Here is a 227,928-nt window from a genome sequence, read left to right as displayed (position 1 = left end):
AACGCCGCCACGGTGCTGCTGGTCTCACCGGTGTCCTGGTCGCACCACTGGGTATGGATCGTTCCCGCGCTGGTGGTCACCGCCGACATGATGGTGCGCGGCAGCCGCGGTCGGTGGCTGATCAGTACCGTCGCGGTGTTCACCGTGCTACTCCTGATCGGCCCGCACTGGCTGTTGCCGCACTCCACCGACCTCGAGCTGGACTGGGCCTGGTGGCAGCAGATCATCGGAAGCAGCTATGTGCTGGCCACCCTCGGGGTCTTCGTGATCGCGGTCGCCACCTACCGCCCGGTGACCTCAGGTGTGAGGAAGGCGGCCAGCGCCGCCGCGTAGGCCGGGACGTCGGCCGCGCCCATCAGCTCACGCGCCGAGTGCATCGCCAGCTGCGGCGCCCCGACGTCGACCGTCGGTATGCCGGTGCGGGCCGCGGTCATCGGGCCGATGGTAGAGCCGCACGGTAGGTCGGCGCGATGCACGTAGCGTTGCAACGGAACTCCGGCCTCCGCGCAGGCCAGCGCGAACGCTCCCGCGCCCGCCGCGTCGGTGGCATAACGCAAGTTCTGGTTGACCTTCAGCACCGGCCCGCCGTTCACCTCGATCCGGTGCGCGGGCTCGTGCCGCTCCGGGTAGTTCGGGTGCGTCGCGTGCGCCATGTCGCCGGACGCACACACCGAACCGGCCGACGCGGCCAGGTAGTCGGCGCGTCCGCCGCCGCGCGCGAGCACGATGCGTTCCAACACTGTGGGAAGCAGATCCGACTGCGCTCCGCGATCGGACTGGCTGCCGACCTCCTCGTGGTCGAACATGGCCAGTACCGGGATGGCCGCGCCCGGCTCGTCGATCGCCGCGAGAAACGCCCGCAGGCCCGCGAAACAGGTGCCTTGGTTGTCCAAGCGTGGTGCACTCACCAGATCCTGGTCGCGCCCGACGAGCCTGCTCGGCGTCAGGTCATGGGTCATCAGCTCCCAGCCGAGAACCTCGTCCGGGTCGACCTCGGCGCGGCCGGCCACGAAATCCAGGAACGCGTCCGACTCGTATCCGACGCCCCACACCGCGTTGACGTGACGCTGCGGGTCCAGCGTGACGCCTTTGCGGTCCTCGGAGAGGTGGATGGCCAGCTGCGGCACCCGCAGGATCGGCTCATCGATCCGAACCAGCCGCTCGCGCACCGTGTTTCCGTCGCGTACGCTCAGCCGCCCCGAGACGCCGAGCTCACGATCCAGCCAGGAATTCAGCCACGCGCCGCCGTAGGGCTCCAGGCCGACCAGCTGCCAGCCCGCGGAAACCAGGTCCGGGTGCTGCTTGACGCGCAAGTTGGGACTGTCGGTGTGTGCGCCGACCACCCGAAACGGGGTCGCGCCCGAGGGGTCCGCCGTGGCCCAGGCGACCAGCGATCCACCGCGTATCACGTAGTGCCTGCTCGGGCCATCCGAGGGCCAGGGCTGCGACTCGAAGAGCCGGGTGAAGCCGCGAGCGTCCAGCTCGTCGGCGACCGTTCGGCAGACATGGAACGGCGACGGCGACTGATCGATGAACGCGCACAGCCCGGCGGCTGTGGCGTCAGTGGTGGAAACGGGCATGCCTGCGATCCTAGGCAAGCCGGTCGTCAGGACCGACGCGCCGCCCGGGACGGGCGGCGCAAGGCGATCATCGGCAACGACTACATCTGACCGTGCGAGGCGATCCGCATCATGCGCGCGCTCGCACGCACGGTGGGTTCGCTGCACATGCCTGAAATCCTCGACGCAATCGACCGCGGCCTGGCTCGAAAACCTAGGGCGACTATGGATTTACCACGGAAACCAGCCGATCGAACACGGCTACCTCGTGCGGCCTACGGCGTCGAGTTCGACATTTTCGACCGACTCCTCTGATCCGCGATCGGCGGCAGGCTAAGCGGAGACCAAAGTGTCCAGCACCGAGAGGAATATGCCGAGGCCGTCATCGCTCGGGCCGGTCAGCGGCTCGGTGGCGTGCTCGGGGTGAGGCATCAGGCCGACGACGCGACCGTTAGCCGACGCGACGCCCGCGATGGCGCGCTGCGAACCGTTCGGGTTCTCACCCGCGTAGCGGAAGACCACCCGGCCCTCGCCCTCCAGTTCATCGAGCACGGTGGCCGAGGCCTGGTAGCGGCCCTCGCCGGACTTGAGGGGAATCAGGATCTGGGCGCCCGGCTCGTAGCGGGAGGTCCACACCGTCGACGCCGATTCCACCGTCAGCCATTCGTCGCGGCAGATGAAGTGCAGACCCTCGTTGCGGGTGAGCGCGCCCGGCAGCAACCCGGCCTCACACAGCACCTGAAAGCCGTTGCAGATACCCAGCACCGGCAGGCCGGCGGTCGCCGCGCGCACGACCTCACCCATCACCGGGGCGAACCGGGCGATAGCACCGGCGCGCAGGTAGTCACCGTAGGAGAAGCCGCCGGGCACGACGACCGCGTCGACGCTCTTCAGGTCGGCGTCGGCATGCCACAGACTGACCGCCTCGGCACCCGCCGAGCGCACCGCCCGAGCGGCGTCGACATCGTCGAGCGTGCCGGGAAACGTGACGACCCCGATACGCGCGGTCATGAGAGGCGGACCACCTTCCACTCCTCGATCACCGTGTTGCACAGCAGCGATTCGGCGATCTGCTCGAGTGCCTCGTCGTCGACGCTGTCATCGATGTCGAGTTCGAATCGCTTGCCCTGACGCACATCCGAGATGCCCTCGAATCCCAGGCGCGGGAGCGCGCCGACGATGGCTTGTCCCTGGGGATCCAGGATCTCGGCCTTCGGCATCACCTCGACCACGACTCGTGCCACGCGTTGCTCCTCATGTGGTTGGGGGGTTACCTGAGCAGCCTAGTTGTGCTGGTCGCAAACGGCATCCGCGGGGTCGGACAAATAACCCGTCGTGTCGTCGATAACACCGTGCAAGTCTGCGAAACACAGCGCTACTCCGAAGAACACAGAAGAACACAGCAGAACACAGCAGAACCCAGCGCGAGTCTCGGGAACACAGCGCGAGTCTTACGAACACGCCGCGCAGAGGCGCGGCATGTTCAGCACGACAAATCTGACACAGTAGCATTGCGAAATGCGCATAGCCCACTTCGGCCACTCCTGTCTCCTCGTCGAGCTGCGCGGCAAGAAAATTCTGTTCGACCCGGGCACTTTCTCGCACGGTTTCGAAGGCCTCACCGGCCTGGACGCGATCGCGGTCACCCACCAGCATCCCGACCACATCGACCCGAACCGGATCGACGCGCTCGTCGAGGCCAACCCCGAAGCCCGGCTGCTGTCCGACCCGCAGACGGCCCAGCAACGCGGCGGGCGGTGGGAGGCTGTGCACGCGGGCAACGTGCTCGCGCTCGGCGATCTCCAGATCACCGGGGGCGGCGGCAGGCATGCCGTCATCCACCCCGAAATCCCGGTGATCGACAACACCGTCTTTCAGCTGGGCACTCCGGACGATCCCGCCCAGCTTGTCCACCCGGGCGACTCGCTGTGGGTGCCTCCGGTCCCGGTCGGCGTGCTGGCCGCGCCCGCCGCCGCGCCATGGATGCGGGTCAGCGAGGCCGTCGACTACGTGCGCGCGGTCAATCCGCGCACCGCCTTGCCCATCCACTTCGGCATCATCGTGCCGGAGGCGCGGGGTATCTACTTCGGCCGCCTCGCCGAAATGGCGCCCGCGGGGACCGAATTCCGGGTGCTCGAACCGGAGGACGCCACCGAGGTGTAGCCGCTACCCGGTGTAGGTCGCCAGAAACAGCGCCTCGGCGAGCGCCATGCGCTCGATCTCCTTCGGGTCCACGCTTTCGTTGGGCGCGTGGATCAGACACGTCGGTTCCTCGACGCCGAGCAGCATGATCTCCGCGCCCGGATAGGTGTCGGCGAAGACGTTGCACAGCGGGATGGACCCGCCCTGGCCCTGCGTGGTCGCGGGGCGGCCGTAGGACGCGGCCAGCGCCGCCTCCATCGCGGCGCGAGCAGGCCCGTCGGTGCCGGACCGGAACGGCGCGCCGATGCCTTCGAGTTCGACCGTCAGCTTCGCGTGCCACGGCGTGTTCGCCTCCAGGTGCGCGACGAGCGCTTCGTGCGCCCGGCCGGGATCTGTCCCGGGCGGGATGCGCAGGCTCAGGCGTGCACGGGCGATCGGCGGAATCGCGGTGGAGGATCCGACCACCGGCGGCGCGTCGATGCCGAGCACCGTCAAAGCCGGTCGCGCCCAGAGCATGTCGGCGACAGTGCCGTCGCCGGTCAGCTCGACGCCGCCGAGGACGCCCGCGTCGGCGTGGAACTGCTCGCTCGGATACTGGATGCCCGGCCAGACCTGGTCGTTCGGCAGTCCGGCAACGGTGGTGTTGCCGCGTTCGTCGCGCAGCGAGGCGAGCAGATGGATCAGTGCGGCAAGCGCGTCCGGGGCCGGGCCGCCGAACATGCCGGAATGCATCGCCCCCGCGAGGGTTTCGATGGTGACTACAACATTCACGTTGCCGCGCAACGTCTCGGTGAGGGTCGGCACGCCGACCGCGAAGTTGCCGCAGTCGCCGATCAGAATCGCGTCCGCCCGCAATAGGTCCGGATTGGCCTCGACGAAAAGCTCCAGTCCCCCGGTGCCTTGCTCCTCGGAGCCCTCCGCGACCAGGGTCACCCCGAGCGGCAGATCGGCGCCGAGCGCGCGCAACGCCGTGAGATGCATGATTATGTTGCCCTTGCAATCGGCGCTGCCCCGCCCGTACCACCGCCCGTTCTTCTCCGTCAGCTCCCACGGCGGGGTACGCCAGGCCGCTTCGTCCATCGGCGGCTGGACGTCGTAATGGCAGTACAGCAGCACCGTCGGCGCGTCCTCCGGCGCAGGGCGCGCGGCGATGACGGCCTTACTGCCGTCAGGTGTTTCGTGCAGACCGACTTTGGTCAGCCCCGCCGCGGCGAAGGCGTCGGCCACCCACTGCGCCGTTCGCTCACACTCTTCTTGCGGAAACTGCCTGGGGTCGGCCACCGACCTGAGCGAAACGAGCTGGGTCAGATCTGCTTTCGCTTGCGGCATCAACCCGGCGACCTGCTCACGCAGCGCCGCGGTGCGTTGATCGTCGGTCATGCCCGCGCCTCGATTCTTCGCGTCGTCGAATGTCATTGTCCGGTGGACAGGTGCCGATCCGTTCGTGCGACTACGGGTCTGCCCGCCAAACACCCCGGTTGTCACCGCGCGACTACTCGGACAGCTCGCCCGTTGCCTTGATCAGCGTTGACGATAGATCCTCGCAGACGATCCGCCGTCGCTGCCGAGCGTATCCGCCATCACTCCATGAGAACGACGCGCCATCTGCTGCCCAGTGGCCGTCGAGGGCGTCGACCGCGGTTGGCAACAGAGCAAACCGATCGGTCTGTCAGCGGAATCGGGGCCGAGCGGCTGCCGCCGAACTGGTCCGACCTGCGAATACAAGAACTCAGGCGCGCCGACCCCGGATTGTGTCAAGCTGGAGCCACCGGGCGCCGGCAACCAGTCGGCATCCTCGATGGTCAAGGAATGCACGGCAAGCGCAGCCGGTTTCGAACTACCGATTCCGGCACCCGCACAGGCACACCACAACGAGCCGAATCGGGAGGCCGTATCCATGCCCGACACCGAAGGACCCGACGACCTGTTCGCCCTGCCCGGGCTCAGCCGGACGGCGCCGAAGGGCGGATTTCCGGCGAGTGAGATGTTTCCCCAGGCCGCTTACGAGATCGTCCATGACGAGCTGATGCTCGACGGTGTCTCCAGGATGAACCTGGCCACCTTCTGCACCACCTGGGTGGACGACCAGGCGCGCAGGCTGATGGCCGAATGCCTGGACAAGAACATCGTGGACAAGGACGAATACCCGCAGACCGCCGAGCTGGAGCGCCGCGGTGTCCGGATGGTAGCCGATCTGTGGCGCGCGCCGGACCCGGCCACGACGCACGGAACCTCCACCACCGGGTCGAGCGAGGCGGCCATGCTCGGCGGGCTCGCGGCCAAATTCCGCTGGCGCAAGCGCGGCGGCTCCGGGACGCCCAACTTCGTCTGCGGGCCGGTCCAAGTTTGCTGGGAGAAGTTCGCACGCTATTTCGACGTCGAGATCCGGCAGATCCCGCTGCGCGCCGACCGGCTGACCATGCACCCGGACGACGTCGCCGCCCACTGCGACGAGAACACCATCATGGTCGTACCCACCTTCGGCCAGACCTTCACCGGCCTGTTCGAGGACGTTGCCGGGATCAGCGCGACGCTGGACACACTGCAACAGACCAGCGGACTCGACATCCCGATCCACGTCGACGCCGCCAGCGGCGGCTTCCTAGCCCCGTTCGCCGCGCCGGACTTGGTCTGGGACTTCCGGCTGCCCAGGGTCAAGTCGATCAACGCCTCCGGCCACAAGACCGGGCTCGCGCCGCTCGGCTCAGGCTGGGCGATCTGGCGCGATGCGGGCGATTTGCCCGAGGAACTGATCTTCGACGTCGACTATCTCGGCGGGAGCATGGCCACTTTCAACCTCAATTTCTCCCGGCCCGGCGGCCAGGCGATCACGCAGTACTACGACTTCATCCGTTTGGGCCGGACCGGCTACGCCAGGGTGCAGTCCACGATCTACCGCGTGGCGCAGCACCTGGCCGCCGGGCTGCGCGGACTAGGGGTCTTCGAGATGATCCACGACGGCGATCCGCGGCGCGGCATCACCGCGGTGTCCTGGCGGCTGACCAGCGATTCCGGATTCAACCTCTACGATCTGTCCGATCGCCTGCGCACCAGGGGCTGGCTGATAGCCGCGTATCCGCTACCCCCGGACCGGGGCGACGAGACGATCATGCGCGCGGTGATCCGGCACGGCTTCACCGTCGACATGACCGACCTGCTGCTGGAGGACCTGATCCGCTGCATGAAACAGCTGGAGCGACGACCATTTTCGAGCCCGCTCACCCGCGCGGAGGCGGGTGGCTTCACACACGACGCGAAGGCCGCCGTACCGGACGCGAAGATTTCGCCCCCATGATCGGCGCAGCCGGACGAAGTCAACAGGTAGCCCACGCCTGGCCGACTGAAGGCTCGAGGCAGCCGCACATACGCCATACACCTGCCGCCGCGACTTATTCATGCGGCGCGGGCAGCCGGGAACGGCTCCCAGCGGTAGATGTGGCCATACGCACCGTGGAACAGCGCGAGGTCGACAGCGTCGAGCATTGCCTGACGTGGACCGGAACGGTCCAGCTGTGCGGCGGAGACGGCGAGGCGCAGCACGCCGCCGCGACGAGCGGCGCGGGCGGCGCCCATTACCAGGGCTCGACACCACCACGGCTGCGCACGGAAGCCCGCACCGATGCCGTACACCCGGGATTTCTGTGCCACATCGCGCTCCAGGTCGACGATCGAAGTGAGGCCGAGCGCGAGCCGGAAACCGACCTCCGGCAGCGCGTCCAGCGCGCCCGGCGAGGCATCCCAGCGCGGAGCCGCGAACAGGCGGGTGCGCAGATCTACCTGCTCCATCACCCGGTCGGCGGCGGTCAGCCGCAATCGTGCCTCGTGCCTGGGCAGCGCGGCGAACTCGGCGCGTCGCCGCTTGGTGGCCGCCTGGTCGTAGCCGTGCAGCACGATGGCGTCACCACGCACCCGGCGACCGCGCAACCACGCCTGCGTCGCCAAGTCGTCGACCAGCCGGTATTTGCCCTTCAGCCGCGGCGCGACCAGCAGCGAGAGCGGCACGCCGCGCCGATCCATCTCCTCGGCGAATTCCATCGCCATATCCCGGGTGGTGTCCCTGATCCCGGAGACCGACACGATCAGCTCAGCGTTCATGAATCAACGGTGTCAGCCGTACATGTCCTCGGCATGCAGCCCGCATGACCACGCGACGAACACTCCGACACGCCTCGGTCGAGCGCGCCGCTACCACCGGTCCCAATGCAGAACCTGCTCGCGCGGGACCCGCACGGCGGGCTTGAATTCGGCGCCGATCGCGTAGGCCACCGGGATGAATGCGGCGAGCATGACGTTGTCGTATGGAATCCCCAGCGCCGCAGCGAGTTCCCGTTCCGGCGGCCCCTGAGCACTGGTCCACACGGTGCCGAGACCGCGAGCTCGGGCCGGAAACGGCTCCGTAGCGTGGAGCCGGCGGTGCCCGCCTTTCTCGACGACACCTTCGCCGCGCTGTCGCCGGGCGAGCGGCGTCAACTCACCGCTCTGCTCGGCAAACTCCTGTTCCCGCCGGCCACCGACTAACGGGACAAGCGTGGCCTACGCGCCGGCGAGACCCACGGTGTCGAGCACCCAGGCGTACTCGAACGCCACTTCCTTCCACTTCTCGTAGCGCCCGCTGACGCCGCCATGCCCTGCGCTCATCTCGGTCTTGAGCAGCAGCGGCGCGTCGCCGGTCTTGGTGGCGCGCAGCTTGGCGACCCACTTCGCGGGCTCGACGTAGAGCACACGGGTGTCGTTCAGGCTGGTGATCGCCAGGATCGCCGGGTAGTCCTTGGGCTCGACGTTCTCGTATGGCGAGTAGGACTTCATGTACTCGTAGACATCCTTGTCCGCCAGCGGGTTTCCCCACTCGTCCCATTCGATGACGGTCAGCGGGAGCGACGGGTCGAGGATAGAGGTGAGCGGATCGACGAATGGGACATTGGTCAGGATGCCCGCGAACAGCTCGGGTGCCAGGTTCGCCACCGCGCCGACGAGCAGGCCGCCCGCACTACCTCCATCGGCAATCACCCGGTCCGCTGTGGTGACGCCGGTGTCGACGAGATGCCGCGCGCAGGAAACGAAGTCGGTGAAGGTGTTCTTCTTGGTGAGCGTCTTGCCGTTCTCGTACCAGAGCCTGCCCATCTCGCCGCCGCCGCGCACATGCGCGACCGCGAAAACCATGCCGCGGTCCAGCAGTGACAGGCGCGAGACCGAGAACGAGGAGTCGATGCTCGCCTCGTAGGAGCCGTAGCCGTAGAGCAGCAACGGCTTCGGCGCATCGGCCGCCGCGTCCCTCTTCCGCACCAGCGAGATGGGAATCCGGGTGCCGTCTTCGGCGATCGCCCAATCCCGGTGCTGTTCGTAGTCGTTCGCGTCGAAGCCGCCGAGCACCGGCTGCTCTTTGCGCAGCAGCAGGTCGCCGGTCGCGGGGACATAGTCGAACACCTGCATCGGTGTGATGAACGAGGTCAGGCCGATGCGCAGGGTCGGCTGAGTCCACTCCGGGTTGGAACCCGTGCCGACCGAGAAGAGTTCCAGGTCGAAGGCGAGTTCGCGGCGCTCGCCGTAGCCGGATTCGGTCAGTGGCCACACCGCGATCCTGGTCAGCGCCTCGCGCCGGTAACTGAGCACCAGGTGATCGCGGAACGGGTCGACGTCCTCGAGCCGCACGTCGTCGCGGTGTGCGAGCAGCAGGGTCATGTTCGACGGGTCGTCGACCGGCGCGTCGGCGAGGACGAAGTTCTCCGCCTTCACCCCGTCCACGACGTCGTTGTGCAGGATGAGGAACCGGTCCTCACCGCCGATCACAGCGTGCTCCGCGGAATACTCGACGCCCTCGCGGCGCGGCAGCAGCACACGGAATTCGCCCTCGGGATCATCGGATTCGAGTACCCAGCCCTCGCTGGTGATCTTCGAGTTGACCGAGATCATCAGGTATTTCTCCGAGCGGGTCGCGCCGATGCTCACCCAATACCGCTCGTCGGGCTCGTGGAACACCTTGACATCGGGCGCCGTGCTGCCGAGCCGGTGCCGCCACACGGTGTCGGGTCGCCACGACTCGTCGACCGTCTGGTAGAAGACGTGCGTGCCGTCCAGCGACCAGGTAGCACCCGGCGCGGTACCGGCGATCTCGTCGCCGAGCAACTCGCCGGTGCGCAGGTCCTTGAACCGCAGCACGTAGCGCTCGTCGCCGACGTTGTCCACCGAATAGGCGAGCCGATTGCCGTCATGGCTGATCGAATACGCGCCGAGTGAGAAGAAGTCGTGCCCCTCGGCCAGCACGTTGCTGTCGAGCAGCACCTCTTCCCCGGGAACCTCGGTTCCCGCTTCCAGCTGCGGCGGCGTCCACGCGTCGATGCCCTCGGCGTCGGCGGCGATCGGGCACCGGCAGTGCACGCCGTATTGCTTGCCTTCGAAGCTGCGCGAGTAGTACCAGTACTCGCCCATGCGGGACGGTACGGACAGGTCGGTCTCCTGAGTGCGCGCCTTGATCTCGTCGAAGATCGCGTCGCGCAGCGTGTCCAGGTGCGCGGTCTGCGCCTCGGTGTAGGCGTTCTCCGCCTCCAGGTGGGCAATGACGTCGGGACTCTCCTTGTCCCGCAGCCATTCGTACTCGTCGACGAACAGGTCACCGTGGTGCACCCGCTCGGTAGGAACCGTCTTGGCGATCGGCGCCGCTACGACGGGAGTGCCGTTGCCCGGTTCGGAGATCGTGCCGCTGTCGAGAGCCATGACGTCCACCCTACTGTTCGGGCGCCTCGCCGCCCGCAGCCTGGATGATGCCGTCCAACATGTCGCTTGTCCGGCGCAGATCGTGCATGGCCCGGTCGATCCGCGCACGCTCCTCGGTGAGCTTCTCCACCAGGAACGGCGTCGCCAGCGCGTTGGGAGTGCCATCAATGTCGTGGATGCACGGCAGCAGCTCGCCGATGGTCTCGCTGTGCAGACCCGCGGCGAACATTTCTTGGATGCGCCGGACCCGGTCGACCGCCGCCTCCGGGTACTCCCGCTGCCCGCCGGAGGTTCGCTCGGAGGCCAGCAGGCCTTTGGTCTCGTAGTACCGCAGCGACCGGACGCTCACGCCGGTCCGCTCGGCCAGTTCACCGATACGCACGTTCGCTCCTTGACCTGACATTGATGTCAGGTTCTACCGTACAGCCATGCTGCTGACCGAATACCGCAACCGTTCGCTCCACCTCCCCAACCGGATCGTGATGTCGCCGATGACGCGGCTGCGCTCCCTCCCCGACGGCTCGCCGACCACCGACGTCGCCGACTATTACGCCCAGCGAGCGACGGCCGGGCTGATCGTCACCGAGGGCATCTGGCCGCATTCGACCGGGCAGAGCGAGGCGTGGGTGCCCGGGTTGCAGACGCCCGCGCACGTCGAGGCGTGGCGGCACGTCACCGAGGCCGTGCACGCACGCGGCGGCCGGATCTTCGCGCAGCTCATGCACGGCGGACGCAAGGGCCATCCGCTCGCGCGGATCGACGGATCCTGGCCCGCCGGACCGTCGGCCGTGCTGGACGACGACCGCGTGCATCTGATCGACGGAGGAAAGGCAGACCCGATCACGCCGGGCGCCCTCGATCGCACCGACATCGCCGCGGTGGTGGACCAGCACGCCACAGCCGCGCGCAACGCCATCGCGGCAGGCTTCGACGGTGTCGAAATCCACGGGGCAAACAGCTATCTCGTCCACCAGTTCCTCGCCGACAACACCAACCTGCGCGACGACGAGTACGGTGGCTCGATCGAGAACCGCATGCGATTGCCGCTGGCCGTCGTCGACGCGGTGACCGGCGCCATCGGCTCCCGGCGGACCGCCATCCGCCTCTCCCCCGGCAACCCCCAGTTCGCCATGGTCGAGGCCGATCCGGCGCCGCTCTACCAGGCCCTCGTCGTCGAACTCGACCGCCGCGACCTCGCCTACCTGCATCTCACCGACAACGACCGCTACCACGCACTCGGCGACCTGCGGCCGCGGTGGCACGGCACACTCGTGGCCAACATCGGCGAGAACCGTGCACCGACGACGGCGGCCGGCGCGGAAACCGTGCTGCGCGCCGGGCTCGCCGATCTGGTCTCCTTCGGCAGGTCGTTCATCGCCAACCCCGACCTCGTCCATCGCATCCGGCACGATCTCCCGCTGGCCCCGATCCGCGAGGAGATGCTCTATGGGCGCACTGCCGAAGGCTATAGCGACTACCCGAGCTGGACAGCAGGCGCAGTCGCGCATCAGCACGCGGAATAGTCGACCGCTGCGCTCGTCGCCGTCCGCGACCAGCCTCGGCACCTACGAGTGGCACACCGTGGCGGACCTACTCGGCCGATGCCGCAATATGTGCCGCTCGTGGGGGGCAGGCCACGCAGGTAGCGGCCATGGCGATCGACAGCGAGAGCCGCGAGGTGTAGGCAGAGTGGCTGTGGATACGACGTTTCTCAGGATCGTCCGGGGTGAGGCCCCGGCCGACATCGTGTACCAGGACGAGTTGGTTACCGCTTTTCGGGACATTCGTCCACAAGCCCCTACACACGTGTTGATAGTTCCGAACGAGCTGATTCCAACACTGAATGATGTCCAGCCGAAACATGAACCAGCTCTCGGACGAATGCTGGCAGTAGCAGCGAAGATCGCCGCTCAGGAAGGCATTTCGGAGAAGGGGTATCGAGTGATCTCGAACTGTAACCGCCACGGCGGCCAGGAGGTCTATCACCTGCATCTGCACCTCGTCGGCGGACACGCCTTGGGCTCGATGCTCGAAAACCGTTGGTGACCGGGTCTGCCGACTACGACAACGATTCGCGGCGAAAATCCTCACCGCGCTACAGGATTGGAGATGGCATGTAGCGAGCCGCGTCGGGGAAGCGGTCGACCAGTTTCTGGACCTGGCCCACGACGTCGGCGACCTGGGCGTCGGCGGCGCCAACGAAGGCGGACTTGTCGGACAGCGCGGCAACCAGGGCGGCGCGGTCGAGCGGGAGGCGGCTGTCGTCGGCCAAGCGGTCCAACAGGTCCGGTTCGCGGCCCTGCTCCCGCATGGCGAGGGCGACAGCGACGGAGTGCTCCTTGATGACCTCGTGCGCGGTTTCGCGGCCGACGCCGGTGCGAACCGCCGCCATGAGGATACGAGTGGTGGCGAGGAAGGGCAGGTAGCGATCCAGCTCGCGGGAAATGACGGCCGGGTAGGCGCCGAACTCGGCGAGGACGGTGAGGAACGTTTCCATCATCCCGTCGATGGCGAAGAAGGCGTCCGGCAGCGCGACCCGGCGCACCACCGAGCAGAACACGTCGCCCTCATTCCACTGCGCGCCCGCCAGCTCGGCCGCCATCGAGGCGTAGCCACGCAGCACCACCTGCAGGCCGTTGACCCGCTCACACGAGCGGGTGTTCATCTTGTGCGGCATCGCCGAGCTACCCACCTGCCCCGGCTGGAAGCCCTCGGTGACCAGCTCATGGCCGGCCATGAGCCGGATGGTGTGCGCGAACGACGAGGGACCGGCGCCGACCTGCACCAGCGCCGAAAGCACATCGTGGTCGAGCGAACGCGGGTACACCTGGCCGACGCTGGTGAGCACGGTGGCGAACCCCAGATGCCGGGCCACCTGCTGCTCCATCCGCGCCAGCTTGGCCGGGTCGCCGCCGAGCAGGTCCAGCATGTCCTGCGCGGTACCCATCGGGCCCTTGATCCCGCGCAGCGGGTAGCGGTCGATCAGCTCACGCAGCCGGGTCAGCGCGATCAGCAGCTCGTCGGCGGCGGAGGCGAACCGCTTGCCGAGGGTGGTGGCCTGCGCGGCGACGTTGTGCGAGCGGCCCGCCATCACCAGCGTCTGATACTCGGCGGCGCGTTCGGCCAACCGCGCGGCGATCGCGACACCGTGCGCATGCACATGCTCGAGCGAAAGCCGGATCTGCAACTGCTCCACGTTCTCGGTGAGATCGCGGCTGGTCATGCCCTTGTGCACGTGCTCATGCCCGGCCAGAGCATTGAACTCCTCGATGCGAGCCTTCACATCATGGCGAGTGACCCGCTCGCGTTCGGCGATCGAAGCGATGTCGACCTGGTCCAGCACCCGCTCGTAGTCCGCGACAACACCCGTGGGCACCTCGATGCCCAGTTCCGACTGCGCCCGCAACACCTCCAGCCACAACCGTCGCTCGAGCACGATCTTGTATTCGGGCGACCACAGGTGCACCAACTCGGGGCTGGCGTAACGGGTGGCAAGAACGTTGGGGACGAGGCTCACGACTCCACCTCGCTGACGCTCGGCTCCGTCGTGCCCTGGGGCACTGTGTCGATGGTTCGCTCGCTTCGCTCCCTCACGACTCCACCTCGCTGACGCTCGGCTCCGTCGTGCCCTGGGGCACTGTGTCGATGGTTCGCTCGCTCACGACCGGTCAGTCTAGTGCCCGGAAACGATCCACTTGCTGGGGCGTCGCTGGTGCGACGATGTCGATCACCTCGAGGAGAGCGCCGCGGGCCATCCGTCGCGGTTCGGGCTCCATTTCGGTGAGCGCCGCGACGACGGCTCCGTCCACCACCGCGACCAGCCTGCGTAGTTGCTCCGGCCGCACCATCCGGTCGGACCGGCGCAGCACGTCGGCCAGCAGTTCGTCCAGCTGTGCGCGCAGGCGGAGCTGCACCTCCCGGAGCTCTGGGTGGCGCGCCGAGGCCACCGAGCGCTCGTAGCGGGCGATCAGCTGGCCGCGCGCGAGCTCGTCGGGTCCGTCTGTCCCCACCAGCAGGTCGAGCACCAGATCGACGGTGGCCTCGGCACCGCGGCGGCGGTGGCTCACCTCGCCGACCCTGCGGCGCATCGCGTCCAGCTCCGCGTTACCGCTGAACTCGACCGCCCGGGCGATCAGATCGTCCAAGGACTCGAAGTAGTAGGTGGTGGACGCCAGGGGCAGGTCAGCGCGCGTCGCGACCGAACGATGCCGCACCGCGTCGAATCCGCCTTCGAGCAGCAACTCGGCGGCAGCGGATACCAAAGCCTGGCGACGCCGTTCGCCTTTCGGGGTCGTCGCGGTGATCACCGTGCCATCGTGCCAGTCATCATCAGTTCTTCCAGAGGAAATCAGCGAGGAAAAGCAATCAACGTTGTTTTACCGCATCCGCGCGGCCACGGTGCCGAACTGCGGAAAGTTGTTGCTCGACAGGCGGATCACGCACCGAGATAGTGCCCTAGACGCAGCAGCGCCGCTTCGATGTCCGCCGTGGCCCCCGCGAAGGAGAAGCGCACCGTGCGGTGCCCGTTCACGGTGTCGAAGTCGACGCCGGGCGCGAGCGCGACACCGATGTGGTCGAGCACGTCCGTGCACCACGCGCGGGAGTCGTCGGTGAGATGGCCGATGTCGGCGTAGGCGTAGAAAGCGCCATCGGCGGGAGCCAGCTCGGTGATGCCGAGCTTCGGCAGCCCGTCCAGCAGCAACCGCCGGTTCACCGCGTAACGCCGGACGTGCCCGTCGAGCTCCGCCTTGGCCTCCGCGCCGAACGCGTGCAGCGCCGCGTACTGCGAGATGGCGGGCGGGCAGACGGTCAGATTCGACGCCAGACGCTGCAACGCGGGGCGCAGTCCACTCGGCACCAGCATCCAGCCCAGCCGCCAGCCGGTCATCGAGAAGTACTTGGAGACGGAGCCGATCACCACCGATTCCCGCGAGGTCTCCCATGCCGAGGAGGTCTTGCTGTCCGCACCCGCGCTGTCGTACGTGATGCCGTGGTAGATCTCGTCGGAGATCAGCAAGGTGCCGTGTTCCTCGCACCAGCGGGCCAGCGCGGCCAACTCGGCGGGGGCGATCATCGTGCCGGTCGGGTTGGCGGGGCTGGCCACGACCAGGCCCGCGGGTCGTTCCGGCAGGGCTTCGAGCATGGCGACGGTGGGTTGGAATCTGGTGTGGGCGCCGCAGTCCAACTCGAGCACGCGGCAACCGAGCGCGGTGAGGGTGTTGCGGTAGGCCGGATAGCCGGGGCGGGCAACCACGACGGTGTCGCCGGGGTCGAACGCCGCAAGGAAGATCAGGGAGAACGCGCCGGACGAGCCGGTCGTCATCACCACGTCGTCCGGATCGACCGGATAGCCGTACGTCTCGCGATGGTGCTCGGCGATCGCCTCGCGGATCGGCAGGATGCCGAAAGTCTCGGTATAGCCGAGCAATTCGGATCGGATCGCGAGTTGGGTCGCCCGCAGCACCGGCGCGGGCGCGGGCGTCGACGGCTGGCCCGCGGCGAGTACGAGCACGTCGCCGTGGGTTCTGGCCCGTTCCGCGGCGGCTTTCCAGACATCCATCACGTAGAAAGGGGGAATGGTCGACCGGCGAGATTCTCTGGACACTCGACAGACGGTAGAGCACACGGTCGACGTGCGGTCCGGGTTATGGTCGCCGTAATGCTCGAGAAAGCGCGACGAGACGGGCTCGACCGAGTGCGCGGAGTGGGTGGCATCGGAGTCATTCCGCGTGATTGGCGCGCGCCGGTGCGAAAGGGTTCCGAGCAGAGACTGCGCACACTGTTGGGAGCCGGGAGCTCCCTGTGGGCACTGCGATCCCAACGGCGGACATTATGGGAACGCAAGCCGGACCCGCGCGAGATGTGGCAGCGACGGCCCAGCGGGGAGGAACTGCTCGCGCTGGCGCGCAAGCACAAGGTACTGCTGGCCGGGCTGGCCGTGGCCGCGGTGTTCGCCGCGAGCGACACGTCTTTCGCGGGGACGGTCACGGATCGCACCCCGGCACCCGAGCGGGCCCAGCGCGTCGCCGTCGCCTATCCGCCGCAGATGCAAAACAGTCCGCCGTCGGCGCGCCGGTTGCTGAACGCGATCGCGAACGGTGAGCGGCTGCGCGAGCAGGCGGTGGTCGCGGCCGCCGCGCGAGCGACTCTCGAACGCGCGAAAGGCGAGGCGGCCGCCGCGGTCGCCGGTGAGCGCCAGCCGTGGATGACCGGAAGCGCACCGGTGCAACCCGGCACGCGGCCGGGTATCTCCGGCTTCGTTCTGCCCGCCCGCGGCACGTTCACCTCCGGCTTCGGTTCCCGATGGGGCACGTTCCACAACGGAATCGACATCGCGGGCCCGCTCGGCACCCCGATCTACGCGGTCGCCGACGGCACGGTCATCGACGCGGGCCCGGCCCAGGGCTTCGGCCTCTGGGTGCGGATCCGGCACGACGACGGCAGCATCACCGTGTACGGGCACATGTACGACTTCTTCGTCTCGGTCGGTGAGCGGGTGCCCGCGGGCATGCAGATCGCCCGCATGGGCAACCGCGGTGACTCGACCGGCCCGCACCTCCATTTCGAGGTGATCGTCGGCGGGCAGCACGTGGACCCGCAGGCCTGGCTGGCGCTGCGCGGTCTGACCTTCGGCTGAGCCCACGACGCCGGCATCGCTTCGATCTCAGACGGTGATGCGGTCCTCGACGGCGGCCAGGCCGATATCGGTGCGGTAGTGGCTGCCGGGCAGCTTGATCGCGGCGATGCGGTCGTAGGCGTGCGTGCGAGCTTCGGCGAGATCGGCACCGACGCCGACGATGTTGAGCACGCGGCCGCCCGCGGAGACCAGCGCGCCGTCCTCGCGCAGCGCGGTTCCCGCGTGCAGGACGGTGGCGGCCTCGTCGAGCGCGCCTTCCGCCGCGCCGGCGATAGCGTCGCCGAGGCGGGGGCGGCCGGGGTAGTTCTCCGCGGCAAGCACCACGGTGATCGCGGCCCCGTCACGCCAACGCGGCGAGGCCGCCTGCGCGAGCGTGCCGGTGGCTGTGGCGTTCAGCAGTTCACCGAGCGGACTGTCCAGCAGCGCGAGCACCGCCTGGGTCTCGGGATCGCCGAAGCGGCAATTGAATTCGACGACGGCGGGACCGGCCGCGCCGATCGCGAGGCCGGCGTAGAGCAGACCGGAGAACCCGCTGTCGCGCCGAACCAGCTCGGCTGCCACGGGTTTCACGACGTCATCGACGATCGCGGTGATCGTCGTCTCCGGCAGCCAGGGCAGCGGCGTGTAAGCGCCCATGCCGCCGGTGTTCGGGCCGATGTCGCCGTCACCGACGCGTTTGTGGTCCTGTGCGGGCAGCAACGGAACCACCGTCTCACCGTCGACCAGGCAGAACAGCGATACCTCGGGCCCGTCCAGGAACGATTCCAGCAGCACCGGATGGCCCTGCTCGAGTAATTCGGCGCCGTGATCACGCGCTGCGGAGCGGTCCGCGGTTACCACGACGCCCTTGCCGGCCGCCAGTCCGTCGTCCTTCACCACCCAGGTCGGGCCGAAGCGGTCGAGTGCGTCGTCGAGCTCAGCCGGGTTGTCCACGACCTCGCTCTGCGCGGTGCGCACGCCCGCCGCAGCCATCACATCCTTGGCGAACGCCTTCGAACCCTCGATCCTGGCGGCCGCCGCCGACGGACCGAAACAGGCGATGCCCGCTGCACGCACCGCGTCGGCGACGCCGAGCACCAGTGGTACCTCGGGTCCGATCACGACGAGGTCGGCCGCCAGTTCCGCGGCCAGCCCGACCACCGCCTCCGCGGAGCTCGGGTCGACCGCGCGGGTCTGCGCATGCTGGGCGATACCCGCGTTGCCCGGGGCGGCGAAGAGCGCATGCACCGCGGGATCCCTGCGCAGGGCAAGGACGAGGGCATGTTCACGGGCTCCGGAACCGATGACGAGTACACGCACGGCAGACAGCCTAAAGGCTGTCCGTCACCGACCGGGCGAGTAGTACCGTCCGTTCACCCGTTCAGCTGCTCCAGCAGCCCGAGCTCGGTGCCGTCACAAAGCCGATCACACGCACGACCGCCGGCCCGTAATGTTTATTTCGAGCCACACTTCGACCGGCAAATACGCGGAGAGGCGGAACAGTGGGTCTGATCGACGGACTGATGGGCAATGCCGGACGGATCGATCCGGGCCAGGCGCAAGAGGAGTACGCCAAACTCCTCGGCAACGGTGAACAGGTCTACGCCGCATACCTGCTGGTTCGCGACGCCATACTGTTCACGAACCGCCGCCTGATCCTGATCGACAAACAGGGCGTCACCGGTCGCAAGGTGAGCTACCACAGCGTCCCCTATCGTGCGATCACCCATTTTTCGGTGGAGACCGCGGGCACCTTCGATCTGGACGCCGAACTGGCCATCTGGATCGCGGGCACCGCCGAGCCCCTGCTGAAGAGGTTCAACCGGCAGGTGGACATCTACGAGGTGCAGGGCATCTTGTCGCACTTCGTGGCGGTCTGACACCTGCCGGTTCGGCGTCAGGGCGGACGGACCGGTCTAGTCTGCGGAGCATGGCTTCTGTCTTCAGCGCGATCATCGCCGGTCAGCTCCCGGGCCGATTCGTCTGGGAAGACGACGAATTCGTCGGCTTCCTCACCATCGCCCCGGTCACCGCGGGCCACACCCTCGTGGTGCCGCGCAAGGAAATCGACCAGTGGCAGGACGTCGACGCCGACACCTTCGCCCGATTGACGGGCGTCGCCCAGAAGATCGGCCAGGCCGTGCGCGCGGCGTGGGACGCGCCGCGCGCAGGTCTGCTGATCGCCGGTCTGGAAGTACCGCACCTGCACGTCCACGTGTTCCCGGCCTTCACGATGGGTAACTTCGACATCTCCGGCGCCGACCCGAACCCGAGTCCCGAGTCCCTCGACGAGGCCCAGGCCAAGATCAAGCAGGCTCTGCGTGACCTGGGCCACGGTAACAACGTCCCCGACTGAACCCGGTACCGACCCGCGCGAGAGAACGGTCCGACCGCCAAACGCGGTCGGACCGTTTTCTTCGTCAAGCCTGCACGTCGTGCAGAGGAGTATCAATTCCCCCGACCGAGACCGTTGCCAGCGTCTGGCTCGGGGTCCAGAAGATTCTGCCGTGCTGAAAATTCTGGTAAGTGCCGGTATCCCAAGAGATTTCGTCGCTTGTCGGCCATCCCAGGGGGCCGTTCTCGTAGCCGGAGCGATTCCACCGGTCGCGGATAGCGCCGTGCAACCAGAAAGCGTGCTCGCTTGCTGCCTGGCGGTAGAGTGCTCCGCCTTGGAAATCCTGCACCTCGCCGGACGGCTCGCCGTCCGGCCCGTGCAGCACCGTTCGGTCAGTGACCGGATAGCCGAGCGGGCCGGTCTCCCAGCGCAATTCCTCGTATTTATCCCATAACGTTTCCGGGATGGCGTGGGCGCCGGTCGTGGGGTGCCAATAGATATGACCGTGCTCGAACTCCGCGAATCGGCCCACACCGTCGGGGGTCGCGATTTCGCCGTCGGTGATCCGATTGCCCAACCAGGGATTCGCGGCGGCGCAATCGTTGATCGCGTTCGGCTCCGACCCGCCCGATCCGCCAGAGGCAAAGCTCCGCACATCGTCGGCGAATACATCCCACGGAAAATTTGGTCCGACATCCGTGTGTGTGCCGATCCCAAGACACTCCGTCACATACTTGTGATCGGAGATCCCCGCACGCTCCTCGTAGGGCGGCTGGATGACATACGTGTCGAAACCGAATTTGCGGGCGTCCTGCACCGCGAGCCACGCCGCGATCCGAATGTCATCGCGAATGGACAGCCAGACATCGCGGCTCCACGCGACGCGACTTCCGGCGAAGCAGAGATTGATCGTATACGGGTTCGCGTCCAGCACAGACCAGCTCGCCAGGTCTGTGTCGACGACATCGACGACCACGCGATCACGGAGGGTGTAGTGGTAACTCACTCCATTACTGGGGTTGTTGAGGTAGTTGGCCAGACTTTCCGCGGTCCCGTTACCCTCCTGCGTGTGCAGCAGGAAATTCTTGATCCGCGCACCGTGACGACTGGAAGCCGAGTTACCCATCCGATCGATTTCGACGTAATCCGGCTTGTTCGCGCTTCCCCCTTGATTCGGATCCGGCGTGACCGCTTTCGACCACTGGCCGTAGTCGTCGGCGAGGACCCTGTTGACGTCCACCACGACGCCGGCGACCTGGTCGCGGTCGATGCGGATCTGGTGGATGTGTGCGGAGGGATGGTCCCCGTTGATCGAGGCATCACCGGACCAGTTGTGTTGCCAGAACCACGTGGCGACGCCGTCCTCGAGCGCCCACTCGATGCAGCGCGCGTTGCCGTACATGCCGGTCCGCTCCAAGCCGACCACCGATGCCCAGCCACGCAGGAACGGCGCTATCTGCGAATTCCACTCTTGCAGGGAGGGATTCGAGTCGACGGGCGCATACAGGGGCCGGAAACCCGGCCCCCCGGCAGCGAAATGGTAGTCGAGCGCGATTCGGGCGTGATGTACGCCCGCGTCGTATCCGCCTTTCCAGTCCGACGTATCGCCCTTGCCGTACTGATAATTGGTCACCACCTCGAGTCCGATGGCGCGCAGCCGGTCGCAGTAGTCGCGGGTCAGCGGCTTCGCGCCGAAGTTCGTACCAGGCCTGGAGTCGGAGAAATAGCCGATGACCCCCGCGTATCCGGCGTCCTTGATCGCCTGTGGGTCGATCAGCGCGGCAGAGAAATCGATCAACTCAGTCATCACACACCCCCGTGTTCGAGTCCGCGTGCCCATCTGGAACGACGCGGTATATTCGTTCACCTCAGCAACTTCCAGCTGAGGAAAACCTCGACATAAATAGATTCGGCACGGTGGGCGAAAAGGATGTCGCCATATGGTTTTTGTGGCCGATCCGGTGTTCGCTTGTGATGTCGAGGCACTTTCAGCGCGACCCGTCCGGCATTTCGTCAGGTGTGCGACGAAGCAGAGAGGCGCAGCGGCACAGAACAACTCGGCTACATCCGTGATGAAAATGGCAAATATTCCAACTACAAAACCGCCCAGTCGGTCTCTTTTGGCCGACAACCAGAGCTTCGACGCGCACGGTGCAGAGCACATGCCGTGGTTCACGGTAGCTCCGAAAGTGACAGTGGCGTTGTCGATGACGACTGCCTTGGCATGCCGGCTGGCAGCGGATGGAGCAGGGTGGGCCACGAGGGTGTCGGTCTCCCATTCGAGGATCTCGTAGCCCAGTAGGAGATGATCGCGATCTCGAGTCAGCTGGAATGCAGCGTAAAAACCATCTGAAAGTCAGCGTGACCGGGCGAGACGACATGACCATTGGTGGCTTGGAATGCGCAGCTCATGACAAGTTTGTACTGCCTGTCGAGTTCGAGATTCGGCACCATCGAATGCCACCGGTAGTCCGCCGGGATAGCGCTGTGGTTGTCCGAGTATCCGGACTTGCCGTCGACGTAGGCCCCGCACGCCATCGTATTGCCGACGATGAGCCCCCGCACGTACGGCGAGAGCTGCAATGACCAGATGAGCCGGTTACCGCCGTCCGGCTGCTGGCTCGCATAAACGGCGTCCCCGGTAAACTTTCCGTACTTCCCGTCGTATCTGTAGCTCTGGTCACCGGGACGGAAATCGGCAAGCCGGGCTCGGCGTTCGCTGGGGCTGCGGCAAAGATGGCCGCAGCAGTGGCCAGGGCGGCGACGATCACTTTCTTCGGTGTACCGATTTTGCGCGACATTTGAATTCCCCCTGTGGGATCGGCTCGACTTCGACATCGACCGGTAGCCCCTCTGCGATCGTGGCGATGTCGAGATCCCCACGAGCGTCCGACAGATGGAACCAGACAAGCGTGCTGTCGGCGTCATCGAGCTTGATCACGCCGGTACCGTTACGCGGTTTCCAGCGCCAGACAGTTCCGGTTTCCATCCGTTGCCCCTCCCTTGTCGCGGCCTACTCGGTCGCGTTCCATGGTCGCTCGAATCCGCGACGCAGCAAAGCAGTTCGCTAATACTGCTGAGCCTATGCCGCCGAACCACCTCAGCCAGTTACCGCCGCGCCAGCGCCAGCACGTCGCCGATTCGGAAACCGGCGGATCATCGCACCGTTACCGGATGAAGTGATATCAGGCGTCAGCACTCATGTCCGGGTCGACGCGGCGCAGCGCCGATGCCAACCATTCAGACCGGCGGTGCTCGTCTGGCATCGCGGCCAGCCCGTGTGTCGCCTCCTCGATTGCTTCGGCCGTGTGCCCCAGCATCGACAGAACGCCCCCACGCTGCACGGCCCCGAATCCGGGGCTCCACCAATACATCGACGCAGGGGGTTCCATGCTGTCCGCCGCTTCCGCCGCCGCGTCCGCCATAGCCAGCGCGTGTTGCGCTTCGCGCGTCTCCCCGTGCGCGGCCAACAATTCAGCTCGCCGCATTCGCCCGTAGGCCCTGATGGTGGGGTGCGCGTCCGGTACCGCGAGCGCGGCGTCCGAGAGGGCGATGACCTCGCCGTAATTCCCGGCGCTGACAGTCACGTAGCCGAGGAAGCCCAGGCTGTGCGCTAGCCGGTCCGGGTCGCGGGACTCCTTCGCCAGGCTCACTGCCGTGCCGACGCTACGCCGGGCGGCAGCGTCGGCTCCTATCGCGTGCTCCAGCCATCCCCGGTACTGCGTTACCTCAGACGCGAGGGAAGCTGCCTCGGTCCGTGCCGCGCGTGCCTCACGGGCAAAGGTCTCGGTCATGGCAGACATCCCGCGCGCCGCCGGGAGTACTGCCACAGCCCCTGCCACGTCCTCGATCCGGCGCGTAGCCGCCAACATCACCGCCACATCGGACAGGGCGGCGGTGTCTACGCTGGCTGGCGTTCGCGCTACCGCCGTCAGCCGCTCCAAGTCCGCGCCCAGCACCCTTTCGTAGGCGGCGGCTACACCGGCAGGTACGGGGCGCTGGCCGGTCTCGATCAGTGACAGGTACGTCTTGCCGTAGTAGGTCCGCTCGGCCATCGCGCGCAGCGAGATACCCGCCGCCTCGCGAGCGGCACGCAGCAGCGCACCGGGTTCCATACAGATCACCGTAGCGCGGCTGTGGACGGATGTGGACGCGTATTTGCCCCGGCTTCAATCCGATTCGGTCGATGCTCGACGTAGCACCCGCCGCCGGGTCGACCCAGAATCCTCGGCGTCGGATGCCCACCAACAGAACACACACGACACGCCTGGGGGATAGCCCAATGCCCATAGCTCTGTTGATCGCGTTCACGGTCGCTGCTGCCTTTTACGGCACGATCTGTTTTTTCGATCGGCCCGTGAGAAGCGCTGAGACGTGCCATCCCGCACCAGATGTCCCATACGCCCCCGATGTTGCACACCTGGTGTGGCAGGCAAGGATCGGCTGCGACACCGAAACGTGCGCCGACAAAGCCGCCGCACTCGATGTCCTCATCGAAGCCAAGATCGTCAAACCATGGCGCGCCATCCGATGACCACCCTCGCCGACGCCGAGATGTGGCGCCACTTCCACCGAAAATGCCACGACGAGGGCGCATTCCGGTCGCTGGAGCAGGCCCAGTTCATCCACGACGTCCACTCCGGGCACGGCCCAACCTGCCTGCAGTACCTGTCGGCAGCGGCCTACATCCTCGGCTCCGGAGACGGAGCCGACCATGGCGAATGACACCGAGCCCCTCGGCATCAGACAAAGCCACATCGATGGTGCCCGGTCGATCATCGGCGCCTATGGCTGGCCCTACAGCCCCGAGGAAAACGCTGAACTACTCGAGAACATCAGCGGCGGCCAGTCGCTGGAGCTGCCCCAACAAGTCTCCGCCGCCCTGCGCGCGCTGACGCGGAAACCAGATGGCACTCGATAGAGCGCAGGCAGTGGTCCTCGGCGCCCTCGCCCAAGGCCAGCCACTGACGACGCAGGAACTGAGCACCCGGACAGGTCTCGCGCCGACAACCGCGCGGGCCGCCGCAACATTCCTCGCTCACGACGGGTGGGCATCCGGCACCGATGGGGTCCCCACCTACTGGCGGATCACCGACCGCGGCCGTCGCCTCGCCGCGACACGCCCCTACCGCGAGTATCGGACCACCGATGTCTGAGGTCGACGGCACCCATAGAGCGTCCCGGCAGAAGCCGGGAAGAACCGAGCACGGAACGTAGCATGCGTGTACGTGGACGCCAGCGATGGGCGACGTGTGTCGGCGTCGCCGCGCCCGGCGGGGCGACTTCCGGTAACTGCTCCAATGCCATCGGATCGGTCGCCGGGTGAACCACCCCTACCGGTGGCAGTCGAGCTCGTTGTAGGGAACGAGACGGAACGAGAAGTCGCGCAGGGGTTGCGATGACCAGCGACGTGAGGCGCGCCTGCCTGAGGGGCGCGGATCCCGACCCCTGCCTTGCTGGGAGCGTTTGGCGCCGACACCGAGGCCTGGAGCAAATTGTGACCAAAATCGTGTCAACACCCCTGACAAGCGAGGGAGCCATAAACGGCGGTGAACCGGCAAACGCGCAGGTTGACCGCCGTCCCGAGAAAACCGCTGTCAGGATCGAACTGACGACCGCTCGCTGACAACAACGGCACGACCTCGACCACTCGGCTCAGCCACGCAACGGCCGGAAAAGAGCCCCCTGTCAGGATTGAACTGACGACCGCTCGCTTACAAGGCGAGTGCTCTACCACTGAGCTAAGGAGGCGGGGAAAAGCGGTTGTCATCATAACCGGGCGCGCCGACTACGTGACACCGGGTTTCCGATGTCACGTAGTCGGCGGTCGATCAGATCGTCCCGACGCAGTATCGATTACCGCGTGTCAGGACTGGGCGCCCTGGCGGGCCGCGTCGTCCGCGGCCATTGCGTCGCGCAGACTCTTCGGACGCATGTCGGTCCAGTTCTTCTCGACGTACTCGACACAGGCGGCGCGGCTGTCCTCACCGAACACGACTCGCCATCCCGCCGGAACCTCGGCGAAGGCCGGCCACAAGGAATGCTGTTCCTCGTCGTTGACCAGGACGAAGAAGCGGCCGTCTTCGTCATCGAAGGGGTTGGTGCTCAATTTCACCTCACTGGATACTGGCGCTATGTACGGGATCGCTCCGGGTTCACACGGCGCTGGGGTTACACGAACCGCAAGCGCCGAGATACCCCGTGCGTTGTTTCGACCCTAGCAAGGCACACGTTACGCCAGAGCGATTACCTCCTCAGTACCCTCGCCAAACTCGCAATCAGCTCGCAAAGAAGTCGAGCAGGATCTTGTTGACCGCCTCCGGCCGTTCCAGATATCCGAAATGTCCAGCATCCGGCACTTCCTGGTACCGCGCGCCCGGGATGACCTCGGCGATCTCCCTGGACAGGTATGGCGGGATCATCCGGTCGTCAGCAAACCCGACCGACAGGCAGGGCACCCGGATCGCCCGGTAGGCCTGCACACGGTCGAAATCGTGGTCCATCCTGCGCTGGGCACGGATACCCGGCGTCACCGGTCCGCCGGTGAACTCGAACAGATCGAGCCAGTCGCGAGCGGCGTTCGGCTCTGCCATGGTCGCGGGCGACAGGTTCATCACCGCGTTGACCGCTGCCTCGTACTTCGGCGGCAGTTTCACCCCACTGGCGTCCAGTTCGTGCTCGCCGAGCGACAGCGTCTTCTGGAACTGGTCGAGTCGCCCGTGACCCGCCATGAATACCGCCTTACGCACCAGATCTGGGCGGGCCAGGGCCAGTTCCTGCGCTACCCGCGCGCCCATCGAGGTGCCGACGACAAGCGCGGGCCCCTCGGCGAGGAATTCGATGAGGGCGGCGGTGTCGGCGACCAGTTCGTCGACTGTCATGCCGGAGGCGGCCTCGAAGGACGGCGCGATCCCGCGGTTGTCGAACGTGCACACCCGGTAACCGGCCGCGACCAGCGCGGGAACCTGGTGCAGCTCCCACACCCGCCCCGGGCTTCCGGTGCCCATGATCATGACCACGAGCGGCGCGGAGCCCTTGACGTCGGCGCCCTTGGCGCGATCACCCTTGACCTGGTAATTGAGGGAAATTCCGTTCACCGTGGCCAGCGGCATGTCGACCCTTTCGTGGAGTTGGTGCTGCGGTTCCCACGGTATAGGGGCGGGACAGGTCGGCGCACCAGCCGGGGTGCGGTCGACGTGGCGCGGGTGCGCCGCGGAACTCCGGGGCGGACGGAGGTCCGAACGTCGCATACCATTGACTATTCGCACGTACGAGGGTACTGAGCCGGGAGGACTTGAAGATGGCCGCGAAAGGCAGCGCGAACGACATCGCGGACGACGATCTGGAACCGCTCGCCGACGAGACAGCACGGCAGGCACAGCGGGTGGTCGCGGCCTACGCAGAGGATGCCGATGAGTGCCGAATGCTGTTGTCTATGTTGGGTATTGGACCGAGCGTCCGGAGCGAATAACCTCTTATTCGACGCCAACGGCGACGTCGACTGCACAACTCCAGCGGGATACAGCAACGCGAAGGATGCGTGAGTGGACCAGATGAACCCGTCCGACGACTCCGAGCACGCCAGAGATATTTCCCCTGCTGAGACCGCGGCCGCGAGCGACGGCCCGTACGAATCGGGCTCCGGTTTCGTCGTCGTCGCCAATCGGCTCCCCGTCGACCTCGAACGCCTGCCCGACGGGACGACCCGATGGAAGCGCAGCCCAGGCGGTCTGGTGACCGCGTTGGAACCGGTATTGCGCAACAACAAGGGCGCCTGGGTCGGCTGGGCCGGCGTCCCCGACGTCGACGTCGAGCCGATCATCGAGGACGGCCTCGAACTGCATCCGGTCCCGCTGTCCGCGCTGGAGGTCGGCGACTACTACGAGGGCTTCTCCAACGGCACGCTGTGGCCGCTCTACCACGACGTGATCGTGCGTCCGGTCTACGACCGCAACTGGTGGGCCGCCTACGTCACGGTGAACCGGCGCTTCGCCGAGGCCACCGCGAAGGTCGCCGCCGAGGGCGCGACGGTGTGGGTGCAGGATTACCAACTGCAGCTTGTGCCCAAGATGCTTCGCATGCTTCGCCCCGATCTGACTATCGGGTTCTTCCTGCACATCCCGTTCCCGCCGGTCGAGCTGTTCATGCAGATGCCGTGGCGGACCGAGATCGTCGAGGGCCTGCTCGGCGCCGACCTGATCGGGTTCCACCTGCCCGGCGGCGCGCAGAACTTCCTCTATCTGGCCCGCAGGCTGGCCGGCCAGCCGACCTCGCGCGGTTCGATCGGTGTGCGGTCCAAGCTCGGTGTCGTGCAGGTGGGGTTCCGCACGGTCCGGGTGGGTGCGTTCCCGATTTCGATCGCCTCGGCCGAACTCGATGAGCACTCCCGACGTAGGTCGGTGCGCGAGCGCGCCGCCAAGATCCGCGCCGAGCTGGGCAATCCGAAGAACATCCTGCTCGGCGTCGACCGGCTGGACTACACCAAGGGCATCGATATCCGGCTCAATGCGCTCGAGGAGCTGCTTGTCGACGGCCGGGTCGATCCGGCGGAGACCGTGATGGTCCAGCTGGCCACCCCGAGCCGCGAGCGCGTCGAGAGCTACATCCAGATGCGCGGCGACATCGAACGTCAGGTCGGCCGGATCAACGGCGAGTTCGCCAGGGTCGGCTACCCGGTGGTGCATTACCTGCACCGGCCGATCCCGCGCGACGAGCTCATCGCGTTCTTCCTGGCCGCTGATGTCATGCTGGTCACGCCCCTGCGCGACGGCATGAACCTGGTCGCCAAGGAGTACGTCGCCTGTCACAGCGGGCTCAACGGCGCCCTGGTGTTGAGTGAATTCACCGGCGCGTCAGCCGAATTGCGCCAGTCGTATCTGTGCAACCCACACGATCTGGACAGCGTGAAGGACGCCATCGTCTCCGCGCTGGAGGACGACAGGGACACCAAGCGCAGGCGAATGCGCTCGCTGCGCCGTCAGGTGCTCGCCCACGACGTCGACCGCTGGGCACGGGCATTCCTCGACGCGTTGGCGCAGGATCAGGTCGCGGGTAGCGCGCTGCTGACCGACGACGACATCTACCCGGAATCGCACACGCCGTCGCGCTGATGGCGTTCACAGGAACCGCCCAGCTTTCATCCAGGAACTTCGCAGCGGCGTCCTGGACCATAAAGCAATGACTGGTGCGCCTGCGGAGCGAACACCCGAGGCACGGGTGCTGGTGGTGGACGACGAGCCGATGATCGTCGAGCTGCTCGCCGTGAGCCTGCGCTATCAGGGCTTCGACGTGGACACCGCGGCCGATGGCGCACAGGCGCTGGACAGGGCGCGCACCTTCCGGCCACAGGCGCTCATCGTGGACGTGATGATGCCGGGTATGGATGGCTTCGGTCTACTGCGCAGGCTGCGCGCCGACGGCATCGACGCGCCCGTGCTGTTTCTCACCGCGCGCGACGACGTGCAGGACAAGATCACCGGCCTCACCCTTGGGGCGGACGACTACGTCACCAAGCCGTTCAGCCTCGAAGAGGTGGTGGCCCGGCTACGCGTCATCCTGCGCCGCGCGGGCCACGCCGCACCGCAGCGGGAGAGTTCGCGCATCCGCTTCGAGGACATCGAACTCGACGACGACACCCATGAAGTGTGGAAGGCGGGGGAGCCGGTGGCGCTGTCCCCCACCGAGTTCACGCTGCTGCGCTATTTCATGGTCAACGCGGGCACGGTGCTGAGCAAGCCACGCATCCTGGACCACGTGTGGCGCTACGACTTCGGCGGCGAGGTCGGCGTCGTGGAAACTTATGTCTCCTACCTGCGCAAAAAGGTCGACACCAGCGACACTCGCCTGATCCACACCCTGCGCGGCGTCGGTTACGTCATGCGCGCACCCAATCGCCGGGTTGGGCGTTAGGTGAGCCCGGGTCGGCTCGCGACGGCCCGCACGAAAGCGGCCGGCGCCCTCTCCGCGATCCCGCTGCGGGTGACACTGATGGTGCTGCTTGTCCTCACGGCGGGCCTCGGCCTGCTCATCTCCGGAATGGTGGTCACCTCCGGCCTGGAGCAGCAGCTGACCAACCGCACCGACCAGCAGCTGCGCGAGGGCGCCGGCGAGTGGTCCCGCCGAGAGCGGGTACCGCCGCCGCCGGTGCTGCCGCCTGACCCGCGCCATGCGCCGAGCCAGTTCTACGTTCGCGTACAGATCGTCGACGGACGGTCGTTCTCCATCAAAGCGTTCGGCGTCGACGCCGAACCCGCCCTGCCGGATACGCCACGATCCGGCCCCTTCACCACCGGCTCCGCGAACGGCGGACCGATCCAGTGGCGCGTGCTGACGGTGCGCACACCACGCGCGACGACCACCGTGGCATTGCCACTCACCCAGAACACCGACACGGTGCACCGGCTGCTGATGCTGCAGCTGATCGTCGGTCTTATCGTGCTCGCCGCGCTGGCGGTGATCGCGTACTTCGTGGTCCGGCGCAGCCTGCGCCCGCTGCGCCGGGTCGAGAACATCGCCGCCGCGATCGCACAGGGTGACCTGCATCGCCGGGTTCCGGTGCGCGGCAAGAACACCGAGGTCGACCGGCTGTCGCGTTCGCTGAACGGCATGCTGGCGCAGATCCAGCGTGCGTTCACCGCGACCGCGGCGTCCGAGGACGCCGCACGGCGGTCCGAGGAGCGTATGCGTCAGTTCGTCGCGGACGCCAGTCACGAGTTGCGCACCCCGCTCACGACGATCCGCGGTTTCGCCGAGCTGTACCGCCAGGGCGCCACCACCGATCCGGAGAAGATCATGGATCGCATCGAGCGCGAGTCCCAGCGGATGGGCGTTCTGGTCGAAGACCTGCTGATGCTGGCGCGACTGGACGCACAGCGTCCGTTGGAATTGGGACCGGTCGACCTGCTTGCCGTCGCCAGCGATGCCGTGCACAACGTGCGGGCGGTGGTCGCGGCCGCGCATACCGACGGACCGATGCGCACCATCGAGCTGAAAGTTCAACCGGGCGAGGGGACGTTGGAGGTCATCGGTGACGAGGCACGGCTGCGCCAGGTTCTGACCAACCTTCTGAACAACGCCGTCACGCACACCGCGCCCGACGCTGCGGTGCAGGTACTGCTGACATCCGACGCCGACCACGTCGTGCTCGACGTGGCGGACAGCGGCCCCGGACTGCCGGCCGAGGAGGCGGAGCGGATCTTCGAGCGCTTCTACCGCACCGATACCTCACGCGCCCGCAGCAGCGGCGGCACCGGGTTGGGTCTGTCCATCGTGCAGGCCCTGGTGACCGCACACGGCGGCACAGTCGCCGTGCGAAGCACACCGGAGGAGGGTACGACGTTCACCGTCCGGCTGCCCCGCCGAACGCCGCCGAGTTCGGACCAGCCGAATCGAAACGGCCACCGGTTCTCGACAATCAGACCGGCGTGACCGCCTCGACCAACCAGCGGGAGTGCGTTTTCGCCAACGTGACACGGACGCGACTGCCGGTGGTGGTGCCCTGCGGGGTGTCCTTGCTCGTCGTGACCTGATTGAGGAACAGTAGAACTTCGACGTGAGTGCGGTCGGCCGAGATGACGCCACTCGCCTGGGTGGTCGCGGTGACCGTGAGCTGCTTCTCCTTGGCGCCCGGTGCGATCTGCTTGTCGATCAGCGTCAGGTAGTCGTCGCGGAAGCTACCACCGAGGTTGTCCGCCGACTTCCTCAGCTCGGTGTCGACTGTCTGCGGGTTGTAGGTGAACATCGCCTCGACGGTGCGGCCCGCCGTCGCGACCGCATCCGCGCGCGACTGCTCGGCCTGCCGGTCGTCCCAGTAGCGGTAGCCGTTCACGCCGCCGATGACCGCCGCCGCGGCGACCACCACGCCGACGATCGCGAGCAGAATCTTGCCTCGAATTCCGTTCTGACCGCTCATGCTGTGCCTTCTCTGGCATGAGCGGAGCCCTCCGTGGTCACGCTTCGCTGCCTCCTCCGGGCCTGACCGCTCATGCTGTGCCCTCTCTGGCATGAGCGGAGCCCTCCGTGGTCACGCTTCGCTGCCTCCTCCGGGCCTGACCGCTCATGCCACGAACTCCACATCGGACACGCTCAGGCCGGCGTCGCCGCGGGTGACGGTCACTCGGAACCGGTAATACCTGGTCTGCGGCTCGGCTTGGCCCGCGTTGGTCAGTGTCTGTTTGGCGGCGACCAGGACGCGCGCGGAGCGGTCGTCGTCGCTCTCCAGCGCGGCCGCCACGATCTCACCATTGGAGACCACCTTGGCCTGCTGCACGATGCTGGTGAACGGGTCGACCCGTCCGTCGAACTCGGTTTTGAACTCGCCCGAGGCCAGCGACAGGATCCGATCGATGTCCTGTTTGGCCGAATCGGCGCGGATGGTGGTGAGGTTGACGACCGCCTGCCGGGCGGTCTGCACATATTCGTCGCGGTGCGCGTCGCGTTGGTCCGCCGAACGCACCGCGAACACCGATAGGGTCGCACCGCACACCAGCGCCAGGACCAGCAGCGCTGCGGCGCCCAGTGCGAGAAGCTGCGGGACGCGGCGGCCGTTGTTCTCCTTCTCGTCGGCGGGCGCGGCAGCGGCTTCGGCTTTCGCGAGAACGCCCGATTCCTGGTCGGCCGGCGTGTCGGCGGCCGAGGCCACCACGTCCGGCTCCGTCATGGCGTTCGCGTCGTCAACGGAAGCCGGCCCGCTGTCCGCGGCGGGGCCGGATGTTCCGGCGCCGAGAACCGCGGCGCGGGCCGAGATGACCTCCGTAGCCGAGGTCTTGACGTCTGTGGTGGTCGAGGTCTCGTTCCCCTCGACCGGAGGTCCGGCCGAGCGCACCGCACGTCGCCGCGTGCGATGACCATCTCCGTTGATATCACTCATCGTTGCTGCTCCTCGAGCATCGCCTGCCAGCTCGACGGTACCGTGCCCGAACCGTCCGGTCCGATATCGCCCTGTCGGTAGGTGCGCCCGTCGCTGCCGATGTAGACGCCGGTGTCCGGGTCGTACGCTCTCGCGGCGGCCGGTGTGCCGCCGCCGTAACTCGCGGGTGCGACACCCACGGGTTCCCGCGCGAGAGGCGCGGCCGCGGGCGCGACCGGCTGCGGCGGGCCGATCGGCGGGTTGTTGCCCACCGGGGCATACCCGGTCCGGCACAACTCCGGCGTCGGGGCGCGTACACCGGGGACCTCCGCGCACGGCGTGTTGCGGATACCGCGCACGGCCTCGGGCGCGTCGTGCGGAACCTTGCAGTACAGGTTGGGGGGCGTGTCCACGGTGTCCAGTTCGCTGGGCGAGCGGCGCTGGTCCGGCGGGAGGAAACCGGTGGTGCAGGCGGGAGGGTCGTTGACAACGGTCATGAAGTCGACCAGGGCACCGTACTCGAGCGGACCGCGGACCGCCGTGAGCAGCGCCGCGACCAGCGGCGGGTAGACCACCAGGATCTGTTCCAGTCCGGCGTGATAGGTCACGGCAACCTGGCCGACGCTGACCAGGTTGGCCAGCACCAGCGGCAGGGTCGGCTTCAGGTCGTTGAACAGCGAACTCACCTGCTGCATCGCGGCGGGTCCTTTGTGCAGCACGCCGCGCAGCGCGGGGTCGTGGCCGCGCAGCTGATCGGTCACGGTCGCCAGATCGGCGGTCCAGGAACGGATCGCGGCATCCGATCGGGTCTGGGTGTCCAGCAGCGGTCCGATCTGGTCGATCAGCTGCTTCGTCGGCTCCGCGTTGTTCTGCGCCTCCTGCACCAGCAACGCCGCGGAATCAATGAACCGCTGCAGATCGGGGCCCGCACCGTTGAACGCGAGGAACGCCTCGTCGATGACCTGTCGCAGGCGGGTGTCGGCGACGCTGGACAGCAGCCGGTCCGACTGGTCGAGCAGCGCCCCGACATCCTGCGGCAGCTTGGTGCGCTGCACTGGGATCACGCTGCCGTCATGCAGGTTGCCGCCCGTGCGGTGCTCGGCGGGCACCAGGTCGACGTACTGCTCGCCGACCGCCGACACGCTGCGCACCCACGCGTCGACGTCCGAGGGGATTTCGTAGTCGCTCGCGATCGACAGCTTCGCGTCGACCCCGGCGGGAGTGAGCCGAACCTCCTTCACCTGACCGACATTCGTGCCGCGGTAGGAGACGTTGGCCGTCGGGTAGAGACCGCCGGTCGCGGCCAGTTGGACTGTCACCTCGTAGCGCCCGATGCCGAACATCGCAGGCAGCTTCACATACGTCCCACCCATCACCACCAGGCCGATCACCGTCAGTACCGAGAAGATGATCAGCTGGGTGCGGACAAATCGAGTAAGCGTCACTGTCCCGGACTCCCTTGCGGCGCAGCATTGCCCGGCATGGGCACGGTCAGCCCGGGAATGGCGGGCAGGCCGGGGATCGGAGGAAGGCCGGGAATGGTCGGCGCCGGCTGCTGGCTCGCGGCGGGCGGAGGCGCCTGCAGCGGCCCGGTCGCCGGGTCACCGTTCTGGGCTGCCGTGCCCGGGGCGAAGCTGCCGAGCGCGCCCTCGACGCCACCGAAGCGCCCACCCAGCGGTGTCCCGGTGAGGAAGTTCGAGTCCAGCCGCCTGCCCGTGATGTCCACCGTCATGAACAGGTTCAGGTAGTCGCCCTTGATCGCGTGATCGAGGTTCTTCATCGGGAAGGGGAAGGTGAGCAGGATCTTCAGCGCCTCGGTGAGGTTGTTGCCCGTGTCGGCCAGCGATTGCAACACCGGCCATAGGCTGCGCAAGTTGGCCTTCAGATCATTGCCGCCCGCATCGATGATCCGCTGGGTGACATCGCTCAGCTCGCCGAGCGCGGTGATCGCCCGTGTGATGTTCGCCCTGCGATCGGCCAGCACGGTCAATGCGGGATGGATCTGCTCGATGGCGGCCGCAACCACGTCGCGTTGCTGGGCCAGCTGGCCACCGAGCCGGTCGAGTCCGCTCATCGCGGCGATGATGTCCCCGGTCTGGTGGTCCAGGTTCGTGGTCAGTTCGTTCAGTTGCGGTAGCAGATCCCGGATCGCGTCCTCCCGGCCGGTGAACGCGGAATTGAGTTCCCGGGTAATGGTTTCCAGCTGGGACACGCCGCCGCCGTTGAGCACCACCGACAGCGAGGACAGCACCTGCTCGGTGGTCGGGAAGGCGCCGGCCCGCGCCAGCGGGATGATATCGCCGGGGCGCAGCCGGCCTTCGGCGGTCTGGTCGGACGGCGCGGCCAGCTCCACATGGTTGGAGCCGAGCAAGCTCGTCTGCCCGATCTCGGCGACCGCGTTGGCGGGCAGCCGCACGTCGGGGTTCAGCGTGACGGTGACCAGCGCGTGCCAGTCCTCCACCTCGATCTTCGAGACCGTGCCCACCGTCACGTCGTGCACCCGCACCGGTGAATTCCTGGTCAGCGTGGTCACGTTCGGCATCTGGATACGCACCTGGTAGGAGCCGGGCGCGGTGCCCTCGGTGCCGGGCATCGGCAGCGAGTTCAGCCCGTCCCACTGGCAGCCGGAAACCCCGAGTACCACCGCGAGCCCCGCCACGAGGGCGGTGGTCCGGCGCATTCGCCGCGTCGGCATCATCGCCCTCCTCCCGGAATGGCCAGTCCGGCAATGCCGTTCGGCACACTCACCGGCGCGGGTTGTGGCCGCGGCGGCGTTTCGCTCGCCACCCGCCCGGCCAGGCTGGGATCGGAATACACCAGCTGGTTCGGGAACGCGGTGACGCCGCTGGCCGGGTTCGCCATAATCGGCACGTAGTTCATGGCCAGGGTGTTGAGGACCGGCGCAAGATACTGCGCGCAGAGATCGGCGCTGCGGTCGGAGTCGTTGGTCTCCAACGCGCGCACCGACCCGCAGAGGAAGCTGAGCGGGTCTGCGAAGTTGGTCGGTGCGATGGCGCCGGTCAGGGTTCCCTGAGCGGGCTTGTAAATCTGGTAGAAGTTGACCAGCGCGGTCGGCCCGGAATGCAGCACCCGTTCCAGCTCAGGTCGCTTGTCGACCAGCACCTGGGTGGCATCGGCCAGCCGTTGCACGCCCTCGGTGAGCTCGGCGCCGTTGCCCTCGATGAACCGGCGCACATCGGCCACCGCCGCGTCCAGATTGTCCAGTCCGGCGCCGAGATCCGACGAGACACCGGCCAGCACCGAGGACACCGACGCGAGTCTGCCGCCGAACTGCACGATCTGCTCGTTGCTCGCCGCGAGCACGTCGACGAACTTCTGCAAGTTGCGGATTGTGCCGAACAGGTCGGTTCGTCTGTCCGACAACGTGTTCAGCGTGGCCGACAACTCATGCAATGTGTCGCGGAACTTCTGGCCGTTGCCGTCGAGATTGTCGGCGGCAGTGTTGATGAAGCGACCGAACGAGCCCTGCGCGTCGTCACCGACCGGGCCGAGCGTGGTCGCCAGCTTGGACAATTCCGCCTTGATGTCGTCCCATTCGACGGGCACAGCGGTGTGCTCGATCGGAATCTCGCTGCCGTCCTTCATCTTCGGTCCATCGGTATAGGCCGGCGCGAGCTGGATGAACCGCGCCGAGACCAGCGAAGGCGAGATGATCACGGCCCGTGCGTCGGCGGGGATGTCGATGCCGCGGTCGAGCGTCATCGACACCTTCACCCGGTCGCTGCCCGGCTCGATCGATTCGATCCTCCCGACCCGCACACCCAGCACGCGCACGTCGTCGCCCTGGTACAGGCCGGAGGTGGACGGGAAATAGGCCGTGATGCCGGTGGTTCCGATCCGGGTGATGCCGTTCCACGCACCCACCGCCACAAGGGCGGCGACCAGCACGCCCGCCAGTACAAGCACCCAGCGGGGCAGTTTCCGTACTGCGCTCATAACCGAGCGATGGTCGGCGGCACCTGTTGTTCGCTCGCTGCGCTCGGCTGTGCCTGTTGTTCGCTCGCTGCGCTCGCTCATCGCGGCGGCTCCTGGGTCGCGGGTTCGATCGACGGGAACGGCTCCAGGTAGCTGCGCAGGTCGTCGGGCAGGTGCTGCGGCCACAGCAGGGCGTCCACCATCGGCTGCAGCAACTTGCTGCTCGCATTGACCACGTACGCCTGGAAGTAGGGGCCGCTGCCGACCTGCTCGCCGAGGGCGGCCGCGAACGGACCGAGCCCGACGAGCGCGTCCGCGAGGTTCTGCTTGTTCTTCTGCAACAGGGCAAGCACCGAATTCAGCTTGTCCAGCGCCGGTTTCAGCTGCGCCTCGTTGTCGGCGACCAGACCGGACAGCTGCTGGGCCAGGCCGTTCACGTAGACGATGAGCTGGCCGAGCGCGGTGCGGCGCCGATTCAGCTCACCGAGCAGCTCGTTGCCGTCGAGCAGGAGCGCGTTGATCTGGTTGCCTCGGTCGGCGAGGATCTTCGTGACGCTCTGCGCCCGCTTCAGCAGGTCTGACAGCGCCTCGTCACGCGCGTTGATGCTGCGCGAGAGCGCGGTGACGCCGTCCAACGCCGACCGGAGCGGGGCGGGGGTGTCGGCGAAGGTCGCCGAGAGCGCGTCGAGGGTCTGGTCGACCTTCTCCATATCCAGGCCATGCACCGTGCCCGCCAGATCGCCCAGCGCCTCGTTGAGCGAGTACGGCGATGTTGTGCGGTCCAACGGAATCGTGTCGTCGGTACGCAGCGCCCCGGAGCCGGACGGCGTGACCTCCAGCGACTTGCGCCCGAGCACGGTGTTGGTCTTGATCGCCGCCGACGTCTTCTGCCCCAGCACGATCGACTCGTCCAGGGTGAACCGGACCAGCACTTTCGCTCCGTCCAGACCGACCTTGTCCACCCGGCCGGAGCGCACGCCGGCGACCTGGACCGGGTCGCCGGGCACCAGGCCGCCGGCGTCGGCGAAGTACGCGGTGAACGTCGCACCGGACCGGATGAACGGCAGCCGGTCGAATTGCAGTGCCGACAGCGCCACCGCCACCGCCAGCACGAGGCCGACGATGCCGAGGGTGATGGCGGTTGATCGCTGCTCGTTCATCGGTTCTCGGCACACCTTCCGGTCGTCTGCGCGGCGGGCATGTTGATCTTCATGGTCTTCCCGTCCGGACCGTCCACCAGGAAATTCGTCCCGCAGACATAGAGCTGGAGGAAAGAGCCATAGGAACCGATCCTGATCAGCTGCCGGTAGGTCGAGGGAAGCCGGTCCAGCACCCACTGGACGGTGTCGGAACCCGCGTCGAGGTTGGTGGCGAGGCGGCCGGTCTGCTCGATGGTGTCCTTCAGGTCCGGGCGGGCCTGGCCGAGCAGGCCGGTGAGGTCGCCGGTGGCTCCGGCGATGCGCGGAATCGCGTCGCCGATCTGGTCTCTGTCGGCGGCCAATCCGCTGATCAGCCGTTGCAGTTCGGCGAGTGTGGTGGCGAACTGATCGCCGCGCTGATCGATGGTCTGCAACACGGTGTTCAGGTTGTCGATCACGCTGCCGATCAGCGCGTCCCGGTCGGCCAAGGTCTTGGCGAACGAACCACCGCTGTTCAGCAGGGATACCAACGTGCCACCCTGACCCTGGAAGATCTGCAACAGCGCGTTGGTCAGGTCGTTCACCTGGCCGGGATCGAGGCCGCGCAGCAGCGGCTTGAACCCGCCGAGCAGCATGTCCAGATCCAATGCCGGCGCGGTCTGCTCCGTGCCGATGGTGCCGCCCTTCTGCAACACATAATTGGAGCCGGGGCCCTCGAGCAGTTCCATATACCGGTCGCCGACCAGGTTTTCGTACTTGATCGCCGCGCGCGTACTGGTGAGCAGTTTGTATTTGCGGTCGACGGCGAACTCGACGTGCGCGAGATAGTCTTTGCCGACCTTCACCGAGGTGACCGAGCCGACCGGAACGCCCGCGATGCGCACCTTCGCGCCGGGCAGCATCCCGGAGGAACTGGTGAACACGGCGTGATAGCTGTTCTCCCTGGCGAAGCGCATCTGGCTGAACACGACGGCCAAGCCGGCGAAGACCAGCGTCATCACCAGGGTGAAGATTGCCAGCTTGACGGTCGTCGCGGTGTTTTTCACGGTCGCGGCACCCCCGGCAGTCCGGCGAACAGGATCTGGAAGATCTTGGGCGGGTTGACAGTCAATGTCGTCGACGGCGTGTACACGTGGCCTTCCGAAGTGTCTGTGACGACATAGTCGGCGTGGCTGCCCGGCTCGCGGTCCAGTATTCCCGCGCATTGCGGCCCGCCGGTCGCGTTCACCTTCGGCAAATCCTGTGCGTAGGTGTAGGGATCGGGGCCGTAGATGAAGCCTGCGTTCAGCGCGACGCCTTCCTGCAAACCGCCGAAGACCGCCTCGCCAAGCGGAAGCGCCTTACCGAGACCACCGATCAGGCAGAACAGCGCGGGCGCGTACTCCTGCAGCAATCCGGTGGTCGGGCGAAGCAGATCCAGCGCCGTGACGAGCTGGTTCTCGTTCTCGCGCAGTACCGAACCGGTGGTATCGGCCAGCCCGATGAGGTTCATCAGCACGTCGTCGAGGCTGCCCTGCTCCTCGACCAGGGTATTGCTGGTAACGGTAGCGTTGTCGAGGGTGCGTAACAGGTCGTTCGCCGTGTCCGCGTAGAGATTCGTTACGTCGCTGGTCTTCGCCAGGTCCTGTTGCAGCGTGGGCAGCGACGGGTTGATGTCGCGCAGGTAGGCGTCACTCTGGGCGAGCAGGTCGCCGAGCTTCTGCCCCCGGCCCTGTAACGCGGTACCCAGCGCGGACAGCGTCGCGTTCAGTTTCTGCGGCTCGATCTTGGCGAGCACGTCGGTCAGATGTTGGAACAGCGTGTTGAACTCGACGGTCACCTGCTGCGCCGTCACGGTCGCGCCCGGTTTCAGCGAGGAAGACGAAGGCTGCCCGGGAACAACGAAGTTGACGTACTTCGCGCCGAACACGGTGGTGGACCGGATGTCGACGCCCGCGTTCGACGGTACGAGCTTCAGCATTTCCGGATCAAGGGCCAGCGTCAGCTTTGCTCCGTCGGCGGTGTGATCGACGGCCGCGACGCGACCGATGTCGACACCGCGCACCTTCACCTTGGCGTCCGGGTCGAGGACCAAGCCGCTGCGCGGAGCGTCCACGGTCACGGTGGCCGTGGTGGTGAACCCGCCGACGAACATGGTCAGCGCGACGGCGACGAGCGCGACGAGCGCGAGCACCATCCCGGCTCCTGCCAGTTTCAGGCCGAGCCCGCCGCGCAGCGCCTTCCTCAGGCCGCTTTCTGCTTGCTTCGATTCCGCCATGTCGCTTATCCGGAGAGATGGAAGTTGCCGGAGGTGCCGTAGATGGCCAGCGAGATCAGCAGGGTCACCGTGACTACCGCGACCAATGAGGTCCGCACCGCGTTGCCCACCGCGATGCCCACACCGACCGGACCGCCAGCGGCGTTGTAGCCGTAGTAGGTGTGGATCATCATCACAGCCAATGCCATGAAGATCGCCTGGGCGAAGGACCAGAGGATGTCGCTCGGTATGAGGAAGGTGGAGAAGTAGTGGTCATAGACGCCCGCCGACTGCCCGTAGATCACCACGGTGGCGAATCGGCTCGCGAGGAACGACGCGATCACCGCGAGCGCGTAGAGCGGGACGATGGCGATCATCCCGGCCAGCACCCGGGTGGCGACGAGGTACGGCACCGGCCGGATCGCCATCGATTCCAGCGCGTCGATCTCCTCGGCCACCCGCATGGCGCCCAGCTGCGCGGTCGAACCCGCCCCGATGGTGGCGGCAAGACCGATGCCGGAGATGACCGGCGCCGCGATGCGGACGTTGATGAACGCCGCGAAGAAACCGGTGAGCGCCTCGACGCCGATGTTGCCGAGCGAGCTGTAACCCTGCACCGCGATGGTGCCGCCTGCGAACAGCGTGAGGAATCCGACGATCACCACCGTGCCGCCGATCACCGCCAGAGCGCCGGTGCCCATGCTGATCTCGGCGATCAGCCGGATCGTCTCGGTCCGGTAGTGCACCACCGCCCTCGGAATGGAACCGATCGTCTGGGCGTAGAACACGGCATGTTTGCCTACCGCATCGAGCGAGTCCGACATCCGGCGCACGCGGCGCACCGTCCGCGGGAAGCGGGATTCGAGCACGAAGGACATCGCGTCACCGCGCCGTGAACTTGATGCCGACGGCGGTGACCACCACGTTCACTACGAACAAGGCCATAAAAGCGAAGACTACGGTCTGATTCACCGCATCACCGACACTCTTGGGTCCACCTTTGACATTCAGGCCCAGATAACAGGCGACCAGGCCCGCGATCAGCCCGAACAATCCGGCTTTCACCTCGGAAATGATCAGCTCGGGCAGATGAGTGAGCAATGTGATGCCATTGACGAACGCGCCGGGATTCACGTCCTGCAGATATACCGAGAACAGAAAACCTCCGACGATACCGATGGTGCACACCAGGCTGTTGAGCATCAGCGCGACGAACATCGAGGCGAGCACGCGCGGCACCACCAGGCGGTGCACCGGGTTGATACCGAGCACCCGCATCGCGTCGATTTCCTCGCGAATGGTGCGGGCGCCCAGGTCGGCGCAGATCGCGGTGGCACCGGCTCCCGCGACGATGAGTACGGTGACGATCGGCCCCACCTGGGTGACCGAGCCGAACGCCGCGCCGGCGCCGCTGAGGTCGGCCGCGCCGATCTCGCGTAACAGAATGTTCAGCGTGAAGCTCACCAGAACGGTGAACGGAATCGCGACCAACAATGTGGGAACAATCGATACTCGCGCGATGAACCAGGATTGGTCGATGAACTCACGCCATTGAAAGGGTCTTCGCACGCTGGAACGCGCGACCTCGGCGGTGAGTTCGAAGAACCCACCGACGGCCCGCAATGGCACGGCAAGGACCTCGTTCATCCGCGATCCTCCTTGCTCAACTGCGTATACAGCTCACGGCGCGGACGTCCACCGTGGCCACACCGCCTCAACGATTAGAACACGTTCACCGTGCCGCCGGAAGTCTTTCAACACATTTGAAGTGCTATTTATCTGAAGATCGGCATGCAAATTGAAACCGGTGTCAGTGCGGAAAGATCGCACCCTCGTGAGGCGTCACACGTTCCGCAAGCACATGTCTACCAAGTGCTGAACTCATGATCAACAATTGGACGATTGACCAGTAGCGCATCGGCGCCGTCCTCCGACGAACGGCTCATCCCAAATCGATGAGCGAGGAGGCGGAGAATGTCTGTCCGGCCGGACGCTCGGCGAAGTAGCCACCCAACGTGTCCGCCAGGTCGTCCACCGACCACTGACCGCCCGCGGCGTCGAATCGGCGCTCCACGACCGGTGCCGCCATGAGCGCGACCATCGCCCCGTACACCACGAACAGCTGCCCGTTGACCGCGTCGGCGGCGGGGGAAGCGAGATAGGCGACCAGCCGGGCCACATGATCGGGCGACAGCGGATCGATCTCCCCCTCAGGGGCGGCACTGAACACCGCCTCTGTCATCGCGGTCCGTGCCCGCGGCGCGATCGCGTTGGCACGCACGCCGTAGCGCGACAGCGCCCGCGCCGCCGAGAGGGTGAGCGCGGTGATGCCCGCCTTCGCGGCGCCGTAGTTGGCCTGCCCCTCCGGTCCGAGCAACCCCGCCTCCGAGGAAGTGTTGACGAGCCTGCCGTAGACCGGAGCACCCACCTCCTTGGATTTGCCGCGCCAATACGCGGCCGCGTTGCGCGACAACAGGAAATGACCGCGCAGATGAACCGCGAGCACCGCGTCGAAGTCCTCGTCGGACATATTGAACAGCATTCGGTCGCGGGTGATACCGGCGTTGTTGACCACGATGTCTACCGAGCCGAAGGCTTCCTCCGCAGTGCCGATCAGCGCATCGGCAGTGACGCGCTCGGCAATGCTGCCCGCGACGAACTCCGCCTTTGCCCCCAACGCGCGAATCTCGGCGAGGGTATCGGCCACCGAGTCCGATTCCGACAAGTCGTTGACCACGACCGAAGCGCCCGCCCCGGCCAGCGCGAGCGCTTCGGCCCGCCCAAGTCCGGCGCCGCCGCCGGTCACGATCGCCACTCGGGCCGCAAGGCTCAGATCTTTGCTCACGCGGCCGACTTTAGAACGTGTTCCAACTTCCGGCAAGGGTCGGGCTATTGCAGACGCAGCGCCGCCTTGGGGCATTGCGCGACGGCGTCCTCCACCGCGGCGAGCCGATCGGCGGACACCTCGGCCTCCGCGATGTGCAGCACGTCGTCGTCGTCGAGTTCGAACACGTCGGGGGCGATTCCGACACAGATCCCGTTCGCTTCACACTGGTCCAGATCGACACTGACTTTCATGAGAACTCCTTTACCACCGCCATGCCCGAAGCCTAACAAGCCGAGGCGACCGACCGGGTCGGCATCGACCTGTTCCACTCCCAATACTGGAACATGTTTCAGACGATATGCAATGATCGAGAGAACCCGAAACGACGAAGGCTCGGTCCTACTCACCCCGCCGACTCCGCAAGCTCCGTCGGCTGACCATTCCCCCATGAGGTATTGCCATGCGCATTGCGTACACACCGCAACAGGAGGAGCTACGCGCGGAGCTGCGCGACTACTTCGCGCGGCTCATCACCCCGGAGCGCCGAGCGGCGCTGAGCGCGCAGACCGGCGAGTACGGGCAGGGCAACGTCTACCGCGAGGTCGTCCAGGAGATGGGCCGTGACGGCTGGCTGGCGCTCGGATGGCCCAAGGAGTACGGCGGCCAGGACCGCCCGACCATGGACCAGCTGATCTTCACCGACGAGGCCGCGATCGCGGGCGCGCCGGTGCCGTTCCTGACCATCAACTCGGTCGCGCCGACGATCATGCACTACGGCAGCGAGGCGCAGAAGAAGTTCTTCCTGCCCAAGATCGCGGCCGGTGAGCTGCACTTCGCCATCGGCTATTCCGAACCGGGCGCGGGCACCGATCTGGCCAGCCTGCGCACCACCGCCGTGCGTGACGGCGACGAGTACGTGATCAACGGCCAAAAGATGTGGACGAGCCTGATCGCCTACGCCGACTATGTCTGGCTGGCTGTGCGCACCGATCCGACGGCCAAGAAGCACAAGGGCATCAGCATGCTCATCGTGCCGACCACGGCCGAGGGCTTCTCCTGGACCCCCGTGCACACCATGGCGGGCCCGGACACCAGCGCCACCTATTACCAGGACGTCCGGGTGCCCGCTAGTGCGCTGGTCGGTCAGGAGAACGGCGGCTGGGCGCTGATCACCAACCAGCTCAACCACGAGCGCGTCGCGCTCACCTCGGCCGGGCCGCTGGCGCTGGCCCTGCGTCAGACCGTGGAGTGGGCGAGCAACACCAAGGCCGGCGACGGCTCGCGGGTGATCGACCGGGAATGGGTACAGCTCAACCTCGCCAAGGTGCACGCCAAGGTCGAGTACCTGGAGCTGCTGAACTGGGAGATCGCCGGCCGGGCCGATGCGGGCGGCGACGCGGCTCCGCGTCCGTGGGACGCCTCGACCTGCAAGGTGTACGGCACCGAGCTGGCCACCGAGGCCTACCGGCTGCTCATGGAGGTCCTGGGTCCGCAGGCCTATCTGCGCCAGGACTCCCCCGGCGCCGAACTTCGCGGGCGGCTGGAGCGGATGCACCGGGCCGCGCTCATCCTGACCTTCGGCGGCGGCACCAACGAGGTCCAGCGCGACATCATCGCCATGACCGCCCTTAAGCAGCCTGCCGCGGCGCGCTGATCGGAAGCAGGTAGACCACCATGGATTTCACTCCTACCGAAGCCCAACTGGATCTCGCTCGGCTGACCGGCGAGGTGTGCGGCAAGCTGGTCACCGCCGACCGGCTGCGCGAACTCGACACGGCCGGCGGGGCAGGAACGAACACCGAGCGGTTCGACGAGACGCTGTGGAGTTCGCTCGCCGAGACCGGCGTGCTCGCGGCGGCCCTGCCCGAGTCGGTCGGTGGCAGCGACCTCGGCCCGCTCGAACAGACCGCCATCCTGCGTGAGCTGGGCAAGCATGTCGCGGCCGTGCCGTATCTGTGGTCGATCGTCGTCGGCGCGGGTGCGCTGGCCCGGTTCGGCGATGCGGCGCAACAAGATCGAGCTGCACGGGCCGGTGCGGGTAGCATCATCCTCACCGCGGCGCTGGCCGAGGAGCGCAATTGGGAGCCCACCCAACCGACCACCACCGCGGTCGAAACCGACGGCGGCTGGCGGCTCACCGGCGCCAAGACCACCGTGCCCTTCGCCGAGCGAGCCGAGCGAATCCTGGTTCCCGCCACGGCGTCCGGCGCAACGGCGGTCTTTCTGGTCGATCCCGCTGCCGCGACCGTGACGGCCCAGCAGGTCGTCGACCGCAGCCCGGAGTTCGCCGTCGAATTCACCGATACGCCCGCCGAACTGGTCGGTGGCGTGGCCGACGGCGCGGAGATCCTGGACTGGATCCTCGCCCGCGCCTGGCTGGGCCTGAGCGCCCTGCAGCTCGGGACCGTGGAGCGGGCGCTCGAGCTCGTCGCCGAGTACGCGAGGGAGCGTACGCAGTTCGGCAAGGCGGTCGGCAGCTTCCAGGCCGTCGCCCAGCGCCTCGCCGACGCTTACATCGACGTCCAGGGCCTGCGCCTGACCGTGACCAAGGCCGCGTGGTTGCTGTCGGAGAACCTGCCTGCGGCCGAAGCCGTGCACACCGCCAAGTTCTGGGCGGCGGACGCGGGCCACCGAGTCGCGCACACCGTCGTCCACGTGCACGGCGGCGTCGGCATCGACCGCGACCACATCGTGCACAACTACTTCACCGCGGCAAAGCACAACGAGTTCGCCCTCGGCACGGGCACCGATCACCTGCGCGCGCTCGGCGCGCTGCTGGCCACGTAACCGAGATCTCGAATCGGCCCGCATGGCGTCTTGCCTGCGGGCTGGTTCGCGTGCCTGGCCGTCAGCCTTCGAACTTCGCCAAATGCTCGGCGATCGCCGGTACGTCGAGGGCACCCTGACATACCGCGAGCACGAATCGCTCGGCGTCGTCGACGTCGAAGTGTGCGTTCAGCGGATGGCCGTTGATCTGCAGGAAAACCCAGGTCGCGTACCAGGCCAATCGCTTGTTGCCATCGACCAAGCCGTGGTTGCGTGCGATCGATTCCATCAGCGCGGCAGCCTTCTGCCACACCTCCGGGTAGGCGTCCTGGCCGAATACGCTGGACTGCGGTCGTGCAAGAGCCGAGTCGAGCAGGCCGTAGTCACGGACCGCCGGAGTGCCCAGCCGCTCAGCGAGACTCAGCAGTTCAGGCAGCGTCAGGTACTCCATCAGGCCAGCCTCCGGTTCAGCTCCTCACTGACTCGCAGGACGTGATCAGCAGCCTCGTTGAAGAGTCTGGAATGCTCATTGATCGCCTTGATGACAGCGTCGTGGGCGAACTGCTGCATACTGCGGCCCTCCGCCTCCGCACGTCCGCGCAAAGCCGCGAGCTCCGCCTCCGAAAACCGAATGTTCAGACCAGCCATGGATCGATGGTACCGCGCGGTACCACCTAACACCGACCGGATTCAATCGGCCGGAGTCGACATCAAGTAGCGCTGAAGCGTGGGGGCCATGTCGGCGATGAGCTGGGTGGGGGTCATGACAACCACCGGGGGCAGACGCAGGACGTAGCGGCAAAGGGCCAGTCCGAGGAGCTGCGTGACTACGAGGCCAGCACGGCGGGGCGCGTCGGCGGGATCGCCGAAGCGCAGGACAGCGGGCAATACCTGCTGGGCGAAGATCGTCCGGACCCGCTCGGTGACCGCGTCGTCGGCGATCGACGAGCGCAGCAGGGTGAGCAGCACCTCCCGGTTCGGCTGCTCCTCCCAAATTGCCAGAAAGCGGCGAATCAGCAACTCCCCCAGAGCCTTCGGCTCGGCCGCGCCCAGGTCGGGCAGTTCCAGATCGATGTCGACCGCGGCGGCGAACAGGCCATCTTTGCTGCCGAAGTACCGCATGACCATGGACGGATCGATGTCCGCGTCGGCGGCGATGGCGCGGATGGTCGCCTTGCGGAAGCCCTCGGCGGCGAAGCGGGAGCGGGCGGCCTCGAGAATCGCGGCACGCGTCGCGTCCGAGCGGCGCACGGGGGGGCGATCGGGCTCGACATGCATGCCAACAAGTGTAGGCCAACAACTGTTGACTTCTCAGCCAGGGCGAGGTTACAGTTATGCCAACAAACGTTGGCCTACAGACGTTGGCACAAGGAGTCCCGATGAACGCCATTCCGAACCCGTTGCCCCCGACCACTTCCGTGGTGATCGTCGGCGCGGGCCCCGCCGGACTGACCGCCGCCATCACCTTGGCCGACGCGGGCGTGGATTTCGTCCTGCTCGATCGGCTCACCGAAGGTGCCAACACCTCACGCGCCGCAGTGGTGCACGCCAGGACATTGGAGGTCCTCGAGCAGCTCGGCATCGCCGAGGAACTGGTCTCGACGGGAATCGTCGTACCGCGCTTCACCGTTCACGACGGCGGCCGTACACTGGCCACCATCCAGTTCGGCGGACTCCCGACGCACTACCCGTACACCCTGATGACTCCGCAGGACACCACCGAGGCGGTCCTGCTGAAGCGCCTGCGGAAGGCGGGCGGCGAGGTGCACCGGCCCTACGCGGTAAGCCGGGCGTTCGACGAAACCGACGGCGTAACAGTCGAATACACCGACGCGGCCGGCGCACAGGGCAGCATCCGCGCCGACTACGTGATCGGCGCCGACGGCATGCACAGCATCGTCCGCGAAGCGGCCGGAATCGGGTTCACCGGCGCCACCTACGCGGAATCCTTCGTCCTCGCCGATGTGCGGATGGACTGGCCGATCGCCCGCGACGAAGTGGCACTGCATCTTTCGCCGGAAGGCGTCACCGTGGTCGCGCCGCTGCCGGACGACCACGAACCCAACCGCTACCGCGTGGTGGCCACCCTGGAGACGGCGCCCGAGCGCCCGACCGTCGAGGATATTCAAGCCATCCTGGACACACGCGGCCCCGGCGGCCAGGTGAAAGTCCGCGAAGTGTTGTGGAGTTCGCGCTTCCGGGTGCACCACCGGGTCGCCGACCACTACCGCGCGGGCCGCATCCTGCTCGCGGGTGACGCCGCCCACGTGCACAGCCCTGCCGGCGGCCAAGGCATGAACACCGGCATCCAGGACGCGGCCGCGCTCGGCCCGCTGCTGACGCGGGTACTGGCGGGCGAGCCGGACACGCTGCTGGACAGCTACGAAGCGACCCGCCGCCCTGTCGCGCTCAGCGTCGTCTCGTTCACCGACCGGATGACGAAGATGGCGACCGTGCGTCCGCGCCCGGCACGCCTGCTGCGCAACCTGACGCTCTCGACACTGGGCCGAATCCCCGCCTTTCGCTACCGCCTGGCCTTCCAACTCGCCGAACTGGCAAACCGCTGAACTGCGCCGACAAGTCATTTGCTACCCCACCGGAATAACTGAACTACTTCAGAACTTGCCGTACCAGGAAATGCGGAATGAAGCTCCGCAGAGGCGACGAGGTCCCGCGGCCCAATCCCTGGCGAATTGTTCTGCACGACCTGAACGCAGCACGGGGTTGGGCCGATTTACTTGCCCAGGCGCCAGGAAACCTGGACCGCGCCTGGGTCGACATCACCAGTGACCCACGGAGCGTCGCCAACCCTTCCCGGCAGCATCGACTGAAATTCGGCCTCAATCAAGTTGGGCGACGTCGAATTAGAGCAGTGGCAATACGAGATCACCGGCGGCGGCCGAATCTGGTACGCGATAGATGATGCCAACCGGATTTTGTACCTGACGCTCGCCGGTACCGGCCACCCACAGCAGACCGACCGCCGACGGTGACGCTCTGGTCGAGGCAGGCAGCCGGGCCGGCGCTGAGTTCGCAACGGCCGACCGCGTCCCCGTCCTACTTCGAACTCGCCTCCGCGTGCTCGTCGGCGGGACGTGCCTGGGTCTGCTCCTTCGCCCAGCGGTAGTCGGGCTTGCCTGCGGGCGAGCGCTTGATTTCGTCGACGAACCACAGGCTGCGTGGTTGCTTGTAGGACGCGATCTCCTGGGAGAGCATCGGACGCAGTTCCGCCAAGGTCGGCCGGTTCTCGGTGCGGCATTGCACCACGGCGACGACCCGTTGACCCCACCGCTCGTCGTCGACGCCGACCACTAGCGCGTCGAAGATCTCCGGGTGCGTCTTGAGCGCACCCTCGACCTCCTCCGGGTAGATCTTCTCGCCGCCGCTGTTGATGCTGACCGACCCGCGGCCGAGCATGGTGACGCTGCCGTCCTCCTCGACCCTGGCGAAGTCGCCGGGGATGGCGTAACGAATCCCGTTGAACTCCTTGAAAGTCGCCGCGGTCTTCACCTCGTCCTTGTAGTAGCCGAGCGGAATGTGCCCGCGCCTGGCCAGAATGCCGACAATGCCGGACCCGGGCTGCACGGGATTGCCGTCGTCGTCGAGCACATCGGTGGAGGCGTCGATCTTCACCCGTGGGCCTCCGGTGTGCGTCGCGCCCTTGGCCACGATGGACAGCCCACCGAAGCCGGTCTCCGAGGAGCCGATCGAGTCGGAGATCATCCGGTTCGGCAGCAGCTCCAGGAACTGGTCCTTGAGCGCGGGCGAGAAAAGCGCCGCGCTGCTGGCCATCACGTACAGGCTCGAAAGGTCGTACGGCTGGCCGGTTTCCGGGTTGCCCTCGATCAGCGCGTCCAGCATCGGGCGGGCCATCGCGTCACCGGTGATGAAGATGAGGTTGATCTTGTGCTTGTCGATGGCCTGCCACACCCCGTGCCCGGAGAACTCCGGCATCATCACGGCCTTGCCGCCGCCGAACAGACTGTGGAAGGTGGCCCACTGCGCGCCGCCGTGAATCATCGGCGGGATCGGGAACCGCACCATGGCCGGGTTGCCCGCGCCCACTTTCGCCAACTCCCATTCGTCCTGGACGTATTCGCCGGTGACGAAGTTGATCCCCGCGCCGAGCACGCGCCACACATCCTCCTGGCGCCACATCACTCCCTTGGGCATGCCGGTGGTGCCGCCGGTGTAGAGCATGTACAGGTCGTCCGGGGAACGATCACCGAAGTCGCGCTCGCCCGAGGACTGCGCGAGCACCGCTTCGTACTCCACCGAATCGGCTGCGGTGGGGATCGTTCCGGCCGTATCGTCGTCCACGACGACAACGGTGTGCAGCGTCGGGGTGTTCGGGCGGACCGCGGACACCTTGTCGCTGTAGCGGCGCTCGTGGATCAGCGCGACCATGTCCGAATTGTCGAAGATGTACTGCAACTCGTTCTCGACATATCGGTAGTTCACGTTGATCATCACGGCGCGCGCCTTGAAGATCGCGACCATCGCCTCGACGGCCTCGATCGTGTTGCGTGAGTAGATGCCCACCTTCTCGCCCGGAAGGACACCCCGTTCTTGCAGGTAGTGAGCGAGTTTATTGGCCCGCTCCTCCAGTTGGGCGAAGGTGACCTCGCGGCCGTCGTCGGCCAGCGCGACGCGGTCGGGCATCAGGTCGACGGCATGTTCGACAAGGTCCGCTATGTTGTAGCTCACAGTCTTAAAAATAGAACGTGTTACTGTTTCTGACAAGGCTCGAAGTCAGGAGAATCAGCAATGCCGCACTGCCTCGTCGAGAAGCGCGACCATGTCCTCATCGTGACCATGAACCGGCCTGAGGCGCGCAACGCGCTGTCGGCGGAGATGATGGCGATCATGCGTGACGCCTGGGACCAGGCGGACAACGATCCGGACATCCGGGTGGCGATCCTGACCGGCGCGGGGGGCGCGTTCTGCGCAGGCGCCGACCTCAAGGCGATGACCTCCCAGCACCCCGGTGATTCGTTCGCGGGCGGCGGCTGGGATCTGTCCAAGATCGAGGCGCTACTCAAGGGCCGCAGGCTGACCAAGCCGCTGATCGCGGCGGTCGAGGGTCCCGCCATCGCGGGCGGCACCGAGATCCTGCAGGGCACCGACATCCGCGTGGCCGGCGAAAGCGCGAAATTCGGGGTGTCCGAGGCACGGTGGGGTCTGTTCCCGCTAGGCGGCTCCGCGGTGCGACTGGTCCGCCAGATTCCCTACACCGTGGCCGCGGACATCCTGCTGACCGGCCGGCACGTCACCGCCGCGGAGGCCAAGGAAATCGGCCTGATCGGACACGTGGTGCCGGACGGAACAGCGCTGGACAAGGCACTGGAACTCGCCGGACAGATCGCCGCCAACGGGCCGCTGGCGGTGCAGGCCATCCTGCGCACCATCCGGGAAACCGAGGCCATGGCGGAGGAAGACGCCTTCAAGATCGACGCCGAACTCGGTACGGCGGTATTCCGTTCGGCCGACGCCAAAGAGGGCCCGAAGGCGTTCACGGAGAAGCGCAAGCCAACCTTCACAGGCAACTGAGAGAGAACGGCTCCCACTGACTTCTGGGACTGCCCGTTACCAACGCACCTGAGCTCACGTTTACGCCTCCAGATCCGTTGACAGCCGACAAGCGCGCTGCGTATTGTCGACAATCGACGACATCGTCGACAATCGACGAAAACGAGGTAATGGAGGATTCATGGCATTCGAAACCACACCGAAGTTCGTGACGTTCGACATGAACGGAACGCTGATCCGCTTCCGGATCAGTGACGCGATCCGTGAGGTCTTGGGCGACCGGCTGCCGGCCGAAATCGCGGACGACTTCCTGCAGGCCTGCAAGGCGTACCGGATCGACGAGTGCATGGGCGACTACAAGCCGTTCCAGCAGATCGTCGCCCAGTCCATGGAACGCGCCATGCGCGGGTTCGGCTTGCAGTTCCGTGCGGCCGACGCGCGGGCGGTGTACGACCATATCCCGACCTGGGGACCGTATCCGGGCGTCACCGAGGCACTGAGGCGCCTGGCCGAGGAAGTCCCGCTGGTGATCGTGACGAACAGCGATGACGCGCATGCGGCGCGCCTGGTGGAGAACCTCCAGGCTCCGTTCGAAGTCGTGATCACTGCTGAGCAGATGGGCGTTTATAAGCCACGGCTCCGTGCCTTTGAGTACATGTTCGACAAGCTGGGCGTGACACCCGAGGATATCGTGCACGTCTCCGCGAGCCCGATGTACGACCTGCGTTCGGCGGCCGTGATGGGTATCAAGAACAAGGTGTACGTGGACAGGGGCTTCGAGGCCGACGAGCACTGGCTCGGTTACGAACGGATCACCGACATCGCCGATCTGCCCGTCCTCTTCGGGCTCCCGCGTCCTACCGCCTGATCGAGAACTGAGGGTCAGATGATCGTGATCCACGCCAGGGCGGCGGCGTGAGTCTGCCACTACCGCACACGGTAAAGGGCGACTCGGCTTCAGACCGGCTCCGAACCCTCGGCCTGGAGCTTCCCGTCCTCGCGAGTAACGCGTACTACGTGGACCACCGGGCGGTGGGCTCCAGCATCCATATCTCAGGCCAACTGCCTTTCAAAGACGGTGAGCTGCTGGGTCAGGGCGTTGTCGGCCGGGACGTGGAGCTGGAGTCGGCGCAGGAGCTCGCGCGCCATGCCGCGCTCAACTGCCTGGCCGCCGCCGTGCAGGCGGTGGGAGATCTGGACCGGGTTCGGATCGTGCAGATGCTGGTCTTCGTGGCCAGTACGCCGGACTTCGGTCTGCAGTCGCGGGTCGCCAACGCGGCCAGTGAATTGCTCATCGAGGTGTGGGGCGAGAACGGACGGCACGCCCGCACCGCGATCGGAGTCGCCGGGCTACCGCTCAACACCCCTGTAGAGATCCAGATGGTCTGCACGGCCGCTTAGGCGGCACGCGGGCGGGGTTGTTCGAGACCCGCTGATGCGGGTCCCGAACATGCAGCAATCGAGAGAGTGCCTACGCATTCCTCGACCATTCACAGACAGATTCATGAGGAACAGCGTGAGCCAGCTCCAACGAGCACTCGACGCTCTAGTCGAGCAGGTCGACACCCCCGCACCGATTGTGCTGGTCGACGTGATGCAGAGCAACATCGACCGTATGCAGGGCTTTGCCGCCCAGCAGAACCTTGCCGTCAGGCCACATGTCAAAACGCATAAATGCGTCGAAATCGGTCGGCGCCAGGTCGAGGCCGGAGCGGTGGGAATCACCGCAGGCAACGTGGGTGAGGCCGAGGTCTTCGCCGCGGCCGGGTTCGACGACATATTCATCGCCTACCCGATCTGGCCCGCCGGCACCAAGGGGCCGCGGATCCGCCGACTCGCCGAGACCACCCGGCTGCGGCTCGGTGTCGACAACTTCGCCGCGATCGATGCGCTCGCCGACGCGATGGGAGACGAAGCCGAACGGCTGCAGGTCGTGATCGAGATCGACTGTGGCGCCCGTCGTTCCGGTGCGCCGCCCGAGGTCGCGGGAGACCTCGCGGTCACCGCCCGCAAGCGCGGCCTGATTCCGGTGGGCGTCTTCACGTATCCAGGTCACGGCAGCTCCAGCCGGGACGCTCGCGAGCGCGCCGCACGGGACCAGGACGTCGCGCTCACCACCGCAGTTCGCAGCCTCAGCGCGGTGGGTATCAGCGCAGAGGTGGTCAGCGCGGGCTCCACTCCCACCGTCGAATTCTCCACCAGCAGCGTGATCACCGAGATCCGTCCCGGCGAGTATGTGTTCAACGACTTGAACAACACCCGGCTCGACGCTTGCACCGAAGATCAGATCGCTCTGTTCGTCGCCGGCACGGTCGTCAGCGACTGGATCCAGGATCAGTGCATTCTCGATGTAGGCACCAAAGCCCTCGGCCGCGAAGGCAGCCTCGAGATCGGCTACGGTGCCATCCCCGGCACTACGGCCGTCCTGGCCAAGCTCAACGAGTACCACGGATTTCTCCCGCTGCCCGCCGGCGGTTTCCGCCCCGGCATCGGCACCGTGCTTCCGGTAGTGCCGAATCACGTCTGCCCGGTTGTCCTCAATTTCGAGGAATTGATTATCACCGACAGCACGGGCACGTGGTTGGAGCGGTGGCCGATCGATGCCCGCGGATTCCTCAACTAGTCCGTCCCGGAAGGAACCCGTGCTCGAGCAACACGGGGGAACCTGTGCTCGAGCAAGCAAACCGAGCAACACATCTCCCGATAGGAGTGTCCGACATGAGACTTGACAAGGCCACCGCCCTGGTAACCGGCGCCAGCAGCGGAATCGGGGAGGCAGTGAGTTCCCACTTCCGCCGCGAAGGCGCGCGACTGCTACTCACCGGCCGCAAGGAGCGCGTCGAGAGTACCCAGCCTGAAGACCTGTACGTCCCCGGAGATCTCAACGACGAGACGTTCGTCGAGGGCCTGGCCCACCAGGCCACCGAGTCGTTCGGCGCCGTCGACGTCGTCGTCCTCAACCACGGCCTGCAGGTCAGTGGCCCGCTCACGGACATGGCCTACGACGATGCGAAGGATGTGCTCCACAGCAACCTGCTCAGCGCCTTCTTGGTGATGAAGCACTTCGCACCGCTGATGCCCGCCGCAGGAGGTTCGTTTGTCTGCGTCAGTTCCCGGCTCGGCATGGTTGGCAAGTCCGATGAAGTCCTGTACTCCGCGGCTAAAGGAGGTCTCATCATGCTCGCCAAGGGCGCCGCGATCGAATGGGCCGCACGCAACATCCGCGTCAACGTCGTCGCTCCAGGGCTGACCTCGACCCCGGTCATCGAGGCATCGTTCCAGCGCAGGCCGGACCCTGAGGCCCATCGTCGACAGCGCGAAGCCCAGATACCGCTCCAACGCCTCGCCACCCCCGAAGAGATCGCCGACGCCGTACTTTTCCTGGCATCGTCGGAATCGTCCTACATCACCGGCGCGGTCCTCCCCGTCGACGGCGGGTACACCGCCTTCTGAAAACACCACCCCCTCTAGCGGAGGACTGCCGGTACTCTGCCGAGGCTCTCTGGGCGGTGGCCCCGTCCTTCTCTTAGTCCAACGGTTCCCACGCAAAGAAAGCCAGGAAAATGAAAGCCCCCGCGGCGACACCCCGAAACGGAGAACTCGGCTTCTGGATGGCCGGACTCGCGGACAAGAGGCCCTCGTACCCTCGTTTCACTGACCAGGATTCCGTGGACCTGGCAATCATAGGTGGTGGCTACACAGGCCTTTGGGCCGCGTACTTCGCCAAGAAAATAGAGCCTTCGCTCTCGGTCGCGGTATTCGAGGCAGAACAGATCGGCTACGGCGCGTCCGGACGGAACGGCGGCTGGCTGTCGGCGCTCATTCCAGGAAATCGAACCACTTTTGCTCGAATATTCGGGGGCGGGGTGGAAGCGAGCCGGGCACTGCAGCGGGAGTTTACCGCCGGTGTCGACTCGGTCCTGGATATCCTTCGAGCCGAAGGCATCAACGCGGATCAGCACAAAGGTGGCACCCTTACCGCTGCCCACACCCGGGCAGGGCTAGGCAGGCTTGTCGCCCGGCGTGCGGCCGATTTGAAATATGGGTTGACCGCGGACGAGGTGCAACTGCTCGCTCGGGACGAGTTTCAAAGCAGAATCAACATAGCCACCGTCCATGGAGGACTCTATTACAAGAATTGCGCGCGGCTCCACCCCGCGAAACTTGTCTATGGTCTCGCTGACACGCTCACAGACATGGGTGTCAGCATCTACGAAGGCAGCCGGGTCGGCAGTATCGATGGCACGACCCTCAGCCTGGTCGGCGGGTGGGTGGCCGCGGCTAAAACGTTCGTCTGCACCGAAGGGTATTCGGGACAGCTGCTCGGCAGCAGGACACTGTTACCGATCAACTCCTCGATGATCGTGACCCAACCGCTATCGGAGGACGCATGGCGGCGGATCGGTTGGAACGGGCTGCAGTGTCTCAGCGACTCAGCACACACTTTCATCTACGCCCAGCGAACATCGGACGGCCGTATCGCGATCGGCGGACGGGGTATGCCGTACCGCTACGCGTCCGGCACCGGCGACACCGGTGCCACTGCCCGGTCCACTATCGACCTGATCTCTCACAAGCTCGGCTCCTTCTTCCCCGGTATCGATTTCGAAGTGGACCACGCCTGGTCGGGAGTTCTCGGGGTGACCCGTGACTGGAACGGCGGGGTCCACTGGGATCCAGCGTCCGGGATCGGATCCTCTGCCGGCTATGCAGGACATGGGGTGACGGCAGCCTACGTCGGCGGGCGCACTCTCGCGGAGCTGGCTTTCGAACAAGAGACAGAACGGACGACACTTCCCTGGGTCGGCTACCGCGCACGGAAGTGGGAACCGGAGCCCATCCGCTGGCTAAGTGTTCACACCATGTACCGGCTTTTTGGTCTTGCTGACCAATGGGAAGAGCGCAGGGATTCCACCAAGACCTCGCTCCTGGCCAGATTCGGCAGCAGACTCGCTGGACTTCACGAATAGTGCGACGAACCAGGCTTCCGGATGGCTGCACGATGCGCTCGAGGTGGACCCACGGACCGGCTTGGGGCTCGAACCCAGCAGCCCCGGATACAAGATTTCCCGTTTTCAGCCGGCTCTATGAGGAGGTCAGTTCCGGGCTGACGTCTAGGCCCCCAACTGAATGCGGACGGCGAGGAGGACAACCCCAAACGCTGCACTCACGAAGAAGATTCGGGCGAGGAGTTGTGGGGCAACAAGCATTCGTCCGGTGCCCGACAGCGGCGCACGACACGGGCCGGCTCACGAGGCGTTGGGGCACCCGAGCCACGTCGGGGGGCTCTGTATATTCGACAATCGACAAAGAGAGGCGGCCCGATGGACCGCAAGTTCAAGTGGCACGAGCAACGGACGACGACGCCGGACGGCGTCTACCGCGTGCTGCGTACCGCCATCCTTGACGGAACTGTGCCGCAAGGCGGACAGCTGCGCGAGACGCACATCGCTGAAGATCTCGGGATCAGTCGGTCCCCGCTACGCGAGGCGCTGACCAGGCTCGAGGAGGAAGGGCTGGTCGTGAAGATCCCCTTCCGGGGGTCGTTCGTTGTGGAGGTGAGTGCTCGCGACGTCGCCGAGATCGCATCGATCCGCGTACTTGTCGAGCCGTACGCTGCTGAGCTCTCGGCCGAGACGCTGCGTGGTCCTGAGCGGCCTCGGCTGATGCAAACCATCGAGGACCTCCACCGCGCCACGGACACGCACGATGTCCCGGCCAGCATTGATGCTCATCTTCGCTTCCACAGTCTCTTCTACGACTTTTCGGGCAACACCGTTCTGCACAATCTTTGGAATGGTTGGGAGACCAAGCTGCGTCTTTATCTCGCAGTCGACCATCGTACTTACAGCGACCTGCATGACATTGCCGTTGAGCACGAGAGATTGGCTGCGCTTGTTGTGGAGGGTGACATCGATGGCTTCCGCCAGGAGCTGATCAGTCAAATGCAAAGTGCGCTCCGCGCCCAACTGTAAAAAGATTGGTGCGCTGCTTCTCGAGCCCGGACAGCGGGCCCGAGGCAGAGGTATTACCCTTGCCGTCGTTCAGGAAGTCGGTCCACGACCCGGGCAGTATCGAGGCGCTGCCCGGAGGCCGCAGGCTGACCGAGCCGCTGATCGCGGCGGTCGAGGGTCCCGCGATCGCGGGCGGCACCGAGACCTGCAGGGCACCGACATCCGAGTGGCCGGCGAAAGCGCGAAACGGCAGCGGACGCTTAACCACGAAGGGACCCGGGAGCGCCGCCAGTCGGAAACCGAGAGCACAACGCCCCCGCTGCGCGCACGCATCGGGGGCCCGACACCAGGCTCAGTCGGCGCCCGGGTAGTCCATCCAGAACGGCTCCCACTGGTGGCCGTCCGGATCGATGAAGGTGCGGCCATGCATGCCGACCTGCGCCTCCTGCGCCCGCTTGTCCTCGTTCACCTCTTCGGTCCCGCCCGCGGCCAGCGCGGCAGCGGTAAGGCTGTCGACCTCCTCGGCGCTACCGAGCGCGAGCGCGTACGCGGCATTGATCGCCGCCTTCGTATCGGCCACCGGCCGCTTGCTGAAGGTGGTGAAGAAGTCCTTGGTGAGTAGCATCAGGCAGATGTTGTCGTCGACCACGATGCAGGCGGCGTTGTCGTCGGTGAACTCCTGGTTGACCTTCCAGCCCAGCGCTTCATAGAAGGCCTTCGACCGGTTCAGGTCGGCTACGGGGAGATTGACGAAGATCATCTTGCTGCTCATTGGCCTCTTCCTCTCGAGCGAGTTCGTTCGTATCAGTGGCTATGACGGGGGCCGGACGGCGAATTCATCGCCGAGGTGTACGTGACGCACCACACAGCGCAGAAAAGGTTTAATGATCTTGATCTTCGCAGGTAGGCGCGTCGAAGACCTGTTCTGTGTCGGTGGCCTGTGGCATGGTGACAGCCATGAACGACTCGTCCGGCTCCCCCGCCGGCCTCGCTCCCGATGTGCTCGCCGCGTTCGAGACCCATCGCAGAGAGTTGTGCGCCTACGCCTACCGGATGCTCGGCTCCTCCTTCGAGGCGGAGGACGCGGTCCAGGAGACCTTCACCCGGGCGTGGAAGTCCTATCACTCGTTCGAGGGCCGCGCCAGCCTCCGGTCCTGGCTGTACAAGATCGCCACGAACGTCTGTCTCGACATGATCGACGGCCCGCAACGCAGAGCGCGGCCGATGGATCTGTCCGGCCCGTCCCGGCCCGATTCGCCGCTGCCCGCACCGCAGCCCGACTATGTCTGGGTCGAGCCGATCCCGAACGCGCTGGCCTTCGGCGCCGACCCGGCCGAGCACGCCAGCGCCAAAGACACGCTGCGCCTCGCGTTCGTCGCCGCCTGCCAGCACCTGCCCGCCACCCAGCGCGCGATCCTGATCATGCGTGAGGTGCTGCGATTCTCGGCCAACGAGACCGCCGAGGCGCTCACCATGTCGCCCGCATCCGTGAACAGTGCGCTACAACGGGCGCGCGCCACCATGTCCAAAGTTCAGCCGACGGCCACCGACAGCTACGACGAGACCGACGAAGACCAGCGCAGGCTCGTGGACAACTTCGTCAAGGCGTTCGAGGCCTACGACATGGACACGCTCACTACACTGCTGAAAGCCGATGTCGCGCTGTCCATGCCGCCGATCGAGCTGTGGATCTCCGGCCCGGAGAACGTGGCCGCCTTCATGCTCGGCACCGGAAGCGCCTGCCGCGATTCGCGAATGGTCCGGCTCGAGGGCGCCAACGGCCTACCCGCCTTCGGTCACTACAAGCTGGGCGACGAGCCTGGTGTGTGGGTGCCGTGGTCGATCACAGTGCTGGAACTCGACGGCGACACCATTTCCGGCCTGAACTTCTTCTTGGACACCGAAAAACTCTTCCCGCTCTTCGGCCTGGCACCGGAACTCCGCGAGCCCTGACCGTCTCGATTGACGGCGTGACCAGATTCTTGTCTGCCGTTCCCAGGTTCACCGACCGCTCGACAGCCCGCAAGATCACCACCACCGAATGTCCGGGAGGCCGAGAACCATGAAACGTTACGCCGAGACCGATCAGCCGATCCCCCTCTAGAGGAAGATCCGGGCGCGCGTCTACTTCCGCACCAGCCTGTGGTGGGATCGCCTGCGCTGACCGGCATACATCCATCGGCGGGCAACCCAACAGGGCGGTAGCTCAACGCCACCGTGAAGTTCGCGATACCGCCGGCCCAACCGAATGAAAAAGGCGGAGCACCCAGTTGGGGCACCCCACCTCGCTGTTACTGATGGTTGACTAGATCGCTGACCGGCAGGTCAGCCGTACGCACTGATCAGCGGTAACGAAATCAGTTGTCTATGTTGCCGGTATATAGCGGTCGCGGAGCTTGCGCTTGTAGAGCTTTCCGTTGGGGTCGCGCGGCAGTTCGGGTAGGTAGTCGATCGACTTGGGGATCTTGTACTTCGCCAATTGTGTTGCGGCGAAGACTAACAGTTCGGTGGTGAGCTCGGCGCTGCCCTCGGTCCCGTCCGCAGGCTGCACGACCGCCTTCACCTCCTGACCCCAATCCGGATGCGGGATACCGAAAACCGCCACATCGGCGACCTTCGGATGGGTGATGAGCACGTTCTCGATCTCGGCCGGGTAGATGTTCACCCCGCCGGAGAGGATCAGATCCGAGCGCCGATCGTGCAGGTAGAGGTAGCCGTCCTCGTCGAGATGTCCGATGTCGCCGACGGTGAAGAGGTCGCCGACACGTGAGTCCTCGGTTTTGGCCGTGTCGTGGTGGTATTCGAAACTCGAAGCGCCCATGCGCATGTAGACCAGGCCGGGCTCGCCGACCGGGACCTCGGAGCCGTCTTCTTCGCTGAGCACCTTGATCACCGACCACGGCCACGCCTTGCCGACCGAACCCGGCTTGCGGAGCCAGTCGGTGCCATTGATCACCGTGCCGCCGCCCTCGGTGGCCGCGTAGTACTCGGTGACCGTCGGGCCCCACCACTCCAGCATCTGCCGCTTGGTCTCCTGCGGGCACGGCGCGGCGCCGTGCACCATGCTGCGCAGCGAGGACACGTCGTACTTGGCGCGCACCTCCTCCGGCAGTGCGAGCAGCCGGTGAAACTGCGTGGGCACCATGTGGCTGTGCGTCACCCGATACTTGTCGATCAGCCGCAGCATGTCCTCCGCGTCCCAGCGATCCATCAGAACGAGCTTGTGTCCCAGCTGGATCGAGATGGTGGCGAAGTTCAGCACCGCGGTGTGGTACAGCGGCGAGCCGCAGATATGCACATTCTCGTCGTAGGGCGCGAGGCCGAAGAGGCCGAAGAACGCGGTGCTCTGCGGCGGGACGACGTCGGGGTCGGCCCCGGTGAGCGGGCGCCGAACGCCCTTGGGCCGCCCCGTCGTTCCGGATGTGTAGAGCATCGGCGCGCCGGTGCTGCGGTTCGATGGACGTCCGGTATCCGCGGCGCCGAGCCAGGCCACCGACTTGAAGCCCTCGATCTCACCCACCGAAAAGCGCGCCGACGCGGGCAGTCCCGCCTCGTCGGCGGCGTCCTTTGCGGCGGCGGCGAACCGATCGCTGACGATGAACGCCTTCGCCTCGCTGTCGGACAGGATGTAGGCCACCTCCGGCCCGGTGAGATGCCAGTTCACCGCGACGATGTACAAACCGGCCTGATAGGCGGCGAAGTAAGCGGCGATCGCCTCGACGCTGTTGTGCACCATGCTCACCAACACGTCGCCGGTTTCCAGGCCGAGCCCCCGCAGACCGGTGGCGTATCGGTTGGCGAGCGTCGCCAATTCGCGATACGTCACGTCCCGGCCCGAGGGATCGACCATCGCGATCCGATCGGGTTCGGCTTCGGCGATGTTCCACAGACCGAGAATTCTCACTGACTCCTGCGTCGTCACCCCATTGAATTTAGAACGTGTTCTACTATTCGACAAGGGGTGCGAGCCGATGCAATTGCGGGATGTCCGGAACCGACACCAGCATCATGGTGACGCCCGCCGCCTCCCACACACCGAGTTGCTTGCGGACATACTCCTCGTCGCCGATGATCGCGGTGTCCAGAATCAGCTCGTCCGGCACCATGGCCGCGGCCTCGGCTTTCCGGCCCGCCTGGAACAACCGCCCGATCTCGTCGACCTCGCGCTCATACCCCATGCGCCGATAGACCTGGGCATGAAAGTTCAGCTCGGGCGCCCCCATGCCCCCGATGTAGAGCGCCATGACCCACCGCATCCGCGCCAACTCGCTCGCCGGGTCATCGGTGATCACCACCTGGCAGCTCGCGGCAATTTCGAAGCTCTCCCTGTTGCGGCGCGCCCCCGCCCGCGCGAACCCCTCGTCGAGCCAGTCGTTGTACATCCCGGCCAGCCTGGGCGCGTAGTAGATAGCCAGCCAGCCGTCGGCGATCTCCGCGGTGAGCGCCACGTTCTTGGGGCCCTCCGCACCGAGCCAGATCGGCAAATCCGCACGTAGCGGATGCACGATCGGCTTGAGCGGCTTGCCGAGCCCGATCGACCCCGGTCCGGTGTAGGGCAGCGGATAGTGCGGGCCCTCGCTGGTGACCGGCGCCTCCCGAGCCAGCACCTGCCGGACGATCCCGACGTATTCCCTGGTGCGCTGCAACGGCTTGGCGAACGGCTGGCCGTACCAGCCTTCGACCACCTGCGGCCCGGAGACGCCGAGGCCGAGAATCGCTCGACCATCGCTGAGGTGGTCGAGCGTGAGCGCATGCATGGCGGTGGCCGTGGGCGTGCGCGCCGACATCTGCACCACCGAGGTGCCGAGGCGAACCCGCCGCGTCGACGAGCCCCACCATGTCAGTGGACCGAAGGCGTCCGACCCCCACGATTCGGCGGCGAACACAGCGTCGAATCCGGCTTCCTCGGCCGCCATCACCAACGCGCCCGCATTTACGGGCGGCTGGGCCATCCAGTACCCGAGTTGCAATCCGAACTTCACGGCGGACCCCTTTCCGATCAACTCTATTCGATCGACGGTGTGCGCGGACCCTCTGCGGTGGCGCAAGCCGCCGCCTCCGGGCCCGTCGTTCACACCGCCGCTTGCCACCAGAATAAGAACCTGTTCTACTCGATATCGTGACTCAGTGGAATACTGCATCCACGGCAATCGCCGGTGGGAGTGGCACGGGATCGAACACCGCGGCGCGAGCGACGGACGCGGAGGCGGAGCGTAACCACGAAGGCACCCGGGAGCGTCGCCAGTCGGATTCAGTGCCCGACGTACTCAGCGCGCCCCTGCGGGTGCGTTTCGATTACACCCGCTCCGTCGGATCCACCATCGGGACCTTTTTGACCGAACTACGCGACCGCAAGATCGTCGGCGCGCGCGGCTCGGACGGCCGCGTGATCGTGCCACCGCCGGAATACGACCCGATTACCGCCGAACCACTGACCGAATTCGTTCACGTCGCCGACACCGGCACCGTCGAATCGTGGACCTGGGTGCGCGAGCCGCTGCCTGGGCAGCCGTTCGACCGCCCGTTCGCCTGGGCGTTGATCCGGCTCGACGGCGCCGACACCACCCTGCTGCACGCGGTGGACGTCGCCGCGCCCGAAGAGATCCACAAAGGGTTGCGCGTAACCGCCCGGTGGGCGGCGGAGACCGAGGGCAGCATCCGCGACATCGCCTGCTTCGAGCCGGGCGAGAAGACCAGCGCCTCGACCGGATCCGGCAGCACTAGCGACCCGGTCACGGTGATCACGACGCCGGTCGACCTGTCGTACAAACACACTGCCTCCCCGCAGGAAACCGTCTACCTGCGCGGCTTGGCCGAGGGCAAGCTGATCGGCGGCCGCACCGACGACGCGGGCAAGGTGTACTTCCCGCCGCGCGGCGCGAACCCGACCGACGGCAGGCCGACCAACGACTTCATCGAGCTGCCCGATCGCGGCACGGTCACCACCTTCTGCATCGTGAACGTCCCGTTCCTCGGCCAGCGGATCAAGCCGCCGTACGTCGCGGCGTACGTGCTGCTGGACGGCGCGGACATCCCCTTTCTGCACCTGGTGCTCGGGTGCGAAGCGAGCGAAGTGCGCATGGGCATGCGGGTGGAGGCGGTCTGGAAGCCACGCGAGGAGTGGGGCTACGGCCTGGAGAACGTGGACCACTTCCGCCCCACCGGCGAGCCGGACGCCGACTACGAGACCTACAAGCACCACCTCTGAGAGAGGCGCACGTTGACTGACAACGCCACCGATATCGCGGTCGTGGGTTTCGCCCACGCACCGCATGTGTCGGAGACCTTCGGCACCACCAACGGTGTCGAGATGCTGGTGCCCTGCTTCCAGCAGCTCTACGACCGGCTCGGCATCACCAAGTCCGATATCGACTTCTGGTGCTCGGGCTCTTCCGACTACCTTGCCGGACGCGCTTTTTCGTTCATTTCGGCGGTCGACGCCATCGGCGCGGTACCACCGATCAACGAGTCGCACGTGGAGATGGACGCCGCGTGGGCGCTGTACGAGGCGTGGGTGAAACTTCGCTCCGGACAAGCGAACACCGCACTGGTCTACGGCTTCGGCAAGTCCTCGGCGGGCACGTTGCACCAGATCCTCACCATGCAGCTGGACCCGTACCTGGTCGCGCCGCTATGGCCGGACGCGCTGTCCATCGCCGGGTTGCAGGCCCGCGCGGGACTCGACGCGGGTCGCTGGACCGAGCGTGACATGGCCGCCGTGGCCGCGGGGGAATCCGGCGACGTGGCGAGCCTGCTCGACGCGCCCTATGTCGCCGACCCGCTGCGCGCACACGATGTCGCGCCGATCACCGACGGTGCGGCCGCTATCGTGCTCGCGGTGGGCGACCGCGCCCGAGAACTCTGCGAGCGTCCCGCCTGGATCACCGGCATGGCACACCGGGTGGACACCCCGGTGCTCGGCGCGCGCGACCTCACCGTCTCCCCCTCGACTTCGGCTGCGGTCCAGGCGGTTACCGGCGGCGATACCGGCGGCTTCGATATCGCGGAGCTGCACGCGCCGTTCAGCCACCAGCAACTGATCCTCACCGAGGCGATCGGCCTGACGAAGGGCGCCGCGGTGAATCCGTCCGGTGGCGCCCTCGCGGCCAACCCCATGTTCGCCGCGGGCCTGGAGCGCATCGGCTTCGCGGCCGAAGCGATCATCGCGGGCTCGGCGAATCGCGCCCTCGCTCATGCCACCAGCGGCCCAGCGCTGCAGCAGAACCTTGTGACAGTCTTGGAATCGGAGACCGAATGAATACGGCACCGCGCAGCGATTCAGTGAGGGGTGGCGGCCGGGCGACGCGTGGATGTTGCCCGGCCGCGGTGCTCGGCACCGGACAAACACATCACGTGACGAAACGGACCGATGTGTCGATGGCGGGTATGTGCCGGGAGGCCATCGATCGCGCGCTCGCCGACGCCGGTCTCACCATCGCCGACATCGACGCTGTCGTCGTCGGCAAGGCACCCGACCTGTTCGAGGGCGTCATGATGCCCGAGCTGTACCTCGCGGATGCCTTGGGCGCCACCGGAAAACCGCTGCTGCGCGTGCACACCGCCGGATCGGTCGGCGGCTCCACCGGCGTCGTCGCGACAAACCTGGTGCAAGCCGGCGTGCACAAACGGGTGCTCGCGATCGCGTGGGAGAAGCAGTCCGAGTCGAATGCCATGTGGGCGTTGTCGATTCCGGTGCCTTTCACCATGCCGGTCGGCGCGGGCGCGGGCGGCTACTTCGCTCCACACGTGCGCTCCTATATCCGGCGCTCCAACGCGCCCAGCCACATCGGCGCGATGGTCGCGGTGAAGGATCGACGCAACGGTGCCAAGAACCCGCTCGCCCATCTGAAGCAGCCCGACATCACGCTGGACTCTGTGCTTGCCTCGCAGATGCTATGGGACCCCATTCGATTCGACGAGACCTGTCCCTCCTCGGACGGCGCGTGCGCGATCGTGATCGGCGACGAAGACGCGGCCGCCGCCGTCGAAGCCACCGGCAAGAAGGTTGCCTGGGTACACGGCACCGCGATGCGCACCGAGCCGACCACCTTCGCCGGACGCGATCAGGTCGATCCCCAGGCCGGCCGGGACGCGGCCGCGGCGTTGTGGGCGGCGGCCGGAATCACCGATCCACTCAGCGAGATCGACGTCGCGGAAATCTACGTGCCGTTCTCTTGGTTCGAGCCGATGTGGCTGGAGAACCTCGGCTTCGTGCCGCAAGGCGATGGTTGGAAACTCACCGACAAGGGCGAGACCGAGATCGGGGGCATCCTGCCGGTCAACCCGTCCGGCGGCGTGCTCTCCTCCAACCCGATCGGCGCGTCCGGGCTCATCCGATTCGCCGAGGCCGCCAAGCAGGTCATGGGGCGGGCCGGGGATTACCAGGTCGAAGGCGCCCGCAAGGCGCTGGGCCACGCGTACGGCGGTGGGTCGCAGTACTTCTCGATGTGGGTAGTCGGATCGGAGCGACGGTGACTACGCTGAAGTTCAGTCTCGGGATCGCGCTGAGTCCGCTGGACCAGCTGCCCGACTTGGCGAAAACCGCCGAGGAATGCGGGTTTTCGTCGATCGTGCTGCCGGACTCGCTGTTCTACATGAAGTCGGCGTCGGCGAAGTACCCGTATACCGCCGACGGCAACAGGTTCTGGGGGCCGGACACGCCGTGGGTCGACCCGCTCATCGGTGCGACCGCGATGGCGGCCGTGACCAGTCGCATCCGCTTCTACACAAACGTGCTGAAGCTGGGTTCACGCAACCCGCTGCTGTTGGCCCGCCAGGTCGGCTCAGTGGCCTACCTGTCGGGCAATCGGTTCGGTTTCGGGGTCGGGATCGGCTGGGCGCCAGAGGAATTCGAGTGGTGCGGCGTCCCGTACGCGCGACGTGGTGCGCGAGTGGACGAGATGATCGACGTCATCAAGCTGGTACTGGCGGGCGGGATGGTCGAATACCACGGCGAGTTCTTCGACTTCGACCCGCTGCAGATCAGCCCGGCGCCGACCCAGCCGGTGCCGTTCTACATCGGCGGGCACACCGAGGCGGCGCTTCGGCGCGCCGCACGAGTGGGCGATGGCTGGACCTCGGCCATGATGACCTACGACGAGCTGCGCCGCACCATCGGCAAGCTGGACGCATTGCGTGCCGAGTTCGGCAGGGCCGACGCGCCATTCGAGATCCAAGCGGTGTGCATCGACCGCTTCGGGCGATCCGGGTACCAAGACCTCGCCGACGCGGGCGTCACCGACGCGATCGTGGTGCCCTGGCTGGCCGACGGCATCGGCTTCGACGGCGAACTCGCCGCCAAACAGGACTCGCTACGAAAATTCGCGGAACAGAACGTGGCGAAACGCATCGTGCCCGCACGGTGAGGAACACAGTGCGGCAGACCCGTTGGTGAAAGGAGCGCGTATGACCACCACCGAGCATCCGGCCAGAGTCGCCGGCCTGGCGTCCCAGGCTGCGGTGCGAGCCCGGGACAAACAAGCGTGGGTCGCGCTGTTCGCCGAGGACGGCATCGTGGAAGACCCCATCGGCCCTTCGGGTTTCGATCCGGAGGGCAAAGGCCATCGAGGCACGGAAGCAATCGCCGCGTTCTGGGACAAGGCGATCGCCAAGACCGATCTGATCGAATTCTTGTTCGGCGACTCGTTCGCTTGCGGCGAGGAGGTTGCCTTCACCGGCACCATCCGCAGCACGATCGGCGGTCATCGGATCGACGCCGATGGCGTGTTCACCTACCGAGTGGATGACGACGGCAAGATCGCCGCCCTGCGCGCGTTCTGGGAGGTCGACCGAGCCATGAAGACTGCCCGACCGGCGGACTGACCGCTCCCCGGCCACGAGATGCGAGTAGGGCCGCACACCGATTGTCGGTGTGCGGCCCTACTCATGTCAGTGCGCGACCGGGCAGGTCTTGTAATCGACCGGGAACTCCTTGATCCCGTTGAGCCAGCCCGAGCGGAGGCGCCGCGCGTCACCGAGCTTGCTGATGTCAGGCAGGTGATCGGCGATCGCGTTGAAGATCAGGTCGATCTCCAGCCGGGCCAGGTTCGCCCCGATGCAGAAGTGCGCGCCGGTGCCGCCGAAGGACAGGTGCGGGTTGTCCTTGCGCATGATGTCGAACTTCTCCGGGTGCTCGAAGACGTCCTCGTCGAAGTTGGCCGATCGGTACAGCATGACCACACGCTGACCCTTTTTGATCTGCACGCCACCGAGCTCGGTATCCTCCAGCGCGGTCCGCTGGAAGGAGGTGACCGGGGTAGCCCAGCGGATGATCTCGTCGGCGGCCGTCGCGGGCCGTTCCTTCTTGAACAGCTCCCACTGGTCCGGGTTGTCCAGGAACGCCATCATGCCGTGCGAGATGGCGTTGCGGGTCGTCTCGTTGCCCGCGACCGCGAGCATCATCACGAAGAACCCGAACTCCTCCTCACTGAGTTTGTCGCCGTCGATGTCCGCCTCGACCAGCGTGGTCACGATGTCGTCGGCCGGGCACTGCTTGCGGGAGGCCGCCATCTGGTACGCGTATCCCAGGATCTCGACGGAGGCCGCGACCGGGTCCGCGTCGTTGTCCGGGTCGTCGTAGCCGGTCATGTCGTTCGACCAGCCGAAGACCTTCATCCGGTCTTCCTGGGGGACGCCGATCAGTTCGGCGATCGCCTGCAGCGGCAGTTCGCACGCGACCTGTGTGACGAAATCCCCGGAGCCCGACTCGGCCGCCGCCTTCACGATCGACTCGGCGCGCGCCGACAGCTCCGCCCGCAGTCCATTGATCGCACGCGGCGTGAACCCGCGCGAGATGACCTTGCGCAGCTTGGTGTGCTCGGGCGCGTCCATATTCAGCAGGATGATCCGCTGCATCTCGATCTGCTCGCGGGTGATGTCGTCGTTGAACCGCGGAATAGCGGTGTTCTCGTAACTGGAGAACACGTCGCTGCGCCGAGACACCTCCTTGACGTCGGCGTGCTTGCTGACCACCCAGAAGCCCTCGTCGTGGAAGCCGCTGACCTCGGGCGACTTCGGATTCCACCAGATCGGGGCGGTCTTGCGCAGCTCGGCGTACTCCTCGACCGGAACACGCTCGGCGTAGATGGCCGGATCCGTAACGTCGAACCCCTCCGGCAGAACCGGCCGGGCATTCCGAGTGTCTACCACCAGATGGCTCCTTCGACAAACTGTAACACGTTCTATAATCATTGAAGCACAGGTGCGAGAACGAGGAAAGAAACCGAACAGATCCACCCGTGACAAGTGCTATGAACGCGTTTCAGTTTTCTGTCCCATAAGGAAAGGTTGGACATGGGCACACCCGTGATCGTCGAGGCCGCTCGGACCCCCATCGGCAAGCGCGGCGGCTGGCTGTCGGGCCTGCACGCGGCCGAACTGCTCGGCCTGGCCCAGCGCGGACTACTCGAGCGTGCCCACCTGGACCCGGCACAGGTCGAGCAGGTTATCGGCGGCTGCGTCACCCAGGCGGGCGAACAGTCCAACAATGTCACCCGGGTCGCGTGGCTGCACGCCGGGCTACCCTGGCAGGTCGGCGCCACCACCGTCGACGCGCAGTGCGGCTCCGCCCAGCAGGCCAATCATCTGATCGCCGGGCTCATCGCGTCCGACGCGATCGAGATCGGCATCGCTTGCGGCGTGGAGGCGATGAGCCGAGTTCCCCTGGGCGCCAACGTGGGTGAACATGCGGGCCCGCGCAGGCCCGCCTCGTGGACCATCGATCTACCCAACCAGTTCGAGGCAGCAGAGCGGATTGCCAAGCGGCGTGGCATCACTCGCGCCGATGTGGACGAGTTCGGTGCGCGCTCCCAGCGTCTGGCGAGCCAGGCCTGGGCCGAAGGCCGTTTCGACCGGGAGGTACTCGCTGTCACCGCTCCCGCGGTGGACAAGGATGGCAACCTCACCAGCGAAAAGCTCGACGTGACAAGGGATCAAGGCTTGCGCGAGACCACCGTCGATGGCCTAGCCAAGCTGAAGCCGGTCCTGGAGGGCGGTGTGCACACCGCGGGCTCCTCCTCGCAGATCTCCGATGGGGCGGCGGCGGTGCTACTGATGGACGAAAAGGCCGCGCAGCGTGCCGGATTGCGGCCACGGGCACGAATCGTCACCCAGGCGCTGGTCGGTGCGGAGCCCGAATTCCACCTCGACGGCCCGGTGCAGGCGTGCACTCGACTGCTGGAGCGATCCGGCATGAAGATCGGCGATATCGACCTTTTCGAGATCAACGAGGCATTCGCGTCGGTCGCGCTGTCCTGGGCCTCGGTGCACCAACCCGCCATGGACCGGGTCAATGTCAACGGTGGAGCGATCGCACTCGGCCACCCCGTCGGCTCCACCGGATCACGCCTCATCACAACGGCTTTGCACGAACTGGAGCGCACCGATCGCAGCACGGCGATGGTTCTCATGTGTGCCGGTGGCGCACTCGCGACCGGCACGATCATCGAGAGGTTGTAAGAAGTTCAACCATCGCGCACCATACGTTGAACGTTCATCCCCAGGGGCTGGAAACGTGTCGTACGCCACACAAACTCACATACCGCCAACTAGATGAGACGTCAGCTATCTTATCGCTACCAGGAGGGCTGCGAGCAAGACCGCAGCGACGGGCCAGAACCGGTCCGCACCTTGGGTTCTCGAGAGCCCTTGGCGCGACCCGCAAACGCAACCGTTTCAGTGTCTTCGCCCCGTCGGCACCTAGAAGCTTCAAGGAAATCCCGAATCAGGCGTAGGTTTTCAGTTACTGAGCCGCTAATATCAATGATACGTATCCGAGATAACGAGTGTTAGTACAGCGAAGGGAATTGGGCGGCTCACAATGGCTGATTTCGCGGCGCGGCTGAACAAGCTGTTCGAAACCGTGCATCCCCCGGGGCGTAAGCCGCACACCAACGCGGAGGTTGCGGCTGCGCTGACGGCCTCCGGGCATCCGATCTCGAAACCGTACCTGTCGCAGTTGCGGTCGGGACAGCGGACGAACCCGTCCGATGAGACGGTGGCCGCCCTGGCGAAGTTCTTCAAGGTCAAGCCGGACTACTTCTTCAACGACATCTATGCCGCCAAGATCGACCACGATCTGGAATTGCTGTCCCAGCTGCAGGGCTACGGACTGCGACGGCTGTCGAGTAGAGCGTTCGACTTGTCCGAAGAATCTCAGAACCTACTCACATCTATGGCGGAGAAGTTGCGGGCTAGCGAGGGCTTGCCCGAAATTCCTCCGGATGGCACCGAATAGGTTCTCCTGCACGGCAGCACAGTGCGACCCACTGGGTCGCACTGTGCTGTGTTATGCACCCTCTTAAGACGGGTGCTGCACATTACGGGCGCGCGGTCTTGCCCGAGAAAATAGGGGCATGGCCGCGGGCCACTATGTCATGCGGTACGGATCGCGCGCCGCATAACGACTTTCAGGGCGGCACGGAGTACAGCCTTCGCGCCGAACCGGATTCACTGCCACACCGGTCGGTTCGAATATAAGACCGGTTGATCAGTATTGCACCGAGCTGACGGCTTTCCCACCGGATTGATCAATTCCAAGCGTGTCCGGACCACGCCGATTCGGAGGCCCTGGCGATGGCATGGAACCCACCGCGCGTACTAATCCCCCCGATGGAGCAATCCACCGTGTGTCGACCGCGACATCGCCCGCGGTTGCGCGCCACCGCGTCACCTGGTCCGCGCTCCGCCACCGAGGCAGGCGGGGACGCCACCTCCGCGGGCACGAGCCGCTTCGATCCCGGCGTGCGTGGTCGACGCGCGCTGGAAGCTGACGGCGCCGGACCCGGCTCCCGCTAGGCCGAGCGCGATAAGGACGCCGATCACCGACCGCACCCCGGGGGCGGGTAGGCAGTCGTCGGGACTGGTCGGGCGCACATTGTGATTCGGCTCGCCGGACGGCGTAGGCACGGCAGCGGGCGGTGGTACAAACATCGACGCGGGCGCCTGTACCCGCGAAAGCACCAGCACGGGTGGGAGAATCTGCGAAATCCGCGATGCCACCATGTCTGGCGCCGACGAAATGATCGGCGGATGAAGCGCGAGCAGAAGCGGTGCCGAGGTCTTCGAGGGCGAAATCAGCAGCAGCAGTATCGGACTGGCTGAACCGGCGGCGACCGAACCGACCGCGGGGCAACAAGTTTCGGCGGAATCGGTTGCGGCCGAACTGGTTTCGACCGAACTGACACCTGCCGAGCCGACGCCTACAGAGCCGACTGCGGCCGAACCGGCGCCGACAGCGGCGGACCCGGTCCCCCACGGCGGCAGAACCGACGGCCGAGGCGCCGGCACCGAGCACCACACCGAGACCAGCCGATACAGAACCCAGTGCTATCCCCGAACCAGCAGTACCCATAGCCGAACCGGCTGCCGATCTCCCTGTCGCGGAACCCGCGTCGCCTGAATCGGAACGGATCACCGGATTCGTCGGAACTGCGCTGCGCTCGGACTGTCGGCTCGGCACCGTCAGCGGATACCCGGCATCACCGGCGTGGTAGGGCAGCGAACTGGGCTCCGCGAGAGAGGACGGGTAGGAATCCCCAGGTGGCGCCGCGGCGTGGATCGGGCCGCCGAGTAGCGCAAAGCCGGTGACAGCCCCAGCTATCGCTGCCACACGGAGCGTGCGACCTACGGCCATGCGCCAGCCTTCCCCTCATCAGTGAAGCGCAGATATGTGCCCGGTCGCGACTCTCACACGGGACTGTTCAACGGATGGGTGCCCATGATAGACCCTCATCCCCGCATCGCATCCCAGAAGGTGGCAACCGGTCAGGCCCCGTAGACCGGTTCCGGCGGAGTCGCCTTGGCGATCAGGTCGGCCACCACGGGTCCGAGTTCGGCCGGATTCCAGCGGGCGCCACGGTCCACAGCGACCCCGTGCCGCCAGCCGTCCGCCAATGCCACCTTGCCACCTTCGACCTCGAACATCCGGCCGGTCACCGCCGCGGAACGCGAGCTGCCCAGCCACACGACCAGCGGGGAGACGTTCTCCGGCGCCATGGCGTCGAAGCCGTCCTCGGGCTTGGCCATCGTCTCCGCGAACACAGTCTCGGTCATCCTGGTGCGGGCGGCCGGGGCTATGGCGTTCACCGTGACGCCGTAGCGGGAGAACTCGGCGGCGGCGGTGAGCGTCAGACCTGCGATCCCCGCCTTGGCCGCGCCGTAATTGCCCTGGCCGACGCTCCCCTGCAGTCCGGCGCCGGAGCTGGTGTTGATGATGCGGCCGTCGACCGGACGCCCGGCCTTGGACTCCGCCCGCCAGTACTCGATCGCGTGCCGCATGGTGACGAAGTGGCCTTTGAGGTGCACGCGGATCACCGCGTCCCACTCGTCTTCGCCCAGGTTGACCAGCATCCGGTCGCGAACGAAGCCCGCGTTGTTGACCAGCACATCCAAGCCGCCGAAGGTGTCGACGGCCTGGTGGACGAGGCTGCGCGCGCCTTCCCAGTCCGCCACGTCGTCGCCGTTGGCCACGGCTTCGCCGCCGAGCGCCTCTATCTCCGCGACGACCTGTTGGGCGGGCGTCTCCCCGGTGGCGGCGCCGTCCAGCGTCGACCCGAGGTCGTTGACCACGACGCGGGCGCCCGCGGCGGCGAAGGCGAGAGCGTGCGCGCGGCCGATGCCCCGGCCCGCGCCGGTGACGATAACGGTGCGTCCGGCGCAGATCTGCTCGGTGTCCATACTGTGTCCTTTTCCGGCATGAGCGGGGCCCTCCGTGGTCACGCTCCACTGCCTCCTCCGGTCCTGACCGCTCACACCTGGTGTCCTTTTCCGGCATGAGCGGGGCCCTCCGTGGTCACGCTCCACTGCCTCCTCCGGTCCTGACCGCTCACGCCTGTGTCCTCGTCGTGTGTCCGGTGTGTTCAGGATTGCTGCTACCGGCGGCCGCGGTGGAGGCAGCGAGGAAAGCGGGCCGCTCGCCACCTCCGTGCACCAGCAGGGTCGCGCCGCTGACGTAGGCGGCCAGCGGGGAGGCGAGGAAGGCAGCACAGCGGCCGATGTCGTCGGGGCGGGCCATGCGGCCCAGCGGGATGGTGCGACCCACCGCGTCGACGCCGTCCTGGTCGCCGTAGTGCAACTGGCTCAGTTCGGTATCGACCGGCCCGACGACCAGCGAGTTGACTCGAACCTTCGGCGCCCACTCGACGGCGAGTGAGGCGGTCAGGCTGTCCATTCCCGCCTTGGCCGCGCCATAGGCTGCGGTGCCGGGCGACGGGCGGTGCCCACTGACGCTGGAGACGTTCAGGATCGAACCGCCCTCGGGCTGCTGTTGCATCACCGTGTTGGCGGCCTGCGCCACCAGCAGCGGGGCGAGCAAGTTCAGTTCGACGATCTTGGCGTGGAAGTTCGCGCTCGCGTCAGCGGCGAGCGCGAAAGGGGCACCGCCCGCGTTGTTGACAACGTGGTCCAGACGGCCGTGGCGTCCAGTGATCGCGTCGATCAACGCTCGGATCGCGTCGATGTCCCTAACATCGCACGGCAGGTATTCGATCACCCGCCCGTCGAGTTCGACGGGAACTTCCGCGGGCCGTCGCGCACAGGCCACAACGGTCGCGCCCGCGGCGAGGAACGCCTTGCTCACCCCCGCGCCCACGCCGCGCACGCCGCCGGTCACCAGAACGACGCGGCCGAGCAGATCGATTTCGAGTGCCACCGTGCTAACCTACCAAGCAACTGCTTGCTTTGCCAATGCGCTGGGTATACCTGATGGGACTTGCGATGGGGATCAACCGTCACTCCGAATCAACCGGCATCACCGTGATCACGGTCGACTACCCGCCGGTCAACGCCATCCCCACCGACGGCTGGTTCGCTATCGCCGACGAGGTGCGTGCGGCGGGTCGTGACCAGGACACGAGAGTCGTCGTGTTGCGCGCCGAGAACCGCGGCTTCAACGCGGGCGTGGACATCAAGGAGATCCAGAGCAAGCCCGGCCATCAAGCGCTGATCGACGCGAACCACGGCTGCTTCGAGGCATTCGGCGCGATCTACGACTGCCAGGTGCCGGTGATCGCCGTGGTGCACGGCTTCTGCCTGGGCGGTGGCATCGGGCTGGTGGGTAATGCGGACATCGTGATCGCCTCCGACGACGCCACATTCGGCCTGCCCGAAGTGGACCGCGGCGCACTCGGCGCGGCGACCCACCTGGCCCGACTGGTGCCACAGCATCTGATGCGCGCCCTGTTCTACACCGCGACCACTATCACCGCCCAGCAGTTACAGCACCACGGCTCGGTCTACCAGGTGGTGCCGCGCGCCGAACTCGACGCGGCCGCAATGGAAGTGGCGAAGAACATCGCGGCCAAGGACGGCCGGGTGATTCGGGCGGCTAAGCGGGCACTCAACGGAATCGACGTGCAGGACGTGCACCGCAGCTACCGGTACGAGCAGGGATTCACCTTCGAACTCAACCTCGCCGGCGTCGCCGACGAGATCCGTGCCCGGTTCGACGACGACCTGGCGGCACGCAAGGCCGGGCAGTAGGACTACGGCGCGAATGACGGGCCCGAGAGTGCCCACCAATCAGAGAGGGAGCGAAAGGCCATGCGAGACAAGCGGATGTCGCTCGACGCGGTCGTAGGCGAGCTGCGCAGCGGGATGACAATCGGCATCGGTGGCTGGGGGTCGCGGCGAAAGCCGATGGCACTGGTGCGGGCCATCCTGCGTTCGGACATCACGGACCTGACGGTAGTCGGCTATGGCGGGCCGGATTTCGGGCTACTGTGCGCGGCGGGCAAGGTGCGCAAGGCGTACTACGGCTTCGTTTCACTGGATTCGCCGCCTTTCTACGACCCGTGGTTCGGCAAGGCCCGTACCTCGGGCTCGCTGGTCGCGCGCGAGATGGACGAGGGCATGCTCAAGTGCGGGTTGGAGGCGGCGGCGGCGCGGCTGCCGTTCCTGCCGATCCGCGCCGGACTCGGCTCGGATGTCCCGAACTTCTGGCAGGGCGAGCTGAAGACGGTCGAATCGCCCTACCCCGGCCAGGACGGCACGCCGGAAACGCTGATCGCTATGCCCGCGCTGAATCTCGATGCGGCGCTGGTGCATCTGAACCTGGGCGACCCGCACGGCAACGCGGCCTACACCGGCGTCGACCCATATTTCGACGACCTGTTCTGCCTTGCGGCGCAGCGGCGCTACGTCTCGGTGGAACGCGTGGTCGAGACGGAGGAACTGGTGAAAACCGTTCCGCTGCAATCGCTGTTGCTGAATCGCATGATGGTCGACGGCGTCGTGGAGGCGCCCGGCGGCGCCCACTTCACCCTCGCAGGGGACAGCTACCGCCGCGACGAAAAGTTCCAGAAGCACTACGTCGAGTCCGCCGAGTCCCCGGAGGCATGGCAGGCATTCGTCGACAAATACCTGGCGGTCTCCGAGGAGCAGTACCAGGCCGCCGTACGTGAGTTCGCGGAAGGTGGCGCGTGATGAGAGAAGCGGACCCGAGTGTCCCGCATGACACAGGAGGCACGATGAGACACCATCGCGCAGCGCTCATCGCGCCGACGGGGTGCGGGAACCCCCGCATGACACAGGAGGCACGATGAGACACCATCGCGCAGCGCTCATCGCGCCGACGGGGTGCGGGAACCCCCGCATAACACAGGAGGCACGATGAGACACCATCGCGTAGCGCTCATCGCGCCGAGGGGGGGCGGGAACCCCCGCGTAACACAGGAGGCGTCGCGATGACCACTGCCGAAATCATCACCAGGGCTGAGGTGTGCGCGGTCGCCTGCGCGGAGATCTTCAGCGGCGCGGGGGAGATCATGGCCAGCCCCATGTCGCCGATGTCGATCATCGGCGCTCGGCTGGCCAAGCTCACTACCGAACCCGACCTGCTGCTCTCCGACGGCGAGGCGCTGTTGCTTGCCGACACTCCCCCGATCGGCGGCAAGGCGCCCATCGAGGGGTGGATTCCGTTCCGGAAGGTGTTCGATGTCGTGGCCTCCGGTCGGCGGCATGTGGTGATGGGAGCCAACCAGATCGACCGATTCGGCAATCAGAACCTGTCCGCGTTCGGCCCGTTGCAACAACCGACCCGGCAGATGTTCGGCGTGCGCGGCGCACCGGGCAACACGGTCAACCACGCCACCAGTTACTGGGTTTCGCGGCACACCAGGCGGGTCTTCACCGACCGGGTAGACGTCGTCTCCGGCGTGGGATACGACAACGTGGACCGTGCCAACCCGGCGTTCCGATTTCTGCACCTGCATCGCGTCGTAACCAACCTGGGTGTTTTCGATTTCGAAGGTCCCGGCCACACCATGCGTGCCCGCAGCCTGCACCCCGGCGTCACCGCCGACGAGGTCGCCGACAACACCGCATTCGAGATCGCGGACCTCGCCGACGCGGGCGAAACCCGCTCGCCCACCACCGAAGAGCTGCGACTGATCCGAGAGGTGCTCGATCCCGCGAAGATTAGAGAAACCGAGGTCGCTGCATGAGTGAGCGAACGACAAGCACAGCCGCGATCGCGGTCATGACGGAGCTGAGCGCCGGCGAGGTGAAGCCATGACCGTTCACCTGCGCACCGCGCTGACCGACCTGGTCGGCATCGAACACCCGATCGTGCAGACCGGCATGGGCTGGGTCGCGGGCCCGAGCTTGGTCGCGGCCACCGCGGAGGCGGGCGGGCTCGGTATTCTCGCCTCCGCCACCATGACTTTCGCGGAGCTGGATGCGGCGATCGCGAAGACCAAGACGCACACGTCGAAACCGTTCGGTGTGAACATCCGCGCCGACGCCACCGACGCCGCCGAGCGAATCGATCTGCTGATCCGCGAGCAGGTGGCCGTCGCCTCGTTCGCGCTCGCCCCCAGACAGGACTTGATCGCCAAGCTGAAAGACGCCGGAGTGGTGGTGATCCCGTCGATCGGCGCGGCAAAGCACGCGGTGAAAGTCGAGGCTTGGGGCGCGGACGCGGTAATCGTGCAGGGCGGCGAGGGCGGCGGGCACACGGGCCCGGTGGCTACCACGCTGCTGCTTCCCTCAGTACTGGACGCGGTGGACATCCCCGTGGTCGCGGCCGGCGGGTTCTTCGACGGGCGCGGTCTCGCCGCTGCCCTGGCCTACGGCGCAGCGGGTATCGCGATGGGCACCCGGTTCCTGCTCACCCGGGAGAGCACGGTGCCCGACGCCGTGAAGCAGGAGTACCTGGGCAGGCAGTTGCAGGACACGGTGGTATCAGTGAAGGTCGACGGCATGCCGCACCGCGTGCTGAACACCGAACTCGTACAGCGCCTCGAACATTCGGGCCGCTGGCGTGGTTTGACCACGGCGGTCTCCAATGCCGCGAAGTTCAAGAGCATGACCGGGATGAAGTGGTCGGCCCTGGTCCGCGACGGCCTGGCGATGCGAAAGACCAAGGACCTCAGCTGGCCCCAGGTCATCATGGCAGCGAATACACCGATGCTGTTGCGTGCGGGGCTGGTCGAAGGGAATACCCAGGCCGGGGTGCTCGCGGCCGGGCAGGTCACCGGGATCATCGCAGACCTACCCACCTGTGCGGAATTGATCGACCGGATCGTCACGGACGCGGCCGCGCGGATCGAGGCGATCGGCGCGCTCGCCGACCGTGCGGATTCTGCCTTCGAGTGAAGCAGCAGGCTGCCTTCGGCCTGGTGGGTCCGAAGGCAGCTCGCTCGGGTAGCGAACTGTGCGCGATTGCCACCGAACGCAGGTCTGTAGTCGCACTAGGCGGCGTCAGACACTTCCAGACAGCAACGATAACGCGAACTCGCACGCCGGTATTCGATGGAGGAGACCGCTCCCCTCGATAGTGGACGAGCAGCGATCCGAACGCTCCCCAGCGCTGGTCAGCCGGAGTATCGCGGATCCGTGATACTGCACCATGTGAGTGCATGCCGTGGCCAGTGGGCAGAGAGACCAGCACGATGACGGTGCTACCGGTTCGCTTGCCGGATGGTTTGATACTGCGATCCGCGATTCCGGGCGACCGAGACGCGTTCGCGTCCCTCCAGTCCGATGCCCATAAGGATTCGGACGGCAAACCCAATGCGGCCGTCGGCGCTTGGAGTGCCGAGCTTTTCGATCGCGCACATCCCACCATGGAGCTGGCGGACATCACAGTGGTGGAGGATCCGGCCACCGGTGCACTCGCATCCGGTCTGACCCTGGTGCCGCAGACCTGGTCCTACGCCGGGATTCGGTTCGGCGTGGGCCGACTGGAACTGGTGGCGACGCATGCCGACTATCGCAGGCGGGGGCTCATCGGCCGTCAGTTCGACGCGCTGCACGAGCGCAGCGCGGGCCGCGGCCAGCTGATGCAGGTCATCACCGACCTGATGTTCTTCCATCAGGAGCACGGCTATCACGCGGTGCTCACCCAACGCGCGGGCCGTGGCGGCTGGACGCGTGACCTGCCACCGGCGCCGTCGACGGGCGAGCCTGCCGGATTGCGTTGTGCTACTGCGGCCGATGCACCTTTTCTGGAGAGCATCGACGGCCATGCCGGGGCCCGGGCCTTGCTCACCTGCGCACGCGACCGAGCGCTGTGGGCATACGAACTCACCGGCCGGAGCCGCGACAACATGATGCGCGACGAAATCTTCGTCATTCAGCAGGGCGATCGACCGGTGGGCTATGCACTGTCGGGTTATGGTGGTATTCCCAGTTTTTCCATTCCGAGCTGGCTACCCGGGCAGCCATGTCCGGAATCGGTGACTTCCATTTCCGGGCTCGAATTGGCGCCGGACGTTTCCTGGTCGGAAATCCTGCCGAGCGTACTGCGGCAGACGACGGGTGCGGATGGATACATGCTGTGGCTCGGCACCGACCACCCCGCCTATCAGATACTAGGCGATCTGCTGGTACGACGTCCGCCTGATATCGGCTGGTTCGTTCGGATTCCGGATCTCGCCGCGTTTCTTCGTCACATCACACCCGTGCTGGACAAGAGGCTGGCCGAGTCGGCCTTCCGGGGGCATACCGGCACGCTGCGGCTACATTTCTACACCTTCGGCTTGCGACTGCAGTTCCAGGACGGAAAAGTGGCCGATATCGACCGGTGGCCGGAGCACACCAGGCGTTCCTCGGATGCGTCCATGCCGGTCGCGATGTTCTTGTCACTGCTCCTGGGTCACGCCGAACTGGGAGAACTCGCCCCGGCGTATGTCGACCATCGACTGCAGACCCAGCTCGCGGCGGCCCTGCTCACCACCCTCTTCCCCAAGCTTCCATCGCAAATCTGGCCAGTGATCTGATTATGAAGGAATTCTCGTGACCTTGCTCGAAACCATAGCCGCGCAAAGAATAAGAGATGAATATCTCGTTCGCACGCAAAAATCTCTGCGGTTACACGAGAACGCGAAGGAATGGCTTCCCGGAGGTGATACCCGGACAATCAACCATTTCACGCCATACCCCACTTTCATGGACCATGGCGCCGGTTGCGTGATGACCGATGTCGACGGCAACGATTATCTCGACTTCTACAACAACATGAGCGCGACCGTGCACGGTCATTGTCATCCCGCACTGCTCGCGGCGGCGGCAGAACAAATCGGTAAGAGCTCCGCCCTCGGTACGCCCGTGGAGGTGCAGGCTCGGCACGCGGCCGTGGTGTGCGAGCGCGTTCCGTCGATCGAAAAAGTGCGGTATTGCAATTCGGGCACCGAAGCGACCATGCTCACCATCCGGGCCGCGCGGGCGTTCACCGGCCGTGACGTCATCGTCAAGATCGACGGCGGCTACCACGGATTGCACGACGATGCGCAGATCAACATGTTCACAGGCCTGACCGATCCGACGTATCCGCAGGAAGGCCTGCCGGAATCCTTCCCGCCGGCCCAGCCTGCGCGCGGGGTGCCCAAGGCGCGGATGCGCGAGGTGATGCTGCTGCCGTACAACGATCTGGCGGCGGCGCGGGAACTGTTGGCTTTGCACGCCGAGCGGATCGCCGCGCTCATCGTGGAACCGATGATGGGTGCGGCAGGCGGTATTCCTGGCGACGTCGCGTATCTGCGTGGTCTGCGCGAACTCACCACCGCTCATGACGTGCTGCTCATCTTCGATGAGTGCGCCACCTTCCGGATGGGGCCGCTGCAACGTCGCTACGACATCACGCCGGATCTCACCTCACTCAGCAAGATCATCGGCGGCGGCTTCCCGCTGGGCGCATTCGGCGGTCGCGAAGACATCATGGCCCAGTTCGACCCCACCCGACCAGGTCACGTCTATCACGCGGGCGCGTTCGGTGGGAACAACATGAGTCTGGCCGTCGGGCTGGCCGCGCTGAACACCTACGGCCCCGCCGAAGTGGAGCAGCTCAACGCGAAAGGCGAGCGGCTGATCCGGGACCTCCCCGAAGCGGCACGCCGGGCGGGCGTGCGACTGCGGATGACCGGCATCGGGTCCCTGATGCACCTGCACTGGGGCCACGGGCCGATCAACAACCCGCAAGATGCGCTGGCCCGCCGCGCCGGCTTGGCGGAACTGCCCGAGTTGTTTCACCTCGCGCTGCTCAACCGCGGTATCTACACGGCGCGCCGCGGCTTGTTCGCCCTGTCCACCCCGATGACCGACCACCACATCGAGACGTTCATCGACGCTGTGCACGACGTGCTGCTCGAGCTCGGCCCCTACATCAGCACACACATTCCACACCTGCTCGTCGAGAATGCGGGACACTGATATGGACCCGATCGAGTGGGGCGTCGCCGACGCGGCGGCTCACATCAAACGAGGTTCGGTGTCCGCGAGGGAATATGCTCGGGCGCTTCTGGATCGCATAGACGAACATCGCGCACTCGGCGCCTTCATCACCGTACGCGCGGAGGCGGTGCTCGCCGCAGCCGAACAGGCCGACGCAGCGCGGTCGAGCGGGGCGGTACTCGGGCCGTTGCACGGTGTGCCGCTCGCCGTCAAAGACAACATCGACACCGCCGACCTCCCCACCACCGGTGGCACACCCGCCCTGCGCGAGCACCAGCCGTCCGCCGACGCCGACGTGGTGCGCCGACTGCGGGATGCCGGAGCGCTGGTGTTGGGCAAAACCAACCTGCATGAGCTGGCATACGGCATGACCAGCAATAACGGTTCGTACGGCCCGGTGGCCAATCCGTACCGGCCGGACCGGATAGCCGGCGGCAGTAGCGGAGGCACTGCCGCGGCGGTTGCCGCCCGGTTGGCGCCCGCTGGATTGGGCACCGACACCGGCGGTTCGGTGCGGATGCCCGCGAGCCTGTGCGGCGTGGTCGGCTTCCGCCCCACCGTCGGTCGCTACTCGCAACGAGGTCTCATTCTGGTGTCCGGCACCCGCGATACGGTCGGGCCGTTGGCCAGGACCGTCGAGGATGTGCGGCTGCTGGATTCGGTCCTGAGCGGGGTTACCGAGCCGGAAGACGTCGCTCCCGTACCGGTGCGGCTCGGCGTCGTGCGCCGTCCCTTCGTCGATGGACTTGCCCCCGACCTGGCGGAGTGTTTCGAACGACGCACAGCTCAGCTCGCTGCCGCCGGGATCGAAATCGTGGAGCTGGAATTTCCCGCGCACACCGGCGACCTCATCGCCAAAGCAGGTTTCCCGATCGCCTTCTACGAGACACCCATCGAGCTGCAGAACTACCTGACGACTGGCAATATCGCCATGTCGTTGGCCGAGCTCGTCGCGTGCTGCGGAAGCCCCGATGTCGAACAGCTTCTCACCGGACTTTTGGGCACGGACGCGATCTCGCCCGACGACTACACGGCCGCGATGACGCGCTATCGGCCCGAGTTGGACGAACTGGTGCGCGCCAGCCTGACCACGCACCGGCTCGACGCACTGCTGTGGCCGACCACGCCGGTCACCGCGGCGCCGATCGGGGCCGACGAGGTGGAGTTGGGCGGCGAGCTGGTTTCGGCGTTCCTCGCCTACAGCCGCACCACCAACCTCGGCAGTATTCTCGGGTGGCCCGGCGTCAGTGTGCCTGCCGGACTGGACAGCTCCGGCCTGCCGATAGGGATCGCGCTGGACGGACCACCCGGCAGCGACAGCCGTTTGCTGCGGATCGCCCGCACCTGTGAGCAGCTGTTCGGACCGCTGCCGAGTCCGCGAGCCACCTCGGTTTCCGGCGGGAAGGCCCGATGATTCCCTATCGTGAGGTGATCGCGGGACCCGAGTTACGCACCAGGTTCCCCGACACCGAACTCGTGTCCGAATACCTGGCAGCGGGCAGCCCGGCCGGTGAACTCATCTATCTAGGTTTCGGCGAAACGTGGACCAGGACCGCGCCCGGCTTGACCGCGGGATTGGCCGCGCTGCCGACGCACACACACGGATACGTCATATCGCAGTACGGTCTGCCCCGTCTACAACGCGTCCTGCGTTCGTATATCACTCGCACGCACGGGCTCGCGCCCGAATTCTCCGGGGATTACGAAGTCGCGGTGACCGCGGGTGGCACGAGAAACGCAATGTTCGACTTCGGCCGGATGCTGCGCGCCGACGGCGTCACCACAGTGCTCGCGCCTATGCCCGGCTGGGACTATGCCGGGGTTTTCGGGCCGCTCGGCTGCCGGATGCGCTATTACCCGTTGGACGCGGGCCAGCCCGTCACCACCGACCTCGCCATGGACCACAACACGCTGCTGGTGATCAACGCCCAGCACAATCCCACTGGCGCCAACTGGCGGCCCGAACTCGTCCGCCAGTTGCTCGAAGCGGCGCGAGCGGCCGGCGCGGCGATCTTGCTGGATGACGCGTACTTCGGGGTCCACGATCCGGAACGGACACCGACATCCGCCCTGCGGCTGCTGTTGCGGCAAACGCCCGAATCGCGCTGGCTGGCCGTCCGGTCACTGGGAAAGCAATTCCATTGCAGTGGTTGGGGAATAGGCGCGGCAACCGCACATCCACACACGCTCGACACGTTGGTCAACCAGTGGCAGTTTCAACGGAGTTTCGCCAGTGCCATTCCTCTTCAGGAGGCGATGGCAAGCTGGCTCTCCGATCCGGCGTCCGAGCGCTACCTCGCCGAACAGGGGCGGGAATACACCGAAAAACGGTCTGCCGTGCATGATTCGCTGTGCACCGAACTCGGCTACCCGGCCGACCTGGCACAGGTCGGGGAGTTCGCACCGTTCGCGCACGTGCCGCTGCCCCGGGCACAGCGACACGGTTCGGTGGCGCAGTTCCGTCGCGAATGTCTGCGGCAGACGGGCGTGCTGGTGGGGGTCGATCGGTGGGACGCCGAAGGTGGTGACCGATCACCGTGCTACCGGTTGTATTTGGGACCGCCGCTTCCGGTGATCATCGAGGCGCTCACCCGGATGAGTAAGGCACGCTATGGATACTGACCTGGCCCAGCTGACCTACGCCGACTACCTGCACCTGGACCAGGTGCTCGGCGCGCAGCAGCCACGCACCGATCCAGAACAGCACGACGAGATGATGTTCATCATCTGCCATCAGGTCACCGAACTATGGCTCAAACTGTTGTTGCACGAACTGACCGCGGTACGGAAAGCATTCCGTGCGGATACCCCGGGGCTGCCCACCTTGTCCCGCGCCGAGCAAGTGCTGTTGCGCCTGAACGAGCAATGGGCGGTGTTGGACACCTTGTCGCCCGACGCATTTCACCTGTTGCGACCCTATCTGGGCCGGGCATCCGGCCTGTATTCGAAGCAGTATCGGGACCTGGAGTTCCTGCTCGGAAAACGCCACCCCGGCTGGCGGAATTTCGCGGCCCGCTACGCCACCGAGCCGAGCCTGTTCGACGAACTGATTCGATATCTGCACCGGCGCGGCCACGCCGTGCCCGAGCACTATCTGGAACGAGACTGGAGTAGACGCCGGGAATCCACGCCTGAACTGTTCGGAGTGTTCCAACGAATTCAGGCCGCCGAGCAGCGTGTCGAGTATCAGATCGCTACACATCTCCTTGCCATCGATGGGCACCTGCGGGAATGGCGGCGGCGTCATCTCCAGCTCGTGCTGAAGCATCTCGGCAGTACTCCAGGCACCGCGGGCACCTCGGGCGCACGCTATCTCGAAGCCACCATCGATGACGTGTTCTTCCCCGAACTCATTCAGCCACAGCATGATTGACCATCTGTTCGTCGCCGACGCGGCGTGGCTCGGCGCGGACGACCTCGCCGGGCCCACCGCGGTAGGCGTGTGCCGCGACGAGATCAGCTGGATCGGCCCACCCTCCGCCGCGCCGCCCGCCGTGCCGCGAACCCACCTCGACGGAATACTGCTGCCCGGTCTCACCGACCACCATGTGCACACAGCCCTGATCGATCCTGCCGAACTCCTGGTGGCCGGAGTGACCACGTTGGTCGATCTGGGCGGCACGCCCGACGACCTCTGGCCACTGGTCGAGCGCTCGCGGAACGATCCGGACCTGCCCCGAATCCGGGCGGCGGGCCCCTTCCTCACCGCGCCCGGCGGTTATCCCACCCAACAGGATTGGGCTCCAGCGGGAATCGCACTCGAAGTCGATGGACCACATTCGGGCGCCGCGGCCGTCGAATCGTTACTCCCGCACGAGCCGATAACGATCAAGGTCGCCCTCAATTCCGAAGCGGGTCCGGTCGTCGACGACGCCACCTTGCGCGCGATAGTCCACACCGCGGCCGACCATGGCATTCCGGTGACCGCACATACCCAGGGACCCGGACAAACCCTGCGGGCGTATCAGGCCGGCATACGGGTACTCGCACACACACCGTGGACGGAAACCCTCACTGACGACTTGATCAACGACCTCGCCCGCAGCACGACGATCATCTCGACCCTCGATATCCATGGTTGGGGAACTCCCACCCATGAACGAGACACCGCCTTGCGCAATCTCCACCGCTTCCACGCAGCAGGCGGAACAGTCCGGTACGGCACCGACCTGGGCAATGGTCCACTGCCGCGCGCTGTCAACGCCCGAGAAGTCGTCGCACTCACCGAAGCCGGGCTGACGCCGGTCGACATCCTGCACGCGATCACCAGCTCACTACTACGCCCTGGCGTCCCGGCGGACCTGACCGCCGTCCCCGCGGATCCGACGACGAACCCCGGCGCGCTCAGCCGAGCAATCACGATCCACAAGGCTGTCATGCGGGGTATCCGATGACCGCAGAGGGCGTTCGGCCCCTTCTCGGGACACCTGGGATACGGATCACGATGGAGTGTCGGCCGTATCACGACGGGTGATTCCGCCTGGCGAGCCGCAGGGCTCGAGTTGTCGGCAGTGCTAGCTTCGCCCTGCTCCACCAAGGAAACCGATCGACAGGGAAGGATTGGTATGGGAGACAGGTCTGTTCGAGCCGTCGTGTCGATCGCCGCGGTCGCTGCCGGTGCGCTGACTGCGGGACTCGCCGCGCTGCCCGCAACGAGCGAAACGGCAAGCGGCACCGTCGCATATCTCGCGCAGGACGACGACTCCGGTCAAGTGTCCGACGAGGGTGGCAAGGGCGGCGGAAGTGGCGATGAGAATGGCAAGGGCAAAGGAAAAGGGAAGGGCAAGGGGAAAGGCAAAGGAAAAGGCGGCGGCGAGTAGCCCACAGCCGAGGGTGGTGAAAAGGAGGCTCGGTCCCGAGCGCAGTCGGACCACCAGGTTCAGTCCGACCGTGCTCGGATAGTCGCTGATTCGGCAGTCGAATCGGTGACGCACAAGCCGAGCGGCACGCTTGTCCGACGTGCCGCTCGGCGGTACGGGGTCAGTGGGACAGCCGCTCGATGATGGTGGCGTTCGCGGTGCCGCCACCCTCGCAGATGGTCAGCAGTCCGTAGCGGCCGCCGATCCGTTCCAGTTCGTTGAGCAGCGTCGCGAAAAGCTTTGCGCCCGTGGCGCCGAGGGGGTGGCCGAGAGCGATGGCGCCACCGTTGACGTTGACACGCTCCGGGTCGGCGCCGATCTCCTTCAGCCAGGCGAGCACCACCGGTGCGAATGCCTCGTTGATCTCGACCACATCGATATCGTCGATGGTCAGACCGGACTTCTCCAACGCCCATTTGGTCGCTGGAATCGGGGCGCTGAGCATGAAAATCGGATCCGCGCCGCGCGCGCTCACGTGGTGGATGCGCGCCCGTGGCGTCAGGCCGTACTCCTGCACGGCCCATTCGGAGGCGAGCAAGGTGGCGCTGGCGCCGTCCGAAATCTGGCTCGCCACAGCGGCGGTCAGCGGGCTGCCCTCGGCGAGTGCGGGGAGCGTGGCCATCTTCTCCAGGCTGGTCTCACGTGGGCCCTGGTCGATCCAGAAGTCGCCGACCGGCACGATCTCGTTGTCGAAGCGGCCGTTCTTGATGGCGTCGCGCGCCCGCTCGTGGCTGCGCAGTGCCCAGCGTTCCATGTCCTCCCTGCTGATGCCCCACTTCTCGGCGATCAGCTGAGCGCCGCGGAACTGCGACACCTCGCCGGTGCCGTAGCGATGGTCCCAGCCCTGTGCGCCGACGAACGGTGACTCGAAGCCGTACTCCTTGCCCGCCAGCATGGCCGCGGAGATCGGGATGGCGCTCATGTTCTGCACGCCGCCCGCGACGATCACCTCGGCGGTGCCGCTCATGATGGCCTGCGCGCCGAAATTGATGGCCTGCTGACTGGATCCGCACTGCCGGTCGACCGTGACACCGGGAACCTCTTCGGGGTAACCCGCGGTCAGCCACATGGTGCGGCCGATGTTGCCCGCCTGCGGCCCCACGTTGTCGACGCAACCTACGACGACGTCGTCCACGTTACCCGGGTCGATCGGCGTGCGGTCCAACAGACCGCGTAGCGCGACCGCACCGAGGTCGGCCGGGTGCACGCCCGCCAGTGCGCCGCCGCGCTTGCCGACCGGGGTGCGTACCGCATCGATCACGTAGGCGTCCCGCTGTGGGATGTAAGGGCGACGGGACGCGGAAGGTGCTGACATGTAAGGGCTCCTACGTGGTGCGCCGCTCGGGGACGGTGAGCCCGTCGAGCACGATGGTCAGGTACTGCTTGGCGAGGTTGTCGACGGTGATGGCACCGCCTGGCCGGTACCACCGCACCGCGACCCAAACCGTGTCGCGCAGGAACCGGTAGGCCAGTTCGACGTCGAGTTCCGGCCGGAAACTGCCGTCCTCGACGCCGCTGGTCAGCACCCGGTGCCACAGTTCACGGAATTCGCGGTTGTAGTCGGCGATGTAAGTGAACCGCTCCGTGGCGCTCAGGCGCTTGGCCTCGGCCTGGTAGATGGCCACCGCGGCGTGCCAGCGGTTGAACGACTCGTAGGACGCGAGCACCAAAGCTTCCAAAGTGTCTCGCGAACTCAACCCGGAGGAGACGATCTCGCGGTAGCGGCCGAACAGGTCGTCCAGGAAACCGCGCAAGATCTCGTCCACCATCGATTCCTTCGAATCGAAGTGGTGGTAGAGACTGCCCGACAGGATTCCGGCCGCATCCGCGATGTCGCGCACCGTGGTGGCGCGCAGTCCTCGCTCGGCGAACAGCTCGGCCGCCAGTGCGAGCAGTTCGTTGCGCCGTGCTGATTTCGAGGCGTCTGGTGCGGTCACGGGCCCCATAATACAACCAAGCATTTGCTTGGTCGAGTGGGTAGGTACGGTGACTCAGCGCGCCGAGTAGCGCAGTGGCGAGGAGACCGACAGGTCGGCGAGCAACCGATCGCAGATCACCACGGGTGACACGCCGGCCCTGGCCATCCGCGTGACGAGCGCGAGACGACGCTCGCAGCTGTCCCACTCGACGGTGAGCTCGCCACGGTCGGGTCCGGCGTCCACCGTGGCCATCACCCGCGGCGGACCGTAGCGCACAGGCTCCTCGATCAGCTTGAGCAGCATGCCGCGCTGCCAGGCGCGATAGGTTTCCATGTCCGCGGCCAGCACCATCTTGTCGGTAGCGGCGCACAGGCCGCGCGCGACCTCGTCCGCGAAGGCCACCCGGTCGAACCGGAACTTCCGACACTTCGCGACGACGGCGAGCAGATCCGCGCGGACCTCGCACAGCAGCGCGTACTGGCGCTGTCTGCGCCGCTCCTCTTCGCTCTCGGACGGGTCGAATTCGGAGCTCAGCCCGATGTGTCTGGCGCGCTCCCGATCGCGGGCCAGATCGGCGCGTAGCGCACCGCGCGGGTCGCGTGCGACCTCGCCTTCATCGACGGCGTGTTCCTCGAGAATCTGCGCGGCACGCATGGCGGTCGCGCATTCGGAGGTGTGCTCGATGAGTTCGGCTCCGAGCGTGAGCGCGGAAAGTATCAAACTTTCCAGCCGCCGTCTGGCCAGCACGACTTCGCGCACTAACTCGAGTTCCAATTGTTCGCGGGCAGGTGGGCGATCCAGGCCCATAGCCATCGCCCCCTTGGCGGGTATGAGATTCGACCCCATCCAGCATGGCACACCCGGTGAGCCGATGCGCCATCGTTTTCCACACCTTTGACCAGCCGTCCACTCAGCGTGCCGAATAGGCGCGAACAGCGCAGGGCAGCAGGCGCTACAAAAACAAACACAGCAGCTCAGGCGCGTTGGCTACTGACCGAGACCACCTCGCCGGTCAGGTAAGAGGTGTAGTCGCTGGCCAGCATCGCGATCGTCGCGGCGACCTCCCACGGCTCGGCCGCGCGGCCGAATGCCTCGCGTTCGGACAACCGGTCGAGCAGTTCGGTCGAGCTGACCTTGTCCAGAAAGGCGTGCCTGGCGATGCTCGGCGCCACCGCGTTTATCCGGACGCCGAATTCGGCGGCCTCGACCGCGCTGCACCTGGTCAGCGCCATCACGCCGGCCTTGGCCGCGGCGTAGTGTGCCTGGCCGTGCTGGGCACGCCAGCCGAGCACGCTGGCGTTGTTCACGATCACGCCGCCGTGGCCGGCGTCGCGGAAGTAGGTCAGCGCGGCACGGGTGCAGCGGAAAGTGCCGTTCAGGGTGATGTCCAGGACCCGGTCCCACTGCTCGTCGGTCATGTCGACCACCGGGGTCTCGCCGCCGAGCCCGGCGTTGTTGACCATGATGTCGATCCGGCCGATGGCCTCGGCAGCGCCGCGCACCAGCGCGTCGACCTGCTCGGTGCTCTGCACGTCACACGCGATCGAGGCGACCTGCCGGTTCGGGAACTCGGCGGCCAGCTCGGTCGCGGTCTCCGCGAGACGTCGCTCGTGCCAATCGGAGACGACCACATCAGCACCTTCGGCGAGCAGCCTGCGCGCGGTGGCCGAACCGATGCCAGTGCCCGCGGCGGCGGTGATCACAGCGGTGCGTCCGGTCAGCAGGCCGTGCCCGGGAACCGGCGCGGGGGCGACCGACAGCGGCCCCATCACGCGCGCGCCTCGCGCGGCAGTCCGAGCACGCGCTCGGCGATGATATTGCGCTGCACTTCGTTCGAACCTCCGTAGATGGTGTCGGCGCGGGTGAACAGATACAGCCGCTGCCATTCGTCGAGATCGTCCTCGCCCGCCACCAGCCCGCGCGCGCCGAGCACGGCCATGGCCAGCTCGCCGAGGCCCCGATGCCAGTTGGCCCACAATAGTTTCGCCACCGACGCCTGGCCGCCCCCATCGTCCACGCCCGCGGCCCCCAGGGTGCGCATCGCGTGCGCACGCAGGACGCGCAGCCCGACCCAGGCCCGATCGATCCGGTCGGCGATCAGCGGATCGTCGGCCGCGCCGGTGCGATGGGCCAGCGCCTCGATATCGGCCAGCTCACGCGCGAACCGAATCTGCTGGCCGAGCGTGGAGATGCCCCGCTCGAAGGTCAGTGTGCCCATGGCAATGCGCCAGCCGTCACCCGGCTCGCCGACCACCAGGTCGGCCGCGGTGCGCGCGTTGTCGAAGAAGACCTCGTTGAACTCCGAGGTGCCGGTCAGCTGGATGATCGGGCGCACATCGATGCCCGGCTGTTTCATCGGGACGAGTAGGTAGGAAAGGCCCTTGTGCCTGGTAGAGCCGCGCTCGGTGCGGGCGACGACGAAACACCAGTCCGCGACATGCGCCAGCGAGGTCCAGATCTTCTGCCCATTGATCGACCACTCGTCGCCGTCCAGGTGCGCCGCGGTGCTGATCGCGGCCAAGTCCGACCCGGCCCCCGGTTCCGAATAGCCCTGGCACCACAGCTCGGTGACCGCGCGGATGCTCGGCAGGAACCGGTCCTTCTGCGCGGGGGTGCCGAAAGCGAGCAAGGTGGGCCCGAGCAGTTCCTCGCCGACGTGCGAGACCCGCGCGGGCGCGTTGGCCTTGGCGTACTCCTCGTGGAAGATCACCTGCCTGCGCACGGTCGCCGCCCGGCCACCGTACTCCTTGGGCCACCCCAGGCAGGTCCACCCCGCCGCGGCCAGGTGCCGGTCCCAGGCGAGCCGCTCCTCGAAGGCCTCGTGCTCTCGACCGGGACCGCCGAGGCCGCGCAGCTCACGGAATTCTCCGTCGAGATTCTCCGCCAGCCACTCGCGCACCTCGGTGGCGAATTGTGCGTCTTGCGCAGCGGAAAACCGTCCGTCCGGCGCAGCGGTGTCGGATTCCGAGGTCTGGATAGCACCCACGCCGGTAGGATAACCTACCAAGCACTTGCTTTGTAGAGCACGGACATAAGTGGCTCGCACGGACGGTGAGGACAACCGTGACAACCCCTGCACAAACGACACCGATGGCACTGCACCACGCCGCCCGCACGTTCGGCGCCGCACCGGCTATCGCCGACGGCCCGGTCCGGCTGAACTGGACGCAGCTGCTCGAGGCGGTCCAGGAGGTGGCGCGGGCACTCATCGCGCGCGGTGTGTGTATCGGCGACCGGGTGGCCATGTGGGCGCCCAACACCCACCACTGGGTGATCGCCGCGCTCGGCGCGCACTACGCCGGCGCGACACTGGTGCCGTTGAACACCCGCTATGTCGCCGACGAGGCGGCCGACCTGCTCGGCCGGGTGGAGGCGAAGGCCCTTTTCGTCGCAGGGAACTTCCTCGGCCGCGACCGGCTCGCCGAACTCCGCGGGGCCGCACGAGCTCTCGCTATCGACACCGTGGTGGTCATTCCGGTCGAGGCGGGCGGTGAGAACACCGACATCGCCGCTCTGGACTGGTCGGAGCTTGCGACCGTCGCCGAACGGGTCACGGTGGCCGAGGCGGAGGAACGCGCCGTGGCGGTCGGTCCCGACGACATCTCCGACATCCTGTTCACCTCCGGCACCACCGGTCGCAGCAAGGGCACTCTGGTCGCGCATCGGCAGGCGCTGTCGGTGGTGCGGGCGTGGGCGGAATGCGCCACGCTGCGCGGTGACGACCGGTATCTGGTGGTGAGCCCGTTCTTCCACAACTTCGGCTACAAGGCGGGCATCCTCGCTTGCCTGGTCACCGGGGCAACGACCATCCCGCAGGCCACCTTCGACGTACCGGAGACCATGCGGTTGGTCGCCGAAGAGAAGATCACGGTGCTGCCAGGGCCGCCGACTATCTATCAGACGATCCTCGACTTCCCCGACCGCGCCAAGTACGACGTGCGCACGCTGCGAGTGGCCGTCACCGGCGCGGCGACGGTGCCTGTGGTGCTGGTCGAGCGGATGCGTTCGGAACTCGGATTCGACATCGTCATCACCGCATACGGCCTGTCCGAGGCCGCGGGATTCGGCACCATGTGCCGCGCCGACGACGACGCCGAGACCATCGCGAATACCTGCGGCAGGCCGATCGCGGACTTCGAATTGCGACTCAGCGAGGCAGGCGAGGTCTTGCTGCGCGGACCCAACGTGATGCTCGGCTACCTGGACGACCCGGAGGGCACCGCGGAGACCATCGACGCCGAAGGCTGGCTGCACACCGGCGATATCGGCACGCTCGACGACCGCGGGTATCTGAAGATCACCGACCGGCTCAAGGACATGTACATCTCCGGCGGTTTCAATGTGTACCCGGCCGAGATCGAGCAGGCGTTGGCCCGGCTGGATGGGGTGGCCGAGTCCGCCGTCGTCGGGGTACCCGATGCCAGGATGGGCGAGGTGGGCAAGGCGTACGTGGTACGCAAGCCCGGCTCGCGGCTCACCGAGGAGCAGGTGCTCGCCCACGCCACCACCGTGCTGGCCAATTTCAAGGTGCCGCGGTTCGTCGAGTTCCGCGATCAGCTGCCCTACAGCGCCGCTGGGAAAGTGCTCAAACGTCAATTACGTGAGGAGAATTCGTAATGTCGGAACCGGCAATCCCCGTCGGGGCGGAGGGGCGGGAAGAACACGGGGCGGAGGGGCGGGAAGAACACGAGGGCGAAGTCGTCACCTACGAGCGGCGTGGCCGCGTCGCGATTGTCACGCTGAACCGGCCCGACTACCGCAACGCGCAGAACTCGGTGATGACCTACGCGCTCGATGCCGCCTTCGAGCGAGCCGTGGACGACGCCGAGGTGGGGGTGATCGTGTTGGCGGGCAACGGGAAACACTTCAGCGCCGGGCACGACATCGGCACCCCCGGCCGGGACCACCATGTGCGGTACCAGAACAAGGCCGCGCTGTGGTGGGACCACGTCGACCGGGTCGGCGGCGACCAGCGTTTCGCCCGCGAACTCGAGGTCTATCTCGGCATGTGCAGGCGGTGGCGGGACATTCCGAAGCCGACTATCGCGATGGTGCAGGGCGCCTGCATCGCCGGTGGGCTGATGTTGGCATGGGTGTGCGACCTGATCATCGCCTCCGACGACGCGTTCTTCTCCGACCCGGTTGTCCGCATGGGCATTCCGGGCGTCGAATATTTCGCGCACCCCTGGGTGATGGGACCTCGCGCGGCCAAGGAGTTCCTGTTCACCGGCGACCGATTCGACGCAGCGCAGGCCAAGGAATGGGGCATGGTGAACCGGGTGGTGCCGCGCGCGGAGCTCGAGGCCGAGACCCTGGCGCTCGCCGAGAAGATCGCCACTATGCCGCAATTCGGGCTCGCCCTGACCAAGAAGGCGGTCAACCAAGCCGAGGACCTGATGGGTATGCGTTCGGGGATGGACTCGGTTTTCGGGCTGCACCACTTCGCGCACGCGCACAACGCGGAAGTCGGCGCCGATGCACTGGGCGGTATGAACGCCAAGACGATGAAGGCCACGGCGAGCACCGCGGAACAGAACGGAACAATGTAGTGGATCTGGATCTCGACCAGGCGACTCAGGAATTTCAGCGGGAGGTTCGCGAATTCCTCGCCGCGAACAAACCCACCCCACCACTGCCCTCGATGGACACCATGGCCGGCTTCGAGGCGCATCGCACGTGGGAGCGCACCCTCGCCGACGCACGCCTCTCCGTGGTCGCCTGGCCGGAGGAGTTCGGCGGACGCAACGCCTCGTTGCTGGAATGGGTGCTGTTCGAGCAGGAGTATTACACCGCGGGCGCACCGGGGCGGGTCAGCCAGAACGGCATCTTCCTGCTCGCGCCGACACTGTTCGAGCACGGCACGCCCGAGCAGCTGGAGCGGATAATGCCGCGGATGGCGCGCGGCGACGACATCTGGGCGCAGGCCTGGTCCGAGCCGGAGGCGGGCAGCGATCTGGCGGGCATCCGCTCCACCGCCCGGCGCACCACCGGTGGCTGGCTGCTCAGCGGCCAGAAGACCTGGAGTTCACGCGCCACGTACGCGGACTGGGCGTTCGGGCTGTTCCGCAGCGACGCGGAGGCCGAGCGGCACAAGGGCCTCACCTACATGATGTTCCCGTTGACCGCCGACGGTGTGCAGGTGCGCCCGATCCCACAGCTGGACGGCGAGCCAGGCTTCGCCGAGATCTTCCTCGACGACGTGTTCGTGCCCGACCGCGACGTGATCGGCGCGCCGGGCGAGGGCTGGCGGGTCGCGATGAGCACCTCCAGCAACGAACGCGGCCTCTCACTGCGCAGCCCGGGCCGTTTCAGCGCCACCGCGCAGCGGCTGATCGATCTGTGGCTGGACAGCGGCGACCGCACCAACACCACACAGCGCGACGCCGTGGTGGACGCCTGGATCGGCAGCGAGGCCTACCGGCTACACACCTTCGGCACCGTCACCCGGTTGGACGAGGGCGGCAAGCTGGGCGCCGAATCCTCGATCACCAAGGTGTTCTGGTCCGAACTCGACATCGCCATGCACGAGACCGCGCTGGCGGTGCTCGGCGAGGCAGCCGAGCGGGCCGGGCCGTGGACCGACGGATACCTGTTCGCGCTGTCCGGTCCGATCTACGCGGGCACCAACGAGATTCAGCGCAACATCATCGCCGAGCGGCTGCTCGGACTACCGAGAGGAAGCAGCCGATGAGTGTGCAATACCTGTCCGGCGACTACCCGTCTCGAGCCATCTATTGGTCTGCTTCTACGACGCGGGAGTCGCGTATGGAAAGGAGGGCTCGATGAGATTCGCGCTCAGTCCCGAACAACTCGACTTCGGCACGAGTCTGCGCAAGCTGTTCGACGCGGGGCGCACGCCGAATATCGTGCGCGCCTGGACCGCTGGTGACCCGCGCCCCGGCCGCGCACTGATCAAGCAGCTGGCCGAGGCGGGTGTCCTCGGTCTCGCCGTCGCCGAGGAACACGGCGGCGTCGGCGCCGAACCGATCGATCTGGTCGTGGCGTTCCAGGAGATCGGGAGGGCCGCCGCGCCTGGCCCACTGGTGGAGACTGCTGCCGCGATACCCGCACTGCTGCAAGCACTTCCGGACCAGAGCCTGGCCGCACGGTGGCTGCCCGGCTTCGCGGGGGGCGCGGCGCTGGGCACCGTGGCCTTCGCGACACCCGGCCAGAGCAGCGTCGCGCTGGACGCCGACACCGCCGAGGTCGTGCTGCACGCCGACGGCACGCAGCTGAGCACCGGCCATCGCGCCGGCCTGGTGCGGTCGGTCGATGCCGCGCGCCGGTTGTTCGCCGTCGACCTCGACGACGTGGTCGCCGAGGGACCACAGGTGCGCGACGCCGCCGCTGCCGGGTTCGATACCGGCGCGCTGGCTTGCGCGGCCCAGCTACTCGGCGCGGGGCGGTCGTTGTTGCACGCTGCCACCGGATACGCCAAGCAGCGCAAGCAGTTCGGCAAGCCGATCGGCGAATTCCAGGCCGTGAAGCAGAAGCTCGCCGACGTGCTGATCGGGCTGGACCTGGCCGAGCCACTACTCTTCCGCGCCGCGCTGACCATGGGGGAACCGACCCGCGCCCGTAACGTGTCGGCCGCCGTGATCGCCTGCGGCGACGCGGCCTACCGGGCAGCGCGCGCCGCGCTGCAGGTGCACGGCGCGATCGGCTACACCGCCGAGTACGACCTCTCGCTATGGTTGACCAAGGTGACGGCGCTGCGTTCCGCCTGGGGCACACCGGATCTGCATCGTTCCCGCATCGCTCGTGCGCTGCGCGATGACACCGCCGAAGACGGCGCACTGCGAGGCACGGCATGAGCGCGGCGAGTAGATCATCAACCCGGCGCGCGGTGCGCATGACGGAGCCGAGCGCCGGCGCGGTGCGGTTATGAGCACTTCCGAACATCAGGAGTTCATCGCGTCGGTCCGGGCACTACTCACCAAGCACGCCGGGTCCGCCGCGGTGCGCGCGGCGATGGATACCGAGCTGGGCTACGACCCCACACTGTGGCGGCTGCTGTCCGAGCAGATCGGGGTGGGCGCGCTGGCGATACCCGAGGAGTACGGCGGTTTCGGCGCCGGCCTGGTCGAATCCCTTGTGGTGGTTGGCGAAGTGGGCCGAACACTCGCTGGTGTGCCGATGCTCGGTTCGGCTGTACTCGGCGCGCAGGCCGTGCTGCTGTCGAACGATGCCGAGGCGTGTGCTCGGCTGCTGCCCGGGGTCGCCGAGGGCACCAGGACGATCGCGGTCTGCTGGGCGGACGAAAGCGGCTGGGACGAGTACGGCGTGCACGAAGCCGACGGAACCCTCACCGGCACCGCGCACTACGTGCTGGACGGGATGTCCGCCGACTCCCTCGTCGCCGTGACCCCGACCGGTTTCTTCGAGGCCGAGCCCACCGCCGCGGGTATCACCCTGCGATCCGCCCCGACCATGGACCCCACCCGAAGGCTCGCCGAGATCGCCTTCGCCGAGGCACCCGCCCGCCGCCTCGGCTCCGGTGACCCGACGGGCGCCATCGCGCGGCTGCGCGAGATCGCTTGGGCCGCTGTGGCCGCCGAGCAGGTCGGTGCCGCGGAACGCTGCCTGGAGATGACGGTGGAGTACGCCAAGTCCCGAGTGCAGTTCGGCCGTGTGATCGGCAGCTTCCAGGCGCTCAAACACCGGATGGCGGATATGTACGTGCTGCTGGAGTCGGCCAAGTCCGCGTCTGTCGCGGCCACCACGGCCGTGGCGACGAACAGCCCGTCGGCCGCCGAAGACGTGTGGGTCGCCCGCGTGCACTGCTCGGAGGCGCTCACCGCCATCGCGGCCGAGACCGTCCAGCTGCACGGCGGCATCGCGATCACGTGGGAGCACGACGCGCATCTGTTCTTCAAGCGCGCGCATGGGGACGCACAGTTGTTCGGCACGCCGCGGCGGCCGTCGACCCGGTCGGCCTGAAGGCCAGGGCGGATCGGAGTCGGGTTCGTATTTGCTTGCGATTCGGCGCTCTGAACCGAGCCTCGGGGGTGTGCGGGTGAAGCCGCAGCCACCAGCCTCCGTCACTCTCGGCCCGGGCGCCGCGAGGAGTACGGTCAGGAGGTATGACCGAAGCGAAGCGGGGACGTGTCAGGGTCGAGACCAGCCAGAAGAGGGTGCGGGCCTATCTGGGCGGGCAGCTGGTGGCCGACTCCGCCAGGCCGGTGCTCGTATGGGAGAACCCGCACTATCCGACCTACTATCTGCCCGTCACGGATGTGCACGCGAAGCTCGAGCCGAACGGGACCACCCAGCACTCCCCCAGCCGCGGCGAAGCGACCGGCTACGACGTCGTGGTGGACGGCACGACCGGCACCGGTGCGGCGGCGCGATATCACGATTCACCGCTCGCCGAACTGCGCGAACTGGTCCGGCTGGAGTGGAACGCGATGGACGAATGGTTCGAGGAGGACGAGCCGGTCTACGTCCACCCGCGGGATCCGTACTCCCGGGTGGACATCCTGGCCAGCTCGCGACACGTGAAGGTGGTGATAGACGGCGTCACCGTCGCCGACTCCCACTCGCCGCGCATCGTCTTCGAAACCGGCTTGCCCGCCCGGTTCTACCTGCCGATGACCGACGCCCGGATGGACCTGCTGCAGCCATCCGACACGCACACCGGCTGCCCCTACAAGGGCACCGCTGACTACTGGAACGTCCGCATCGCCGACAAGGAATATCCGGACTACGTCTGGGGCTACCGCACCCCGCTCCCGGAAAGCCAGAAGCTTGCCGGCCTTGTCTGTTTCTACAACGAGAAGGTCGACATCTACGTCGACGGCGAACTCCAGGAACGGCCCCACTCACCTTTCAGCTGAGCTGATGCGCACCCGTGGGCGAACTCGCGCCTTCGAGCCGGCCCGGCGGCAGCGAGCAGGTATGGATCTTCGGATGGACTCCGGCAGCCGCCGGTCTGGACAGCAGCGCGGCGCAAGCCTCGCGACGGCTTCCACGCCGAAGCCGGTTCCGCTGGACGCGGCGGCGCGGGCCGCTTGATCAGACCGCGACCAGAGGGGGGTTGTCCTCGGCGCGGCGGTATCGGCCTGGGGCCAGGCCGTATTCGCGTTTGAAGGCCTTCGCGAAGGCGAATTCCGAGGTGTAGCCGACCTGGCGGGCTACGCTGCCGAGACCATTGTCGGTTTCGCGGAGCAGGCGGGCGGCGGTGAGCATTCGCCAGCGGGTCACATACGCCAAGGGCGGTTCGCCTACGGTCGCGGTGAATCGGCGGGCAAGGGTGGCGCGGGAGACACCTGCTACGTCGCTGAGATCGGGAACGGTCCACGCCTTCGCGGGCTCCTCGTGCACCGCGCGCAGCACCGCTGCGACCGCGGGATCGACGAAAGCGCCTGCCCAGCCAGTGGTTTGCGCGTCGGCCTGCTCGTCGAACCACGCGCGCAGGATGAACAACAGCAGCGTATCCAGTAGCGCGGGCACGGCGGCGTCGCTGCCGGGCCTCGGTTCGGCGATCTCGGCGGCCAGCAGATCGACGGCACCACGCAGCGCCGGGTGACGGCCGGGACGTGCTGCGAGATGGATGAATTCGGGTAGCTCGTCGAGGATCGGATGGCTGCGTTGCCTGCCGAGTTCGTACGCACCGCACAACAGCGCGGTCCGCACACCCGGCCCGACGATCTCTCGCGGCTCCCCGGGCGAAGCCGTCTCGGTGACCGGACTGTCCATGCTGTCGACCAGATCATGATCAGCACCGCGCGGCATGAACAGCACGTCTCCGACCCCGAGTGCCATCGGCTCGCCGCTCGGCGGAACCACCCAGCACGACCCCTGCAACACCACGTGGAAGCCCGCGCCGGGCACGACAGGATACCGACGACCCCACGGGGCGTGCCGGATGAACAGGCCGGAGGTCGGACTGCCGGTGCGGATGGCCGCGATGGCCTCGCTGAGAATGTCCACGTAGCCACCGTAGCACTCTCCGATTGAGCGTTTCAGGCATAATTAAGAGTGTTACAGCCATTGGTTTACTCATGTGACAGTCGTAGATTCTGATTTATGACATCGACGAATACCACCGGAACCACCAAGACCATCGCCGTCTACGGCGCCACCGGCCACACCGGCGGTTATCTGCTCGCCGAACTTCGTCGCCGCGACATCAGTCCGATTCTGGTGGGTCGCGACGCCGATCGAATCCGGACCGCCGCGACCGCCGCGGGCCTGCCGGACGCCGAGGTACGGGTCGCGGACCTGGCCGATCACGCGGCCCTCGTCATGGCGTTCACCGACGCCGACGTGGTGATCAGCAGCCTGCCCGCCTATGTGGACCACGGTCCCGCGGTGCTCGCGGCGGCCATCGACGCGGGCGCGCACTACACCGATATGTCCGGCGAGCAACTGTTCCTCGCGCGGGTTTTCGAGGAGTTCGGACCGCGCGCCGAGGCGGCCGGCGTCACCGTGGTCTCCGGCATCACCGACAGCAATCTGCCCGGTGATCTGCTCGGCTACCTCACCACTCGCCGAGCCGCCGGACCGGCGGAGGTGGTGGTCAGCCATCTGAGCAAGAGTGGCGGCAACGGATCCAAGGGCAGCGCGAAGACCGTGTTCGCCAGCCTGGACTGGTTCCGCGGCGGCGGTTGGCACTACGCCGACGGTGAAATGCACACAGGCGCAACCGCGCGCCACGGACAGATGACCTTTCCCGGCGACACCCAGCCGACGGCGGTCGCGAAGTTCCCGCAGCCGCCGGTCCTGACCATCCCACGTCACTCGGACGTCTCCTATGTCGAAGGCGTCCTTGCCACGTCGATCCTCGAGACGCTGAGCGGGTTCACCGCCGACATCGTCGACTCGCTACCCGACGCACCCAGCGCGGACCTGCGCTACGACCTGGTCGTCGATGCCTTCGGAGCGGACGGCCACAAAATCCGCGGTGTGGTGAGCGGCGTCGACTCCTACCGCGATTCGGCGCTGATGGCGGTCGAGACCGCCGTGCGCCTGGCCGAAGGCGCCACCCAGCCGGGTGCGCTCGCCGCCGCCGAGGCCTTCGACGCGGCCGACTTCCTCGACGCGTTGGCGCCGTTCGGAATCACCTGGCACATCCGAGAACACTGAGTGCGCGGGCGACAGCGGCCGACGTCTGCGATTCGTAGACCACGACGCAGTTCCCAGCGAAGGGAAGGCCGCTTCCGGTAGGAGCGCTCGGCGTCCCGATAATCAGCGAACACCGTGTGCCCGGCGCTGAGCGAGCGAATTCCGCCGAACCGATGGCGGGCTCGCGGCGCGAGAAGAATGAGCGAATGGGAGGCCGCCCGTGGACCGATGGAAGCGGGAGGGCCTGCGGTCGGGCAACCGCGGGTTGCGCAACCAGATCGACTACATCCTGGATGCTTACGAGCGGCAGCAGGCGAATCTGGCCGACGTGCAGAAGAAGCTGGACGCACTGCGCGTGAAAGCCGGTTCGTCCGATCAACTGACCGAGGTGACGGTGGACAGCGCGGGAGTGGTCACCGAGGTGCGCTTGTCGGCGGCCGCGATGCGCGGAACACCGGAACAACTTGCACGGTCGATCACGGAAGCCGCCCAGGAGGCGGCACGGCTGGCGTGGTCACAGCGCGAAGAGGTGAGCGCTCCGATCACCGGGGCTGCCGAAGCGCTACCCGACCTACCCGACATGGTGCCCGGAGCGCCGAGCTGGCGCGATAGTCGCGAATCCATCGACGACAACGACCAGGCCCAGGCATTGCTCGACGCGGACAACCTCTGATGGACGCTCGGTACGAACAGCAACGTTCTCAACTCGCCGATATCCGGGAGCGGCTATCCGCCGTGCATGCCCAGGCCAGTTCGGCCGACCGGCTGGTGACGGTGACGGTCGATTTTTCGGGCATCGTCACCGACGTGAGCTTGGACCCGCGAGCCCTGCGCACCACATGCGCCGATCTCGGCCGAATCGTCACCGAAACAGCGAGGGCGGCAGCACGTCTCGCGCATCAGCAAACGACCGAAACGATCGCCCCGATCGTCGACGTCGTCGGCAGCATGCCCGAACTCGCCGATCTGCTGCCGGGTGCACCAAGCCTGCGCGAACCGGATACCGCCATCACCCAGGACGACGCAGTCCAGGAAGACGACGACGAGTACGCCGGAGAATCACACATCGGGGTTATCACATAAGGACATTCGACAGCCACATGGCTGCTCGGTCCACTGAGTGTGGCCAGCGGTCATCGCTGGGTGTCACGGCGATCGCCCGGTGCACCGATCGCGCGGCGCGCGTAGCCGCGTTTACTCGGGAATGTGGAGCACGCCCTCGTCCACGGCCCATTTGATGGTGCGCTCCAGCTGCGGGCAGGAGTCGGGACGACCCGGCCCGAAGCCGTTCGCGCTCAGTTCGGCGAAGACCGGGCAGTGGCTGGCCGGGTCGTCGGTCCATTGCACCGAGGTCTGGTGCGAACTGCTCTTGCGCACCAGCACCTCGCTCCGGCAAGCCTGACACCGCAGCGGAGTCAGGCCGTCCTCCAGATATCGCTGCTTGTCGGCCACGGTCTGGGCACGCATTTCGGCCTGCCGAACGGGCTGGTCGGCGAAATCAGGTGCCTTCGCCCAGGTGACCATCAGACGTTGGCCTCGGCTTCCTCGACCTCGCGCTTGCGCCGCAGGTTCTCCGCGACCTCGGCTTCCCACGCCTCGTTCGCCTTGGTGGTGTCCACCTCGAACTCGAAGCGCTGGGTCATCTTCTCGGTGACGTCGGCCAGGTCGACGTAGAACTGGTCATACCAGCGACGCAGCTGGTAGACCGGGCCGTCCTCTTCGCACAGCAGCGGGTTCTCGACCTTGGACTTGTGCTTCCAGATCTCGACGTCCTGCTGGAAGCCGACGCTGATGCCCTCGGTCATCTTCTCCGCCAGTCTGTCTGCCATCTGGCCATCGACGCCCTGCGGCTTCTCCAGCGTGATACCCCACTGCAGCACGAAGGAGTCCTGCGTTACCGGATAGTGGCAGTTGATCAGCACGCTTTTGACTTCGTAGCCGCTGTAGATGTTGATCAGCGGGTTGATCATGTACGACGGCCCGAAGTACGAGGCCTCCGACTTCAACAGGGTGTCGCCGCCATACTTGGAGGCCATGCCGATGTCCGGCCGGCCTTTGGTCTCCAGGAACTGGGTGGCGATGTGGCCTTCGAAGACGTTTTTGAAGTACGTCGGAAAGGCGAAGTGGATGTAGAAGAAGTGGGCCATGTCGACCACGTTGTCGATGATCTCGCGGCAGTTGGCTCCCTCGATCAGCATCGAGTTCCAGGTCCAGTCGGTCCATCCGCTGTCGAGTTCCTCGGTCGGGTTGCCGTCCGCGTCGGTGTAGGGGCCCTTGATGTGCGGGATGGCGACCTCAGGCGGTGGCTGGCTCCCCTCGTGGTCATGCCAGACGAACAGCTGACCGTTGCGCTCCAGCGTGGTCCACTTCCTGGTGCGCGCCAAGGGCGGCACCCGCCGCGCGTAGGGAATCGCGGTGCATTTTCCGTTGGTGCCCGACCAGCGCCAGTCGTGGAACGGGCAGGCGATGTCGTCGCCCTTGACCTCGCCCATGGTCAGGTCGCCACCCATGTGCCTGCAATAGGCGTCGAGTACCCGAAGTTCACCGTGGCTGTCTGCCCAGACGACGAGCTTGGTCCCGAATACATCGACCGCGTGCGGCTTGCCGTCACGGAACGCCTTGGCCAGGCCCAGGCAATGCCATCCCCGGGCATACCGGGTCGGCACGGTGCCGACATCCAGATCCCGGACCCTCGCACCGCTCCGCGGCGTTGGATGGGCCGCCTCGCGGGTCCCTACGGGGTTACGCACGCTGCCGCCTCCGGATCCGTCGTTCGGCGGCGGTGGGGTAACTGCCATCGCGATTCCTCCTTCTGTACTAGAACACGTTACAAAACTGGCGCCCTCGACGCCAGCGATTTGCCCCACTTCCTGCGCGGGTTCAATTGCGACATGGGGTGAACATCGGTTCTCGACATAAATAGGAACCTGTTCTAGTCTCAGAGGCGAGTGAGAGTTGGTTATCAGTCGACCAGGCAGGAGCAGGTCCCGAGATGACGCAAGAAGTGACCGAACGGGTCGAAGCGCTGTTGCCGATGCTGCGCGAGCACGCGCAGGAGGCCGAGGACCTGCGGCGCATCCCCGACGAGACCATGAAAGCGTTGCAGGAGTCCGGCTTCTTCCGGTTGCTCCAGCCTAAGCAGTGGGGCGGCCACGCGGCCGACCCGGTGGTCTTCTACGACACCGTACGCAAGATCGCCAGCGCGTGCGGCTCCACCGGCTGGGTGGCAGGCATTGTCGGCGTGCACAATTGGCATCTGGCCCTGTATGCGCAGCAGGCGCAGGAAGACGTCTGGGGCGAGGACACCGAGGTGCGGATCTCCTCGTCCTACGCGCCGATGGGTGCGGGCACAGTCGTCGACGGCGGCTACCTCGTCAACGGCGCGTGGGCTTGGTCGTCCGGTTGCGACCACGCGACCTGGGCGGTACTCGGCGGTCCGGTGATCAAAAACGGCAAGCCGGTGGACTTCGGCAGCTTCCTCATTCCCCGCGACGACTACCGCATTGATGACGTATGGAACGTGGTCGGACTGCGCGGCACGGGATCCAACACCGTGGTGGTCAAGGATGCCTTCGTGCCCTCGCATCGGTTCCTGAGCTTCCGCGCCATGAGCGAGCTCAAATCTCCTGGCCTGCAACAGAATCCAGATCCGGTATACAAGATGCCATGGGGCACAATCCATCCCACCACAATCTCCACCCCGATCGTCGGTATGGCCTACGGCGCGTACGAGGCGCACGTCGAGCACCAGGGCAAGCGCGTGCGCGCGGCCTACGCGGGCGAGAAGGCCAAGGACGACCCGTTCGCCAAGGTGCGCATCGCGGAGGCGTCCAGCGATATCGACGCGGCATGGCGGCAGCTGTCGGGCAACGTGGCCGACGAGTACGCGCTGCTGGTGGCGGGCAAGGAGATACCGTTCGACCTGCGCGTGCGGGCGCGGCGCGACCAGGTTCGGGCCACCGGCCGCTCGATCGCCGCCATCGACAAGCTGTTCGAGAGCTCCGGCGCCACCGCGCTGGCCAATGACACTCCACTGCAACGCTTCTGGCGTGACGCGCACGCGGGCCGAGTGCACGCGGCCAACGATCCCGAGCGTGCGTACCTGATGTACGGCACGCACGAGTTCGGGCTGCCCGTCACCGACGGCATGGTGTAGGAGAAACCGTGACCTCGACCGTGGAACTCACCGCCGAAACGACATCGCGCTACGCGCAGGTGCGCCCCGACCTGCGGCTGCACTATCACGAGGCCGGCGTCGGCAACGGCCCGACAATCGTCCTGCTGCACGGCGGCGGCCCCGGAGCGTCTTCGTGGTCGAACTTCGCCCGCAACATCCCCGTGCTCGCGCAGAATTTTCATGTGCTCGCGGTGGATCAGCCCGGGTACGGCCGCTCGGACAAGCCGACCGAGCATCCGCAGTATTTCGTGCACAGCGCCTCGGCGCTGAAGGATCTGCTCGACCACCTGCGGATCACCTCGCGGGTGCACCTGCTGGGCAATTCGCTCGGTGGGGGCGCCGCGGTGCGGTTCGCCCTGGACTACCCGGATCGGGCCGGAAAGCTGATCCTGATGGGTCCCGGCGGGCTGAGCACCAATCTGTTCGCGCCCGACCCGACCGAGGGCGTGAAGCTGCTCGCCAAGTTCAACTACGAGCCGACCAGGGAGAACCTTGCGGCATTCCTGCGCATCATGGTCTTCGACCAGTCGCTGATCACCGACGAGCTGATCGACGAGCGGTTCGCCTCGGCGAGCACGCCGGAAGCGCTGGCGGCGACCCGCGCGATGGGGAAGTCGTTCGCCGGAGCGGACTTCGAGAAGGGCATGCTCTGGCGCGACGCCTACCAGCTTCGTCAGCCGGTGCTGCTGATCTGGGGTCGCGAGGACCGGGTCAACCCACTCGACGGCGCGCTCGTGGCGACGAAGGTGATCCCCCGCGCGCAGCTGCACGTCTTCGGCGGCTGCGGGCACTGGGCTCAACTGGAGAAGTTTCACGAGTTCAACCGGCTGGCCATCGATTTCCTCGCAGGCGTCAAGGAGACACAGGAGAAGTGATGGGAATCCGCTCACTGGGATATCTGCGCATCGAGGCGACCGATATGGCCGCCTGGCGAGAGTATGGGCTCAAGGTGCTCGGCATGGTCGAGGGCAAGGGCTCCGACCCGGAAGCGCTGTACCTGCGCATGGACGAGTTCCCGGCCCGGCTGGTGATCGTCCCCGGCACGAAGGACCAGCTGCAGATTTCGGGCTGGGAGACCGCCGATGCCGAAGAGCTGCAGGACATCCGCAACCGGTTGGACGCGGCCGGGGTGCCTTACAAGGAAGGCACCGCGACGGAACTGGCCGACCGCCGAGTCTACGAACTGATCCGCTTCGACGACCCCTCCGGCAACACCCTCGAGGCGTTCCACGGGGCCGCGCTGGAGCATCGCCGGGTGGTCAGCCCCTATGGGCACAGGTTCGTCACCGAGGAGCAGGGGCTCGGGCACGTGGTGCTCAGCACCAAGGACGACAAGGCAGCGCTGGAGTTCTACCGCGACGTGCTCGGCTTCCGACTGCGCGACTCGATGCGGCTGCCACCGCAGATGGTCGGGCGCCCGGCCGACGGCGAGCCCGCCTGGCTGCGCTTCTTCGGCTGCAACCCGCGGCACCACTCGCTGGCCTTCCTGCCCATGCCGACGCCGAGCGGAATCGTGCACCTGATGCTCGAGGTGCGCAACGCCGACGACGTCGGGCTGTGCCTGGACCGCGCGCTGCGCAAGAAGGTCAAGATGTCGGCGACGCTCGGGCGGCACGTCAACGACAAGATGCTTTCGTTCTACATGAAGACACCGGGCGGATTCGACGTCGAATTCGGCTGTGAGGGTTTGGAAGTGGACGACAGCGACTGGATCGCCAGGGAATCCACCGCGGTGAGTCTGTGGGGTCACGACTTCACCGTCGGGCAGCGACAGCAGTGACCGGGAGGGCGAGCGAAACGATGACCGCGGACGGGCGAGCCGAGATCGATCCACGGCAGTTCCGGAATGTGCTCGGGCAGTTCTGCACCGGCATCACGGTGATCACTACCCTCGACGGCGACCAGGCCCCGATCGGCTTCGCTTGCCAGTCCTTCGCCGCCCTCTCGCTCGAGCCGCCGCTCGTGCTGTTCTGCCCTACCAAGGCATCCCGGTCCTGGGCGGCGATCGAGAAGTCCGGGCGTTTCGGCGTGAACGTGCTCGCCGAAGAACAGCGCGAGCTGTGTGCCCGCTTCGGCTCCCGCGAACCCGACAAGTTCGCCGACGCCGCCTGGCACACCTCCGACTTGGGCCTTCCGCTTCTGGACGACGCACTGGCCACCATCCAGTGCACCGTGGACAGCGTCGTAGATGGCGGCGACCACTACATCGTGATCGGCCGCGTCCAGACGATGTCCGAGACGACAGCCTCCGGCAGACCCTTGCTGTTCTACCGTGGCCAATACACCGCCATCGAACCCGAGAAGACCACCCCGGCCCCCTGGCGCGCCGACCTCGAACACTTCCTCACCACGACCACCCTCGATACCTGGTTGTAGAGGCCGGGACGACACGAACGGCCCAACGGGATATCGGTGGTTTCGGCGGCGGTCACCACGCTGCCGATAACTCCGCAGCCATATGTAGCAAGCCGTGCTACAGGGGGCTACAATCTCTGTCATGAAGGTGATCACGCAACGAGAATTCCGCAACAACTCAGCGGCGGTCATGAATGCGGTCGAGGCCGGGGAGACCTTTCGCGTCACCCGCAACGGTGTCCAGGTCGCGGAGGTACGACCGGTCGGCCGGCAGCGCCGCCGAACCGCCGAAGAACTCGTCGAACGACATCGCAAACTTCCGCGCGTCGAGTACGCCCGAATGCGGCAAGAGGCGGACGAATTCTTCGGAACGGAAGATCGCGTCGAGGACGACGATGCTTGGGGACCGCGTTCGTGAGCGAGCGACACACATCGGGCGTGATCGACACCTGCACCTACATCGACCTGTACGAACTCGATCCGGCGGTCCTACCCCAGTTACCCGAGGTCACGGCGATCACACTGGCCGAATTGCACCAAGGCGTTGCGATGGCGAAGGACGCCGCCACACGTGCAGCACGATCCGAGCAACTCGGCGCCGCCATCGTCGACTTCGATCCACTGCCGTTCGACGAGGACGCCGCGACCCGCTACGGCACTCTGGTAGCCCTCACCCTGGCCGCGAAGCGCGACCCGCGGCCCCGCCGGATGGACTTGCTCATCGCGGCGATTGCGTCAGTGCGCGGATTACCGCTCTACACCCGCAACAGCGGAGACTTCCGCGGGCTGGAAAGTATGGTCGAGATCGTGGCCGTCTAGGCCGTGTCTCCAAATCGCAACAATCGATGTCACGCCGTCCACGGCAGTCGAGGCCGGACTCGAGCAGGTTGACATCGTCGACGGGCCCGCGCCGCCAGTCCACTTTTGCTGTCGAAACAAAAGTGCTCAATCGGTGAGCACTTCAGTGCGCAGGATGAGTACAGGACCAGCACCGCAACCCGGGAGACCACCATGGACCAGTTCGATGGCACCGAAATCCGCACCTGCGCCGACGTTGCCCAGTGGGAAGGTTGGCTCGCCGATAACCACGACCGCGCCACGAGTGTCTGGCTGAAGATCGCGAAGAAGGGGGCCGCGGATACGACGATCACCATCGCCGAGGCTCTCGACGGCGCGCTCTGCTTCGGCTGGATCGACAGCCACCGCCGCCGCCTCGACACCGACTACTACCTTCAGCGTTACTCCCCGCGCCGCCCCAAGAGCCCGTGGTCCAAGGTCAACGTCGCCAAAGCCGAGGCGCTCGTCGCGTCCGGCCGCATGCGCGCTCCTGGCTTCGCCGCCATCGCAGAAGCTCGCTTCGATGGCCGTTGGTCGGCCGCATACGAACCCCAGCGCACCGCGATAATTCCCGCCGATCTATCCACCGCACTCGCCGAGAACCACCGCGTCCGAGCGTGTTTCGATCAGCTCGACCGCACGGGGCAGTACGCCCTCTTCCTTCGATTGATGAAGTCGCGGAACCCCGCCGAGCGCAGGACCCAGCTGCGACGGATGCTCGCGGAATTGAGCGAAGAAGCGGCCCAGGCGGCCGGTAGGAAACCGTAACGGATGACCTCGGCATGCCGGCCGCTCGCTGAGCGGACGACATCGTGCGCGACAGCACGGCGTCACGTGCGCTTCCTATAGCCCGACGAGGTCGGCCATCAGGTTCATGTGGTGCTGAAAGTAGCTGGCTCGGGCCTCGATGGTGCCGTCGAGGCGGCCGAAGATTTCGAACGTGACCAGGCCGAAAAGTTGGGTCCAGCCGACGAAGACGCGGTCGAGAACTTCCTCGGGCAGGTCGGATGCCTGCTGTTCGCTCAGTGCTCGCAGGTCCGCGCGAACCAGTTCAGGCACGGGCGATGAGAGCGGTGCGGGATCGAGGCGGCCCGCGGCGACAGCGTCGGTGGCTATATCGGCCAGCAGCAGCACCACCTTCGAGGCCAGAGCGACAGTGTCTTTCGGCGCATCGTATCCAGGGACCGGGCTGCCGTAGAGCAGCCCGTATTCGGCGCGATGCGCGGTGGCCCAGTCCCGCACGGCCGAGCAGACCGCCAACCACCGCCCGCGATACTCGTGCGCAGGCACCTCCGCGTCGGCTGCCGCGGCAGCCGACGCGAGTGACTGGTAGGCCTCCATGAGCAGGGCGGTCAGCAGGTCGTCGCGGCTCGGGAAGTACCGGTAGAGCGCGGAGGCGACGATGCCCATATCGCGCGCGACGCCGCGCAGCGACAGGTTCGCGCCGTCGACGGCCAGCCTTTTGCGAGCGGCCGCCTTGATCTCCTCGGTCATTTCGGTGCGGACCCGAGCGCGCAGTGACGATGCGGACATACCCGCAGTGTAGAGAACAATCAACCGCCCGAGGAACGATGGACCATTTCAAGAACACTGTTCTTGACAGAGATCATCGTTCGCAGGTATGGTGATGTCGCCTTCGAGAACAGTGTTCTCGAAACGGAACGCCAGACGGGAACGCACACTATGTCTATTCATGTTGTCATCGGAGCAGGTCCGGTGGGTTCGGCCACCGCGCTGCTGCTTGCCGGTCGAGGCGACGAGGTTCGCCTCATTACCCGCCGCGGCACCGGACCGCGCCACCCACGGATCGAGCGGATCGCCGCCGACGCCACCGATTCGTCCAGCCTCAGTACGCACAGTGCGGGCGCTACCGCGATTTATCAGTGCGCGCAGCCCGAGTACCACCGGTGGCCCACCGACTTCCCCCCGCTGATCCAGTCCGCGATTTCCGCCGCGGAGACAACCGGAGCGGTGCTTGTCACCGTCGGCAACCTCTACGGCTACGGCGCGGTCGACACACCGATCACCGAACAACACCCGCTCCGTCCCAATTCCACGAAAGGTCGCACGCGAACCGGACTCTGGAATGCGGCATTGACGGCGCACCGAGCAGGCCGTATTCGCACTGCGGAGGTGCGCGGATCTGATTACCTGGGTGCCGGAGCGAATTCGGCGTTCACGGTCATGGTGCTTCCGGCGGTCCGCGCGGGAAAGCAGGGACTGTTTCCCGGCGATCCGGATGCGCCGCACAGCTGGACCGTCATCGACGATATGGCGCGGACGCTCGTGGCGGTGGCCGACGATGAAACCGCTTGGGGCAGAGCATGGCACACACCCACCGCCGCACCGCTGTCGGTACGCGCCCTTGCCCAACTGGCGGCGGACCTCGCGGGCGCACCGCTCGCACGAGTGCGCCGCATGCCTGCGGCAGTGCTGTGGACCGCGGGCCTGTTCGATTCGAATGCCCGCGAGATGCGCGAAGTGCGGTATCAGTTCGACCGGCCGTTCGTGCTCGATTCCAGCGCTGCCACCACGACATTCGGCATCGAGCCCACCGCCACCGCGGTTGCCGTGCAAGCCACTCTCGACGATCTTTCCACTGCGGAGCGAGATGCGGCCGGGCGATCCTGACAGCGACTTCCCCGCCCGATCAGAACGCTACCGAGCGCCTTACCCAGCTGCGGCGACTACCCGACCAACCGACCCAATCGGCTGCGGGAGCAACCGGGCGCGCTTCTCTCAATTGTTGTCTGCTCAGGCCATACAAACGCGGATCGGATACTGATGATGACCGCTCGCTACTGGTCGCGCGCCCGGCCGTCAGGGATATACGGCAGGCAGCGGGCGCCGAACTGAAACCGCTTGGGGATCGGCAGGGCACGCGCGAGGATGAATCCGTGATTCTCCTTGTACCCGCTGACGTGCTCCGCCCGCACCAGGCCGATGAGCATTTCGCCGCCGAGGCGGATGCCGCCCGTGCCGCGGGAATGGATGTCGCACTGGTCGACCATGATGCGTTGACCAGACCCGATGGCGCCGACGAAGCTGTTCGCCGGGTGCGGGTGCCTGGCAAGGCGATCTATCGAGGGTGGATGTTGCGTAGCGGCCGATACGCAGCGTTCGATCAAGCACTGCGACGCCGGAACGTGCTGCTCGAGACCGACTCCGAGCGATACCGGCGGGCACACGAGCTGCCCGGCTGGTATCCCGCGCTCGCCGATATGACACCTCGGTCGGTATGGACCGTCGGACACGACCGCACTACGTTCGATCGCGCGTGTCGTGAACTAGGACCGGGTCCTGCCGTTATTCGCGACTACACCAAGTCGATGAAGCACTACTGGCATGAAGCGGCATTCATTCCGGAGGTCGCCGACCCAGACGCCGCTTGGCGTGTGGCGAGTAGATTTCGGGAGCTGCGCGACCAGGAGATGACCGGCGGATTCGTGCTCAGGCGTTTCGAGCGGTTCCTCTCGGCCGAGGTTCGCACCTGGTGGATCAACGGCCGCTGCCGGTTGATCGGACCCCACCCCGACACGCCGGAGGAAATATCCGCTGCCGAGTTCGACCTGGCCGCGGTCGAGCAACCCATTGCCGGCCTTGGGCTCCCCTTCGTGACAGCAGACTTCGCTCTGCGTGCCGACCGAGTGTGGCGTTTGGTGGAACTCGGCGACGGTCAGGTGAGCGACCGGCCCAGCACCATCCCACCCGAGGTGTTGATTACTGCCCTTCGCCATGGTTTTCGTTGCTAGCCGGCACGCGAACGAAAGGTTCCGTTCGCGGCTCGCGTCACCAGCCGATCAGGTGGAGACCGTGGCCTTCTCCCGCTGCAGTTCGAGGGCGATGTCGATGAGTTGGTCTTCCTGACCGCCGACGAGTTTGCGTTTGCCCGCGCGCACAAGCATTTCGGCGGCGGAGACGCCGTAGCGTTCGGCCTGGCGTTCGGCATGCTTGAGGAAGCTGGAGTACACGCCCGCATACCCCATCATCAAGGCCTGGCGGTCGAGCAGGCATTCCTGCGGCATTGCGGGGCGGACCACATCTTCGGCGGCGTCGGCGATGGCGAAGAAGTCTATGCCGGTCTTGATGCCGAGTTTGTCGCAGACACCGACCAGGGCCTCAACCGGGGTGTTGCCCGCGCCCGCGCCGAAACGGCGTGCGCTGCCGTCGATTTGAGTGGCGCCCGCGCGAATCGCACAGACCGAGTTGGCGACCGCGAGGTCCAAGTTCTCGTGGCCGTGGAAGCCGACTCGAGCGTCGTCGCCCAGCTCCGCGACGATCGCCGCGACCCGATCCGAAACCTGCTCCAGGACAAGCGCTCCCGCGGAGTCGACCACGTAGACACACTGACAGCCCGCGTCGGCCATGATGCGGGCCTGCTTGGCTAGCACCTCGGGAGGTTGGGTGTGCGACATCATCAGGAATCCGACGGTCTCCAGACCGAGTTCGCGCGCAAGCCCGAAGTGCTGGATGGACACGTCGGCCTCGGTGCAGTGGGTGGCGATCCGGCAGATGGAGGCGCCGTTGTCCTGCGAGACCTTGATGTCTTCTTTGACACCCACACCGGGCAGCATCAGCACGGCGATCTTGGCCTGCACGGCCGTCTCCGCGGCGATGGTGACAAGTTCCTGCTCAGGCGTCTTGGAGAAGCCGTAGTTGAACGACGAACCACCCAGGCCGTCGCCGTGGGTCACCTCGATCACCGGAACACCCGCGCCGTCCAGTGCCGCGACGATGTCGCGGACCTCCGTGGCGGTGAACTGGTGGCGCTTGTGGTGCGATCCGTCGCGCAGCGAAGTATCCGTGACGCGGATGTCGAGTTCTGCTGAATAGGCCATTTTTCGCTCCTTACGCCCGGGCCGCGGTGTCTGATTGGTCGCCTCGCTGTGTTGAATCGGCGTTGCTCGCAGGCCCTCCGTGGTTACGCAAGCTACCGCCTACGGGCCTGTTGCTCGCGCCGCTGGCTCGGCTTCGGATCTGGTCGGCGATGACCTCGCCCACCTGCGTCGCGGCGGCGGTCATGATGTCGAGGTTTCCCGCGTACGGCGGAAGGAAGTCGCCTGCGCCCTCGACCTCGACGAACACCGAGACCTTCGCCATGCCGCCGGACACCACCGACGGCTGGTCGAACTGCGGTTCGTTGAGCAGCCGATAGCCGGGCACATACTGCTGGATGTCGGCGACCATGCGGTAGATGGAGTCGGCGACCACGTCGGTATCGGCGTCTTCGGGTATGGCGCAGAAGATGGTGTCGCGCATGATCATCGGCGGCTCGGCGGGGTTCAGGATGATGATCGCCTTGCCGCGCTGCGCACCGCCGATAGTCTCGACGCCGCGGCTGGTGGTCTTGGTGAACTCGTCGATATTGGCGCGGGTGCCGGGCCCCGCCGAGACCGACGACACCGACGCGACGATCTCCGCGTAGGGCACCGGTACCACCCGCGACACGGCGGCGACAATCGGGATTGTCGCCTGGCCGCCGCAGGTGATCATGTTGACGTTCGGCGCGTCGAGATTCGACCCCAGATTGACCGGCGGCACGACGGCGGGACCCACGGCGGCGGGCGTGAGATCCACCGCGCGGATGCCCGCCTCCGCATAGCGCGGCGCGGCGGCACGGTGCACGTACGCCGAGGTCGCCTCGAAGATCAGGTCCGGCAACTCGGACTGCCCGAGCAGCCGATCGACACCTTCGTGCGAGGTTTCCAGCCCGAGGCCGCGGGCGCGCTTCAAGCCCTCGCTGTCCGGGTCGATGCCGATCATCCAACGCGGCTCGACCTTCTCCGAACGCAGCAGCTTGTAGAGCAGATCGGTACTGATGTTGCCGGACCCGACGATCGCGGCGGTGACGGTCCCCTTCACGGACACGACAGCCCTCCTAGGTGAATTGCAAACGGACGGAACCGAGTCCGGCGAACTCGGCGTGGAACGCGTCGCCCGGACGGGCGTCGATCGCACGGGTGCACGAGCCGGGCAGCACGATGTCGCCCGCCTTCAGCCGCACCCCGAAACTGGCGACCTTGCGCGCCAGCCAGGCCACCGCGATCACCGGGTCGCCGAGCACTGCGTCGCTGCGGCCCTCGGCGACGACCTCGCCGTTGCGGGTGAGCACCGCGTCGATTGCCTTGATGTCGATATCCTTCGGCGCGACGCGCTGCGCGCCGAGCACGAAGCCGGCGGAAGATGCGTTGTCGGAGATGGTGTCGGCCAGGCCGATGTTCCAGTCCTTGATCCGCGAGTCGATCAGCTCGATCGCCGGCGCGAAGGCGACCGTGGCGGCGAGCACGTCCTCCTCGGTGCAGTCGGCGCCGGGTAGGTCGGCGCCGAGCACAAACCCGACTTCCACCTCGACGCGCGGAAACAGGTAGCGACCCGCCTCCACCGGAACGTCCTCGTAAACTTCCATTTCCGCGAGCAGGTGCCCGTAATCGGGCTCGTCGACCCCCATCATCTGCTGCATGGCCTTCGACGAAAGGCCCACCTTGTGGCCGACCACCCGGGCACCGCTGTCGAGTCTGCGTCGGATATTGATCAGCTGGATCCGGTAGGCGTCGACCACGTCGATGCCGGCGTACCTGGCGACCAGCGGATCGATCGCCACTCGGTCGCGCTCGGCGCGCTCGAGTTCGTCGGCAAGTTCGGTTCGTACCGCGTCGGACAGCACGCTATTCTCCTTCCACTGTTGCTTGATCGAGCGCCGGGACCTGCTCACCCGCCGCGGATCGCCCGGCCCGGCGGCCGGAGAAAATGCAATCGGACAGCGAAAGGCCGCTGACGTAGGACTTGGAGCAGATGCCGATCGCGGTCCGGCCTGCCGCGAAGAGGCCGGGAATATCCTTTCCCTCCGTGGACTTCACCGCGCCGGTGTGCTCGTCCACGACGACGCCGCCGAGGGTGAGCATCGGGCACGGGTTTGCCAGGCTCGGTTTGATGCCCACATCCAACAGCCAGAACGGGCCGGTGCGAATCGGTTTCGTGAACTCGGCCGGCTTGCCGACCGGATCGGGTGCGCCGGTGTCGATCGCGGCGTTGTGCGCCTCGACCGTCGCGCGCAGACCGGCTGCACCGATCCCGGCTTTCGCCGCAGCCTCCTCCAGCGTGGCGCCGCGAATCGCGGTGCGCCGCATAGCCTCGAACTGTCCGCGCTGGAACCAGGCGCCTTGCTTGCCGATCTGGCCGATCGCCGTGCGCATCAAGGCTTCATCGGCGAGCAGCCAGCCCTTGCCGCCATGCTCGGTGATCAGCGCGTGGCCGACCGCGGCGCCGTAGCGGGTCTCGTCGATCACCCGGCGGCCGTCCGCGTCCACCAGCACCGCGCCGGTAAAGGCGCTGGGCGGCAGGAGGAAGCGCCACGCCGAGACGTTGTCCATGCGGCCGACGGCCGCGCCGACCCGCTGCGCCATCAGGATGCCGCTGCCGTCGTCACCAGTGGTACCGAGCGCGAGACCACCCCGGTATCGCGGCGCGTACTGCCGCACCATGTCGCGGTTGGCGATGAACCCGCCCGCGCTGACTATTACGCCCCTGCGTGCCAGGACGCGAATCGTCGTGCCATATCGGCGTTCCATGCCCGCGAGCCGTTTCTCCAGCGCCCGCCGCAGCGGTGGATAGTAGATGCCCGGCTTCGCCGCGATGGTCGCCATGCGGGTGTAGCGGTCGCGGATCCGGCCGGGCGCATCGCGCAGCGTGTGGCACTCGACGCCGATCACCGAGCCCACCTCGTCGGTGAGCAATTGCGTTGCTCGCGTGAGTGTTTCCACCCGCACACCGAGCCGGGACGCGGAGGCGGCGAGCGGACCGGTGAGCTTCTTGCCCGAGGTGCCCCTACCCTTCACTCGATGTCCGCGCTGCGCGGGCGGGATGTCCCGGAACGCGCCGGAGATCTCACTGCCGGAGTAGTACAGGTAGTAGCGATCGTTCGGATAAGAGGTCTTGTACGGGCACAGCGATGCCTCGAACGGCACGCCATGGCCCTTCAACCACTCGATCGACGCGGCGCTCTCGTCGACGAACCGACGCAGCGTCTCGGGCGTCACCACATCGCCGACCTCGCGCTCCAGGTAGGCGTACATCGACTCGGGAGTGTCCTCGACCCCGGCCTCCCGCTGCACCGAGGTGCCGCCGCCCGCGTAGATGATTCCGCCGGACAGCGCCGACGCGCCGCCCCCGGCGAACCGCTCGAGCACAAGCACCTGCGCGCCCGCCGCGGTGGCTTCCAGCGCGGCGGCCGCACCCGCGGCGCCGTATCCGACCACGACAACGTCGGTGGCCAGGTCAAATTCGAGGGCCATGCACTTCACTCCGGTCCTAAACTGAAACAAGTTTTCTCGACAGATAGAACGTCGAGCAAGTCTTCTGCCACACAACATAGACCAATGGCGCGTCTATTCTATAACGTGTTCTACATGACTGATCGGGAATACGACGTGGTGGTCGTCGGCAGCGGCGCCGCCGGAATGACCGCCGCCCTCACCGCCGCCCACCACGGGCTGAGCGTGGTGCTCATCGAAAAGGCCGCGCACTACGGCGGGTCGACCGCGCGCTCCGGTGGTGGCGTGTGGATCCCGGGAAACAAGGCGCTGCGTGCGTCCGGTCGGCCCGACGACCGCGAGGACGCGCGGACCTACCTGCACAGCATCATCGGCGACGTCGTGCCCAAGGATCGGATCGACACCTACATCGACCGCGGCGCCGAGGCCTTCGACTTCGTGCTCGACCACACGCCGCTGCGGATGCGCTGGGTGCCGGGCTACTCCGACTACTACCCCGAGGCACCGGGCGGCCGCGCCGAAGGACGCTCGTGCGAACCCAAGCCCTTCAACGGCAAGATCCTCGGCGCGGAGCGCTTCAATCTGGAGCCGCCCTACAGCAAAGCCCCGCTGAACGTCGTAGTCACCCAGGCCGATTTCAAGCAGCTCAACCTCATCCGACGGCATCCGCGCGGCATGCTGCGCGCCATGCGGGTCGGCGTCCGCACCACCTGGGCCCGGCTCACCGGCAAGCATCTGCTCGGCATGGGGCAGGCGCTGGCCGCAGCCCTCCGCAAAGGACTGCTGGACGCGGACGTGCCGCTGCTGCTGAACACCCCGCTGACGGGGCTGATCATCGAGAACGACCGGGTCACCGGCGTCGCGGCCGAACACGAGGGCCGGACCATCCGCTTCACCGCCCGCCACGGCGTAGTGCTTGCCAGCGGCGGCTTCGAGCACAACGACGAGATGCGGCGAAAATACCAACGAGAGCCGATCACCACCGAATGGACCACCGGCGCGCCCGCCAACACCGGCGACGGCATCCGCGCCGGTCTCGAGCTCGGCGCGGCCGTCGCCATCATGGCCGACGCCTGGTGGGGGCCGACGATCTTCAAGGGCGGCAAGCCCTGGTTCTGCTTGGCAGAGCGCAATCTGCCCGGCTGCGTCATCGTCAACGCCGACGGTCAGCGATTCGGGAATGAGTCCGCTCCTTACGTCGAGGCGGTGCACACCATGTACGGCGGCGAGCACGGGCAGGGTGACGGTCCCGGCGTGAATGTGCCCGCCTGGCTGGTGTTCGACCAGCGCTACCGCAACCGCTACATCTTCGCGGGCCTGCAACCGGGTCAGCGTTTTCCATCCCGCTGGATGGAGAACTACCTCATCGTGCAGGCGCCGACCCTCGCCGAACTCGCTACCGAGATCGGTGTGCCCGAGCAGAACCTCGCCGCAACCATCGAACGGTTCAACAGCTTCGCGGCCACCGGCGTGGACGAGGACTACCACCGCGGCGACAGCGCCTACGACAAGTACTACGGCGACCCCACCGTGAAGCCGAACCCCTGCCTGGCCGCGTTGGTGGAGGGACCGTTCTACGCGGCCAAGATGGTGCCCGGCGACCTCGGCACCAAGGGCGGCCTGGTCACCGACACCGCGGGCCGGGTGCTGCGAGAGGACGAGACCGTCATCGAGGGCCTCTACGCCTCCGGCAATGTCAGCGCCCCGGTGATGGGCCACACCTACGCCGGTCCTGGCGCCACCATCGGTCCCGCACTCACCTTCGGCTATCTGGCGGTGCTCGACATCGTGAAGCGCAGGAAAGACCAACCCGCTGCCGCGTCAGCCGGAGGCATGATGTGACGGCAGGGGCGCAGGCTCCCATCGACGCCGATGCGCGCCCAGGTAGTGACTATCCAGGCATGCACACGGGGCCCCTGCCCACGATCGATCCATCCCACGACAGGACCGCCATAGCCGAGTGCCTGCGCCGCACGCCGGATCAGGTCAGGTCGGCGCGACCCCGACGTCCGCTGCGACCTCGAAATCCAACGGCGTCCCGATCCGTCCACAATCATGAACAAGGAGTACTGATGCCCATCGACCCGAAGATCGCGCTCGGCGCGGCACTGCCGAGCCGGCAGTTCGCCTGGACGCCGTCGGATGTCCAGCTCTACCAGCTCGGTCTCGGCGCGGGTGCACGCTGGGCCAACGCCGCCGAGCTACGCTACCTGGACGATCGGGCACCTCAGGTGCTGCCGACCTTCGCCACTGTGGCACAGACGCTGCACGAGACCGAACCGCCGAAGGTGAGCTTTCCCGGCATCGATATCGATCTGGCGAAGGTCGTGCACGGCCACCAGGAGGTCGAGGTACACCGCCCGATCCCGGCGGCGGGCAAGGCGACCAGCACCGGCCGGATCACGGAGATCTGGGACAAGGGCTCCGCCGCGGTGGTCGTGCAGGAGCACACCATCACCGGCTCCGATGGCGCGCCGCTGTGGACCGCGCGCTCCTCGATCTTCGCCAAGGGCGAGGGCGGCTTCGGCGGCGAGCGCGGCCCGAGCACCAACACCGAACTTCCGGACCGCGCACCCGATTTCGAGGTGACGACGCCGACGCTGCCGCAGCAGGCGCTGTTGTATCGGATGTGTGGCGACCGCAATCCCCTGCACTCAGACCCGGAATTCGCCCGCGCGGCAGGCTTTCCCGCGCCCATCCTGCATGGGCTGTGTACCTATGGCATCGTCTGCAAAACCGCGACGGACACCGTGCTCGGCGCCGACGCGAGCCGGGTCACCGGCTTCCGCGCCCGGTTCGCGGGCGTGCTGTATCCGGGCGAGACGATCCGGACCCGGATCTGGCGGCGGGACGACGAGCTGACCATCGCGGCGACCGTTGTCGAACGCGACGACGCACCGATCCTCGGCGACGTGACGCTGCGCTTCCTGACGGCCTGACGGCGACACCTCCCGCCGAACGTCGACAGCCCACCGGACCCCTCGAATACCCGGCCATTGGACCGACGGATGTACATCGGCCCCGGTCGTGCGCGGAGAAGCCGCACCAAGGTCTTTGAGAGCGTCGAGGTAGCGTCCGAGGATGTCGTGGCATCGAGGGTGGCATCGGCGCTGAGGGCACCTATACCGCTTTCCTCGAGCTGAAATTCCGGAAAAGATCGAAGTATGAGCAGCGGGACCGGCGCCCTCATCCGCCAACTTCGTTTGTCTAAAGGCTGGTCGCAGGGAAGACTGGCCGATGAACTATGCAAAGCTTCTGGTGCCAATATCAACCGCGAATACATCTCCCGGCGTTGGGAATCCAACGCCACCGAACCATCGGCGTTTTGGCTACGTCATCTAGCGGCGGTGCTTGATTGTCCCTCTGAGTTGTTGGAGGCAAATGTGAACCGGCGCGAATTCCTGAGCCACCTGGCCGCTACGTCCGTTGCGCCTGTCATAGCGTCCGACCTCCTGGCCCAGGGTTTCTCGGCGCGGCTCAGCACGGCTCGACCCGATATCGAGGAGTGGGAAAACCGGCTTGTCACCTATGGCCGCGATTACATGAGCGCTGGCGCCGCTGAGATTCAGCGGCGGCTGGCAGCTGACATGGTGGTGCTGCAACAGCAGTTGGATTCACCGCGGATGTGGTCGATCGCCGCGCGCCTGATGACCCTGTACGCCAAAACTTTTCCGGGCAGCGACGGCCGTAAGGCGATCAACTGGTACTCGATGGCGACCGAAGCGGCCGACCGATCCGAGGTCACCGACATCCGGGTGTGGGTTCGTGGGCGGGCAGCGATCGCGTTGGGCTACGAGGGCGCGGCGCTGCCCGTAGCGCACCATTTCGCCGATGAGGCGTTGGCGATCAGTGACCGGCCTGGTTTGGGTCGGCTCAACGCACTGTGGGGGAAGGCGCACGCTGCCACAATCCTCGGCGATAAAGACACGGCGGCGGGGCTGATCGCCGTGGGTCGCCGGGAGTTCGATCTGTCCGGGTCCGAGGACCAGTCGAGTGACTACGCGGTGCCGTGGTGGCGGGTGAACGTCTTCCTGTCCCTTCTGGCCGCCCGCTTGGGTGACGAGCGGACCGCGACGGCGGCCCAGGAAGCGGCGCGGGCGGAATTGCCGGAGTCGCTGCCGCGGTTCCGGACGCATCTGGATATGCATCAGGGGTTGATGCTTGCGCGTGCGGGTGACCAAGCGGAAGGTGTCAAGGTCGCGCGGGAGGCGTTGAACGCGTTACCGCCGGAGAAGCATTCGCTGACGTTGCGAATGTTGATGAGCGAGATCGAAACACCTGTTTCCGCAACGAAAACGTGAGTTCAGCTGTGCTGAGCAGGGGCCGGTCCGGCCCATTGGTCGGGTTGGGTCTCGTCAAGCACCGGTGGACGGCTGTGGTTCCGGACCGCTCCGCGCCGGAAGGACTTTCTACACAAGACCACCACGAGGTTGGCGAGAACCAAATCGGCCATCGCGGTGGAGACGTTGAATGTCAAGGGTATGGCCGCTAACCGGAGGCTGGCGCGCGCGATCTCTGATGCCGGGTTCGCCGAGTTCGTGCGTCTGCTGGAGTACAAGGCCAGCTGGTACGGGTCGAGGGTGTGGAAGGCCGACCGCTGGTTTGCCTCGTCGAAGACCTGCGGGGCCTGCGGTCGAGTCGAACGCGACTTGACCCTGGCTGAGCGGACCTGGGGGTGCTCGGGTTGTGGTGTGGTGCATGACCGTGACCACAACGCGGCCCGCAATGTGCTGGCCGCGATGCCGACACCGAACCCGAACATGTGGTCCTCGCCGGGAAGTTCCCTGGAGAGGTGAAACGCCTCGCCGAGACCGCGTAAGACCACGGCCCTTTCCGGGCCGGGCAGCAGTCGATGACGCAGGAAGAGCCTCAGCGCTGACAAGCACCGAGACTCACGCAACGGTAGCGCCCCCACCGATCCGAGCGAGCGAGCGGCCCGCTCGGGATGGAATCGCATGCCTCGCCGGGACCTCCTCTTGATCGGCGGCAGTCGGCGGGGCCCGATGGATATCTCGGGCCTCGCTTTTACCGCATCTGCCGCTCAGCGGCGCCAACCCTGTTGGCTGTAGGTGCAGCCGGTGCGGTGGGCTCGGATGCCTGCGTTCGAGTAGGGAATGAGAGTCGATTCGGGGAGTCCGGTGAGGGGAAACCAGCGTAGTTCATAGGACTTGCCGGGCTCGCGGTTGACCGGGTCTCCGGACCAGCGGTGGGTTTCGAAAAAGAGGCCGAGGCGGGGTTCCAGCCCGGACCCGACGACATGAGCGGTGTGGATATGGTGTAAGTCCGCCTCGTCGATCACCACACCTACCTCCTCGTATGCTTCGCGGACGGTAGCCGCGGTAGCGGATTCACCCGCCTCCAGCTTGCCCGCGGGGAGATGCCAGAGACCGTCGAACTCGTCGTCGCTGCGTCGCTTGCTCAACAGCAGGTCGTCCCCGCTGACCAGCAGAACGTGCACGTCGACCAGATGCCTGGTGGTCATGGGGCTCCTCTCCGTGCGGCCGCGCGGACGTCCTGCCACCCCGCCGACCGCACGATCGTTACGCCCGTACCGGCCGACAGCTTCGCGACCCGCCGAACATACCGCCGGGCCGCCCCTGGCCGAACGACTCCGATCCCACCCACGCGGCGCACGTCAGCCGCTCGAGCTAAACCGTGCATGCACGCCGAAACCATCGGACAGCCGCCCACCATGGCAGAGCTCACTGCCGCAGCCGGCGCCTCCCGGCTCGCGCACGCCGTCGGTACTGCGCCACGCGCTCGGCGCGGTACGGGCGATGGGATTCACTGAGCGCTGAGCACCAGCCCGGAGGTCGGTACGCCAGTGCCTGCAGTGACCAGGATGTTCTCCAGATTCTCCACCGGGTTGACCGAAGTGCCACGGATCTGCCTTACCGCCTCGGCGATGCCGTTCATGCCGTGGATGTAGGCCTCGCCGAGTTGGCCGCCGTGAGTGTTCAGTGGCAGACGGCCGCCGAGCTCGATGGCTCCGTCGGCGATGAAGTCCTTCGCCTCACCGCGAGCACAGAAGCCGAGTTCCTCCAACTGCATGAGGACGAAGGGGGTGAAGTGGTCGTAAAGGATGGCAGCCTGCATGTCGCCGGGGCTCAGCCCGCTCTGCGCCCACAACTGGTCGCCGACCAAACCCATTTCCGGAAGTCCGGTCATGGCATCGCGGTAGTAGCTGGTCATCACGTACTGGTCGGCGCCGGAACCCTGGGCGGCCGCGGCGATTACGGCCGGCCGCTGCGGCAGGTCGCGGGCGCGCTCGACGCTGGTCACCACGATCGCGACGCCGCCATCGGACTCCTGACAGCAGTCCAGCAGGTGCAGCGGCTCGGCGATCCAGCGCGAATTCTGGTGATCCTCCAGCGTGATCGGCTTGCCGTAGAAGAAGGCGGCCGGGTTCACCGCGGCGTGCTTGCGGTCGGCGACGGCCACTGCGCCGAAATCCGCACTGGTGGCGCCGTAGACGTGCATGTAGCGGCGGGCCACCATCGCCACCTGCGCGGCAGGTGTGCCGAGGCCCTGGGGATAGGACCAAGCCGCGTCGATGCCCGACGAGGTGGGCGCGGTCGCCAGCGCCGTGGAGAACTGCCCGAACCGCGACACCGAACGCTCATTGAACGCGCGGTAGGCGACGACCACGTCGGCGATGCCGGTGGCCACCGCCATGGCGGCCTGCTGGACGGTGGCACATGCCGCGCCGCCGCCATACCCGATGTGACTGAAGAACTTCAGCTGCGGGATACCGACCGCCCTTGCCACCGCGGCCTGAGTGTTGGTGTCCATGGTGAACGTGGTCAGGCCGTCGACATCGGCCGCCGTGAGACCCGCGTCCGCCAACGCGGCGGTGACCGCTTCGGCGGCCAACCGCAGCTCGCTGCGGCCGGAGTCCTTGGAGAAATCGGTGGCGCCGATGCCGACGACGGCCGCACAGCCCGAAATGGTCTGCTCAGTCATCGGCCCTCCGCAACGCGATGACAACTGTGGCCGTGATGTGGTCACCGAGGCTGTCCCTGCCGACCACGTCGATATGGATGTCGTCGCCCTCCAGTGCGGTCACCGTGCCGGAGAGCGTCAACGTGTCCTCCGCGTACAGCGGAACACCGAGGCGCAGCGCGATCGATTTCACGATCGCGCGCGGCCCTGCCCAGTCGGTGACGAAGCGCTGCACCAGCCCGGTATCGGTGAGGATATTGACGAAGATGTCCTTGGAGCCGCGTGCGACGGCCTTGTCCCTGTCGTGGTGCACGTCCTGGAAATCCCTGGTCGCCAGGGCCGTACTGATCACGAAAGTCGGATCGGCGGTGATCATGAGTTCGGGCAGCACGGTGCCGACCCGCACAGCATCCGGTTCCACGGTGGCGGTCATGCCGTGTCCTTTTCTCGCATGGCCGGGGCCCCGCGTGGTGACGCGAGCTGCCGCCGGGCCTGACCGGTCATGCGATCACCTGCCAGATCGGCAGGGTCGCCTCGTCGTCGAGTTTCTCGAAGCCCGCCTGGACCGGCAGGCCGACCCGCACCTCGGCTGGGTCGATGCCGCGCAGTTCACCGAGCATGCGGACACCTTCCTCCAATTCGACCAACGCGACCACGAACGGCAGCTGCCGCCCCGGTACCTTCGGCGCGTGGTGCACGACGTAACTGAACACGGTGCCGCGCCCGGAGGCGACGACGTAGTCGGTCGGCTTCGACTTGTCCTGCCAGATGGCCGGAATGGGCGGGTGCCGCAGCGATCCGTCCGGCAGCCGCTGGATGCGCAGCTCGCCGACCTTGGTTCCCTCCCAGAAGAATTCGGTGTCGCCCGAGACCAACGGCTTGACCCGGGCACCGGCGGCGGGTTGCGGCGCCGCGCCGGTGCCAGGCGCGAACTTCAGCAGACGGAACAGCATCTCGGCGACGACTTCGTCGCCCACATGCCAGCTGGTCAGGAAGGTGACGAACCAACCGTCCCCGAGCGCCGTTCGCTTGGGACCGCTGATGTCGGACAACCTGCTGGTAACCGAAAGCTCTTCCCCGACATTGAGATACCGGTGATAGGTCTGCTGGCAGTCGGTGGCGACCACGGAGGTGTATCCCGCCGCGTCGAGCAGTTCGGTGACCGCACCCATCGGGTCGTCGGCAGGCCGGGAACCGTTGAGGCCGAACATGGTCCATACCTGGGCCATCGCGGGCGGCGCGACGACGCCGGGATGTCCGGCAGCACGGGCGGCCTCCTCGTCGACGTAGATGGGGTTGGTGTCGCCCAGCGCCTCCACCCAGTTGTTGATCATCGGCTGGTTCACCGGATCGCGCCCGAAACGGCGCGCGCACTCGCCCGCGGCCTTGATGGTCTCGGCTGCGGCGATGATGGCTTCCGGAGTAGTGGTTTCCGGCACGCGCGGCTCCTTACTCGTTATCGGGGTACTCGCGGCAAGCGCAGTCCCGACGAGGCGACCAGCTCGCGCATCACCTCATTGACGCCGCCACCGAAGGTCACCACGAGGTTCTGTTTGGTCTTGCGGTCGAGCCAGGCCAGCAGTTCGCCGGTGGCCGGGTCGGCTGGGTCGCCGTAGCGGCCGATGATCTCCTCGGCGAGCCTGCCCGCCTCCTGGAGCGCTTCGGTGGAGTAGACCTTGGTGGCCGATGCGTCGGCGATCACCTGGGACTGGTCACCGTCGACCTCCGCGGCGGGCGCGGAGGCGGTAGCGGAGCGTAACCACGCAGAGCCCCGCGAACGACGCTCATCGGACTCAGCGTCGGGCGCGACGGGCCCGGAGGCGGTAGCGGAGCGTAACCCCGCAGGGCCCCGCGAACGACGCTCATCGGACCCAGCGGCGACCTGCCAGTTCAGCAGCTCGTTGAGCCGGGCCATGGCGTGGATGCGGCCGAGCGAACGACGCACGTCGATCTCACCGAGCACGCCGCGCGGCTGCGCCCAGTCCCGCACCCGGTCGTAGAGCTGCTCGATCTTGCCGGAGGGCCCGAGACTCACCCGCTCGTGGTTGAGCTGCGTCGTGATCAGCTTCCAACCCCGGTTCTCCTCGCCGACCAGCATGTTCGCCGGAACGCGCACATTGTCGAAGTAGGTCGCGTTGGTGTGGTGGGCGCCATCGCAGGTGATGATCGGCGTCCACGAGTAGCCGGGATCGGTGGTGTCCACGATCAGGATGGTGATACCGCGGTGGCGCGACTCGAGCGACCCGGTGCGGCAGGCCAGCCAGACGTAGTCGGCCTCGTGCGCGCCCGTGGTGAAGATCTTCTGCCCGTTGACGATCCAGTCCCCGGCGTCGTCGCGCACCGCGGAGGTCCGCAGCGACGCTAGATCGGTCCCCGCCTCGGGCTCGGAGTAGCCGATCGCGAAGTGAATATCGCCTGCGAGGATTCCTGGCAGGAACTGCTTCTTCTGTTCCTCGGTGCCGAACTGCTGCAATGTCGGTCCGACCGTCAGCAGGGTCACCAGCGGAAGTGGGACATCGGCACGGACGGCCTCGTTGAAGAAGATCTGCTGCTCGACCGGCCCGAAGCCCTGGCCGCCGTATTCCTTCGGCCAGCCGACGCCGAGCCAGCCGTCGCGCCCCATCCTGCGCACCACTGCGCGGTAGGCATCGCCATGGCGGTTCGCCGCCATCTCGGCCTCCTCCTGAGGAGTCACGAGATCGGCGAAGTATGAGCGCAGTTCGTCACGTAATCGACGCTGCTCGGTAGTCAGGTCGATGAACATCTGGCCCCCAAACGATCAAGTCGGAACGACGGCCCGCCGAGCCAGCGAGCGATGTCCTTGGCTTGTGAGTAATAGCGATGCATCGGATGGGTCACGTCCACGCCGACACCACCGTGCAGGTGATGGCACTTCTGCATAGCCTGCGGCAATTCCGCGGCGACGGAGTAGGCAAGGATGTCCAGGTCGTCGTCGGTTCGGCCGCGATGCTCCTGGCTCGGACCATCCTGCGCAAGAGCCCAATTAGCCGACAACGCGGCCACGTGCAGGGTGCGGGAGACGACGTACAGATCGGCGATCTGCTGGGCCACCGCCTGGAACTCCGCCAGCGGCCGACCGAATTGACGACGGGTCCGCAGATGCTCGGCGGTCAGGACGAGCGCACCCTTTAGCAAACCGTCGGCGACCGATCCGATCGAGGCAAGTGCCAGCCGGTGCAGGTCGCCGAGACCGGTCGGCCACAGCTGATCGGCGGGTATCTTCACCTGGTCCAGCCGCACGCTGCATTCCGGGATGCCGCCGGAGACCGGAGTCGGTGTCGTCGTGAGCCCTTCGGCTTCCGAATCAACAAGGGCGATACCGGAATCGGTGGGTACCAGCAGCCAGCGCGCCTGCTCGGCATAGGGCACGGCAACCTTGTGCCCGGTGATGCGCACCGTGTTACCACTGACAACCGCGGTGGTCTCCGGCTTCACCGTGAACGGCGCCGCAGGTTCGCTCAGCGCCGCGGTCAGCACAGTGCCCTTGGCGACCTCGGGCAGCACCTGCTCCCCGATGCTCTCCGGCGCGGAGGCCAACAGCGGCAGCACGCCGAAGCCGAGCGTCGGCAGGGCCGGCACCGCGACCGCGTCCGTCGCCAGCTCGGTGAGCAGCACCGATACTTCGAGCAGGCCCATCCCATCACCGCCGTGCCGCTCCGGCAGCGCGATCGACAGCAGTCCGGAGTCGACCAGTCTCGGCCATAGCTCCATATCACGGGCCGACTCGCGCTCCATCAAGCTCACGACGACTTCGGCCACGGCATCCTGGCCCTCTTCCCTGGTGAAGTCCACGCTTTTCTCCCAGTTGTCTCGGCGACTAGCTGTCAGCGTCACGAGGCAGCCCCAGAATCCGCTCACCGGCCACGGTGAGCAGAATCTGCTCGGTTCCACCAGCGATCGATAAACAGCGCGTGAGCAGGAACTCCTTCGCCACTTCGGCATCCTGCGCGCCGATCGGCCCTGTCGTCTCGACAGCGAATTCCGCGACCGCCTGGCGGTGGCGTACCCCGAGCAACTTGCGTACGCTACCCTGCGCGCCGGGGTCACCGCCCGCCAACATTCGGACCGCGGCGCGCTGCTCTAGCAAAATTCCGGCGATCGCCTCGGCGATGAACCCGCCGAGCCGGTCGTTCAGCAGTTCCGCGCCGGGCCCCGTGGCGGGCGATTTCGCGATCAGCTCCTCGAGCACCGGCCCGATGCCGTTGCCACCCATCGCGACGCGCTCTGTCGACAGGGTCGAGCGGGCGATCTTCCATCCGTTGTTCAGTGCGCCGACCACACAGTCGTCGGGCACGAACACATCGTCGAGGAACACTTCGCTGAAGCGTGCCTCGCCGGTGATCTGCACCAGCGGCCGGACCTCCAGACCTGCGCTGTGCATGTCGACAAGGAAGTAGGAAATGCCGCGGTGCTTGGGCGTGTCCGGGTTGGTGCGGCCCAGGCAGATCGCCCAGTTCGCCTCGTCGCCGAGCGAGGTCCACACTTTCTGCCCGCGCAGCACCCAGCCACCGTCCACCTTCTTCGCGGTGGTGCGCAGCGCGGCCAGGTCCGAGCCCGCCTCGGGTTCGCTGAACAGCTGGCACCAGACCACCTCGCCGCGCAGCGTAGGCCAGGCGAACCGGTCGACCTGCTCCGATGTCCCGTGGCGCAGCAGGGTGGGGATCGCCCAGCCGCCGATGGCCAGGTCCGGGGCGGTGAGACCCGCGCGGCGCAGTTCCTCGGAGATCATCAGACCGGTCATCGGGTCCGCGGCGCGGCCATAGGGTCGTGGCCAGTGCGGCATGACCAGTCCCGCCTCGACCAGTGCGACGCGCTGCTTGTCGGCGGGCAACGCCGCGATCCGCGCGACCTCGGCGGCCAGCTCGTGCGTGGTGCCGTCGTCTGCGGCAGCCACGCCCCCGGCATGAGCGGTCAGGCCCGGAGGCGGCAGCGAAGAGCCACCACGGAGGGCTCCGCTCACGCGAGAAGCAGAATCGGCAGCGAATACCTGGTCGGCGCCGGTGGTGCGCCGCTGTCCAGAACGCGTCAGCTCCGTCACCCTCGCCCGCCAGCGCCCCGAGCCGCCGAGCAGCTGACGCAACGCCACCGCCCTGCGCAGGTACAGGTGCGCGTCGTGCTCCCAGGTGAAGCCGATGCCCCCGAGCACCTGGATGCAGTCCTTGGCGGTCTCGACCGCCGCGTCCAGGGCGATCGCGGCGGCGATCGCGGCGGCGATCGGCAGTTCGGCGCCACCCTCGTCTACCGCGGCCGCGGTGTCAGCCGCGACGGCGCGGATGAGCTCGGTCCGGCACAGCATCCAGGCACAGAGGTGTTTGACCGCTTGGAAGGATCCGATCTTGCGTCCGAATTGCTCGCGCACCTTGGCGTATTCGACCGCGGTCTCCAGGCACCAGCCCGCGAGACCGGCCAGCTCGGCGGCGGCGAGCGCGACGAGAAGATCCCCGGCCGCGTACGGCGCGGCGAACACCCGCTCGGCCGGCACACGCACGTCGGCGCAGTGCACCCGCGCCAGCGGTGTGCTCAGGTCCAGTGGCGCCAGCGGCTCGACCCGCAGACCGGCGGCCTCCGGCGGAACCACGCACCAACGCTGTCCCTGCGGAAGGGATACCGGTAACAGCACCGCGGTTCCCGGCGCCGCACCGAGGACGGAATCCCAGGTACCTGTAAGCGACAACTCGCCGCTCGCGACAGGTACGCTCACCGCCGAACCGACAACGAAGTCGAGCGCGACACCGCAGGGGAGGTCCTCGTCGAGCCGTCCCGCGGTGATCAGATTGGCCAAAGCCGTTGTCAGCACAGGGCCACCGACCAGATCGTGCGCCGCCTGCTCCATCAGGACGGCGAGATCGATGACCGAACCGCCCGCGCCACCCGCATCCTCGGACACCGCGACCCGGAAGATTCCGATCTCGGCCAGCGCAGGCCAGTAGCCGCGCCAGAAGTCCGCCGGGTCGGTCCGCATTGTTGCAGTTGGACGGACCGACGCCGCCCATCCGCGCATCGACTCCTGAACGGCTTTATGCTCGTCAGTGGTGGCGATGGTCACAGTCCATACCGCCTTTCCGGCGTGACTCCCACACCTAGAACATGTTCTAATATCCTAGCCGGGCGTAAGTCAAGACACGATCACCGCCCCGACAGACCGCGCACGCCGATGAAACGACGTTTCCGGAAAGGACTCTCGTCAATGGCCAGTCCCTCCCGATCGCAGCCCGCCGACTCGAGCGCGGCAACGCCCCCCGCTACCGTCACCACGCTCAGTGAGGACGACCTGAGCTCAGCGGCGCAGCGCGAGCGGCGCAAGCGAATTCTGGACGCGACCTTGGCGCTGGCGTCCAAAGGCGGATACGACGCGGTCCAAATGCGCGCGGTAGCCGAGCGCGCCGATGTCGCGGTCGGCACGCTCTACCGGTACTTCCCGTCGAAGGTGCATTTGCTTGTCTCCGCGCTGGCGCGCGAATTCGAGCAAATTGAAGGCAAACGCAAGCCTCTTGCCGGACAGTCGCCGCGCGAGCGCATGCACCTGCTGCTCACTCAGATCACCAGAATGATGCAGCGCGACCCGCTGCTCACCGAGGCCATGACCCGCGCGTTCATGTTCGCCGACGCCTCGGCCGCCGCCGAGGTGGACCGCGTCGGCAAGGTGATGGACCGCGTTTTCGCCCGCGCCATGAACGATGGCGAGCCCAGCGAGCGCCAGCTGGCTATCGCCCGGGTGATCAGCGATGTCTGGCTGTCGAATCTGGTCGCCTGGCTGACCCGGCGCGCCTCGGCCACCGATGTCACCGAACGGCTGGAGCTTACGGTGGATCTCCTGCTGGGCGACCGGGGTCAGTAACCCCCAGACGGACCGTCAGCGCACCGCTGGCGAATTCGGGCATCGGCACCACACCGAGGCGATGGGCTCGGGTGTGCGACGCAACTCACGCCCTCCGGTCCCGAAGCCGTCAGCTGGGCAGACCTTCTCGATTCGTTCCCACACGAGCCTTATCGTGCGCACGTGTACCAGCGCGCTTCTGTGCGGCGAATTCAACAAAGTATTGTTTTGGCCGCCCCATGAAAAAACACCTCCCATCACTAGGTTGGATGCGTGAGCGCACAGGATCTGCCACTGGAATTTCGCCGTGCACTGTCGACGGTCGCGCGCGTGCCACGACTGCTGGTCGCATCGGATTACGACGGGACGCTCGCGCCCATCGTGTCCGACCCGACCAAGGCCTTTCCCCATCGGGAGTCGGTGAGTGCGTTACGCGCACTCGCCGGCCTGACCGGGACCACCGCCGCCGTCATCTCCGGCCGGGCACTGCGAGATCTCGCGGCGTTGTCCCGCCTTCCGGTCGAGGTGCAGTTGATCGGTAGCCACGGCTCCGAGTTCGACGTGGGCTTCGTGCACGCGATCGACAACGACGCCAAGCACCTGCTGCAAGAGGTGCAGACGGCACTGAGCCGGATCGCCACGGAGAACCCCGGCGTCACGGTCGAGATAAAGCCGGCCAGCGTCGCCTTGCACGTGCGCAACGCGAGCCCCGAGATCGGGCATCGCGCGCTGCTGCAGGTCCGGCAGGGCCCGGCGTGCTGGATCGGCGTACAGGTGACCGAGGGCAAGTCGGTCATCGAACTGGCCGTGGTGCAGACGGACAAGGGCACCGCGCTGGACACCGTCCGGCATCAGGCGGGCGCGTCGGCAGCGGTGTTCTTCGGCGACGACGTCACCGACGAGAAGGCGTTCCGGGTGCTGTCCGGTCCCGACGTCGGCATCAAGGTCGGCGACGGCGAGAGCGTGGCCAGGTTCCGGGTGGACAGCACCGAGGCCGTGTCCTGGGCGCTGGCCTTCCTGCTCGAGGAGCGACGCACCTGGCTGGCCGGCGCGAGCGCGCCGCGCATCGAACGGCTGACCATGCTCGCCAGCCCGCGCTCGGTCGCGCTGCTCACCCCCGACGCGACGGTCACCTGGTTCTGCCATCCGGAGCCGGATTCGGCCGCGGTGTTCGCGCACCTGCTCGGCGGCCCGCAGGCCGGTCATTTCACCATCGAGCCGGAGCGGCCGGGACTTCCGCTCTCGCAGCGTTATGTCGACGGCACGATGACCGTCGAAACACGGTGGGCCAGCTTGCAGGTTGTCGACTATCTGCCGCACGACATCGCGGCGACCCGCACCGACCTGACCCGGGTGATCACCGGTGACGCCAGGGCCGTCGTCACGTTCGCGCCGCGGCCGGAGTTCGGTCAGGTGCCGGTGACCCTCGAGGCGCAGGAGACCGGGCTGCGGGTGCACGGCACCAACGATCCGATCGTGCTGCGCTCCCCCGGCGTGCAGTGGCAGATCGTCTCCGACGGGATACACGAGTCCGCACGGGCCGTGGTCGACCCGTCACGCGGCCCGGTTGTGCTCGAATTGCGCTGTGGCACCGTCGATTTCGCGCCGGCGATGACCAGCGAGCCGGAGCGGCGGCGGCAGGCGGAGAACTACTGGGCACAGTGGGCCTCCCAACTCACGCTGCCGCCGCTGAAGCCGGATCTGATGAAGCGCTCCGCGCTGACCTTGCGCGGCCTGGTGCATGTGCCGTCCGGTTCGATCCTCGCGGCCGCCACCACCTCGCTGCCGGAGGACATCGGCGGCGTCCGCAACTGGGATTACCGCTACTGCTGGCTGCGCGACGCGTCGCTGACCGCGCAGGCACTGGTCTCGCTCGGCTCGCTGACCGAGGCCGAGGACTTCCTCGGCTGGGTGCATCGCGTACTGGAGACGCTGCCTGGGCCGGAGCGACTGCACCCGCTGTACACGCTGTACGGCGAGACGCTGCCGCCCGAGGCATCGATCGACCAGCTGCCCGGCTACGCGGGCTCGCGCCCGGTACGCGTCGGCAACGCGGCGAACATGCAGGTGCAGCTGGACGTCTTCGGCCCGATCGTCGACCTCATCTCGACCCTGGCGCACGCCAGAGAGCTGAAGGGGATCACCGACCCCGCGCACGCGCTGCCGGACGCCGACTGGGAACTTGTGCAGGCCATGGTGCACGCGGTGCAGCGCCGCTGGCAGGAACCCGACCACGGCATCTGGGAGATCCGCGGCAATCCGCGCCACCACGTGTATTCGAAGGTGATGGGCTGGCTGACCGTCGACCGGGCGCTGACCTTGGCCCGGAAGTTCGAGCGCCAGATCGACCCGGCCTGGACGACGCTACGCGACACCATCGCCGACGAGGTGAAGGCCAAGGGCTGGAATGAGGACGTGCAGTCCTACACAGCGGCCTACGACGGCACCGACCTGGACGCGGCGACCCTGCATATCGGATTGAGCGGCCTGATCGATCCGTCCGATCCGCGCTTCGCGGCGACCGTCGTGGCGACCGAGGCCGAGCTGCGCAGCGGCTCGACGGTGTACCGGTACCACCACGACGACGGCCTGCCCGGCGGCGAAGGCGGCTTCCACCTGTGCGCTGCCTGGCTGGTCGAGGCGTACCTGCTGATCGGGAAGCGCTCGGACGCCGAGGCGCTGTTCGCCCAGCTGGTCGATGTCGCCGGCCCGACCGGACTGCTCAGTGAGGAGTACGACCCGGTTGCCGAACGGTCGCTCGGCAACCACCCGCAGGCCTACAGCCACCTCGGCCTGCTGCGTTGTGCGCAGCTTCTCGGACAGCCGGCGGAAGCCAAAGCCATGGTCTAGCAATGCCGCGAATCACTCGGGGCCCGCGAACGAGGAATCGTTCGCGGGCCCTTCGCGTTCGGACTTCAGGGCGGCGTCGAGTCGTTCCCGTAGACGGCTGCTGCTAAAGTTAAACGGGAACGATTTCCATTTTGATCTAGAGCACTGCCAGGAGTACCCCCACGTGAAAACTCGATTCGCCATGAAATATGCAGGCATCGCCGTGGGGGTTGCCGCCGCGCTGACGCTCACCGGCTGCGGCAGCTCGAAGGACTCGGACCGGCCGACTGTCGTCGCTTCCACCGACGTCTGGGGCGATATCGCCACCGCCATCGGGGGCCCAGATGCCACGATCCGGTCCCTGATCACCGATCCGAACGCCGATCCACACTCGCACGAGACCTCCGCCGTGGAGTCGGCCGAACTCAGCGACGCCGACCTGGTCGTCTACAACGGTGGCGGTTACGACGAGTTCGCCGAGAAGGCGGTGGCGGGCAAGAACAAGCGCACTGTCGACGCGTTCGATTCCCGGATCGACAAGAGCGATGAGAACGAGCACGTCTGGTACGACGTACGCACCGTCGGTGTGGTCGCCGACCGGATCGCCGCCCAGCTCGGGGAACTGAACCCGGACAAGGCCGCGGCCTACACCGAGCGCGCGGCCGTGTTCGAGAACCAACTCGCCGCGATCACCGCGATCACCGGCAAGATCGCGGCCGAACACCCGAAAACGCCGGTGCTGCAGACCGAACCGCTCGCGCACTACCTGTTGATCGCCGCCGCGGCCGAGGATCTGACCCCGCACGAGTTCCAGGAGGCCATCGAGCAGGAGACCGATCCAGCACCCGCGGCCGTCACGGCGACCCAGGACCTGCTCACCGATAAGCGGGTGCGCGCGCTCGTCTACAACGTGCAGACCCAGGACAAGATCACCAAGGACCTGCGGGCCAGCGCGCAGAACGCGGGCATCGCCGTGGTCGAAGTAACCGAAACCCTGCCCGACGGCGTCGATTACATTCAGTGGCAGACGAAGAATGCGCAGGCGCTCGCCGCCGCGCTGAGTTGACCAGATGAGCAAGGGAGCGGCGCTGACCGAGCACACTGGGAGGGAACGGCGGCCACCACGCCTCGCAAGTGGTTCGGCCGCCGTCCGGCTGGATGCCGCTCGATTGTCATTCGGTGACCGCACGCTCTGGCAGGAACTTGATCTCACCGTCGCCGCAGGTGAATTCGTTGCCGTCCTCGGGCCGAACGGGTCGGGCAAGACCTCACTGCTGAAGGTGCTGCTCGGCCAGCTCGGGCTCAGCGCGGGCACGGCGCGGATCGCGGACGCCCCAGCCCGCAAGGGCAATCCGGACATCGGATATGTGCCGCAACAGAAGACGATCGATGCCGGCGTGCAGTTGCGCGGAGTCGACCTGGTCGGGCTCGGCGTCGACGGGCATCGCTGGGGGCTTGGGCTGCGCTCCCGCACCGAACGCAAGCGCAAGGTTGCGGCGGCCATCGCCGACGTCGGCGCGGAGGGCTTCGCCTACGCACCATTGGAATCCATGTCCGGCGGCGAACAGCAGCGGCTACGCGTGGCGCAGGCGTTGGTCGGCGATCCTAAGGTGCTGCTGTGCGACGAGCCGCTGCTGAGCCTGGACCTGGCCAATCAGCGGCTGGTCGCGGAGTTGATCGATCGGCGGCGGCGCACCCACAACACCGCAGTACTTTTCGTGACACACGAGATCAATCCGATTCTGCCGCTGGTGGATCGGGTGCTGTACCTGGTCAACGGAAAGTTCCGGATCGGGACACCGGACGAGGTGATGACCTCGCAGGTGCTCTCGGAGCTGTATCGGACCGAGGTGGATGTGCTGCGGGTGCGTGGGCGACTGGTGGTCGTCGGGACCGGCGATACGATGGATGCCCTCGGCGCGGCGGGCGGGCACTGCCATGGCGCGGCGGGTGACGGATTTGCGCCCGGCGTTTCCGCTGAGGACATCGCGCCGCCGTCCGCCGACGCGGCGGCGCCCGTTTCTGTCGGGGAAGTAGGACACCTCGCGACCTTCGGCCCCAGCGACGAACACAGCCACCATAACCACGACAGCCGCGGCCACACCGACGGCCCCAGCCACAACCACGTCGACGTAGACAGCCACAACCGCACCGACAGCCAGGGGCGCGACTACGCCGCCGGCGACAGCGACAGCGACAGCGACAGCGACAGCGACAGCCACTATGCCGCCGACAGCCGTGGCCACGGTTACGCCGTCGACGACAGCCACAGCGAGAATCACGCCGACGACAACGGCACGACCCTGTCGGCCGCCCATCAGGATCCGAGGGAAGTGCGCTCGTGACCGACAAGCTCTCCGGCGTCGTCACGAAGATGTTCGACCTCGCCACCACCGCGAACCTGCTCTCCTACGACTTCGTGCAGCAGGCGGTACTGGCAGCGGCGCTGCTCGGGCTGCTGTCCGGCGTGATCGGCCCGCTGATCATCAGTAGGCAGATGTCATTCGCCGTGCACGGCACCAGCGAGCTGTCGCTGACCGGCGCGGCCGCCGCGCTGCTGGCCGGAATCGGGGTCGGCCTCGGCGCCATTGTGGGCTCGGTAATCGCGGCCGTGCTCTTCGGTCTGCTGGGAACTCGTGCGCGGGAACGCGATTCGGTGATCGCGGTGGTGCTCTCGTTCGGGCTCGGGCTCTCGGTGCTGTTCCTCTGGCTCGGTCCCGACCGCGCGGGGTCGAAGTTCTCGCTACTGACCGGACAGGTGGTCAGCGTCGGCAACAATGGACTCGGTCTGCTCGCCACCTGCACCGTGGGCGTGCTCACGGTGCTCGCGTTCGTCTACCGCCCGCTGCTGTTCGCCAGCTCCGATCCGGAGGTGGCAGTGGCGCGCGGGGTTCCGGTGCGGACGCTGTCCATCGTGTTCGCCGTGCTACTCGGCATCACCGCGGCCTTCGGCGTGCAGATCGTCGGGGCGCTGCTCGTGCTCGCGCTGCTGATCACCCCCGCCGCCGCTGCGGCGCAGCTCACCGCGAATCCGATCCGGGCAACCGTGCTCGCGGTGGTGTTCGCCGAGATCGCCGCGGTCGGCGGCATTCTGCTGTCGCTGGCCCCGGGTGTTCCGGTCTCGACGTTCGTCACCACGATCTCGTTCCTGATCTACCTCTGCTGCCGGGTGGTCGGCACCCGGCGCCGCCAGGTTGGCTGATCCGCCTCTCCTCGCCCAACGCCTGACCTCGCACGGCCCGACCGACGAGCTGAGGTAGGAAATGGTCGAACTCGCCGCGCCGAGCAACTGCTCACCGTGCAGGCGCCCGGTCGCTCGGCGGACGCGGGCTGACCCACGTCGAGCAGGCGGTGATCTACGAGGCGGCGGGGTGGTCCACGCTCAGCCCGATTGCGATGAACTGCGCGGCACCTGACGAGGGCAACATGTTCCTGCTGTCCCAAGTCGCCGACCCGGACCAGGCACGGCGGTATCTGGCTCCGGTGGTCGCCGGACACCAGCGCTCGGTTTTCGCCATGACCGAGCCAGACGGCGCGGGCTCCGCCCAGCTGGCCACCGAGGCGACCTTCGACGGCGCGAACTTCACCATCAACGGCCGCAAGTGGCTGATCACCGGCGCGAACGGCACGAAGACCTGGAAGGTCGCCGACCGGTGCGTGCAGGTGCTCGGAGGTTTTTCGGCCCGAGGTCAGGTCGGCCCCGGTCGGCTAACATGCTGTGGCATGAGTTCGGAACTGCATGTCGATGTCTCCGCCGGCATCGCCGTGCTCACGCTCAACCGGCCCGCTCAGCAGAATGCCTTCACCCCGACGATGGCCGCCGAACTGAGTGCCGCGCTGCAGCGCTGTGATGTGGAAGACGCCATTCGTGCCGTGATCATCACCGGCACACCGCCCGCGTTCTGCGCCGGCGCCGACCTGTCCAACCGGGTCGGAGAGGTCAGCGCGACACTGGACCCGCCGCCGTGGCGGGTGCGCAAACCGGTGATCGCGGCGGTGAACGGGCACGCGGTCGGCATCGGGCTGGCCCTCGCCCTGCAATGCGACCTGCGGTACATGGCGCACGACGCGGTGTATGGGCTCAACCAGGTCCGTCGCGGCGTCATGGCCGACGGTTACGCGCACTGGACGCTGCCCCGCCTGGTCGGCATGGCCAACGCGGCCGACATCATGCTGACCGGCCGCACCTTCGACGGCGACGAGGCGAAGGCGATGGGGCTGGCCAACAGTTGCCTGCCCGCGGGCGAGGTGCTCCCGACGGCGCTGGCCGTCGCGCACGACATCGCCAACGGTTCGGCGCCGTTACCGGTGGCGCTGTCGAAGCGGCTGCTGTGGGAGGGAATCGGGATGAGCTCCACCATGGTCGGCCACCTGGAACACGACCTCAACCAGCACGTCACCAAGAGCATCGACGGCGGCGAGGCCATGGCGGCGTTCAAGGATCGCCGACAGCCCAATTGGACCGGCAGCGTCAGCTCGGAGTGGCCGGCCTGGGACGTCGAGGGCGAGCGGGAACGGCCCAGTTTGGGCTAGGCGTTGCCGCCGATCAGGATCAGCAGGAACAGCACAGCGAAGATGATCATCAAGACGGTGCCGATGATGCCGAGGATGTACCCGACCAGCACCTGGGCGCGGCCACCGTACGCGCCTCCGGACTCCTCGATCTGATCGAGCGCTCGCTTGCCCAGCGCCCACGCCACCGGTCCCAGCACACCGCAGCAGAGGACACTTGCCGCGCCGAGGAACAACACCGCCGTCGCGTTCGGATGTTCGATCGGCTGCCCGATGGGCTGGTTCGGTATCACCACCAGCCGAATTCTACTGGGCGGTTCCGCCTCTCCGGGTCTTTAGGCCGTACCAGTTGGGGTGACGCGGGGTTTGCGCTCAGGTCCTGCGTTCTGGTGCCGGTTCAGTTCTGGGCGTACCCGGTGAGTTACCCATGTACTCGCGAAATCAGTTGGACTGTTCCGCCTTTCCGGGTCTTTAGGGCGAACGAGTTGGGGTGACGCGGGGTTTGCGCTCAGGTCCGGCGTCTGGTGCCACTCGAGCCCTGGGCGTACCCGGCGAGTTACCCATGTACTCGCGAAATCAGTTGGACTGTTCCGCCTCTCCAGGTCTTCAGACCGAACGAGTCCGGGTGACGCGGGATTTGCGTGCAGCTCCTGAGCGTAAATCGATGTCATCCAACTCGTACGGCCTGAAGACTCGGAGAGGCGGAACAGCCCGCGATCAAATCCGGCGCTGGCGCGCGATTTCGGAGAGCACGACGCCCGCGGCGACCGACGCGTTCAGCGATTCCACCGGGCCTGCCATCGGAATCCCGATGACCGCGTCGCAGGTCTCCCGGACCAGGCGGGACAGGCCCTTGCCCTCCGAACCAACCACGACGACGGTGGGCTCACGGCCGTCGAACTCATCCAGCGGCGTGTCGCCGCCCGCGTCCAGGCCGACGACCTGAATCCCCTTGCCTGCCCAATCCTTCAGCGTGCGGGTCAGATTCGTCGCGCGGGCGACCGGGAGCCGGGCCGCGGCGCCGGCGCTGGTACGCCAGGCCACCGCGGTGACGCTCGCACTGCGCCGCTGCGGGATCAGCACGCCCTGGCCGCCGAAAGCCGCCACCGAGCGGATCACGGCACCGAGGTTGCGCGGATCGGAGATGTTGTCCAGCGCGACGAGCAGCGCCGGGCCGCCCGAATCGCGGACCTTGGCAAGCAGGTCGTCCGGATGGGCGTAGCGGTACGGCGGCACCTGCAGCGCGACGCCTTGGTGCAGTCCGTTGGCGCTCAACCGATCCAGGTCGGTGCGCGGAACCTCCAGGATCGAGATGCCCTTGTCGGCGGCGAGTCGCACACTCTCGGTCAGCCGGTCGTCGTTCTCGGTGCCGACCGCGACGTACAGCGCGGTCGCGGGCACGCCGGCACGCAGGCACTCGACCACCGGGTTACGCCCGAGCACCAACTCCGGAGCGTCGTCGTTCTTGCGACCCGCAGGACGGGACGTGGTACCGCCACGTGTGGCCGCACGGCCCTGCGTGGCCTTTGTCTTGGCGGTCGCGCGTTTGGCGGCGGGATGCTTGGTGCGCTGTTCGGCGGGCGGAGTCGCGCCACGACCCTCCAGCCCCCGCCTGCGCTTGCCGCCGGAGCCGACCACGGCCCCCTTCTTGGTCCCGCCCTTGCGAACCGCACCTCGGCGCTGCGAATTGCCTGCCATCAGTTGGCCTTTCCGGATTGCGGTGCGCCGAGCGCCCATTCTGGGCCGTTGGCGGTGTCGGTGACCTCGATGCCCGCGATCTGCAGGCGATCACGGGCGGCATCGGCGCTCGCCCAGTCCTTCTCGGCCCGCGCGCGCTGGCGACGATCCAGCTCCGCGCGCACCAGCACGTCCAAGGCGCCGAGTGCGGCCGAGGAGTCGCTCGGGGTATACCAGTGCGGGTCGAGCGGGTCCGCGCCGAGGATACCGAGCATGGCACGCACCTGGCTCGCCAGGTCGCGAGCCGACTCGATCGCGCCCACCTCGAGCGCCTTGTTGCCCTCGTGCACCACGCGGTGGATCTCGGCGAGCGCTTTCGGCACCGCGAGATCGTCATCGATGGCCGCGGCGAACGCGTCGGTCCACTTGCCCACCGGAATCTCGCTCGCCCGATCCACGACCCGGTTCACGAAGGCCTCGATGCGCTGATAGGACTGCGCGGCATCGTGCAGCGCCTTGTCCGAGTACTCCAACATCGAGCGGTAATGCGCACTGCCCAGGTAGAACCGGAGTTCGACGGCGCGGACCTTTTTGAGTACGTTCGGCACCGACAGCACGTTGCCCAGCGACTTGGACATCTTCTCTCCGCCCATGGTCACCCAGCCGTTGTGCAGCCAGTACCTGGCGAAGTCGTCACCGGCGGCCTTGGATTGGGCGATCTCGTTCTCGTGGTGCGGAAACACCAGATCCATACCGCCGCAATGGATGTCGAACTCCGGGCCGAGATAGAACTCGGCCATCGCGGAGCATTCCAGGTGCCAGCCGGGTCGGCCGGGGCCCCAGGGCGACGGCCAGGTCGGCTCGCCCGGCTTGGCGGCCTTCCACAGCGTGAAGTCGCGCGGGTCACGCTTGCCCTCGCCCACGCTCTCGCCCTGGTGCACGTCATCGAGCTTGTGGCCGGACAGCTTTCCGTAGTCCGGGTAGCTGACCACATCGAAGTAGACGTTGCCCGACGAAGCGTAGGCGTGCCCACGATCGATCAGTCGCTGCATCATTTCGACCATCTGAGTGATGTGGCCGGTGGCGCGCGGCTCCGCGGACGGCGGCAGAACGCCGAGCAGTTCGTAGGCGCGGTCGAAGGCGCGCTCGTGCGTGGCGGCCCACTCCCACCACGGCCTGCCCGCTTCGGCGGCCTTGGTCAGGATCTTGTCCTCGATATCGGTGACATTGCGGATGAACCTGACGTCGTAGTCGTGTGCGAGCAACCAGCGCCGCAGCACGTCGAACGCGACTCCGCTGCGCACATGGCCGATGTGCGGCTCACCCTGCACGGTGGCGCCACAGAGGTACACCGAAGCACGGCCGGGGACCAAGGGCGCGAAATCGCGCATGGTCCGCGTGTCGGTGTCAAAGAGGCGCAGAGTCACGGCAGTCGATCCTAGCTGGTATATAAGGGCGTTCACGGACCGGCTCTGGTCCGCGGGAGCAGGATCAACGACAGTCTTGCAGCAAGGCGGTCGCCACCGCAGCGACGCCCTCGCCGCGACCGGTGAGCCCGAGCCCGTCGGTGGTGGTGCCGGACACCGAAACCGGCGCGCCGAGTAGCTCGCCGAGCACCTGCTGAGCCTCGGCACGACGCGGCCCGATCTTGGGCCGATTGCCGATCACCTGGACCGCCGCGTTGACGACCTCGAAGCCCGCCGCGCCGAGCAGCCTGCGCACTTCCTTCAGCATGGCAGCGCCGGAGACACCATCCCATTCCGGGCGACCGACGCCGAACACCGCACCGACGTCACCCAGACCTGCCGCGGACAGCAAGGCGTCGCAGAGCGCGTGCGCCGCGACGTCGCCGTCGGAATGGCCCGCGCAGCCGTCGGCACTGTCGAACAGCAGACCCGCCATCCAGCAGGGACGTCCGGACTCGATGGGATGGACATCGCTGCCGATGCCGACGCGCATGCCCACGGCGCGCTGTGTCGATGGTTCGCTCGCAGGCTCACGCTGTGTCGATGGTTCGCTCGCAGGCTCGCTCACGGCGCCACCGCCCGGCCGACACTCGCGCCGTCCAACACCGCATTGGCGAGCAGGAGGTCGAGCGGAGTGGTGATCTTGAATGCCAGTGGGTCGCCGGGGATGGTGCGGACCTCTATGCCGAGCTTTTCGACCAGCCCCGCGTCATCGGTGGCCGGAATGCCCTCCGTCGCGTACGCGGATCGCAGCAAATCGGCCGCGAAACCCTGCGGCGTCTGGATGGCGCGCAGCTGCGCGCGGTGCGGGGTGCCGGTCACCGCGCCTGCCGCGTCGACGGACTTGATGGTGTCGGCGACCGGAAGTCCGGGAATCACCGCACGATGGCCGGTACGCAGCTCCGCGGCCACCCTGGCGATCAGCGCGGATGGGGTGAGGGCGCGGGCGGCGTCGTGGACGAGGAAATAGGCGGCGTCGGGCGCGGCGGCGATGCCTGCGCGCACCGAGTCGATGCGTTCGGCGCCGCCGACGACCACGTGTACCGAATCCGAGGGCGGCAGCAGGGCAACGGCGCGGTCGACGAGTTCGGTGGAAACCATCACGATGATCCGGTCGACCGCGCCGGAGGCGATCAGGCCTTCCACCGCGAGCCGGACCATAGGCGTGCCGCCGACCGTGACGAACGCCTTGGGTATGGATTCACCCAGACGCACGCCACGACCGGCGGCAGGCACCAAAGCAACGACGGGTCCGTCGCTGGGACGGACACCGTTGTCAGGTGTGTTCACGGTCAGGAAGCCGCTGCGAGAACCTCGTCGAGCAGCGTCTCGGCCTTACCGTCGTCGGTACCCTCAGCCAGTGCGAGCTCACCGACGAGGATCTGACGAGCTTTGGCGAGCATGCGCTTCTCGCCCGCGGACAGGCCGCGATCCTGCTCCCGACGCCACAGATCGCGGACGACCTCGGCCACCTTGTTCACATCGCCGGAGGCGAGCTTCTCCAGGTTGGCCTTGTAGCGGCGAGACCAGTTGGTCGGCTCCTCCGTATGTGGCGCGCGCAGCACCTGGAAGACCCGATCGAGACCCTCTTGGCCCACGACGTCGCGGACGCCGACATATTCGGCGTTCTCAGCGGGAACCCGAACAGTGAGATCGCCCTGGGCGACCTTCAGGACCAGATACTCTTTTTGCTCACCCTTGATGGTGCGAGTCTCGATTGCTTCGATCAGCGCCGCTCCGTGGTGGGGGTAAACGACGGTGTCTCCGACCTTAAAAATCATGTGTCCCGTGCCCCTTTCGATGTTCACAGTTTAACATGCGACTCGATAACGGCGCGATCAACTGTGCAGGTCAGGGGCCACAACGAAGCAACCGCTCGGCTTGACAGAAGCTGGACGGTGTGCATTACGTTGTGTCAGAACGAGTTATCTCCTAGTTTGATCGCCCTTTCGGCCCCTGCGGCGACATGGCACTTTCTCCGCAATCTCTGAAGCTCGACCGAACTGTTATCCGACGCGGGGGTGTCGCGACGGCCGCACCGTTCGCCAGGTCACAAGCCTGGCATTCCGGAGGCTCGCGCGGCGACCGGAGGCAAGTTAGCACAGCCCCCACGCCCGGGCCGGGATGGGAACTACTACGCTCCCTAGTTACTACGCTCCTCTGCGGAGCCGAGCCCGGTCGACATGGAGGGACAACCCGTGACTGCCCTGAACGCTGTGACCGCCCCGAGGGGGGCGCGACGTCGCATGGTGACGGTTGCCGCACTCGCCGCCGGAGCGGCGATCGCGCTGTCCGGCTGTGGCGCGGGTCAGATCGCGCAGACCGCCGGCCAGGTTGCCGCCGTGAACGGCAACCACGCGGACGTCGGCCGCATCGCGCTGCGGAATGTGCACATCGTGTACCCGGCCGAGGGCGGCGGGTACACCAATGCCAAGGGGGGCAAGGCAGCCATCGCCCTGTCCATCATCAACAACGGCGAATCCGTCACAGACCAGCTGACCAGCATCACCACCGATCTCGGCACCGTGAAGATCACCCCGGCCACAGGCAAGTCCGCCGTCGAGCTCGCCCCGCAGCAGACCGTGGTCGCCGCCCCCCAGCAAGGCGAACACGACAACCACGGCTCCCGGCCGGCGGCCGACGACCCCGAGGCGAACCCGATCCTGATCGAGATCACCGGACTGACCAAGGACATCACCCCTGGCCTGACCTACAACGTCTCGTTCAACTTCAAGCAGAACGGCACCGTCCAGGTGCAGGTCCCGGTCGACGCGGGCACGGAGACCGAGCGGCACGAGTCCGACAAGTCCGGCCCGGCCGAAGCGGACCACTGAGTACATCGGCCGCGCCTGCGGCGCTGCGTGTTCGCGGCGCGCCTGAAATCGCACCATGGTGCGATCGATAACGCCGACCACTCCGGCCGAGCCCCCGATTACCAACAACCGCTGATCACCTCCTCCCACTCGTCAGGTGCGAGTCTTACGAGCACCGTTCGCGGCCCGGCTCGCGTCCGAGCAGGCGAAGCGCATGCGACGCAGTCGCGAGTCTCGGCCGCTCGGAGGTGAGTCAAGAGGGGGCGCGGACACGCAGCGCCGCGGGCGCTGTGCATCAGACACTGTCGGACACGGTGCGTAGGGTGCGCGTGTGGCAAAGACCAAGCCGATCTATCGGTGTTCCGCGTGCTCCCACGAAGTTGCCAAGTGGGTAGGGAAATGCTCGGAGTGCGGTGGCTGGGGCACTGTCGACGAGGTGGTCGTCTCGGCGGGCGCTATTGGCGCCCCTGGTCGTAAGGCCATGCTGCCGACCACCGCGGCGGCCCCGATCTCGGCGATCGACTCGCAGGTCACGAAGGCCAGACCGACCGGGGTGAGCGAACTCGACCGGGTACTCGGCGGCGGCGTCGTGCCGGGGTCGGTGGTGCTGCTGTCCGGCGAACCGGGAGTGGGCAAATCGACGCTGCTGCTCGAGGTGGCGCACCGCTGGGCGGCCCAGCGCGACGAGAAATCGCTGTATGTCACCGCCGAGGAGTCCGCGGGCCAGGTGCGGCTGCGAGCCGATCGCACCGGCGCGGTGCACGACAGGGTCTATCTCGCGGCGGAGTCGGATCTGTCGATCGTGCTCGGACACGTCGAGCAAGTGCGCCCGACGCTGCTCGTGGTCGACTCGGTGCAGACCATGCTCGTCCCGGACGTGGACGGCGTGATCGGCGGCGTCACGCAGGTTCGCGCGGTGACCGCCGCGCTGACCTCGCTGGCCAAGGCGAGCGGGATCGCGGTGCTGCTGGTCGGGCACGTCACCAAGGACGGCAACATCGCGGGCCCGCGCACGCTCGAACACCTGGTCGACGTGGTGCTGCAGTTCGAAGGCGACAAGAACTCCACGCTGCGGATGGTGCGCGGCGTCAAGAACCGTTTCGGCAGCGCCGACGAGGTGGGCTGCTTCGAGTTGCACGAGGACGGCATCGCCTGCGTCGACGATCCATCCGGCCTTTTCCTGCACCACCGGACCGAGGCGGTGCCGGGCACCGCGGTGACCGTCGCGATGGACGGCAAGCGACCGCTCGTCGGCGAGGTACAGGGCTTGACCGTGAAGACCGAGATCCCGCAGCCCCGCCGGGCGGTCAGCGGACTGGACTACAACCGGGTCGCCATGGTCTTGGCCGTCCTGCAGAGCCGCGGCCGGGTGTTTCTCGGCAAGAGCGACGTCTACGCCGCGACAGTGGGCGGCATGCGGCTGGTGGAGCCCTCCGCCGACCTGGCCATCGCGCTGGCCATCGCCAGCGCCGAATCCGACGTCTCGATCCCCGCGGGCTGGGTGATTCTCGGCGAGGTCGGCCTCGCGGGCGAAGTCCGCAAGGTGACCGGCGTGGCCCGCAGGCTGGCCGAGGCCGAACGCCTCGGCTTCACCACCGCCCTGGTACCCCCCGGCCTGGCGCCCGTACAGAGCGGCACCATGAAGATCCACGAGGTCACCGACCTCCGGTCCGCCCTCCGCATCACGGGCCTGCGCAGACTGCGCGCGGCACCGGAGGAAGCCGCGGGCTGAGCTGTGTTGGATTTGCCGAGCCTACGGCACCGAAACCAACACACCTCTCAAGCGATGTTGAACGGCTCTGCCGCGCTGCGCACGGAACCCAGTTGCGCCACGACGTTGTACGCACCCGGCGGAACTTGGACGCGTTCGCCCGCGCAGTTGGACTGTGAGGTGGAACCCGACCAGGTCACGGTAAACGCCGCCTGCTCGCCCCGATTCAAGGTGCGCACGTCGGGCTGACCGTCCGGATAGCAGTCCGTGCTCGACCACAGCCGCCGCTGGCCGTCGAGCGTGTATACCGAAACCTGCTGTAGGCCCGAACCCATGTCGCGGGCGCACGGCACCGAGGAGATGTTGGTGATCACGATCCCGAACACGGGCTGCTCGCCGGTTTTGTAGGTGGGCTGTTCGACTGTCACCTTGACCGCCAGCGACTGGTCCGGGCACGGGCCCGCGGCCGATGCCCCGCTCGGGTTGGCCGCGGCGCTACCGGAGGGCGACTTGGGCGCGCCGGACTCACCAGTGCCCGCGGGCTTGGCCGTCGGAGCGTCGGCGGGCTTGGCCACCGACGAACTCGTCGCGGCGATTTTCGCATCGCCAGGCGAGTCACCACCGCGCACGACCGCGAGCACGAGCCAGATCATCAGCGCCAGCGCGACGACCAGAATTCCGATGGCGAACGCGCGTCGACGCCAGTAGATCTCCGGTGGCAGCGGTCCATTCGGTTCCAGCACGACTCAACGGTAAGGGCATGTTCAGGTGCAGCGCCTTATGCGCACGGCGTGTCGGCCCCGCGCACGTGTTCGTCGTGGGTGAATTAATGCCCGCACGCTGCGGAAACTTCGCGCGCGCCCCGGTCAGACCAGCTCGCCGATGTTGCCGACGACACGGTGAAGTTTCACCCGGCCCTCGGCGAGCTTGTACGTCACGCAAGCGATCGCGCACTCACCGGTCGCGACTCGCTGCGAGATGATCATCGACCGCTGCATGAGCAGGCGGCTGGTCTCCACCACATGTCTGGCTTCTATCTCGTCGACGGTGGACAAGCCCTCGCGCCGTCCGACCAGAATGGATGGTGTGACCCGCTCGACCACGCTGCGGATGAAACCGCCGGGAACCTCTCCGCCGTCGAGCGCGTCGATGGTCGCCTTCACCGCGCCGCAGCTGTCGTGCCCGAGCACTACGATCAGCGGCACGTTGAGCACCTGCACCCCGTACTCGATCGAACCGAGCACCGAGCTGTCGACCACATGGCCCGCGGTACGCACCACGAACATGTCACCGAGTCCCTGGTCGAAGATCAATTCGGCGGCGACCCTCGAGTCACCGCAACCGAACAGAATCGCTTGCGGGTGTTGGCCGCTGACAAGTTTGGCCCGGTCTGCAGCTCCCTGGCTAGGATGCAGCAGCGCGTCGTTGACGAAACGCTCGTTGCCCTCTCGCAGGGACTTCCAGGCGCTGATCGGGTTGGAATCAGGCATACCGATCATTGTGCACACGACTCGTGTTACCAGCGAGTTCGTTTGGTTACGAGTCGGCAAATAGCGGCGGGCGGCAGTGGGACAGGAACAGTGAGGGTAGTGCGGAACGAGATCGACACGGACACGTTGCTGGACTGGTACCGGGAGACGGCGCGCGATCTGCCGTGGCGCAGGCCCGGCGTCACCGCGTGGCAGATCCTGATGAGCGAGATCATGCTGCAGCAAACCCCGGTGGTGCGCGTTGAACCGATCTGGCGAGAGTGGGTGGCGCGCTGGCCGGTTCCCTCGGCGATGGCCGAGTCGTCATCGGCCGAGGTGCTGCGGGCCTGGGGCAAGCTCGGGTATCCGCGCCGGGCGCTGCGGCTGCACGAGTGCGCGCGGGTGCTGGCGGCCGAGCACGACGACGCGGTTCCCGCCGATGTGGACATCCTGCTCGGTCTGCCTGGGATCGGCGCGTACACAGCCCGTGCCGTCGCGTGCTTCGCCTACGGCCAACGGGTTCCTGTGGTCGACACCAACGTCCGGCGGGTGGTTGCCAGGGCCGTGCACGGACGCGCTGGAGCGGGCAACCCGTCCTCGCGCGACCTGCCGGAGACGGAAGCGCTGCTGCCGCGCCAGATCGACCGCGCCGCCGTGTTCTCCGCGGCCCTGATGGAACTCGGCGCGACCGTGTGCACCGCGCGCACCCCCGATTGCTCGAGCTGCCCGCTGCCACGCTGCGCCTGGGTCGCCGCGGGCCGACCGGTCACCGACATCGTCCGCCGCACCCAGAAGTACGAGGGCACCGACCGTCAGGCTCGTGGTCGCCTGCTGGACGTCCTGCGCGACGCCAGCGGACCGGTCGAGCGCGTTCGGCTCGATCTTGCCTGGACCCGTGACCCGGGCCAGCGCGAGCGCGCCCTGGATTCCCTGCTGGTCGACGGCCTCATCGAACAGACCGCCGATGGACTTTTCGCGCTCGCGGGCGAGGGGGGCACGGTGCTGGAATCGCTCGAGCCCGCCCGGCCCGACCACCGACGGTCCGAGCACACTCCGGCAGCGCGCCTGACCGGCGCGGGCTCGCCGAGTCCGGCCGAGGCCTAGCCGCCGAGTATGCGATGTAGGAAGCGCTCGACCTCCGCCCGGTAACGCCCCGGCTGGTCATCGTGCACAAGATGTCCTGCGTCCGGAACCACCACATAGTCGGCGTCTGGATGAACGGCAGCCATTTGCCGCATCTGTCCCGGTGGAGTGATGGTGTTCGCGCCCTCGAGCAACAAGGCGGGAACCCGGACGGCGCGCCATTGCTTCCAGAAGTCGCGGGCCCCCCACTCCTCGGCGATGTCGCGGAAGGTGGCGACCGAGCCGTGCAGCCGGTATCCGTCCGGCCCGTACTCGAACGAATTCAGGAAATACCGCCCGGCCACCGGCCCGAAAAACGACAGCACCGCATCGGCGTCGGGAAACGGCTGCGGCCATGCTTCGATCATCGCGGCCCAGTTCGCCGCGGTGCGGCCGGTGAAATCCGGTGCGATGTCCTCGATCACCAGCGCCCGCACCCGCCCGGGGTATGTCGCGGCGAAGACCCAGCCGTGCAGCGCGCCCATCGAATGCCCGATCAGCACCATCGGGTCGAGGATCTCGGCCGTGCTCGCTGCCAGGTCCGCCACGAATGCCTCGGTGGTCAGCTCCTCGGGCGCAGGCCTGCCGTGCCCGGCGGCGTCGAGGGTGTAGACATGGCCGTATTCCCGCAGCCAGTCCAGCTGGTCGCGCCAGGTGCGCGCGCTGCCCATCAACCCGTGCAGCAGCAGGATCGGCACGCCTGCTCCGCCTTCGTCGTGCAACATCGGTTCGACAATACGAGGCACCGAGCAACCGCTCGGCGGCAGCGGCTAGCTTGGATCACATGGCTGTTGTGAAGATCAACGCGATCGAGGTTCCCGAGGGCGCGGGCCCCGAGCTGGAGAAGCGGTTCGCCCATCGTGCGCACGCGGTCGAGGGATCGCCCGGTTTCCTCGGATTCCAGCTGCTGCGCCCAGTCGCTGGGGACAACCGATATTTCGTTGTCACCCAGTGGGATTCGGAGGAATCCTTTGCGGCATGGCGGGACGGGCCCGCGCGCGAGGCGCACGCGGGTGAGCGCCAGAAGCCGGTCTCGACGGGCGCCTCGCTGCTGGAGTTCGAGGTCGTGCTGGACGTGGCCGCGAAGCCTTCGAACTGACCCGAATGCCTACCGCCGGGCAGGTTCGCCCTGCCCGGCGACTCGCCCGACGTCGTGGTACCGCCGTGCCGATTCTGTTGACGCCGGGCGCCTCCGAGTGCCACAGTTCGAAGGACAAACGCGAGGGTGATGCGGTAATTCCGGTGTGATTCCGGAGCGGTCGCGCCACTGTGTTCCACGCACCGAGCCCCGGTGCCGGAAAGCCAGACACCGGCACCGTCGCGTCACCACCCAACGGGACGCGTATCCCAAGGAGGACTCGAATGGCCATCGCGCATTCACCCAGCCGGGCAACCGACTCCCTGGCCACCGTGCTGGTCACGGTTGGTGTCGTACTTCTCGCACTACTCACGCTGTACCTGGTCGGTTTCGACCAGGGCGTCATCTCGCGCAGCGGGATGTACCTGCACGAGCTGATGCATGACGGACGCCACCTGCTGGGGCTTCCGTGCCACTGATCGGTTCGCTTCGGACCCTGTTGCTTCGCGGGCTGCTGGCCGGCCTCGTCGCCGGTCTGCTCGCCGCGACAGTCGGTTATGCCGTGGGCGAGCCCAAGGTGGACGCCGCGATCGCCATCGAAGAAGCCGACTCAGCGGCCGGACACACACATGCCGAACCGGCGGGCGGGCATTCGCACGGTGACGAGGACGAGCCACTGGTGAGCCGCAGCGGACAGAAGGCCGGACAGTTCCTCGCACTCGGGCTCGCCGGGCTGGCGCTCGGTGCCATCTACGCCTCGGTCGCGCATGTCGCGCGTCGCTACACCACCCTGTCCGGGTCCAGGCTCGCACTGGCCCTCGGCGTCGGCGGCTGGGCCGCGATCGTCGCGGTGCCGTTCTTCAAATACCCGGCCAATCCACCGGCGGTGGGGGATCCGGGCACCATCAACGAACGCACCCTGCTCTGGCTGGCGGCGGTGCTGCTCGGCATCGTGGCCGTCGCGGCGGCGGTGTCGGTGTTCAAGGTGCTGGGTGCACAACTGTCCACGTTCCGGTTGATCGGGGGCTTTGCCGCGTTCGTCCTCGTGACGGCGCTCGGCTACCTCCTGCTGCCCGGTGTGAACGAGGTGAGCGCGGACTTCCCGGCCACCCTACTGTGGCAGTTCCGGGTGGCGTCGCTGGCCGAGACAGCCACGCTGTGGGTCTGCCTGGCACTCGGGTTCGCGGCCCTCACCGAATTCGCTACGCGCACTGATACCGCGGTACGAGACACCATCACTACCGCGGGCTGATCCGCGTCCGGAATTCGCAAGGCAGTGTCTGTTCACATGACCGGCACTGCTTTCTCCGTCCGGCCCGCACGGGCGGCCGCAACCCCACCCCGAGCTGTCCGCGTCGCGTTCGTCGGTCTCGCCGTCGCCTTGCTGGCGGGAGTCGCCGAGGCAATCGAGCGGGTCACGTGGGCCTTCGATCGCGACGAGGCCGACATCGCGGGCCTAGCGACCGGGTTCGGCCTGCGCATGGCGACCTACCTGCTGGTCCTGGCGGTCGCCATTCGGATGACGCATGGCGACCGCTGGGCCCGCCTCCTGCTCACTGTAGGCATCGGCGTGCTCGGCTTGGTCTCGCTGATCATCGAACCGCTGGCCGCGATGCTGTCCGCAAACGAACTCGGCGACCTTTTCATCGACCTCACACCCGAATCGTTCCTGCTCGGCGCTTTCCGGGCAGTCCACATAGCTGGCGTTCTTGTCGCTATCCCGGCCCTCTACACCCGCCCCGCACGCCGCTACTTTCGGAAAGGGCGAGCCATCGCATCACCGCATGGCTCCCCACACACCCTGCACGCAAGGTGTGCGAAGAACCAAGCTGCGATGCGAACTACGCCAACGCCGCGTCGAGGGTGATGTGGTCGACGCCGGCGAGGGCCTTGCTGACGGGGCAGCCCGCCTTGGCGGCCTCAGCGGCGGCCTGGAAGGCGTCGGCGTCTATGCCGGAGACGCGACCGCGGACGGTCAACTTGATTCCGGTGATCCGGAAGCCGCCCGCCGGATCCGGTCCGAGGGTCACGTCGGCGGTGATATCCAGGCTCTCCGGACTGCCGCCCGCGTTGCCGATCTGCGCTGAGAGTGCCATCGCGTAGCAGGAGGAGTGTGCGGCCGCGATCAGTTCCTCCGGGCTGGTCGTGCCGTTGGCGTCCTCCGCGGAACGCTTGGGGAACGATACGTCGTACTTGCCGACCCCCGAACTGGCCAGCTCGACCTGTCCCGACCCCTCCTGCAGAGTGCCGGTCCAAGCGGTACGCGCGGTACGTGTGGGCATCACGGTCCTTTCGCCGATGATCGTTTGACGATTCAGCTCGAACCTACTCCGCCCGGCCCGGCCCGGCGCAGCGGTGCGCCGTTCGCGCTGCTCCACCGGCCGGACCGAACCCGCTCTGCCATCTCGGACCGCCGCGTCGATAAACCGGAGCGCACCAAGCGATCAGGTGTCCGCGGACCGCTCCACCACCCAGGATGATGCCACCGACGATCAGCACGAAACCGCCGGCCAGCCCTGTCCGCCAATGTTTTTCGGGGTCATCGACAAGTCGCACCAGATCGGGTTTCCGCATCAGCCAACGGTGCCGCCCGCGAATAGCATCACGTGGATCGCCAGAACGGGCGGTGCCCCACCACTATCGCCATGCCTCGCTCGGACGGATCATCCCCGACCAGCATGCGCAGCGTGGCCACTCCATTCGGACCGAGGAACCCGTGGATCTTCCCTGAGGAACGCTCATGTTCACGCCGAGCTGTAGCGTTTGGTCACCCCCCGGGTGACCACGATCGAGTCTGTCATGCTCCGAGAATCAATTCCGGCCGCGCAAATCCCAATTCCCGATTCGGATCGTCCGATATCGGTGAAATACGTTCCGAGGCGGACATCGGATCATTGCCCAGCCGCATAGGCTACGTGGGTGCGGGTGGCAGGGATGACGGATCGAAGCTCGGTCGGCTGGGACTGGGGGGTCGCGCTTGTCGTAGCTGCGATTCAGCTGGTCGGCGGCACGTTCGCGAATATGCGGCAGACGGGGGCGTCCTCCCTGGACGTTCTCGGTTACCTGCTGCTGCTCGCCGGGCCGGTGGCGCTGATCTGGCGGCGGGCGCGGCCGATGCCGGTATTGTTCGTCGTCCTCGCCGCGTGCCTGGCGTACTTCCTGCGCGGCTACGGGTACGGGCCGATCTTCGTCTCGCTGATCATCGCGTTTCTCACCGCAGCGAGCATCGGATCCCGGTGGTGGACCTACCCACTCGTCCCACTCGGCTACCTGGCCCTGATCTGGCCAGTGCCTGCGCTGCTCGGCAGGTCAGCCGGGATATGGCAGATATTCGCGCTGATGGCATGGCTGGCCGTGCTGCTCTCGGTAGCCGAAGGGATTCGGCAGCATAAGGCGGCGCTCGTCGCGCGCAGGCAACGGGCCGAGGCCGCACGCAGGGATGAGGAGGCGCAGCGGGAACGGCAAGCCAGCGAGGAGCGCTTCGCCATCGCGCGCGAGCTGCACGACGTTCTGGCGCACAGTCTTTCGCTGATCAATGTGCAGTCCTCCGTAGCGTTGGAACTGCTCGACAAGAAACCGGAGCAGGCGGAGTCGGCGCTGGCCACGATCAAGACCGCGAGCCGCGACGCACTCGCCGAGGTACACGCCCTGCTGCACACAATTCGCTCCGGTAGCACGGTCGCTTCGCCTGAGCTCGAGGAGGTCGCCGACGAGGGCCCGCGCCGCCACCGGAACGGGCCCGAGCACATCGGACGCGATTCGCCTGCGAGCGAACAGGGTTCGACCGACCACGGCCGCCCCGAGCAGGTCGACAAAGCCGCCGAACCCGTGCGGGCGCCGCGCGCTCCCGCGCCGAGCATCAGTGACCTCGACGAGCTCCTCCAGCGCGCCCGCGCGACCGGCCGGACGGTTGGAACCCGAGTGCTCGGCACACCGCAGCAGCTGCCCAGCGTCATCGATGTGGCGGCGGCACGGATCATCCAGGAGTCGCTGACCAATGTGCTGCGGCACGCGCCGGGCGCCGACGCCACGGTGACCGTGCGCTACGCCACGGACTCGGTCGACATCACCATCGACAACACCCGGCCGACGGGTACACAATCGCGGTCGGGCACGAGCGGGGGCAACGGCATCATCGGCATGCGGGAGCGAGCGCACGCACTCGGCGGCGCGCTCACGGCAGGCCCGCGCCCCAGCGGCGGATTCCGGGTCGCTGCCCGGCTGCCCGCACGTGCGCTGGAGTCGAGCACGACGGCGCCGAGGGACTCCCCGAAGCAAACGGCTGCCGAGCAGCCGAGCGCCTCCGGGAAGCAATAGGGTCCACGGGCGAACCCGGCCGATGTGCAGAGGAGGCTCCGATGAACGACCACCACGAGAGCGGACGGCTGAATGCCACGGCCGGGCAGTCTGGAGCCACGGCGAGCATCCGGGTGCTGGTGGCCGACGACCAGGCACTGGTGCGGGGCGGTTTCGCCGCGCTGCTGGACGCGCAGGACGGCATCGAGGTAGTCGGCGAGGCGGACAACGGCGAACAAGCCGTGCGGCTGACCCGTAGCCTTCTGCCAGACGTGGTGCTGATGGACGTCCGCATGCCGATCCTGGACGGCCTGGCCGCCACCCGGATGATTGCCCAGGACCCCAGGCTGGCCGATGTGCGTCCGCAGGCTGATCGCGGAATTCTCCGCGCGCGCGAAGACACCGCCGCAGGCCACACTGTCCGAACTCACCGACCGAGAGCGTGAGGTGATGACCCTGGTCGCTGAGGGCCTGACCAACGCAGAGATCGGCGAACGCCTCTTCCTGAGCCCGGCTACCGCGCGCACCCACGTAAGCCGTATTCTCACCAAGCTCGATGCCCGCGACCGGACCCAGCTGGTGGTGATGGCCTACGAATCCGGACTGGTCCGACCGGGGTGGCAGTAGGATCTGGGCGGACGCGAAGTCAACCCCGTGCTGCGGGCAATATTCCGGCAATCGCTCCTCGATGGGCGGATAACCTTCTCGGCAAGCATCGGGCAAACATTGCCGACAGCGCTGTTTCCGAGCAACTGACCTACGCGTCCAGGCGTATCGCAGGTGACGACGCGCGACCGACGCCGGAGGTATACCGCGCGGCGCAGTCTTTGGGCATGAATATTTTCACTCACGCCGAGGCCGTGAGCGTCTTGACCGGCCACTGCGGCGGCATCCCTGGCCGTTCTTCTGGATCTTCCCGCTGCTGTTCTGGCTCACCTTCCTCGCTGTGGCGTTCTTCGCACGGAGAAGGTTCATCGGACGTGTGAGCGGGATCGGCACAGTGCGGACCGCGTTCGCCCGCGGCGAGATCACCGAGGAGCAGTACCGAGACAGGCTTGCCGTACTGCGCGAACCGCGGCGCAAGACCAAGGGCTAGCCAGCCGCGGCAGCAGAATCTCAGCGCCAGGACACAAAAAGGCCCGTGCACACCGGATGCCGGTGTGCACGGGCCTTTCCGTTGCGATTTACTCGCCCGAGGCGGCCTCGGCGGACCCTTCGCCCGCGCCGGTCAGCACGACTTCGGGCTTCTCCTCGGTGGGAGCCTTGGTCAGTTTCGCCTTGCCGGTGAAGGTGAACTTGGCGTCCTCGCCGGAACCTTCGCCGTCCCAACCCTCGACATCGACCACGATGGTCTGTCCGGGGCCGATCTCGCCGAAGAGGATCTTCTCCGAGAGCTGGTCCTCGATCTCGCGCTGAATGGTCCGGCGCAGCGGCCGGGCACCGAGCACGGGGTCGAAGCCGCGCTTGGCCAGCAGCGCCTTGCCCTGCGGAGCCAGCTCGATCTCCATGTCCTTGTTCTTCAGCTGCCTGCCGACGCGGGCGATCATCAGGTCCACCATCTGCACGATCTGGTCGGTCGTGAGCTGGTGGAAGACGATCACGTCGTCGATGCGGTTGAGGAACTCGGGGCGGAAGTGCTTCTTCAGCTCGTCGTTGACCTTGAGCTTCATCCGTTCATAGTTCGAACCCTCGGCGTTGCTCTGGGTGAACCCCAGACCAACGGCCTTGGAGATATCCGAGGTGCCCAGGTTCGAGGTGAAGATCAGCACGGTGTTCTTGAAGTCGACCGTGCGCCCCTGGCCGTCGGTGAGACGACCATCCTCGAGGACCTGCAACAGAGTGTTGTAGATCTCCTGGTGTGCCTTTTCGATCTCGTCGAACAGAACCACGGAGAACGGCTTGCGGCGCACCTTTTCGGTGAGCTGGCCGCCCTCTTCGTAGCCGACGTACCCGGGAGGGGCACCGAACAGCCGCGAAGCGGTGAAGCGGTCGTGGAACTCGCCCATGTCGATCTGGATGAGCGCGTCGTCGTCGCCGAACAGGAAGTTGGCCAGCGCCTTGGAAAGCTCGGTCTTACCGACACCGGACGGACCGGCGAAGATGAACGAGCCGGACGGACGCTTCGGATCCTTCAGACCGGCGCGAGTGCGGCGGATCGCCTTGGAGACGGCCTTGACGGCATCCTCCTGGCCGATGATCCGCTTGTGCAGCTCGTCCTCCATGCGGAGCAGACGGGTGGTCTCCTCCTCGGTGAGCTTGAACACCGGGATACCGGTCCAGTTGGCGAGCACCTCGGCGATCTGCTCGTCGTCCACCTCGGCCACAACGTCCAGATCACCCGAGCGCCATTGCTTTTCGCGCTCGGCCCGCTTGGCGACGAGCTGCTTTTCCTTATCCCGCAGCCGCGCGGCCTTTTCGAAGTCCTGCGCGTCGATCGCGGACTCCTTCTCCCGGCGCGCCTCGGCGATCTTGTCGTCGAACTCTCGCAGGTCCGGCGGAGCGGTCATCCTGCGGATGCGCATCCGAGCGCCCGCCTCGTCGATCAGGTCGATCGCCTTGTCCGGCAAGAACCGGTCGTTGATGTAGCGGTCCGCCAGCGTCGCGGCCGCGACCAGTGCACCGTCGGTGATGGACACCCGGTGGTGCGCCTCGTAGCGGTCGCGCAGACCCTTGAGGATGTTGATGGTGTGCTCGACAGTCGGCTCGCCCACCTGGACCGGCTGGAACCGACGCTCCAGGGCGGCGTCCTTCTCGATGTACTTGCGGTACTCGTCGAGGGTGGTCGCGCCGATGGTCTGCAGCTCGCCACGGGCCAGCTTCGGCTTCAGGATGGACGCGGCGTCGATGGCGCCCTCGGCGGCACCCGCACCGACCAGCGTGTGCAGCTCGTCGATGAACAGGATGATGTCGCCGCGGGTGTTGATCTCCTTGAGCACCTTCTTCAGACGCTCTTCGAAGTCACCGCGGTAGCGGCTGCCCGCGACCAAGGAACCCAGGTCGAGGGTGTAGAGCTGCTTGTCCTTCAGCGTCTCGGGCACCTCACCGTTGACGATGGCCTGCGCGAGGCCCTCGACCACGGCGGTCTTGCCGACACCGGGCTCGCCGATCAGCACCGGGTTGTTCTTGGTGCGGCGACTGAGCACCTGCATGACCCGCTCGATCTCTTTCGAGCGACCGATGACCGGGTCGAGTTTGCCCTCGAGCGCGGCCTGAGTCAGATTCCGGCCGAACTGGTCGAGCACCAGCGAGGTGGACGGTGTGCCCGCCTCACCGCGTGAACCGGACTCGACCGGCTCCTTGCCTTGGTACCCGGACAGCAGCTGGATGACCTGCTGGCGCACGCGGTTCAGATCGGCACCCAGCTTCACCAACACCTGGGCCGCCACGCCCTCGCCCTCACGGATGAGGCCGAGCAGAATGTGCTCGGTGCCGATGTAGTTGTGGCCGAGCTGCAGCGCTTCGCGAAGGCTCAGCTCCAGCACTTTCTTGGCGCGCGGGGTGAACGGGATGTGACCGGACGGGGCCTGCTGGCCCTGGCCGATGATCTCCTCCACCTGGCTACGCACGCCTTCCAGCGAAATGCCGAGCGACTCGAGCGACTTGGCCGCGACGCCCTCACCCTCGTGAATCAGCCCCAGCAGGATGTGCTCGGTGCCGATGTAGTTGTGGTTGAGCATCCGGGCCTCTTCTTGGGCCAGGACAACGACACGCCTCGCGCGGTCGGTGAACCTCTCGAACATCGCTCCCTCACTCTCCTGCTCCGACATTCTGGCAACAGACGCCGCAGTGTGCTGTGTAACAACCGTGGGCGTCAGCCTGCCATGAAGCCCGGGGACCGTGGCCCCCGCCTCCACTCTAGTTGGCGGAGGATTTCGCCGCCGCCGGTCCACCCTATTGCCGACCGGCGACAGCACGGTCATTCACTCATAACGTGAGGATCGGTCGATTCGTTTCCGGCCAGGTTTTGCCCTCAGCGAACAGCGGTGTCCGATGATTGCTGCCCACGACATCCCGCCGACCATGGCCGCTCACCCGGTGAACGGCGCGACGTACACACAGGGCACCGGGCGCGGATGCGCGGGATCGAGCGCGTTGAGCACATACGCGGCGGCCCTCGGGCTGCCCGCGATGGCCAGGTGCTCCGAGTGGTCCGTGGCGCAGCCGTCCTGGACAACGATGTTCGTCACGTTCGGTCCGGGAACCAGCCCCGCGGTGTAGGGCACCACCGACTCGTCCAGTCCGGTCGCGATGTTCGTGTAGGTCACGCTCGGGTGGTAAACGCCGTCCGCGTTCAGCGCGCGCACGAAGTCCGATCCACGGACCGCCTGGCGGCAGGCCTGACACACCAACCCGGTGAGCGCGTCGAAGGCCGGTTTCGCGCCCATGCGTGCGCTGTACTCGGCCAGCTCGGCCAAGCCCCCGGCGTTCGAGCCCAGCCACGGCGGAGCCAACCCGACCAGTTTGTCCACCCGCGCTGCTCCGCCGAGTCGCTTGACGAAGTAGTTGCCGATGAAGTTGCCCTGGGAGTGGCCGACGATATCGACCTTTGCCGCGCCGGTCGCGGCGAGCACCCGGTGCACGAAGGTGGCGAACTGCGGTGCGCTCTGCTCGATCGGAAGCATTCCGCCGATGGCGGAAATGGGCCAGGGCAGGGCATAGGCGCCGTAGGTGGCCGAGAAGACGCAGTAGCCCTCGTTGGCGAGCAGCGGCGCGTACACGCCCCAATTCGTCTGTGCACCACCGCCGGTACCGTGCGCGAGGACCACCGGATTCGGGTGCGCCGCACTCGGCCGACAAGACCAATCGTTGGTGCCGGGCAGCGAACCGCCCGGATGCGCGAGTTCGGCCGGGAGGCCCTCGAAGAAGTTGTAGACGACCGGATATCGATCCGCGTGCGCCGAACCCGCCGTGCCGGCGCAGAGCGCGGCGAGCAGGACGATCAGTAATGAAAAGCCCGAGACACGCCGCACAGTAGCCTCCAGATCTGGAAGGGTGGGGTTCCAGGAAGCTACCGCAGGGCGTGTCCCAGGCGGGGCTGATTCCGGCGTGTTGTTGGCAAAACTAGTTCTGGTAATGCGCTGGTGTACCGATCTGGTCGGGGTGCACCTGCGCCGCGTACCGGCCGGCCACAATGCCCCCCGCCACAGTCGGCCTACCTTGCTGGATCCCCGCCACGAACAGCGCTCCGCACAGCACCAGGAAGGCCAGGGTGTGGAACACGGCACGGACGATGTTCCAACGGACCCAAGCTGATTCGAAATCGGCGCGGACCGCGACGAGGTCGGTGATGGATGCGGGATCGCCCGCCGCGGCCAGCTGATCGTTCAGCGGGACGTTCAACCCGGAGGTCACCGCGAAGGCGATCACGTTGAGTACCAGCGCCACCACGATCCAGATCAGCGTGGTCCGATGCTCCTTGCCCAGATGCAGCCCCGCAGCCAGGATCGTGAACCCGACGGTGCCGAGAAACCCGATCATGAACCAGGGATTGATGATCACCACGTTGATCTTCTGCATCACGTCGATCATGGCGCGATCATCGGTGCGTCCGAGGGCGGGCATCACCGAATTGGCGTACCCATAGAAAAGGCCTGCGATCAGGCCCGTCGCCAGGGTGGCAACCACCAGTGCGGCGAGACGTGCGGCGGTCATGACTTCCTCCTGCTCGGAACTGCCCGGAGTCGGTCCCGCTCCGGTTGCTCATTCCAAGTCAAGCCGCTTTTCCGGCCGGCCTCCATGGTCGAGACGCTCGACCGGCTAAGCGAGCGTCTAGGGTGGACGCCTCACAGATCTCGATCGGAAATGAGACCGCTCTGCATGGCCAGTCCCGCCAGGCGTACGCGTTTCTGGTTCTGTGGCAGATCTTCCACGCCGAATTTGGCGAACAGTGCGCGCAGGTGGGTCTTGATCGCATCGACGCTGAGGAACAATTCCTCCGCAATCTGCTGATTGGATGCGGGGGTGGCGAAACCCGCGCCATGTTTGTACGGGCGGCACAGCGCGATCAGCACCGACCGCTGCGTCTCGGTGAGCGATCGGGCGGTGGGCATCGAGCCGGTCGAGGTGCGCGTGATGTCGTCGGGTATGCCACCGAAATCGTGAAAGGAGACGCGCGAGGTGCCGACTCGGATGACGTCTCCCGCCATCAGCCTGCGCCTGCCGACCAGCCGGTCGCCGTTCACGAAAGTGCCGTTGCGCGAGAGTCCGTCGTCGACGATGGTCCAGTGCGCGCCGAGATACTCGACAGCCGCGTGCAGACGGGAGACCTCCGCGTCCCAGCTCAGAGCGAGATCGGCATGCGGGGAACGGCCGATCGTGACCCGTCCGTGCTCGGGCGTGAGGGTGAACTCCTGCTGGCGACCCGTGTCATCGGTGAACCGCAAGAATGATCCGACGAATCCTGTCACTGCGCCGATACCTCGCCTCTCCATACCGCCAGCGACCGTCGCACGTTTCCATGGTGCCGCGTTCCGTTACCGCGAGCAAGATCGATCGTCCGCCGTCATGGGCCACCGTGTCATCCCGTCGTGCAGCTATATCAAAGCCCTATCACGAACAAGACCGCCGCCCCGACGTCGCACGATTCGCCGGGACAGCGGCCGAAAAAAAATACAACTATCCCTTCGCGGCCTTGTTGTACGCGTCGGTGATGTCGGCGGAGATGCGGCCCCGCGCAGACACCTTGTGTCCATTACGGCGCGCCCACTCGCGAATTGCGGCGCTTTGTTCCCGATCGATGGAGACCCGGCTCTTCGGCGTACCCGCCGCCGCCGCGGCGGCCTTGACCCTGCGCCGGCCACTCACCCGACGCGCATTCGAAACCCACTCTTCCAGACCGTCGCGCAGCTTTGACGCATTTGCCGACGACAGGTCGATCTCGTACGACACACCGTCGATCGCAAACTCGATGGTCTCGTCTGCGATGGACTCACCGTCGACATCGTCGATCAGGCTAACGGTGACCTTCTTTGCCATGAGATGAACGTCCTCTCGAAATCGTGCGACCCGCATACTAGGCCGATTACCCGAGGCAAGAATACCTCGAATTCCGGAAATTCCAAGACGGAGCCGCTGCTTTGCAATCCAGTGGTCAGCGAGTGACCGGACGCACAATTGGGAACAGTATCGTTTCTCGGATTCCCAATCCCGTCAGCGCCATCAACAACCGATCGATTCCCATACCGGTTCCGGTGGTCGGCGGCATGCCGTGCTCCATCGCGGCGAGGAAGTCTTCGTCCAGCACCATCGCCTCGTCGTCACCCTGCGCGGCAAGCCGAGCCTGATCCACGAACCGCTCGCGCTGGATCACCGGATCGACCAACTCCGAATAGCCCGTGGCCAACTCGAAGCCACGAACATAGAGATCCCACTTCTCGGTGACGCCTGCTTCGCTACGATGCTGCCTGGTCAGCGGCGAAGTCTCCACTGGAAAGTTGCGCACGAAAGTCGGCGCGTACAGCTTGTCGCCATACTGGTGCTCCCACAGTTCCTCGACAAGTTTCCCGTGGCCGTAGCCCTTGTCCTCCGGAATTTCCAGACCGACCCGATCAGCGAGTGCCAGTAATTCGACAACCGAAGTATCCGGAGTGACGGCGACACCCAGTGCATCCGACAGGGAGGGATACATCTCGACGGTCGCCCACTCCCCCCGCAGATCGTATTCGGTTCCGTCGGCGAGGGTCACCACCTGCGTTCCGAACACCTCCTGCGCCACTTCCTGCACCAATTCCCGGATCATCGTCGCCGAGTCGTCATAGGTGCCGTATGCCTGGTAGGTCTCCAGCATCGCGAACTCAGGAGAATGCGTGGAGTCCGCGCCCTCGTTGCGGAAGTTACGGTTGATCTCGAAGACCCGCTCCAAGCCGCCGACCACGCAGCGCTTCAAGAACAGCTCGGGCGCGATGCGCAGGTAGAGGTCCATATCGAGCGAGTTGGAATGAGTAACGAACGGCCTGGCCGCTGCTCCGCCGTGCAGCGTCTGCAGCATCGGCGTCTCCACCTCTAGGAATTCTCTTCGCTCCAGCGCATTGCGCAGCGCACGCACCACAGCGATTCGAGTGCGCGCCATTTCCCTGGCCTCAGGGCGGACGATCAGATCGACGTAGCGCTGCCTGACCCGCGACTCCTCGTTCATCTCCTTGTGCGCCACCGGCAGCGGCCGCAGTGCCTTTGCCGCCATGAACCAGGAATCGGCCATAACGCTCAACTCCCCGGTCCGCGAGGAGATCACCTCGCCCCGCAGGAAAACGAAGTCACCGAGGTCGACATCTGCCTTCCAGGCGGCAAGAGAGTCCGCGCCGACACCGTTCAGGCTGATCATCGCCTGCAGCTTGGTGCCATCACCCTCCTGCAAGGTCGCAAAACACAACTTGCCGGTATTGCGCATGAATATGACGCGTCCGGCGACACCCACCTGCTGCCCGGTGGCGGTGTCCGCGGCCAGGTCGGGATATGCGGTCCGAATTTCGGCGAGGGTATGCGTGCGTGGCACGACCACCGGATAGGCCTCACCACCGGCCGCGAGCAGCCGCTCCCGCTTCTCGCGGCGAATCCGTATCTGCTCCGGGGCGTCGTCGGCGTCTAGCGCCACGGCAGGCCGCGAACCCGACGTGGATCCGCGGGAGGATGCAGAGTTGGGGGTGCTCACATCGAACAACCCTAGCGTGCACCAAAAACCGTTTTGCGCGCCGCCCGACCTCTGCACAGGAGTAACGCACCGGTATCGGTTGCACGACGAACTACGGGCCGGCCCCGGGTACGGTCGACACCCGAAATAGCCGGAGCGCATCGATCGGTGCCCAAAAACAACTGGGCGCCCGGCTAATTCGAGATGGAAGTGACCGAGTGCTTTACAGCGAGGCCAGCGCGTCGGCCTCGCGGACGAAGTGCGGTGCACGCACGGCGACGTTCAGCAGCCCCGCCGCCTTCAATGCCTGATAGCCCCCGACCAGGTCGGTTGCCCGGTGCAGTCCGAGCTGTTGTAGGGCGGCGGCGGCCAGGCTGGAGGTATAGCCCTCGGAGCAGACGACGATCCACTCCACGTCGTGGTCCGCGGCCAAGGCAAGCCGGGCGGAACTGGAGGGATCGAGCCGCCATTCCAGGACATTGCGCTCGATCACCAAGGCGCCGGGTAAGGTGCCCTCGCGCCCGCGCTGCGCCTGCGGACGGATGTCCACCAGAATGGCGCCCCTGTCGAGGGCTCGCGGCAATTCGAAGGCGTAGATACGGGTCAGCTGGGCCCGTGCGTTCTCCAGCATCTGGTCGACGGTCAAACGGGTCATCACATATCACCTTCGGGCTGGTCGGTGAGAACGGTTCGGGTGCGCCGCAGAGTTCCGTGCCCGGTGACCTCGTAATAGGACATGGCGGTGAGCGGCGGGGAATAGGCGTGGACGCTCAGCGTCGGATCGAGCGGGCCCGCGGATTCGGCGGCGGCCGCGGCCGTTGGCGCGCGCATAACGTCGTGCACCCAGCCGATCGGGAACGACGCCTGATCACCCGCCGTGAGTGTGCGCTGACGCAATTCCGTCCCATTCCAGCGGTATTCGGAGAGTGCGCCGCTGAGCACGGTCAGCGCGCCGAGCGATCCGGCGTGGTCGTGCAGTTCGGTCGACTTGCCCGGCGTCCAGCTGATCAGCCAGACATCGACTTCGTCGTCGGTGAGCAATCTCGTCGCCCACCGCTCGTCGGCCGGCCAAATACCACTCGCGGGAAGCAGATGGTCGAAGCGTCCGGCCAGCACATCTTCCGCACCTTCGTCGGTGAGCCGCAGCAAATCAGCTGGACGCAGCCGAGTCGGCAGTGCGGGCGCCACCGAGCGTTCCACTGGTGGGGTGGACGAGAAACCGTCACGTGCAGAAGAAAGGGAAAGAACAGAAGAACGCATGAGCGAATCTCCAGGAGCTGGTATCGGTCGAGGGCAAGTACTCAGCCTCGATCGGTCGAGGCAATGTCAGCCTCGACAACACTCCTGGGTGCTCACGCGGAAATACACGAATGCGAGTTTAACAGAACACGGCGCAGTACGGGCAAGCACCCGGGATGCGACAAATCCGACACCGCGCATATCAGACACTTCCCTTGCGGCGCTGGTTCCGTTCGTATACGAGCCGAAGGCCGGTCAGCGTGAGATGCGGATCATGGTCCTCGATCGTCTCGGATTCCGGGACGATCAGTGGGGCGGTCGCGCCGGTCGCCACCACGGCGACGTCGTCGCCGGCGAAGGCATCGAACTCGTCGCGAATCCGATCGATCAGCCCGTCCACCAGTCCGGCGAAACCGAATACCGCACCGGACTGCATGCATTCCATGCTGTTCTTCCCCAGCACCGAACGCGGCCTTGCCAACTCGGCACGGCGCAGTGCGCTGCGTTCCACCAGCGCCTCGGTGGAAATTTCCACACCGGGTGCGATGACCCCGCCGAGAAACTCGCCTTTCTTCGACACCAGGTCCACACAGATCGCCGTGCCGAAATCGACGACGATCGCGGGCGAGGAGTAACGCTGGTAGGCGGCGAGGCAGTTCACGATGCGGTCCGCACCGACCTCTTTCGGATTGTCCACCAGCAGCGGAATACCCGTGCGCACACCGGGTTCCACCAGCACGTGTGGAACGTGTCCCCAATACTGGCTGAGCATGCCGCGTAATTCGCGCAGCACGGGCGGCACCGTCGAGAGCGCGGAAACGCCGATCACCTCGTCCAACTGCGCGCCGACCAGCCCACGCACCTGCATGGCGAATTCGTCGGCGGTCAGCAGTGGATTGGTGTGGATCCGCCAGTGCCGCACCAATTTCGAATGCGCGCCGCTGCCCGAGAACAGACCGAGCTCGATACTGGTGTTGCGGACGTCGATGGTCAGCAGCATTCCCGCGCCGTCCGCCGTCAGACGAAGGACAGGGAGCGCGGCGAGGTCAGCCCCGAGCCCTCCGGCGCGTGCGCCGGGTCCGAACCCAGTTCGACCCGGCGGTTGCGCTCGTCTACGAACACGACTTTCGGGTCGTATTCCGCGAGCTCCTGCTCGTTCATCTGACCGTATGCGATCAGGATAACCAGGTCGCCAGGGTGAACCAGATGGGCTGCTGCCCCGTTGATCCCGATCACGCCGGAACCACGCTCACCCGCGATGACGTAGGTCTCCAGACGGGCGCCGTTGTCGATGTCGACGATGCATACCTGCTCGCCCTCCAACAGATCGGCGGCGTCGAGCAGGTCCTGGTCCACGGTGACCGAGCCGACGTAATGCAGGTCGGCGTGCGTCACGGTAGCGCGGTGGATCTTCGACTTCATCATGGTGCGCAGCATTGCGTCGCCCTTTCTAATTCACGGGTGGGAGCAGGGCGGGGTCGGACACCGCCGGAGCAGGCTGGGGCGTATCCGCGGAACGCGAACTGGAGACGTTGGGATGGCCGTCGATCGGGGCGCCGAGGGTGACGGCAATGTTATCGATAAGCCGGGTGGCTCCGACCCTCGCCGCGATCAGCAACCTGGCGTTGCCGGTGGCCGGTGCGGGGCCGAGAGCGGCCGAGCGCAGCACCAGGTAGTCGAGGTCCACGCCGGTAGCGGCATCGAGCACCTGGCGTGCGGCGGCGAGCACCGCGTCCGCGCCGAGACCACCCGCGTGCTTGCCTGCCGACAGCGCCGCGGAAAGCGCGAGCGCCGATTCCCGCTGTACCGCGTCGAGATAGCGATTGCGCGAGGACAGGGCAAGGCCGTCCGGCTCGCGCACGGTGGCCACCGGGGTGATCTTCACGTCGAAGTTCAGGTCACGGACCATCTGCCGGATCAGCGTGAGCTGCTGATAGTCCTTTTCACCGAAGAACGCCTCGGTCGGACGCGCTATCTGCAGCAGCTTGGCAACCACGGTCAGCATGCCCGCGAAATGGGTCGGGCGGCTCGCGCCCTCCAGTTCGGCGCCGATCGGACCGGGGTGCACCGCGGTGCGCGGGCCGTCCGGGTACATGTCGGACACCCTCGGCGCGAACACCAGCTCGACGCCCTCCGCGCGCAGTAGCTCGATGTCGGCGTCCAGAGTGCGCGGATACTGGTCCAAGTCCTCGTTCGCGCCGAACTGTAACGGGTTCACGAAGATCGAGACAACAACGACCTGGTTGGTCCGCTTGGCCAGCCGCACGATCTCCAGATGGCCTTCGTGCAGCGCACCCATGGTCGGCACCAGCGCGACGGTGCGGCCGACGCCGCGCAGGGCGCTGGACACAGCGGTGAGCACGGCGGGATCGTGGTGCACGGTCAGTTCACCCGGCCGGTAGGCGCCACGCAATTTCGGGTCGAACATCAGCGTCCTTCCAGCAGCTCGATAACGGCGGGGGTGGCGCCCGCCCGTTCCGCGGTGCGCAGCGACAGCGCTCGATAACCTGCGGCGATACGGGTGTCGACGGACGCCAGTGCGGCCAGGTGCGCGGCCACCGCGTCGGCGTCGCCGCGGGCCACCGGACCGGTCAGCGCGGCCTGGCCGCGGCGCAGCGCGTTGTCCAGCGCCGCCGAGGCCAGTGGGGCGAGAAGGCGCTCGGCAAGGCCGTTCGGCTGGTCGTCGACGATCTGCTGGCCGAGCAAGCCGGGGCCGTCGAGCGCTACGCGCAGCGCCGCCAGCGCGTCGACAATCACCGTGACCAGGTGATTGCTGCCATGCGCTAGCGCGGCGTGGTACAGGGTGCGGTTCTCCTCCGCCACGCGCACCGGCTCGCCGCCCATCTCGATCACCAGTGACTGCGCGATGGCGTAGCCCACCTCGTCGGCGGCAGTGACGCCGAAACAGGCGTTGCCCAGACGGGTCACGTCTTCGTCGTGACCGGTGAAGGTCATCGCTGGATGGATCGCCAGTGGAAGTGCGCCGATCTCGGCAAGCGGGGCGAGCACACCGACTCCGTTCGCACCGGAGGTGTGCGCGACGATAGTGCCGGGTCGAACGACCCCTGTCTCGGCCAGGCCGCGGACGAGACCGGCCAGCTCGGAGTCGGGAACGGCGAGCAGCAGCAGCTCGCTGCGGGTGGCCACCTCTTCGATCGGCAGGATCTCCGAGTCGGGTAGCCGGGTCTGCGCGCGGCGCACCGAGGCATCGGAAATCGCGGCGACGCCGAACACCACATGCCCGACGCGCTCGAGTGCCGCTCCCAGTGCCGAACCCACGCGTCCCGCCGAGACGATTCCCACCGTGAGGCGTGCGGGCGCGGGGTCACCGCTTGCGACTGCTTGCAGGTCGCTCGAAATGGGACCGCTTGCGACTGCTTGCAGGTCGCTCGAAATGGGACCGCTTGCGACTGCTTGCAGGTCGCTCGAAACGAAGTCGCCCGAATTCGCGTTGTCGGAATTCCCTCTTCTCGAGGTCAACGTTGTCCTCTCGATGTCGTTCCAGTCCCGCCACGCGGGTACCGGACGGTACGTCACGAGAATATCGCTACGCGGTTCGGCGATGCCACGGGGTGACTCCGTGATTTAGGACGCAGTGGTGGTGCTCCGACCGGGGCCGGTCAGTCCCGTTCACGCTCTTCGGACTGCAGGTTGGCCATGATCTCCGCGACCGAGAGCCGGCGCGAGGGTGTGTCGTCGGACTCGGCCCTGCGGCGTCTGCGCACGCTCGATGTGCCGGTCGTGGGCTCCCGGGTCGGCCACGGCTCGAGGTCATGGCGCGGGGCGGCCTCAGGGCGAGGCGGGGCGGCGCGCTTCGCCGGCTGCGTCGGGGGCTCCTCGGCGGGCTCCTCGGTGAAGGCGTCGGTCCACCCGCGCGGCTCGGTGTACCGGTTGTCATCGACGGCGCCCTCGGTGCTCTCGTCGTCGTCCTCGACGGAGACGATCGCGGTCTCGGCGGTGACCGGCTCGTCGAAGGGGCTGGCGAACACCGGCGGCTCGGGATGGTCTGGAACGAAGACCGGCGTTACGGTGCCATGCGGTTGCTGGTCTGCGAAGACCGACCACATTCCGGCATTCGCGGAGCTATTGTTCGCCGATTCCGCGCTCGAGCTGGTCAGCTCCTGAATTCGGGTCGAGTCGGCGCGCAGCGCCGGGCGATCCATCGGCAGATCGCCGTCGAACAACCGCTGCAGGCTCTGGCGGAGCACGGTGAGCTCCGCGCGCAGTGCCGCTAGTTCGGCCGCGTCGGCGCCGACCTCCTCGCGCACCCGCGCCTCGAGGCCGAGCTCGTATTCGCGCCGCGCGGTGACCTCCCGCTCCAGCTGCAACTCGTAGACCGTTTGCAGATCGCGGACCTTGGCCTTATCGATCGTCGCTTCCTTGCGGTACTTCGTCGCGGCCAGCGCGCCGATCGCCGCCGCCCAGAGCGCGGCGACCAAACCTACCCGTACGAACTGCAGGCTATCGCTGAAAACCAGGAAAACACTGGCAACCAGACCGAGCAGAATCAAGACACCGATGAACAATTTTCCCGCCTCTTCCCGCCGTCGACGGGAAGTGCTGCTCCGGGAGGGTGAAACCATGTCAGCCAGGGTAGCTTGAACAGCGAGCCGCGCCCAGAATCCGGTTCAGTGATTCCATCAACAAAATTAGCTACGTAGTAGCTGGATCGTCAGTGGGATCCTCAGGAGCGCGGCAGCAGTACTCCAGCCAGAGGGCCGCAGCAACCAAAGCCACCCCCGCCAGCATCCCGACGATCGCACCGGGGCTGTCGGCAGCGGCGGCGCGCAGCGTGCCACGCTGGGGGAACACCCAGCACAGGAAGCCGAGCCAGACGCCTGCGGCGATCGAACCTACCTGCACCGACGCCTTGGCCAACGCGACGGCGCGGGCCGCGGTGATCGGATGCAGCTGGTGGCGGCCATCCCCGACCTCATCATCGTTGACCCTTGCCCGGATCACGAACGCGAGCACAGCCTCGATGGCGGCCACCGGATAGAGCGAGGCGCCCGCGTAGGTCGAGATCGGCGGGAAATTGTCGTAGGCCATCCTGGTGGCGATCCACGCGACGATCGCGGCGATGAGCACGTTCGCCATGAGGTCCAGGACACGGGTCGGCTTCAGTTTCACGACGCCGCACCCGTCATGGACAACTCGGTGCGGCGCACTCCTGCGCGCTCGGCCGGATCGAGCCGGTCCAGCAGCTCCGCCACCGGATGTGGCGCGCCATCGACCTCGAGCACCGCGTCCGGCGCCACGTCCAGCCACGGGACGAGTACGAAGGCGCGGCAGTGTGCCCGAGGGTGCGGCAGGACCAATTTCGGATCGGCGCTGCGGCAGGCGACCGGCTCGCCGTCGCGCAGCTCGGCGCACCAGACCACGTCGACGTCGAGGGTCCGCGCGCCCCAGCGCACGTCGCGGACCCGGCCGGCGGCTTGCTCCAGCTCTTGACCGCGGCACAGCCAGTCCGCACACCCGAATGCCGGATCATCCGCCAGCACAACGGCGTTGAGGAAGTCATCCTGCGCGACCCCGCCCCAGGGCGGGGTCGAATACACCGCGGAGACAGCGAGCACCCGATCCCCGAACCCGTCGAGGACACTGCGCAGATGCGCGAGCCGGTCGCCAAGATTCGAACCGATCGACAGCACGGCGCGGCTCACCGGAACGCCTCCACGACACTCGGCACTGTGAGCGGGCCTGCGGTGTCTGGACTGAGTAGCGGAGGGAGCGCAGCGACTGGAGCGACGAAGGAAGACACCGTCACCGAGGGCCCGCGCACTGCCGGTGCGGAAGACGGGCGATCGGACATAGTCGTCGGGAAGGCCGGGCCGCGGTGTCGGTCGCTCATTCGGCGAGCTCCCCGCGGTGACGCGAGGTGACGACCCGGACGTCGGCGAAGGTATGCGGAATCGGTGCGGACGGCTTGTGTACCACTACCTCGACCGAGCTGATCCGAGGATCGGTCATCACATCATCGGCGATCTCCGACACCACGGTCTCGATGAGGTTGCGCGGCGGGCCCTGGATGATCCGCACGGCACGCTCGGCCAGCGCGCCGTAATCCACGGTGGCCATCAGGTCGTCGGAGGCCGCGGCAACGGCGAAATCCACCCACACGGTCAGATCTACCAGGAACTCCTGGCCGTCGCGGCGCTCGTGGTCGAATACCCCGTGATGCCCATACGCGCGCAGGCCCCTCAGCTCGATCCGATCGGCGCCGCGCCGGATCGGCGAATCCAGCGGCGACGCACCGTTTTCGGCGTGGACCGGCGACCTGCTCATCGGTGAGCTCCTTGCGCACTCGGTCGGATGGTGTCATGCCCGGAGGAACTGCGCCGGGCGGCGTTCTGCCATGCGGCGGTGACGGCGATAGCGTCCAGCGAGGCGCGTACGTCGTGGACGCGCACTCCCCACGCACCGTGCAGTGCGGCCAGCGCCGAGACGGTCGCGGTAGCCGTTTCCCGTCCGTCCGGCGGACGCGGCCCCGCGTCGTCGGCGAGCAGCGCGCCGAGGAAGCGCTTGCGCGAGGCGCCGATCAAGATCGGCAGCCCGTGCGCGACGAGTTCGGGCAACGCGCCGAGCAAAGCCCAGTTGTGCTCGGCGTTCTTCGCGAAGCCGAGGCCGGGGTCGAGGATCAGCCGGGCCGGGTCGACGCCCGCGGCGACGGCCGAGTCCACCTGGGCTGTCAGCTCGACCAGCACCTCAGCGACAACGTCGTCGTAGTGGTCGGCGGGACCCGAGTGCCGATAGTCGGCGCCCGGCCGCCAGTGCATGAGAATCCACGGGACGCCCGCGGACGCCACCACCTTCACCATGTCGGGGTCCGCACGGCCACCGGAGACGTCGTTCACCACCGCGACCCCGGCGTCGATCGCCGTCTCCGCCACCGCGGCACGCATGGTGTCCACGCTGGTCGGCACGCCCGCCGCGACGAGTCCGCGAATCACCGGCGTCACCCGCGCGGCTTCGGCAGCCGGGTCGACCCGCACGGCGCCCGGCCTGGTCGACTCGCCGCCGACATCGATGATGTCCGCGCCCGCCGCGTACAGCTCCACACCGTGCGCGATAGCCAGTTCCGGATCAAGGTATCTGCCGCCATCGGAGAACGAATCGCTGGTGACGTTCACCACGCCCATCACCACGCAGGACCGGCCGCCACGCGCCCCGACGCTCCTGAGTCCGGCCACCTCGGCCGCGCTCACGGCGTCTGATCGCGCGCTCTCCGCACGGTCAGCGCGCGGGTCCTGGTTGACGGCGGTTTCTCTCGTCGCTCCAGTCGCTGCGCGCCCTCCGCTCCTGAGTCCAGACACCGCCGGCCGCTCACTTCCGCAGGATGAGATCGAGCGCCTCGGCCCGCGAGGCGGCGTTGGACTGGAGCAGCCCACGCACTGCGGAGGTGGTGGTGCTCGCACCCGGCTTGCGGATGCCACGCATTGCCATGCACAGGTGCTCGGCCTCGACCACAACGATCGCACCGCGCGGATCCAGTTTGCGCATCAGCGCATCGGCGATCTGGCTGGTCAGGCGCTCCTGCACCTGGGGACGCTTGGCGTACAGATCGACCAGCCTGGCCAGCTTGGACAAACCGGTGACCCGGCCGTGCGGGCCGGGGATGTAGCCGACGTGGGCGACGCCGTGGAACGACACCAGGTGATGTTCGCAGGTGGAGTACATCGGAATGTCGCGGACCAGCACCAGCTCTTGGTGCCCCTCGTCGAAAGTGGTGTTGAGCACCGAGTCCGGCTCGACGTAGAGCCCGGCGAACATTTCCCGATACGCACGCGCGACGCGGGACGGCGTCTCGAGCAAACCGGGCCGCTCCGGGTCTTCGCCGACGGCGATCAGCAACTCCCGGATCGCGGCTTCGGCCCGGGCCTGATCGAACGACCTACCGGTTTCCAGTGCGACGATCTCCGGCTCGGTCACGCTGATGTCGGCACCGTTGCGTTCAGCGCCATCCGACTGGGCGAGGGTGTGGCCACCGCCGTGATTGTTGGCCGACAATCGAGGACACCTCCAAAATCTCGGGTGCCGACAGTAACTCGGCACCCCGATAGTCGAGCCTAATCGTCACTGCCGCGGCGCGAGCGACGGGCCCGGAGGCGGCAGCCTGCATAACCACGAAGGGCCCCGGGAGCGCCGCCCATCAGACAGAGCGGCGCGAGCGACGGGCCCGGAGGCGGCAGCCTGCATAACCACGAAGGGATTCGCGAACCGCCGCAACAGACTCAGTGCCGACCGTTCGGTCCATCCCATTCGCCGTTATCGCCCTCGCCGTTCGGGTTTGCGCGGCCAGGTTCGTCATAGCCGGGGTGGGAGTGGTCGCCGTACCCACCACGCTCGTAGCCGTCCTCTGGTCCGCCCTGCGGACTCCACGGTTGATATCCGTGCCGCGGCTGCTGCCCGTCACCCCAGCCGCCGGGCTGCCCCTGCTGCTGCGGTTCGTCCCGCGGCGGCCAGCCAGGGGCCGACCAGCCCGCCGGCGCACCGTAGTCCGGCCGCGAACCGTGCGTGCCTTGGCGCGGGTAAGCCGACGGGGGCGCCTGTGGTGCCGGATATCCCGGGCCATGCGGCGTCGGACGGTCGTACTGCGGCGGCACGCCGTAGCCGCTCTCGTGCGACGGATAACCGTTGGCGGGTTGCGGCTCACGCTGCGCGGCGGCGGTCAACGGCTTCGCGACCGGCTCCGGCGGCCATGACTCGCCGCGCTCGGCGGCCAGCTCGCCCGGAGTCTTCACCGGCGGCTTGTCCGAGGGGACCCGGGCGCCGAAGTCGTTGAACGCGGTGATCCGCGGGCGCTTCTGCACCGACGCCAGGATCTGCTCCAGATCTTTGCGGTGCAGGGTTTCTCGCTCCAGCAGCGCGGTGGCCAATACGTCGAGCACGTCGCGGTACTCGTTGAGAATGGCCCACGCCTCGGTGTGCGCGGCCTCGATCAGGTTGCGCACCTCCTCGTCGATGGCGCCCGCAACCTCGTGCGAGTAGTCCGAGCCCATGCCCATCGAGCGGCCGAGGAACGGATCGCCCTGCTCCTGGCCGTAGCGGACCGCGCCGAGACGGGCGCTCATGCCGTACTCGGTGACCATCGCACGGGAAATCTTGGTGGCCTGGTCGATGTCGGAGGAGGCCCCGGTGGTCGGCTCGTGGAACACCAGTTCCTCAGCCGCGCGGCCACCCATCGCCATAACCAGGCGGGCGATCATCTCCGAGCGGGTCATCAAGCCCTTGTCGTCCTCGGGCACCGTCATGGCGTGGCCGCCAGTGCGGCCGCGGGCCAGGATGGTGACTTTGTAGACGGGCTCGATGTCCGGCATCGCCCAGGCGGCCAGGGTGTGGCCGCCCTCGTGGTAGGCGGTGATCTTCTTCTCGTGCTCGCTGATGATCCGGCTCTTGCGGCGTGGTCCGCCGATCACGCGGTCCACCGATTCCTCGAGCTGCTCGCCGGTGATCACCGCACCGTGCTCGCGGGCCGTGAGCAGAGCAGCCTCGTTGATCACGTTGGCCAGGTCGGCGCCGGACATGCCGACGGTGCGCTTGGCCAGACCGTCCAGGTCTGCGTCGGGCGAGATCGGCTTGCCCTGCGAGTGCACACGCAGGATGGCGCGACGGCCCGCCAGGTCGGGGTTGCTGACCGGGATCTGCCGGTCGAACCGGCCGGGGCGCAGCAGCGCGGGGTCGAGGATGTCGGGGCGGTTGGTCGCAGCGATCAGGATGACGCCGGTGCGGTCGCCGAAGCCGTCCATCTCGACGAGCAACTGGTTGAGGGTCTGCTCACGCTCGTCGTGACCGCCGCCGAGCCCGGCGCCGCGCTGACGGCCGACCGCGTCGATCTCGTCGACGAAGATGATGCAGGGACTGTTCTGCTTGGCCTGCTCGAACAAATCGCGCACGCGGGAGGCGCCGACACCGACGAACATCTCCACGAAGTCCGAACCGGAGATGGTGAAGAACGGCACACCCGCCTCACCGGCAACGGCGCGAGCCAGCAGGGTTTTGCCGGTACCCGGCGGCCCGTAGAGCAGGACGCCCTTGGGGATCTTGGCGCCGAGCGCCTGGTAGCGGACCGGATTCTGCAGGAAGTCCTTGATTTCGTAGAGCTCCTCGACCGCCTCGTCCGCGCCGGCTACGTCGGCGAACGTGGTCTTGGGCATGTCCTTGGACAGCTGTTTGGCCTTGGATTTGCCGAAGCCCATCATGCCGCCGCGGCCGCCGCCCTGCATGCGGGCCATCACGAAGACGAAAAGGCCGAGCAGGATCACCATCGGCAGCACGAACAGCAGAATCTGGGTGAGCCAGCTCTCCTGCTTGACCACCGTGTTGTAGCTGGCGCCGGAGTTCTTCACGGCGTCGAAGATCTGCGCGGAGGTCTCGCTGCCGCCCGGATACTTCGCGATGAGTTTGGCTTGACCGCCGGTGGCGTCATTGCCGTTCTTCAGTTCGATGCGCAGCTGCTGCTCGCGATCGTCGATCTGAACGTTCTGAACGTTGCTCTTGTCGTTCAGCTGGTTGAGGGCAACCGATGTATCAACGCTCTTCCAGCCGCGCGTGTCGTTGCCGAAGTAGCTGAACGCATAGATCACGAGCAAGATGCCCGAGACTATGGCCAGGGTGCGAAACACAGTCTTGCGGTTCATAGAGCGTCGGCCGGGGCGGCCAGTCCTTTCCGGTGTCTCCGGTGCTTGCGATGCGTCTGGGGCGTCCAGTTCCGCGGGGTTCGGATGCGGACATGCCACGTTACCGCGTACGGTCTAGTCGATACATCGCACAGTTCGGCTGCAGGTGCAGTCAAAGAGGTAAACGGCCGGGGAACGACGGTGGTTCCCGATGTCTCCGATCCACTTATTCCAAGTGGCAACAATCATGGCATGTTCGGCCTATCGTGGGCGACAGCACAACATCGCGGCGCGAGCGACGGGCACGGAGGCGGTAGCTTGCGTAACCACGAAGGGCCCCGGGAGCGCCGCATATCAGACACAGCGGCGCGAGCGACAGGCACGGAGGCGGTAGCTTGCGTAACCACGAAGGGCCCCGGGAGCGCCGCATATCAGACACAGCGGCGCGAGCGACAGACACCGAGGCGGTAGCTCGCGTAAATCACGAAGGCCCCGTGAGCGCCGCAAATACGACACGAGCGCAGGGGGTATGGACATAGTCGAGCTACGGACACCCACAGCGATAGTGCGTCACGGTCGCGGAAGGTTGATCGTTCTGCGGCCAGGGTCCGAAGGCGAGCGCGTACTCGACGTTCCGGTCTCGGATCTGCTCAAGGTCCGGCTGAACCGGCGGGCTGACGACGCGGTCGTCATCGAGATCTATCTGCGTTACCCGACGCCCGTGCTGACCGGCGTGCCCGCGGATCGCACGCCGCTGCCGGTATTGATCGCCGAGCACGACGTCCCCGCGGCCGCCGAGATCATCGACCGGATCAACACCCAGATCCTGGCCACCCAGCGCATCGACGTGGCGGCACCCGATCTGCACCCGCCCGCCCCCACCTGGGGCAGGAACGGTCCCACCCGAGCGGACGTGGACCGGGCGACCTTCAAGATGACGCCACGCCGCGAGGCCAAGTCGGCGATAGCGGCTCTGCATCGTTACGTGACGCCAGACGAGTATGTACTGGAGACGGCCGTGGCCGTCGCGCACCCGCCTGCGGGCAACGGCCCTGGCCTGCTTGCGGCAACAACGGGACGGCTGCTGTTCATCGCGATCGGCGACGACGCGCGCTACGCCCATGAGCTGCCCATCCCGGCCGTCGTGTGGGCACGCACCACCGACGCCCCTCCGCTCGGATCCGGCGAGGTCGGCACGGCGCGCGGCGCAGCGGGCATAGACGTGCACGACGGCAACCTGACACTGCACTTCACGGGCACCGACCGCGCCGACGCCGAGCGGGTCACCTGCGCGGTGAACTTCGCGGTACGCCGCGATTCCGCCGACGGCGCCGGCGGCCCTGCGGATCCTGGTGTGGCCCAGTTGTATTCGGAGTGGGAGCTGCTCGTCGAGCGGCACTCCCTCGGCATGGTCGACGACGCGCAGTTCCAGCGCTACGGTCGGGGCATCCTGCGCTCACTCCCGGATGGGAACTGAGTTCAGCGCGACCCGCCGCCACGGGCTGGTCGGACGCAGCCACAGCCGTAGCAGCTCTTTGCGGCGGTCGACGCCGCCGTTCTTCAGCTCGGCCAGGTCCTCGCAGGCCTGCCAATAGGTCCAGCCGGTCAGGTAGGCGTCGCCGAACTGACGCCAGTTGCGGTACTTGCTCTGCGCCAGCGGCAGCGCGCGCGCCAGATAATCCCAGGCCATGTCGGCTTCGATGTAGCCGGCGGTGTAGGCCATCCTGGCCACCGCGACCACCCTTGCCAGATCCCAGGCGTGGATGTCACTGGGCAGCGGCCTGGCCAGATGATCCGTGAAACCGATCTTGATCGCTTGCGACCAGATGTCGTAGTCGCGGACCAGCGCCTCGGGATTGTCCATCCCACGGAACGCGCCTACCTGCCGTAGGAACGCCCGGTGCCGGTCGGCTCGCTCGCCGAAACGGTCGCGCTCGCTCGCGTTGATCGAGGCGGTCACGAGCGGATGAACCAGGGCGTAGAGCGGGGCGTGCATGCCGTCCAGCAACTGCTCCATCGAGGCCTGCGCCTCCGTTCCGTCGGTGATGCCCCAGGCGCCGGTGAGCGTGTCGATGGCCAGCTCGCGCCGATCGCCGAGCGGATGCTCGCGTTCCGGTCCGAGCAGCAGCGCGTCGTGGAAGGCGTCCCAGCGGGCCGAGTAGAAGGCGCCGAGGGCCAGCGCCCGCAGCTCGTCATCGGAGACCGTGGCGCCGGACCAATGGTCCTCCTCCCGCTCGTCGAGCTCCGCGTACGGGAATGTCGTCAAGGTGGGTACACCGCGCGAAGGCATTCCTCGATTGTTCCTTATCCAGCTCGGCGAAAACTGAGTATTCACGGATGGTTCCGTGTCGTCCGTCTCCCGCCCAGCGCCGACTGGGCGAACCGAATCTCACATCAGCGGATTCTTTGCGCTGCCGCATGTCGTGCTCTGGAGCTAGTGTTCTCGCATGTGTAGAAACATCACCGTCCTTCGTGGCCTGGAACCTGCCGCAACCGACCAGGAAATCTATGCCGCCGCACTGCAGTACGTGCGCAAGGTCGGTGGTGTGTCCGGCCTGAGCTCGACCACCAAACCGGCCGTCGACAAGGCGGTCGCGGCCATCGCGGCGGCGACCACCACCTTGCTCGCGGAACTCCCCGACCGCCGGGTCGCGCCGACCACCGAACCACCGCTGCGCCGCATCGCCGCACGCGAACCCGCCGCCGGAGAGTAACGAGCCGACCGGTTCAAGGCAGCGCGTCGGTGCTGTAGGAGTCAACGCAGGCCAACGCGACCTCCAGCGGAAGACTGCGCGCGCCCGATCAGCCCCACCATGGCCGTTTCATCCACGCCGGCCCGAGAGGCAATCTCCACATCGCGCGATACCCGGCGACCCGCCGACCGCCCGCGGGCCCGCGCTCGGCGACCATGCCCGCGGCTACCGCCTCGGTTGAGCGCCGCGCGCAGAACGCGCTCGCGCTCCTCCTCTGAAACAAACCAGATGACAAACTGGGCCAAGAAAGTCTGTTCGGGTTGTGCCACGATCGTAATGCAGTGATCTGATTCACAGCAGTGCAACCTCAGTGGGAGAACAGCAGTGGCCAACACCGAACCGGCGTCCGGCGCCACCAAGAAAGCACCGGCACGCAAGACGACCGCGAAGAACGACGGCCCGCCCGTCATCGAGGTGCGCAATCCCGGCACCGGCGAGGTCGTCGGCGCGGTGCCCGCCGAGACCGCCGACGTGGTCGCGGCCAAGGTCCGCGAACTGCGGTTGTACCAGCCGGAGTGGGAGGCGATCGGCCCCGACGGCCGCAAGGCCTGGCTGCTGAAATTTCAGGACTGGCTGATCGACAACACCGACCACCTGGCCACGGTGCTGCAGTCGGAGACAGCGAAACCGCGCGTCGACGCCCTGATCGATCCGGGCTTCGCGACCGACGTGATCGGCTACTACGCGCGCCGCGCGGCCAAGTTCCTCGCCGACGACCACCCGTCGCCACACAGTCCCCTGGCCAGGGTCAAGAGGCTGACCACGGTCTACCGGCCCTACCCGGTGGTCGGCGTCATCACGCCGTGGAACTTCCCGCTGGCGATGCCGGTGATGGACGTGTTCCCCGCGCTCGCCGCGGGCGCCGCCGTCATCCTCAAGCCGTCCGAGGTGACACCGCTGTCCGCGCTCGAGTTGGCGAAAGGCTGGGCAGAAATCGGCGCTCCCCCGATCTTCGCGGTGGTCACCGGCAGCGGCGCGACCGGAGCCGCCGTGGTCGGCAATGCCGACTACATCCAGTTCACCGGTTCCACCGCGACCGGCCGCAAGATCGCCGCCGCCTGCGTGGAGCGGATGGTCCCTTACAGTCTCGAGCTCGGCGGCAAGGACCCGGCCATCGTGCTCGCCGACGCCGACCTCGACCGGGCCGCGCACGGCATCGCGTTCGGCGGCATGTTCAACTCCGGCCAGGTCTGCATCTCGGTAGAGCGGGTGTACGTCGAAGCGCCGGTGTACGACGAGTTCGTCGCCAAGCTCACCGCCAACGTCGAGGCGCTGCGCCAGGGCCTCGACGGCCGCGGCGCCGAATACGACATCGGTGCCCTGGCCAACGAGAGCCAGGTGACCATCGTGCAGCGCCACGTCGACGAGGCCGTCGCGGCGGGCGCGAAGGTGCTGACCGGCGGCAAGCGGGCCGGCTTCGGGACAGCGTTCGAGCCGACCGTGCTCGTCGACGTCGACCACACCATGTCGTGCGTCACCGAGGAGACCTTCGGACCGACACTGCCGGTGATGCGGGTGGCCGACGAAGCGGAGGCGATCCGACTGGCCAACGACTCGATCTACGGCCTGTCGGCCTCGGTGTGGACCGGCGACAAAGAGCGCGGTGAGCGAATCGCGCGGCAGCTGAACGCAGGCGCGGTCAATATCAACGACGTCTTCGCCAACCTGTTCAGCTACGCGCTGCCCATGGGTGGTTGGGGTCTCTCCGGCGTCGGCGCCCGCTGGGGCGGCGCGAACGGCGTTCGCAAGTACTGCCGTCAGCAGGCGATCACCACGCCGATCCTGCCGACCCAGCAGAAGGAACTGTTCTGGTACCCGTACTCGATGCCGAAGCTCCTGTTCGCACTCGGCGCCATGCGCGCCGCGGGCGCGCGCGGACTGCGCCGCCTCGACCTCCCCGCCGTCTTGAAACTCAAGGGAGACAAAAGTGAGCGAGCGTAGCGAGCCGGAGGCGCAGCACCGTCGGCGCTCAGCTCCGGTCACGCATTACTCGATGACATAGAGGAAACTGTTGTGACTAACATCACACATCGACTCCCTTGCATGGCACGACCAATCCTCAGCCGATCACCGGCAAACGCCAGGGCGACCACAACCCGCTATCGCCCATCCGGATGAATCGCCGTTCTAGCTGGTCAATCGCCCAATTGTGGATAGGCGGGCAAAAAATCTGCCACATGCCACACATTCGCCAAGCTTGATGGTGCGGAGTACCACGTCAGCCAATATGCTGTCCCTAACAAACCTGCCGACTGTTTTGGCGCCAGTATCCGAACTTTTCGGCCTGATATGGCTGGAAATTCAGGACCGATTCTGATAGCAAGGGGCTATGGACCCGCATTTGCGCGACCTGCGGTATTTCGTCGCCGTCGCTGAGGAACTGCACTTCACCAACGCCGCTCAGCGGCTGCACATTGCTCAACCCACTCTGTCGCGTCAGATCCGTCAGCTGGAACGCCAGCTCGACGTGGTGCTGTTCGACCGCAACCAGCGAAGTGTCGCGCTGACCGTCGCGGGTAAGGAGCTGCTCGAAGGCGCACGCAAGATTCTGGAGCTGTGGGAGGTCACGAACATCTCGCTGCAGGAGGCCGGCGAGGTGCTGCGCGTCGGCATCCAGTCCGCGCTAGGCCGCGGCCTGCTCAATGACCTGGAGAGCGCGAGCGGACACCGCCTCGCACTGCATGCGGCGTCGTGGACCGACCCGTCCAGCGGGCTTGCGGGCCGGCAGGCCGACTTGGCCCTGGTCTGGCTGCCGCTGCCGGACCAGAACCGCTACCGCTGGCAGGTGCTGCGCACCGAGCCGCGCTGGGTGCTGCTCCCGGAGAACCACCCGCTGGCCGGTTCGGAGACCATCGAGTTCACCGATCTGCTCGACGAGCCGTTCGTCGCGCTGCCCACCGAAGCCGGGACGGTGCGCGATTTCTGGCTCGGCAACGACGGGCGGAGCGGACGCCAGCCGAAGATCGGCGCGGAGGCCGCGACGCCCGAGGACAAGCTGGAGGCGGTGAGCCTCGGCTTGGGCGTCTGCCTGCTCGCCGAGAACAACGTGCCGATGTACCGCTGGCCCGGCTTGACCGCGCGCCCGGTGTCCGGGCTCGCACCGTGCGAACTAGCCGTGGCATGGCGAGCCGACGACAACCGGCCCACCATCCTCGAATTCGCCGGACGAGCCGTCGATGGCGGATTCGCCACACAGCGGCCCACGGTCAGCGTCTGATCCGGCTCGAGGCGCGATGCGCTGCCACGGTCTGCTGATCTCCAGCTGCGCGGATAGTCGCAACAGGGTGGATTCGCTGCCCGGTGGACCCGATAGCTGCGCGGCCACGGGAGTGCCCGCACGTGGTTGCATGCCCATCGGCACGGAGGCGGCAGGCCAGTCGACCAGGTTCCACAGCGGGATGAAGGGTGAAAACCGCACGCAGGCGGGCTGACGGCAGGTGTGCCGGGCCCGCGCTTCAGGCGGCGACGCGGTCAGCGCGGGCGTGATCACCACGTCGTAGTGGTCGAAGAATTCCAGCAATCGCGCCTCCACCCGGTCCATCTGGGCCGGACGCACCAGACGCTGCACGAGCCGGCCGAGGGCAAGATGGCGGCGGGTGCGCCACGGCAGGCGACCGTGATCCGGTACCGCGGCAGCGGACAGCCAGCGCAGAAAGACCGAGAACAGAGCGTTGTCGTAGGGCAACGTGGTCGGCTCGACGACATGGCCCGCCGCCTCGGCGACCGATCCCGCCCTGCGGGCGGCCGCGGTCCAGTGCCGATCGACGCGGAAGAGGCGGGACGGCGGATTCAGGGCCAATCCGATGCGTAGTCGGCCAGGTGGATCCACCTCGGCAAGGTCCGGTCGCGCCGCCATGACCGATAGCGCGAGCGCCGCGTCACCGACCGTCGTCGCGAGCACACCGTTTTCGACCATGCCCGACCAGGCGCCGGCGCCGATCACGACGGGCACGGTGCAGCGTCCGGGCTTGATCCCGAACACTCCACAGCAGGCCGCGGCCACGCGTACCGAGCCGAGCCCCTCGCTGCCGTACGCCACCGGCACCAGACCCGATGCGACTGCCGCACCGGATGCGCCGCCCGCGCAGCGCGCGCTGTTCCACGGGTTGCGCGGGTTGTCGGTCGTACCCCGCAGGCCCAGTTCAGGTGCCGCGACCACCACCGCGCCCGCGGCACGCAACCGGCGCACCACCGGATGGTCGGCCGTGGCCGCGTCGCCTTCGATCGAGACGCGGTGGTCGATCGCGACCGGAACACCGGCAAGGGGCAGTGCGTCGAGGTCGACCCGCTGCTCGAGCGCCGCCGCTTCCGCCATCGCCCGCTCCGCGCGAGCGACGCTCACCGCGTTCGCCTTCCGACCCGCCGCGAGCGCAGCGGCCTCCGCAACCACCGTGGTGGGCAAGAGCGAGCCGTCCCGCACACCCGCGGCGATCACTGCGGCCGGGCCGCGCGGTGGGTGGGGCTCGGTCTGCCGGACTCGACCGCACCGATCGTCGGCAGCGGTCGATGCCTCGTCCTCGGCCACCTCGTCGACGGCCTTCACATTCCGGACTACCGTTGTTGTTACGGCCGTTTTCCTCGAAATCGAGCCGTCCGCCACCACTGCGGCCTCGTCGCACATGTGCTGGTCGTCCCCCGTCGCATCGTTGTCGAAATCGGGTGATCCGCTCTTGAGCCGCAAGTTATCATTTCGAATACTGCGCGGGGACGATGGCGTCGGGTGTGGCGGATTTTCTCCGGTACATCCAACGACCGATGAGAGCGGATTCTGCGACGTCCGCCGAGCCACTAGGTCTGAGCATGAGTGTCAACTCTGAGAGAAGTTCCGATACCGGCACGAGTTCGAATACCGCTGCCGGTTACGGCGGGCTGCCGCGTGCGGAATCGAGCGCGGTGCAAGCCTTCGCCGCGGCCTGGGAATCCACCAGCCTGCCACCGGATATCACCGAGTACCTGCCCGACGCGAGAACCCTGCGCAGGGAGGCGTTGCTCGACCTGATCCGCGTCGACCTGCGGCATCGCTGGCTGCGCCGTCCCGCGGCAGGCCCGGGTCCGCCGCCCGAACCGGTCCCGCGCAAACGCCTCGCCGATTACTGCGCCGAATTTCCAGATCTCGTCCCCGACAGTATCCCAGCCGGTCTGGTCTACGAGGAATTCGTCATCCGCCGGCACAGCGGGGAACGGGTTGATCCGCGCGAATGCCTGCGCGAATATCCACATCAGGCGGCGGAACTTCGCGCCCTGTTGAACGCCGACGACGTAGATCAGAGCACCCGCCGCGCGGTGCAGGAAGATTCCACGCGCACCGCTCTCGCACCCACTCGATCCGCCGACGTCGACACCGGATTGAACCGAACCACCGAGTTCGCTCGTAGTTCTGAAGTGACCAGAACGACCGCCGCCGATCTCATGGAAACAGCCACCGCCGTACCCACCACGATCGGCACCGGGCCCGGCCGTTACGACGCGCTCGACCGGATCGAAATCGGCCAGCGAATCGATGATTTCGATCTGCTGACCGGTTTGGGCAGCGGCGCGTTCGCGCGGGTCTTCCTTGCTCGGCAGCGCTCGCTGCAGCGGCTGGTCGCGGTGAAGATTTCCGCCGACCGCGGCACCGAGCCGCAGACCTTGGCCCAGCTCGACCACGACTACATCGTGCGGGTCTTCGACCAACGGGTTCTCGGCGACGCCGCGGTCGCGACGCGGAGGCTGCGGCTGCTCTATATGCAGTTCCTGCCCGGCGGCACGCTACTGGGCGTGCTGCGCTGGGTGCGCGCCACCCCGCCCGCCGAACGCAGCGGGCAGCTGCTGCTGGACGCCGTCGACGCGGCTATGGAGGAGAAAGGCGAGATCAGGCCGACCGACTCCAGCGTGCGCGCCGAAATCGCCGCGCTCAGCTGGCCGGAGACGGTCGCTTGGCTCGGGCGCCGACTGGCCGAGGCACTCGACTACGCCTCCTCGCATGGCGTGTTGCACCGCGACGTCAAACCCGCCAACGTCCTGCTCACCGCCGAGGCGGTGCCGAAACTGGCCGACTTCAACATCAGCTTCAGCCGCAACGTGGAGGGCACCAGTCCGGTCGCCTACTTCGGCGGATCGCTGGCCTATATGTCACCGGAACAGCTGGAGGCCTGCCATCCCAGCTTCGACCGTGGCGCCGCCGACCTGGACACCCGCGCCGACATCTACTCGCTCGGCGTGGTGCTGTGGGAGCTGCTCACCGGGGCCAAGCCATTCGACGACACCACCGCGGGCGCGGGACAGCACGGCGACGACACCACCTTGGAGGCCATGCTGGAGCGACGCAGCACCGGCGTGGATGCCGCCGCATTGGATCGGCTTCCGCCGAACTGCCCGGCCGCGCTGCGACGGGTGCTGCTGACCTGCCTCGCGCCGGAGCGGACCATGCGCTGGTCCAGCGGCGCGACCCTGGCCAGGCAGCTGGAGATGTGTCAGGACGAGCGCGCACGGGAGCTGGTCGACCCTGCGCCGACGAGCTGGCGGCGACGGCTTCGGCCGTATTACGTGCTGGTGGCGCTGTTGTCGGTCGGACTTCCGAATGTGCTTGCCTCGCTGTACAACATCGCGCACAACCAGGATCTGATCATCAGCCGGATGACCGTAGAAGCCCAGCACACCTTCCTCATCATCACCAGCATCGTGAACACGATCTTCTTTCCGACCGGCATCGCCATCGTGCTGTACATGTCCAGGTACGTAGTGACGGTGCCGCAAGGGTTGCGCAAGCGACGACGGTACGACCCGGACACCCTGCGGCGAGCCAGACGGGACGCACTGTTGATGGGCGATCGTGCTGTCGCCGTGGCGTTCTCGCTGTGGGTGCTGGCGGGCATCGTCTTCCCGATCGCACTGAAGCTGTCCACCGGCGACATATCGAGACAGGCCGTGGTGCACTTCCTGGCCTCACTGGTGGTGTGCGGTGCGATCGCGGTCGCGTATCCGTTCTTCCTATTGACCTTCTACATGGTGCGGTGCATCTATCCGCTGTTCCTCCGGCATGGTGACATCAGTCCCGAAGACGCGGTGTGGCTGCGTGGGCTGGACCGGCGCTGCAACGGGTACCTTGCTGTCGCCGCGTCTGTGCCACTGCTCGCGGTGGCCGGAGTGACTTTCCTACCCGCCGCCGACATTCCGTCGGTGATCTTCCCGGTACGGCTCCTGTGCGTGGGCGGCATAATCGCGTTCGTGGGCTCGTATCTGCTGTTCCGCGCACTGGAGGCGGATCTGCGCGCGCTGGAGCGGGTAGTCGACCCCCGAGCAGGTGCTTCCACCGGCCGGCCGTCCCGCGCCGGAGCGGACGAGGCGGAGCCCGGCACGTGACCACTTGGCGCAGTGACGCCGTCGCACGGTTCGCCGCCGACTGGCAGCGCAGCCTCCGTGGCGGTCGCATGCCGCCGCAGATTCCGGACTATGTACCCGACGGCACGCAGGTGCGCCTCACTTTGCTCACCGATCTGCTGCGGATCGATCTGCGTCGGCGCTGGGAGCGCACAGGGCTGGGTAAGAGAATCGCCGAGTACCGCAAGGAATTTCCGGAGGTGGAGCACAGTCCCGAGCTTGTGGACCTGGTCTGCGAGGAATTCCTGGCCCGCCGTAAGCACGCGCCGCTGGCGCTGGCGGACTTCGTCGCCGAATACCCCGATCTGGCCGTGGAGATCCGCGAACGCCTCCCCGACTTCGCCGACGAGCGTGCCGACATCGGGACCGCGGTGTCGAGCGAAGCCGTCGCGGCGCCGGCCGACCTGGCGCCTGGGCGGCGGATCGATGATTTCGACCTGCTCACGGATCTGGGTGGCGGCCTACTCGGCCGCGTGTTCCTCGCCAGGCAACGTTCCATGCAGCGACTTGTCGCCGTCCGATTTTCGGCGGGACGGGCAGGCGCGCCGCAGACGATGGCACAGCTGGACCACGCGCACATCGTCCGAGTCTTCGACCAGCGGGTGCTCAGTTCTGACACCGCACACCCCCTGATCGTTCCGAGATCGCCTACCCGCGGCGATCGCACCGTCGCCGCCCTGAGAACACGCGCTATCGACGCTGACCCGGCCATCGCCGAGGCACGAGACGACCTCGACACCACGGTCGCCGATGCACAAGACCGCGCTGCCGGCGCAGAGTCGCGAGACTCCGAAGCCGCCCTCGCCGATGACGCGACCGTCGTCAGCGAACCTGACACACAACGTCCACACCGCGACGCTCCCGCGCGGTCCGTCGAACCCCGCGGCGGCACCACTGTCGGCGACGGCATCCCCGTGGACCGATCGACAGACGACGACGCGACACTCGCCAGCCCGCCGGACCGCCGCAACGCCGACTTCCCGGACTCGATGCGGCGAGACCCGGCATCACGTCGCTCAGCTGCCGCCCTGGGTACTCGCACAGCCGATGGCACCTCGGGCGGCGCACTCCCCCACCTGGTCTACATGCAGTACCTACCCGGCGGCACCGCGCTCGGCGTACTCGATCAGCGCCGTCGCGGCCCGGTGGCCGATGGCGGTGCGCTGCTGTTGCGGGCTGTCGACGCCGCCATGGAGTCCAAGGGCGAGATCCGGCCGTCGGATTCGAGCGTTCGTGCCGAGATCGCGGAGCTGAGCTGGCCCGAGACCGTGGCATGGGTGGGCAGGCGGCTCGCGGACGCGCTGGACTACGCCGAGCACCACGGCGTGCTGCACCATGACATCAAGCCCACGAACGTCCTGTTCACCGCCGAGGGCATCCCGAAGCTCGCGGATTTCGCCATCGGTGAGGCGGATCCGCGTACGGCCGCTCCGAATCTCGCTGCGATCGAAAAGGGTTCGCTACCTTACCGCTCCCCTGAACAGTTGGCTGGATACCTCGATCCTGGGGCGCCCGCGTCCGGCAACGGCAGTGACATCTTTTCCCTCGGCGTGCTGCTGTGGGAAATGCTCACCGGCGCCAAGCCGTTCGACGACCCGCCGCCCGACGAGCGCGGCACCTCCACCGAGATATTCGCGAACATGCTCGCGGCGCGCCGGGGCGGAGTCTCGGCGGTGGCGCTCTCACGTCTGCCCGAAGGCACACCGGCCGCGCTGCGTCGTGTTCTGCTCGAATGCCTGCACGTCGACCCAAAGCGTCGGTGGCGCAACGGCGCCGAACTTGCTGGACAACTCGACCTCTGTCTCGACGCTCGCGCACGTGACCTGGTCGACCCCCCGCCGAGCAGCCTCGCATACCGGTTCCGTGGCCTGCTCCTCCCGTTGGCCGCGCTGTGTATCGGCGTGCCGAACGTGCTGGCCAGCCTGTACAACATCCAGCTCAACCAAACCCTGATCATCGACCGGATGTCGGCCACCGACCAGGACACGTTCGCCACTGTCGTCTTGGTCAACAACATGATCGCCTTCCCGGTGGCCGCGCTGCTGTTGCTTTTCCTCGCTCGAGGCCCACTGACCATCGGTTTCCGTCTGAACCGAGGCCACGAGTTCTCGGCGCGAACGCTCGCGAAGGCACGCCGCGACACCCTGCTGATGGGCGACTGGGCGGTGTGGGTGCCGTTCGGCTTCTGGCTGCTCGCGGGCATACTCTGGCCGCTGGGGTTGGTGCTTTCCGGTGTCGACCTGCCGCGAGGGACATTCGTGCATTTCTTCGCCGCGCAAGTGGTCTGCGCGGCCATCGCGCTGGCCTACCCGTTCTTCCCGATCGCGTTCTACTCGGTGCATTCGATATATCCGCAGCTGTTGGTGCGCGGCGGGGTCGGCCCCGACGACGAACGCCAGCTGCGCGCCCTCGCCAGACGCGGAAACTTCTATCTCGGTGTCGCGGCGTCGGTTCCGCTGCTCGGCGTGGCGAGCGCGACCTTCGTGGACGCCTCCGACCAGAACTTGGTAATAGTTCCGGTGCGCCTGCTCAGCGTCGGTGGCATCCTGGCATTCGTGCTCACCTACCGGCTGTTCCGCGTACTAGAGGCCGATCTCCTCGCCTTGGCCAGGGCAATTCCGCAGCGGAAGCGATGACCTCGCCGCGCCCGCTCGGGCGGATGGTGAACCTCTCGCACGTGCACGATCCGGCCACCACGCCGCTGTACCCGGACGATCCGGAATTCCGCACCGACCTCGTTGCCACGATCGCGAACGACGGCTATTACCTGCGCTACATCCAGCAGGGCGAGCACACCGGAACCCATTGGGGCGCACCGATCCACTTCCGCGCCGATGGGCTCGCCGCGGACGAACTGGAGTTGGACGACCTGTTGCTACCCGCGGTGAAGATCGATGTTCGTGGGCAGTGCGTGAGCGATCGCGACTACGCGATCACGGTCGCCGACCTGCGGCGGTGGGAGGAACGACACGGCCGGATTCCCAACGGCGCCGCGGTCATCGCGTGGACCGGCTGGGACGCCAAGTGGGGCACCCCGGAGTTCCTCGGCACCGGCGAATCCGCAGAGCACCAGCCCGGTTTCGCGGTGCACACGGTGGAATGGCTGCTGCACACCGGCAGGCTCGGACGCCGCGGCGCACTCGGAACCGACACGTTCGGGCCGGACGTGGGCACCGACGGCACCTACGCGGTGTCGAAGCTGCTGTACGGCGAACACCGGATCAGCCTGGAGTGTCTGGCCAACCTCGCCGCGCTGCCCGCGACGGGCGCGTGGGTCCTCGCGGGCGGACCGCTGTACCGCGGCGGTTCCGGCTCTCCCGCAACGATTTTCGGCATATTGCCCGAATAGGTCAGGCGCCGCCGTACACCTTCGGGGCGAGGGTGCCGATGTAGGGCAGGTCGCGGTAGCGCTCCGCGTAGTCGAGGCCGTAGCCGACGACGAACTCGTTCGGGATGTCGAAGCCGACATGCGCGACTTCCACGGGCGTGCGCAGCGCATCCGGCTTGCGTAGCAAGGTGACCACTTCGAGCGAGGCCGGGTTGCGGGTCGACAGGTTGCGCTTGAGCCAGGACAGCGTGAGTCCGGAGTCGATAATGTCCTCGACAATCAGCACATTGCGGCCCGCGATGTCCTTGTCCAGGTCCTTCATGATGCGCACGACGCCGGAAGACGAGGTGGACGACCCATAGGACGAGACAGCCATGAACTCCATCTGGGTCGGAATCGGCAGGGCCTTGGCCAGGTCGGTCATGAAGAAGATCGCGCCCTTGAGCACACCGACCAGCAGTAGGTCTCCCTCCGGCGCGTCGGCGGGATACCGCTTGGCGATGAGCGCGGCCAGCTCCTGGGTCTTCGCCGCGATCTGTTCCTCGGTGATCAGCACCGACGCGATGTCGTCCCCGTACACGTCAGCTGGATTCCCTTCCGTGGTGGTGCGCCCGATGGGCCGGCTCAGTATGTGTCATCGGTCCGATGCCCGTCATCACCCAGCCGCAATGTCAGCCTGCCATGTTCGCGCCCGGCGACCAACCTGTTACCCGACGTTCCTCCGCCGACCGCGACGCCGCCTTGGCCGCGCCAGGCGGTAACCAACTCGTCGACGGCTTGTAAATGCTTGTTGGTCAGCGCTTTCGCACCACCCGCCAACAACCATGCCCGAATTGCCCGTTTTCGTAGGGCTGCGGGCGCAGTGGCGAGGGTCTCGGTCGACAGCGCCTGCCCATCACTCGCGGAGTGCAGGAGTTCAGCAGCGAGCGCGTCCAGTACCACTGCGTCCTCGCGCAACTGTTCGGCCGTGCGGGCCAGCGCTGGGGCCACCCCGCCGCCGAGAATCTCCTCCAGCAGCGGCAACACCTCGGTGCGCAGGCGAACCCTGGTGAACTCCGGCGCAGCGTTGTGTGGGTCCTCGTGTGGCGCCAGACCGAGTTCGGCGCACAGTTGCCCGGTCACTGCCCTGCGCACGCCGAGCAACGGTCTGCCCCACGGCTCGGTGAACGGAGCCATCCCGTGAATCGAGCGGCCGCCCGACCCACGGGCCAGCCCGAGCAGAACCGTTTCGGCCTGATCGTCGAGTGTGTGGCCGAGCAGGACCGGCAGCCCCTCCCGCGCCGCGTCCAACGCGGCATAGCGCGCACGGCGCGCGGCGGCCTCCACACCCCCGTACCTGTCGACCTCGACCGCGAGCACCCGGGCCGACCGGCAGCCGAGTGCGAGCGCCCGCGCGGCGGCTTCGGCGGCAACCGCCGCGGAGCCGGGCTGCAATTGATGATCGACCACCAGCGCGTCGACCGCACCGGCCTCGACCACGGCGGCAGCCGTGAGAGCCAGCGAGTCCGCGCCGCCGGACAGCGCCACCGCGACCGCGGGCGGCTCGGCAACGCGCGACCCGAATCGGGCGAGCCAGTCTCGCACCGCCCTGCGCACAGTGAGCACCGCCGCGGTTTCCGGCAGCCGCCGGACGTCCTCGGTGCGCGCCGACCGCCGCGTGGAAGCCGATGAACCGGCGGCCGATCCGGAGCGCCCTGGCGCAGTGCCCATGGGCCGCAGCCTACCGACCGGCGGCGCATCGAGTACCCGCGCCGAACGATTCCGTCGCCCGACACGCTCGCGCCGACACCGCACCCTCGGCTACGCCGGCTCGGTCACCCCAGGACCCGGCCGATCCAGCGCTTCGGGTCCTCGATCTCATCCATGCGGGGCAGGGTTTCCGCGTCCGTCCACACAGTGTTGAATCGGGCCATACCGACGCTGCCGACTACCTCGTCCACGAACGCCTTGCCGCGCACGTACTGCGCGACCTTCGCGTCCACGCCGAGCAGGGCGCGCAGGATTCGTTGCAGCGGGTTGGTCGGGCGTTTGCGGCGCTGGTCGAAGGCGGTGCGGATCTGCTCGACCGACGGCACGACCGCGGGGCCGACCGCGTCCATCACGTGATCGGCGTGCCCTTCCAGCAGGGTGCCGAGCATCAGCAGGCGGTCCAGTGCCTCGCGCTGTGGCGGTGCCTGTGTCGCGCGCAGCAGACCGACCACACCGCGCGCGGCCGGATCGTGGGCGGCGGTGCCGCGGCGACGATCGCGCACCTCGTCGACCAGCCGGGAAAGCATCTCGGCCAGCGGCTCGTCCCCGACCTCGCCGAGCACCTCGACATTGCCGCGCATGTACTCGACGAGCCAAGGCGCCGAAGAGAACTGCACCCGATGGGTCACCTCGTGTAGACAGACCCAGAGTCGAAAATCGCTCGGCGACACGCCGAGCGCGCGCTCCACCGCCACGATGTTCGGCGCGACCAGCAGCAGCGTGCCATCCGGACCGGTGAACGGGTCGTACTGGCCGAGGATCGCGGTGGACAGGAAGGCCAGCATCGCGCCCGCCTGTACGCCCGCGGGTTTGCCCGCGAGCAGCTTGCGTTCGGCGGCGGCCGGCCCGGTGCCGGTGAGCTGGGCCATGGAGTCGGCGGCGGCCTCGATCCAGCCGGGCCGGTCGACGATCCTGGCGCCAGGCACCGGCCGGTCGTCCAGCAGCCCGCTCACCTCGCGAACCGGTCCTTCGGCACGTTCGGAGGCGACGGCCAATTCGGCGACGACCTGTTCGGCCGAGTAGCGCGAAGTTCGCGGACCCGAGGGCACCAGGGCCGATCCGGTCTTGGCGGCCAGGCGCCAGTCGACCATCCCGGACAGACCCGAGCGGCTCTTGCGCCGCTCGACCGCGGCCACGGGCCCGGATTCGGCTGTGTCGGAACCTTCTTGGGTCATGATCATCCACCCGTCATGAGCATCCACAGTTACGCAGTGTGCCTGCGATCGCGTCCAACGCGGGCCTGCTCACCTCTGGCGGTCGATCGTTCGACATCAGAGCGAAGGTGAGCACCCGCCCATCGGCGTCCAGCACATACCCGACCAACGCGCTGGACACCGACAGAGTTCCGGTCTTGGCGCGCACCCAGCCTGCACCATTGCGATCCCGGGCGACATAGCGGCTGGTCAGCGACCCAGTGGCACCCGCGACCGGCAGATCGTCGAGCAGCGGGGCCAACGTGGCCGCCAGACGGTCGTTCTCGGGCTTTGCCTTGGTACCGGTCGGCTGTACCGCCGTGGCGCCGTTCTGCTTGGCCGCGGTCGCGATGATCCGGTCGAGCAACCGCGCGGGAATCCGGTCGTCGACCGACAGCCCGCTGTTGTCGTGCATGCCCAGGCCGGTCAGATCGAAACCGGCCTCGCTCAGCGCTGCGTTCACCGCCGCCACCGCACCTCCGAAGGAAGCCTCCCGGCCGGTCGCCGTCGCGATCTCCCGTCCGATCGCCTCGGCGAGCACGTTGTCGGAGTGGACCATCGTGTCGCGCAGCCGGTCGCGCAACGGAGCCGATCGCACACTTGCGATCTCGACCGCACCCGCGGGCGCGGTCCCCACCCGGACCCGTGCCGGATCGAGCCCGAGCTCGATGGCCAGACGCCGCGCGGCGTCCAGCGCGGGCGTCGCGGTGCGCGGCGAGTACTCCACGAGCGGTTGCAAGCGACCGCCGTCGATCATCACCGACTCCATCGGGGCGATGGACCCCCCGCCGATGTCGAGTGGGTCCCATCCCCGCGCCATGGTCGGGCCCGCGTAGGCAGAGGTGTCGACGAGGATCGTGTCCACCGAGCGGCCCGAGGACCTGATCTGCGCCACCAAATCGGACAGTCGGGGGCCGTTCGGGTAGTAGCCCTTGCCGTCCGGCTCCGCAGTGAGAGTCGGATCGCCGCCGCCGACCAGCACCAGCTCGTTCGGCGACGAACCGGCAACCACCCGGGTGGTGACCCGGTGCTCGGCGGACAAGGTGAGCAGCGCAGCCGCGGTGGTGAGGATCTTGGCAGTGGACGACGGAATCATCGGCTTGTTCGCCTCACCGCTCCACACCACGGTCGCGCTGTCGGCATCGGTCACCTGGCCCGCGAACGCGCCGAGGTCCGGATTGCCGATCACCGGCGTCAGCGCGGCCGCGATTCCAGCGGGGCTCGGCGCGGGCGCGTTCGAGAGAGCTGGACTGACCCGCGGAAACGACTTGACCGGCGCGGGTGGCGCCGCGATGGTCAGCCCGCCGTGACGGAACTCCTCGGTCCATGGCTTCAGCGCGAGCAGCGCTCCTATGCCGCCGCCGAGCAGTACCGCCAGCAGGGTCGTGACCCCGATCCACATGTTCCGACGCCGCCGGGCGGCCAGCCCACCGACGTTATTGTTCCGACCAGACACGTCGCCGACGCTCTCCTGACTGAAGTCCGCGGCAGCCGCCTGCCGCACCCATATCCCCGCCGCTCACACTATCCTCGTTGCGCAACTGTTCCCCCGAACAACCTGGCGAGTCGGCACACTCCACAGCGGCCGGGTCGCCGGGTCGACAGCCGCCGAAGAGAAGCCGAGTCGTCGGACTCGGCCCAGACGCATTGAAGGAGATGGCGTGGAGTTCGACGTCACGATCGAGATCCCCAAGGGTTCCCGGAACAAGTACGAGGTCGATCACGAGACCGGACGGGTCCGGCTCGACCGGTTCCTGTACACGTCCATGGTCTACCCCGCCGACTACGGCTACATCGAGAACACCCTGGGCGAGGACGGTGACCCGCTGGACGCGCTGGTCCTGCTGCCCGACTCGGTGTTCCCCGGAGTGATCGTCGAGGCCCGTCCGGTCGCGATGTACAAGATGACCGACGAGGCGGGCGGTGACGACAAGGTCCTGTGCGTACCCGCGGGCGACCCCCGCTGGGACCATATCCAGGACCTGAAGGACGTGCCGGAGTTCGAGCTGGCCGCGATCAAGCACTTCTTCGAGCGCTACAAAGACCTCGAGCCGGGCAAGTTCGTCAAGGGCTCGGAGTGGGTCGGCCGTGCCGAGGCCGAGGCCGAGGTCGAGGCGTCGATCGCACGGCTGAAAGACAGCGGCGGACACTGACCGTTCGACCGATGAGCGGGGAGCCCGGCACGTCCGGACTCCCCGCTTCGGAGACGGCTTTACTGGCCCTTGAATTCGGGCGCGCGCTTCTCGAACACAGCCTTGACCGCCTCGGCGAGGTCCTCGGAGGGCAAGAATGCGGCGTTCCAGGCCGAGACGTAGCGCAGTCCAGCGGCGACTTCGTCTTTGTGCCGCTGATCCAGCACGTCCTTGGCGCCCTGCACCACCAGTGGCGGGTTCGCGGCGATCTCGCGCGCCGTGGCGTGCGCCGCGTCCAGCACCGCTTCCTGATCCGGGAAAACGTCGTTGACCAAGCCGATCTTCTCCGCGCGCGCGGCATCGATGTCCTTGGCGGTGTAGGCGAGTTCGCGCAGGTGCCCCTCGCCGATGATGCCGGGCAGTCGGTGCAGCGACCCGATGTCGGCGACGATCGCGACCTTGGCTTCCCGCAGGCTGAACTTGGCGTCCGCACTTGCGTAGCGGATGTCGGCGGCCGCGATGAGGTCCAGCCCCCCACCGATGCACCAGCCGGACACCGCGGCGATCACCGGCTTGCGGCAGTCTGCCACCGCGGTGACCGACGACTGCATCTTGCGCACCTCGTGCAGGAAGTCGGTGCGCGGCGCGGCCAGGACCCGGTCGGCCATCAGCGGTCCGAACGTGCCACTCATCGCGGAAAGGTCGAGCCCATAGGAGAAGTGCTTACCCGAACCGGTCAGCACAATGGCACGGACCTCGGGGTCGGCGTCCAGCGCCTGGAAGATTTCCGGCAACTCACGCCAGAAATCCGGGCCCATCGTGTTGCCCTTGCCGGGACCGGTGAGCGTCACCTGTGCGACGTGGTCCTTCGTTTCGACGGTGAAAGCCTGCCAATCTGTCATTCGTACAGCGTATCGAGGTGCCCGATGGCCCTTCTCCCGGCTTGCGGAACGTCCGTTGTGCGGACCAGCCTCGGAGCGTGTAAATCCTGTGCAAATTCGCAGCGACGCCCTGGGTCCCGATTCGCTGGAAGATGGATCATGGTCCAGTCGGCGAATCGCGGTCATCGGGTTCGGAGGCGCCCATGCTGATGCATCAGGGAATCGGCCTCGACCGGTTCAACGAAATGTCACGCCGCCGCGCGGTCCACGCGCTGTACGAGTGCTGCAGTAATGTCACATGGGCGGCGAAGCTGACCGAAGCACGCCCCTATGCGGACCGGGACGCGCTGATGACCAAGGCGAATGTCGAACTGCTTGCGCTATCCCAGCAGGATATCGATCGTGCCTTGGAAGCGGTTGTGCATCAACAGCTCTCGGAGCGCAGCCTGTCCGAACTCGCGCGGATCACCCGCGAGCGGATCGCGGAAATGCTCGGTCCGATCGAGGGCTACCCGGAATACTGATCGGCATTCCAACTCACCCGGCGTACTGTCCGCCGTCGCTCTACCCTGGTGGCATGCGCAGGTCGTCATTGCCGCCGGTCGCGTGCCGGGTCGCGGACACCCTCATCGCCCGTGGACATCACGGCCTCATCGTCAGCCAGCCGGCGCCGACGCATACCGCCGCGGATGCCGCACAGGCGCTCGGCGTCGAGGTGGGTGCCATCACAAAATCGCTCGTGTTCCTGCTCGACGACGATCCGGTGCTACTGCTGGTCTCAGGCGCGCACCAGGTCGATCTGGCGAACACCGGCGCGCGACTGGAGGGAACGCTGACTCGCGCGCCCGCCGATCTTGTGCGTGAGGTCACCGGACAGCCGATCGGCGGTGTCGCGCCGGTCGGCCACCCGACCAACCTGCCCACCTGGGTGGACAGCGCACTGTCCCGGCATCGTGAGGTCTGGGCCGCCGGCGGACACCCGAACACTATTTTCCGCACGTCGTTCCCCGAATTGGTGCGAATCACCGCGGGCCTTCCGATTGACGTTGATTGAATCGCGAGCGATGGCACCGCCCCACCGGACCACCATGCGGTCGGCCACCCGCCGCGAATCGGGCGTAGTTTCGTCATGTGACCGAAGCGCCACGGCCTGACACAGAGTTCCAGATCCCCGATGATCTAAGCGGCATCACGGCCGAGCAATACCGCGCCTCCCTGCGCCACTATCCAGCGGGCGTCACCGTGGTCACACTGTCCGCGCAGAAGGGGCCGGTCGGCTTTACCGCGACCTCGTTCGCTTCGCTGTCGCTGGAACCCCCGCTGGTCTCCTTCAATATCGCGCACACCTCCTCCAGCTTGTCCGCACTGCTGGAAGCCGAATCCGTGGTCATCCACTTCCTCGGCGAACACCAGCAGCACCTGGCCCACCGCTTCTCCAGGACCGCCGAGGAACGCTTCACCGATCGCTCCCTGTGGACCACCCTCGACACCGGCGAACCGGTCCTGCACGGCACCCCGATCTGGCTGCGTACCGCCGTGCAGCAACGCATTCCGATCGGCGATCACACGTTCGTTGTGGGCCTGGTCACCCGGGTTCACGACAACACGGACGAGAAACCCGCCGCCGCCCCGCTCCTCTACTACAACGGGCGCTATTACCGGCCGTCATCGCTGGGCGACTGAACGGGCAGTTGCGGCTCGCGACCCGCGGTCGCGGCGGCTCAGCCGCCGTCCAGCGCGGCGAAGTCGACGTCGAGCGGGAACGGGTCGGTCAGACGGAGCACATCCTGATGTGTTTCGGCCAGCCGGTAACTGCGACTGGCCCAATCCAGGCGGTACTCCTGAATAATCTTCACCTTCCGATCCGCGGCCAAGTGCACGATCAGGTAGATCGGGATTCCCTCGTTCGCGTACTCCGCGCACTTGTTCACGGTGTCGGTGTACTCGGATCCTGGCGAGACGACCTCGGCCACCAGCAGCACGTCCGCTGTCGTCAACTTCCGGTCGTCATCGATGCACCGGTGCAACGCCACATCCGGACGGCGAAACGAGAAACCGGGGCTCGCCGGGAGGCTCCGCCCGTAGTGCATCTCGAAATCCGTCACAACACCGGTGCACGGCTGGTCCGGGCCAGCCTGTTCCAAGGAGTTAGCCAGCCGCCGGGCTACGTTGTTGTGCTGGAATGTCCCACTGCGGCAGAAGAACACGTGGCCGTCGACGACCTCGATCTGCCGCTGGACATCCTCCGGAAGCGCCGTGTAGCCCTCCTCCGTGATGACAAGAGCACCGGGGTCGGTGGCCCAGGCAGGCAGCGTACTCATAGGTCCACCTCGAGGTCGGGAACCCGATAGTATCCGGCGGCGCCGTTCGGATCCGCGAACCGCGGCCTTCAGACGATGAGGCAGGGGGCAGCGCCGGCGGGGGCGGCTGAGGTGAAGGGGCGGGTTTCGGGGGTGGGGTTCCACAGACCGTTGGTGGCGGCGTAATCCCAGGCGGGGCCGGTGCGGACGAGGGTGGCGACCGCCTCGACGAGGCGTTCCACGTCGGCGGAGGTGGTGCCGAGGCCGATGCTGGCCCGGAGTGCGCCATCCAGACCGAGGCGGGTGAGCAGCGGGTGAGCGCAGAAACGGCCGTCGCGGACACCGATGCCGTGTTCTGCGGAGAGATAGGCGGCGACGTGGCCGGGGACGAAACCGTCCAGCGTGAAGGCGACGATGCCGACGGTGTCGGGGCTGTCGGTCCAGATGCGGAGCAAACGAACACCGGGAATGGCGGCCAAACCGTCGCGGAGGCGGTCGGCGAGCCGGTGTTCGTGGGCGGCAAGAGTCTCGGCGTCGATCGCACAGAGCGCGTCACAGGCGGCGGCCAGCGCGGCGGCGCCGAGCACATTCGGCGACCCGGCCTCGTGCCGCTGCGGAGCTGGGGCCCACTCGGCCGCGGTGGTGCTCACCTCGCGCACCGCCCCGCCGCCCGCCAGATACGGCTGCGCCGCGTCCAGCCAGTCGCGGTGGCCCACAAGCACGCCCGCGCCGAACGGTGCGTACAGCTTGTGCCCGGAGAAGGCCAGGTAGTCGATGCCCGTCTCGCGCAAACTGATTCGCCGGTGCGGCGCCAGTTGCGCGGCGTCCACCAGAATCCGGGCACCGCACTGGTGTGCGATGGTGGCCAGCCGTTCCAGCGGAAGCACCTCACCGGTCACGTTCGACGCGCCGGTCACTGCGAGCAACGCGGCCGGTCTGCTGCACAGCTCGGCGACCAGCGTGCCGATGGTCTCCTCGACGGTGTCGGCGGCCGCTACGACGCGCCGGCCGTTCCTGGCCCACGGTAGGAAGTTGGCGTGGTGCTCGATGTCGAGCACCACCGTCTCGCCGGGCACGCAAGAGGCCAGCAGGTTCAGCGAGTCGGTCGTGTTGCGGGTGAACACGACGACCTGGTCGTCGGCGGCGTCGAGGAACCGGGTGACCGAGCCGCGCGCGGCCTCGTAGCACTCGGTGGAGATCCGGGACGCGTAACCCGCGCCGCGGTGCACGCTCGCATAGAACGGCAGCAGCTGCTGTACCCGGTCGATGACCTGCGCCAATGCGGGCGCGCTCGCCGCGTAGTCGAAGTTGGCGTAGGTGGTCGTCCCACCCTGCACGAGCGGCACTCGGAGGTCGTCGCCGGAGACCCGGGCGAGAGCGGCGCAGGTGTTGTCGACAGCAGTGGTCATCACGTAAATCCCGTCGGTTCAGGGACCCGCGATCGAATGATTCGTCGAGTCCGCGCTTGCCGCGCCCGGTCGGGCGGCGGCCCGGTCGTCACCCGGAGCACCCCACCGCGGAGGAGGGTTGCCGACCAACAAGCCGGGGCTTCACGCTGGCACTCATGACCTGACCCGAGACTGGCAGACACGAGCTGGAACTGTCAACCTGGTTCCCCCGGAACGTGCGAAACCGACGCCGCTCGCGGGGCAACCACGACCACAAGTGGACGGGGATCTGGTCGGCGTCGGGGTGAGATCATCGACCGACCGTCAGCGATCATCTGGCGAACCCCACACATCGTGACCAGACGCTGACTTGCACCAGCGGGCACAGCATCGCCCGCTCCCGCGGACCGGTTCGGTGAACAACGAATCGACTACAACCCGGGTACCGTGGACGATTGGCCAGCGTGGCGTTTGCCCTTTGGTAACCCAACTATGACACAACTGTCGGAAGTGCGAGGCCAGTTCGATGGGAGGTGCGCAGAGCACCATGCTCCAGCCCCAGGTTGACGCGACAGCAAGCCCACTGCTGCGAGCCGGCCATGCCCCCCAGGTCCGTACGCTCGTCGACATCCTGACGGCCACCGCACTCACCCACCCGGACGCCTCCGCCATCGACGACGGCCAGGTGGTGCTCTCCTACCTGGAGCTGGTGGTCGAGATCGAGAAGACCATGGCCCGGCTCGCCACGGCGGGCGTGCGACCCGGCGACCGGGTCGGCGTACGTCTGCCGTCGGGCACGCGCGGGCTCTACATCACCATCCTCGCCGTCCTGTACTCCGGCGCCGCCTACGTGCCGGTCGACGCCGACGACCCCGACGAGCGCGCCCAGCTGGTCTTCGGCGAAGCCCAGGTCACCGCAATCGTGACCGCCGAAGGGATCGAGACCACCGCCGCAGGCATCCGAGCGGCCGAGCGGGACGCGCGCGACGACAACTGGTCCACGCTGCCTACCCCCGACGACGACGCCTGGATCATCTTCACCTCCGGCTCCACCGGAACGCCGAAAGGTGTTGCCGTCACCCACCGCAATGCCGCCGCCTTCGTCGACGCCGAAGCCGACCTGTTCCTGCGCGACGCCCCGATCGGTCCCGGTGATCGGGTTCTCGCCGGCCTCTCGGTCGCCTTCGACGCGTCCTGTGAGGAGATGTGGCTTGCCTGGCACAACGGCGCCTGCCTTGTCCCCGCCCCGCGCGATCTGGTGCGCACCGGCGCCGATCTCGGTCCCTGGCTGGTGCGGCGCGAGATCAGCATCGTCTCGACTGTGCCGACCCTGGCGGCGACCTGGCCGGTCGAGGCATTGGAGGCGGTACGCCTGCTGATCTTCGGTGGCGAGGCCGTGCCGCCGGAACTTGCCGAACGTCTTGCCGGAAACGGTGATTCGAATCGCGAAGTGTGGAATACCTACGGCCCCACCGAGGCGACAGTCGTCGCCTGCGCCGCGCTGCTGAACGGTCAATGGCCGATCCGGATCGGGCTTCCGCTCAACGGCTGGGACCTCGTCGTGGTGGACCAGGCGGGAAACCCCGTGGCTGAGGGCGAATCCGGCGAACTGGTCATCGGCGGGGTCGGCCTCGCGCGCTATCTCGATCCGGCCAAAGACGCCGAGAAGTACGCCCCTCTGCCCTCGGTCGGCTGGGACCGCGCCTACCGCAGCGGCGACCTGGTCCGCAACGACAGCACCGGGTTGGTCTTCCTCGGCCGCGCAGACGATCAGATCAAGCTCGGCGGCCGCCGCATCGAGCTCGGCGAGATCGACAACGCGCTCCAGCGTCTTCCCGGTGTCACGGGTGCCGCCGCCGCGATCCGAACCACCGAGGCAGGCAACAAGCTCCTGGTCGGCTATCTGACCGGTCCGACGCAGGACTTCGACGCCAAAGCCGCGAGGGCCCTTCTCACCGAACAACTTCCCTCCCCGTTGGTCCCCAGACTCGCGGTGGTCGACGAGCTGCCCACTCGCACGTCCGGCAAGGTCGACCGCGACGCACTACCCTGGCCGCTGCCCAACTCCGCCGACGACGATGACGACAACGACCTGACCGGCACCGCGCAATGGGCTGCCGAACTGTGGAGTGCGACCCTCGGCGCGCAGATCGGCGACCTCGATGCCGACTTCTTCGACCTGGGTGGCGGCTCACTCGCGGCGGCGCAGCTGGTCACCGCCCTGCGCGAGCGGTATCCGCGGATCGCTGTCGCCGACCTCTACGACCATCCCCGCCTCGGCGCGCTGGTGGAACTGCTCGAACAGACCGCTCCCGCGGTCGCCGTCGCGGACCGGGTGGTGCGCCCGACACCGCTGCCTGCCCAAGCGGCGCAGGTACTCGCCACCATCCCGCTGACCACCCTGACCGGCCTGCAGTGGCTCACCTGGCTCGCGATCGTCGGCAATATCGCGGGGTGGTCCGGCTCGCTGCCGTGGTTGCCACATCTGTCTTGGTGGTGGACGCTGGCCGCTTTTCTGCTGTTCATCTCCCCGCCCGGCCGCATGATGATCTGTGTGGCCGGCGCCAGACTGCTGCTGCGCGGCGTCCGGCCAGGCCGCTATCCGCGGGGCGGCTCGGTGCACCTGCGCCTGTGGGCGGCGGTCCGGCTGTCGGAGGCCAGCGGCGCCGAGAACCTCTCCGGCGCGCCGTGGATGGTGCCGTTCGCGCGTGCGCTCGGCGCGAAGATCGGCAAGGGCGTCGACCTGCACACGCTTCCTCCGGTCACCGGCATGCTCGAACTCGGCGACGGGTGCAGCGTGGAACCGGAGGTCGACCTGTCCGGGTACTGGATCGACGGCGACGCGGTACATCTCGGCCCGATCACCATCGGCCCAGGCGCGGTCGTCGGTTCTCGTTCGATCCTGTTGCCCGGCAGCAAAATCGGTAAGAACGCCGAGATCGCGCCCGGCTCCGCGGTGTCGGGCAAGGTGAAGGCCGAGCAGGAGTGGGCGGGCTCGCCTGCCGTGAAAATCGGCAAGGCACAGCACCGCTGGCCACAACACACGCCGGGCCGGGCCCGACATTGGGTCGGCATCTTCGGCGTCACGTCGGTCGTGCTGGCCGCTGTACCGATCCTCGGCCTCAGCGCCGGCGGCGCGTTCATCGCCTGGTTCATCCGCGACACCCGCACGTTGGGGGGCGGTGTAGGCCGCGCCTTCGCGATCCTGCCGGTCGCGACCCTGCTCAGCCTCGGCGTGTACGCGACGGCGACCATCATCGCCGTCCGCCTGCTCAGTATCGGCCTGACCGAGGGCTACCACCCGGTGCGCAGCCGGGTCGGTTGGCAGGCCTGGGCCACCGAGCGACTGTTGGATTCCGCGCGAACCTTCCTGTTTCCCCTGTACGCGAGCCTGCTCACGCCGCTGTGGCTGCGCCTGCTCGGTGCGAAGATCGGCAAGAGCGTCGAGGTGTCAACGGTGCTGCTGCTGCCGAAGTTCACCACCGTCGCCGACGGTGCGTTCCTCGCCGACGACACCATGATCGCCGGCTACGAACTCGGTGGCGGTTGGCTGCGCATCGGCGAGGCCAAGGTTGGCAAGCGCGCGTTCCTCGGCAACTCCGGTATGACGGCGCCTGGCCGCCGAGTCCCGAAGAACGGCCTGGTCGCGGTGCTGTCGGCAGCGCCGTCCAAGGCCAAGGCCGGCTCATCCTGGTTGGGCAGCCCACCGGTCCGGCTGCGGCGCGCGGCGGAGAGCACCGACACCGCGCGCACCTTCGACCCGCCTGCGCGATTGCGCGTCGCTCGCGGCATCGTCGAAACCTGCCGCTTGATCCCGGTCCTGGTGACCTTCGCCATCGGCCTCGGCGTGCTGTTCACTCTCGCGTGGCTCGCACAGACCTTCGGCCACCTGGCCGCCGGGCTGCTCAGCGGCCTCGTGCTGCTGGGCGCGGGCGCGGTCGCGGGGATCAGCGCGGTGGTCGCCAAATGGTTGCTGGTTGGGCGGATCCGCGCCGAGGAGCATCCCCTGTGGAGTTCGTTCGTGTGGCGCAACGAGGTCTCCGACGCCTTCGTGGAAACCGTTGCCGCGCCGTGGTTCGCGCGCGCCGCGACCGGGACACCGGTGCTGAACCTCTGGCTTCGCGGCCTCGGCGCGACGATCGGCCGCGGGGTATGGTGCGAGTCCTACTGGCTACCGGAGGCGGACCTGGTGACTCTCGGCGACGGCGCGACCGTGGAACGAGGCTGCGTGGTGCAGACCCACCTGTTCCATGATCGAATCATGGCCATGGACACCGTCGCTCTCGGCGCGGGTGCCACGCTCGGTCCACACTGCGTCGCGCTGCCCGCGTCCGCCCTCGGCGACGGCGCGACCATCGGTCCGGCCTCCCTGGTCATGCGCGGCGACACGGTGCCGGCCTCGACGCGCTGGTGGGGCAACCCGATCGCGCCCTGGTTCACGGGCGACCCCGGAGCGCGCTGATGCCGGGCAAGTTCTACGAGGCCCCCGTCGACGAGTACCTACCGCAGAACGGCAATCGGGGCTATCGCGTATCGCGGTACGAACTCGAGCTGGCCTACAAGGTGCCCAGCAACCGGCTGACCGGCCGGGCCGCGATCATCGCGGTAACCACCGCCGTGCGCCCGCGGTTCGCGCTCGACCTTTCCCAGGCGCTCACCGTCTCGAAGGTGCTCGTCAACGGGACCAAGGCCGTCAAATTCACCCACCAGCACAGCAAATTGGTGATCACGCCGCCGGAGCGGATTCCGGCGGGCGGCGTGCTGTCGCTGGTGGTGCAGTACGGCGGCACCCCGAAACCGGTGCGCGGACCGTGGGGGGAGGTCGGCTGGGAGGAACTTGCCGAGGGCGCGCTCGTGGCGAGCCAGCCCAACGGCGCCGCCTCCTGGTTTCCCTGTGACGACCACCCGAGTTCCAAAGCGACCTACCGGATTTCGATCACCACGGACTCGCCGTACTTCGCGCTGGCCAACGGCACACTGCTGCGCAAGCAGACCAAGGCCAGCCAGACCACCTGGGTGTACGAGCAATCCGAGCCGATGTCGAGCTACCTTGCGACCATCCAGATCGGCCCCTATCGCAAGCATCGCGTCGGCTCCTCGCACGGCCTGGTGCCGATGCAGGCCGTAGTCCCGCCTCGGCTGCGCGCCAACTTCGAGCACGACTTCGCCCGTCAGCCGCGGATGCTGGAAGTCTTCAACGACAAGTTCGGCCCCTATCCGTTCGAGGGGTACACGGTGGTGGTCACCGACGACGAGCTGGAAATCCCGATCGAGGCGCAGGGCATCTCCATCTTCGGCGCCAACCACTGCGACGGCCGCCGCGGCGCCGAGCGGCTGGTCGCGCATGAGCTGGCGCACCAGTGGTTCGGCAACAGCCTCACCATCCGGCAGTGGCGCGACATCTGGCTGCACGAAGGCTTCGCCTGTTATGCGGAGTGGATCTGGTCGGAGGAAGCAGGCGGGCCGACCGCAGACCAGATGGCCCGCGCCGCGCGACACAACCTGTCACGTGAGCCGCAGGACATCGTGGTCGGCGACCCAACACCGCAGCGGATGTTCGACGACCGGGTGTACAAGCGTGGCGCACTGACCCTGCACGCGCTGCGCCTGGAACTCGGCGGCGCGACGTTCTTCGAACTGCTGCGGGAATGGACGATCCGCTACCGCCACTCCTCGGTGACCACGGAGGAGTTCACCGACCTGGCCGGGCACTACAGCCTGGTGCCGCTGCGCCCGCTCTGGGACACCTGGCTGTTCGCCGAACCACTGCCTCAGCTTCCGCCGTACGGCGGTATGTCGACGGCCTGATCAGAACACCAGGTAGCGCCCGGCAAGCTCTTCGACAAGCGGGTCGTCATCGGCGACGTTCGCCAGCGCGTCGAGATCGGTTTCGACGGAGATCTGCCGCGGGTCGTCGTGCTCCATGTCCGGGGGGCCGTCCTCTTCGAGCTGGCGCAGCAACTTCGCTCGCACCCGGTCCTTCAGTGAATCACTCATAATTGCAGCTTGCCCGGTCCGCGCCAGGGGAATCGCCCTGGCCTGGACGAATTCGGCCAGCGGTCGTCAGAGTCTTCGCGCTCGAACCGGCGGAACGCCTGCCGGCCATCGGGGATCACGGCGGCCGCGATCCGAGCAGCAACGCCAGCGAAAAGAGCTGGAAAAGTAGCGGATTCGCGCCCACCCCTAGACCGGTGTGAACAAAGTTCCCCACGGTGTATTGCGCAGCACTGTGTAGACCGCCAGCAGCGCGAAGAACGTCCACATCGTGGCGCGGCTGATCGAGGGCAACCGCATCCGCTGACCGCGCCAGGCCCGGACGGTCCAGTCCCCCACCCACAGCACGAACGCGAGGATCAGCGGAATCGCCAACAGGTTGCTGTGCAGCGCATCCAACACCTGCCCATCGGTGAGGTTGTGCACGGCGCGCATGCCGCCACAGCCCGGGCAGTACCAACCGGTCAGCGCATAGACCGGGCAGGTGCCGTACGAGCCTTCGACGTGCGGATCCCGCAGGTGCAGCAGTACGCCTGCACCCACGCCGACGCTCGCCACCAGCAGCGGAACCGCCACCCCGCGCCAACCGGACCTCGGCTGCGTTGTCGAGTCCGTCGCGAGCTCGGGAGCAGTGTGCGCGATATCCACAGGACCAACCGTAACCGCGGTCCGGTCCGTGCCGCCATAGCGCAGGAATGGTTCGCTACCTCGGCGCTCCACGCGGGTGTCGGAAAGCCTTTCGCGCGCGGCGGTTTCGCTTCAGCCGCCAAGCGCCCGCTATCTCGGCTGCGTGAAACCGCAGCACGTTGCCGGACGGGTCGGGCCCTGCGAATCCCGGGGCCCATCCGGACTGTCTGCCCAGCAGGCCAAATCGGCATAGTGGTAGCTCTTGTCCGCCCGCTCGGGTGAACTGGCTCGCTGCCGATGTTTTCTTTCCGGTGAAAGCTTTGGCCGGACGGAATTCGGGGTACTCCATGACACAAGCCAGGAATTCCGCCACGGCGTGCTTGCAGTAGCAAGCACCTTGCTTGCGTTGTACTGTGGCGGTGGACACAAAGGAGTGCTCGATGCTGGTGAAGTCGATGAGGACGCTGGCGGACGCGCGCAATGGCGCGCTGACCGCCGCTTACCGGGCGGGACTGCGATCTCGCACCTATCGGACCGCGGCACTGAATCCCCCTACCGCTGCGCGTGCGGTCATCCCGGTCACCACGAAGGACGGCGCCCGCCTGCGAGTGCACGCCTATGGTCCCGCGGACGGCGACGTCATCGTCCTGATCCACGGCTGGAGCTGCAGCATCGAGTACTGGAATCCGCAGATCAACGCCTTCGCCGATCGCTATCGCGTGATCTGCTACGACCAGCGCGGCCACGGCGAGAGCGAACCCGGCCCCGTCCTGCCCTGCAAAGAGACGCTGGCCGACGACTTGTCGTCCGTCCTGGACGCCACGCTCCGCCCCGGGCAGCGGGCGGTGCTCGTGGGCCACAGCATGGGCGGAATCACCCTGCAGGCGTGGGCCGGTCGCTATCCCGAGCAGGTGCGCCAGCGGGCCGCCGCGGTCGTTCTGCTGAACACCTCCCCAGGTAATATCCGCTACGACACCGACCTGCTCCCGCTGCTGAACAAGCCGCTGACCCTGGCAAACCGACCGGTCACGGTACTCGGCGCCAGCGTACGCATTCCGAGCATCGTCGCCGAGACCCTTCTCACCGCCCCGGTGCCGTTGCCCGGCGGCTGGCCCGTTGCCGCACTGCTCAAGGCGCGCGTGATGTCCAGGAACGCGACCGTGGACGAGGTGGTCTTCGCGCTCGGCATCGTGCGGTCCTGTCGCCCGCTCACCCGCGGCAGGCATGCCGCCGCGCTCGCCGATATGGATCTCACCGGCGCCGCCGCGCACCTCACCGTCCCCACCACCGTGATCGCGGGCGCGCACGACCGTCTGCTGCCCGAGCGGATGTCGCGCCGCATCGCCGACATCCTCACCGACACCGGCCATCTGGCCGCGTACCACGTGTGGCCCACCGGCCACCTGGGCAACATCGAGGCCGCCGACCGCTTCAACAAGGAATTGGCGAGCATCGCCCAACGCGCCCACGTACGCTCCGCCGCAGCGGGCTGACCTCGGGAACGTTGCGTTGGCCGGTCAACGGACCTGTCGGTCACCGGGACCGCTCGCATCGTCGAAGGCGGCGCACCCGAACTCCTGATGGCCAAGACGCTGGCCGGCACGAACGCCGATTTCCCACCCGCCGACGCCCCGCCCGGCCTGCTCACCCGCATCCGAATCGAAAATATCGGTGGCATCGGACCATGGGCGTCCTGAGCCCCGGTTCGGGCATGCGTACTGCGTAGCGAGTCGCACCACAGTGGGCAGTAAAGCGGAGATTCTGCCAGTCGATCCCGCGACTTTCCCCCGCTCGTCCCGCAGCGGAATATCACGCACTCTCGGATACCGACGTCTCGTCACCCCGGTCTTCCAGAGGCGGGCCCTGCTGCGGGCCGATGACGGGTTCGAATTCGGCCGAATATACCTCGAAGCGCGGACGCCATGCCTCCGGTGCAGGCGCGAGACCGGCGAGCTGGTCCAAGCAGGTATCCCAGCCGGCGGCATTGCGGGCTGCAGCATCCGGTGCCAGCTCGTTGATCAGCACAAGTCGGGTTCCACCATTCTGCGGTGACAACTCGAACCGCAGCCGCTCGTCTCCCCAGGTGTATGCCAGATACTTCGGCTCATCGACCGCGAGCACTTCGCCGGTGAGCGCAATCTCGGCGTCCTCAGGCGAGAAACGGAAGGTGATCGATGCGCCGACGCGCCATGCCCCATCTTCCACGATCACGTCGCAGGGAAACCACGCCCGGAGCTCGGCGCGATCGGTAATCGCCTGCCACACCACCAACGGCGGGTCGGGAAGGTCACGTTCGAGTCGCACGGCTGGTCGCGCGCCATCGGTGAGAAGTATTGCGTCGGTCATTGCTTCCTCCGTCGGTCGAGATGTTCTTCCAGTCGATCGAGATGCGTGGCCCACAGTCGGCGATATGGCTCCAGCCAGTCATCGAGCTCGACCAGTGGCTCGGGCCGGATCCGATAGAACCGGCGCTGGGCGTCGGACCGAACCTCCACCAGCCCGGCCTCCTTCAGCACCCGCAGATGCTTGGACACTGCGGGCTGACTCATCCGCAGCCGCTCCACCAGCGCCCCCACCGGCCGCTCCCCATCCCGCAGCACATCCAGAATTGCCCGCCGGTTCGGCTCCGCCAAGACATGGAAAGCGGTCAACGTGGTCACGCGTCTATCATTCCCTTCCAGTTATATAACTGTCAAGGCATACTGTAGCTGAGTTGAAAGCGATCTGTAGATCGGCACGCCGACACGACTGTCGGTACCGTGATTGCCCCGCGATCCGCGCCGTCGCCCGCGATGACGAATGATTGTCGGCCCAGCCGCCCCCCAGCACTCGGGCGCAGGCCATCGGCGTCTGGCCGGTGGACGCCTTTGTCACGGGCCGATGCGATACTGAGCCGCGATCCCGATGATCAGAGACCTCCTCGTACCGTAGATGGCGGCCGATCGCGCCATGCTCGCCCAGTCGCGTGGTACCGGCAGTAGAGGAACGGATGCGCAAACCGGAGATTACGGCCGACGTGGATCCGGCAGCCAAGCTACGAGCCAGGGACGACCTCGATCAACTGCGGACTGCCATCGTCGCGCTCGACCGCCGACCGGAATCCGCACTCTCCCCGCAGATCAGGGGGCACTGCTGACCGAGTTCAGATCCCGTCCGGATATGGACCGGTGCCGGTGCCGCATCGCTGGACTCCCGTCTGGTCGCGAGACTCGTGAGTCCTGCCTCGCCCACCCGGTCGGAGCCCGCCGGGGTACGGAGTCATGGGGTCATGAATCTACGGGCTCTAATGGCATACATGACGGCGCCAACGGTGCCGAGTCATAGAAGGAAACGAATGAACGCCACCCGCGCAACCGACCCGAGCGACACGACACCTCCGGTGAAACTGGCCGAGGCCGGCGACTTGGTCGCCGCCGCCCAGTTGCTGGTGGACTTCAATCGGGAATATGACGACCCGGCGCCTGAGCCGACCTGGCTGGCAGGGCACCTGTCCGCCCTGATCGCCGGCGGAGATACGAGTGTGCTGCTCGTCGGTGAACCCGCCGTCGGGGTGGCGGTACTCAGATTCCGGACGAGTACTTGGTCGACGGCCGCAGAAGCGTATCTTGCCGAGTTCTACGTGGTTCCCCAGCTCCGTGGGCGCGGAATCGGCTCGGCGTTCCTCTCGATGATCCTGGACCACGCCCGACAACGCGGTGCGACCTATATCGATCTGACCACCACCGAGGCCGATCATGCCGCGCGCCGCGTCTACGAAAAACACGGCTTCGATTGCCACGAGGGCCGTGGGCAAGGTCCGCTGTCGCTGTACTACGAACTCGACCTGGACTGAGCTCTGAGATCGCTCGATCAGCCCCTGCGCTCCGTGCAACTGACGAAAATGGGCTGGACCGTGTGGGTGCGCACGTGGGTGACATAGCCTGGTTGCCACCGACGGCCAGGTGTTCCGTTTATTCGAGATCGTCGCATTCGCGCTCATCACCCGAGAAATCGACCTCCGCGACCGCGACCGTCGGGGTGCTGACCGTGAGTTCGACCCCGCTCGCCGAACAAGCTCGAGCGCTCGGACGGTTCCGGCCAGGCGCTGCGAACTCGCCGCCCCTCCCGGAAACCGGCCGAACTGCACCCTCGAATGGGTCAGGCACCCTTTGGAAATATGCCTTACCTGCTTGGTGAGATTTGATGGAGCCGCCTGGGGGAATCGAACCCCCGACCTTTTCATTACGAGTGAAGCGCTCTACCGACTGAGCTAAGGCGGCGTGCCTCTCGGCCACGCGAGTCTATCGTCTCCGGCCCGGATCGCGAAAACCGGTGGTCACGGTCATTGGGCCGCGATCAGGGCGGCGGCCATGGCGGCGAGGGCGAAGCGGGGTTTCACGTTCAAGTCGAGAGCTTCGCGGCAAGCGAGGACAGCCTCGATGGAACTGAGCAGGCCCTCGGGACGCACCCGCGCGGCGAGGTCGCGGATCTGGTCGGACAGGTCCGGATGGGTGAGGGCGACGCCGAAACCATTGCCAGCGGCGCCGAACCGGACGGCCAGTGCATCGCGGTAGACGCCCGCTACGTCGATCAGCGCGCGGTCGAGGGCATCGCGTCCGGTGCGGGTGGCACGGGATTTCTGTCGCCGTTCCAGGTCTTTGAGTACACCCGCGGACCCGCGGGTGGCACCGGCCGCGCCCTTACCGGTGCCTCCCGCGCCCAGCGCGGTGGCGAGTTCCTCGCGTTCGCGTTCGTCGCGGGCGCCGCTCATCTGCTTGGCTTCGTCGTCGGCCGCGCGCACCAACTCGTCGGCGGCGGCGTAAGCCGCGCCGGGCTGGCCCACCGCGGCAACCAGGGCCAAAGCGCGCTGACGTCGGGCGCGCGCTTCCTCGTCGGTGGCCAGTCGTCGGGCGCGACCAACGTGTCCGCCGCTGATCGAGGCGGCCCAGGTCGCGGTCTTCTCGTCCAGCTTGTCGCGCTCCTGAAGCACCCGCGCGATAGCAGGTACCGACGGCGTCACCAAGTGCACGTGCCTGCAGCGAGAACGCAGCGTCACGGAAATGTCCTCGGGATCGACCGACGGCGCGCAGAGCAGAAACACCGTCCGTGCCGGCGGCTCCTCGACCACTTTCAACAGCACGTTGCCCGCGGCCTCGGTCAACCGGTCGCCGTCCTCGATGACGACCACCTGCCAACGCCCCGTGCTCGGCCTGCGCGAGGCGATCTGCACGATCGCGCGCATCTCCTTGGTGCTGATGCTCAGCCCCTCGGGCACCACTCGACGAACGTCGCCGTGCGTGCCCGCCATGGTCGTCGTGCAGGCATGACACCTGCCACACCCAGGGATCTCTGGGTCGGTGCACTGCAATGCGGCCGCGAAGCACAGCGCCGCAACGGATCTGCCCGATCCCGGCGGTCCGGTGAACAGCCACGAATGAGTCATCGCCCCCGCGACTACGCCCCCACGAGCCGCGATCGCAGCGGCCGTCAGCTCGGACTCGACCGTATCCTGGCCGACCAACCGATCGAAGACACCCGCCACGTCGTACACCATAGCCGCCCACACCGACACATCTGTCCGGACATCGGTCGCCGTACGCGCTGGCTAAGAGGCGCGCTGATGCGTGCTGTTCGCGCCGTCCAGCGCCTCACGGATGATATCGGCGTGCCCGGAATGATGCGCGATCTCCCGCAGGATGTGCAGCACTGTGTAGCGCACCGACTGCCAGATTCGGTCCGGCGTCCACGGCGTGGTCGGTGTGGGGATCGAGGTGTCCAGGCTGTCCACCGAACGGATCAGCTCCGCCGTCGCCGCGGCGACCTCGTCCCAAGTAGCCAGCAGCCCGGCGACGGTCTCGTCGGCCGCCATGACGTACTCGCCCGCGAACTTCGCGAGGTCCATTTCCGCATGCTCATCGCGCTCCACGATCACCGTGGTCCAGTGCTGTTCACAGCTGATCAGGTGATGCAGCAGACCGCCGAGGGTCAACTCGCTCACCGTGGTCGCCCGCCGCGCCTGCTCGTCGTCGATGCCGCGCAAGGTGATCCGGAAAAGCTCGCGCTGATCGGCGAGCATCGCCACGAGATCCTCGCGTTCCTGTTCTGTACTCATGGCGCTCAGGCTACGGCCGATACCCCGCGGCGCGAATTCACGACCTTCCGGTGCCGGTCTTCTTCGCCGTCGCCTTCTGCGCCGCGGTCTTCTTGGCCACCGTCTTGGTGGTCGTCGCCTTCTCGGCGGCGGTCTTCTTGGCGGCGGTCTTCTTGGCAGCTGTCTTGGGCGGGGTCTTCTTCGCCGCGGTCTTCTTGGCCGCCTTCTTCACCGGTCCGCGCGCCCGCCGATCAGCGAGCAGCTCCATCGCTCGCTCCGGGGTGATCGACTCGATCTCGTCGCCCTTGCGCAGCGTCGCGTTGGTCTCACCGTCGGTGACGTACGGACCGAAACGGCCGTCCTTGATCACCATCGGCTTTCCGGTGGCCGAGTCGTCCCCCAACTCACGCAGCGGTGCCGCGGTAGAGGCCTGCCGCCCGCGCCGCTTGGGCTCGGAGTAGATCTTCAGCGCCTCTTCCAGCGACACGGTGAAGATCTGCCCCTCGGTGTTCAGCGACCGCGAGTCGGTGCCCTTCCTCAGATACGGCCCGTACCGCCCGTTCTGGGCGGTGATCTCCTCACCGGTGGCCGGGTCGGTGCCGACCACACGCGGCAATGACAGCAGCTCGAGCGCGTCGTCGAGCGTGATGGTCGCCAGGTCCATCGACTTGAACAGGGAACCGGTGCGCGGTTTCGGCGCGGCGGCCTTCTTCGCGGTCTTCTTGGCGGGCACCTGGCCGTCCTCCGGCAGGATCTCGGTGACATACGGACCGAAACGCCCTTCCTTGGCGACGATCTCGTGCCCCGACTCGGGATCGATACCGAGCGAACGTCCTTCCTGCGGTGTAGCGAAGAGCTTCTCGGCAACCTCGGGCGTCAGCTCATCCGGCGGAAGATCGTCGGGCAGGTTGGCCCGCTGCGAAACCGAATCACCTTCGGGGTCATCGGGGTTGGCGACCACCCGCTCCAAGTACGGCCCATACTTGCCCACTCGGACGACGACGTCACGTCCCTCGGAATCGCTGAAAAGCTTGATGGAGTTGATCTCTCGTGCGTCGATGTCGTCGAGCCGCTCGCCGACCATCTTCTTCAGCCCGCCCGACCGCGCGACCGAACCCTCGACGCCGTGATCGCCACCGAAGTAGAAGCTGGACAACCAGTTTCCGCGCTGCTCACGTCCGCCCGCGATGGCGTCGAGATCGTCCTCCATGGCGGCGGTGAAATCGAAGTCGACCAGCCGACCGAAATGTTCCTCCAGCAGGCCGATCACGGCGAACGCGACCCAGGATGGCACCAGCGCGCTGCCGCGCTTGTACACATACCCGCGGTCCAGGATCGTCTTGATGATCGACGAATACGTCGACGGACGACCGATACCGAGTTCTTCGAGCGTCTTGATCAGCGACGCCTCGGTGTAGCGCGCGGGCGGATTCGTGCTGTGCCCATCAGGATTCAGCTCGACCGCGGTGACGCCCTGCCCCTCCTCCAGCGCGGGCAGGCGCGATTCGGCGTCGTCGGACTGACCACCCGCCTCCTCGTCCACGCTCTCCACGTAGGCCTTCAAGAAGCCGGGGAAGGTGATGGTGCGGCCGGAGGCGGAGAACACGCATTCCTCGCCCGTGCCCGCGACGCCGGTGATACGCAGCGTCAGCGTGGTGCCCCTGGCGTCGGTCATCTGCGAGGCGACGGTGCGCTGCCAGATGAGTTCGTACAGCCGGAACTCGTCGTTGTCCAGCCGCGAGTGCAGCTGGCCAGGCGTAGCGAACGTATCGCCGGCGGGCCGGATCGCCTCGTGCGCCTCCTGCGCGTTCTTCACCTTGCGGTTGTACTGCCGCGCAGTCGAGTGCACGTACTCGGCGCCGTACAGTTGCGTCGCCTGGGAGCGAGCCGCGGCGATCGCCGACTCCGACAGCGTGGTCGAGTCGGTACGCATATAGGTGATGTAGCCGTTCTCATACAGCCGCTGCGCGACCCGCATGGTCCGCTCGGACGTGAAGCGCAGCTTTCGCCCGGCCTCCTGCTGCAGCGTCGAGGTCATGAACGGCGGGTACGGCTTGCGGGTGTACGGCTTGGCCTCCGCGGAGGAGACCACCAGGTCGGCGCCGTCCAGCCCCTCGGCGAGACGCCGCGCGTAGCCCTCGTCCAGCACGATGACGCCATTGGTGGCCTTGAGTTGTCCGTCCGAGCCGAAATCCCGGCCGGATGCGACCCTCGCGCCGTCGACCGCGACCAGTCGCGCGCCGAAGGTCCTCGGGTTGGCGGCATCGGCTTCCTCACCGGTGCCCGCGTCCAGCTTGGCGGCGATGTCCCAGTAGTCGGCCGAGCGGAACGCCATCCGCTCGCGCTCACGTCGCACGATTACCCGGGTGGCGACCGACTGCACACGGCCTGCCGATAGCCGGGGCATGACCTTCTTCCACAGCACCGGGCTGACCTCGTAGCCGTAGAGCCGGTCCAGGATGCGACGGGTCTCCTGAGCGTCGACCAGGTCGCTGTCGAGTTCGCGGGTGTCCGCGGCGGCGGCCTGGATGGCGGGCTCGGTGATCTCATGGAACACCATTCGCCGGACCGGCACCTTGGGCTTGAGCGTCTCGAGCAGGTGCCAGGCGATGGCCTCGCCCTCGCGGTCGGGGTCGGTGGCCAGATAGAGTTCGTCGGCGTCCTTCAGCAAGCTCTTCAGCTCGGTGACCTTGGCCTTCTTATCCGGGCTGACGACATAGATGGGCTCGAAGTCGTTGTCCACGTCTACGCCGAGGCGCGCCCAGGACTGCCCTTTGTACTTGGCGGGAACATCCGCCGCGCCACGCGGCAGATCCCGGATATGACCGACCGACGCCTCGACCATGTAGTTGCGACCGAGGTAGGGCGCGATCTTGCGGGCCTTGGTCGGGGACTCGACGATCACGAGACGACGCAGGGGACGGCCCTGGTCGGCTGCACCGCGGTCTCGTGTTGCCACCGGCGAATACACCTTTCCTTATCGACCCGCGCTGCGTTGTTTCGCGCTGTGCGCGGCTGGGGCAAGCGGCGGCGACAGCTGGACGTTGCCACCAGACACGTTTATACCTTGACGCCGCATGCGGTCGAGTGCTTGCGACTCGAACCACTGAGCGTACGCGCGTCAGTGCGGATCAGTATGCCTTGTCTTTTCGCCACACCTGCGCCGCGGCGTGCTCCGGCGGGCCTTCCACCGTTCGCGCGGGCCGTGTCCAACCCCAGATATAGCTCGTCCCCCACCTCCGATATCGGCGGTGAGGGACGAGCGGTGGATCCTTTCGGCACTCAGCTGAGCGCGCGAACTCCGGTGGCCTGTGGGCCCTTAGTGCCCTGGCCGACCTCGAACTCGACCTTCTGGTTCTCCTCGAGGGTGCGGAAGCCCGAACCCTGGATCTCGGAGTAGTGGACGAAGACGTCAGCGGAGCCGTCCTCGGGCGCGATGAAGCCGAACCCCTTCTCCGCGTTGAACCACTTCACAGTTCCCTGTGCCATTCTGTTCCTTCTCTTTTCTTACCGGAACGGCGGACAACTGGGTTCGTCCACCGGGTCCGTTCCGACCGCTGTACTGTTGGTTCCCCCTGCAGGAAAGCACCTAGCACACCGTTCGCAACATCGATCCTGCTGACGGTTTGGACTTTGGATCCGTCCCTCGAACACAGAAGCTTGCGACCAGGAACCAGTGAACCATGTCTTCGAGCAATTCAACAGTCGAGTTAGCGACAATTTGCAAAAAAGTTGATCTTGCGAATGCGCAGGTAAGGGACACAATGGCCGAATCTGGACCTGAAGTTCGTTTGCTCCTCGATAACCGAGTCATCGTTCGGCAAACGGGCTGTGACCCAGGTCGCTATTGGGTATCGAAATGGCAGGTAGGCCTTCCCAAGCGCACACGTTTCACACTATTCATGCGTGTTGCGGAGCCTGTCTGATGAATCCGGCGGAGTCGGCAGGCCGTTCGGAGCCTCGAACCGGCCTCAGCTACGGCGCATCGTTGCTGAATCGTGTCCTGATCGGCGTTCCGGATAACGATCCTCGGCTGACCCATGTCGTCGAGCTCTCCGCGCGGGCCGCCGATGTCACCACTTGGCCGACATGGGCGTCGCCGGAAGTGATTACGGCATTACACGACACAGGCGTCGACACGCCGTGGACTCACCAAATCAGGACGGCGGATCTCGCGTACCAGGGAGAACATGTGGTCATCAGCACCGGAACCGCGTCGGGTAAGTCGCTCGGGTATCAGCTTCCGGTGCTCACCGCGCTGCAAGAGGATCCGAAGGCCACCGCGTTGTATCTGGCGCCCACCAAGGCGTTGGGCGCCGATCAGCTTCGCGCCGTCGGCGCGCTGACCCACGAGAGTTCCCTGCGCGACGTCCATCCGGCCACCTACGACGGCGACACCCCGGCCGAGATCCGACAGTGGGTGCGCGCCAACGCACGGTGGATTTTCACCAACCCGGACATGCTCCACCTGGGAATTCTGCGGTCGCACCAGCGCTGGGCCCGGGTGCTGCGCAGGTTGCGCTATGTGGTCGTCGACGAATGCCATGCCTATCGTGGGGTTTTCGGCTCGCACGTGGCGTTGGTGCTGCGCAGGCTTCGGCGGATCGCGGCACGGTACGGCGCCGATCCGGTGTTCGTGCTGTGCTCGGCGACCACGGCCGAACCGGCGGCGACCGCGTCCAGGCTGATCGGCGCGCCCTGTGCCGCGGTCACCGAGGACGGCTCCCCCCAGGGGCCGCGGACCATCGCACTGTGGGAGCCGCCCCTGCTCACCACGGTGACCGGCGAAAATGGCGCGCCGGTACGCCGGGCAGCCACCGCGGAGGCGGCGCGGATCCTGGCCGACTTGGTGACGGAAGGGGCACGTACCTTGGCGTTCGTCCGCTCGCGCCGGGCCGCCGAACTGACCGCGATGGACGCAAGGAGGCGGTTGACCGAGGTCGATCCGGCCCTGGCCGAGCGGGTCGCGTCCTATCGCGCGGGATATCTCGCGGAGGATCGGCGTGACCTGGAGTCGGCGCTGTCGGATGGGTCGCTGCTCGGCGCGGCAACCACCAACGCGTTAGAACTCGGGGTCGATATCGTGGGGCTGGACGCCGTGGTGATCTCCGGATTTCCCGGCACCGTCGCATCCTTCTGGCAGCAAGCCGGACGTGCCGGACGGCGCACCCATGGATCACTGGTCCTGCTCGTGGCCAGGGACGATCCGCTGGACACCTACCTGGTCCACCACCCGGAAGCGCTGCTGGACAAGCCGGTCGAGGCCACCATCACCGATCCGCACAATCCCTACGTGCTCGGTCCGCAACTGCTCTGTGCCGCGCTGGAACTGCCGCTCACCGATACCGAGGTAGCGGAACTCGGCGCGCGCGAAGTGCTGGACGATCTGGCCGAGAAGGGTTTGATCAAGCGGCGCGCGGTGCGGGAAGGCGCGCGGTGGTACGTGACTGCCGATACACAGCCACACGACGCGGTCGACGTACGCGGTGGAATCGGGAATCCGGTGGCCATCGTGGACGGCGAGACCGGCAGGCTGCTCGGCACTGCCGACGCAGGCCGAGCACCAGCGACCCTGCACGAGGGTGCCGTGCACCTACACCAGGGTGACACCTACGTAGTCGACGAGCTGGACCTCGAAGGCGGCGTCGCCTTCGTGCACGCGTCCGAACCTGGATGGACCACCAGCGCGCGGCAGGTCACTTCGATCGCCATCGACACAGTGACCGAGCATCACCGCCACGGTCACGTGACGACCGGACTCGCCCAGGTGCGCGTCACCAGTCAGGTGGTCGGCTACCTGCGCACACTGGTCACCGGCGAAGTGCTCGACCTGGTCGAACTCGATCTGCCCGCGCAGACGCTGCCGACCAGGGCGGTTATGTACACCGTGACGCCGGAGTTATTGACGCAGGCCGGAATCGAACCTCAGGACGTTCCCGGAGCACTGCACGCGGCCGAGCACGCGGCAATCGCCCTGTTGCCCCTGGTGGCGACCTGCGACCGCTGGGATATCGGCGGTGTCTCCACCGCCGAGCACCCGGACACCGGCCTGCCCACCGTCTTCGTTCACGACGGCCAGCCGGGAGGGGCGGGCTTTGCCGAGCGGGGATTCGCCCGACTGCGGCACTGGCTTTCCGCGACCCTCGCGGCCATCGAGCTGTGCGGATGCACGGGCGGGTGCCCGTCCTGCGTCCAATCGCCCAAGTGTGGCAACGGGAACCATCCGCTGAATAAGGTGGGTGCGGCACGGCTGCTCACGGCGGTGCTGGCCGAGCTGCCCGCCATGTGAAAGCCGCCGCGCTCGATTTCACGACGACGTCGAGCCGAGCATATAACCGGTTGCCCGCCCGCCCGGGAGCTCTCCGGGATCACCCGGCGCGTCCGAGTGGAATGGATCCGCTTCACCCCTCTCCGAATAAAAAGGAATAGATTCATGTTAACTACACTATTGCCACACTGCCATTTGCGAACATGCGCATTCATTCGTTCCGGCTATCTGCCTCCGCACGGAGAATTCGCTAGTCCGCATTAATCCCGCCAGCAGAATTACCGATTTCCGCTACTCCCGACAACGACCGACTGAACGCGCGCGGCACTGCCTCACTCTTCAACCGGACCGGCGCGGGCGACCGCGGAAACTATCCGATCTCCAAACAGACCTATTGGTACTTTTCTTTCGACAGTGACCGTCACATCCCACTTCGCGGCCGCGCAGCCTTCGAGCCGCGAGCCCATCCGCCGCGCCACCTGTTCCGCCTCGACACACGCGGCCTCCAGCCCCTCCGCCAATACGCCTGCCGCGGCGAGCGACGCAAGATCCGCCGCCGCCTGCGCCCGATGTCGCGCCACCACGACGACCCCCATCTGGCCGATCAGCAGCGTGGCGCCGATCAGTGCCACCAGCCCCAAGCACGCGAACACGGTCGCTACGCCCTCCTCCGCGGACCCATGACGAACTTCCGCCGCGGAACGTCGCGCACGCTGGCCCGCGCCGTCGTCGACCTCGGGGTCCGGTGGAGCCGCGGACGCACCCATTACAGCGTTGACCATCGACTTCGGTTCCCCACCCGAGCGCGGCACTGTTCCTCGGTTCACCCTCGCATGAACAACCCCGCATCCCGGGTTCACGAGGCCGCGGCCGGCTCGAGAGTGGCGACCGCTTCGGCGCGGAGAGTGAGCAGCGGCAGGAGCGGAGTACGGGAGGAGACCACCGCCGAAGCGCGGGTGCCGTCGATGCGGACAGTGATGTCGGCATCTGGCGGAGCGACACTTGCTGCCGCGCGGACAGCGTTCGAGTCATCACCTCGGGCGGCCAGGCGGGCCGCCTCTCGAGCGGCGTCGACACAGCGGACCTGCGTCGACGCCGCAAGCAGGGCACCGAGGCACAACACGATCGTCGCGACGACCGCAGTGAGCCCGATCGCGGCCTCGATCGTCACGGCACCACGGTCACCGACGAGGACCGGTGCACCGCGACGCTCTTCCGCGCCGGCACGGGCCGCTACACCGTGGTGTTGAGCGCCCGATCGATGATCTTCGTCAACGCGTTCACGATGCTGTCGCCCGTCACGACGCCATAGAGCACAGCACCGAAGGCCGCCGCCGCGATCGTGCCGATCGCGTACTCGGCCGTGCTCATGCCATCGTCCGCGACCATCGCTTGCACCATTCGCGAACGCAGTGTCATATACACAGCCCGCAGGCCCTGACCCGCAGACCTCGTCAACCGCTCGATTCGCACCTGATTCCCCTCTCACTCCTGCCCGTGCGGCCCATCCGCGCGAGCATGTTCTCGTCGGTCGGGTGCGCGGCGTCACAGCAGCCCACCGCCGAGCACTCGTCCCGCCAGTCCGATCACCACGGGCACGATGCCGAGGCAGACGAAGGCGGGAAGGAAACACAACCCGAGAGGGCCTCCGATCAGTACCCCGGCACGCTCTGCCTTCGCGGCGGCCTCGTCTTCGAGCGCGCCCCTGCGCTGTTCGGCCAACTCCCCGACCGCGACCGCCAGCGACGCACCGGACCGCGCCGAGCGCCGCGCCATACGGGCAAGCGACCCGATCTCCTCCGCACCCGCACGCCCGGCCCCGTCGCGCGCAACCCGCTCCCACGCTGTGGCCGCGTCTGCGCCGAGTGCGAGCAAATCCGCTGCCCGCCGCAGAGCATCCCCCAGCGGTTCCGGCGCGCCGGGCGCCACGGCCCGTGCCGCACCCGCCATGGGGAGCCCGGCCCGTAGGCAGGCGGCCAGCAGGTCGAAGACCGAAGCTACGGCAAGCGGATCGGCCTTCCGGTCTGCTCCGCGCGACGACTCGACCAGTCCGGTGCCCGACTGCCGGAGGGCACGCAGCCGCCGACTTACCGCCACCCGCCCGGGGAACAGTGCCAACCCGACCGCCAGCAACAGCAGCGGCACTATCGAACTCTCCGTGATGAACTCCATCCCCAACTCTCGTCACGAGAACTGATGTGTGAAAATGCCGCGCACACAGCACAACCGGCCACCGAACCGAGCGATGGACTGCCGGTGGGTTCGGTACCGTCGACTGACCTGCCAGGGCCGGGCAGCTCGATCCGAAACCAGGCATGGTCGATAACCCGCGCGTCGATCTCGACCTGCTGCCGCTCGCCGATCGCGGCGTGCGAAATCCGTGATGACCGGTTCGCCGAAGGGAACCTGTTCGACCCGCATCAGTTGACCGATGCGCCCTGAATACTGAAAACCGCGTCATACCAGAACCCTTCGTGTGATCGCGTCGGTCCACAGCAGACCAGCACAGGCCAGACCGGCACCGAGTGGCAGCAGGACCACACCGATGGACGAGGCGAAGAGGACGCGCAAGGGCGAAGCGCCCATCATCTGTCCGAGAACGATCCCCAGGAATGGCAGGCCCGCCAACACCACGGCGGTCGCACGGGCACCCGCGAGCGCCGCCGTGGTGCGGCCGTGAAACCGGATGCGGCCGGCGAGATCGGCGCGCGCCGCCGACAGCAACTCCGCGAGGGCAAGGCCGTGCTGCTCGGCGACCTGCCAGGCATCCGCGATCCTGGACAGCTCCACCGCGATAATCGAATCCGGCTGGCGCAGGCCCGCCGACGTGGGGCCGCCGAGCCTGCTACGCGCGGCACCGACGGTGAACGCGCGAGCCGCGTCACCCCCTGACTCGCGTGCCGCGACCTCGGCGGCGGCACTCGGATGTGCGCCAACCCGCAACTCGCCGATCACGGCCTCCAGTGCGTCGAGCAGGTACCCGCACTCGGCGTGCCTGCGCCGGTCCCGCGTAGCCCTGCGGACCCGAAGTCCTACGGTCCCGGCGACCAGGCCGGCCGCCAGGAACGGGCCCGGCCCGCAAGCAAGCAGGGCCGCGACGCCCACCAGAGCGCATGCTCGGAAAATACCGTTCCGCGGAGGCTTTTTACGCCCACTCGATGCGGTGAATACCTGCGCGAACCGGGACCGTGAGGCCGACGCCGGGCCCATAAGTAATGCGAGCGCCAGACACACAATCGCGGCGCTCATCGGTTGAGCCGTTCGGCGAGCATTCGGGACAGTTTCTCGGCCGCAGGGGCGTCTGCAGCAGCGTGCCAGGCGGGAGTGATCAGCACCCGCCCACCGTCGTCGCGGTGCACAAGGCCGATCTCGCGGAGGCCGCGCGATCCGTCGGACCGGCGGTGCACATGCAGGACGACCTGGACGGCTGCGGCGAGTTGGCTGTGCAGTGCCGCGCGGTCCATTCCGCCGAGGGCCGCAAGGGCTTCCAGCCGAGCGGGAAGCTCCCGCGGCGAGTTGGCGTGCACGGTGCCGGCGCCGCCGTCGTGGCCCGTGTTCAATGCGGTCAGGAGGTCGACCACCTCGGCTCCCCTGACCTCCCCGACCACGATGCGGTCGGGCCGCATGCGCAGCGCCTGCCGGACCAAGTCGCGGACGGTGACCTCACCGACGCCCTCCACGTTCGCGGTTCTGGCCACCAAGCGGACCACATGCGGATGCGGCGGTGCCAGCTCGGCCGCGTCCTCGACGCAGACGATCCGCTCGGCCGGCCGCACCGTGGCGAGCAGACCGGACAGGAGCGTCGTCTTGCCCGCGCCGGTGCCGCCGATCACGAGAAATGCCAACCGGGCCTGCACGATCCGCTGTAGCAGCAGCTGTGCGTCAGCGGGCACCGCACCCGCCGCGGCGAGCTCGTCCAGCCCCTGGGTTGCGGGACGAAGGACGCGCAACGAGAGACAGGTGCCGCCGTGGGCCACCGGCGCGAGCACCGCATGCAGACGAACCCCGAATGAATCCCCCAGGGCCGCACCAGTTCCGGATAGCCTGCCGTCCACCCACGGTTGCGCGTCATCGAGTCGCCGACCCGCCGACAGCGCCAACCGCTGCGCGAGTCGTCGGATCGCTGCCTCGTCCGGGAACGTGATGGACGTCTTCTCCAATCCGTGGCCCCGATCGATCCACACCGCGTCGGGCCCCGTTACCAAGACGTCCGCTACGTGTGGATCGTGCAGCAACGGCTCCAGCGCGCCGGCCCCGGTCATTTCCGTCTGCAACAACCGCAGTGCCCGCAGCAGGTCGGTGTCGCCGAGCACCCCGCCTGCCTCCGCCCGGATAGCGGCGGCGACCTGCGCCGGATCCGGATCGCCCGTGGCTCCGGCTAGGCGCTCCCGCACCCGATCCAGCAGCTCGGAAGTCACCAACGCACTCATCGCCGCCTCCTCATCGCTGCCCCGCCGGTGCGCTCAGCACCCCGAGCACGGCATCGGCGGCATCGCGCAGTGGTCCACGGCGGCGCACCGAGACCCCGCCGCGCTCCACGCGGTGCGCGAGCCCGGTCTGCGCGCGGACGGCGGCGAGCAGCGGTAGATCGAGCACTTCGGCGACCTCGGCTCCGCGCAGGCCACCGGGCGCCGGGCCTCGGACAACTAAGCCTCGGTTCGGGTTTCGACGCGCGACATGGGCGGACACAGCCTCGGCGGCGGCGACAGCCCGCAGCCGCGCCGGGACGACCAGAACGACGAGATCCGCCGAGTCGAGCATCTGGTCGGCATGCGCGCCCCGCTCGCCCGAAATGTCGCAAACTACCAAATCGCCTGCACGGCGGCCCGCTTCGATGACCGCACGGACGGCGGCCGACCCGAGCTCACGTGGCAATCGACCCGCACTGTGGCGGCCGCAGGACAGCACCGCCAGGCCGGGTGCGGCGTTGGGCAGCGCGCCGTGCAGCGCGGCGGCGGACACACGTCCGTCCTCCACGACCAGGTCAGGCCAGCGCGGGCCCGCCGTGGTCTCGATGCCGAGCAGCAGGTCGAGGCCACCACCGAACGGCGCGCCGTCGACCAGCAACGTTTCGTGCCGGAACCCCTCGGCGGCGGCGCGCAGCGCGAGCGCGGCGGCCAAGGTGGACGCGCCCGCGCCACCGCCCGCACCGACGAGAGCGACCACGACACCGTCGCCCGCACGGTGCTCGCCGTACTGAGCAAACATTTCGATGAGCCCCACCGCGGCACCGGGGAGGGCGATAACTCGCTCCGCGCCGACCGACGCCGCCGCCTGCCAATCGAGCAATCCCGGCTCACCGTCGGTTACCACGACCACACCGGCTCGGCGCAGATAGCCGGCCGCTGCCGCGTCTCGTGCGGCGTTTGTGTCCAGGACCACCAGAGGAGCGCCGGTCCACGCGTGCCGGCCGACGGGGTGTGGCCGCTCGTCGAGTCCCCGCTGAGCGGCGGCCGCGACACGCCGGACTTCGTCGCTGAGACGGTCGTCGTGGATGAGCACGAGAGCCGGTGGCGGGCCACCGGCCGGCGGCGCTTCGAGGTTCATGCAGGTCAGCGTCGCCGAATTTGCCCGAGGAGAGAAGGGGCGAAGTGCCGAATGTGGACAACTCGCGGGCTGTGGAGAATTCGCGGGGCATGTGAATCGCGAAACCGTCCCCGAAATAGAGGACGGCCCCAGCCGGGGGGGGAGGAGGCTGGGGCCGTCGGGGTTCAGCCCCGGGGGGTCGGGCTGAACGCGCCTGGACTATGTCCAGGTGCCACAAATACTACACCCAAGCCCCGGACACAATGCAAGTCTGTCGCCGGAGAACTTTGCAACCGTCGTGCCCCCGGCGTCTACGGGGCAAACTCACCGGTAACGTCGCGCGCTCCCCCTGGGGGCGCACATGCCTAGGGGCGCAGCCGGACCCTGTTTGCCCCCAACCTGCGCCGGGCCGAGCGAAGGCGAGGCAGCCGCCTATTCTGGTCGGGTGGATAACCCAGCCACCGCGGGCGGCCGCGTCGCCGCCTTCTTCGATCTCGACAAGACAGTGATCGCGAAGTCGAGCACGTTCGTGTTCAGCAAACCCTTCTACGCACAAGGACTGCTGAACCGCCGCGCCGTCCTGGAGAGCAGCTACGCCCACTTCCTGTTTCTGCTGTCGGGCGCCGACCACGACCAGATGGAGCGGATGCGCGCCCATCTGACGAATATGTGCGCGGGCTGGGATGTCGAACAGGTGAAATCCATTGTCGCCGAGACTCTGCACGAGCTGGTCGACCCGCTGATCTACGCGGAGGCGGCCGATCTCATCGCCGACCACAAGATCCGGGGCCACGACGTGGTGATCGTCTCGGCCTCCGGAGAGGAGATCGTCGGCCCGATCGCGGAAGCGCTCGGCGCCTCACATACCGCGGCTACCCGCATGGTCGTCGCGGAGGGCAAGTACACCGGCGAGGTCGAGTTCTACTGCTACGGCGAGGGTAAGGTCGCCGCGATCGAAAAGCTCGCCGCCAGCGAGGGGTATGACCTGTCGCGCTGCTACGCCTACTCCGACTCGATCACGGATCTGCCGCTGCTCGGTGCGGTGGGCCATCCGACCGCGGTCAATCCGGATCGCAATCTGCGCCGCGAGGCCATGGCGCGTGGCTGGCCGATCCTCACCTTCTCCAATCCGGTGTCTCTGTGGGCGCGCTTCCAGGCGCCGTCGTCCACCACTCTTGCGGCGACGGCCGCGGTCGGCCTGAGCGCGGTGCTGGCCGGAGCCATCAGCTACCGGCTCCTGCGGCGCCGACGCTGAGTTCGGACTGCCCGCGAGCCTGCGCGCCGATGGTCACGTGGCGAACTCCCAGGCATCTGAGCGACATCGCAGGAGGGGCGGGGCGACCAGGCATTTAACCATGAAACACCGGATAACACGCCGCTTATTGAATGTTTTCCGATCCCTTGATGTGGGGGCGGTCACAGTGTAGAAATGTAGCTACGGGAGGACGGAAGGCCAAGGCAGCACCGGAAGAGAAGGTACTGTCTCCCATCCCACCCTTCCCAGCACGGACACCAGGAACCCACGCGGAGCGCGCCGCGACAAGGGCAGAAGCGTTGTGGGCCTGCGAAATACGGGTATTCGACGGCGAGGGCCTCGCACAGGTTGTGGGGATGAACCGGCGATGTCCGGATTATCGCCGAGGCCGCAGAACACAACCCATATAGCACGCTTGGTAACCGGGCGTCCGTGCTAGCGGGCGGTGAGGTCGAAAGACACGCCGCCCGCTTTGACGTATACGGACCGTTATCCCGCCGCCGAATCGGCGATCGACGTGGCCTCCCGCGCCCCGTCCTCGAGCGCCCCGCAGCACAGGATCACCCAGCTGCCCACAGCATCCGGATCCCCGGTTCCGAATGCGGCGGCCGCATCCCGGTATGCCTGGCGCCTGCGCAACCAGAACACCTCCGGCACGCCGAGATTGTGCGGGTCCAGCCCACTCGACACCGCGACCAGGCGCGAGGCGGCCCGCGCCACTACACCGTCCGCCGTTCCGAACGGTCGCAGGGCCAGTAGCTCACCGTGCACCACCGCGGCGAGCACCGGCGCGGGCGCACCCGATCCGAGCACCGTCTGCACCAGCAGATCCAGGCGCTCCGCCACCCCCACGTCGCCGCGCGGCCTGCCGAGCAACTCCTCCTTCGGCACCAGATCAGCGGCGGCGAGCAGATGCAGCCGCGCCAGCGCCTGCAGCGGTGCCCGCTGCCAGGTGCCGACCAGATTTCGCAGCGCGTCCCCGTCCAACGCCTGTCCCACCCGCAGCGCCCCGGCCAGAATCGGATCGGCCACCCGGCCGTCGGCGGGCAGCTCGGTGCTGCCGCCGTCGATCGCAGCCGAGGATCGGGCCGCACGCACCGCGGCCTCGGCCGCCGTAGTGGGCCACCCGCGCCGGTTGGCTTTGTGCCGGTGTACCTCGGCCAGGGCGGTACGGGCCCGGTCGGCCGCGTCCCGGACACCGGGCAGATCGATGAGGGGTTGTAGCGGATCGGTCACGGCATACGAGGCTACTTCCGGTCGTGTAAACCGATCCGGCCTGCCCTATCCGGCCAGCAGGTCGCGCCCCGGGATGGCATCGAGCAGCCTGCGGGTGTACTCCTGCTTCGGAGCGTCGAACACCTCGTTCGTCGTCGCCGCCTCGACCACCTTCCCGCGCTGCATGACCAGCACGTCGTCCGCGATCTGCCGGACGACGGCCAAGTCGTGGGTGATGAACAAGTACGACAGCCCGAGTTCGGCCTGCAGATCATTGAGCAGCCGCAGGATCTGCGCCTGTACCAGCACGTCGAGCGCGGAGACCGCTTCGTCGCACACCACGACCTCGGGCTGCAGCGCGAGCGCCCGCGCGACGGCAACGCGCTGCCGCTGCCCGCCGGACAGCTCGTGCGGATAGCGCCGCAGCACAGTGGACGGCAGCGACACCTTGTCCAGCAGTTCCCGGATCGTCGCCGCACGCTGCTCGGGCGTGCCGATCTTGTGCGTACGCAGCGGCTCCTCGATGCTGCGGTAGATCGAGTACATCGGGTCGAGCGAGCCGTAGGGGTCCTGGAATATCGGCTGCACCCTGCGCCGGAACGCGAAGGCGCCCCTGCGATCCAGCTTCGCCACCTTCTTGCCGTCGAAGGTGACCGATCCGGAGGTCGGCTCGAGCAAACCGAGCACCATCTGCGCGACCGTCGACTTACCCGATCCGGACTCGCCCACGATGGCGGTCGTCATACCACGCCGCAACCGGAACGACACGTCATCCACCGCGACAAAGTCGGTCGACTTCCACGGCGTGCCGCCGCGAATCGGAAACACCTTGGTGAGGTGTTCGGCCACAACCACGTTGTCGGGAACGGCCGTTGGCTCGCCCTCGGCAGTGACGACCTGTTCGGCAACTTGCATTGCCTGCGCACGGATCTCGACCCGCTGCCGCACCGATGACAGCCGCTGCGAGGCGAGCGAAGGCGCCGAGTCCACCAGCCGCTTGGTGTACAGGTGCCGCGGTTCCCGCAGAATCCGCAGGGCCGGACCGGATTCCACCACTCGGCCGCGGTACATGACCACCACATGTTCCGCTCGTTCGGCGGCGAGGCCGAGGTCGTGGGTGATCAGTAGAACCGCGGTGCCGAGTTCTGCCGTCAGCCCGTCGAGGTGATCGAGGATCTGCCGCTGCACGGTGACATCCAGCGCCGAGGTCGGCTCGTCCGCGATCAGCAGCTTGGGACGGCAGGCAAGCGCGATCGCGACCAGCGCGCGCTGGCGCATGCCGCCGGAGAACTCGTGCGGGTACTGGTTGACTCTGCGCTCGGCATCGGACATGCCTGCTTCCTCGAGCAGCTCGATGACCCGTCTCCTAGCCGCCTTACCTTTCGCTATGCCGTTGGCCTCGAGTGCCTCCCGGATCTGAAACCCGATCTTCCAAACCGGGTTCAGATTCGACATCGGGTCTTGGGGCACCAGACCGATGCCGCTGCCGCGCACGGCGACGATATCCCGCTTCGAGGCCGTGGTGAGGTTTTTGCCGTCGAACCTGATCTCGCCGGAGGTGATCCGCCCCGTTCCGGGCAGCAGATCGATGATGGCATGCGCTGTCGTCGACTTCCCGGAGCCCGATTCGCCGACGATGGCTACGGTCTGGCCCGGATACACCGACAGGCTGACGTCGCGGACCGCCGGCACCTGCTTGCCCTCCGCGGTGAAACTCACGTTGAGCCCGGTGATCTCGAGCAGCGGCGTCTGCGTGGCGTCGCTCATCGCTTCCTCGCCTTCGGGTCGAGGGCGTCCCGCACGGCGTCGCCCAGCATGATGAAGCTCAGCACGGTGAGCGCAAGAGCCGTCGCCGGGTAGAACAGGATCGCCGACGTGCGGATCTCCTTCTGCCCGGAGGCGATGTCCGCGCCCCAGGACACGACCGTGCGCGGCAATCCGACACCGAGGTAGGACAGCGTTGCCTCGGTGACGATGAAGACGCCGAGCCACAGCGTAGTGACCACGATCAGCGGTCCCGCCGCGTTCGGCAGCACGTGACGCGCCAGCGTCTGCATTCGGGAGACGCCCAAAGCCTTTGCTGCCGTGACGTAATCACTGTTCTTCGCCTGAATCACGGCGCTGCGGGCAATCCGTGCCGCCTGTGGCCAGGTGAACGACGCGAGGATGACGACCACCGTCCAGATCGTGCGCGAATCCAGTAGCTGCATGATGACGATGGCGGCCAGCATCAGCGGGATCGCGTAGAAGATCTCCGCGACGCGAGACACGATCGAGTCGAGCAGCCCACCGTAGAAGCCCGTGAGCGCCCCGAGCGTGCCGCCGATCAGCACGAACAGCACGGTCGCACCGAAACCTGCCAGCACGGAAGCCCGTGCGCCGTAAACGGTTCGGGCATAGATGTCGCATCCCTGCTTGTCGAAGCCGAATGGGTGTCCCGCGCCGCTCGGGTCCATACTGAAGTCGCCGTTGCAGTATCGGGGGTCCTGGCCGGTGAACAAACCCGGCCAGATCACAACGATCAGAACGAACACGATCAGCAGTGCCGCGATGACGAAGATCGGATTGCGCCGCAGCTGCCGCCACGCGTCGCGCCAGATACTGCTCGGCGCGCCCGAATCCACCACCACGTCGGTGGCGAGCACCTCGACCTCGTCGGGCGGAGCGACGAAGTGTTCCTGCCCAACGCGCTCCGGGCCGGAGCCTTTGTTCGGGTCAGGCATAGCGAATCCTTGGGTCGAGTGCGGCGTAGAGCAGGTCGACAACCAGATTGGAGATCAGGAAGATGACGATGAGCACCGTGACGAAGGAGACCACCGTCGGCGGTTCGCCTCTGGTGATCGCCTGGTAGAGCGTGCCGCCTACACCGGGGATGTTGAAGATGCCCTCGGTGACGATCGCCCCGCCCATCAGCGCGCCGAGATCGGCGCCGAGGAAGGTGATCACCGGGATCATCGAATTGCGCAGGATGTGCACGGTCACCACACGCGGTCTGCTGAGCCCCTTCGCCGTCGCGGTGCGCACGTAGTCGGCGGACATATTCTCCGCAACCGAGTTTCGCGTCAGCCGCAGCACGTAGGCGAACGACAGCGAGCCCAGCACGAACGCCGGAACCAGCAGCTCGCCGACGCCGGCCTTCCCGGTGACGGTCACCGGTGCGATCCCCCATTTCACCCCCAGCAGGAACTGCGCGAGGAAGCCGACCACGAAAACCGGCACCGCGATGACGATCAGGCTGATCACCAGCATCGTCGAGTCGAACAGCTTGCCTTTGCGCAGCCCGGCGACCAGCCCGAACACGACGCCGAACACGGCCTCGATGACCAAGGCCATGAACGCCAGCCTGATAGTGATCGGAAAGGCGCGCACGAGCTCGTCACGCACCGGCCTGCCGGAGAAGGCCGTGCCGAAGTCGAACGTGACGATGCCCTTCAGGTACAGCAGGTACTGCACGATGAAGGGCTGGTCGAGGTGATAGCGCGCCCGAAGCTGGGCCTCCACCGCGGGCGTCATCGGCTTGTCGCCGGCCAACGCATGGATCGGGTCGCCGGGGACAAGGAACACCAGGGCATAGATGAGCAACGTCGCCCCGAGGAACACGGGGATCATCTGGAGCAGACGCCGCAAGACATACCAGGCCATTACGCCTCCTGGGTGAGCGGCGATTCGCGCCGCCCACCCGAGACGACGCGAATCGCCGAGCGGCTATTTCTCGATGTTCTCGAAGTCGAACAGACCGTTCCAGGCGAGTTCGGCCTTCCGCACCTTGTCCGAGCGGCCCGCTGCGGCGACGTAGTCGAGCACCGGGATGTCGGCCATGTCCGCGAGCAGCAGCGCCTGCGCCCGCGCGACGATCTTGTAGGACTCCTCCTGGGTCGGGGCGGCCTGAGCGGCGTCGAGCAGACGGTCGAACTCGGGGCTCTTGTAGTCGACGTTGTTGGTGTCGGAGTAGCTGTAGAACTGCGAGGTGAGGAACTGCAGCATGGTGGGGTAGTCACCTTGCCAGCCGTACCGGAACGCCTTGTTGATCGTGCGCGCGTTCACCTCGTCGCGAATATTCTTGAACGTCGGGTACGGCGTGCCGATGGCGTCGATGCCGAGGGTGTTCTTCACGCTGTTCGCCACGGCCTCGACCCAGGCCTGATGGCCGCCGTCGGAGTTGTAGGCGATCTCATAGCGACCCGACCAGGGCGAGATCGCGTCGGCTTGCGCCCACAGCTTCTTGGCCTCGTCGGGGTTGTACTTCAGCATCTCCACGCCGGGCAGGTTTCCATCGAACCCGGGCAGCGTGCTTGCGGTGAAGTCGCGGGCCGGAATCCGGGTGCCGTGGAAGATGTTCTCGCAGATTTGTTCTCGATTGATCGCCAGCGAAATCGCTCTGCGCCGCAACAGCCCTTCCGCACCCGCGAAGTGCGCGACACCGGACTGGATGCCGATGTGCTGGTTCTGCGCGGTCGGCTTCGTGATCGCGCGGTCGCCGAGATCCTGCTTGTAGGACGTGAGCGCGCTGTCGGGCACGGTGTCCAGCGCGTCGAGGTTGCCCGCCTGCAGATCCGCGTAGGCGGTGTCGAAGGACTGGTACATCACGAACCGCAGGCCCTTGTTCTTGGCCGGGCGACGGCCCGGGTAGTCCGGATCGGGCACCAGATCGATCTTGACGTTGTGCTCCCACGCTCCGGTACCGGCGAACTTGTACGGACCGTTGCCGATCGGGTTCTCCCCGAATGCCTTGATGTCCTTGAACGCGACCTCCGGCAGCGGAGAGAACGGCGCGTACCCGAGCTCGGTCTCGAAATCGATCGACGGCGCCTTCAGCTCGATGGTGAAAGTGCGGTCATCGATCACCTTCAGGCCAGTCATGGTCTGTGCCGTCGGGTTTTTCGCCGATACCTCATCGAAGCCGAGAATGGGAGTAAACACATAGCTCTGCAACTGCGCGTTGGTACCGAGCGCCCCGTAGTTCCACGCGTCGACGAACGACTTCGCAGTCACCGGAGTGCCATCGGTGAACTTCCAGTTCGGCTTGATGGTGACCCGATAGTTCTTCCGATCCGTGGTCTGGATCGACTCCGCCATTTCGTCGTGCGCTGTGCCGTCGGCGTCGTAATATTTCAGGCCCGCGAACAGTCGGTTCACCACACGGCCACCCATGTTCTCGTTGGTGTTGGTAGGTACCAACGGATTCTGTGGCTCGCCGCCGTTCACGGTGACGATGTCGGCGTCGGCACCGCTGTCTGACGAACAGGCGGCCAGTCCGAGGCTTGTGGCCAGAAGCACAGCCGCGGTCAGCGCCATCGCTCTGTGGAATCTCAACGCATTCTCCCGGTGCGTGAAGGGGGACACTAACGACAGGCGCGCGAGGTCCATCAGGCACGCCACCACGATCCGCCTTGGGTGTTCGCAGAGTATCCACCCCGGCAGACACTGTCATCGGATCGACCCGAGTTCATTCCACTTGCTACCGATCCGGCAACATCACCGAAACACACCAAAACTCACGGGAAATTGACCTATTCGCCGCAACATCGCCTCCGTCGAGGCCATCCATGGACCGCGGACCCGCCGCCGCGGTGCCGATCGCGTACTGCGTGATGGTATCGAAACCCGATGCACAGACCGGACGCGGCTCAGGTCACAGTTGATTACTGTCGAACTTGGCTGCGTCGATTCGTGCGCTCAGGCTACGTGGAAAGAAGAGACGACATGACCGAAACCGCCGACCACAGGGACTCGTACCCGCCGACCGCGGCGTTCGCCGCCGCGGCGAACGCCGATGCCACGCTCTACCAGCGGGCGACGGCCGATCGCGATGCGTTCTGGGGTGAGCAGGCTGATCGGCTGCAGTGGCATCGACCGTTCGACCGGGTACTGGACTGGAGTGCCGCGCCGGTGGCGAAATGGTTCGTCGG

At 66.9% G+C, this 227,928-nt stretch carries 216 protein-coding genes, 2 tRNA genes, 5 pseudogenes and 2 riboswitches (1 of these 225 only partly in view); of the genes and pseudogenes, 102 read left to right on the top strand and 121 right to left on the bottom strand.

What is annotated here, in order from left to right:
* Window positions 1-333: the 3' portion of a glycosyltransferase 87 family protein gene (locus tag AB0H00_RS08660; protein ID WP_357263008.1), read on the top strand. 981 nt of this gene lie to the left of the window's left edge; 333 of the gene's 1,314 nt are visible here — the last part of the coding sequence; the start codon falls outside the window, past its left edge; its stop codon occupies window positions 331-333.
* Here the strand turns inward: AB0H00_RS08660 and AB0H00_RS08655 are convergent.
* From AB0H00_RS08655 to purS, 3 genes are all read right to left on the bottom strand, one after another.
* A complete protein-coding gene (locus tag AB0H00_RS08655) occupies window positions 282-1,580 on the bottom strand; it encodes a M18 family aminopeptidase (protein WP_357263005.1) in 1,299 nt (432 codons plus the stop codon). The two genes, AB0H00_RS08660 and AB0H00_RS08655, sit on opposite strands and share 52 nt — an antisense overlap.
* A 312-nt stretch (window positions 1,581-1,892) precedes the next feature.
* Window positions 1,893-2,570, bottom strand: coding sequence for a phosphoribosylformylglycinamidine synthase subunit PurQ (gene purQ / locus AB0H00_RS08650; protein WP_357263003.1), 678 nt, complete (start codon window positions 2,568-2,570; stop codon window positions 1,893-1,895).
* Entirely contained in the window at window positions 2,567-2,803 is a 237-nt protein-coding gene (purS, locus tag AB0H00_RS08645; RefSeq protein ID WP_327112165.1) for a phosphoribosylformylglycinamidine synthase subunit PurS, read from the bottom strand. Before purS ends, purQ begins: the two co-directional genes overlap by 4 nt.
* A 274-nt stretch (window positions 2,804-3,077) precedes the next feature.
* Between purS and AB0H00_RS08640 the strand changes: the two genes are divergently transcribed.
* Window positions 3,078-3,722: an MBL fold metallo-hydrolase gene (locus AB0H00_RS08640; protein WP_357263000.1), complete on the top strand. Its 645-nt coding sequence runs from the start codon at window positions 3,078-3,080 to the stop codon at window positions 3,720-3,722.
* A 3-nt stretch (window positions 3,723-3,725) separates the two neighbouring features.
* On the opposite strand, the gene AB0H00_RS08635 is transcribed toward AB0H00_RS08640, so the two are convergent.
* Window positions 3,726-5,081 (bottom strand): dipeptidase, encoded by a 1,356-nt coding sequence (locus AB0H00_RS08635; RefSeq protein WP_357262997.1) that lies wholly within the window; start codon window positions 5,079-5,081, stop codon window positions 3,726-3,728.
* 517 nt (window positions 5,082-5,598) lie between these two features.
* Between AB0H00_RS08635 and AB0H00_RS08630 the strand changes: the two genes are divergently transcribed.
* Window positions 5,599-6,996, top strand: a complete 1,398-nt coding sequence (locus AB0H00_RS08630; protein ID WP_357262994.1) for a glutamate decarboxylase — start codon at window positions 5,599-5,601, stop codon at window positions 6,994-6,996.
* A gap of 98 nt (window positions 6,997-7,094) precedes the next feature.
* Here the strand turns inward: AB0H00_RS08630 and AB0H00_RS08625 are convergent, their stop codons facing one another.
* From AB0H00_RS08625 to AB0H00_RS08610, 4 genes are all read right to left on the bottom strand, one after another.
* Complete coding sequence (locus tag AB0H00_RS08625) at window positions 7,095-7,796, bottom strand: DUF2334 domain-containing protein (RefSeq protein WP_357262991.1); 702 nt, start codon at window positions 7,794-7,796, stop codon at window positions 7,095-7,097.
* A 90-nt stretch (window positions 7,797-7,886) separates the two neighbouring features.
* Window positions 7,887-8,060, bottom strand: coding sequence for a hypothetical protein (locus AB0H00_RS08620; RefSeq protein WP_357262988.1), 174 nt, complete (start codon window positions 8,058-8,060; stop codon window positions 7,887-7,889).
* Between the two features lie 174 nt (window positions 8,061-8,234).
* Window positions 8,235-10,412: a S9 family peptidase gene (locus tag AB0H00_RS08615; protein WP_357262985.1), complete on the bottom strand. Its 2,178-nt coding sequence runs from the start codon at window positions 10,410-10,412 to the stop codon at window positions 8,235-8,237.
* A gap of 10 nt (window positions 10,413-10,422) precedes the next feature.
* Window positions 10,423-10,794 carry a MerR family transcriptional regulator gene (locus AB0H00_RS08610; protein WP_357262983.1) on the bottom strand — a complete coding sequence of 124 codons (372 nt, stop codon included), beginning with the start codon at window positions 10,792-10,794 and terminating at the stop codon, window positions 10,423-10,425.
* 46 nt (window positions 10,795-10,840) lie between these two features.
* Here AB0H00_RS08610 and AB0H00_RS08605 point away from each other — a divergent pair, with 46 nt between their 5' ends.
* Window positions 10,841-11,935 (top strand): alkene reductase, encoded by a 1,095-nt coding sequence (locus AB0H00_RS08605; RefSeq protein ID WP_357262980.1) that lies wholly within the window; start codon window positions 10,841-10,843, stop codon window positions 11,933-11,935.
* A gap of 166 nt (window positions 11,936-12,101) precedes the next feature.
* Window positions 12,102-12,458, top strand: a complete 357-nt coding sequence (locus tag AB0H00_RS08600) for an HIT domain-containing protein (protein ID WP_357262977.1) — start codon at window positions 12,102-12,104, stop codon at window positions 12,456-12,458.
* Between the two features lie 49 nt (window positions 12,459-12,507).
* Here the strand turns inward: AB0H00_RS08600 and purB are convergent, their stop codons facing one another.
* The 3 genes from purB to AB0H00_RS08585 form a co-directional block, all read right to left on the bottom strand.
* Window positions 12,508-13,929, bottom strand: coding sequence for an adenylosuccinate lyase (purB, locus tag AB0H00_RS08595; RefSeq protein ID WP_357262975.1), 1,422 nt, complete (start codon window positions 13,927-13,929; stop codon window positions 12,508-12,510).
* A gap of 151 nt (window positions 13,930-14,080) precedes the next feature.
* Entirely contained in the window at window positions 14,081-14,719 is a 639-nt protein-coding gene (locus AB0H00_RS08590) for a TetR family transcriptional regulator (protein WP_357262972.1), read from the bottom strand.
* Window positions 14,720-14,847: 128 nt separating this feature from the next.
* Window positions 14,848-16,017, bottom strand: coding sequence for a pyridoxal phosphate-dependent aminotransferase (locus AB0H00_RS08585; RefSeq protein WP_357262969.1), 1,170 nt, complete (start codon window positions 16,015-16,017; stop codon window positions 14,848-14,850).
* A gap of 54 nt (window positions 16,018-16,071) precedes the next feature.
* Between AB0H00_RS08585 and AB0H00_RS08580 the strand changes: the two genes are divergently transcribed.
* Window positions 16,072-17,049: a M23 family metallopeptidase gene (locus AB0H00_RS08580; RefSeq protein ID WP_357262966.1), complete on the top strand. Its 978-nt coding sequence runs from the start codon at window positions 16,072-16,074 to the stop codon at window positions 17,047-17,049.
* 27 nt (window positions 17,050-17,076) lie between these two features.
* Here the strand turns inward: AB0H00_RS08580 and purD are convergent, their stop codons facing one another.
* A complete protein-coding gene (gene purD / locus AB0H00_RS08575) occupies window positions 17,077-18,348 on the bottom strand; it encodes a phosphoribosylamine--glycine ligase (protein ID WP_357262963.1) in 1,272 nt (423 codons plus the stop codon).
* Window positions 18,349-18,530: 182 nt separating this feature from the next.
* Between purD and AB0H00_RS08570 the strand changes: the two genes are divergently transcribed.
* A complete protein-coding gene (locus AB0H00_RS08570; RefSeq protein ID WP_357262960.1) occupies window positions 18,531-18,908 on the top strand; it encodes a PH domain-containing protein in 378 nt (125 codons plus the stop codon).
* 50 nt (window positions 18,909-18,958) lie between these two features.
* Window positions 18,959-19,384 carry an HIT family protein gene (locus AB0H00_RS08565; RefSeq protein ID WP_357262957.1) on the top strand — a complete coding sequence of 142 codons (426 nt, stop codon included), beginning with the start codon at window positions 18,959-18,961 and terminating at the stop codon, window positions 19,382-19,384.
* A gap of 64 nt (window positions 19,385-19,448) precedes the next feature.
* Here the strand turns inward: AB0H00_RS08565 and AB0H00_RS08560 are convergent, their stop codons facing one another.
* From AB0H00_RS08560 to AB0H00_RS08550, 3 genes are all read right to left on the bottom strand, one after another.
* Window positions 19,449-21,170, bottom strand: coding sequence for a glycoside hydrolase domain-containing protein (locus AB0H00_RS08560; protein ID WP_357262955.1), 1,722 nt, complete (start codon window positions 21,168-21,170; stop codon window positions 19,449-19,451).
* Window positions 21,171-21,685: 515 nt separating this feature from the next.
* Entirely contained in the window at window positions 21,686-22,201 is a 516-nt protein-coding gene (locus AB0H00_RS08555) for a hypothetical protein (RefSeq protein ID WP_357262952.1), read from the bottom strand.
* A 347-nt stretch (window positions 22,202-22,548) separates the two neighbouring features.
* Window positions 22,549-23,478, bottom strand: a complete 930-nt coding sequence (locus tag AB0H00_RS08550; protein ID WP_357262949.1) for a helix-turn-helix transcriptional regulator — start codon at window positions 23,476-23,478, stop codon at window positions 22,549-22,551.
* Window positions 23,479-23,878: 400 nt separating this feature from the next.
* On the opposite strand from AB0H00_RS08550, the gene AB0H00_RS08545 reads away from it, so the two are divergent.
* The 3 genes from AB0H00_RS08545 to AB0H00_RS08535 are packed head-to-tail and all read left to right on the top strand — an operon-like array spanning window position 23,879 to window position 24,519.
* A complete protein-coding gene (locus tag AB0H00_RS08545; RefSeq protein WP_357262946.1) occupies window positions 23,879-24,088 on the top strand; it encodes a hypothetical protein in 210 nt (69 codons plus the stop codon).
* Window positions 24,078-24,284 (top strand): hypothetical protein, encoded by a 207-nt coding sequence (locus AB0H00_RS08540; RefSeq protein WP_357262943.1) that lies wholly within the window; start codon window positions 24,078-24,080, stop codon window positions 24,282-24,284. The genes AB0H00_RS08545 and AB0H00_RS08540 overlap by 11 nt, the downstream gene beginning before the upstream one ends.
* Window positions 24,271-24,519 carry a helix-turn-helix domain-containing protein gene (locus AB0H00_RS08535; protein WP_357262940.1) on the top strand — a complete coding sequence of 83 codons (249 nt, stop codon included), beginning with the start codon at window positions 24,271-24,273 and terminating at the stop codon, window positions 24,517-24,519. The genes AB0H00_RS08540 and AB0H00_RS08535 overlap by 14 nt, the downstream gene beginning before the upstream one ends.
* Window positions 24,520-25,042: 523 nt before the next feature.
* Here the strand turns inward: AB0H00_RS08535 and AB0H00_RS08530 are convergent.
* The 3 genes from AB0H00_RS08530 to AB0H00_RS08520 all read right to left on the bottom strand — a co-directional run bounded on the left by AB0H00_RS08530 (window position 25,043) and on the right by AB0H00_RS08520 (window position 26,475).
* A tRNA-Thr gene (locus AB0H00_RS08530) sits at window positions 25,043-25,114 on the bottom strand.
* A gap of 115 nt (window positions 25,115-25,229) precedes the next feature.
* On the bottom strand, window positions 25,230-25,472 hold the full coding sequence (locus tag AB0H00_RS08525; protein WP_011207082.1) for an MbtH family protein: 243 nt from the start codon (window positions 25,470-25,472) through the stop codon (window positions 25,230-25,232).
* A gap of 169 nt (window positions 25,473-25,641) precedes the next feature.
* Window positions 25,642-26,475 (bottom strand): alpha/beta hydrolase, encoded by an 834-nt coding sequence (locus AB0H00_RS08520; protein WP_357262937.1) that lies wholly within the window; start codon window positions 26,473-26,475, stop codon window positions 25,642-25,644.
* A gap of 188 nt (window positions 26,476-26,663) precedes the next feature.
* Here AB0H00_RS08520 and AB0H00_RS08515 point away from each other — a divergent pair, with 188 nt between their 5' ends.
* The 4 genes from AB0H00_RS08515 to AB0H00_RS08500 all read left to right on the top strand — a co-directional run bounded on the left by AB0H00_RS08515 (window position 26,664) and on the right by AB0H00_RS08500 (window position 30,790).
* On the top strand, window positions 26,664-26,834 hold the full coding sequence (locus AB0H00_RS08515; RefSeq protein WP_327112106.1) for a hypothetical protein: 171 nt from the start codon (window positions 26,664-26,666) through the stop codon (window positions 26,832-26,834).
* Window positions 26,835-26,907: 73 nt separating this feature from the next.
* Window positions 26,908-28,473 carry a trehalose-6-phosphate synthase gene (locus AB0H00_RS08510; RefSeq protein ID WP_357262934.1) on the top strand — a complete coding sequence of 522 codons (1,566 nt, stop codon included), beginning with the start codon at window positions 26,908-26,910 and terminating at the stop codon, window positions 28,471-28,473.
* A 67-nt stretch (window positions 28,474-28,540) separates the two neighbouring features.
* Window positions 28,541-29,272 (top strand): response regulator transcription factor, encoded by a 732-nt coding sequence (locus tag AB0H00_RS08505; RefSeq protein WP_357262931.1) that lies wholly within the window; start codon window positions 28,541-28,543, stop codon window positions 29,270-29,272.
* Window positions 29,273-29,350: 78 nt separating this feature from the next.
* Window positions 29,351-30,790: a HAMP domain-containing sensor histidine kinase gene (locus AB0H00_RS08500; RefSeq protein ID WP_357263461.1), complete on the top strand. Its 1,440-nt coding sequence runs from the start codon at window positions 29,351-29,353 to the stop codon at window positions 30,788-30,790.
* Here AB0H00_RS08500 and AB0H00_RS08495 read toward each other — a convergent pair.
* The 12 genes from AB0H00_RS08495 to AB0H00_RS08440 form a co-directional block, all read right to left on the bottom strand.
* Window positions 30,777-31,274, bottom strand: a complete 498-nt coding sequence (locus AB0H00_RS08495; RefSeq protein WP_357262928.1) for a h domain protein — start codon at window positions 31,272-31,274, stop codon at window positions 30,777-30,779. The genes AB0H00_RS08500 and AB0H00_RS08495 overlap by 14 nt on opposite strands.
* A gap of 144 nt (window positions 31,275-31,418) precedes the next feature.
* On the bottom strand, window positions 31,419-32,231 hold the full coding sequence (locus AB0H00_RS08490; protein WP_357262925.1) for a hypothetical protein: 813 nt from the start codon (window positions 32,229-32,231) through the stop codon (window positions 31,419-31,421).
* Window positions 32,228-33,655, bottom strand: a complete 1,428-nt coding sequence (locus AB0H00_RS08485) for an MlaD family protein (RefSeq protein WP_357262922.1) — start codon at window positions 33,653-33,655, stop codon at window positions 32,228-32,230. Before AB0H00_RS08485 ends, AB0H00_RS08490 begins: the two co-directional genes overlap by 4 nt.
* Entirely contained in the window at window positions 33,652-34,908 is a 1,257-nt protein-coding gene (locus AB0H00_RS08480; RefSeq protein ID WP_357262919.1) for an MCE family protein, read from the bottom strand. Before AB0H00_RS08480 ends, AB0H00_RS08485 begins: the two co-directional genes overlap by 4 nt.
* Window positions 34,905-36,167, bottom strand: a complete 1,263-nt coding sequence (locus AB0H00_RS08475; protein ID WP_357263458.1) for a virulence factor Mce family protein — start codon at window positions 36,165-36,167, stop codon at window positions 34,905-34,907. The genes AB0H00_RS08480 and AB0H00_RS08475 overlap by 4 nt, the downstream gene beginning before the upstream one ends.
* A 77-nt stretch (window positions 36,168-36,244) precedes the next feature.
* On the bottom strand, window positions 36,245-37,306 hold the full coding sequence (locus AB0H00_RS08470) for an MCE family protein (RefSeq protein ID WP_357262916.1): 1,062 nt from the start codon (window positions 37,304-37,306) through the stop codon (window positions 36,245-36,247).
* A complete protein-coding gene (locus AB0H00_RS08465) occupies window positions 37,303-38,331 on the bottom strand; it encodes an MCE family protein (protein WP_357262913.1) in 1,029 nt (342 codons plus the stop codon). The genes AB0H00_RS08470 and AB0H00_RS08465 overlap by 4 nt, the downstream gene beginning before the upstream one ends.
* The gene (locus tag AB0H00_RS08460) at window positions 38,328-39,542 is read right to left on the bottom strand and encodes an MCE family protein (RefSeq protein WP_357262910.1); all 1,215 of its coding nucleotides are present in this window, start codon (window positions 39,540-39,542) and stop codon (window positions 38,328-38,330) included. The genes AB0H00_RS08465 and AB0H00_RS08460 overlap by 4 nt, the downstream gene beginning before the upstream one ends.
* Before the next feature lie 5 nt (window positions 39,543-39,547).
* Entirely contained in the window at window positions 39,548-40,399 is an 852-nt protein-coding gene (locus tag AB0H00_RS08455; protein WP_357262907.1) for an ABC transporter permease, read from the bottom strand.
* Window positions 40,400-40,403: 4 nt separating this feature from the next.
* Complete coding sequence (locus tag AB0H00_RS08450) at window positions 40,404-41,168, bottom strand: ABC transporter permease (RefSeq protein ID WP_357262905.1); 765 nt, start codon at window positions 41,166-41,168, stop codon at window positions 40,404-40,406.
* Window positions 41,169-41,463: 295 nt separating this feature from the next.
* Window positions 41,464-42,366 (bottom strand): 3-oxoacyl-ACP reductase, encoded by a 903-nt coding sequence (locus AB0H00_RS08445; protein WP_357262902.1) that lies wholly within the window; start codon window positions 42,364-42,366, stop codon window positions 41,464-41,466.
* A gap of 44 nt (window positions 42,367-42,410) precedes the next feature.
* Window positions 42,411-42,599, bottom strand: coding sequence for a ferredoxin (locus AB0H00_RS08440; RefSeq protein WP_357262899.1), 189 nt, complete (start codon window positions 42,597-42,599; stop codon window positions 42,411-42,413).
* 209 nt (window positions 42,600-42,808) lie between these two features.
* Here AB0H00_RS08440 and AB0H00_RS08435 point away from each other — a divergent pair, with 209 nt between their 5' ends.
* Window positions 42,809-44,002, top strand: a complete 1,194-nt coding sequence (locus tag AB0H00_RS08435) for an acyl-CoA dehydrogenase family protein (RefSeq protein ID WP_357262896.1) — start codon at window positions 42,809-42,811, stop codon at window positions 44,000-44,002.
* 20 nt (window positions 44,003-44,022) lie between these two features.
* Window positions 44,023-45,135, top strand: a complete 1,113-nt coding sequence (locus AB0H00_RS08430) for an acyl-CoA dehydrogenase family protein (protein WP_357262893.1) — start codon at window positions 44,023-44,025, stop codon at window positions 45,133-45,135.
* 61 nt (window positions 45,136-45,196) lie between these two features.
* Here the strand turns inward: AB0H00_RS08430 and AB0H00_RS08425 are convergent, their stop codons facing one another.
* From AB0H00_RS08425 to AB0H00_RS08415, 3 genes are read right to left on the bottom strand one after another with little or no spacing between them, the layout of a single operon-like run.
* Complete coding sequence (locus AB0H00_RS08425; protein WP_357262890.1) at window positions 45,197-45,565, bottom strand: Fic family protein; 369 nt, start codon at window positions 45,563-45,565, stop codon at window positions 45,197-45,199.
* On the bottom strand, window positions 45,565-45,762 hold the full coding sequence (locus tag AB0H00_RS08420) for an antitoxin Phd (RefSeq protein ID WP_357262887.1): 198 nt from the start codon (window positions 45,760-45,762) through the stop codon (window positions 45,565-45,567). The genes AB0H00_RS08425 and AB0H00_RS08420 overlap by 1 nt, the downstream gene beginning before the upstream one ends.
* 42 nt (window positions 45,763-45,804) lie before the next feature.
* On the bottom strand, window positions 45,805-46,392 hold the full coding sequence (locus tag AB0H00_RS08415; RefSeq protein ID WP_357262884.1) for a TetR family transcriptional regulator: 588 nt from the start codon (window positions 46,390-46,392) through the stop codon (window positions 45,805-45,807).
* Between the two features lie 101 nt (window positions 46,393-46,493).
* Here AB0H00_RS08415 and AB0H00_RS08410 point away from each other — a divergent pair, with 101 nt between their 5' ends.
* A complete protein-coding gene (locus AB0H00_RS08410; RefSeq protein ID WP_357262881.1) occupies window positions 46,494-47,681 on the top strand; it encodes an FAD-dependent monooxygenase in 1,188 nt (395 codons plus the stop codon).
* 490 nt (window positions 47,682-48,171) lie between these two features.
* On the opposite strand, the gene AB0H00_RS08405 is transcribed toward AB0H00_RS08410, so the two are convergent.
* The gene (locus tag AB0H00_RS08405; RefSeq protein WP_357263455.1) at window positions 48,172-49,821 is read right to left on the bottom strand and encodes an acyl-CoA synthetase; all 1,650 of its coding nucleotides are present in this window, start codon (window positions 49,819-49,821) and stop codon (window positions 48,172-48,174) included.
* 60 nt (window positions 49,822-49,881) lie between these two features.
* On the opposite strand from AB0H00_RS08405, the gene AB0H00_RS08400 reads away from it, so the two are divergent.
* The 8 genes and pseudogenes from AB0H00_RS08400 to AB0H00_RS08365 all read left to right on the top strand — a co-directional run.
* Window positions 49,882-50,664, top strand: coding sequence for a crotonase/enoyl-CoA hydratase family protein (locus AB0H00_RS08400; protein WP_357262878.1), 783 nt, complete (start codon window positions 49,882-49,884; stop codon window positions 50,662-50,664).
* 160 nt (window positions 50,665-50,824) lie between these two features.
* Window positions 50,825-51,511: a haloacid dehalogenase type II gene (locus AB0H00_RS08395; protein WP_357262875.1), complete on the top strand. Its 687-nt coding sequence runs from the start codon at window positions 50,825-50,827 to the stop codon at window positions 51,509-51,511.
* 47 nt (window positions 51,512-51,558) lie between these two features.
* Window positions 51,559-52,044 (top strand): RidA family protein, encoded by a 486-nt coding sequence (locus AB0H00_RS08390; RefSeq protein WP_357262872.1) that lies wholly within the window; start codon window positions 51,559-51,561, stop codon window positions 52,042-52,044.
* A 103-nt stretch (window positions 52,045-52,147) separates the two neighbouring features.
* Window positions 52,148-53,266 (top strand): alanine racemase, encoded by a 1,119-nt coding sequence (locus tag AB0H00_RS08385; RefSeq protein WP_357262869.1) that lies wholly within the window; start codon window positions 52,148-52,150, stop codon window positions 53,264-53,266.
* Between the two features lie 95 nt (window positions 53,267-53,361).
* Complete coding sequence (locus AB0H00_RS08380; protein ID WP_357262866.1) at window positions 53,362-54,096, top strand: SDR family NAD(P)-dependent oxidoreductase; 735 nt, start codon at window positions 53,362-53,364, stop codon at window positions 54,094-54,096.
* Window positions 54,097-54,311: 215 nt separating this feature from the next.
* Window positions 54,312-55,613 carry an FAD-dependent oxidoreductase gene (locus tag AB0H00_RS08375; RefSeq protein WP_357262864.1) on the top strand — a complete coding sequence of 434 codons (1,302 nt, stop codon included), beginning with the start codon at window positions 54,312-54,314 and terminating at the stop codon, window positions 55,611-55,613.
* A 354-nt stretch (window positions 55,614-55,967) separates the two neighbouring features.
* Window positions 55,968-56,618, top strand: a complete 651-nt coding sequence (locus AB0H00_RS08370; RefSeq protein ID WP_357262861.1) for a GntR family transcriptional regulator — start codon at window positions 55,968-55,970, stop codon at window positions 56,616-56,618.
* 65 nt (window positions 56,619-56,683) lie between these two features.
* Window positions 56,684-56,844, top strand: a pseudogene (locus AB0H00_RS08365) (crotonase/enoyl-CoA hydratase family protein); the annotation flags it as partial.
* A gap of 105 nt (window positions 56,845-56,949) precedes the next feature.
* On the opposite strand, the gene AB0H00_RS08360 reads toward AB0H00_RS08365, so the two are convergent.
* On the bottom strand, window positions 56,950-57,369 hold the full coding sequence (locus AB0H00_RS08360; protein WP_357262858.1) for a VOC family protein: 420 nt from the start codon (window positions 57,367-57,369) through the stop codon (window positions 56,950-56,952).
* 185 nt (window positions 57,370-57,554) lie between these two features.
* Between AB0H00_RS08360 and AB0H00_RS08355 the strand changes: the two genes are divergently transcribed.
* Complete coding sequence (locus AB0H00_RS08355) at window positions 57,555-58,550, top strand: sigma-70 family RNA polymerase sigma factor (protein WP_357262855.1); 996 nt, start codon at window positions 57,555-57,557, stop codon at window positions 58,548-58,550.
* Between the two features lie 412 nt (window positions 58,551-58,962).
* On the opposite strand, the gene AB0H00_RS08350 is transcribed toward AB0H00_RS08355, so the two are convergent.
* On the bottom strand, window positions 58,963-60,501 hold the full coding sequence (locus AB0H00_RS08350) for an acyl-CoA synthetase (protein WP_357262852.1): 1,539 nt from the start codon (window positions 60,499-60,501) through the stop codon (window positions 58,963-58,965).
* Window positions 60,502-60,544: 43 nt separating this feature from the next.
* Window positions 60,545-61,579, bottom strand: coding sequence for an LLM class F420-dependent oxidoreductase (locus AB0H00_RS08345; RefSeq protein ID WP_357262849.1), 1,035 nt, complete (start codon window positions 61,577-61,579; stop codon window positions 60,545-60,547).
* Window positions 61,580-61,851: 272 nt separating this feature from the next.
* On the opposite strand from AB0H00_RS08345, the gene AB0H00_RS08340 reads away from it, so the two are divergent.
* The 5 genes from AB0H00_RS08340 (at window position 61,852) to AB0H00_RS08320 (ending at window position 66,419) form a co-directional block, all read left to right on the top strand.
* Window positions 61,852-62,805, top strand: coding sequence for an OB-fold domain-containing protein (locus AB0H00_RS08340; RefSeq protein ID WP_357262846.1), 954 nt, complete (start codon window positions 61,852-61,854; stop codon window positions 62,803-62,805).
* Between the two features lie 12 nt (window positions 62,806-62,817).
* On the top strand, window positions 62,818-63,855 hold the full coding sequence (locus tag AB0H00_RS08335; protein WP_357262843.1) for a thiolase domain-containing protein: 1,038 nt from the start codon (window positions 62,818-62,820) through the stop codon (window positions 63,853-63,855).
* A 119-nt stretch (window positions 63,856-63,974) separates the two neighbouring features.
* Window positions 63,975-65,072 carry a thiolase domain-containing protein gene (locus AB0H00_RS08330; protein ID WP_357263452.1) on the top strand — a complete coding sequence of 366 codons (1,098 nt, stop codon included), beginning with the start codon at window positions 63,975-63,977 and terminating at the stop codon, window positions 65,070-65,072.
* 5 nt (window positions 65,073-65,077) lie between these two features.
* Complete coding sequence (locus AB0H00_RS08325; protein ID WP_357263449.1) at window positions 65,078-65,962, top strand: TIGR03619 family F420-dependent LLM class oxidoreductase; 885 nt, start codon at window positions 65,078-65,080, stop codon at window positions 65,960-65,962.
* Window positions 65,963-66,002: 40 nt separating this feature from the next.
* The gene (locus AB0H00_RS08320; protein ID WP_357262840.1) at window positions 66,003-66,419 is read left to right on the top strand and encodes a nuclear transport factor 2 family protein; all 417 of its coding nucleotides are present in this window, start codon (window positions 66,003-66,005) and stop codon (window positions 66,417-66,419) included.
* 66 nt (window positions 66,420-66,485) lie between these two features.
* On the opposite strand, the gene AB0H00_RS08315 is transcribed toward AB0H00_RS08320, so the two are convergent.
* Window positions 66,486-67,787, bottom strand: a complete 1,302-nt coding sequence (locus AB0H00_RS08315; RefSeq protein WP_357262837.1) for a cytochrome P450 — start codon at window positions 67,785-67,787, stop codon at window positions 66,486-66,488.
* Window positions 67,788-67,889: 102 nt separating this feature from the next.
* Here AB0H00_RS08315 and AB0H00_RS08310 point away from each other — a divergent pair, with 102 nt between their 5' ends.
* Entirely contained in the window at window positions 67,890-69,053 is a 1,164-nt protein-coding gene (locus AB0H00_RS08310; RefSeq protein ID WP_357262834.1) for a steroid 3-ketoacyl-CoA thiolase, read from the top strand.
* Between the two features lie 361 nt (window positions 69,054-69,414).
* Entirely contained in the window at window positions 69,415-69,831 is a 417-nt protein-coding gene (locus tag AB0H00_RS08305) for a helix-turn-helix domain-containing protein (RefSeq protein WP_011207048.1), read from the top strand.
* Window positions 69,832-70,262: 431 nt separating this feature from the next.
* Here AB0H00_RS08305 and AB0H00_RS08300 read toward each other — a convergent pair whose 3' ends face one another.
* The 3 genes from AB0H00_RS08300 to AB0H00_RS08290 form a co-directional block, all read right to left on the bottom strand.
* On the bottom strand, window positions 70,263-70,526 hold the full coding sequence (locus AB0H00_RS08300) for a hypothetical protein (RefSeq protein ID WP_357262831.1): 264 nt from the start codon (window positions 70,524-70,526) through the stop codon (window positions 70,263-70,265).
* An 834-nt stretch (window positions 70,527-71,360) separates the two neighbouring features.
* Complete coding sequence (locus AB0H00_RS08295; RefSeq protein WP_357263446.1) at window positions 71,361-72,272, bottom strand: SDR family oxidoreductase; 912 nt, start codon at window positions 72,270-72,272, stop codon at window positions 71,361-71,363.
* A 148-nt stretch (window positions 72,273-72,420) separates the two neighbouring features.
* A complete protein-coding gene (locus AB0H00_RS08290) occupies window positions 72,421-73,245 on the bottom strand; it encodes an SDR family oxidoreductase (RefSeq protein WP_357262828.1) in 825 nt (274 codons plus the stop codon).
* A gap of 65 nt (window positions 73,246-73,310) precedes the next feature.
* Between AB0H00_RS08290 and AB0H00_RS08285 the strand changes: the two genes are divergently transcribed.
* From AB0H00_RS08285 to iaaH, 7 genes are all read left to right on the top strand, one after another.
* Window positions 73,311-74,075 (top strand): enoyl-CoA hydratase family protein, encoded by a 765-nt coding sequence (locus tag AB0H00_RS08285; RefSeq protein WP_357262825.1) that lies wholly within the window; start codon window positions 73,311-73,313, stop codon window positions 74,073-74,075.
* A 60-nt stretch (window positions 74,076-74,135) separates the two neighbouring features.
* Complete coding sequence (locus AB0H00_RS08280) at window positions 74,136-75,017, top strand: CoA-transferase (RefSeq protein WP_357262822.1); 882 nt, start codon at window positions 74,136-74,138, stop codon at window positions 75,015-75,017.
* A gap of 260 nt (window positions 75,018-75,277) precedes the next feature.
* A complete protein-coding gene (locus AB0H00_RS08275; protein ID WP_357262819.1) occupies window positions 75,278-76,036 on the top strand; it encodes a CoA-transferase in 759 nt (252 codons plus the stop codon).
* A 67-nt stretch (window positions 76,037-76,103) separates the two neighbouring features.
* Window positions 76,104-77,189 (top strand): nitronate monooxygenase, encoded by a 1,086-nt coding sequence (locus AB0H00_RS08270; protein ID WP_357262816.1) that lies wholly within the window; start codon window positions 76,104-76,106, stop codon window positions 77,187-77,189.
* Window positions 77,190-77,452: 263 nt separating this feature from the next.
* Window positions 77,453-78,814, top strand: coding sequence for a GNAT family N-acetyltransferase (locus AB0H00_RS08265; protein ID WP_357262813.1), 1,362 nt, complete (start codon window positions 77,453-77,455; stop codon window positions 78,812-78,814).
* 169 nt (window positions 78,815-78,983) lie between these two features.
* Window positions 78,984-80,243 (top strand): aminotransferase class III-fold pyridoxal phosphate-dependent enzyme, encoded by a 1,260-nt coding sequence (locus AB0H00_RS08260; protein WP_357262810.1) that lies wholly within the window; start codon window positions 78,984-78,986, stop codon window positions 80,241-80,243.
* A gap of 1 nt (window position 80,244) precedes the next feature.
* Window positions 80,245-81,678: an indoleacetamide hydrolase gene (gene iaaH / locus AB0H00_RS08255; RefSeq protein WP_357262808.1), complete on the top strand. Its 1,434-nt coding sequence runs from the start codon at window positions 80,245-80,247 to the stop codon at window positions 81,676-81,678.
* Between the two features lie 4 nt (window positions 81,679-81,682).
* On the opposite strand, the gene AB0H00_RS08250 is transcribed toward iaaH, so the two are convergent.
* Window positions 81,683-81,784 carry a hypothetical protein gene (locus AB0H00_RS08250; protein WP_357262805.1) on the bottom strand — a complete coding sequence of 34 codons (102 nt, stop codon included), beginning with the start codon at window positions 81,782-81,784 and terminating at the stop codon, window positions 81,683-81,685.
* On the opposite strand from AB0H00_RS08250, the gene AB0H00_RS08245 reads away from it, so the two are divergent.
* The 4 genes from AB0H00_RS08245 (at window position 81,741) to AB0H00_RS08230 (ending at window position 85,084) form a co-directional block, all read left to right on the top strand.
* Entirely contained in the window at window positions 81,741-82,886 is a 1,146-nt protein-coding gene (locus tag AB0H00_RS08245; RefSeq protein ID WP_357262802.1) for a pyridoxal phosphate-dependent aminotransferase, read from the top strand. The two genes, AB0H00_RS08250 and AB0H00_RS08245, sit on opposite strands and share 44 nt — an antisense overlap.
* Window positions 82,876-83,637 (top strand): tryptophan 2,3-dioxygenase family protein, encoded by a 762-nt coding sequence (locus tag AB0H00_RS08240; RefSeq protein WP_357262799.1) that lies wholly within the window; start codon window positions 82,876-82,878, stop codon window positions 83,635-83,637. The genes AB0H00_RS08245 and AB0H00_RS08240 overlap by 11 nt, the downstream gene beginning before the upstream one ends.
* Window positions 83,630-84,658: a hypothetical protein gene (locus tag AB0H00_RS08235; protein WP_357262796.1), complete on the top strand. Its 1,029-nt coding sequence runs from the start codon at window positions 83,630-83,632 to the stop codon at window positions 84,656-84,658. Before AB0H00_RS08240 ends, AB0H00_RS08235 begins: the two co-directional genes overlap by 8 nt.
* A 171-nt stretch (window positions 84,659-84,829) precedes the next feature.
* Entirely contained in the window at window positions 84,830-85,084 is a 255-nt protein-coding gene (locus tag AB0H00_RS08230; protein WP_357262794.1) for a hypothetical protein, read from the top strand.
* A gap of 160 nt (window positions 85,085-85,244) precedes the next feature.
* Here AB0H00_RS08230 and AB0H00_RS08225 read toward each other — a convergent pair whose 3' ends face one another.
* The 5 genes from AB0H00_RS08225 to AB0H00_RS08205 form a co-directional block, all read right to left on the bottom strand.
* The gene (locus AB0H00_RS08225) at window positions 85,245-86,438 is read right to left on the bottom strand and encodes an acetyl-CoA C-acetyltransferase (RefSeq protein WP_357262791.1); all 1,194 of its coding nucleotides are present in this window, start codon (window positions 86,436-86,438) and stop codon (window positions 85,245-85,247) included.
* A 10-nt stretch (window positions 86,439-86,448) separates the two neighbouring features.
* Window positions 86,449-87,069 (bottom strand): TetR/AcrR family transcriptional regulator, encoded by a 621-nt coding sequence (locus tag AB0H00_RS08220; protein WP_357262788.1) that lies wholly within the window; start codon window positions 87,067-87,069, stop codon window positions 86,449-86,451.
* Window positions 87,070-87,114: 45 nt separating this feature from the next.
* A complete protein-coding gene (locus AB0H00_RS08215; RefSeq protein WP_357262785.1) occupies window positions 87,115-87,888 on the bottom strand; it encodes a hypothetical protein in 774 nt (257 codons plus the stop codon).
* Between the two features lie 128 nt (window positions 87,889-88,016).
* Window positions 88,017-88,811 (bottom strand): SDR family oxidoreductase, encoded by a 795-nt coding sequence (locus tag AB0H00_RS08210; RefSeq protein WP_357262782.1) that lies wholly within the window; start codon window positions 88,809-88,811, stop codon window positions 88,017-88,019.
* The gene (locus AB0H00_RS08205; protein ID WP_357262779.1) at window positions 88,811-90,028 is read right to left on the bottom strand and encodes an acyl-CoA dehydrogenase family protein; all 1,218 of its coding nucleotides are present in this window, start codon (window positions 90,026-90,028) and stop codon (window positions 88,811-88,813) included. Before AB0H00_RS08205 ends, AB0H00_RS08210 begins: the two co-directional genes overlap by 1 nt.
* A gap of 104 nt (window positions 90,029-90,132) precedes the next feature.
* Here AB0H00_RS08205 and AB0H00_RS08200 point away from each other — a divergent pair, with 104 nt between their 5' ends.
* The 6 genes from AB0H00_RS08200 (at window position 90,133) to AB0H00_RS08175 (ending at window position 96,878) form a co-directional block, all read left to right on the top strand.
* Window positions 90,133-91,659 carry a FadD3 family acyl-CoA ligase gene (locus AB0H00_RS08200; protein ID WP_357262776.1) on the top strand — a complete coding sequence of 509 codons (1,527 nt, stop codon included), beginning with the start codon at window positions 90,133-90,135 and terminating at the stop codon, window positions 91,657-91,659.
* Window positions 91,659-92,591 (top strand): enoyl-CoA hydratase, encoded by a 933-nt coding sequence (locus tag AB0H00_RS08195; protein WP_357262773.1) that lies wholly within the window; start codon window positions 91,659-91,661, stop codon window positions 92,589-92,591. Before AB0H00_RS08200 ends, AB0H00_RS08195 begins: the two co-directional genes overlap by 1 nt.
* Window positions 92,591-93,733, top strand: coding sequence for an acyl-CoA dehydrogenase family protein (locus AB0H00_RS08190; protein ID WP_357262771.1), 1,143 nt, complete (start codon window positions 92,591-92,593; stop codon window positions 93,731-93,733). The genes AB0H00_RS08195 and AB0H00_RS08190 overlap by 1 nt, the downstream gene beginning before the upstream one ends.
* Window positions 93,734-93,824: 91 nt before the next feature.
* Window positions 93,825-94,856 (top strand): acyl-CoA dehydrogenase family protein, encoded by a 1,032-nt coding sequence (locus tag AB0H00_RS08185; protein WP_357262768.1) that lies wholly within the window; start codon window positions 93,825-93,827, stop codon window positions 94,854-94,856.
* Window positions 94,857-94,926: 70 nt separating this feature from the next.
* The gene (locus AB0H00_RS08180) at window positions 94,927-95,982 is read left to right on the top strand and encodes an acyl-CoA dehydrogenase family protein (RefSeq protein ID WP_357262765.1); all 1,056 of its coding nucleotides are present in this window, start codon (window positions 94,927-94,929) and stop codon (window positions 95,980-95,982) included.
* 143 nt (window positions 95,983-96,125) lie between these two features.
* The gene (locus AB0H00_RS08175) at window positions 96,126-96,878 is read left to right on the top strand and encodes a DUF427 domain-containing protein (protein ID WP_357262762.1); all 753 of its coding nucleotides are present in this window, start codon (window positions 96,126-96,128) and stop codon (window positions 96,876-96,878) included.
* A 178-nt stretch (window positions 96,879-97,056) separates the two neighbouring features.
* On the opposite strand, the gene AB0H00_RS08170 is transcribed toward AB0H00_RS08175, so the two are convergent.
* Complete coding sequence (locus tag AB0H00_RS08170) at window positions 97,057-97,974, bottom strand: AraC family transcriptional regulator (protein WP_357262759.1); 918 nt, start codon at window positions 97,972-97,974, stop codon at window positions 97,057-97,059.
* A 96-nt stretch (window positions 97,975-98,070) separates the two neighbouring features.
* Here AB0H00_RS08170 and AB0H00_RS08165 point away from each other — a divergent pair, with 96 nt between their 5' ends.
* The 3 genes from AB0H00_RS08165 to AB0H00_RS08155 all read left to right on the top strand — a co-directional run bounded on the left by AB0H00_RS08165 (window position 98,071) and on the right by AB0H00_RS08155 (window position 100,191).
* On the top strand, window positions 98,071-99,129 hold the full coding sequence (locus tag AB0H00_RS08165; protein WP_357262756.1) for a saccharopine dehydrogenase NADP-binding domain-containing protein: 1,059 nt from the start codon (window positions 98,071-98,073) through the stop codon (window positions 99,127-99,129).
* A gap of 199 nt (window positions 99,130-99,328) precedes the next feature.
* Window positions 99,329-99,781 (top strand): YbaB/EbfC family nucleoid-associated protein, encoded by a 453-nt coding sequence (locus AB0H00_RS08160; protein WP_357262753.1) that lies wholly within the window; start codon window positions 99,329-99,331, stop codon window positions 99,779-99,781.
* Window positions 99,781-100,191 (top strand): YbaB/EbfC family nucleoid-associated protein, encoded by a 411-nt coding sequence (locus tag AB0H00_RS08155; RefSeq protein ID WP_357262750.1) that lies wholly within the window; start codon window positions 99,781-99,783, stop codon window positions 100,189-100,191. The genes AB0H00_RS08160 and AB0H00_RS08155 overlap by 1 nt, the downstream gene beginning before the upstream one ends.
* Window positions 100,192-100,302: 111 nt before the next feature.
* Here the strand turns inward: AB0H00_RS08155 and AB0H00_RS08150 are convergent, their stop codons facing one another.
* Both AB0H00_RS08150 and AB0H00_RS08145 read right to left on the bottom strand, forming a co-directional pair.
* A complete protein-coding gene (locus AB0H00_RS08150) occupies window positions 100,303-100,632 on the bottom strand; it encodes a hypothetical protein (protein WP_357262747.1) in 330 nt (109 codons plus the stop codon).
* Window positions 100,632-101,906, bottom strand: a complete 1,275-nt coding sequence (locus AB0H00_RS08145; protein ID WP_357262745.1) for a Rieske 2Fe-2S domain-containing protein — start codon at window positions 101,904-101,906, stop codon at window positions 100,632-100,634. Before AB0H00_RS08145 ends, AB0H00_RS08150 begins: the two co-directional genes overlap by 1 nt.
* Before the next feature lie 194 nt (window positions 101,907-102,100).
* On the opposite strand from AB0H00_RS08145, the gene hsaA reads away from it, so the two are divergent.
* The 7 genes from hsaA to AB0H00_RS08110 all read left to right on the top strand — a co-directional run bounded on the left by hsaA (window position 102,101) and on the right by AB0H00_RS08110 (window position 107,245).
* Window positions 102,101-103,264: a 3-hydroxy-9,10-secoandrosta-1,3,5(10)-triene-9,17-dione monooxygenase oxygenase subunit gene (gene hsaA / locus AB0H00_RS08140; protein WP_357262742.1), complete on the top strand. Its 1,164-nt coding sequence runs from the start codon at window positions 102,101-102,103 to the stop codon at window positions 103,262-103,264.
* Between the two features lie 8 nt (window positions 103,265-103,272).
* The gene (gene hsaD / locus AB0H00_RS08135; RefSeq protein ID WP_357262740.1) at window positions 103,273-104,160 is read left to right on the top strand and encodes a 4,5:9,10-diseco-3-hydroxy-5,9,17-trioxoandrosta-1(10),2-diene-4-oate hydrolase; all 888 of its coding nucleotides are present in this window, start codon (window positions 103,273-103,275) and stop codon (window positions 104,158-104,160) included.
* Window positions 104,160-105,065 (top strand): iron-dependent extradiol dioxygenase HsaC, encoded by a 906-nt coding sequence (gene hsaC / locus AB0H00_RS08130; RefSeq protein WP_357262737.1) that lies wholly within the window; start codon window positions 104,160-104,162, stop codon window positions 105,063-105,065. The genes hsaD and hsaC overlap by 1 nt, the downstream gene beginning before the upstream one ends.
* Window positions 105,066-105,085: 20 nt before the next feature.
* A complete protein-coding gene (gene hsaB / locus AB0H00_RS08125; RefSeq protein ID WP_357262734.1) occupies window positions 105,086-105,661 on the top strand; it encodes a 3-hydroxy-9,10-secoandrosta-1,3,5(10)-triene-9,17-dione monooxygenase reductase subunit in 576 nt (191 codons plus the stop codon).
* A 121-nt stretch (window positions 105,662-105,782) separates the two neighbouring features.
* Window positions 105,783-106,058: a type II toxin-antitoxin system prevent-host-death family antitoxin gene (locus tag AB0H00_RS08120; RefSeq protein ID WP_357262731.1), complete on the top strand. Its 276-nt coding sequence runs from the start codon at window positions 105,783-105,785 to the stop codon at window positions 106,056-106,058.
* Window positions 106,055-106,459: a type II toxin-antitoxin system VapC family toxin gene (locus tag AB0H00_RS08115; RefSeq protein WP_357262728.1), complete on the top strand. Its 405-nt coding sequence runs from the start codon at window positions 106,055-106,057 to the stop codon at window positions 106,457-106,459. Before AB0H00_RS08120 ends, AB0H00_RS08115 begins: the two co-directional genes overlap by 4 nt.
* Before the next feature lie 192 nt (window positions 106,460-106,651).
* Window positions 106,652-107,245, top strand: a complete 594-nt coding sequence (locus AB0H00_RS08110) for a YdeI/OmpD-associated family protein (RefSeq protein WP_357262725.1) — start codon at window positions 106,652-106,654, stop codon at window positions 107,243-107,245.
* Window positions 107,246-107,320: 75 nt separating this feature from the next.
* On the opposite strand, the gene AB0H00_RS08105 is transcribed toward AB0H00_RS08110, so the two are convergent.
* A complete protein-coding gene (locus AB0H00_RS08105; RefSeq protein WP_357262722.1) occupies window positions 107,321-108,010 on the bottom strand; it encodes a WHG domain-containing protein in 690 nt (229 codons plus the stop codon).
* A 150-nt stretch (window positions 108,011-108,160) separates the two neighbouring features.
* Between AB0H00_RS08105 and AB0H00_RS08100 the strand changes: the two genes are divergently transcribed.
* Entirely contained in the window at window positions 108,161-109,108 is a 948-nt protein-coding gene (locus tag AB0H00_RS08100; protein WP_357262719.1) for an NAD-dependent epimerase/dehydratase family protein, read from the top strand.
* A gap of 266 nt (window positions 109,109-109,374) precedes the next feature.
* The gene (locus AB0H00_RS08095) at window positions 109,375-110,229 is read left to right on the top strand and encodes an ATP-grasp domain-containing protein (RefSeq protein ID WP_357262716.1); all 855 of its coding nucleotides are present in this window, start codon (window positions 109,375-109,377) and stop codon (window positions 110,227-110,229) included.
* A gap of 48 nt (window positions 110,230-110,277) precedes the next feature.
* Here the strand turns inward: AB0H00_RS08095 and dmpG are convergent, their stop codons facing one another.
* From dmpG to AB0H00_RS08075, 4 genes and pseudogenes are all read right to left on the bottom strand, one after another.
* A complete protein-coding gene (gene dmpG, locus AB0H00_RS08090) occupies window positions 110,278-111,315 on the bottom strand; it encodes a 4-hydroxy-2-oxovalerate aldolase (protein WP_357262713.1) in 1,038 nt (345 codons plus the stop codon).
* Window positions 111,316-111,445: 130 nt separating this feature from the next.
* Window positions 111,446-112,339, bottom strand: a pseudogene (locus tag AB0H00_RS08085) (acetaldehyde dehydrogenase (acetylating)); the annotation flags it as partial.
* A gap of 16 nt (window positions 112,340-112,355) precedes the next feature.
* A complete protein-coding gene (locus AB0H00_RS08080) occupies window positions 112,356-113,141 on the bottom strand; it encodes a 2-keto-4-pentenoate hydratase (protein WP_357262710.1) in 786 nt (261 codons plus the stop codon).
* A gap of 1 nt (window position 113,142) precedes the next feature.
* Complete coding sequence (locus tag AB0H00_RS08075; protein ID WP_357262707.1) at window positions 113,143-114,768, bottom strand: FAD-binding protein; 1,626 nt, start codon at window positions 114,766-114,768, stop codon at window positions 113,143-113,145.
* A gap of 105 nt (window positions 114,769-114,873) precedes the next feature.
* Between AB0H00_RS08075 and kstD the strand changes: the two genes are divergently transcribed.
* From kstD to AB0H00_RS08055, 4 genes are all read left to right on the top strand, one after another.
* Window positions 114,874-116,589 (top strand): 3-oxosteroid 1-dehydrogenase, encoded by a 1,716-nt coding sequence (kstD, locus tag AB0H00_RS08070; protein ID WP_357263443.1) that lies wholly within the window; start codon window positions 114,874-114,876, stop codon window positions 116,587-116,589.
* 230 nt (window positions 116,590-116,819) lie between these two features.
* On the top strand, window positions 116,820-117,686 hold the full coding sequence (locus tag AB0H00_RS08065; RefSeq protein ID WP_357262704.1) for a MaoC/PaaZ C-terminal domain-containing protein: 867 nt from the start codon (window positions 116,820-116,822) through the stop codon (window positions 117,684-117,686).
* Window positions 117,687-118,130: 444 nt separating this feature from the next.
* Window positions 118,131-119,048, top strand: a complete 918-nt coding sequence (locus tag AB0H00_RS08060) for a DNA-binding protein (RefSeq protein ID WP_357262701.1) — start codon at window positions 118,131-118,133, stop codon at window positions 119,046-119,048.
* A 72-nt stretch (window positions 119,049-119,120) separates the two neighbouring features.
* On the top strand, window positions 119,121-119,543 hold the full coding sequence (locus AB0H00_RS08055) for an RNA-guided endonuclease TnpB family protein (RefSeq protein WP_357263441.1): 423 nt from the start codon (window positions 119,121-119,123) through the stop codon (window positions 119,541-119,543).
* Between the two features lie 245 nt (window positions 119,544-119,788).
* On the opposite strand, the gene AB0H00_RS08050 is transcribed toward AB0H00_RS08055, so the two are convergent.
* From AB0H00_RS08050 to AB0H00_RS08020, 7 genes are all read right to left on the bottom strand, one after another.
* A complete protein-coding gene (locus tag AB0H00_RS08050) occupies window positions 119,789-120,229 on the bottom strand; it encodes an NUDIX domain-containing protein (protein WP_357262698.1) in 441 nt (146 codons plus the stop codon).
* Between the two features lie 302 nt (window positions 120,230-120,531).
* Entirely contained in the window at window positions 120,532-121,710 is a 1,179-nt protein-coding gene (locus AB0H00_RS08045; RefSeq protein WP_357262695.1) for a lipid-transfer protein, read from the bottom strand.
* On the bottom strand, window positions 121,703-122,122 hold the full coding sequence (locus AB0H00_RS08040; RefSeq protein WP_357262692.1) for a MaoC family dehydratase: 420 nt from the start codon (window positions 122,120-122,122) through the stop codon (window positions 121,703-121,705). The genes AB0H00_RS08045 and AB0H00_RS08040 overlap by 8 nt, the downstream gene beginning before the upstream one ends.
* A 67-nt stretch (window positions 122,123-122,189) precedes the next feature.
* A complete protein-coding gene (locus AB0H00_RS08035) occupies window positions 122,190-123,128 on the bottom strand; it encodes a MaoC family dehydratase N-terminal domain-containing protein (RefSeq protein WP_357262689.1) in 939 nt (312 codons plus the stop codon).
* Window positions 123,129-123,145: 17 nt separating this feature from the next.
* The gene (locus AB0H00_RS08030) at window positions 123,146-124,453 is read right to left on the bottom strand and encodes an acyl-CoA dehydrogenase family protein (RefSeq protein ID WP_357262686.1); all 1,308 of its coding nucleotides are present in this window, start codon (window positions 124,451-124,453) and stop codon (window positions 123,146-123,148) included.
* Window positions 124,438-125,502: an acyl-CoA dehydrogenase family protein gene (locus AB0H00_RS08025; protein WP_357263439.1), complete on the bottom strand. Its 1,065-nt coding sequence runs from the start codon at window positions 125,500-125,502 to the stop codon at window positions 124,438-124,440. Before AB0H00_RS08025 ends, AB0H00_RS08030 begins: the two co-directional genes overlap by 16 nt.
* 25 nt (window positions 125,503-125,527) lie before the next feature.
* Window positions 125,528-127,756, bottom strand: coding sequence for an acyl-CoA dehydrogenase (locus tag AB0H00_RS08020; protein WP_357262683.1), 2,229 nt, complete (start codon window positions 127,754-127,756; stop codon window positions 125,528-125,530).
* 141 nt (window positions 127,757-127,897) lie between these two features.
* Here AB0H00_RS08020 and kstR point away from each other — a divergent pair, with 141 nt between their 5' ends.
* The 7 genes and pseudogenes from kstR (at window position 127,898) to AB0H00_RS07985 (ending at window position 135,889) form a co-directional block, all read left to right on the top strand.
* Window positions 127,898-128,548 (top strand): cholesterol catabolism transcriptional regulator KstR, encoded by a 651-nt coding sequence (gene kstR, locus AB0H00_RS08015; RefSeq protein ID WP_357262680.1) that lies wholly within the window; start codon window positions 127,898-127,900, stop codon window positions 128,546-128,548.
* Between the two features lie 252 nt (window positions 128,549-128,800).
* Window positions 128,801-131,377, top strand: a complete 2,577-nt coding sequence (gene otsB / locus AB0H00_RS08010; protein ID WP_357262677.1) for a trehalose-phosphatase — start codon at window positions 128,801-128,803, stop codon at window positions 131,375-131,377.
* 181 nt (window positions 131,378-131,558) lie between these two features.
* Window positions 131,559-132,422, top strand: coding sequence for a zinc ABC transporter substrate-binding protein (locus AB0H00_RS08005; protein ID WP_357263436.1), 864 nt, complete (start codon window positions 131,559-131,561; stop codon window positions 132,420-132,422).
* Between the two features lie 4 nt (window positions 132,423-132,426).
* Window positions 132,427-133,287: pseudogene (locus AB0H00_RS08000) on the top strand (ATP-binding cassette domain-containing protein); the annotation flags it as partial.
* Window positions 133,288-133,697: 410 nt separating this feature from the next.
* A complete protein-coding gene (locus AB0H00_RS07995; RefSeq protein WP_357262674.1) occupies window positions 133,698-134,558 on the top strand; it encodes a metal ABC transporter permease in 861 nt (286 codons plus the stop codon).
* A 19-nt stretch (window positions 134,559-134,577) separates the two neighbouring features.
* Window positions 134,578-134,995, top strand: a pseudogene (locus AB0H00_RS07990) (acyl-CoA dehydrogenase family protein); the annotation flags it as partial.
* Window positions 134,996-135,079: 84 nt separating this feature from the next.
* Window positions 135,080-135,889 (top strand): enoyl-CoA hydratase-related protein, encoded by an 810-nt coding sequence (locus AB0H00_RS07985; protein ID WP_357263433.1) that lies wholly within the window; start codon window positions 135,080-135,082, stop codon window positions 135,887-135,889.
* On the opposite strand, the gene AB0H00_RS07980 is transcribed toward AB0H00_RS07985, so the two are convergent.
* From AB0H00_RS07980 to carD, 6 genes are all read right to left on the bottom strand, one after another.
* A complete protein-coding gene (locus AB0H00_RS07980; RefSeq protein WP_357262671.1) occupies window positions 135,886-136,164 on the bottom strand; it encodes a DUF4190 domain-containing protein in 279 nt (92 codons plus the stop codon). The two genes, AB0H00_RS07985 and AB0H00_RS07980, sit on opposite strands and share 4 nt — an antisense overlap.
* A 421-nt stretch (window positions 136,165-136,585) precedes the next feature.
* Window positions 136,586-137,566 (bottom strand): 23S rRNA (guanosine(2251)-2'-O)-methyltransferase RlmB, encoded by a 981-nt coding sequence (rlmB, locus tag AB0H00_RS07975; RefSeq protein ID WP_357262669.1) that lies wholly within the window; start codon window positions 137,564-137,566, stop codon window positions 136,586-136,588.
* Window positions 137,566-138,972: a cysteine--tRNA ligase gene (cysS, locus tag AB0H00_RS07970; protein WP_357262666.1), complete on the bottom strand. Its 1,407-nt coding sequence runs from the start codon at window positions 138,970-138,972 to the stop codon at window positions 137,566-137,568. The genes rlmB and cysS overlap by 1 nt, the downstream gene beginning before the upstream one ends.
* A gap of 64 nt (window positions 138,973-139,036) precedes the next feature.
* Window positions 139,037-139,504, bottom strand: a complete 468-nt coding sequence (gene ispF / locus AB0H00_RS07965; RefSeq protein ID WP_357263430.1) for a 2-C-methyl-D-erythritol 2,4-cyclodiphosphate synthase — start codon at window positions 139,502-139,504, stop codon at window positions 139,037-139,039.
* Between the two features lie 71 nt (window positions 139,505-139,575).
* Window positions 139,576-140,301: a 2-C-methyl-D-erythritol 4-phosphate cytidylyltransferase gene (gene ispD / locus AB0H00_RS07960; RefSeq protein WP_357262663.1), complete on the bottom strand. Its 726-nt coding sequence runs from the start codon at window positions 140,299-140,301 to the stop codon at window positions 139,576-139,578.
* Window positions 140,302-140,303: 2 nt separating this feature from the next.
* Window positions 140,304-140,792: an RNA polymerase-binding transcription factor CarD gene (gene carD / locus AB0H00_RS07955; protein WP_011206964.1), complete on the bottom strand. Its 489-nt coding sequence runs from the start codon at window positions 140,790-140,792 to the stop codon at window positions 140,304-140,306.
* A gap of 435 nt (window positions 140,793-141,227) precedes the next feature.
* Between carD and AB0H00_RS07950 the strand changes: the two genes are divergently transcribed.
* Together AB0H00_RS07950 and radA are read left to right on the top strand one after the other, a co-directional pair.
* Window positions 141,228-141,845: a hypothetical protein gene (locus AB0H00_RS07950; protein WP_357262660.1), complete on the top strand. Its 618-nt coding sequence runs from the start codon at window positions 141,228-141,230 to the stop codon at window positions 141,843-141,845.
* Window positions 141,846-142,155: 310 nt separating this feature from the next.
* Window positions 142,156-143,556 (top strand): DNA repair protein RadA, encoded by a 1,401-nt coding sequence (radA, locus tag AB0H00_RS07945; RefSeq protein WP_357262657.1) that lies wholly within the window; start codon window positions 142,156-142,158, stop codon window positions 143,554-143,556.
* A 47-nt stretch (window positions 143,557-143,603) separates the two neighbouring features.
* On the opposite strand, the gene AB0H00_RS07940 is transcribed toward radA, so the two are convergent.
* Entirely contained in the window at window positions 143,604-144,278 is a 675-nt protein-coding gene (locus AB0H00_RS07940) for a hypothetical protein (RefSeq protein WP_357262654.1), read from the bottom strand.
* 123 nt (window positions 144,279-144,401) lie between these two features.
* Window positions 144,402-145,025 carry a carbonic anhydrase gene (locus tag AB0H00_RS07935; protein ID WP_357262651.1) on the bottom strand — a complete coding sequence of 208 codons (624 nt, stop codon included), beginning with the start codon at window positions 145,023-145,025 and terminating at the stop codon, window positions 144,402-144,404.
* 99 nt (window positions 145,026-145,124) lie between these two features.
* Between AB0H00_RS07935 and AB0H00_RS07930 the strand changes: the two genes are divergently transcribed.
* A complete protein-coding gene (locus tag AB0H00_RS07930; RefSeq protein ID WP_357262648.1) occupies window positions 145,125-146,108 on the top strand; it encodes an A/G-specific adenine glycosylase in 984 nt (327 codons plus the stop codon).
* On the opposite strand, the gene AB0H00_RS07925 is transcribed toward AB0H00_RS07930, so the two are convergent.
* Complete coding sequence (locus AB0H00_RS07925) at window positions 146,105-146,851, bottom strand: alpha/beta hydrolase (RefSeq protein WP_357262645.1); 747 nt, start codon at window positions 146,849-146,851, stop codon at window positions 146,105-146,107. The genes AB0H00_RS07930 and AB0H00_RS07925 overlap by 4 nt on opposite strands.
* A 59-nt stretch (window positions 146,852-146,910) precedes the next feature.
* Here AB0H00_RS07925 and mhuD point away from each other — a divergent pair, with 59 nt between their 5' ends.
* The 4 genes from mhuD (at window position 146,911) to AB0H00_RS07905 (ending at window position 149,071) form a co-directional block, all read left to right on the top strand.
* A complete protein-coding gene (mhuD, locus tag AB0H00_RS07920; protein WP_357262642.1) occupies window positions 146,911-147,225 on the top strand; it encodes a mycobilin-forming heme oxygenase MhuD in 315 nt (104 codons plus the stop codon).
* 78 nt (window positions 147,226-147,303) lie between these two features.
* Window positions 147,304-147,459: riboswitch (cobalamin riboswitch) on the top strand.
* Between the two features lie 29 nt (window positions 147,460-147,488).
* The gene (locus AB0H00_RS07915; protein WP_039794710.1) at window positions 147,489-147,683 is read left to right on the top strand and encodes a CbtB-domain containing protein; all 195 of its coding nucleotides are present in this window, start codon (window positions 147,489-147,491) and stop codon (window positions 147,681-147,683) included.
* The gene (locus AB0H00_RS07910; RefSeq protein ID WP_357262639.1) at window positions 147,674-148,456 is read left to right on the top strand and encodes a CbtA family protein; all 783 of its coding nucleotides are present in this window, start codon (window positions 147,674-147,676) and stop codon (window positions 148,454-148,456) included. Before AB0H00_RS07915 ends, AB0H00_RS07910 begins: the two co-directional genes overlap by 10 nt.
* A gap of 36 nt (window positions 148,457-148,492) precedes the next feature.
* Window positions 148,493-149,071: a hypothetical protein gene (locus AB0H00_RS07905; RefSeq protein ID WP_357262636.1), complete on the top strand. Its 579-nt coding sequence runs from the start codon at window positions 148,493-148,495 to the stop codon at window positions 149,069-149,071.
* On the opposite strand, the gene AB0H00_RS07900 is transcribed toward AB0H00_RS07905, so the two are convergent.
* Window positions 149,046-149,486, bottom strand: coding sequence for an OsmC family peroxiredoxin (locus AB0H00_RS07900; protein ID WP_357262633.1), 441 nt, complete (start codon window positions 149,484-149,486; stop codon window positions 149,046-149,048). The genes AB0H00_RS07905 and AB0H00_RS07900 overlap by 26 nt on opposite strands.
* Before the next feature lie 652 nt (window positions 149,487-150,138).
* On the opposite strand from AB0H00_RS07900, the gene AB0H00_RS07895 reads away from it, so the two are divergent.
* Entirely contained in the window at window positions 150,139-151,521 is a 1,383-nt protein-coding gene (locus tag AB0H00_RS07895) for a histidine kinase (protein ID WP_357262631.1), read from the top strand.
* 41 nt (window positions 151,522-151,562) lie between these two features.
* A pseudogene (locus AB0H00_RS07890) lies at window positions 151,563-152,127 on the top strand (response regulator transcription factor).
* Window positions 152,128-152,684: 557 nt separating this feature from the next.
* Here the strand turns inward: AB0H00_RS07890 and AB0H00_RS07885 are convergent.
* The 19 genes from AB0H00_RS07885 to ftsH form a co-directional block, all read right to left on the bottom strand.
* Window positions 152,685-155,240, bottom strand: coding sequence for an ATP-dependent Clp protease ATP-binding subunit (locus AB0H00_RS07885; RefSeq protein ID WP_357262628.1), 2,556 nt, complete (start codon window positions 155,238-155,240; stop codon window positions 152,685-152,687).
* Window positions 155,241-155,528: 288 nt separating this feature from the next.
* Entirely contained in the window at window positions 155,529-156,470 is a 942-nt protein-coding gene (locus tag AB0H00_RS07880) for an alpha/beta fold hydrolase (protein WP_357262626.1), read from the bottom strand.
* 91 nt (window positions 156,471-156,561) lie between these two features.
* Window positions 156,562-157,152 (bottom strand): anthrone oxygenase family protein, encoded by a 591-nt coding sequence (locus AB0H00_RS07875; RefSeq protein WP_357262623.1) that lies wholly within the window; start codon window positions 157,150-157,152, stop codon window positions 156,562-156,564.
* A 131-nt stretch (window positions 157,153-157,283) separates the two neighbouring features.
* Entirely contained in the window at window positions 157,284-157,931 is a 648-nt protein-coding gene (locus AB0H00_RS07870) for an FHA domain-containing protein (RefSeq protein ID WP_357262620.1), read from the bottom strand.
* Between the two features lie 184 nt (window positions 157,932-158,115).
* Window positions 158,116-158,475 carry an Lsr2 family protein gene (locus AB0H00_RS07865; RefSeq protein WP_327111883.1) on the bottom strand — a complete coding sequence of 120 codons (360 nt, stop codon included), beginning with the start codon at window positions 158,473-158,475 and terminating at the stop codon, window positions 158,116-158,118.
* 115 nt (window positions 158,476-158,590) lie between these two features.
* Window positions 158,591-160,090 (bottom strand): lysine--tRNA ligase, encoded by a 1,500-nt coding sequence (gene lysS, locus AB0H00_RS07860; protein WP_357262617.1) that lies wholly within the window; start codon window positions 160,088-160,090, stop codon window positions 158,591-158,593.
* A 259-nt stretch (window positions 160,091-160,349) separates the two neighbouring features.
* Window positions 160,350-160,772, bottom strand: a complete 423-nt coding sequence (locus AB0H00_RS07855; RefSeq protein WP_357263427.1) for a rhodanese-like domain-containing protein — start codon at window positions 160,770-160,772, stop codon at window positions 160,350-160,352.
* A gap of 8 nt (window positions 160,773-160,780) precedes the next feature.
* Window positions 160,781-161,386, bottom strand: coding sequence for a cysteine dioxygenase family protein (locus tag AB0H00_RS07850; protein ID WP_357262614.1), 606 nt, complete (start codon window positions 161,384-161,386; stop codon window positions 160,781-160,783).
* Window positions 161,387-161,567: 181 nt separating this feature from the next.
* Window positions 161,568-162,365, bottom strand: coding sequence for a type III pantothenate kinase (locus tag AB0H00_RS07845; RefSeq protein ID WP_357262611.1), 798 nt, complete (start codon window positions 162,363-162,365; stop codon window positions 161,568-161,570).
* A 17-nt stretch (window positions 162,366-162,382) separates the two neighbouring features.
* Window positions 162,383-162,802, bottom strand: coding sequence for an aspartate 1-decarboxylase (gene panD / locus AB0H00_RS07840; protein ID WP_327111877.1), 420 nt, complete (start codon window positions 162,800-162,802; stop codon window positions 162,383-162,385).
* A 13-nt stretch (window positions 162,803-162,815) separates the two neighbouring features.
* Window positions 162,816-163,793: a pantoate--beta-alanine ligase gene (gene panC / locus AB0H00_RS07835; RefSeq protein ID WP_357262608.1), complete on the bottom strand. Its 978-nt coding sequence runs from the start codon at window positions 163,791-163,793 to the stop codon at window positions 162,816-162,818.
* On the bottom strand, window positions 163,793-164,713 hold the full coding sequence (locus tag AB0H00_RS07830) for a DUF2520 domain-containing protein (protein WP_357263424.1): 921 nt from the start codon (window positions 164,711-164,713) through the stop codon (window positions 163,793-163,795). The genes panC and AB0H00_RS07830 overlap by 1 nt, the downstream gene beginning before the upstream one ends.
* A gap of 272 nt (window positions 164,714-164,985) precedes the next feature.
* Window positions 164,986-165,948: a DUF6779 domain-containing protein gene (locus tag AB0H00_RS07825; protein ID WP_357262605.1), complete on the bottom strand. Its 963-nt coding sequence runs from the start codon at window positions 165,946-165,948 to the stop codon at window positions 164,986-164,988.
* A gap of 70 nt (window positions 165,949-166,018) precedes the next feature.
* The gene (locus AB0H00_RS07820) at window positions 166,019-166,489 is read right to left on the bottom strand and encodes a DUF3180 domain-containing protein (protein WP_357263421.1); all 471 of its coding nucleotides are present in this window, start codon (window positions 166,487-166,489) and stop codon (window positions 166,019-166,021) included.
* A gap of 2 nt (window positions 166,490-166,491) precedes the next feature.
* Window positions 166,492-167,028: a 2-amino-4-hydroxy-6-hydroxymethyldihydropteridine diphosphokinase gene (gene folK / locus AB0H00_RS07815; RefSeq protein WP_357262602.1), complete on the bottom strand. Its 537-nt coding sequence runs from the start codon at window positions 167,026-167,028 to the stop codon at window positions 166,492-166,494.
* 184 nt (window positions 167,029-167,212) lie between these two features.
* Window positions 167,213-167,650, bottom strand: coding sequence for a dihydroneopterin aldolase (gene folB, locus AB0H00_RS07810; protein WP_357262599.1), 438 nt, complete (start codon window positions 167,648-167,650; stop codon window positions 167,213-167,215).
* Window positions 167,647-168,504, bottom strand: coding sequence for a dihydropteroate synthase (gene folP / locus AB0H00_RS07805; protein WP_357263419.1), 858 nt, complete (start codon window positions 168,502-168,504; stop codon window positions 167,647-167,649). The genes folB and folP overlap by 4 nt, the downstream gene beginning before the upstream one ends.
* A gap of 184 nt (window positions 168,505-168,688) precedes the next feature.
* Window positions 168,689-169,300, bottom strand: coding sequence for a GTP cyclohydrolase I FolE (folE, locus tag AB0H00_RS07800; RefSeq protein ID WP_327121514.1), 612 nt, complete (start codon window positions 169,298-169,300; stop codon window positions 168,689-168,691).
* 296 nt (window positions 169,301-169,596) lie between these two features.
* Window positions 169,597-172,002, bottom strand: coding sequence for an ATP-dependent zinc metalloprotease FtsH (gene ftsH, locus AB0H00_RS07795; RefSeq protein WP_357262596.1), 2,406 nt, complete (start codon window positions 172,000-172,002; stop codon window positions 169,597-169,599).
* 565 nt (window positions 172,003-172,567) lie between these two features.
* Here ftsH and AB0H00_RS07790 point away from each other — a divergent pair.
* Window positions 172,568-173,458, top strand: a complete 891-nt coding sequence (locus tag AB0H00_RS07790) for a hypothetical protein (protein WP_357262593.1) — start codon at window positions 172,568-172,570, stop codon at window positions 173,456-173,458.
* On the opposite strand, the gene AB0H00_RS07785 is transcribed toward AB0H00_RS07790, so the two are convergent.
* On the bottom strand, window positions 173,438-174,271 hold the full coding sequence (locus AB0H00_RS07785) for a DUF1266 domain-containing protein (protein WP_357262590.1): 834 nt from the start codon (window positions 174,269-174,271) through the stop codon (window positions 173,438-173,440). The two genes, AB0H00_RS07790 and AB0H00_RS07785, sit on opposite strands and share 21 nt — an antisense overlap.
* Window positions 174,272-174,428: 157 nt before the next feature.
* Here AB0H00_RS07785 and AB0H00_RS07780 point away from each other — a divergent pair, with 157 nt between their 5' ends.
* The 3 genes from AB0H00_RS07780 (at window position 174,429) to AB0H00_RS07770 (ending at window position 177,951) form a co-directional block, all read left to right on the top strand.
* A complete protein-coding gene (locus tag AB0H00_RS07780; protein WP_357262587.1) occupies window positions 174,429-174,695 on the top strand; it encodes a DUF2277 domain-containing protein in 267 nt (88 codons plus the stop codon).
* A 447-nt stretch (window positions 174,696-175,142) separates the two neighbouring features.
* Window positions 175,143-176,675 (top strand): aldehyde dehydrogenase family protein, encoded by a 1,533-nt coding sequence (locus AB0H00_RS07775; RefSeq protein WP_357263416.1) that lies wholly within the window; start codon window positions 175,143-175,145, stop codon window positions 176,673-176,675.
* A gap of 388 nt (window positions 176,676-177,063) precedes the next feature.
* Window positions 177,064-177,951 (top strand): LysR substrate-binding domain-containing protein, encoded by an 888-nt coding sequence (locus tag AB0H00_RS07770; RefSeq protein WP_357262584.1) that lies wholly within the window; start codon window positions 177,064-177,066, stop codon window positions 177,949-177,951.
* On the opposite strand, the gene AB0H00_RS07765 is transcribed toward AB0H00_RS07770, so the two are convergent.
* Window positions 177,844-179,415: an amidase family protein gene (locus AB0H00_RS07765; protein WP_357262581.1), complete on the bottom strand. Its 1,572-nt coding sequence runs from the start codon at window positions 179,413-179,415 to the stop codon at window positions 177,844-177,846. The two genes, AB0H00_RS07770 and AB0H00_RS07765, sit on opposite strands and share 108 nt — an antisense overlap.
* A 119-nt stretch (window positions 179,416-179,534) precedes the next feature.
* Here AB0H00_RS07765 and AB0H00_RS07760 point away from each other — a divergent pair, with 119 nt between their 5' ends.
* The 3 genes from AB0H00_RS07760 to AB0H00_RS07750 are packed head-to-tail and all read left to right on the top strand — an operon-like array spanning window position 179,535 to window position 185,442.
* Window positions 179,535-182,075 carry a serine/threonine-protein kinase gene (locus AB0H00_RS07760; protein WP_357262578.1) on the top strand — a complete coding sequence of 847 codons (2,541 nt, stop codon included), beginning with the start codon at window positions 179,535-179,537 and terminating at the stop codon, window positions 182,073-182,075.
* Window positions 182,072-184,729, top strand: coding sequence for a protein kinase (locus AB0H00_RS07755; protein ID WP_357262575.1), 2,658 nt, complete (start codon window positions 182,072-182,074; stop codon window positions 184,727-184,729). The genes AB0H00_RS07760 and AB0H00_RS07755 overlap by 4 nt, the downstream gene beginning before the upstream one ends.
* On the top strand, window positions 184,726-185,442 hold the full coding sequence (locus AB0H00_RS07750; RefSeq protein ID WP_357262574.1) for a cyclase family protein: 717 nt from the start codon (window positions 184,726-184,728) through the stop codon (window positions 185,440-185,442). The genes AB0H00_RS07755 and AB0H00_RS07750 overlap by 4 nt, the downstream gene beginning before the upstream one ends.
* Window position 185,443: 1 nt before the next feature.
* Here the strand turns inward: AB0H00_RS07750 and hpt are convergent, their stop codons facing one another.
* The 4 genes from hpt to AB0H00_RS07730 form a co-directional block, all read right to left on the bottom strand.
* Window positions 185,444-186,001, bottom strand: coding sequence for a hypoxanthine phosphoribosyltransferase (hpt, locus tag AB0H00_RS07745; RefSeq protein ID WP_357262571.1), 558 nt, complete (start codon window positions 185,999-186,001; stop codon window positions 185,444-185,446).
* A 44-nt stretch (window positions 186,002-186,045) separates the two neighbouring features.
* Window positions 186,046-187,131: a tRNA lysidine(34) synthetase TilS gene (gene tilS, locus AB0H00_RS07740; protein ID WP_357262568.1), complete on the bottom strand. Its 1,086-nt coding sequence runs from the start codon at window positions 187,129-187,131 to the stop codon at window positions 186,046-186,048.
* 104 nt (window positions 187,132-187,235) lie between these two features.
* Window positions 187,236-188,345 (bottom strand): zinc-dependent metalloprotease, encoded by a 1,110-nt coding sequence (locus tag AB0H00_RS07735; RefSeq protein WP_357262565.1) that lies wholly within the window; start codon window positions 188,343-188,345, stop codon window positions 187,236-187,238.
* Window positions 188,346-188,358: 13 nt separating this feature from the next.
* On the bottom strand, window positions 188,359-189,765 hold the full coding sequence (locus AB0H00_RS07730) for a D-alanyl-D-alanine carboxypeptidase (protein ID WP_357263414.1): 1,407 nt from the start codon (window positions 189,763-189,765) through the stop codon (window positions 188,359-188,361).
* Window positions 189,766-190,024: 259 nt separating this feature from the next.
* Here AB0H00_RS07730 and AB0H00_RS07725 point away from each other — a divergent pair, with 259 nt between their 5' ends.
* A complete protein-coding gene (locus AB0H00_RS07725) occupies window positions 190,025-190,516 on the top strand; it encodes an inorganic diphosphatase (protein WP_357262563.1) in 492 nt (163 codons plus the stop codon).
* A 59-nt stretch (window positions 190,517-190,575) separates the two neighbouring features.
* Here AB0H00_RS07725 and AB0H00_RS07720 read toward each other — a convergent pair whose 3' ends face one another.
* Entirely contained in the window at window positions 190,576-191,397 is an 822-nt protein-coding gene (locus AB0H00_RS07720) for a crotonase/enoyl-CoA hydratase family protein (RefSeq protein WP_357262560.1), read from the bottom strand.
* A gap of 182 nt (window positions 191,398-191,579) precedes the next feature.
* Between AB0H00_RS07720 and AB0H00_RS07715 the strand changes: the two genes are divergently transcribed.
* From AB0H00_RS07715 to AB0H00_RS07705, 3 genes are all read left to right on the top strand, one after another.
* Window positions 191,580-191,900, top strand: a complete 321-nt coding sequence (locus tag AB0H00_RS07715; RefSeq protein WP_357262557.1) for a 2-oxo-4-hydroxy-4-carboxy-5-ureidoimidazoline decarboxylase — start codon at window positions 191,580-191,582, stop codon at window positions 191,898-191,900.
* Between the two features lie 53 nt (window positions 191,901-191,953).
* Window positions 191,954-192,430 carry a YbaK/EbsC family protein gene (locus AB0H00_RS07710; protein WP_357262554.1) on the top strand — a complete coding sequence of 159 codons (477 nt, stop codon included), beginning with the start codon at window positions 191,954-191,956 and terminating at the stop codon, window positions 192,428-192,430.
* 77 nt (window positions 192,431-192,507) lie between these two features.
* The gene (locus tag AB0H00_RS07705; protein ID WP_357262551.1) at window positions 192,508-193,059 is read left to right on the top strand and encodes a flavin reductase family protein; all 552 of its coding nucleotides are present in this window, start codon (window positions 192,508-192,510) and stop codon (window positions 193,057-193,059) included.
* A gap of 38 nt (window positions 193,060-193,097) precedes the next feature.
* Here the strand turns inward: AB0H00_RS07705 and AB0H00_RS07700 are convergent, their stop codons facing one another.
* Together AB0H00_RS07700 and AB0H00_RS07695 are read right to left on the bottom strand one after the other, a co-directional pair.
* Window positions 193,098-193,697 (bottom strand): Uma2 family endonuclease, encoded by a 600-nt coding sequence (locus AB0H00_RS07700; RefSeq protein ID WP_357262548.1) that lies wholly within the window; start codon window positions 193,695-193,697, stop codon window positions 193,098-193,100.
* 68 nt (window positions 193,698-193,765) lie between these two features.
* Window positions 193,766-195,085 carry an aminotransferase class V-fold PLP-dependent enzyme gene (locus AB0H00_RS07695; protein ID WP_357262545.1) on the bottom strand — a complete coding sequence of 440 codons (1,320 nt, stop codon included), beginning with the start codon at window positions 195,083-195,085 and terminating at the stop codon, window positions 193,766-193,768.
* A gap of 47 nt (window positions 195,086-195,132) precedes the next feature.
* Window positions 195,133-195,246: riboswitch (SAM riboswitch) on the bottom strand.
* A 365-nt stretch (window positions 195,247-195,611) separates the two neighbouring features.
* On the opposite strand from AB0H00_RS07695, the gene AB0H00_RS07690 reads away from it, so the two are divergent.
* Together AB0H00_RS07690 and AB0H00_RS07685 are read left to right on the top strand one after the other, a co-directional pair.
* Entirely contained in the window at window positions 195,612-199,526 is a 3,915-nt protein-coding gene (locus AB0H00_RS07690; protein WP_357262542.1) for a Pls/PosA family non-ribosomal peptide synthetase, read from the top strand.
* Window positions 199,526-200,872 carry a M1 family metallopeptidase gene (locus AB0H00_RS07685; RefSeq protein ID WP_357262540.1) on the top strand — a complete coding sequence of 449 codons (1,347 nt, stop codon included), beginning with the start codon at window positions 199,526-199,528 and terminating at the stop codon, window positions 200,870-200,872. Before AB0H00_RS07690 ends, AB0H00_RS07685 begins: the two co-directional genes overlap by 1 nt.
* Here the strand turns inward: AB0H00_RS07685 and AB0H00_RS07680 are convergent, their stop codons facing one another.
* Window positions 200,873-201,061: a hypothetical protein gene (locus AB0H00_RS07680; RefSeq protein WP_327111822.1), complete on the bottom strand. Its 189-nt coding sequence runs from the start codon at window positions 201,059-201,061 to the stop codon at window positions 200,873-200,875. It lies immediately after the preceding gene.
* Window positions 201,062-201,247: 186 nt separating this feature from the next.
* Window positions 201,248-201,706 (bottom strand): DUF2752 domain-containing protein, encoded by a 459-nt coding sequence (locus AB0H00_RS07675; RefSeq protein WP_357262537.1) that lies wholly within the window; start codon window positions 201,704-201,706, stop codon window positions 201,248-201,250.
* A 419-nt stretch (window positions 201,707-202,125) separates the two neighbouring features.
* On the opposite strand from AB0H00_RS07675, the gene AB0H00_RS07670 reads away from it, so the two are divergent.
* Window positions 202,126-203,178 carry an alpha/beta hydrolase gene (locus AB0H00_RS07670; RefSeq protein WP_357262535.1) on the top strand — a complete coding sequence of 351 codons (1,053 nt, stop codon included), beginning with the start codon at window positions 202,126-202,128 and terminating at the stop codon, window positions 203,176-203,178.
* A gap of 316 nt (window positions 203,179-203,494) precedes the next feature.
* On the opposite strand, the gene AB0H00_RS07665 is transcribed toward AB0H00_RS07670, so the two are convergent.
* On the bottom strand, window positions 203,495-204,031 hold the full coding sequence (locus AB0H00_RS07665; RefSeq protein WP_357262531.1) for an SRPBCC domain-containing protein: 537 nt from the start codon (window positions 204,029-204,031) through the stop codon (window positions 203,495-203,497).
* Window positions 204,028-204,336 (bottom strand): metalloregulator ArsR/SmtB family transcription factor, encoded by a 309-nt coding sequence (locus tag AB0H00_RS07660; RefSeq protein ID WP_357263411.1) that lies wholly within the window; start codon window positions 204,334-204,336, stop codon window positions 204,028-204,030. Before AB0H00_RS07660 ends, AB0H00_RS07665 begins: the two co-directional genes overlap by 4 nt.
* Before the next feature lie 338 nt (window positions 204,337-204,674).
* On the opposite strand from AB0H00_RS07660, the gene AB0H00_RS07655 reads away from it, so the two are divergent.
* Both AB0H00_RS07655 and AB0H00_RS07650 read left to right on the top strand, forming a co-directional pair.
* Window positions 204,675-204,821 carry a hypothetical protein gene (locus tag AB0H00_RS07655; RefSeq protein ID WP_357262528.1) on the top strand — a complete coding sequence of 49 codons (147 nt, stop codon included), beginning with the start codon at window positions 204,675-204,677 and terminating at the stop codon, window positions 204,819-204,821.
* Window positions 204,822-205,019: 198 nt separating this feature from the next.
* Complete coding sequence (locus AB0H00_RS07650) at window positions 205,020-205,517, top strand: GNAT family N-acetyltransferase (RefSeq protein ID WP_357262525.1); 498 nt, start codon at window positions 205,020-205,022, stop codon at window positions 205,515-205,517.
* 351 nt (window positions 205,518-205,868) lie between these two features.
* Here AB0H00_RS07650 and AB0H00_RS07645 read toward each other — a convergent pair.
* The 5 genes from AB0H00_RS07645 to AB0H00_RS07625 form a co-directional block, all read right to left on the bottom strand.
* A tRNA-Thr gene (locus AB0H00_RS07645) sits at window positions 205,869-205,944 on the bottom strand.
* 62 nt (window positions 205,945-206,006) lie between these two features.
* Window positions 206,007-207,206: a DNA polymerase III subunit delta' gene (locus AB0H00_RS07640; RefSeq protein ID WP_357262522.1), complete on the bottom strand. Its 1,200-nt coding sequence runs from the start codon at window positions 207,204-207,206 to the stop codon at window positions 206,007-206,009.
* 63 nt (window positions 207,207-207,269) lie between these two features.
* Window positions 207,270-207,776: a DUF664 domain-containing protein gene (locus tag AB0H00_RS07635; RefSeq protein ID WP_357262519.1), complete on the bottom strand. Its 507-nt coding sequence runs from the start codon at window positions 207,774-207,776 to the stop codon at window positions 207,270-207,272.
* Window positions 207,777-207,813: 37 nt separating this feature from the next.
* A complete protein-coding gene (topA, locus tag AB0H00_RS07630; protein ID WP_357263408.1) occupies window positions 207,814-210,660 on the bottom strand; it encodes a type I DNA topoisomerase in 2,847 nt (948 codons plus the stop codon).
* 377 nt (window positions 210,661-211,037) lie between these two features.
* Complete coding sequence (locus AB0H00_RS07625) at window positions 211,038-211,244, bottom strand: cold-shock protein (protein ID WP_011206895.1); 207 nt, start codon at window positions 211,242-211,244, stop codon at window positions 211,038-211,040.
* A gap of 436 nt (window positions 211,245-211,680) precedes the next feature.
* On the opposite strand from AB0H00_RS07625, the gene AB0H00_RS07620 reads away from it, so the two are divergent.
* The gene (locus AB0H00_RS07620) at window positions 211,681-214,044 is read left to right on the top strand and encodes a DEAD/DEAH box helicase (protein WP_357262516.1); all 2,364 of its coding nucleotides are present in this window, start codon (window positions 211,681-211,683) and stop codon (window positions 214,042-214,044) included.
* A 311-nt stretch (window positions 214,045-214,355) separates the two neighbouring features.
* On the opposite strand, the gene AB0H00_RS07615 is transcribed toward AB0H00_RS07620, so the two are convergent.
* From AB0H00_RS07615 to ssd, 7 genes are all read right to left on the bottom strand, one after another.
* The gene (locus tag AB0H00_RS07615; RefSeq protein ID WP_357262513.1) at window positions 214,356-214,805 is read right to left on the bottom strand and encodes an Rv3654c family TadE-like protein; all 450 of its coding nucleotides are present in this window, start codon (window positions 214,803-214,805) and stop codon (window positions 214,356-214,358) included.
* A 74-nt stretch (window positions 214,806-214,879) separates the two neighbouring features.
* A complete protein-coding gene (locus AB0H00_RS07610; protein ID WP_357262510.1) occupies window positions 214,880-215,194 on the bottom strand; it encodes a TadE family type IV pilus minor pilin in 315 nt (104 codons plus the stop codon).
* Between the two features lie 62 nt (window positions 215,195-215,256).
* Window positions 215,257-215,442: a DUF4244 domain-containing protein gene (locus tag AB0H00_RS07605; protein WP_357262507.1), complete on the bottom strand. Its 186-nt coding sequence runs from the start codon at window positions 215,440-215,442 to the stop codon at window positions 215,257-215,259.
* A 126-nt stretch (window positions 215,443-215,568) separates the two neighbouring features.
* Window positions 215,569-216,195: a type II secretion system F family protein gene (locus tag AB0H00_RS07600; RefSeq protein ID WP_357262503.1), complete on the bottom strand. Its 627-nt coding sequence runs from the start codon at window positions 216,193-216,195 to the stop codon at window positions 215,569-215,571.
* A 285-nt stretch (window positions 216,196-216,480) separates the two neighbouring features.
* A complete protein-coding gene (locus tag AB0H00_RS07595) occupies window positions 216,481-217,272 on the bottom strand; it encodes a hypothetical protein (RefSeq protein WP_357262500.1) in 792 nt (263 codons plus the stop codon).
* Window positions 217,269-218,453, bottom strand: a complete 1,185-nt coding sequence (locus AB0H00_RS07590; protein WP_357262497.1) for a TadA family conjugal transfer-associated ATPase — start codon at window positions 218,451-218,453, stop codon at window positions 217,269-217,271. Before AB0H00_RS07590 ends, AB0H00_RS07595 begins: the two co-directional genes overlap by 4 nt.
* Window positions 218,454-218,463: 10 nt before the next feature.
* On the bottom strand, window positions 218,464-219,570 hold the full coding sequence (gene ssd / locus AB0H00_RS07585) for a septum site-determining protein Ssd (protein WP_357262494.1): 1,107 nt from the start codon (window positions 219,568-219,570) through the stop codon (window positions 218,464-218,466).
* A 424-nt stretch (window positions 219,571-219,994) separates the two neighbouring features.
* Here ssd and AB0H00_RS07580 point away from each other — a divergent pair, with 424 nt between their 5' ends.
* On the top strand, window positions 219,995-220,804 hold the full coding sequence (locus AB0H00_RS07580; protein ID WP_357262491.1) for an HAD-IB family hydrolase: 810 nt from the start codon (window positions 219,995-219,997) through the stop codon (window positions 220,802-220,804).
* A gap of 489 nt (window positions 220,805-221,293) precedes the next feature.
* Here AB0H00_RS07580 and AB0H00_RS07575 read toward each other — a convergent pair whose 3' ends face one another.
* The 5 genes from AB0H00_RS07575 to AB0H00_RS07555 form a co-directional block, all read right to left on the bottom strand.
* Window positions 221,294-222,040: an oxidoreductase gene (locus tag AB0H00_RS07575; RefSeq protein WP_357262488.1), complete on the bottom strand. Its 747-nt coding sequence runs from the start codon at window positions 222,038-222,040 to the stop codon at window positions 221,294-221,296.
* A 45-nt stretch (window positions 222,041-222,085) separates the two neighbouring features.
* A complete protein-coding gene (locus AB0H00_RS07570; protein ID WP_357262485.1) occupies window positions 222,086-223,786 on the bottom strand; it encodes an ABC transporter ATP-binding protein in 1,701 nt (566 codons plus the stop codon).
* Entirely contained in the window at window positions 223,783-224,742 is a 960-nt protein-coding gene (locus AB0H00_RS07565) for an ABC transporter permease (RefSeq protein WP_357262482.1), read from the bottom strand. Before AB0H00_RS07565 ends, AB0H00_RS07570 begins: the two co-directional genes overlap by 4 nt.
* Window positions 224,735-225,661: an ABC transporter permease gene (locus AB0H00_RS07560; protein WP_357262479.1), complete on the bottom strand. Its 927-nt coding sequence runs from the start codon at window positions 225,659-225,661 to the stop codon at window positions 224,735-224,737. The genes AB0H00_RS07565 and AB0H00_RS07560 overlap by 8 nt, the downstream gene beginning before the upstream one ends.
* Window positions 225,662-225,724: 63 nt before the next feature.
* Window positions 225,725-227,314, bottom strand: a complete 1,590-nt coding sequence (locus AB0H00_RS07555; protein WP_357263405.1) for an ABC transporter substrate-binding protein — start codon at window positions 227,312-227,314, stop codon at window positions 225,725-225,727.
* Between the two features lie 408 nt (window positions 227,315-227,722).
* Here AB0H00_RS07555 and AB0H00_RS07550 point away from each other — a divergent pair.
* On the top strand, window positions 227,723-227,928 hold a 206-nt coding region (locus AB0H00_RS07550), incomplete at its 3' end, for an acetyl-coenzyme A synthetase N-terminal domain-containing protein (RefSeq protein ID WP_357262476.1).

It is taken from the genome of Nocardia sp. NPDC023852 (assembly GCF_040639505.1).
Lineage (GTDB): Bacteria > Actinomycetota > Actinomycetes > Mycobacteriales > Mycobacteriaceae > Nocardia.
Note: the sequence above shows the minus strand (reverse complement) of the source record. Positions and strands in the feature narration are given on the sequence as shown.

Bases quoted from the DNA above. Each gene is read 5' to 3' on its own strand.
- AB0H00_RS07595 (WP_357262500.1), bottom strand. From the start codon at position 217,272: ATGAGCGCCGCGATTGTGTGTCTGGCGCTCGCATTACTTATGGGCCCG.
- AB0H00_RS08495 (WP_357262928.1), bottom strand. From the start codon at position 31,274: ATGAGCGGTCAGAACGGAATTCGAGGCAAGATTCTGCTCGCGATCGTC.
- AB0H00_RS07680 (WP_327111822.1), bottom strand. From the start codon at position 201,061: ATGAGTGATTCACTGAAGGACCGGGTGCGAGCGAAGTTGCTGCGCCAG.
- AB0H00_RS07650 (WP_357262525.1), top strand. From the start codon at position 205,020: ATGAACGCCACCCGCGCAACCGACCCGAGCGACACGACACCTCCGGTG.
- AB0H00_RS08240 (WP_357262799.1), top strand. From the start codon at position 82,876: ATGGATACTGACCTGGCCCAGCTGACCTACGCCGACTACCTGCACCTG.
- AB0H00_RS08120 (WP_357262731.1), top strand. From the start codon at position 105,783: ATGAAGGTGATCACGCAACGAGAATTCCGCAACAACTCAGCGGCGGTC.
- AB0H00_RS08475 (WP_357263458.1), bottom strand. From the start codon at position 36,167: ATGAGCGCAGTACGGAAACTGCCCCGCTGGGTGCTTGTACTGGCGGGC.
- AB0H00_RS08640 (WP_357263000.1), top strand. From the start codon at position 3,078: ATGCGCATAGCCCACTTCGGCCACTCCTGTCTCCTCGTCGAGCTGCGC.
- AB0H00_RS08480 (WP_357262919.1), bottom strand. From the start codon at position 34,908: ATGATGCCGACGCGGCGAATGCGCCGGACCACCGCCCTCGTGGCGGGG.
- AB0H00_RS07625 (WP_011206895.1), bottom strand. From the start codon at position 211,244: ATGGCACAGGGAACTGTGAAGTGGTTCAACGCGGAGAAGGGGTTCGGC.
- AB0H00_RS08450 (WP_357262905.1), bottom strand. From the start codon at position 41,168: ATGAACGAGGTCCTTGCCGTGCCATTGCGGGCCGTCGGTGGGTTCTTC.
- kstR (WP_357262680.1), top strand. From the start codon at position 127,898: ATGGCCAGTCCCTCCCGATCGCAGCCCGCCGACTCGAGCGCGGCAACG.
- AB0H00_RS08560 (WP_357262955.1), bottom strand. From the start codon at position 21,170: ATGACTGAGTTGATCGATTTCTCTGCCGCGCTGATCGACCCACAGGCG.
- AB0H00_RS08065 (WP_357262704.1), top strand. From the start codon at position 116,820: ATGCCCATCGACCCGAAGATCGCGCTCGGCGCGGCACTGCCGAGCCGG.
- AB0H00_RS07900 (WP_357262633.1), bottom strand. From the start codon at position 149,486: ATGCCCACACGTACCGCGCGTACCGCTTGGACCGGCACTCTGCAGGAG.
- AB0H00_RS07780 (WP_357262587.1), top strand. From the start codon at position 174,429: ATGTGTAGAAACATCACCGTCCTTCGTGGCCTGGAACCTGCCGCAACC.
- AB0H00_RS08330 (WP_357263452.1), top strand. From the start codon at position 63,975: ATGGCGGGTATGTGCCGGGAGGCCATCGATCGCGCGCTCGCCGACGCC.
- AB0H00_RS07695 (WP_357262545.1), bottom strand. From the start codon at position 195,085: ATGACCACTGCTGTCGACAACACCTGCGCCGCTCTCGCCCGGGTCTCC.
- AB0H00_RS08165 (WP_357262756.1), top strand. From the start codon at position 98,071: ATGACATCGACGAATACCACCGGAACCACCAAGACCATCGCCGTCTAC.
- AB0H00_RS08545 (WP_357262946.1), top strand. From the start codon at position 23,879: ATGGCGCGCCATCCGATGACCACCCTCGCCGACGCCGAGATGTGGCGC.
- AB0H00_RS07635 (WP_357262519.1), bottom strand. From the start codon at position 207,776: ATGAGTACAGAACAGGAACGCGAGGATCTCGTGGCGATGCTCGCCGAT.
- ispF (WP_357263430.1), bottom strand. From the start codon at position 139,504: ATGCGCGTCGGCATCGGCAGCGATGTCCATCCCATCGAGTCCGGACGT.
- AB0H00_RS08285 (WP_357262825.1), top strand. From the start codon at position 73,311: ATGGGGATCAACCGTCACTCCGAATCAACCGGCATCACCGTGATCACG.
- AB0H00_RS08075 (WP_357262707.1), bottom strand. From the start codon at position 114,768: ATGGCCCTCGAATTTGACCTGGCCACCGACGTTGTCGTGGTCGGATAC.
- AB0H00_RS07600 (WP_357262503.1), bottom strand. From the start codon at position 216,195: ATGGAGTTCATCACGGAGAGTTCGATAGTGCCGCTGCTGTTGCTGGCG.
- AB0H00_RS07785 (WP_357262590.1), bottom strand. From the start codon at position 174,271: ATGCCTTCGCGCGGTGTACCCACCTTGACGACATTCCCGTACGCGGAG.
- ftsH (WP_357262596.1), bottom strand. From the start codon at position 172,002: ATGAACCGCAAGACTGTGTTTCGCACCCTGGCCATAGTCTCGGGCATC.
- AB0H00_RS08210 (WP_357262782.1), bottom strand. From the start codon at position 88,811: ATGGGGCCGCTGTCGGTCGCCCCCGCGCCGGTTCCCGGGCACGGCCTG.
- AB0H00_RS07605 (WP_357262507.1), bottom strand. From the start codon at position 215,442: ATGACACTGCGTTCGCGAATGGTGCAAGCGATGGTCGCGGACGATGGC.
- dmpG (WP_357262713.1), bottom strand. From the start codon at position 111,315: ATGGCCTATTCAGCAGAACTCGACATCCGCGTCACGGATACTTCGCTG.
- AB0H00_RS08280 (WP_357262822.1), top strand. From the start codon at position 74,136: ATGCGAGACAAGCGGATGTCGCTCGACGCGGTCGTAGGCGAGCTGCGC.
- AB0H00_RS08180 (WP_357262765.1), top strand. From the start codon at position 94,927: ATGAGCACTTCCGAACATCAGGAGTTCATCGCGTCGGTCCGGGCACTA.
- AB0H00_RS08320 (WP_357262840.1), top strand. From the start codon at position 66,003: ATGACCACCACCGAGCATCCGGCCAGAGTCGCCGGCCTGGCGTCCCAG.
- AB0H00_RS07770 (WP_357262584.1), top strand. From the start codon at position 177,064: ATGGACCCGCATTTGCGCGACCTGCGGTATTTCGTCGCCGTCGCTGAG.
- AB0H00_RS08355 (WP_357262855.1), top strand. From the start codon at position 57,555: ATGAACGACTCGTCCGGCTCCCCCGCCGGCCTCGCTCCCGATGTGCTC.
- AB0H00_RS08440 (WP_357262899.1), bottom strand. From the start codon at position 42,599: ATGAAAGTCAGTGTCGATCTGGACCAGTGTGAAGCGAACGGGATCTGT.
- AB0H00_RS08455 (WP_357262907.1), bottom strand. From the start codon at position 40,399: ATGTCCTTCGTGCTCGAATCCCGCTTCCCGCGGACGGTGCGCCGCGTG.
- AB0H00_RS07685 (WP_357262540.1), top strand. From the start codon at position 199,526: ATGCCGGGCAAGTTCTACGAGGCCCCCGTCGACGAGTACCTACCGCAG.
- carD (WP_011206964.1), bottom strand. From the start codon at position 140,792: ATGATTTTTAAGGTCGGAGACACCGTCGTTTACCCCCACCACGGAGCG.
- AB0H00_RS08030 (WP_357262686.1), bottom strand. From the start codon at position 124,453: ATGTTCATCGACCTGACTACCGAGCAGCGTCGATTACGTGACGAACTG.
- panD (WP_327111877.1), bottom strand. From the start codon at position 162,802: ATGCTGCGCACCATGATGAAGTCGAAGATCCACCGCGCTACCGTGACG.
- AB0H00_RS07905 (WP_357262636.1), top strand. From the start codon at position 148,493: ATGACCGGCACTGCTTTCTCCGTCCGGCCCGCACGGGCGGCCGCAACC.
- AB0H00_RS07655 (WP_357262528.1), top strand. From the start codon at position 204,675: ATGCGCAAACCGGAGATTACGGCCGACGTGGATCCGGCAGCCAAGCTA.
- AB0H00_RS08630 (WP_357262994.1), top strand. From the start codon at position 5,599: ATGCCCGACACCGAAGGACCCGACGACCTGTTCGCCCTGCCCGGGCTC.
- hsaA (WP_357262742.1), top strand. From the start codon at position 102,101: ATGACGCAAGAAGTGACCGAACGGGTCGAAGCGCTGTTGCCGATGCTG.
- AB0H00_RS08155 (WP_357262750.1), top strand. From the start codon at position 99,781: ATGGACGCTCGGTACGAACAGCAACGTTCTCAACTCGCCGATATCCGG.
- AB0H00_RS07560 (WP_357262479.1), bottom strand. From the start codon at position 225,661: ATGGCCTGGTATGTCTTGCGGCGTCTGCTCCAGATGATCCCCGTGTTC.
- AB0H00_RS07690 (WP_357262542.1), top strand. From the start codon at position 195,612: ATGCTCCAGCCCCAGGTTGACGCGACAGCAAGCCCACTGCTGCGAGCC.
- AB0H00_RS08410 (WP_357262881.1), top strand. From the start codon at position 46,494: ATGAACGCCATTCCGAACCCGTTGCCCCCGACCACTTCCGTGGTGATC.
- rlmB (WP_357262669.1), bottom strand. From the start codon at position 137,566: ATGGCAGGCAATTCGCAGCGCCGAGGTGCGGTTCGCAAGGGCGGGACC.
- purQ (WP_357263003.1), bottom strand. From the start codon at position 2,570: ATGACCGCGCGTATCGGGGTCGTCACGTTTCCCGGCACGCTCGACGAT.
- AB0H00_RS07665 (WP_357262531.1), bottom strand. From the start codon at position 204,031: ATGACCGACGCAATACTTCTCACCGATGGCGCGCGACCAGCCGTGCGA.
- folP (WP_357263419.1), bottom strand. From the start codon at position 168,504: ATGGGCGTGGTGAACGTCACCAGCGATTCGTTCTCCGATGGCGGCAGA.
- AB0H00_RS08470 (WP_357262916.1), bottom strand. From the start codon at position 37,306: ATGAACGAGCAGCGATCAACCGCCATCACCCTCGGCATCGTCGGCCTC.
- AB0H00_RS08380 (WP_357262866.1), top strand. From the start codon at position 53,362: ATGAGACTTGACAAGGCCACCGCCCTGGTAACCGGCGCCAGCAGCGGA.
- AB0H00_RS08615 (WP_357262985.1), bottom strand. From the start codon at position 10,412: ATGGCTCTCGACAGCGGCACGATCTCCGAACCGGGCAACGGCACTCCC.
- AB0H00_RS07985 (WP_357263433.1), top strand. From the start codon at position 135,080: ATGAGTTCGGAACTGCATGTCGATGTCTCCGCCGGCATCGCCGTGCTC.
- AB0H00_RS08175 (WP_357262762.1), top strand. From the start codon at position 96,126: ATGACCGAAGCGAAGCGGGGACGTGTCAGGGTCGAGACCAGCCAGAAG.
- AB0H00_RS07875 (WP_357262623.1), bottom strand. From the start codon at position 157,152: ATGACCGCCGCACGTCTCGCCGCACTGGTGGTTGCCACCCTGGCGACG.
- AB0H00_RS08535 (WP_357262940.1), top strand. From the start codon at position 24,271: ATGGCACTCGATAGAGCGCAGGCAGTGGTCCTCGGCGCCCTCGCCCAA.
- AB0H00_RS07750 (WP_357262574.1), top strand. From the start codon at position 184,726: ATGACCTCGCCGCGCCCGCTCGGGCGGATGGTGAACCTCTCGCACGTG.
- AB0H00_RS08395 (WP_357262875.1), top strand. From the start codon at position 50,825: ATGGCATTCGAAACCACACCGAAGTTCGTGACGTTCGACATGAACGGA.
- AB0H00_RS08500 (WP_357263461.1), top strand. From the start codon at position 29,351: ATGGTGCTGCTTGTCCTCACGGCGGGCCTCGGCCTGCTCATCTCCGGA.
- AB0H00_RS08195 (WP_357262773.1), top strand. From the start codon at position 91,659: ATGTCGGAACCGGCAATCCCCGTCGGGGCGGAGGGGCGGGAAGAACAC.
- AB0H00_RS07865 (WP_327111883.1), bottom strand. From the start codon at position 158,475: ATGGCAAAGAAGGTCACCGTTAGCCTGATCGACGATGTCGACGGTGAG.
- AB0H00_RS08045 (WP_357262695.1), bottom strand. From the start codon at position 121,710: ATGACTGAGCAGACCATTTCGGGCTGTGCGGCCGTCGTCGGCATCGGC.
- AB0H00_RS08225 (WP_357262791.1), bottom strand. From the start codon at position 86,438: ATGTCAGCACCTTCCGCGTCCCGTCGCCCTTACATCCCACAGCGGGAC.
- AB0H00_RS08550 (WP_357262949.1), bottom strand. From the start codon at position 23,478: ATGGAACCCGGTGCGCTGCTGCGTGCCGCTCGCGAGGCGGCGGGTATC.
- iaaH (WP_357262808.1), top strand. From the start codon at position 80,245: ATGGACCCGATCGAGTGGGGCGTCGCCGACGCGGCGGCTCACATCAAA.
- AB0H00_RS08490 (WP_357262925.1), bottom strand. From the start codon at position 32,231: ATGAGTGATATCAACGGAGATGGTCATCGCACGCGGCGACGTGCGGTG.
- tilS (WP_357262568.1), bottom strand. From the start codon at position 187,131: ATGGGCACTGCGCCAGGGCGCTCCGGATCGGCCGCCGGTTCATCGGCT.
- AB0H00_RS07825 (WP_357262605.1), bottom strand. From the start codon at position 165,948: ATGGTTTCACCCTCCCGGAGCAGCACTTCCCGTCGACGGCGGGAAGAG.
- AB0H00_RS08230 (WP_357262794.1), top strand. From the start codon at position 84,830: ATGGGAGACAGGTCTGTTCGAGCCGTCGTGTCGATCGCCGCGGTCGCT.
- AB0H00_RS08100 (WP_357262719.1), top strand. From the start codon at position 108,161: ATGTCTATTCATGTTGTCATCGGAGCAGGTCCGGTGGGTTCGGCCACC.
- hsaC (WP_357262737.1), top strand. From the start codon at position 104,160: ATGGGAATCCGCTCACTGGGATATCTGCGCATCGAGGCGACCGATATG.
- AB0H00_RS07555 (WP_357263405.1), bottom strand. From the start codon at position 227,314: ATGGCGCTGACCGCGGCTGTGCTTCTGGCCACAAGCCTCGGACTGGCC.
- AB0H00_RS07730 (WP_357263414.1), bottom strand. From the start codon at position 189,765: ATGTGGATCGGGGTCACGACCCTGCTGGCGGTACTGCTCGGCGGCGGC.
- AB0H00_RS08260 (WP_357262810.1), top strand. From the start codon at position 78,984: ATGGACCATGGCGCCGGTTGCGTGATGACCGATGTCGACGGCAACGAT.
- AB0H00_RS08505 (WP_357262931.1), top strand. From the start codon at position 28,541: ATGACTGGTGCGCCTGCGGAGCGAACACCCGAGGCACGGGTGCTGGTG.
- AB0H00_RS08605 (WP_357262980.1), top strand. From the start codon at position 10,841: ATGCTGCTGACCGAATACCGCAACCGTTCGCTCCACCTCCCCAACCGG.
- AB0H00_RS08040 (WP_357262692.1), bottom strand. From the start codon at position 122,122: ATGACCGCCACCGTGGAACCGGATGCTGTGCGGGTCGGCACCGTGCTG.
- AB0H00_RS08145 (WP_357262745.1), bottom strand. From the start codon at position 101,906: ATGGCAGTTACCCCACCGCCGCCGAACGACGGATCCGGAGGCGGCAGC.
- AB0H00_RS08295 (WP_357263446.1), bottom strand. From the start codon at position 72,272: ATGGACACCGAGCAGATCTGCGCCGGACGCACCGTTATCGTCACCGGC.
- AB0H00_RS08435 (WP_357262896.1), top strand. From the start codon at position 42,809: ATGCGCATTGCGTACACACCGCAACAGGAGGAGCTACGCGCGGAGCTG.
- AB0H00_RS07760 (WP_357262578.1), top strand. From the start codon at position 179,535: ATGAGTGTCAACTCTGAGAGAAGTTCCGATACCGGCACGAGTTCGAAT.
- AB0H00_RS08520 (WP_357262937.1), bottom strand. From the start codon at position 26,475: ATGCCGCTGGCCACGGTGAACGGAATTTCCCTCAATTACCAGGTCAAG.
- AB0H00_RS08425 (WP_357262890.1), bottom strand. From the start codon at position 45,565: ATGGAGTACCTGACGCTGCCTGAACTGCTGAGTCTCGCTGAGCGGCTG.
- AB0H00_RS07915 (WP_039794710.1), top strand. From the start codon at position 147,489: ATGGCCATCGCGCATTCACCCAGCCGGGCAACCGACTCCCTGGCCACC.
- AB0H00_RS07565 (WP_357262482.1), bottom strand. From the start codon at position 224,742: ATGCCTGACCCGAACAAAGGCTCCGGCCCGGAGCGCGTTGGGCAGGAA.
- AB0H00_RS07845 (WP_357262611.1), bottom strand. From the start codon at position 162,365: ATGCTGCTGACCATCGACGTCCGCAACACCAGTATCGAGCTCGGTCTG.
- AB0H00_RS07615 (WP_357262513.1), bottom strand. From the start codon at position 214,805: ATGGTCAACGCTGTAATGGGTGCGTCCGCGGCTCCACCGGACCCCGAG.
- hsaB (WP_357262734.1), top strand. From the start codon at position 105,086: ATGACCGCGGACGGGCGAGCCGAGATCGATCCACGGCAGTTCCGGAAT.
- AB0H00_RS08275 (WP_357262819.1), top strand. From the start codon at position 75,278: ATGACCACTGCCGAAATCATCACCAGGGCTGAGGTGTGCGCGGTCGCC.
- AB0H00_RS08360 (WP_357262858.1), bottom strand. From the start codon at position 57,369: ATGAGCAGCAAGATGATCTTCGTCAATCTCCCCGTAGCCGACCTGAAC.
- ssd (WP_357262494.1), bottom strand. From the start codon at position 219,570: ATGAACCTCGAAGCGCCGCCGGCCGGTGGCCCGCCACCGGCTCTCGTG.
- AB0H00_RS08305 (WP_011207048.1), top strand. From the start codon at position 69,415: ATGGCTGATTTCGCGGCGCGGCTGAACAAGCTGTTCGAAACCGTGCAT.
- AB0H00_RS07895 (WP_357262631.1), top strand. From the start codon at position 150,139: ATGACGGATCGAAGCTCGGTCGGCTGGGACTGGGGGGTCGCGCTTGTC.
- AB0H00_RS08655 (WP_357263005.1), bottom strand. From the start codon at position 1,580: ATGCCCGTTTCCACCACTGACGCCACAGCCGCCGGGCTGTGCGCGTTC.
- AB0H00_RS07735 (WP_357262565.1), bottom strand. From the start codon at position 188,345: ATGACCCAAGAAGGTTCCGACACAGCCGAATCCGGGCCCGTGGCCGCG.
- AB0H00_RS07700 (WP_357262548.1), bottom strand. From the start codon at position 193,697: ATGAGTACGCTGCCTGCCTGGGCCACCGACCCCGGTGCTCTTGTCATC.
- AB0H00_RS07710 (WP_357262554.1), top strand. From the start codon at position 191,954: ATGCGCAGGTCGTCATTGCCGCCGGTCGCGTGCCGGGTCGCGGACACC.
- AB0H00_RS08300 (WP_357262831.1), bottom strand. From the start codon at position 70,526: ATGTTTGTACCACCGCCCGCTGCCGTGCCTACGCCGTCCGGCGAGCCG.
- folB (WP_357262599.1), bottom strand. From the start codon at position 167,650: ATGAGCAGGTCGCCGGTCCACGCCGAAAACGGTGCGTCGCCGCTGGAT.
- AB0H00_RS08310 (WP_357262834.1), top strand. From the start codon at position 67,890: ATGGGCACACCCGTGATCGTCGAGGCCGCTCGGACCCCCATCGGCAAG.
- AB0H00_RS08270 (WP_357262816.1), top strand. From the start codon at position 76,104: ATGACCGTTCACCTGCGCACCGCGCTGACCGACCTGGTCGGCATCGAA.
- AB0H00_RS07715 (WP_357262557.1), top strand. From the start codon at position 191,580: ATGCTGATGCATCAGGGAATCGGCCTCGACCGGTTCAACGAAATGTCA.
- AB0H00_RS08185 (WP_357262768.1), top strand. From the start codon at position 93,825: ATGAGATTCGCGCTCAGTCCCGAACAACTCGACTTCGGCACGAGTCTG.
- AB0H00_RS08625 (WP_357262991.1), bottom strand. From the start codon at position 7,796: ATGAACGCTGAGCTGATCGTGTCGGTCTCCGGGATCAGGGACACCACC.
- AB0H00_RS08050 (WP_357262698.1), bottom strand. From the start codon at position 120,229: ATGACCACCAGGCATCTGGTCGACGTGCACGTTCTGCTGGTCAGCGGG.
- AB0H00_RS08150 (WP_357262747.1), bottom strand. From the start codon at position 100,632: ATGGTCACCTGGGCGAAGGCACCTGATTTCGCCGACCAGCCCGTTCGG.
- AB0H00_RS08565 (WP_357262957.1), top strand. From the start codon at position 18,959: ATGGCTTCTGTCTTCAGCGCGATCATCGCCGGTCAGCTCCCGGGCCGA.
- AB0H00_RS08635 (WP_357262997.1), bottom strand. From the start codon at position 5,081: ATGACCGACGATCAACGCACCGCGGCGCTGCGTGAGCAGGTCGCCGGG.
- AB0H00_RS08005 (WP_357263436.1), top strand. From the start codon at position 131,559: ATGAAATATGCAGGCATCGCCGTGGGGGTTGCCGCCGCGCTGACGCTC.
- AB0H00_RS08110 (WP_357262725.1), top strand. From the start codon at position 106,652: ATGGACCAGTTCGATGGCACCGAAATCCGCACCTGCGCCGACGTTGCC.
- AB0H00_RS08215 (WP_357262785.1), bottom strand. From the start codon at position 87,888: ATGGGGTCGAATCTCATACCCGCCAAGGGGGCGATGGCTATGGGCCTG.
- AB0H00_RS07925 (WP_357262645.1), bottom strand. From the start codon at position 146,851: ATGTTGCACGACGAAGGCGGAGCAGGCGTGCCGATCCTGCTGCTGCAC.
- AB0H00_RS08250 (WP_357262805.1), bottom strand. From the start codon at position 81,784: ATGAGTTCACCGGCCGGGCTGCCCGCTGCCAGGTATTCGGACACGAGT.
- AB0H00_RS08235 (WP_357262796.1), top strand. From the start codon at position 83,630: ATGATTGACCATCTGTTCGTCGCCGACGCGGCGTGGCTCGGCGCGGAC.
- AB0H00_RS08105 (WP_357262722.1), bottom strand. From the start codon at position 108,010: ATGTCCGCATCGTCACTGCGCGCTCGGGTCCGCACCGAAATGACCGAG.
- panC (WP_357262608.1), bottom strand. From the start codon at position 163,793: ATGTTCGACCCGAAATTGCGTGGCGCCTACCGGCCGGGTGAACTGACC.
- AB0H00_RS08555 (WP_357262952.1), bottom strand. From the start codon at position 22,201: ATGTCGAAGTCGAGCCGATCCCACAGGGGGAATTCAAATGTCGCGCAA.
- AB0H00_RS07935 (WP_357262651.1), bottom strand. From the start codon at position 145,025: ATGCCTGATTCCAACCCGATCAGCGCCTGGAAGTCCCTGCGAGAGGGC.
- AB0H00_RS08400 (WP_357262878.1), top strand. From the start codon at position 49,882: ATGCCGCACTGCCTCGTCGAGAAGCGCGACCATGTCCTCATCGTGACC.
- AB0H00_RS07570 (WP_357262485.1), bottom strand. From the start codon at position 223,786: ATGAGCGACGCCACGCAGACGCCGCTGCTCGAGATCACCGGGCTCAAC.
- AB0H00_RS08200 (WP_357262776.1), top strand. From the start codon at position 90,133: ATGGCACTGCACCACGCCGCCCGCACGTTCGGCGCCGCACCGGCTATC.
- AB0H00_RS08265 (WP_357262813.1), top strand. From the start codon at position 77,453: ATGCCGTGGCCAGTGGGCAGAGAGACCAGCACGATGACGGTGCTACCG.
- AB0H00_RS08430 (WP_357262893.1), top strand. From the start codon at position 44,023: ATGGATTTCACTCCTACCGAAGCCCAACTGGATCTCGCTCGGCTGACC.
- AB0H00_RS08540 (WP_357262943.1), top strand. From the start codon at position 24,078: ATGGCGAATGACACCGAGCCCCTCGGCATCAGACAAAGCCACATCGAT.
- AB0H00_RS08415 (WP_357262884.1), bottom strand. From the start codon at position 46,392: ATGCATGTCGAGCCCGATCGCCCCCCCGTGCGCCGCTCGGACGCGACG.
- AB0H00_RS08385 (WP_357262869.1), top strand. From the start codon at position 52,148: ATGAGGAACAGCGTGAGCCAGCTCCAACGAGCACTCGACGCTCTAGTC.
- AB0H00_RS08460 (WP_357262910.1), bottom strand. From the start codon at position 39,542: ATGGCGGAATCGAAGCAAGCAGAAAGCGGCCTGAGGAAGGCGCTGCGC.
- AB0H00_RS07885 (WP_357262628.1), bottom strand. From the start codon at position 155,240: ATGTTCGAGAGGTTCACCGACCGCGCGAGGCGTGTCGTTGTCCTGGCC.
- AB0H00_RS08220 (WP_357262788.1), bottom strand. From the start codon at position 87,069: ATGGGGCCCGTGACCGCACCAGACGCCTCGAAATCAGCACGGCGCAAC.
- AB0H00_RS08515 (WP_327112106.1), top strand. From the start codon at position 26,664: ATGGCCGCGAAAGGCAGCGCGAACGACATCGCGGACGACGATCTGGAA.
- AB0H00_RS08580 (WP_357262966.1), top strand. From the start codon at position 16,072: ATGCTCGAGAAAGCGCGACGAGACGGGCTCGACCGAGTGCGCGGAGTG.
- AB0H00_RS07590 (WP_357262497.1), bottom strand. From the start codon at position 218,453: ATGAGTGCGTTGGTGACTTCCGAGCTGCTGGATCGGGTGCGGGAGCGC.
- AB0H00_RS07670 (WP_357262535.1), top strand. From the start codon at position 202,126: ATGCTGGTGAAGTCGATGAGGACGCTGGCGGACGCGCGCAATGGCGCG.
- mhuD (WP_357262642.1), top strand. From the start codon at position 146,911: ATGGCTGTTGTGAAGATCAACGCGATCGAGGTTCCCGAGGGCGCGGGC.
- AB0H00_RS07620 (WP_357262516.1), top strand. From the start codon at position 211,681: ATGAATCCGGCGGAGTCGGCAGGCCGTTCGGAGCCTCGAACCGGCCTC.
- AB0H00_RS07850 (WP_357262614.1), bottom strand. From the start codon at position 161,386: ATGCGTTCTTCTGTTCTTTCCCTTTCTTCTGCACGTGACGGTTTCTCG.
- AB0H00_RS08315 (WP_357262837.1), bottom strand. From the start codon at position 67,787: ATGATTATAGAACGTGTTACAGTTTGTCGAAGGAGCCATCTGGTGGTA.
- AB0H00_RS08370 (WP_357262861.1), top strand. From the start codon at position 55,968: ATGGACCGCAAGTTCAAGTGGCACGAGCAACGGACGACGACGCCGGAC.
- AB0H00_RS08420 (WP_357262887.1), bottom strand. From the start codon at position 45,762: ATGGCTGGTCTGAACATTCGGTTTTCGGAGGCGGAGCTCGCGGCTTTG.
- AB0H00_RS07720 (WP_357262560.1), bottom strand. From the start codon at position 191,397: ATGACAGATTGGCAGGCTTTCACCGTCGAAACGAAGGACCACGTCGCA.
- AB0H00_RS07870 (WP_357262620.1), bottom strand. From the start codon at position 157,931: ATGGAGAGGCGAGGTATCGGCGCAGTGACAGGATTCGTCGGATCATTC.